This window comes from Cryobacterium sp. GrIS_2_6 (assembly GCF_035984545.1).
In the GTDB taxonomy this organism is placed as follows: domain Bacteria; phylum Actinomycetota; class Actinomycetes; order Actinomycetales; family Microbacteriaceae; genus Cryobacterium.
Genome location: NZ_JAXCHP010000001.1, coordinates 1 through 224,138, shown reverse-complemented (window position 1 = coordinate 224,138; position 224,138 = coordinate 1). Strand labels below are relative to the sequence as shown.

General features: G+C 68.8%; 207 protein-coding genes, 1 tRNA gene, 7 pseudogenes and 1 riboswitch. Of the genes and pseudogenes, 91 read left to right on the top strand and 124 right to left on the bottom strand.

Annotated features, from left to right (window positions below; all coding sequences use genetic code 11):
- The first annotated feature begins 129 nt into the window (after positions 1 to 129).
- The 4 genes from RCH22_RS01075 to RCH22_RS01060 all read left to right on the top strand — a co-directional run bounded on the left by RCH22_RS01075 (position 130) and on the right by RCH22_RS01060 (position 6,189).
- Positions 130 to 2,397: an EAL domain-containing protein gene (locus RCH22_RS01075; RefSeq protein WP_327012482.1), complete on the top strand. Its 2,268-nt coding sequence runs from the start codon at positions 130 to 132 to the stop codon at positions 2,395 to 2,397.
- Positions 2,394 to 4,679: an EAL domain-containing protein gene (locus tag RCH22_RS01070; RefSeq protein ID WP_327012481.1), complete on the top strand. Its 2,286-nt coding sequence runs from the start codon at positions 2,394 to 2,396 to the stop codon at positions 4,677 to 4,679. Before RCH22_RS01075 ends, RCH22_RS01070 begins: the two co-directional genes overlap by 4 nt.
- Positions 4,680 to 5,207: 528 nt before the next feature.
- The gene (locus RCH22_RS01065) at positions 5,208 to 5,480 is read left to right on the top strand and encodes a hypothetical protein (RefSeq protein WP_327012480.1); all 273 of its coding nucleotides are present in this window, start codon (positions 5,208 to 5,210) and stop codon (positions 5,478 to 5,480) included.
- 154 nt (positions 5,481 to 5,634) lie between these two features.
- On the top strand, positions 5,635 to 6,189 hold the full coding sequence (locus RCH22_RS01060; RefSeq protein ID WP_327015424.1) for an MOSC domain-containing protein: 555 nt from the start codon (positions 5,635 to 5,637) through the stop codon (positions 6,187 to 6,189).
- Between the two features lie 25 nt (positions 6,190 to 6,214).
- Here RCH22_RS01060 and RCH22_RS01055 read toward each other — a convergent pair whose 3' ends face one another.
- Positions 6,215 to 7,150 carry a DarT ssDNA thymidine ADP-ribosyltransferase family protein gene (locus RCH22_RS01055; protein WP_327012479.1) on the bottom strand — a complete coding sequence of 312 codons (936 nt, stop codon included), beginning with the start codon at positions 7,148 to 7,150 and terminating at the stop codon, positions 6,215 to 6,217.
- Between the two features lie 233 nt (positions 7,151 to 7,383).
- Between RCH22_RS01055 and RCH22_RS01050 the strand changes: the two genes are divergently transcribed.
- A complete protein-coding gene (locus RCH22_RS01050) occupies positions 7,384 to 7,842 on the top strand; it encodes a GyrI-like domain-containing protein (protein ID WP_327012478.1) in 459 nt (152 codons plus the stop codon).
- Between the two features lie 550 nt (positions 7,843 to 8,392).
- Here RCH22_RS01050 and RCH22_RS01045 read toward each other — a convergent pair.
- The 5 genes from RCH22_RS01045 to RCH22_RS01025 all read right to left on the bottom strand — a co-directional run bounded on the left by RCH22_RS01045 (position 8,393) and on the right by RCH22_RS01025 (position 13,069).
- Complete coding sequence (locus RCH22_RS01045; RefSeq protein ID WP_327012477.1) at positions 8,393 to 9,202, bottom strand: endonuclease/exonuclease/phosphatase family protein; 810 nt, start codon at positions 9,200 to 9,202, stop codon at positions 8,393 to 8,395.
- A 137-nt stretch (positions 9,203 to 9,339) separates the two neighbouring features.
- Entirely contained in the window at positions 9,340 to 10,359 is a 1,020-nt protein-coding gene (locus RCH22_RS01040) for an LLM class flavin-dependent oxidoreductase (RefSeq protein WP_327012476.1), read from the bottom strand.
- A gap of 75 nt (positions 10,360 to 10,434) precedes the next feature.
- Positions 10,435 to 10,860: a hypothetical protein gene (locus RCH22_RS01035; RefSeq protein WP_327012475.1), complete on the bottom strand. Its 426-nt coding sequence runs from the start codon at positions 10,858 to 10,860 to the stop codon at positions 10,435 to 10,437.
- Positions 10,861 to 10,983: 123 nt separating this feature from the next.
- The gene (locus tag RCH22_RS01030) at positions 10,984 to 11,943 is read right to left on the bottom strand and encodes a phospholipase (RefSeq protein ID WP_327012474.1); all 960 of its coding nucleotides are present in this window, start codon (positions 11,941 to 11,943) and stop codon (positions 10,984 to 10,986) included.
- 313 nt (positions 11,944 to 12,256) lie between these two features.
- Positions 12,257 to 13,069, bottom strand: a complete 813-nt coding sequence (locus tag RCH22_RS01025) for a hypothetical protein (RefSeq protein ID WP_327012473.1) — start codon at positions 13,067 to 13,069, stop codon at positions 12,257 to 12,259.
- Positions 13,070 to 13,358: 289 nt separating this feature from the next.
- Here RCH22_RS01025 and RCH22_RS01020 point away from each other — a divergent pair, with 289 nt between their 5' ends.
- Positions 13,359 to 13,958, top strand: a complete 600-nt coding sequence (locus tag RCH22_RS01020; protein WP_327012472.1) for a histidine phosphatase family protein — start codon at positions 13,359 to 13,361, stop codon at positions 13,956 to 13,958.
- 101 nt (positions 13,959 to 14,059) lie between these two features.
- Here the strand turns inward: RCH22_RS01020 and RCH22_RS01015 are convergent, their stop codons facing one another.
- From RCH22_RS01015 to RCH22_RS00990, 6 genes are all read right to left on the bottom strand, one after another.
- The gene (locus RCH22_RS01015) at positions 14,060 to 14,719 is read right to left on the bottom strand and encodes a bifunctional 4-hydroxy-2-oxoglutarate aldolase/2-dehydro-3-deoxy-phosphogluconate aldolase (protein ID WP_327012471.1); all 660 of its coding nucleotides are present in this window, start codon (positions 14,717 to 14,719) and stop codon (positions 14,060 to 14,062) included.
- On the bottom strand, positions 14,716 to 15,825 hold the full coding sequence (locus RCH22_RS01010; protein WP_327012470.1) for a sugar kinase: 1,110 nt from the start codon (positions 15,823 to 15,825) through the stop codon (positions 14,716 to 14,718). The genes RCH22_RS01015 and RCH22_RS01010 overlap by 4 nt, the downstream gene beginning before the upstream one ends.
- The gene (locus RCH22_RS01005) at positions 15,825 to 17,372 is read right to left on the bottom strand and encodes an altronate dehydratase family protein (protein ID WP_327012469.1); all 1,548 of its coding nucleotides are present in this window, start codon (positions 17,370 to 17,372) and stop codon (positions 15,825 to 15,827) included. Before RCH22_RS01005 ends, RCH22_RS01010 begins: the two co-directional genes overlap by 1 nt.
- 51 nt (positions 17,373 to 17,423) lie before the next feature.
- Entirely contained in the window at positions 17,424 to 18,884 is a 1,461-nt protein-coding gene (locus RCH22_RS01000) for a glycoside-pentoside-hexuronide (GPH):cation symporter (RefSeq protein WP_327012468.1), read from the bottom strand.
- Positions 18,885 to 18,991: 107 nt separating this feature from the next.
- Positions 18,992 to 20,389, bottom strand: a complete 1,398-nt coding sequence (gene uxaC / locus RCH22_RS00995; protein WP_327012467.1) for a glucuronate isomerase — start codon at positions 20,387 to 20,389, stop codon at positions 18,992 to 18,994.
- A gap of 64 nt (positions 20,390 to 20,453) precedes the next feature.
- Entirely contained in the window at positions 20,454 to 22,823 is a 2,370-nt protein-coding gene (locus RCH22_RS00990; protein WP_327012466.1) for a tagaturonate reductase, read from the bottom strand.
- Positions 22,824 to 23,042: 219 nt separating this feature from the next.
- Between RCH22_RS00990 and RCH22_RS00985 the strand changes: the two genes are divergently transcribed.
- Positions 23,043 to 23,840, top strand: a complete 798-nt coding sequence (locus tag RCH22_RS00985; protein ID WP_327012465.1) for an IclR family transcriptional regulator — start codon at positions 23,043 to 23,045, stop codon at positions 23,838 to 23,840.
- 95 nt (positions 23,841 to 23,935) lie between these two features.
- Here RCH22_RS00985 and RCH22_RS00980 read toward each other — a convergent pair whose 3' ends face one another.
- The gene (locus RCH22_RS00980) at positions 23,936 to 28,807 is read right to left on the bottom strand and encodes an NAD-glutamate dehydrogenase (RefSeq protein WP_327012464.1); all 4,872 of its coding nucleotides are present in this window, start codon (positions 28,805 to 28,807) and stop codon (positions 23,936 to 23,938) included.
- A 262-nt stretch (positions 28,808 to 29,069) separates the two neighbouring features.
- On the opposite strand from RCH22_RS00980, the gene RCH22_RS00975 reads away from it, so the two are divergent.
- From RCH22_RS00975 to RCH22_RS00965, 3 genes are all read left to right on the top strand, one after another.
- A complete protein-coding gene (locus RCH22_RS00975; RefSeq protein ID WP_327012463.1) occupies positions 29,070 to 29,954 on the top strand; it encodes a neutral zinc metallopeptidase in 885 nt (294 codons plus the stop codon).
- Between the two features lie 279 nt (positions 29,955 to 30,233).
- On the top strand, positions 30,234 to 30,512 hold the full coding sequence (locus tag RCH22_RS00970) for a hypothetical protein (RefSeq protein WP_327012462.1): 279 nt from the start codon (positions 30,234 to 30,236) through the stop codon (positions 30,510 to 30,512).
- A gap of 49 nt (positions 30,513 to 30,561) precedes the next feature.
- Positions 30,562 to 31,539: an NAD(P)H-quinone oxidoreductase gene (locus RCH22_RS00965; protein ID WP_327012461.1), complete on the top strand. Its 978-nt coding sequence runs from the start codon at positions 30,562 to 30,564 to the stop codon at positions 31,537 to 31,539.
- Between the two features lies 1 nt (position 31,540).
- Here RCH22_RS00965 and RCH22_RS00960 read toward each other — a convergent pair whose 3' ends face one another.
- On the bottom strand, positions 31,541 to 31,903 hold the full coding sequence (locus RCH22_RS00960; protein WP_327012460.1) for a DoxX family protein: 363 nt from the start codon (positions 31,901 to 31,903) through the stop codon (positions 31,541 to 31,543).
- A gap of 170 nt (positions 31,904 to 32,073) precedes the next feature.
- Here RCH22_RS00960 and RCH22_RS00955 point away from each other — a divergent pair, with 170 nt between their 5' ends.
- From RCH22_RS00955 to RCH22_RS00945, 3 genes are all read left to right on the top strand, one after another.
- Positions 32,074 to 32,475 (top strand): helix-turn-helix domain-containing protein, encoded by a 402-nt coding sequence (locus RCH22_RS00955; RefSeq protein WP_327012459.1) that lies wholly within the window; start codon positions 32,074 to 32,076, stop codon positions 32,473 to 32,475.
- 17 nt (positions 32,476 to 32,492) lie between these two features.
- Positions 32,493 to 33,143: a nucleoside/nucleotide kinase family protein gene (locus tag RCH22_RS00950; protein ID WP_327012458.1), complete on the top strand. Its 651-nt coding sequence runs from the start codon at positions 32,493 to 32,495 to the stop codon at positions 33,141 to 33,143.
- A gap of 125 nt (positions 33,144 to 33,268) precedes the next feature.
- On the top strand, positions 33,269 to 34,423 hold the full coding sequence (locus RCH22_RS00945) for a DUF1524 domain-containing protein (protein ID WP_327012457.1): 1,155 nt from the start codon (positions 33,269 to 33,271) through the stop codon (positions 34,421 to 34,423).
- Positions 34,424 to 34,599: 176 nt separating this feature from the next.
- On the opposite strand, the gene RCH22_RS00940 is transcribed toward RCH22_RS00945, so the two are convergent.
- The 5 genes from RCH22_RS00940 to RCH22_RS00920 all read right to left on the bottom strand — a co-directional run bounded on the left by RCH22_RS00940 (position 34,600) and on the right by RCH22_RS00920 (position 42,322).
- On the bottom strand, positions 34,600 to 36,903 hold the full coding sequence (locus RCH22_RS00940) for an alpha-galactosidase (RefSeq protein ID WP_327012456.1): 2,304 nt from the start codon (positions 36,901 to 36,903) through the stop codon (positions 34,600 to 34,602).
- A gap of 75 nt (positions 36,904 to 36,978) precedes the next feature.
- The gene (locus tag RCH22_RS00935; protein ID WP_327012455.1) at positions 36,979 to 38,307 is read right to left on the bottom strand and encodes an extracellular solute-binding protein; all 1,329 of its coding nucleotides are present in this window, start codon (positions 38,305 to 38,307) and stop codon (positions 36,979 to 36,981) included.
- 87 nt (positions 38,308 to 38,394) lie between these two features.
- Positions 38,395 to 39,201, bottom strand: coding sequence for a carbohydrate ABC transporter permease (locus RCH22_RS00930; RefSeq protein ID WP_327015423.1), 807 nt, complete (start codon positions 39,199 to 39,201; stop codon positions 38,395 to 38,397).
- Between the two features lie 110 nt (positions 39,202 to 39,311).
- Positions 39,312 to 40,289, bottom strand: coding sequence for a sugar ABC transporter permease (locus tag RCH22_RS00925; protein ID WP_327012454.1), 978 nt, complete (start codon positions 40,287 to 40,289; stop codon positions 39,312 to 39,314).
- Positions 40,286 to 42,322, bottom strand: coding sequence for a beta-galactosidase (locus RCH22_RS00920; protein WP_327012453.1), 2,037 nt, complete (start codon positions 42,320 to 42,322; stop codon positions 40,286 to 40,288). The genes RCH22_RS00925 and RCH22_RS00920 overlap by 4 nt, the downstream gene beginning before the upstream one ends.
- 167 nt (positions 42,323 to 42,489) lie before the next feature.
- Between RCH22_RS00920 and RCH22_RS00915 the strand changes: the two genes are divergently transcribed.
- Positions 42,490 to 43,512 carry a LacI family DNA-binding transcriptional regulator gene (locus tag RCH22_RS00915; protein WP_327012452.1) on the top strand — a complete coding sequence of 341 codons (1,023 nt, stop codon included), beginning with the start codon at positions 42,490 to 42,492 and terminating at the stop codon, positions 43,510 to 43,512.
- Between the two features lie 154 nt (positions 43,513 to 43,666).
- Here the strand turns inward: RCH22_RS00915 and RCH22_RS00910 are convergent, their stop codons facing one another.
- The 4 genes from RCH22_RS00910 to RCH22_RS00895 form a co-directional block, all read right to left on the bottom strand.
- Entirely contained in the window at positions 43,667 to 44,434 is a 768-nt protein-coding gene (locus tag RCH22_RS00910) for an SDR family NAD(P)-dependent oxidoreductase (RefSeq protein WP_327012451.1), read from the bottom strand.
- A complete protein-coding gene (locus tag RCH22_RS00905; RefSeq protein ID WP_327012450.1) occupies positions 44,431 to 45,270 on the bottom strand; it encodes an IclR family transcriptional regulator in 840 nt (279 codons plus the stop codon). The genes RCH22_RS00910 and RCH22_RS00905 overlap by 4 nt, the downstream gene beginning before the upstream one ends.
- A complete protein-coding gene (kduI, locus tag RCH22_RS00900; protein WP_134445951.1) occupies positions 45,270 to 46,118 on the bottom strand; it encodes a 5-dehydro-4-deoxy-D-glucuronate isomerase in 849 nt (282 codons plus the stop codon). The genes RCH22_RS00905 and kduI overlap by 1 nt, the downstream gene beginning before the upstream one ends.
- Positions 46,119 to 46,193: 75 nt before the next feature.
- On the bottom strand, positions 46,194 to 47,663 hold the full coding sequence (locus RCH22_RS00895; RefSeq protein WP_327012449.1) for a wax ester/triacylglycerol synthase domain-containing protein: 1,470 nt from the start codon (positions 47,661 to 47,663) through the stop codon (positions 46,194 to 46,196).
- 176 nt (positions 47,664 to 47,839) lie between these two features.
- Here RCH22_RS00895 and RCH22_RS00890 point away from each other — a divergent pair, with 176 nt between their 5' ends.
- Both RCH22_RS00890 and RCH22_RS00885 read left to right on the top strand, forming a co-directional pair.
- Positions 47,840 to 48,859, top strand: a complete 1,020-nt coding sequence (locus RCH22_RS00890) for a diacylglycerol kinase family protein (protein ID WP_327012448.1) — start codon at positions 47,840 to 47,842, stop codon at positions 48,857 to 48,859.
- Between the two features lie 102 nt (positions 48,860 to 48,961).
- On the top strand, positions 48,962 to 49,300 hold the full coding sequence (locus RCH22_RS00885; RefSeq protein WP_327012447.1) for an SRPBCC domain-containing protein: 339 nt from the start codon (positions 48,962 to 48,964) through the stop codon (positions 49,298 to 49,300).
- A 67-nt stretch (positions 49,301 to 49,367) separates the two neighbouring features.
- Here the strand turns inward: RCH22_RS00885 and RCH22_RS00880 are convergent, their stop codons facing one another.
- The 5 genes from RCH22_RS00880 to RCH22_RS00860 all read right to left on the bottom strand — a co-directional run bounded on the left by RCH22_RS00880 (position 49,368) and on the right by RCH22_RS00860 (position 54,419).
- Positions 49,368 to 50,180 (bottom strand): amino acid ABC transporter ATP-binding protein, encoded by an 813-nt coding sequence (locus RCH22_RS00880; protein WP_327012446.1) that lies wholly within the window; start codon positions 50,178 to 50,180, stop codon positions 49,368 to 49,370.
- Positions 50,177 to 51,223, bottom strand: coding sequence for an amino acid ABC transporter permease (locus RCH22_RS00875; RefSeq protein ID WP_327012445.1), 1,047 nt, complete (start codon positions 51,221 to 51,223; stop codon positions 50,177 to 50,179). The genes RCH22_RS00880 and RCH22_RS00875 overlap by 4 nt, the downstream gene beginning before the upstream one ends.
- A gap of 4 nt (positions 51,224 to 51,227) precedes the next feature.
- Positions 51,228 to 52,160 carry an ABC transporter substrate-binding protein gene (locus RCH22_RS00870; RefSeq protein ID WP_327012444.1) on the bottom strand — a complete coding sequence of 311 codons (933 nt, stop codon included), beginning with the start codon at positions 52,158 to 52,160 and terminating at the stop codon, positions 51,228 to 51,230.
- A 67-nt stretch (positions 52,161 to 52,227) separates the two neighbouring features.
- Complete coding sequence (menC, locus tag RCH22_RS00865) at positions 52,228 to 53,337, bottom strand: o-succinylbenzoate synthase (protein ID WP_327012443.1); 1,110 nt, start codon at positions 53,335 to 53,337, stop codon at positions 52,228 to 52,230.
- Complete coding sequence (locus tag RCH22_RS00860) at positions 53,334 to 54,419, bottom strand: hypothetical protein (protein ID WP_327012442.1); 1,086 nt, start codon at positions 54,417 to 54,419, stop codon at positions 53,334 to 53,336. The genes menC and RCH22_RS00860 overlap by 4 nt, the downstream gene beginning before the upstream one ends.
- A gap of 40 nt (positions 54,420 to 54,459) precedes the next feature.
- Here RCH22_RS00860 and RCH22_RS00855 point away from each other — a divergent pair, with 40 nt between their 5' ends.
- Positions 54,460 to 56,058 carry a helix-turn-helix domain-containing protein gene (locus RCH22_RS00855; protein ID WP_327012441.1) on the top strand — a complete coding sequence of 533 codons (1,599 nt, stop codon included), beginning with the start codon at positions 54,460 to 54,462 and terminating at the stop codon, positions 56,056 to 56,058.
- 165 nt (positions 56,059 to 56,223) lie between these two features.
- Here the strand turns inward: RCH22_RS00855 and RCH22_RS00850 are convergent, their stop codons facing one another.
- Both RCH22_RS00850 and RCH22_RS00845 read right to left on the bottom strand, forming a co-directional pair.
- Positions 56,224 to 57,786, bottom strand: a complete 1,563-nt coding sequence (locus RCH22_RS00850) for an MDR family MFS transporter (RefSeq protein WP_327012440.1) — start codon at positions 57,784 to 57,786, stop codon at positions 56,224 to 56,226.
- A gap of 226 nt (positions 57,787 to 58,012) precedes the next feature.
- Positions 58,013 to 58,336: a hypothetical protein gene (locus tag RCH22_RS00845; RefSeq protein ID WP_327012439.1), complete on the bottom strand. Its 324-nt coding sequence runs from the start codon at positions 58,334 to 58,336 to the stop codon at positions 58,013 to 58,015.
- Positions 58,337 to 58,338: 2 nt separating this feature from the next.
- Between RCH22_RS00845 and RCH22_RS00840 the strand changes: the two genes are divergently transcribed.
- Positions 58,339 to 58,608, top strand: a complete 270-nt coding sequence (locus tag RCH22_RS00840) for a hypothetical protein (RefSeq protein WP_327012438.1) — start codon at positions 58,339 to 58,341, stop codon at positions 58,606 to 58,608.
- A 102-nt stretch (positions 58,609 to 58,710) separates the two neighbouring features.
- On the opposite strand, the gene RCH22_RS00835 is transcribed toward RCH22_RS00840, so the two are convergent.
- The 4 genes from RCH22_RS00835 to RCH22_RS00820 all read right to left on the bottom strand — a co-directional run bounded on the left by RCH22_RS00835 (position 58,711) and on the right by RCH22_RS00820 (position 61,453).
- Positions 58,711 to 59,055, bottom strand: coding sequence for a HepT-like ribonuclease domain-containing protein (locus tag RCH22_RS00835; protein WP_327012437.1), 345 nt, complete (start codon positions 59,053 to 59,055; stop codon positions 58,711 to 58,713).
- Positions 59,056 to 59,158: 103 nt separating this feature from the next.
- Positions 59,159 to 59,611 (bottom strand): nucleotidyltransferase domain-containing protein, encoded by a 453-nt coding sequence (locus RCH22_RS00830; RefSeq protein WP_327012436.1) that lies wholly within the window; start codon positions 59,609 to 59,611, stop codon positions 59,159 to 59,161.
- Positions 59,612 to 59,892: 281 nt separating this feature from the next.
- Positions 59,893 to 60,555, bottom strand: a complete 663-nt coding sequence (locus tag RCH22_RS00825; RefSeq protein WP_327012435.1) for an Ltp family lipoprotein — start codon at positions 60,553 to 60,555, stop codon at positions 59,893 to 59,895.
- 325 nt (positions 60,556 to 60,880) lie between these two features.
- Positions 60,881 to 61,453, bottom strand: a complete 573-nt coding sequence (locus RCH22_RS00820; protein ID WP_327012434.1) for a CGNR zinc finger domain-containing protein — start codon at positions 61,451 to 61,453, stop codon at positions 60,881 to 60,883.
- Positions 61,454 to 61,578: 125 nt separating this feature from the next.
- Between RCH22_RS00820 and RCH22_RS00815 the strand changes: the two genes are divergently transcribed.
- Positions 61,579 to 62,583, top strand: coding sequence for a DMT family transporter (locus RCH22_RS00815; RefSeq protein ID WP_327012433.1), 1,005 nt, complete (start codon positions 61,579 to 61,581; stop codon positions 62,581 to 62,583).
- A gap of 549 nt (positions 62,584 to 63,132) precedes the next feature.
- Here the strand turns inward: RCH22_RS00815 and RCH22_RS00810 are convergent.
- From RCH22_RS00810 to RCH22_RS00775, 8 genes are all read right to left on the bottom strand, one after another.
- Positions 63,133 to 63,894: an ABC transporter permease gene (locus RCH22_RS00810; protein ID WP_327012432.1), complete on the bottom strand. Its 762-nt coding sequence runs from the start codon at positions 63,892 to 63,894 to the stop codon at positions 63,133 to 63,135.
- Complete coding sequence (locus RCH22_RS00805; protein ID WP_327012431.1) at positions 63,891 to 64,820, bottom strand: ABC transporter ATP-binding protein; 930 nt, start codon at positions 64,818 to 64,820, stop codon at positions 63,891 to 63,893. Before RCH22_RS00805 ends, RCH22_RS00810 begins: the two co-directional genes overlap by 4 nt.
- A 34-nt stretch (positions 64,821 to 64,854) precedes the next feature.
- Entirely contained in the window at positions 64,855 to 65,241 is a 387-nt protein-coding gene (locus RCH22_RS00800; protein ID WP_327012430.1) for a PLD nuclease N-terminal domain-containing protein, read from the bottom strand.
- Positions 65,238 to 66,305: a DUF1648 domain-containing protein gene (locus RCH22_RS00795; RefSeq protein ID WP_327012429.1), complete on the bottom strand. Its 1,068-nt coding sequence runs from the start codon at positions 66,303 to 66,305 to the stop codon at positions 65,238 to 65,240. Before RCH22_RS00795 ends, RCH22_RS00800 begins: the two co-directional genes overlap by 4 nt.
- Positions 66,298 to 66,648 (bottom strand): PadR family transcriptional regulator, encoded by a 351-nt coding sequence (locus tag RCH22_RS00790; RefSeq protein WP_327012428.1) that lies wholly within the window; start codon positions 66,646 to 66,648, stop codon positions 66,298 to 66,300. The genes RCH22_RS00795 and RCH22_RS00790 overlap by 8 nt, the downstream gene beginning before the upstream one ends.
- A 314-nt stretch (positions 66,649 to 66,962) precedes the next feature.
- On the bottom strand, positions 66,963 to 67,301 hold the full coding sequence (locus tag RCH22_RS00785; protein ID WP_327012427.1) for a transcription initiation protein: 339 nt from the start codon (positions 67,299 to 67,301) through the stop codon (positions 66,963 to 66,965).
- On the bottom strand, positions 67,298 to 67,528 hold the full coding sequence (locus RCH22_RS00780) for a dodecin (RefSeq protein WP_134445971.1): 231 nt from the start codon (positions 67,526 to 67,528) through the stop codon (positions 67,298 to 67,300). Before RCH22_RS00780 ends, RCH22_RS00785 begins: the two co-directional genes overlap by 4 nt.
- Positions 67,529 to 67,812: 284 nt before the next feature.
- Entirely contained in the window at positions 67,813 to 68,646 is an 834-nt protein-coding gene (locus RCH22_RS00775) for an alpha/beta hydrolase (RefSeq protein ID WP_327012426.1), read from the bottom strand.
- 203 nt (positions 68,647 to 68,849) lie between these two features.
- Between RCH22_RS00775 and RCH22_RS00770 the strand changes: the two genes are divergently transcribed.
- Positions 68,850 to 69,440: a TetR-like C-terminal domain-containing protein gene (locus RCH22_RS00770; protein ID WP_327012425.1), complete on the top strand. Its 591-nt coding sequence runs from the start codon at positions 68,850 to 68,852 to the stop codon at positions 69,438 to 69,440.
- A gap of 40 nt (positions 69,441 to 69,480) precedes the next feature.
- Here RCH22_RS00770 and RCH22_RS00765 read toward each other — a convergent pair whose 3' ends face one another.
- Complete coding sequence (locus tag RCH22_RS00765) at positions 69,481 to 69,891, bottom strand: DUF2256 and DUF3253 domain-containing protein (RefSeq protein WP_327012424.1); 411 nt, start codon at positions 69,889 to 69,891, stop codon at positions 69,481 to 69,483.
- A 106-nt stretch (positions 69,892 to 69,997) separates the two neighbouring features.
- On the opposite strand from RCH22_RS00765, the gene RCH22_RS00760 reads away from it, so the two are divergent.
- Positions 69,998 to 70,843 (top strand): DUF429 domain-containing protein, encoded by an 846-nt coding sequence (locus RCH22_RS00760; RefSeq protein ID WP_327012423.1) that lies wholly within the window; start codon positions 69,998 to 70,000, stop codon positions 70,841 to 70,843.
- On the opposite strand, the gene RCH22_RS00755 is transcribed toward RCH22_RS00760, so the two are convergent.
- The 3 genes from RCH22_RS00755 to RCH22_RS00745 form a co-directional block, all read right to left on the bottom strand.
- Positions 70,840 to 71,106 carry a type II toxin-antitoxin system RelE/ParE family toxin gene (locus RCH22_RS00755; RefSeq protein WP_327012422.1) on the bottom strand — a complete coding sequence of 89 codons (267 nt, stop codon included), beginning with the start codon at positions 71,104 to 71,106 and terminating at the stop codon, positions 70,840 to 70,842. The two genes, RCH22_RS00760 and RCH22_RS00755, sit on opposite strands and share 4 nt — an antisense overlap.
- The gene (locus RCH22_RS00750; protein WP_327012421.1) at positions 71,103 to 71,378 is read right to left on the bottom strand and encodes a type II toxin-antitoxin system Phd/YefM family antitoxin; all 276 of its coding nucleotides are present in this window, start codon (positions 71,376 to 71,378) and stop codon (positions 71,103 to 71,105) included. The genes RCH22_RS00755 and RCH22_RS00750 overlap by 4 nt, the downstream gene beginning before the upstream one ends.
- Before the next feature lie 266 nt (positions 71,379 to 71,644).
- On the bottom strand, positions 71,645 to 72,262 hold the full coding sequence (locus tag RCH22_RS00745; RefSeq protein ID WP_327012420.1) for an NAD(P)-binding domain-containing protein: 618 nt from the start codon (positions 72,260 to 72,262) through the stop codon (positions 71,645 to 71,647).
- A gap of 124 nt (positions 72,263 to 72,386) precedes the next feature.
- On the opposite strand from RCH22_RS00745, the gene RCH22_RS00740 reads away from it, so the two are divergent.
- The 4 genes from RCH22_RS00740 to RCH22_RS00725 all read left to right on the top strand — a co-directional run bounded on the left by RCH22_RS00740 (position 72,387) and on the right by RCH22_RS00725 (position 74,738).
- Positions 72,387 to 72,962 carry a TetR/AcrR family transcriptional regulator gene (locus tag RCH22_RS00740; protein WP_327012419.1) on the top strand — a complete coding sequence of 192 codons (576 nt, stop codon included), beginning with the start codon at positions 72,387 to 72,389 and terminating at the stop codon, positions 72,960 to 72,962.
- 147 nt (positions 72,963 to 73,109) lie between these two features.
- Entirely contained in the window at positions 73,110 to 73,268 is a 159-nt protein-coding gene (locus RCH22_RS00735; protein ID WP_327012418.1) for a hypothetical protein, read from the top strand.
- Between the two features lie 249 nt (positions 73,269 to 73,517).
- Positions 73,518 to 73,634, top strand: a riboswitch (SAM riboswitch).
- A 25-nt stretch (positions 73,635 to 73,659) separates the two neighbouring features.
- Positions 73,660 to 74,307 carry a hypothetical protein gene (locus tag RCH22_RS00730; RefSeq protein ID WP_327012417.1) on the top strand — a complete coding sequence of 216 codons (648 nt, stop codon included), beginning with the start codon at positions 73,660 to 73,662 and terminating at the stop codon, positions 74,305 to 74,307.
- A gap of 56 nt (positions 74,308 to 74,363) precedes the next feature.
- Positions 74,364 to 74,738, top strand: a complete 375-nt coding sequence (locus RCH22_RS00725; RefSeq protein ID WP_327012416.1) for a YccF domain-containing protein — start codon at positions 74,364 to 74,366, stop codon at positions 74,736 to 74,738.
- 62 nt (positions 74,739 to 74,800) lie between these two features.
- Here the strand turns inward: RCH22_RS00725 and RCH22_RS00720 are convergent, their stop codons facing one another.
- On the bottom strand, positions 74,801 to 75,184 hold the full coding sequence (locus RCH22_RS00720; RefSeq protein WP_327012415.1) for a PH domain-containing protein: 384 nt from the start codon (positions 75,182 to 75,184) through the stop codon (positions 74,801 to 74,803).
- A 183-nt stretch (positions 75,185 to 75,367) separates the two neighbouring features.
- The gene (locus tag RCH22_RS00715) at positions 75,368 to 75,673 is read right to left on the bottom strand and encodes a hypothetical protein (protein ID WP_327012414.1); all 306 of its coding nucleotides are present in this window, start codon (positions 75,671 to 75,673) and stop codon (positions 75,368 to 75,370) included.
- Positions 75,674 to 75,868: 195 nt separating this feature from the next.
- Here RCH22_RS00715 and RCH22_RS00710 point away from each other — a divergent pair, with 195 nt between their 5' ends.
- A complete protein-coding gene (locus tag RCH22_RS00710) occupies positions 75,869 to 76,783 on the top strand; it encodes a YDG/SRA domain-containing protein (RefSeq protein ID WP_327012413.1) in 915 nt (304 codons plus the stop codon).
- A 36-nt stretch (positions 76,784 to 76,819) separates the two neighbouring features.
- Here the strand turns inward: RCH22_RS00710 and RCH22_RS00705 are convergent, their stop codons facing one another.
- From RCH22_RS00705 to RCH22_RS00690, 4 genes are read right to left on the bottom strand one after another with little or no spacing between them, the layout of a single operon-like run.
- Positions 76,820 to 78,010: a Wadjet anti-phage system protein JetD domain-containing protein gene (locus RCH22_RS00705; protein WP_327012412.1), complete on the bottom strand. Its 1,191-nt coding sequence runs from the start codon at positions 78,008 to 78,010 to the stop codon at positions 76,820 to 76,822.
- A complete protein-coding gene (locus tag RCH22_RS00700; RefSeq protein ID WP_327012411.1) occupies positions 78,010 to 81,366 on the bottom strand; it encodes an ATP-binding protein in 3,357 nt (1,118 codons plus the stop codon). The genes RCH22_RS00705 and RCH22_RS00700 overlap by 1 nt, the downstream gene beginning before the upstream one ends.
- On the bottom strand, positions 81,363 to 82,109 hold the full coding sequence (locus RCH22_RS00695; RefSeq protein WP_327012410.1) for a DUF4194 domain-containing protein: 747 nt from the start codon (positions 82,107 to 82,109) through the stop codon (positions 81,363 to 81,365). The genes RCH22_RS00700 and RCH22_RS00695 overlap by 4 nt, the downstream gene beginning before the upstream one ends.
- Complete coding sequence (locus RCH22_RS00690; protein ID WP_327012409.1) at positions 82,106 to 83,557, bottom strand: DUF3375 domain-containing protein; 1,452 nt, start codon at positions 83,555 to 83,557, stop codon at positions 82,106 to 82,108. Before RCH22_RS00690 ends, RCH22_RS00695 begins: the two co-directional genes overlap by 4 nt.
- Before the next feature lie 187 nt (positions 83,558 to 83,744).
- Here RCH22_RS00690 and RCH22_RS00685 point away from each other — a divergent pair, with 187 nt between their 5' ends.
- The 4 genes from RCH22_RS00685 (at position 83,745) to RCH22_RS00670 (ending at position 85,736) form a co-directional block, all read left to right on the top strand.
- The gene (locus RCH22_RS00685) at positions 83,745 to 83,903 is read left to right on the top strand and encodes a hypothetical protein (RefSeq protein ID WP_327012408.1); all 159 of its coding nucleotides are present in this window, start codon (positions 83,745 to 83,747) and stop codon (positions 83,901 to 83,903) included.
- A gap of 66 nt (positions 83,904 to 83,969) precedes the next feature.
- Positions 83,970 to 85,286: a hypothetical protein gene (locus RCH22_RS00680; RefSeq protein WP_327012407.1), complete on the top strand. Its 1,317-nt coding sequence runs from the start codon at positions 83,970 to 83,972 to the stop codon at positions 85,284 to 85,286.
- A gap of 97 nt (positions 85,287 to 85,383) precedes the next feature.
- A complete protein-coding gene (locus tag RCH22_RS00675) occupies positions 85,384 to 85,617 on the top strand; it encodes an antitoxin HicB (RefSeq protein ID WP_327012406.1) in 234 nt (77 codons plus the stop codon).
- Complete coding sequence (locus RCH22_RS00670; RefSeq protein WP_327012405.1) at positions 85,614 to 85,736, top strand: hypothetical protein; 123 nt, start codon at positions 85,614 to 85,616, stop codon at positions 85,734 to 85,736. Before RCH22_RS00675 ends, RCH22_RS00670 begins: the two co-directional genes overlap by 4 nt.
- Before the next feature lie 17 nt (positions 85,737 to 85,753).
- Here RCH22_RS00670 and RCH22_RS00665 read toward each other — a convergent pair whose 3' ends face one another.
- Complete coding sequence (locus tag RCH22_RS00665; protein ID WP_327012404.1) at positions 85,754 to 86,143, bottom strand: AbrB/MazE/SpoVT family DNA-binding domain-containing protein; 390 nt, start codon at positions 86,141 to 86,143, stop codon at positions 85,754 to 85,756.
- 167 nt (positions 86,144 to 86,310) lie between these two features.
- Between RCH22_RS00665 and RCH22_RS00660 the strand changes: the two genes are divergently transcribed.
- Positions 86,311 to 92,505: a DUF3320 domain-containing protein gene (locus RCH22_RS00660; protein ID WP_327012403.1), complete on the top strand. Its 6,195-nt coding sequence runs from the start codon at positions 86,311 to 86,313 to the stop codon at positions 92,503 to 92,505.
- A gap of 10 nt (positions 92,506 to 92,515) precedes the next feature.
- Here the strand turns inward: RCH22_RS00660 and RCH22_RS00655 are convergent, their stop codons facing one another.
- A complete protein-coding gene (locus RCH22_RS00655) occupies positions 92,516 to 94,174 on the bottom strand; it encodes a diguanylate cyclase (RefSeq protein WP_327012402.1) in 1,659 nt (552 codons plus the stop codon).
- Positions 94,175 to 94,353: 179 nt separating this feature from the next.
- On the opposite strand from RCH22_RS00655, the gene RCH22_RS00650 reads away from it, so the two are divergent.
- The 3 genes from RCH22_RS00650 (at position 94,354) to RCH22_RS00640 (ending at position 95,341) form a co-directional block, all read left to right on the top strand.
- Positions 94,354 to 94,635 (top strand): glutaredoxin domain-containing protein, encoded by a 282-nt coding sequence (locus RCH22_RS00650; RefSeq protein ID WP_327012401.1) that lies wholly within the window; start codon positions 94,354 to 94,356, stop codon positions 94,633 to 94,635.
- 3 nt (positions 94,636 to 94,638) lie between these two features.
- A complete protein-coding gene (locus RCH22_RS00645; protein ID WP_323505251.1) occupies positions 94,639 to 94,857 on the top strand; it encodes a hypothetical protein in 219 nt (72 codons plus the stop codon).
- 136 nt (positions 94,858 to 94,993) lie between these two features.
- Positions 94,994 to 95,341, top strand: a complete 348-nt coding sequence (locus RCH22_RS00640; protein ID WP_327012400.1) for a hypothetical protein — start codon at positions 94,994 to 94,996, stop codon at positions 95,339 to 95,341.
- Positions 95,342 to 95,364: 23 nt separating this feature from the next.
- Here the strand turns inward: RCH22_RS00640 and ppsA are convergent, their stop codons facing one another.
- Positions 95,365 to 97,755, bottom strand: coding sequence for a phosphoenolpyruvate synthase (gene ppsA, locus RCH22_RS00635; protein WP_327012399.1), 2,391 nt, complete (start codon positions 97,753 to 97,755; stop codon positions 95,365 to 95,367).
- Positions 97,756 to 98,009: 254 nt separating this feature from the next.
- The gene (locus tag RCH22_RS00630; protein WP_327012398.1) at positions 98,010 to 98,699 is read right to left on the bottom strand and encodes a hypothetical protein; all 690 of its coding nucleotides are present in this window, start codon (positions 98,697 to 98,699) and stop codon (positions 98,010 to 98,012) included.
- Positions 98,700 to 98,878: 179 nt separating this feature from the next.
- Between RCH22_RS00630 and RCH22_RS00625 the strand changes: the two genes are divergently transcribed.
- Positions 98,879 to 99,373, top strand: coding sequence for a hypothetical protein (locus RCH22_RS00625; RefSeq protein ID WP_327012397.1), 495 nt, complete (start codon positions 98,879 to 98,881; stop codon positions 99,371 to 99,373).
- A complete protein-coding gene (locus tag RCH22_RS00620) occupies positions 99,370 to 100,677 on the top strand; it encodes a J domain-containing protein (RefSeq protein WP_327012396.1) in 1,308 nt (435 codons plus the stop codon). The genes RCH22_RS00625 and RCH22_RS00620 overlap by 4 nt, the downstream gene beginning before the upstream one ends.
- Before the next feature lie 27 nt (positions 100,678 to 100,704).
- On the opposite strand, the gene RCH22_RS00615 is transcribed toward RCH22_RS00620, so the two are convergent.
- The 3 genes from RCH22_RS00615 to RCH22_RS00605 all read right to left on the bottom strand — a co-directional run bounded on the left by RCH22_RS00615 (position 100,705) and on the right by RCH22_RS00605 (position 104,689).
- Positions 100,705 to 102,684 carry a hypothetical protein gene (locus tag RCH22_RS00615; protein ID WP_327012395.1) on the bottom strand — a complete coding sequence of 660 codons (1,980 nt, stop codon included), beginning with the start codon at positions 102,682 to 102,684 and terminating at the stop codon, positions 100,705 to 100,707.
- Between the two features lie 205 nt (positions 102,685 to 102,889).
- Positions 102,890 to 103,753 (bottom strand): nuclease-related domain-containing protein, encoded by an 864-nt coding sequence (locus tag RCH22_RS00610; protein WP_327012394.1) that lies wholly within the window; start codon positions 103,751 to 103,753, stop codon positions 102,890 to 102,892.
- 93 nt (positions 103,754 to 103,846) lie between these two features.
- Positions 103,847 to 104,689 carry an alpha/beta hydrolase gene (locus RCH22_RS00605; protein ID WP_327012393.1) on the bottom strand — a complete coding sequence of 281 codons (843 nt, stop codon included), beginning with the start codon at positions 104,687 to 104,689 and terminating at the stop codon, positions 103,847 to 103,849.
- 192 nt (positions 104,690 to 104,881) lie between these two features.
- Here RCH22_RS00605 and RCH22_RS00600 point away from each other — a divergent pair, with 192 nt between their 5' ends.
- Genes RCH22_RS00600 through RCH22_RS00590 form a run of 3 tightly spaced genes read left to right on the top strand, consistent with a single transcriptional unit; the run spans position 104,882 to position 106,257 of the window.
- On the top strand, positions 104,882 to 105,148 hold the full coding sequence (locus RCH22_RS00600; protein ID WP_327012392.1) for an acylphosphatase: 267 nt from the start codon (positions 104,882 to 104,884) through the stop codon (positions 105,146 to 105,148).
- A 26-nt stretch (positions 105,149 to 105,174) separates the two neighbouring features.
- The gene (locus RCH22_RS00595; RefSeq protein ID WP_327012391.1) at positions 105,175 to 105,960 is read left to right on the top strand and encodes a Pr6Pr family membrane protein; all 786 of its coding nucleotides are present in this window, start codon (positions 105,175 to 105,177) and stop codon (positions 105,958 to 105,960) included.
- Between the two features lie 45 nt (positions 105,961 to 106,005).
- Positions 106,006 to 106,257 (top strand): hypothetical protein, encoded by a 252-nt coding sequence (locus tag RCH22_RS00590; protein ID WP_327012390.1) that lies wholly within the window; start codon positions 106,006 to 106,008, stop codon positions 106,255 to 106,257.
- Here the strand turns inward: RCH22_RS00590 and RCH22_RS00585 are convergent.
- From RCH22_RS00585 to RCH22_RS00565, 5 genes are all read right to left on the bottom strand, one after another.
- Positions 106,244 to 106,507: a hypothetical protein gene (locus RCH22_RS00585; RefSeq protein ID WP_134449380.1), complete on the bottom strand. Its 264-nt coding sequence runs from the start codon at positions 106,505 to 106,507 to the stop codon at positions 106,244 to 106,246. The genes RCH22_RS00590 and RCH22_RS00585 overlap by 14 nt on opposite strands.
- 458 nt (positions 106,508 to 106,965) lie before the next feature.
- Positions 106,966 to 108,426, bottom strand: a complete 1,461-nt coding sequence (locus RCH22_RS00580; protein WP_327012389.1) for an FAD-dependent oxidoreductase — start codon at positions 108,424 to 108,426, stop codon at positions 106,966 to 106,968.
- 342 nt (positions 108,427 to 108,768) lie between these two features.
- Positions 108,769 to 110,589 carry a methyltransferase gene (locus RCH22_RS00575; RefSeq protein ID WP_327012388.1) on the bottom strand — a complete coding sequence of 607 codons (1,821 nt, stop codon included), beginning with the start codon at positions 110,587 to 110,589 and terminating at the stop codon, positions 108,769 to 108,771.
- 79 nt (positions 110,590 to 110,668) lie between these two features.
- The gene (locus RCH22_RS00570; protein ID WP_327012387.1) at positions 110,669 to 111,502 is read right to left on the bottom strand and encodes an SDR family NAD(P)-dependent oxidoreductase; all 834 of its coding nucleotides are present in this window, start codon (positions 111,500 to 111,502) and stop codon (positions 110,669 to 110,671) included.
- A 112-nt stretch (positions 111,503 to 111,614) separates the two neighbouring features.
- Positions 111,615 to 111,968 (bottom strand): hypothetical protein, encoded by a 354-nt coding sequence (locus RCH22_RS00565; RefSeq protein ID WP_327012386.1) that lies wholly within the window; start codon positions 111,966 to 111,968, stop codon positions 111,615 to 111,617.
- 104 nt (positions 111,969 to 112,072) lie between these two features.
- Between RCH22_RS00565 and RCH22_RS00560 the strand changes: the two genes are divergently transcribed.
- On the top strand, positions 112,073 to 113,752 hold the full coding sequence (locus RCH22_RS00560; RefSeq protein ID WP_327012385.1) for an amylo-alpha-1,6-glucosidase: 1,680 nt from the start codon (positions 112,073 to 112,075) through the stop codon (positions 113,750 to 113,752).
- Between the two features lie 115 nt (positions 113,753 to 113,867).
- On the opposite strand, the gene RCH22_RS00555 is transcribed toward RCH22_RS00560, so the two are convergent.
- Both RCH22_RS00555 and RCH22_RS00550 read right to left on the bottom strand, forming a co-directional pair.
- Complete coding sequence (locus tag RCH22_RS00555) at positions 113,868 to 115,931, bottom strand: FAD-dependent monooxygenase (protein WP_327012384.1); 2,064 nt, start codon at positions 115,929 to 115,931, stop codon at positions 113,868 to 113,870.
- 29 nt (positions 115,932 to 115,960) lie between these two features.
- On the bottom strand, positions 115,961 to 117,451 hold the full coding sequence (locus RCH22_RS00550) for a type III polyketide synthase (RefSeq protein WP_327012383.1): 1,491 nt from the start codon (positions 117,449 to 117,451) through the stop codon (positions 115,961 to 115,963).
- 178 nt (positions 117,452 to 117,629) lie between these two features.
- Here RCH22_RS00550 and RCH22_RS00545 point away from each other — a divergent pair, with 178 nt between their 5' ends.
- Both RCH22_RS00545 and RCH22_RS00540 read left to right on the top strand, forming a co-directional pair.
- Positions 117,630 to 119,375: a pyruvate dehydrogenase gene (locus tag RCH22_RS00545; protein ID WP_327012382.1), complete on the top strand. Its 1,746-nt coding sequence runs from the start codon at positions 117,630 to 117,632 to the stop codon at positions 119,373 to 119,375.
- A gap of 230 nt (positions 119,376 to 119,605) precedes the next feature.
- On the top strand, positions 119,606 to 119,800 hold the full coding sequence (locus RCH22_RS00540) for a hypothetical protein (protein ID WP_327012381.1): 195 nt from the start codon (positions 119,606 to 119,608) through the stop codon (positions 119,798 to 119,800).
- A 246-nt stretch (positions 119,801 to 120,046) separates the two neighbouring features.
- On the opposite strand, the gene RCH22_RS00535 is transcribed toward RCH22_RS00540, so the two are convergent.
- Entirely contained in the window at positions 120,047 to 120,955 is a 909-nt protein-coding gene (locus tag RCH22_RS00535) for a phosphatase PAP2 family protein (RefSeq protein ID WP_327012380.1), read from the bottom strand.
- 283 nt (positions 120,956 to 121,238) lie between these two features.
- Here RCH22_RS00535 and RCH22_RS00530 point away from each other — a divergent pair, with 283 nt between their 5' ends.
- Positions 121,239 to 121,475: a hypothetical protein gene (locus RCH22_RS00530; protein WP_327012379.1), complete on the top strand. Its 237-nt coding sequence runs from the start codon at positions 121,239 to 121,241 to the stop codon at positions 121,473 to 121,475.
- 10 nt (positions 121,476 to 121,485) lie between these two features.
- On the opposite strand, the gene RCH22_RS00525 is transcribed toward RCH22_RS00530, so the two are convergent.
- Positions 121,486 to 122,403 carry an NADP-dependent oxidoreductase gene (locus RCH22_RS00525; protein WP_327012378.1) on the bottom strand — a complete coding sequence of 306 codons (918 nt, stop codon included), beginning with the start codon at positions 122,401 to 122,403 and terminating at the stop codon, positions 121,486 to 121,488.
- Positions 122,404 to 122,634: 231 nt separating this feature from the next.
- Between RCH22_RS00525 and RCH22_RS00520 the strand changes: the two genes are divergently transcribed.
- A complete protein-coding gene (locus RCH22_RS00520; protein ID WP_327012377.1) occupies positions 122,635 to 123,573 on the top strand; it encodes a phosphodiesterase in 939 nt (312 codons plus the stop codon).
- On the opposite strand, the gene RCH22_RS00515 is transcribed toward RCH22_RS00520, so the two are convergent.
- From RCH22_RS00515 to RCH22_RS00505, 3 genes are all read right to left on the bottom strand, one after another.
- Positions 123,570 to 125,414, bottom strand: coding sequence for a stealth family protein (locus RCH22_RS00515; RefSeq protein ID WP_327012376.1), 1,845 nt, complete (start codon positions 125,412 to 125,414; stop codon positions 123,570 to 123,572). The two genes, RCH22_RS00520 and RCH22_RS00515, sit on opposite strands and share 4 nt — an antisense overlap.
- A gap of 303 nt (positions 125,415 to 125,717) precedes the next feature.
- Positions 125,718 to 126,146, bottom strand: a complete 429-nt coding sequence (locus RCH22_RS00510) for a DUF1761 domain-containing protein (RefSeq protein WP_327012375.1) — start codon at positions 126,144 to 126,146, stop codon at positions 125,718 to 125,720.
- Positions 126,147 to 126,195: 49 nt separating this feature from the next.
- Positions 126,196 to 128,367: a DUF255 domain-containing protein gene (locus tag RCH22_RS00505; protein ID WP_327012374.1), complete on the bottom strand. Its 2,172-nt coding sequence runs from the start codon at positions 128,365 to 128,367 to the stop codon at positions 126,196 to 126,198.
- 98 nt (positions 128,368 to 128,465) lie between these two features.
- On the opposite strand from RCH22_RS00505, the gene RCH22_RS00500 reads away from it, so the two are divergent.
- Both RCH22_RS00500 and RCH22_RS00495 read left to right on the top strand, forming a co-directional pair.
- A complete protein-coding gene (locus RCH22_RS00500) occupies positions 128,466 to 129,407 on the top strand; it encodes a hypothetical protein (protein ID WP_327012373.1) in 942 nt (313 codons plus the stop codon).
- A 65-nt stretch (positions 129,408 to 129,472) separates the two neighbouring features.
- Positions 129,473 to 130,543, top strand: coding sequence for a hypothetical protein (locus RCH22_RS00495; RefSeq protein WP_327012372.1), 1,071 nt, complete (start codon positions 129,473 to 129,475; stop codon positions 130,541 to 130,543).
- 116 nt (positions 130,544 to 130,659) lie between these two features.
- On the opposite strand, the gene pnuC is transcribed toward RCH22_RS00495, so the two are convergent.
- Both pnuC and RCH22_RS00485 read right to left on the bottom strand, forming a co-directional pair.
- A complete protein-coding gene (gene pnuC / locus RCH22_RS00490; RefSeq protein ID WP_327012371.1) occupies positions 130,660 to 131,340 on the bottom strand; it encodes a nicotinamide riboside transporter PnuC in 681 nt (226 codons plus the stop codon).
- Positions 131,337 to 131,999, bottom strand: a complete 663-nt coding sequence (locus tag RCH22_RS00485; protein WP_327012370.1) for a PadR family transcriptional regulator — start codon at positions 131,997 to 131,999, stop codon at positions 131,337 to 131,339. Before RCH22_RS00485 ends, pnuC begins: the two co-directional genes overlap by 4 nt.
- A gap of 118 nt (positions 132,000 to 132,117) precedes the next feature.
- Between RCH22_RS00485 and RCH22_RS00480 the strand changes: the two genes are divergently transcribed.
- From RCH22_RS00480 to RCH22_RS00470, 3 genes are read left to right on the top strand one after another with little or no spacing between them, the layout of a single operon-like run.
- Entirely contained in the window at positions 132,118 to 133,206 is a 1,089-nt protein-coding gene (locus tag RCH22_RS00480; RefSeq protein WP_327012369.1) for an aromatic ring-hydroxylating dioxygenase subunit alpha, read from the top strand.
- Between the two features lie 15 nt (positions 133,207 to 133,221).
- The gene (locus RCH22_RS00475; protein WP_327012368.1) at positions 133,222 to 134,211 is read left to right on the top strand and encodes a PDR/VanB family oxidoreductase; all 990 of its coding nucleotides are present in this window, start codon (positions 133,222 to 133,224) and stop codon (positions 134,209 to 134,211) included.
- A 48-nt stretch (positions 134,212 to 134,259) separates the two neighbouring features.
- Complete coding sequence (locus tag RCH22_RS00470) at positions 134,260 to 135,753, top strand: aldehyde dehydrogenase family protein (RefSeq protein ID WP_327012367.1); 1,494 nt, start codon at positions 134,260 to 134,262, stop codon at positions 135,751 to 135,753.
- Positions 135,754 to 135,760: 7 nt separating this feature from the next.
- On the opposite strand, the gene RCH22_RS00465 is transcribed toward RCH22_RS00470, so the two are convergent.
- From RCH22_RS00465 to RCH22_RS00455, 3 genes are all read right to left on the bottom strand, one after another.
- Positions 135,761 to 136,594, bottom strand: coding sequence for an aldo/keto reductase (locus RCH22_RS00465; protein WP_327012366.1), 834 nt, complete (start codon positions 136,592 to 136,594; stop codon positions 135,761 to 135,763).
- Between the two features lie 48 nt (positions 136,595 to 136,642).
- Positions 136,643 to 136,966, bottom strand: a complete 324-nt coding sequence (locus tag RCH22_RS00460; protein ID WP_327012365.1) for a DUF2249 domain-containing protein — start codon at positions 136,964 to 136,966, stop codon at positions 136,643 to 136,645.
- Between the two features lie 70 nt (positions 136,967 to 137,036).
- On the bottom strand, positions 137,037 to 137,798 hold the full coding sequence (locus RCH22_RS00455; protein ID WP_327012364.1) for a helix-turn-helix domain-containing protein: 762 nt from the start codon (positions 137,796 to 137,798) through the stop codon (positions 137,037 to 137,039).
- Between the two features lie 92 nt (positions 137,799 to 137,890).
- Here RCH22_RS00455 and hrpA point away from each other — a divergent pair, with 92 nt between their 5' ends.
- Positions 137,891 to 141,832 (top strand): ATP-dependent RNA helicase HrpA, encoded by a 3,942-nt coding sequence (gene hrpA, locus RCH22_RS00450; RefSeq protein WP_327012363.1) that lies wholly within the window; start codon positions 137,891 to 137,893, stop codon positions 141,830 to 141,832.
- Positions 141,833 to 141,861: 29 nt separating this feature from the next.
- Here hrpA and RCH22_RS00445 read toward each other — a convergent pair whose 3' ends face one another.
- The 9 genes from RCH22_RS00445 to RCH22_RS00405 form a co-directional block, all read right to left on the bottom strand.
- Positions 141,862 to 142,614 (bottom strand): amino acid ABC transporter ATP-binding protein, encoded by a 753-nt coding sequence (locus RCH22_RS00445; protein WP_327015422.1) that lies wholly within the window; start codon positions 142,612 to 142,614, stop codon positions 141,862 to 141,864.
- A 50-nt stretch (positions 142,615 to 142,664) separates the two neighbouring features.
- A complete protein-coding gene (locus RCH22_RS00440; protein ID WP_327015421.1) occupies positions 142,665 to 143,585 on the bottom strand; it encodes an amino acid ABC transporter permease in 921 nt (306 codons plus the stop codon).
- A gap of 120 nt (positions 143,586 to 143,705) precedes the next feature.
- A complete protein-coding gene (locus tag RCH22_RS00435) occupies positions 143,706 to 144,602 on the bottom strand; it encodes an ABC transporter substrate-binding protein (protein ID WP_327012362.1) in 897 nt (298 codons plus the stop codon).
- Positions 144,603 to 144,906: 304 nt separating this feature from the next.
- Positions 144,907 to 145,929, bottom strand: a complete 1,023-nt coding sequence (locus RCH22_RS00430; protein WP_327012361.1) for an ABC transporter substrate-binding protein — start codon at positions 145,927 to 145,929, stop codon at positions 144,907 to 144,909.
- A 16-nt stretch (positions 145,930 to 145,945) separates the two neighbouring features.
- On the bottom strand, positions 145,946 to 146,899 hold the full coding sequence (locus RCH22_RS00425; protein WP_327012360.1) for an ABC transporter ATP-binding protein: 954 nt from the start codon (positions 146,897 to 146,899) through the stop codon (positions 145,946 to 145,948).
- On the bottom strand, positions 146,896 to 148,089 hold the full coding sequence (locus RCH22_RS00420; RefSeq protein WP_327012359.1) for an iron chelate uptake ABC transporter family permease subunit: 1,194 nt from the start codon (positions 148,087 to 148,089) through the stop codon (positions 146,896 to 146,898). Before RCH22_RS00420 ends, RCH22_RS00425 begins: the two co-directional genes overlap by 4 nt.
- Complete coding sequence (locus RCH22_RS00415; RefSeq protein WP_327012358.1) at positions 148,086 to 149,069, bottom strand: iron chelate uptake ABC transporter family permease subunit; 984 nt, start codon at positions 149,067 to 149,069, stop codon at positions 148,086 to 148,088. The genes RCH22_RS00420 and RCH22_RS00415 overlap by 4 nt, the downstream gene beginning before the upstream one ends.
- A 149-nt stretch (positions 149,070 to 149,218) precedes the next feature.
- Positions 149,219 to 150,259, bottom strand: a complete 1,041-nt coding sequence (locus RCH22_RS00410; RefSeq protein WP_327012357.1) for a siderophore-interacting protein — start codon at positions 150,257 to 150,259, stop codon at positions 149,219 to 149,221.
- Between the two features lie 138 nt (positions 150,260 to 150,397).
- A complete protein-coding gene (locus RCH22_RS00405; RefSeq protein WP_327015420.1) occupies positions 150,398 to 151,270 on the bottom strand; it encodes a sulfurtransferase in 873 nt (290 codons plus the stop codon).
- Between the two features lie 244 nt (positions 151,271 to 151,514).
- Between RCH22_RS00405 and RCH22_RS00400 the strand changes: the two genes are divergently transcribed.
- Entirely contained in the window at positions 151,515 to 152,723 is a 1,209-nt protein-coding gene (locus RCH22_RS00400) for an MFS transporter (RefSeq protein ID WP_327012356.1), read from the top strand.
- Between the two features lie 7 nt (positions 152,724 to 152,730).
- Here the strand turns inward: RCH22_RS00400 and RCH22_RS00395 are convergent.
- A pseudogene (locus RCH22_RS00395) lies at positions 152,731 to 152,934 on the bottom strand (glycerol dehydrogenase); the annotation flags it as partial.
- 88 nt (positions 152,935 to 153,022) lie between these two features.
- Between RCH22_RS00395 and RCH22_RS00390 the strand changes: the two are divergent.
- Together RCH22_RS00390 and RCH22_RS00385 are read left to right on the top strand one after the other, a co-directional pair.
- Positions 153,023 to 153,337: an IclR family transcriptional regulator C-terminal domain-containing protein gene (locus RCH22_RS00390; RefSeq protein WP_327012355.1), complete on the top strand. Its 315-nt coding sequence runs from the start codon at positions 153,023 to 153,025 to the stop codon at positions 153,335 to 153,337.
- Between the two features lie 7 nt (positions 153,338 to 153,344).
- Positions 153,345 to 154,169, top strand: a complete 825-nt coding sequence (locus RCH22_RS00385; RefSeq protein WP_327012354.1) for an aldo/keto reductase — start codon at positions 153,345 to 153,347, stop codon at positions 154,167 to 154,169.
- Between the two features lie 93 nt (positions 154,170 to 154,262).
- Here the strand turns inward: RCH22_RS00385 and RCH22_RS00380 are convergent, their stop codons facing one another.
- The 3 genes from RCH22_RS00380 to RCH22_RS00370 are packed head-to-tail and all read right to left on the bottom strand — an operon-like array spanning position 154,263 to position 156,393.
- Positions 154,263 to 155,249 carry an aldo/keto reductase gene (locus RCH22_RS00380; RefSeq protein ID WP_327012353.1) on the bottom strand — a complete coding sequence of 329 codons (987 nt, stop codon included), beginning with the start codon at positions 155,247 to 155,249 and terminating at the stop codon, positions 154,263 to 154,265.
- Between the two features lie 34 nt (positions 155,250 to 155,283).
- Complete coding sequence (locus RCH22_RS00375; protein WP_327012352.1) at positions 155,284 to 156,150, bottom strand: alpha/beta hydrolase family protein; 867 nt, start codon at positions 156,148 to 156,150, stop codon at positions 155,284 to 155,286.
- Positions 156,151 to 156,171: 21 nt separating this feature from the next.
- Positions 156,172 to 156,393, bottom strand: coding sequence for a hypothetical protein (locus RCH22_RS00370; RefSeq protein ID WP_134449340.1), 222 nt, complete (start codon positions 156,391 to 156,393; stop codon positions 156,172 to 156,174).
- Positions 156,394 to 156,602: 209 nt separating this feature from the next.
- Between RCH22_RS00370 and RCH22_RS00365 the strand changes: the two genes are divergently transcribed.
- Both RCH22_RS00365 and RCH22_RS00360 read left to right on the top strand, forming a co-directional pair.
- Entirely contained in the window at positions 156,603 to 157,511 is a 909-nt protein-coding gene (locus RCH22_RS00365) for a DUF4349 domain-containing protein (protein WP_327012351.1), read from the top strand.
- Between the two features lie 67 nt (positions 157,512 to 157,578).
- Positions 157,579 to 158,925 carry a threonine/serine exporter family protein gene (locus RCH22_RS00360; protein WP_327012350.1) on the top strand — a complete coding sequence of 449 codons (1,347 nt, stop codon included), beginning with the start codon at positions 157,579 to 157,581 and terminating at the stop codon, positions 158,923 to 158,925.
- A gap of 94 nt (positions 158,926 to 159,019) precedes the next feature.
- Here RCH22_RS00360 and RCH22_RS00355 read toward each other — a convergent pair whose 3' ends face one another.
- Positions 159,020 to 159,262, bottom strand: coding sequence for a hypothetical protein (locus RCH22_RS00355; RefSeq protein WP_327012349.1), 243 nt, complete (start codon positions 159,260 to 159,262; stop codon positions 159,020 to 159,022).
- Between the two features lie 150 nt (positions 159,263 to 159,412).
- Here RCH22_RS00355 and RCH22_RS00350 point away from each other — a divergent pair, with 150 nt between their 5' ends.
- Entirely contained in the window at positions 159,413 to 159,535 is a 123-nt protein-coding gene (locus RCH22_RS00350; protein WP_255453709.1) for a hypothetical protein, read from the top strand.
- 79 nt (positions 159,536 to 159,614) lie between these two features.
- On the opposite strand, the gene RCH22_RS00345 is transcribed toward RCH22_RS00350, so the two are convergent.
- From RCH22_RS00345 to RCH22_RS00330, 4 genes are all read right to left on the bottom strand, one after another.
- On the bottom strand, positions 159,615 to 160,487 hold the full coding sequence (locus RCH22_RS00345) for a hypothetical protein (RefSeq protein WP_327012348.1): 873 nt from the start codon (positions 160,485 to 160,487) through the stop codon (positions 159,615 to 159,617).
- 65 nt (positions 160,488 to 160,552) lie between these two features.
- Positions 160,553 to 161,746, bottom strand: coding sequence for an acetyl-CoA acetyltransferase (locus RCH22_RS00340; RefSeq protein ID WP_327012347.1), 1,194 nt, complete (start codon positions 161,744 to 161,746; stop codon positions 160,553 to 160,555).
- A complete protein-coding gene (locus RCH22_RS00335; RefSeq protein WP_327012346.1) occupies positions 161,743 to 162,450 on the bottom strand; it encodes a CoA transferase subunit B in 708 nt (235 codons plus the stop codon). The genes RCH22_RS00340 and RCH22_RS00335 overlap by 4 nt, the downstream gene beginning before the upstream one ends.
- A gap of 60 nt (positions 162,451 to 162,510) precedes the next feature.
- On the bottom strand, positions 162,511 to 163,227 hold the full coding sequence (locus tag RCH22_RS00330) for a CoA transferase subunit A (RefSeq protein ID WP_327012345.1): 717 nt from the start codon (positions 163,225 to 163,227) through the stop codon (positions 162,511 to 162,513).
- Positions 163,228 to 163,403: 176 nt separating this feature from the next.
- On the opposite strand from RCH22_RS00330, the gene RCH22_RS00325 reads away from it, so the two are divergent.
- A complete protein-coding gene (locus tag RCH22_RS00325; protein ID WP_327012344.1) occupies positions 163,404 to 164,222 on the top strand; it encodes an IclR family transcriptional regulator in 819 nt (272 codons plus the stop codon).
- Between the two features lie 105 nt (positions 164,223 to 164,327).
- Here the strand turns inward: RCH22_RS00325 and RCH22_RS00320 are convergent.
- The 4 genes from RCH22_RS00320 to galU form a co-directional block, all read right to left on the bottom strand.
- Positions 164,328 to 164,400 (bottom strand) — tRNA-Ala (locus RCH22_RS00320).
- Between the two features lie 107 nt (positions 164,401 to 164,507).
- Entirely contained in the window at positions 164,508 to 165,605 is a 1,098-nt protein-coding gene (locus RCH22_RS00315) for a hypothetical protein (RefSeq protein WP_327012343.1), read from the bottom strand.
- 127 nt (positions 165,606 to 165,732) lie between these two features.
- Positions 165,733 to 166,392 carry a GNAT family protein gene (locus RCH22_RS00310; protein WP_327012342.1) on the bottom strand — a complete coding sequence of 220 codons (660 nt, stop codon included), beginning with the start codon at positions 166,390 to 166,392 and terminating at the stop codon, positions 165,733 to 165,735.
- Between the two features lie 75 nt (positions 166,393 to 166,467).
- Positions 166,468 to 167,361 (bottom strand): UTP--glucose-1-phosphate uridylyltransferase GalU, encoded by an 894-nt coding sequence (gene galU / locus RCH22_RS00305; protein ID WP_327012341.1) that lies wholly within the window; start codon positions 167,359 to 167,361, stop codon positions 166,468 to 166,470.
- A gap of 34 nt (positions 167,362 to 167,395) precedes the next feature.
- On the opposite strand from galU, the gene RCH22_RS00300 reads away from it, so the two are divergent.
- The 3 genes from RCH22_RS00300 to mscL all read left to right on the top strand — a co-directional run bounded on the left by RCH22_RS00300 (position 167,396) and on the right by mscL (position 168,949).
- Positions 167,396 to 167,974, top strand: coding sequence for a 5-formyltetrahydrofolate cyclo-ligase (locus tag RCH22_RS00300; protein WP_327012340.1), 579 nt, complete (start codon positions 167,396 to 167,398; stop codon positions 167,972 to 167,974).
- Between the two features lie 74 nt (positions 167,975 to 168,048).
- Positions 168,049 to 168,504 carry an FmdB family zinc ribbon protein gene (locus RCH22_RS00295; RefSeq protein ID WP_327012339.1) on the top strand — a complete coding sequence of 152 codons (456 nt, stop codon included), beginning with the start codon at positions 168,049 to 168,051 and terminating at the stop codon, positions 168,502 to 168,504.
- 10 nt (positions 168,505 to 168,514) lie between these two features.
- Entirely contained in the window at positions 168,515 to 168,949 is a 435-nt protein-coding gene (gene mscL / locus RCH22_RS00290) for a large conductance mechanosensitive channel protein MscL (protein WP_327012338.1), read from the top strand.
- Between the two features lie 65 nt (positions 168,950 to 169,014).
- Here mscL and RCH22_RS00285 read toward each other — a convergent pair whose 3' ends face one another.
- Both RCH22_RS00285 and RCH22_RS00280 read right to left on the bottom strand, forming a co-directional pair.
- Complete coding sequence (locus RCH22_RS00285; protein ID WP_327012337.1) at positions 169,015 to 169,296, bottom strand: hypothetical protein; 282 nt, start codon at positions 169,294 to 169,296, stop codon at positions 169,015 to 169,017.
- 25 nt (positions 169,297 to 169,321) lie between these two features.
- Positions 169,322 to 173,110 (bottom strand): AAA family ATPase, encoded by a 3,789-nt coding sequence (locus tag RCH22_RS00280; protein ID WP_327012336.1) that lies wholly within the window; start codon positions 173,108 to 173,110, stop codon positions 169,322 to 169,324.
- A gap of 197 nt (positions 173,111 to 173,307) precedes the next feature.
- On the opposite strand from RCH22_RS00280, the gene RCH22_RS00275 reads away from it, so the two are divergent.
- Positions 173,308 to 174,300, top strand: a complete 993-nt coding sequence (locus RCH22_RS00275) for an adenosine deaminase (RefSeq protein WP_327012335.1) — start codon at positions 173,308 to 173,310, stop codon at positions 174,298 to 174,300.
- A gap of 6 nt (positions 174,301 to 174,306) precedes the next feature.
- Here RCH22_RS00275 and RCH22_RS00270 read toward each other — a convergent pair whose 3' ends face one another.
- Positions 174,307 to 175,323, bottom strand: a complete 1,017-nt coding sequence (locus RCH22_RS00270; protein WP_134558253.1) for a magnesium and cobalt transport protein CorA — start codon at positions 175,321 to 175,323, stop codon at positions 174,307 to 174,309.
- A gap of 140 nt (positions 175,324 to 175,463) precedes the next feature.
- On the opposite strand from RCH22_RS00270, the gene RCH22_RS00265 reads away from it, so the two are divergent.
- Positions 175,464 to 176,156, top strand: a complete 693-nt coding sequence (locus RCH22_RS00265) for a 4'-phosphopantetheinyl transferase superfamily protein (RefSeq protein WP_327012334.1) — start codon at positions 175,464 to 175,466, stop codon at positions 176,154 to 176,156.
- Here RCH22_RS00265 and RCH22_RS00260 read toward each other — a convergent pair.
- The 5 genes from RCH22_RS00260 to RCH22_RS00240 form a co-directional block, all read right to left on the bottom strand.
- Positions 176,113 to 177,546: a M1 family metallopeptidase gene (locus RCH22_RS00260; protein WP_327012333.1), complete on the bottom strand. Its 1,434-nt coding sequence runs from the start codon at positions 177,544 to 177,546 to the stop codon at positions 176,113 to 176,115. The genes RCH22_RS00265 and RCH22_RS00260 overlap by 44 nt on opposite strands.
- Entirely contained in the window at positions 177,519 to 181,421 is a 3,903-nt protein-coding gene (locus RCH22_RS00255) for a Pls/PosA family non-ribosomal peptide synthetase (protein ID WP_327015419.1), read from the bottom strand. The genes RCH22_RS00260 and RCH22_RS00255 overlap by 28 nt, the downstream gene beginning before the upstream one ends.
- A 172-nt stretch (positions 181,422 to 181,593) precedes the next feature.
- A complete protein-coding gene (locus RCH22_RS00250; RefSeq protein WP_327012332.1) occupies positions 181,594 to 182,427 on the bottom strand; it encodes an ATP-binding cassette domain-containing protein in 834 nt (277 codons plus the stop codon).
- Positions 182,424 to 183,410 carry an ABC transporter permease gene (locus tag RCH22_RS00245; RefSeq protein ID WP_327012331.1) on the bottom strand — a complete coding sequence of 329 codons (987 nt, stop codon included), beginning with the start codon at positions 183,408 to 183,410 and terminating at the stop codon, positions 182,424 to 182,426. Before RCH22_RS00245 ends, RCH22_RS00250 begins: the two co-directional genes overlap by 4 nt.
- Complete coding sequence (locus RCH22_RS00240) at positions 183,407 to 184,384, bottom strand: sugar ABC transporter substrate-binding protein (protein ID WP_327012330.1); 978 nt, start codon at positions 184,382 to 184,384, stop codon at positions 183,407 to 183,409. The genes RCH22_RS00245 and RCH22_RS00240 overlap by 4 nt, the downstream gene beginning before the upstream one ends.
- A 156-nt stretch (positions 184,385 to 184,540) precedes the next feature.
- Between RCH22_RS00240 and RCH22_RS00235 the strand changes: the two genes are divergently transcribed.
- The 4 genes and pseudogenes from RCH22_RS00235 to RCH22_RS00220 all read left to right on the top strand — a co-directional run bounded on the left by RCH22_RS00235 (position 184,541) and on the right by RCH22_RS00220 (position 186,756).
- Complete coding sequence (locus RCH22_RS00235; protein ID WP_327012329.1) at positions 184,541 to 185,209, top strand: SIS domain-containing protein; 669 nt, start codon at positions 184,541 to 184,543, stop codon at positions 185,207 to 185,209.
- A 145-nt stretch (positions 185,210 to 185,354) separates the two neighbouring features.
- Positions 185,355 to 185,480: pseudogene (locus RCH22_RS00230) on the top strand (o-succinylbenzoate synthase); the annotation flags it as partial.
- A gap of 89 nt (positions 185,481 to 185,569) precedes the next feature.
- The gene (locus tag RCH22_RS00225) at positions 185,570 to 185,812 is read left to right on the top strand and encodes an enolase C-terminal domain-like protein (protein WP_327012328.1); all 243 of its coding nucleotides are present in this window, start codon (positions 185,570 to 185,572) and stop codon (positions 185,810 to 185,812) included.
- On the top strand, positions 185,809 to 186,756 hold the full coding sequence (locus tag RCH22_RS00220) for an aminodeoxychorismate lyase (protein ID WP_327012327.1): 948 nt from the start codon (positions 185,809 to 185,811) through the stop codon (positions 186,754 to 186,756). Before RCH22_RS00225 ends, RCH22_RS00220 begins: the two co-directional genes overlap by 4 nt.
- Positions 186,757 to 186,790: 34 nt before the next feature.
- Here RCH22_RS00220 and RCH22_RS00215 read toward each other — a convergent pair whose 3' ends face one another.
- A complete protein-coding gene (locus RCH22_RS00215; RefSeq protein WP_327012326.1) occupies positions 186,791 to 187,426 on the bottom strand; it encodes a hypothetical protein in 636 nt (211 codons plus the stop codon).
- Positions 187,427 to 187,485: 59 nt separating this feature from the next.
- Complete coding sequence (locus tag RCH22_RS00210; RefSeq protein ID WP_327012325.1) at positions 187,486 to 189,486, bottom strand: EAL domain-containing protein; 2,001 nt, start codon at positions 189,484 to 189,486, stop codon at positions 187,486 to 187,488.
- A gap of 560 nt (positions 189,487 to 190,046) precedes the next feature.
- Here RCH22_RS00210 and RCH22_RS00205 point away from each other — a divergent pair.
- The 8 genes from RCH22_RS00205 to RCH22_RS00170 all read left to right on the top strand — a co-directional run bounded on the left by RCH22_RS00205 (position 190,047) and on the right by RCH22_RS00170 (position 198,732).
- Positions 190,047 to 190,553, top strand: a complete 507-nt coding sequence (locus RCH22_RS00205) for a hypothetical protein (RefSeq protein ID WP_327012324.1) — start codon at positions 190,047 to 190,049, stop codon at positions 190,551 to 190,553.
- Positions 190,544 to 191,734, top strand: coding sequence for an MFS transporter (locus RCH22_RS00200; RefSeq protein WP_327012323.1), 1,191 nt, complete (start codon positions 190,544 to 190,546; stop codon positions 191,732 to 191,734). Before RCH22_RS00205 ends, RCH22_RS00200 begins: the two co-directional genes overlap by 10 nt.
- A gap of 125 nt (positions 191,735 to 191,859) precedes the next feature.
- Positions 191,860 to 192,558 (top strand): helix-turn-helix domain-containing protein, encoded by a 699-nt coding sequence (locus RCH22_RS00195; RefSeq protein ID WP_327012322.1) that lies wholly within the window; start codon positions 191,860 to 191,862, stop codon positions 192,556 to 192,558.
- Between the two features lie 41 nt (positions 192,559 to 192,599).
- Positions 192,600 to 194,267 (top strand): urocanate hydratase, encoded by a 1,668-nt coding sequence (gene hutU, locus RCH22_RS00190; RefSeq protein WP_327012321.1) that lies wholly within the window; start codon positions 192,600 to 192,602, stop codon positions 194,265 to 194,267.
- A complete protein-coding gene (locus RCH22_RS00185) occupies positions 194,264 to 195,481 on the top strand; it encodes an allantoate amidohydrolase (protein WP_327012320.1) in 1,218 nt (405 codons plus the stop codon). The genes hutU and RCH22_RS00185 overlap by 4 nt, the downstream gene beginning before the upstream one ends.
- Positions 195,478 to 196,890, top strand: a complete 1,413-nt coding sequence (locus tag RCH22_RS00180; protein WP_327012319.1) for a formimidoylglutamate deiminase — start codon at positions 195,478 to 195,480, stop codon at positions 196,888 to 196,890. Before RCH22_RS00185 ends, RCH22_RS00180 begins: the two co-directional genes overlap by 4 nt.
- Positions 196,887 to 198,080, top strand: coding sequence for an imidazolonepropionase (hutI, locus tag RCH22_RS00175; RefSeq protein WP_327012318.1), 1,194 nt, complete (start codon positions 196,887 to 196,889; stop codon positions 198,078 to 198,080). Before RCH22_RS00180 ends, hutI begins: the two co-directional genes overlap by 4 nt.
- Positions 198,058 to 198,732, top strand: a complete 675-nt coding sequence (locus RCH22_RS00170; RefSeq protein ID WP_327012317.1) for a HutD family protein — start codon at positions 198,058 to 198,060, stop codon at positions 198,730 to 198,732. The genes hutI and RCH22_RS00170 overlap by 23 nt, the downstream gene beginning before the upstream one ends.
- A gap of 101 nt (positions 198,733 to 198,833) precedes the next feature.
- Here RCH22_RS00170 and RCH22_RS00165 read toward each other — a convergent pair whose 3' ends face one another.
- The 3 genes and pseudogenes from RCH22_RS00165 to RCH22_RS00155 form a co-directional block, all read right to left on the bottom strand.
- Complete coding sequence (locus RCH22_RS00165; protein ID WP_327012316.1) at positions 198,834 to 200,495, bottom strand: DUF222 domain-containing protein; 1,662 nt, start codon at positions 200,493 to 200,495, stop codon at positions 198,834 to 198,836.
- A 225-nt stretch (positions 200,496 to 200,720) separates the two neighbouring features.
- Positions 200,721 to 201,096 (bottom strand): annotated as a pseudogene (locus tag RCH22_RS00160) (hypothetical protein); the annotation flags it as partial.
- Between the two features lie 125 nt (positions 201,097 to 201,221).
- Positions 201,222 to 202,205: an alpha/beta hydrolase gene (locus RCH22_RS00155; RefSeq protein WP_327012315.1), complete on the bottom strand. Its 984-nt coding sequence runs from the start codon at positions 202,203 to 202,205 to the stop codon at positions 201,222 to 201,224.
- Positions 202,206 to 202,294: 89 nt separating this feature from the next.
- On the opposite strand from RCH22_RS00155, the gene RCH22_RS00150 reads away from it, so the two are divergent.
- On the top strand, positions 202,295 to 202,867 hold the full coding sequence (locus tag RCH22_RS00150) for a TetR/AcrR family transcriptional regulator (RefSeq protein WP_327012314.1): 573 nt from the start codon (positions 202,295 to 202,297) through the stop codon (positions 202,865 to 202,867).
- Positions 202,868 to 202,940: 73 nt separating this feature from the next.
- Positions 202,941 to 204,113 (top strand): SGNH/GDSL hydrolase family protein, encoded by a 1,173-nt coding sequence (locus RCH22_RS00145; RefSeq protein ID WP_327012313.1) that lies wholly within the window; start codon positions 202,941 to 202,943, stop codon positions 204,111 to 204,113.
- 67 nt (positions 204,114 to 204,180) lie between these two features.
- On the opposite strand, the gene RCH22_RS00140 is transcribed toward RCH22_RS00145, so the two are convergent.
- Complete coding sequence (locus tag RCH22_RS00140) at positions 204,181 to 204,552, bottom strand: VOC family protein (RefSeq protein WP_327012312.1); 372 nt, start codon at positions 204,550 to 204,552, stop codon at positions 204,181 to 204,183.
- A gap of 69 nt (positions 204,553 to 204,621) precedes the next feature.
- On the opposite strand from RCH22_RS00140, the gene RCH22_RS00135 reads away from it, so the two are divergent.
- Positions 204,622 to 205,098: a MarR family transcriptional regulator gene (locus RCH22_RS00135; RefSeq protein ID WP_327012311.1), complete on the top strand. Its 477-nt coding sequence runs from the start codon at positions 204,622 to 204,624 to the stop codon at positions 205,096 to 205,098.
- Between the two features lie 9 nt (positions 205,099 to 205,107).
- A complete protein-coding gene (locus RCH22_RS00130) occupies positions 205,108 to 205,977 on the top strand; it encodes an NYN domain-containing protein (RefSeq protein WP_327012310.1) in 870 nt (289 codons plus the stop codon).
- 63 nt (positions 205,978 to 206,040) lie between these two features.
- Here RCH22_RS00130 and RCH22_RS00125 read toward each other — a convergent pair whose 3' ends face one another.
- Complete coding sequence (locus tag RCH22_RS00125) at positions 206,041 to 207,249, bottom strand: aminotransferase class I/II-fold pyridoxal phosphate-dependent enzyme (protein WP_327012309.1); 1,209 nt, start codon at positions 207,247 to 207,249, stop codon at positions 206,041 to 206,043.
- A 203-nt stretch (positions 207,250 to 207,452) separates the two neighbouring features.
- Here RCH22_RS00125 and RCH22_RS00120 point away from each other — a divergent pair, with 203 nt between their 5' ends.
- The gene (locus RCH22_RS00120) at positions 207,453 to 208,163 is read left to right on the top strand and encodes a hypothetical protein (protein ID WP_327012308.1); all 711 of its coding nucleotides are present in this window, start codon (positions 207,453 to 207,455) and stop codon (positions 208,161 to 208,163) included.
- Positions 208,052 to 208,903 (top strand): DUF222 domain-containing protein, encoded by an 852-nt coding sequence (locus tag RCH22_RS00115; RefSeq protein WP_327012307.1) that lies wholly within the window; start codon positions 208,052 to 208,054, stop codon positions 208,901 to 208,903. The genes RCH22_RS00120 and RCH22_RS00115 overlap by 112 nt, the downstream gene beginning before the upstream one ends.
- A gap of 18 nt (positions 208,904 to 208,921) precedes the next feature.
- On the opposite strand, the gene RCH22_RS00110 is transcribed toward RCH22_RS00115, so the two are convergent.
- Complete coding sequence (locus tag RCH22_RS00110) at positions 208,922 to 209,242, bottom strand: nucleotide pyrophosphohydrolase (RefSeq protein ID WP_327012306.1); 321 nt, start codon at positions 209,240 to 209,242, stop codon at positions 208,922 to 208,924.
- A gap of 204 nt (positions 209,243 to 209,446) precedes the next feature.
- Positions 209,447 to 209,806 carry a VOC family protein gene (locus RCH22_RS00105; RefSeq protein WP_327012305.1) on the bottom strand — a complete coding sequence of 120 codons (360 nt, stop codon included), beginning with the start codon at positions 209,804 to 209,806 and terminating at the stop codon, positions 209,447 to 209,449.
- A 48-nt stretch (positions 209,807 to 209,854) separates the two neighbouring features.
- Between RCH22_RS00105 and RCH22_RS00100 the strand changes: the two genes are divergently transcribed.
- Complete coding sequence (locus RCH22_RS00100) at positions 209,855 to 210,439, top strand: YdeI/OmpD-associated family protein (RefSeq protein ID WP_327012304.1); 585 nt, start codon at positions 209,855 to 209,857, stop codon at positions 210,437 to 210,439.
- Between the two features lie 12 nt (positions 210,440 to 210,451).
- Here the strand turns inward: RCH22_RS00100 and RCH22_RS00095 are convergent, their stop codons facing one another.
- From RCH22_RS00095 to RCH22_RS00085, 3 genes are all read right to left on the bottom strand, one after another.
- Positions 210,452 to 211,045, bottom strand: coding sequence for a helix-turn-helix domain-containing protein (locus RCH22_RS00095; protein WP_327012303.1), 594 nt, complete (start codon positions 211,043 to 211,045; stop codon positions 210,452 to 210,454).
- Between the two features lie 151 nt (positions 211,046 to 211,196).
- Positions 211,197 to 211,328: a hypothetical protein gene (locus tag RCH22_RS00090; RefSeq protein ID WP_327012302.1), complete on the bottom strand. Its 132-nt coding sequence runs from the start codon at positions 211,326 to 211,328 to the stop codon at positions 211,197 to 211,199.
- Positions 211,312 to 211,455, bottom strand: a complete 144-nt coding sequence (locus tag RCH22_RS00085; protein WP_327012301.1) for a hypothetical protein — start codon at positions 211,453 to 211,455, stop codon at positions 211,312 to 211,314. Before RCH22_RS00085 ends, RCH22_RS00090 begins: the two co-directional genes overlap by 17 nt.
- 74 nt (positions 211,456 to 211,529) lie before the next feature.
- On the opposite strand from RCH22_RS00085, the gene RCH22_RS00080 reads away from it, so the two are divergent.
- The 5 genes and pseudogenes from RCH22_RS00080 (at position 211,530) to RCH22_RS00060 (ending at position 218,312) form a co-directional block, all read left to right on the top strand.
- Positions 211,530 to 212,240: a TetR/AcrR family transcriptional regulator gene (locus tag RCH22_RS00080; RefSeq protein WP_327012300.1), complete on the top strand. Its 711-nt coding sequence runs from the start codon at positions 211,530 to 211,532 to the stop codon at positions 212,238 to 212,240.
- Positions 212,129 to 213,922, top strand: a pseudogene (locus RCH22_RS00075) (MDR family MFS transporter). The gene RCH22_RS00080 and the pseudogene RCH22_RS00075 overlap by 112 nt, the downstream one beginning before the upstream one ends.
- Positions 213,923 to 214,015: 93 nt before the next feature.
- Positions 214,016 to 215,239, top strand: coding sequence for a histidine kinase (locus tag RCH22_RS00070; protein WP_327015418.1), 1,224 nt, complete (start codon positions 214,016 to 214,018; stop codon positions 215,237 to 215,239).
- Positions 215,240 to 215,247: 8 nt separating this feature from the next.
- Positions 215,248 to 215,895, top strand: coding sequence for a response regulator transcription factor (locus RCH22_RS00065; protein WP_327012299.1), 648 nt, complete (start codon positions 215,248 to 215,250; stop codon positions 215,893 to 215,895).
- 182 nt (positions 215,896 to 216,077) lie between these two features.
- Positions 216,078 to 218,312 carry an MMPL family transporter gene (locus RCH22_RS00060; protein WP_327012298.1) on the top strand — a complete coding sequence of 745 codons (2,235 nt, stop codon included), beginning with the start codon at positions 216,078 to 216,080 and terminating at the stop codon, positions 218,310 to 218,312.
- Between the two features lie 53 nt (positions 218,313 to 218,365).
- On the opposite strand, the gene RCH22_RS00055 is transcribed toward RCH22_RS00060, so the two are convergent.
- The 3 genes from RCH22_RS00055 to RCH22_RS00045 are packed head-to-tail and all read right to left on the bottom strand — an operon-like array spanning position 218,366 to position 219,892.
- Positions 218,366 to 218,680, bottom strand: a complete 315-nt coding sequence (locus RCH22_RS00055) for a hypothetical protein (protein WP_327012297.1) — start codon at positions 218,678 to 218,680, stop codon at positions 218,366 to 218,368.
- On the bottom strand, positions 218,646 to 219,248 hold the full coding sequence (locus RCH22_RS00050) for a heme-binding protein (RefSeq protein ID WP_327012296.1): 603 nt from the start codon (positions 219,246 to 219,248) through the stop codon (positions 218,646 to 218,648). The genes RCH22_RS00055 and RCH22_RS00050 overlap by 35 nt, the downstream gene beginning before the upstream one ends.
- Before the next feature lie 26 nt (positions 219,249 to 219,274).
- Positions 219,275 to 219,892, bottom strand: coding sequence for a TetR family transcriptional regulator (locus RCH22_RS00045; protein ID WP_327012295.1), 618 nt, complete (start codon positions 219,890 to 219,892; stop codon positions 219,275 to 219,277).
- An 86-nt stretch (positions 219,893 to 219,978) separates the two neighbouring features.
- On the opposite strand from RCH22_RS00045, the gene RCH22_RS00040 reads away from it, so the two are divergent.
- Both RCH22_RS00040 and RCH22_RS00035 read left to right on the top strand, forming a co-directional pair.
- The gene (locus RCH22_RS00040) at positions 219,979 to 220,074 is read left to right on the top strand and encodes an NAD-dependent epimerase/dehydratase family protein (RefSeq protein WP_327012294.1); all 96 of its coding nucleotides are present in this window, start codon (positions 219,979 to 219,981) and stop codon (positions 220,072 to 220,074) included.
- A 75-nt stretch (positions 220,075 to 220,149) separates the two neighbouring features.
- Positions 220,150 to 220,887 (top strand): 3-beta hydroxysteroid dehydrogenase, encoded by a 738-nt coding sequence (locus RCH22_RS00035; protein WP_327012293.1) that lies wholly within the window; start codon positions 220,150 to 220,152, stop codon positions 220,885 to 220,887.
- 68 nt (positions 220,888 to 220,955) lie between these two features.
- Here the strand turns inward: RCH22_RS00035 and RCH22_RS00030 are convergent.
- Positions 220,956 to 221,834, bottom strand: a pseudogene (locus RCH22_RS00030) (helix-turn-helix transcriptional regulator).
- A 162-nt stretch (positions 221,835 to 221,996) separates the two neighbouring features.
- Here RCH22_RS00030 and RCH22_RS00025 point away from each other — a divergent pair.
- A complete protein-coding gene (locus RCH22_RS00025; protein WP_327012292.1) occupies positions 221,997 to 222,293 on the top strand; it encodes a hypothetical protein in 297 nt (98 codons plus the stop codon).
- Positions 222,294 to 222,370: 77 nt separating this feature from the next.
- On the opposite strand, the gene RCH22_RS00020 is transcribed toward RCH22_RS00025, so the two are convergent.
- Positions 222,371 to 222,667, bottom strand: coding sequence for a hypothetical protein (locus RCH22_RS00020; RefSeq protein ID WP_327012291.1), 297 nt, complete (start codon positions 222,665 to 222,667; stop codon positions 222,371 to 222,373).
- Positions 222,668 to 222,702: 35 nt separating this feature from the next.
- On the opposite strand from RCH22_RS00020, the pseudogene RCH22_RS00015 reads away from it, so the two are divergent.
- A pseudogene (locus RCH22_RS00015) lies at positions 222,703 to 223,311 on the top strand (alcohol dehydrogenase catalytic domain-containing protein); the annotation flags it as partial.
- A 116-nt stretch (positions 223,312 to 223,427) separates the two neighbouring features.
- Positions 223,428 to 223,541 (top strand): annotated as a pseudogene (locus RCH22_RS00010) (cupin domain-containing protein); the annotation flags it as partial.
- 278 nt (positions 223,542 to 223,819) lie between these two features.
- On the opposite strand, the gene RCH22_RS00005 reads toward RCH22_RS00010, so the two are convergent.
- On the bottom strand, positions 223,820 to 224,138 hold a 319-nt coding region (locus RCH22_RS00005), incomplete at its 5' end, for a hypothetical protein (protein WP_327012290.1).

Below are 224,138 nucleotides of genomic sequence, written 5' to 3'. Positions count from 1 at the left end.
CTGCCATTCTGCTCCTCCCCGCGGCCCCGGCAGCCCGGGATGCCGTCCCTCCTTCGGGAGGTGGTCCCGATAATCCGGTCTCTCCCGCTGATATGCTGGGCACACGCAGGCGGAGGGGCACCGGTAACCATGACAATGCTGGCTCGCCGCCTCGGCACGTTCGCCCGTTATCTGGCCTCATCAGGCAATTGGCTCGTCTGGTTCATGTGTCTTCTGCTCTCCGTCTATACCGTCGCGCTTGTCGCGCAGGGCTCGGAGTTCAGCCCCTTCGTCGACGTGTGGCTCGCGATCATCACGAAGCTGAGTCTTGTCGCCGTTGCGTGGACCGCCGTCGTCCGCGCGGGCTTCGACCGCCGCGAGATCGTGTTCTCGGCGAGCGCCATCACCATCGTGGTGGCAGCGGACAGTTACGCCTACTTCCGCCCCGGTGACTCGGACCAGTCCCAGACCCTCCCCGACATCGGATACTTCCTCTTCTATCTCCTGATCGTCACGGCGATCGTGGCCCTCGCACGTCGGCAGCGCCGCCCGCCGGGCTGGCCGGTGCTCCTTGAGGGAGCGATCGGGATCCTCGGCGCCGGCTCCGTGCTCGCGGCGCTTCTCACCCCGATCCTCGATTCCGTGGGCACGACCATCGAGGCCGGCGCGACCGCCGTCGTCGTGACCTACCCGCTCTTCAACGCGATGCTCGTGCTCGTGATCGCCGGGACCGCCGCGACCCAGGGGCCGGATCCGCGTCGGCGCTGGATGCTGCTCGTTCTCGGGCTGATGATCTTCTCAGCGACCGAAATCGTCTACCTGCGCATCGGAGACGCCTACGTCACAGGTACCTCCCTTGACGCGGGCTGGGCGATCGGACTCGCCCTCGTCGCCGTCTGGATCGATGCCTCGTCGCGCCAGACCGAGACCCACAGCCACACCCAGGACAGTGTCGCGGCCGTCGCCGTCCCGATCGTCTCGACGGGCGCGGGCCTCGGGGTGCTGATCCTCGCGAGCCAGGTGCCGGTGACCGGCTTCGCCATCGCGCTAGCCGCGACCGCCCTCGCCCTCGCCTCGGTGCCGCTCGTGTCCCGGCAGATCGTGCTGCGGCGCCAGGCCAGGACCGACGACCTCACCGGGCTGCCCAACCGGCGTGCCCTGTACGGCGATGTCACCGCCCGCATCATCAGGGAGCCCCGCCGGCGCCGGGCCCTCCTTCTGCTGGACCTCGACCGGTTCAAGGAGGTCAACGACAGTCTCGGGCACAATGCGGGCGATCGCCTGCTCGTGCAGGCCAGCATCCGCCTGTCGAACCAGCTGCGCGAACAGGACCTGCTCGCCCGGCTCGGCGGCGACGAGTTCGCGATCCTGCTCGACGACGTCGGCCACGCCGAAGCCGTCGATTTCGCGATCCGGGTGCGCGCGGCACTCGCCGTGCCGTTCACCCTCGAGGGCATCGCCCTGCAGACCGGGGTGAGCGTCGGCATCGCCCTGTACCCGGAGCAGGGCAGCGACCTGACCGGGCTGATGCGCAAGGCAGACATGGCCATGTACAAGGCGAAATCGACCCGCAGCGGCCACCACGTGTACCGCAGCAACGACGACAGCCACGGCGACCTGCGCCTGCGCACCCTCTCCGAACTGCGGCTCGCCCTCGAGGACGACCAGCTCATCGTGCACTACCAGCCCAAGATCGACCTCGCATCGGGAAGCGTCGCCGGCGTCGAAGCCCTCGTGCGCTGGCAGCACCCCACCCGCGGGCTCCTCTTCCCCGCCCAGTTCCTCGTGCTCATCGAGGAGGCAGGGCTCATGCACGCCCTGACGCAGCGGGTACTCGCCGTCGCGCTCGACCAGGCGAAGGTCTGGTCCGCCGCCTGGACCGGGGACCTGCCCCTCTCGATCGCCGTGAACCTGTCGGCGAGTTCCCTCGTCGACGCCGGGCTTCCCGAACGGATCGAAAGCCTCCTCGCCGAGCGCGGCCTGCCTGGCTCGGTGCTCGAACTGGAGATCACCGAGGACTTCCTGATGAGCGACCGGGACCGGGCCAGGGACATTCTGGCCAGACTCCGCGCGAACGACATCCGCATTTCTCTCGACGACTTCGGCACCGGCTACAGCTCGCTCGCGTACCTCCGCGACCTGCCCATCGACGAACTGAAGCTCGACCAGTCCTTCGTCTTCCCGCTCAAGGACGACCAGCGCGCCGCGGCGCTCGTGAAGTCCTCGATCGAGCTCGCGCACGGCCTCGGGCTGCGCATGGTCGCGGAGGGCGTTGAGAACGCCGCCACCTACGACGCCCTCGCCGGCTTCGGCTGCGACCAGGCCCAGGGCTTCTTCATCTCCCGACCGATCCCAGCGGATGCCTTCGACCGGTGGCTCGCTGACCGGCGGCCGGTCGCGGAATCGGTCGAGACATGACGATCCTGCGCGGAGGGACGCGCACCCTGAAGTCGTCTCCGGAGCAGGCACCGGACGCATCCATCGGGCAGCCATCCAGCCGACCGCTGTGGATCATGGGCATCCCGCTCGCCCTCTACGTCGTGATGCTCGTCGGCAAGGGCGGCGACTACAGTGTCCTCGTCGACTTCGTCCTCGCGGAGCTCGCTGGCCTGGCGACCGTCGTGGTCTGCTGGATCGCCGTCCGCCGGGCCGGCTTCGTCCGGCGAGAAGTGACACTCGCCGCCACGGCCGTCACGTGCAATTTCCTCGGTGACGTCAGCTTCACGGTCTCCACCCGGTTCCTCGGGGAGCCAGGTTCCCCCTCGGTCGCTGACCTGTTCTACCTGGCCTTCTACGGCCTGATCCTTGCTTCCCTCTTCGTTACCGCGCGACGGCAGCTCCGCAGGGTGCCCTGGGCGGCCTTCCTGAACAGTGCCGTCGGCTCGGTCAGTGTCGCCGCGTTCATGGCCGTCCTCCTCAACCCGGTGCTCGTCTCTGCTTCCGCCGAACCGGTGTCGCTCGCGACGCTCGTGAATCTCGCATACCCAATGCTCGATCTGCTGTTGATCGCTGCTATCGCCGGCGTTGCCGCGCTCTACGGCCGACACGCCGGGCGCGCATGGGTCGCTCTCATCGGCGGCCTCGTCGTCTACGCCGGCGCCGACGTGGCCTACGCCCTCCTCGACGGCGGCTACTCCCTCGGAACCCTGCTCGATTCCAGTTGGGCGATCGGCCTGGTGCTCATCGCCGTCTGGGTCGACCGCGCGTCCTATCCCGTAGTCGCAGCGCCGCGGGAGCCGAACGGTGTGATGGCGTTCGTCGTGCCCGCGATCGCAACGGCCGCGGGACTCGGGATCCTGATCTATGCGACCCAGAATCACATTTCGGCTCTCGCGATCGGCCTCGCAAGCGTGACCCTGGCCCTCGCGGTCATCCCGATGATCTCGCGCGAGCGGGGACTCAACCACCTCTCACGCACCGACGACCTGACCGGCCTGCCGAATCGCCGGGCCATGTATTCCGACGTCGCGGCGCGGCTCGCGTCCGACCGGAAGCAGGGCAGCGCGCTCCTCCTCCTCGACCTGGACCGGTTCAAGGAGGTCAACGACAGCCTCGGTCACGAGGCCGGCGATCGACTCCTCGTGCAAGTCGGCGTGCGGCTGGCGCGCGAGCTCGGACCGCTCGACCTGCTGGCGCGGCTCGGCGGCGATGAGTTCGCGATCCTCGTCGCACGAAACAGGGATGGGGAGGCATCCGCTTTCGCCGATCGATTGCGGGCGGCGCTGGCCGTGCCGTTCACTCTCGAGGGCATCTCGCTCCAGACGAGCGTGAGCATCGGCATCGCCCTCTACCCGAGCCACGGCAGCGACCTGGGCGCCCTGATGCGCAAGGCCGACACCGCCATGTACGTGGCGAAGTCCTCCGGCAGCGGGCACCACGTCTACCAGTCCGACGATGACCGGCACAGCGAAGTGCGCCTGCGCACGATCCAGGAGTTGCGCGGGGCGCTCGACGCGAACCAGCTGATCCTGCACTTCCAGCCCCGCATCGACCTTGCCACGGCCGAGATCCACGCCGTCGAAGCCGTGATCCGCTGGAACCACCCGGTGCGCGGCCTGCTGCACGCCGCCGATTTCCTCGACCTCGTCGAAGACGCCGGGCTCGTCAGGGCGCTGTCGGAGGCCGTGCTCGTGCAGGCGCTCAACCAGGCCGTCGACTGGCAGGACCGGGGGCTGGCGCTCGGCGTCGCGATCCGGCTTCCTCCGGCCGTGCTGATCGACGCCGGCCTCCCCGAGCATCTCGGCGCCATGATCGCCAACCGGACCCTGCCCGCGTTTGTGCTGACCCTCGAGATCAGCGAGGAGTTCCTGCTCGCCGACCAGTCCAGGGCTCGCGCGGTGCTGAACCGGCTGCGCGCGCAGGGCGTGCGGATGTCTGTCGACGATTTCGGGACGGGCTACAGTTCCCTCGCCCTCCTGCGCGACCTCGCCATCGACGAACTGCGCCTGGACGAATCGTTCATCGTCGCGATGGGGCACGACGATCGCTCCTCGACCCTCGTCAATTCCGCGATCGCCCTCGCCCACAGTCTCGGGCTGCGGATGGTCGCGGAGGGCGTCGACAGCGAAGACGCCTACGACGCCCTCGTTCGTTTCGGCTGCGACTCTGCCCAGGGCAGCCAGCTGTGCGCGCCCTTGCCCGCCGCCGAGTTCGACGCCTGGTTGACCGCCCGCCGTGGTGCGGAGCAGACCCGGGAGTAGAACGAGGAGGGGAGAGGAGCCGTATGTTCTGCTCCCAACGAAAGATCGGACTGCCCGTCGTACTCGCTTTCGGCATGGTTTTGGCCGGCTGCGCGCCGTGGTTCCCCAGCCCGACGTCAGGCCCGACGCCGATGTCCGCTTCCACACCCACCACGTCCTCCACCGCCTCCACTCAGCACCCGGAACGGACATCGCCACGCCGCCTCCCGACGACGCGACGGCGGCTCCGCAGCCCGGTGACCAGGTCCTCTCCGCCCGCATCAGTTACGGCTGGGCCTGGCCGGGACCCGGGCAACCGGCAACGATCGGCCATGACACCGCGGGCCCGATCGCGGCGCCGCCGAGTCCGCCGCTGCCGTCACTGACCTCGATCGGTGCGGGGGCGCATCCGCTCGCCTCACCGCCATACGACCAGCTGAGCTTCCGGTTCGAGGGCGGCTTCCCCGGTTATGAACTCGAATACGTGCCGGTCCTGACCGGAGATGCGAGCGGCCTGGCGATTCCGATGGATGGAACGGACAGAGCATCATGCGGGTGGTGTTCCGCCTCGCGCAGGCCCACACCGAGGACGGTATCTCGAGTGTGTTCGAGGCTCCGCCCGAAGCGGTCGGCCTGGCCGCCATCACCCGGTACGCCTCGGCCGGGGACTTCGAGGGCACCGTGACCTACGGGATCGGGGTCCGGCATCCGGTGCCGAGCACCGTGAACACCGCCGTGCGGCTGTACGAGGTCGAGCGGATCGAGCAGGGCCGCCACCTCTACATCGAGGCCGTGCAGGTCGACGCAAGCCCCTGGCGCTGACCGATTCGACGGAGTTTTGGAGAAAGACATACCGGGGAGGCCGGTTTTTGGGATTTTTGGGCAAAAACTCCGTCGAATTCGTCCGGGGACGGCATGCCAGAATCGTCTCATGGTGACTTCCCTCCCCGAACAGCCCACGCAGCCCGACCGGCAGATGCGGCCCGAGCACACTGCGGCGGTCGTGTCGGTGAGCCTCGATGACGCGCACCGGTTCAGCAAGCCGGCCGCGCCGCGCATCCGCCTGCTGGAGGGCCTCGGCGTCGAGGGCGACGCGCACGCGGGCGCGACCGTGCAGCACCGCTACCACGTGAAGAAGGACCCGACGGCGCCGAACCTCACCCAGGTGCACCTGATTCCGTCCGAGCTCTTCGACGAGCTCGCCCACGACGGCTACACCGTGCGGCCCGGCGAACTCGGCGAGAACGTGACGACCAGGGGGATCGACCTCACCGGGCTCCCCCTCGGCACCCGGCTGCACCTCGGCGCCGACGCTGTCGTCGAGCTGACCGGCCTGCGCAACCCCTGTTCGCTGATCAACGGGTACCAGGGCGGGCTCATGAAGCGGCTCATCGACACGGATGCCGCCGGCCACATCTCCCGCAAGGCCGGTGTGATGAGCGTGGTCGCGTCCGGTGGCGCGGTCCAGCCGGGCGACACCATCCGGATCGAGCTGCCCGAGGGGGAACAGGTCCCCCTCGACGTCGTCTGAGACGACTGCTCGCGCGTCTGACGGCCTAAGCGGTGACCGGCTCCGAGGCGTGGAACCACGGCGGGTACACCGCGACCTTCGGGCGGTGACCGGACTCGGCGAGAATGCCACGCACAACGTCACGGACCTTGTCATTCGCGACGGCGACGATGGTGACGAGCTCGAACGGGAAGGTCTCCTCGACGAGGAGTTCGGCCTCGAGGAGCGCGGCGGCATCCTTCTCGGCACGCAGCCTGCGGAGCACCCGGTCACTGGTCTCCGGCGTCGCACCGACACGGGTCAGGGCGCCCGCTGCATCGCCGTCGGTCACGGCCATGACGCCGAGGGCGGGCTCACCGTGCCCGGACTGGGCCTCGACGACCTTCTTGACGGTGCTGACGAGGATCACGAAGTCGAAGTTCTCGGCATACGGGGCGTCCCTGGACAGGCGCGGGTCCCCGGTCTTCGTGAGGATGCTGTCCCAGATGGTCGCGTTCGGTGAGAGGAAGAACGGCACGAAGTGCGCGACGGTCGTGTTCTCGGTGCCGGCGATCAGCGTGCTGCGACGCTTCTCACGGTTGGGAACGGACGAGATGTCGACGGCGGGTCGCACGGCCCAGGCCTCGCTCGCGTCGGCGAGGAGGCCGCCGCTGGCGAGGATGCCGGCGAGGTTGCGGATGTGGGTCAGGTGGTAGATGCGCTGTTCGCCGACGTTGTCGGGGGCGGATTTCGGTCCGATCGACGACTTGGCCCTGGTCGAGGGGCGAGGGCGGGTCGCACTCGTCGCACCAGAGGCGCTGCTCTCCGGGGTGCTCCGCAGCGACGGCGGCTTCGAGGCCGTCTTCGAGCGCGCCGGCGACGGGGCGGACTTGGCCCGGCTCGCGCGAACCGCGGGTGTCGCGGGCACAGCCTCCGGAACCGGTTTCGGGAAACAGATGGCGCACAGGCCACCCTCGAGTCCGTGGATGCATTCGTTGCTCAAAGCCAGAAAACCTCTCGTGTTCGTGTCCCCCACATTCTTCGAATACCCGTGTTCGAAGACCACGACTCAACGCTACGGTGATTTTGCCCCGAGCGGTTACCGGGATCGGCCCTGATCCCGGTTATTGGATGCAGAACTCGCAACGACGGTGGAGCTTACGTCGCTTCGGGCCGCGGTCTACTCTGGGCCGCAGTGGGTCCCTCCGGGGCCCGGTAACCGACCAGGGAGACTCCATGAAGGCCGAACAGATCACCCTCGAACCCCGCACGTTCCTCGGAGTCCACGAGGTGATCCCGATGAGCAGGCTGACCGAATACTTCGATCGCGCTTTCCGCACCGCCGCCGCCGAACTCGGCAGGTTGGGCGCCCACCCGAGCGGACCGCCGATGGCGCTCTATCACGGCGCCCCCACGGATGCCGCGGTGGACGTGACCGCCGGATTCCCCGTCGTCGACGAGGTCAGTGCGACCCGGGCCGTCGAGGTCGTGCACCTTCCGTCCGGTCCGGCCGTCGAGACGTTCCACCTGGGCCCCTACGAGACGATGACCGAGACGTATGCGGCCGTGACGGACTGGATCACGGCGCAGAAGCTCACCGTCGCCGAGGACATGTGGGAGGAGTACCTTGTGGGTCCGGACGCCGAACCGGACCCCGCCAAGTGGCGCACCCGGATCGTGTTCCCACTCGCCTGACTCCGCCACACGTTTTTCGAAACGCCGGCGCAACAATCACCCTTTAACATGAGCACGCGACCTGCGACCATGACGGGCCAGGAGAAGGCGGTGTGAGAAGCTCCCGCTGGGAACGCGCGACCGACACCCCCCTGCTCGCCCTCGGAATCGCTTTCCTGATCGCATACGCGACTCCGATCATTGCGCCGGAGATCAGTCCCGGCTGGCACCTGTTCCTTGAGTGGATCGAGATCGGCAGCTGGGCGGCCTTCACCGTCGATTTCGTGGTGCGTGTGAGCCTCGCGGAGGATCAACGCGCGTTCATCCGCACCCATATCCTCGACCTCCTCCCGGTCGCCCTGGTTCGCCACCGCCAGCCGCGAGGCCGAGGAGGTCATCAGGGTCGAGCTCGGCGTCAACGAGGACAAACTCGAGACCCTCACCGTCGAGATCGGCGAGCTCAAGGCCCTCGTCGAGCGCCTGGTCGGCCGGCCACTCCCGGCTCCGCCGACCGCGGGCTGACCCGCAGACCCGCACCCGCAAGTCCAGACCGGGACTCAGGCCGGCCGTTTCAGATGTCGAAGTCCGTGCTCGGCGGTGCCGCTTCGGTCTCGGTTGCGGTCTTCGTGGCGGTCCTCGACACCGAGCGGGCGGCATCCGTCTCCCGGATGCTCTTCCGCGCGCTCTGCCGGAGGGTCTGGCTCACGGGCTCTGCGGTATAGGAGGAGGTCACCATGATCGGCATGTGGTCTGACGTGCCGCGCGGGAGGGTCTCGACATTCTCGATGGTCAGGCCGACCGAGGTGGCGAGGTCGAAGTGGCCCCTGAAGAACCTGTAACGCGTGTAGGTGCGGGTGTCGCTCAGGGTGAGATCGTAGCCGGACTCCGTGACCTTGTCGCCGAGATTGCCCTTGAAGATCGGGTAGTTGTAGTCGCCGACCATCAGCGTCGGCAGGCCGGGGCCGAGGCGGTTGAGTTCCTCGTGCGCCGAACGGATCTGGTTGCGGCGCAGCGAATTGCGCGCGGTCAGCGGCGCAGCATGGAAGGACGCGACCACGAGTTCGCGATCGGCGACCTTGTCCACGAGCCGGGTGCCGATCAGGCGCTCGTGCGCCGGGCGCAGCACCATGTCGTGCAGGGACTTCTTGAGCGCGAAGGCCTGCGAGGTGACGGCGTCGAAGCGGTCCTGGCGATAGTAGATCGCGAGGCCGAGCCGGTTGGTCAGGGTCGAGTCGGCGAGATGCAGCGTGCCGATGTCGTCGGGCAACTCAAGGGTGTCCGCCTCCTGGAGACAGAGCACGTCCGGCTCAAAGGTGACGGAGAGCGCGGCGAGTTCACCGATCGCTCGGTTCTTCCGGAGGTTGTAGCTGATGACCCGCACGTCTCTGACCTGGCTTCCGACTCGTGATGGTGATTCAAGCCTAATGCGCCCGGCTGAAAGGTTCACAAGGTTTCGGGACGCTTGAGTTGGCTACCGGTGAGTTGCTCAAGCGTTCTTGGCCGGGTCAGGCGGTGACCTCAGCGCCAGCCGAGACCCGGGGCGACGTGGGTGACGATGCTCTCCAGGAGGCGGGCGTTGTATACGACTCCGAGCTGGTTGGGGATCGTCACGAGCACGGTGTCCGCGGCCTGCACCGCGGCATCCGTCGCCAGCTGGGCGATGATCTGGTCGGGCTCGCCGACATAGCTCTTGCCGAAGCGGGCGAGGCCGCCGTCGAGGTAGCCGACCTGGTCCTCGGACTCCCGGCTACCCGGCCGGCCGAAGTAGGCCCGGTCCTCTTCGGTGACGAGCGGCAGGATGCTGCGGCTCACCGACACCCTCCGCGTGCCGGTGTGGCCCGCGGCGGCCCAGGCTTCACGGTAGATCGCGATCTGCTCCGCCTGCAGGTCGCCGAACGGGACACCGGTGTCTTCGGTCAGCAGCGTCGAGCTCATCAGGTTCATGCCCTGCTCGCCGACCCATTTCGCGGTCGCCCGGGTGCCTGAGCCCCACCAGATCCGCTCGCTCAGTCCCGGAGCCTGCGGCTGAATCGGCAACAGCGCCGTTCCAGCGGACATCTGCGGGTTCGGGGTCGCGACACCGGCCCCGATGATCGCCGCCCGGAAGACCGAGGTGTGCTCGCGGGCGATATCCGCGTCGGTCTGCCCGTCTGCTGGCGCATAGCCGAAGTTCTCGTAGCCGCGCTGCGCGGTTTCGGGTGACCCGCGGCTGATGCCGAGCTGGAGGCGCCCGTTGCTGATCAGGTCGGTGATCGCGGCCTCCTCAGCCATGTACAGCGGGTTTTCGTAGCGCATGTCGATGACGCCGGTGCCGAGCTCGAGCCGGCTCGTGCGCGCCGCCATCGCCGCGAGCAGCGGGAAGGGTGAGGCGAACTGCCGGGCGAAGTGGTGCACACGCACGTATGCCCCGTCCACGCCGAGTTCCTCGGCGGCGACCGCGAGTTCCACCGTCTGCAGGAGGGCGTCGCGTGCATTGCGGGCGAGGGAGCCCCGCACCGCCTGGTGGTGGCCGAAGGAGAGGAATCCGATGCGCTTCATGACCGGTGCAGCGCGGACGGCCCGCCGGGTATTCCCGTCGCCCGCGCCGCACCGCGGCTCCCCGGACTGGCCGCGCTACCCATGCTCCTTACCGCGCCGTTTCTTGGCCGCGGGCACCCGTCGCACGTTGAGCTGGTCGAGGCGGCGCTCCACAACGGCGCCCTCCTCGAGGATCGTCGCGAGAGTGATGAGCTCGTCGACGAGCTCAGGGACCGGGCGCGCCTGGCAGCAGACGCACCAGCCGCGCGCGTCGAAACACGCACGCAGGGCCTGCTCGTAGTAGTCCCTCGTGAGGCCGGGCACGTCGCATACCCGCGCCGTCGTCGTGGACTGGAGCGAGTTCATTCCGCTGAACGAGCGCCCGCAGCCGCAGTCCCCGTATGGCGCCCACCGGCTATACGGGCACGGCTCCAGCATCCACACGAGCTCACCCTCGATACAGCCGTTCGAGTCACTGCCGCGGGCGCCCTGCGTCGCCCCGGTGGCCACCAAAACCTTCATTTCCGTCCTCATCGGTCTCGGCACGAGCCTCAGGGAGTGGATGGAATGACGCTAACAGTGGCCACCGACAGTGGAACTGGTGGAGCGGTGCGGGCGGGCGGCGGCGGGTCAGCACCCGACCGATCAGTAGTAGCCGAAGGACTCGGAGTGCGCCCAGGCAGAGCAGGGAGTGCCGTAGGCCGACTTGATGTAGCCGAGGCCCCAGCTGATCTGCGTCGCCGCGTTCGAGGCCCAGTCCGAGCCCGCAGAGGCCATCTTGCTGCCGGGCAACGCCTGCGGGATGCCGGTTGCTCCGCTGGAGCTGTTGTACGCCTTGTAGTTCCAGCCGGATTCCCTCTCCCACAACTGGCTGAGGCAGCTGAATTCCCCGCTGCCCCATCCGTACTGGGAGGAGGCCATCGCACTCGCCGTCGCGCGCGCGCCGACCGGGCTGTTGTCTCCCGACGACGACGCGGACGCCGACGCTTGGGGCGCAGCGGCCGCCGCCGCCGCCTTCGCGGCTTTGGCCGCCTGGGCCGCCTGGGCTTCCGCGGCAGCCCGGGCCGCGGCAGCGGCTGCCGCCTCAGCGGCGGCCTTCTCGGCCGCAACGCGGTCGACTTCCGCGACGGCAGCCTGCACGGTGGTGGTCTCGGCCTTGGTCCGGGCGGTCAGCGACTCGACCTGGTCGATGGGCAGGACCTGGAAACTCGCCAGCGAACTCGCCGCGGCAGTCAGAGTGGAAGCATCCACTTTGTTCGCGGCTGCGGCGCGGACCTGGTTGGCGTCGGCCAACGCAGCGGATGCCGCATCCTCGGCGTGTACCTTCGCGATCGAGGTGTAGACGATGAGCTGGTCGTGCTGCCTGCCTGTCGCCGCTGCGACGTCGGCCGTTGCCGCGACCCGGCTCTGGGACTGGGTGGCCGCCGCGGCGGCCGCACTGACGGCGAAGCCGCTTCCGGCCACGATCGCGGCGATCGCGAGACCGGCCGTGACGAGGGAGAACCGGTTCGGGCGACGCCCCCTGGGTCCGTTCCTGCGGGAGGCCCGGGTATCGACCTGGGCCGAATCTGTTGGCGAATCTGGTGAGGATGGAGCTGAGTTCATGTTTCCTGCCATCGAGAACCGGCTCGAAAATCGCCCGGTTCGCTGAGTGTCAGACCCACGCTCTCGGTGACGGCGCAGGCGAATGGGCCATAGTGCAGAGGCTTTCTGGCAAAGTCCCGACCAAAACCTCCACAAGTCATCCACCGGGCAACCGGGCAACCGGGTCCAGCAGGGTGGCGGGCCGCAGTATGCCCGGCCCCCCACCCTTGTCGAGTACAATTCAACATTTCTGAGGTTTTCTCAGGAATGCAGCGGCCCATTTCCGGCCCCGGGCATTCGGATCGGCGGAACGCGGCTCCCGGTCAGCGTGCACTCAGTAATAGTTGTAGGCCTCAGAGTGCGCCCAGGCCGCGCACGGCGTCCCATAGGAGGCGGCGATATAGCTGAGGCCCCACGCGACCTGCGTTGCGGCGTTGGTGGCCCAGTCGGAACCGGCCGAGGCCATCTTGCTCCCGGGGAGTGCCTGCGGGATACCGGTGGCCCCACTCGAGTTGTGCGCCGTGTACGACCACCCGGACTCCCTCTGCCACAACTGCACGAGGCAGCTGAACTGGCCGTCGCCCCAGCCGTACTTCGAGACGGCCAGGCCCTGGGCCACGTTCTGCGCGCCCGCGGGCGTGTTTGCGGAGGCGAGGGCCTGCAGCCGCCGGGCCTCTGCCGCGGCGGCTGCGGCTGCGGCCTTCTCGGCGGCGACCCGGTCTGCTTCGGTCGCCGCTGCTTCGACGCTTGTCGAGATGGCGGCCGTGCGCTGGGTGAGCGACTCGACCTCGTCGATAGGCAGGACCTGGTAGCTCGCGAGCGAGCTCGCGACGTCGCTCAGGGTGCTCGCGTCGACCTTGTCCTTGGCGGCAGCGAGCACCGCATTGGCCCGGTCGAGCGCGGCGACGGCGGCGTCCTTCGCGTGCACGGTGGCGATCGAGTCGTACACGGCCAGTTGGTCGTGCTGGCGGCCGGTGCTCGCGGAGAGGGCTGCGGTGGCGGTCACGCGGTCCTGGGCGGCGTTCGCGGCCTGAAGGGCGTATGAACCCCCGGTGACGAGGGCTACGGCGACGGCGGAAGCCAGGGAGATGGCGATGATCCGGCGAGAATGCGGGGAGCGGCGGGGAGGTGCTGAATGCGATGTCATATAGTCCCGGTGTCGCAAGCGCGGGGGCACGAACAGGGCTCGTGGGCCAGCGCTCGCTGGTCTGAGGCCCACGCGCTCGGATGCTGCGCAGGCGAATCGGCAATACTGGCCGGGATTCCTGCACAAACCCTCACTTTTCCCTCCGAAAGTCATGGGTATCGGGGCGCGTTCCGTACGCGTGCCCCGTCAGGCTCCGCGACGAGCCTGTCTAAACTCGAAGAATCGACATGGTCATTCCTGTCGATATCTGCGGACGTTCCTACGAAGCTGAAGATCACGAGGTTTCATCATGACCGCGCACGACATCGTCCTGATCCGGCACGGACAGACCGAGTGGAGCATCTCCGGTCGACACACCGGCCGCACCGATATCCCCCTGACCGACCTGGGTCGGCAGCAGGCGGATGCGCTCGGCGAGATGCTTGACGGCGAGGCGTTCCCGACGGTCTTGTCCAGCCCGCTGCAGCGGGCCTGGGAAACCATGGAGCGCGCGGGATATGCCGCTCAAGGCATCGCTTCCCAGGACATTCTCGAATGGGATTATGGCGTGTTCGAGGGGCGCACGACCGAAGCCATCCGCCGGGAGATCCTGGATTGGTCCGTGTGGACGCACCCGATGACCGGCGGCGAGTCCGCCGACGAGGTCGGCGCGCGCGCCGACCTCGCGATCGAGCAGTGCCTCGGAGCTCCGGGTCCGGTCGCCGTATTCGCGCACGGGCATTTCCTGCGCATCATGACGGCGCGCTGGATGGGCCTGCCTGCCTCCGCGGGGAAGCACTTCAGCCTTGGGACCGCCACGGTGTCAACCCTCGGCTGGGAACGCGACAACCGTGTGCTGCAGATGTGGAACGACGCCTGCCACCTGAACTCGATGGACCCGGTTCTCTGACCGCGCGTTTCCAGCCGCGCGTTAAACCGCAAACGCGGCGTCCAGGGGCCGAAGCACGTCCTGAACGCCGCAGTCTTTGTGCGACTCGCTCTCGCTGAGTCTTACTTCCGGCCGGCACCCGTCAGAGCGGATGCTGCACTGGCGGCGATGAGGCCGCGCACGAGCCCGAGCTGGGCGTCGTCCGCGAAGGACGAGCTCAGGCCGACGACGCTGACTCCGGAGGAGAGGAAGTCGGGCGCGTTGAGCGCGGTGACCCCTCCGGTAGCGATGAAGTTCATGTCGGGGTACGGCCCCTTCATCGACTTCGCCCAGTTCGGGCCGAGGATCGAGGCCGGGAAGACCTTGACCCAGCGGAGGCCCAGCGCACGAGCCTGGAGGATCTCGGTCGCAGTAGCCACCCCCGGAAGATGCGGGATGCCGCGGCGAACGCTCTCCGCGACGATCTCCGGGCTGAAGCCCGGGGAAACGGTGAAGGCGACGCCGACCTTCTCGGCGGCGTCGAGCTGCTCGAGGGTGGTGACGGTGCCCGCGCCGACGACGAGGCCACGCTCGGCGGCCGCCTCGGCGACGGCCTTCAGGACGGGAACCGCGTCACTGGTCTGGATCGGGATCTCGACGTGCTGGACTCCGGCATCCCAGGCGCGCTCGGAGAGGCGCACGGATTCGGTCAGCGAGAGCCCACGCAGAACGGCGAGGACGGGGATCCGGAAGAAGTCTCCGGGGAACCACTCGGCGGTAGGAAGGGCGGTTGTGCTGGTCATACGGTCAGTCTCCTAAGATCGGTCAGATCGGAATGTGAGTCGGGGGTGTCGGGAGCGTTCCCGACTGCGGCCGGTGATCCGGCGCCGGACCCGGTGCCGGCTGCTGGCGTTGCTGAGAACAGCCCGTGGCCGGGCCGGAAGTCCTCACGGCTGCCCAGCGCCCAGGCGGCGAGAGAGTGTCCGTGGGTCAGCCGGACTTCGGAGGATTCCCCGTTCATGAGTGCGGACAGGTATCCGGCGGCGAACGCGTCCCCGGCTCCGACCGGCTCGACGACCTCGACCTTGTGAGCCGGGACGACCGTGGTGCGGCGGGTGCCGTCGGGAAGGAGCGCGTACTCCGTCGCGTCGACGGCTCCGTCCTTGACGACGAGGTAGGGCACGTCGGGCAGCAGGGCCCGTACGTCTCCGGAAGTGACGCAGCCCCAGATGGTGGCGGCTTCGTCGAGTCCGACGAGGACGACCGTCGCCTTGCCGGCGAGCTCCCGCAGCCGGGGTCCCGCCACGCTCACGGGCCAGAGCTTGGACCGGTAGTTGACATCGAAGGACACCGAGGTTCCCCACTCTGCCGCGTGGTCGAGCACGTGTTCCACCAGGGCGGAGCAGCTCGGCGACAGCGAGGGCGTGATGCCGCTCGTGTGGATCAGGTGGGCGGACTTGAGGGGCCAGCCTGCGGCATCCGCCACACCCAGCTCGGAGGCGGCGGAACCCGCACGATAGTAGAAGACGTGTGCGCCGGTGCCGGTGTCCGGCTCCTTGAGGTACAGGCCGGTCGGGCTGGCCTCGGTGCGGTTCACCCAGCGGGTGTCCACTCCCCCGCAGTCGAGCGTCGAAATGATCTTGGTGCCGATCGGGTCCTGGCCGACATTGCCGGCCCAGGCCACGTGGTGGCCGAGCTCGGCGAGATGCGCGGCGACGTTGGACTCCGCCCCGCCGACGCCGAGGTGGAAGCCCTCTGCGATGTCGAGGGACGTCGTCGAGGTGGGGGTGAACATTCCCATGGTCTCGCCGAAGCAGACCACCTGCGGTTCACCCTGCTCTGTGCCGGAGGCGACCGGGTTGCCCGGCTCCTCCTGCAGCGCCTGGGCGCCCGCTTGCTCGTCGGTCATCAGGTCACCGCTCCGATGTGCCACGGCACGAACTCTTCCTGGCCGACGTTGAACTCTTCGCTCGTGGTCTGCTTGCCGGAGGCCACGGCGATGATCATGTCGAGGATCTCAGCGCCGACCTCTTCGACGCGGGCGGTGCCGTCGGCGATCCGTCCGGCGTTGATGTCGACGTCGTCACCCTGGCGCACGAACAGCGCGGTGTTGGTGCCGACCTTGATGCTCGGGGTCGGCTTGCAGCCGAAGACCGAGCCGCGGCCGGTCGTGAAGACGACGACCGTCGCTCCGCCGGCGACGAGGCCGGTGACGGACACCGGGTCGTAGCCGGGGGTGTCCATGAAGCCGAGGCCGCGGGTGGTCATCGGTTCTGCGTATTCGTAGACCGCAGCAAGGTCGGCACGGCCGGCCTTCGCGACGGCGCCGAGCGACTTCTCGAGGATCGTCGTGATGCCGCCGGCCTTGTTGCCGGGAGATGGATTGTTGTCCATGGTGCCGCCACCGGTGACGATGTACTTCTCCCACCAGTTGATCCGGTCGATCAGCTTGAGGCCGACCTCGCGGGTCGTGGCGCGGGCGGTGAGCAGGTGCTCGGCGCCGTAGATCTCGGGCGTCTCGGCGAGAACGGATGTTGCGCCGTTGGCGACGAGGACGTCCGAGGCCCAGCCGAGGGCCGGGTTCGCGGTGATGCCGGAGTAGCCGTCGGAGCCGCCGCAGTTGAGACCGAGGACGAGTTCCGAGATGTCGATGGGTTCGCGGCGACGTCCGTCGAGCTTCTCCGCCATCTCGAGGATCGCCTCGACGCCGGCTGCGACGGTGGCGCGCATGCCGCCGGTCTCCTGGATGGAGAGGGTCGTGAGGAGGGTGTCTGCCGGAAGCTCGCCCTGGCCGAGGATGACGTCGGCCGGGGTCATTTCGCAGCCGAGGCTGAGCACCAGCACGCCGGCGATGTTCGGGTGGGCCGCGTAGCCGTTGAGGGTGCGGACGAGCATCTGCGCGCCCTCGCTCTCGAGGACGAGGCCGCAGCCACTCTGGTGCGTCAGGGCGATGACGCCGTCGACGTGTGGGAAGCGGTCGAGCAGGTCACCGCGGAACCGGTCCGCGATCAGCTTCGCGGTCGTGCCGGAGCAGTTGACCGTCGTGAGGATCGCGATGTAGTTGCGGGTGCCGGCGCGGCCGTCCGCCCGGCGGTAGCCGTCGAAGGTCCGGCGAGCTCCCGTCGGGGCGGGCAGCTCGGTGTGAACGGTACCGAACTCGTGCACGCGGGCACCGAGGTCCATACCGAGGTTCTGGCTGTGCACGTGTTCGCCGCGCACGATCGGCGCCGTTGCGGTGCCGATCGACTGGCCGTACTTGAGGACCTTCTCCCCGACCGCAACCGATCCGAGAGCGATCTTGTGGCCGCTCGGCACGGCCCCGACCACATTCAGAACGCTGTCCCCCAGGGTGATGGCTTCACCGGGAACGAGGTCCCGGAGGGCAACGGCGACATCGTCGCCTTCCGCCATGACGAGCGCGGATGTGCCGGTCGCAATGCTGTTGATGTGGCTCATGAGATCTTTTCTCTCGCTGGGAAGCGGTCGGGGAGGGTACTGCTGGCCGGATCAGGCCTTGGCGGCGATTTCTTCGCCGATGATGCCCTTTTCCCAACGACCCTCTTCGAGGTCGATGGCAATGGCGTGGTACTTGTCGTCGCTCAGGCTGTACAGGAAGTAGATGATCACGGCGGCGATGGTGAGCGCGATGGCCGGGTAGATCGTCATGACGGCCTTGATGCCGAAGAGCGTCTCCGGGGACTGCGAGGTGGCCTTGGCGACGTAGCCCGTGATGGCGAGCATGCCGGCGCCGACGAGGGCGGCGAGGGACTGGGCGACCTTGCGGGAGAAGTTGAATGCGGCGTAGGTCATGGTCTCCTTGCGGACACCGGTGTGCCATTCTCCATAGTCGATCGTGTCGGAGACGAAGGCCCAGGTGACGCCGTTCGGGATGGCGAGCGCTGCGTATCCGATGGTGACGAGGATCATGAACGTCCACAGGTTGGTCGGGATGATGAAGTTCAGTCCGTTGGCGACGATGGAGACGATGAATCCGGCCATGGCTGTCTTCTTCTTGCCCCACTTGGCGACCATCTTCGGGATGAACATGATGCCGACGATGGAGGCACCGATCATGACGAGGTTGAGGACGGCCTGGAGGGCGATATTGCCGAGGTTGTACTGGGCGAAGAAGATCATCATCATGTTGTTGACGTTCATCGAGGAGATGGTGAAGAGCGTCATGAGCACGAGGGCGAGGAGCGGCTTGTTGGTGAAGATCGCCTTGGCGTAGTCCTTCATGCCGTTCTTCTCGAAGCCGACTGCACGGTTGACGTACACCCGCTCCTTGGTGCCGCGGTAGCAGATGTAGAAGGACACGACGCCGACGATGGCCATGACCATCGAGGCGAACATGAAGTTCTGGGCGGTCATGCCACCGAAGATCATCATCATCGGGATGAACGCGAAGCCACAGATCCACTGGGCGCCGAGCGAACCGGCCTGGCGGCTGGTCGCAAGCTCCGCGCGGTCCTTGATGTCGCGAGTCATGACCGAGGCGAGGGAACCGTACGGGTCATTCGTGAAGGAGTAAATGATGCCCCAGACCGCGTACGTGCCGGCGGCGAAGGCGATCTTCCAGCCCATGTCCACGTCGGGCATCGTGAAGGTGACGACGGTCATAACCGCGAGCAGGATGGAGGAGACCATCATGACGGGGCGGAATTTTCCGCGCTTGCCGAAGCGACGGCTGTCGATGAATGCGGCCGCGAGCGGGTCCATGCAGGCATCGAACAGTTTGCTGAGCGTAAAGATAAGTGCGACGACGGCGGGCGCGATGCCAGCGGTGTCGATCCAGAACTTGGTCAGGTACGACTGTCCGAGGTCGAACATGAAGCCGTTACCGAAGTCGCCGAAGCCATAGGCGACCTTCTCCTTGCGGGAAATGCGATCAATGACGGTGACGCCGGCGGAGCCTTCGGGGCCGGTGGCTCCCATGGCGCCGGGCAGGCCCTTGGTGTTTGTACTCATAATGCGGATTCACTCCTATGTGCTGGATTTAATGGTTTCGTGCTGGTTCGTGCAGAGGTGCTGTGCGGGTGGATGCTTCGAGCGGGTAAGCGCCGGAGCCGAACGGGCTAGAACCCGAAGTAGGTGTTCGCGTTGTTGAACGAGATGTCTTCGACCATCTGGCCGAGGGTGGCCTCGTCATCGGGAACTTCGCCGAGCTCGACCCATTCGCCGATCAGTTCGCAGAGGATGCGGCGGAAGTACTCGTGGCGCGGGTAGGAGAGGAAGCTGCGGGAGTCCGTCAGCATGCCGACGAAGTTGGAGAGCAGGCTCTCCTCCGCGAAGGTCGACAGCTGCAGGCGCATGCCGTTGCGGGTGTCGTTGTGCCACCAGGCATTGCCGAGCTGGAGCTTCTGGACGACGTCCTTCTGGTAGCAGGCCATCAGGGTGATCAGCGGCAGGTAGTCGTTCGGGTTCAGCGAGAAGATGATCGTGCGGGGAACCGAATCCTCGGATTCCATCGCGTTGAAGAGTCTGGCAAGCGGCTCGGCGATGTTGCGGTCGTTGATCGCGTCGTAACCGGTGTCGGCGCCCATGCGAGCGAAGCCCGGGGCGTTGATGTTGCGCATCGCGTGGATGTGGTACTGCATCGTCCAGTCCTTGGCGCTGTAGATGCGCATCAGGGCCTTGAGCAGTGCCGTGCGGTACTGCGCGATCTCGGTCGCGGTGAGGGTGCCGCCGGAGAGGGCGGTCGTGACGATCGTGTCGAGTTCGGCCGGGGTGGCCTCTTCGTAGACGACGATGTCGAGGGCGTGGTCGGACAGGCGTCCACCCATGGCGTGGAAGAAGTCGACGCGCTTGGTGAGGGCCTCGACGATGTCCGCGAACGCGGTGATGCTGACGCCGGCCGCGGTGCCGAGGGTGGCGATGTACGCCGCGTACCCGGCCTGGTCGATGTTCAGGGTCTTGTCTGGGCGGAACGCCGGGAGCACCGTGAACGCGCTCTCAGTCTTGAGCAACTCGTGGACGTGCAGGTCGTCCGCGGGGTCGTCCGTCGTGACGACGACCTTCACGTTCATGCCCCTGATCAGGTTGCGGCGGGAGAACGCCTGCGTCGCGAGGAGCACGTTGGCCGCGTCGTAGATCTCGCGTGCCGTGGCGCGGCTGATCACGGTGTCGATGCCGAAGAAGCGTTTGAGTTCGAGGTGCGCCCAGACGTAGAGCGGGTTGCCGAGCGCCTTTTCGAGGGTGCCTGCCCAGGCGTAGAACTTGTCGAAGTCGGCGCCGTCTCCGGTGATGAGGCGCTCGGGGACCCCGTTTGTGCGCATCAGGCGCCACTTGTAGTGGTCGCCGTAGTTGTTGCCGCCGAGCCAGGCTTCGGTGATCGTCGCGAAGTTGCCGTCCTCGAGGATCTCCTGGGGACTCAGGTGGCAGTGGTAGTCGACAATCGGCATGTTCTTCGCGTGATTGTGGAAGAGCTTCTTCGCCATCGGCGTGGTCAGCAGGAAATCGTCATTCAAAAACATCAGAAACAGTCCTTTGTTCCGTACAGTCGTTGTGGTGAATCAGTCGGTGGGTTGATTCGGCCGATCAGGCCAGGAGCGCGATGGTCGCGCGGGCACCCAGAGTGCGCAGGTTGTCGAGGCCGGTGGTGACCTCGGCGACGAGGCCGGGGAGTTCGGTGAGATCGCGGCCCCAGAGCGAGTCATCGCTCAGGATCGCTGCGACGTAGTCGGCCGGCACGTTGCTGCCGGTCGCGGTGGCCGTCGCGTATGCGGCGTGGAAGGTGGCGAGCACCTCATCGCTGTCGACGGGGACGACGGTGACCGCAGCGTCGCCGCTGTAGGTGAGCAGCAGCGCCGAAAGGGCCAGGGTGACGCGGGGCGGGAAGGTTCCGACCTTCTCGTGGAAGTTCACCAGGATCGGCAGCAGGCGGGACTTGTACTTCGAGATGCTGTTGAGCGCGATCGAGGCGAGCTCGTGGTGCATGAAGCGGTTCTCGAAGCGCTCCTTGACGGACTCGGCGTATGCGGCGAGTTCGTCGTGCGGCAGGTCGATGACCGGCATGATCTCGTCGTACATTTCCGCGTTCACGAACTGGGAGAACTCGGGGTCGATCATCACGTCGCGCACGGTCTCGACGCCGGCGAGGCGGGCGATCGAGGCCATCGTGGTGTGCGGGGCGTTCAGCAGGAACACCTTGCGTTCGCGGTACGGCGTCATGTCGTCGGTGACGGTCACGTTGAGGCCGGCCTTCGCGAGCGGGAGGGACTCCGTCAGCGACTGCGGTCCTTCGATGACCCAGAGCAGGAACGGCTCGGCCTTGACGATCGACTGGTCGTCGTAGCCGAATTCCTCGGCGAGCTCGGCGGCGCGGTCGGCCGGGTAGCCGGGAACGATCCGGTCGACGAGGCTGGAGTAGAAGGTGTTGTCGGTGTCGACCCACTGGACGAACGCGGCGTCGAGCTCCCAGAGCGCGGCGGTCGCGAGGACGGATTCCTTGAGCTTGTCGCCGTTGTGCTCGATGAGCTCGCACGGGATGATCTGGAAGCCCTTCTTGCCGAGGGAGAAACGCTCGAAGAGGAGAGCGGTGAGCTTTCCGGGGAAGCTGTGCTGGGGCTTGTCGCCGAGACGGTCGCGGTCGTCGAAGGCGATGCCGGCCTCGGTCGTGTTGGAGAAGATGAACTCGATGTTGTCGTCGCCCGCCAGGTCGAGGTACTTCTGGTTGTCGACGTACGGGTTGACCGTTCCGGTGACCACGGTGATGACCTCGTGGCTCTGCACGTCCTTGCCATCCTGGAGGCCTTCGAGGAGGACCGTATACAGGTTGTCCTGCTCTTCGAGGGAGGCGACGCGGCCGCCTTCGATGGGCTGGACGATCTTCACGCCGCCCTGGAACAGTCCCTGGTTGTTCATCTGCTGCAGCTGCCAGTCGACGAACGCGCGGAGGAAGTTGCCCTCGCCGAACTGGATGGCCTTCGTGGGCAGTTCCGCGATCGCGGGAACAACGCTCTTAGACAGTCTCTGCATGGTCTTCGTGTTCCGTTCCGTAGTAGTGGACGTGACGGTGACCTGCATGGTCGACGTCGCTCCGGGGTCGAGGGTGATGAAGTGGGCGCCGACGTTGCACGTTTCTGCGCAGGCGGTTTCGGTCCACTCGTCGGTTCCGTAGTCTGCGATGGCGGCGGCCTTGATGCGGCCGGCGTTCCAGACGACCGTCTGCGCGGCGCCCTGCGCCACGGCGCGAATGATCCGGTCGTTCGCCGGGTCGCTGAGTTCGAGCGCCTCGGGCATCGGGTAGAGGCGATCGATCTCATCGCCGGTGAAGCCGAGCGGCAGGAGGGACGAGCCCTCGGTGGCCGGCTTGGTCGAGCGGTCCGTGTAGTCGAACGTCTCGAGGCCGGTGAGGGTGCTCGTTGTCACGTCGCCGACGGCGAAGTAGGTGTGGAAGGCTTCCTCGAACGCGAACGGGGTGGCACCGTCGTTGCGGATGGACAGCTCGAGGCCGAGTTCGGCGCCCACGGTCACCGTGTAGTGCGCGGTGAAGGGGTGGAATCCGGCGGGAACGCCGACGCTGTCCTGAGTCAGCTCGAAGACGAGCTCTGTGGCAACGGCGCCGGTCGCGGTGTCCAGGGTGCGGGAGTCGACGAGCGACCAGGTGGAGAGGCGAGCCCAGCCGTGGTTGGGAGCGGAGGCATCCGTGCCGTTCGGGCCGAACCAGGGGAAGCAGAGGGGAACGCCGCCGCGGAGCGGGTCGGTATCGGAGAAGACGCCGAACTTGCTCATCCAGAGGACCGGCTTGCCGCCTGCGGGAGTCCAGTCGGCGACGTGCGCGCCGTGCAGGTAGATGAGAGCAGTAGTTGAGGCGCCACTGCCCGAGGGCGTGGTGACTTCGACGGCGGCGAGGTCGCCGTGGCCGTCGACCAGACGGATGCCCTGTGCGAGCTGCTGGGTTGTCATGCGTACTCCTCTTTGAGGCGAGAAACGTGAGGCGAAAGTGTGGCGCAGCCTGATAATCGTTCCGCTCAGCAGAACGCGTGTCCGTCAGATGAAACACTAGCACCGGTTAACGGGTTAGTCACAACTGCTTTCACGGTAGAATTGCCGTATTGAGTTCCATCGGGCAGAACCGCCTTTTCATGGTGCACAATGCACAATCTTTGGCCGCAGGAGGACAAAATGTCAGCGACTTTGATCGACGGATCTCACACTTCGGGCGAGGCCGACGAGCCCGCGAAGGACAGCGCAGCCCGCAAACTGCTGCGCGTGCTCGAAGCCGTATCGAACCCGGGCGAAACGCACCGGCTGAGCGACCTGGTTAGGGAGACCGGCCTGTCGAAGACGAGCGTGTTCCGTCTGCTGTCCGAACTCGTCGACGACGGCTACGTCAGCCGCACGGCGGACGGCGCGTACACACCCGGACGCGCGCTTCGGCTGCTCGGCCTGCGCCTGACTGCCAGCACGGAGGATTCGGACCGAGTGCGCACCCGGTTGCAGCGCCTCCAGCAGGACGTGCACAGCACCATCCACTTCGCCCTCCGCACCGGCGACTGGGCCACCTACGTTGAGAAGATCGAGGACACCGCGCAGCCGATCCGGATGGCGTCCCGCGTCGGCGCCCAGATCCCGTTGCACTCGACCGCGATCGGCAAGTCTGTTCTGGCCTACCTGCCCGAGAGCGCGGTGCGGCGGTACGCCGCCAACACCGGGCTGCCGCGGCGCACCGACAACACCATCACGGACGTCAACCGTTTGCTCGCCGACGGTGAGCTTGTACGCAATCGCGGCTACTCGATCGACGACGAGGAGAACGAGGAGCACATCCGCTGCATGGCGACGCCCGTTTTCGACACCCGGCACAATCTGCTGGGCGGAATCGGCATCACCACAATCGCACCTTTGGTGACGCAGGAGAAACTCGAGTCATACGCCCCCCTGCTCCTCACCGCGGCGCGCGACATCATGTCCCTCGTCTAGCGTTCCCCGCGCAACTGTTACCGTTTCGGACACCTGTGGCCTCGGCACTGGCCTCAGTTGTCGGCAGCGGCAACAGTTGCGGGGGGCGCGGCAGTCTAGCGGCGCACGATGGAGCGCAGCAGCCGCATCGCCACCGAGAGCGAGGCCATGTCGTCCTGGCCGAGGGCGTTGACCTCGTCGAACACGCTGCGTGAGCGGGCGAGCTTTTCGGCGTTGAGTGCCTCCCAGGCGAGGAGACGGCGCTCCGCACTTCCCGCATCCGTCGCCTCGAGCACGGCCCTGGTGATGTCGGCGACCGTCGAGTACAGGTCGTCGCGCAGGGCCGCGCGGGCGAGGGCCTGCCAGCGGTCCGTGCGCGGCAGCGCGGTGATGCGCTCGAGCAGGTTGTCCACGCCGAACCGGTCGTAGACGGTGTAATAGACGGAGGCGACATCCCCGAGCTGTTCCCCGGACTGCGCCGCGATCTTCACGACGTCGAGCAGGGCGAAGGCCTCGAAGAGTTGGGTCCAGCGGTGGCCGAGGCCGGAGGGCAGGCCCCACTCCTCCGCCTTGACCAGCAGCGACCCGAGCCGGGCCTGGTCGGCGCCGCGCACGTAGTCGCCCAGGTGCGCGCGGACGAGCGCGATCTGCGGCTTGTGCTGCGCCACGACCTCGGCGACCGGTTGCGACCCGCCGTGGTTGACCTGCCAGCGCACGGCCCGGTCGAGCAGCCGGCGGATGTCGAGGTGGATCGCCGTCCAGTGCTCCGTCGGGAACGACTTCGGCAGGGCGCTCAGCTCGGCGACCATGGTCTCGAGCTCGAAGATCTCCCGGAGCGCGACGAACGCCCGGGCGATCGCGGCCGGAGTCGCGCTGGTCTCCTCCATGGCACGGAAGGCGAAGGTCACTCCCCCGAGGTTGATCATGTCGTTCGCGACGACGGTCGCGATGATCTCCCGGCGCAGCGGATGCGTGTCGAGCTCGGCGTCGAAGCGTTCGGCGAGCTGGCGCGGGAAGTACCGGCGCAGGGTGCCGCGGAACCAGGGGTCGTCCGCGAGGTCGCTGTCCCGGAGCGCGGTCGCGAGCTCGATCTTGGCGTAGGCGGCGAGCACCGAGAGCTCTGGCGAGGTGAGCCCCTGGCCGTGGTCGATCCGTTCGTGCAGCTCTGTGGTGGTCGGCAATGCCTCGAGCTCGCGCTTCAGGTCACCGGACGCCTCGAGCGCGTCCATCAGGCGTTCGTAACTCGGGCTCCAGCTCGCGACCTTGACCCGGTCGTTCAGCAGCAGGATGTTCTGGTCGACGTTGTCTTCCAGGACCAGCCGGCCGACCTCGTCCGTCATCGCGGCGAGGAACCCGGGGCGCTCTTGGGCGCTGAGCCGGCCGGCCGCGAGCATCCGGTCGACGAAGATCTTGATGTTGACCTCGTGGTCGGAGCAGTCCACGCCTGCGGAGTTGTCGATCGCGTCGGTGTTGAGCAGCACCCCGGCGAGGGCGGCCTCGATGCGACCGCGCTGGGTGAGGCCGAGGTTGCCGCCCTCGCCGACCACCTTGACGCGCAGGTCGCGGCCGTCGACACGGATGGCGTCGTTCGCCTTGTCGCCGACCTGCGCCGCGGTTTCGGTGCTCGCCTTGACGTAAGTGCCGATGCCGCCGTTGTAGAGCAGGTCGGCGGGTGCCGTGAGGATGGCGCGGAGCAGTTCCGGCGGGCTCAGGTGCGTGACGTTCTCTGGCAGTCCGAGGACGCCGCGCACCTCAGCCGAGATCGGGACCACCTTGGCCTGCCGCGGGAACACCCCGCCTCCTGCGCTGATCAGGCTCGTGTCGTAGTCCGCCCAGGAGGACCGGGGCAGTTCGAAGAGCCGGCGCCGCTCGGCGAAGGACACGGCCGGGTCGGGGTTCGGGTCGAGGAACACGTGCCGGTGGTCGAAGGCCGCGACGAGCTTGATGTGCTCGGAGAGCAGCATCCCGTTGCCGAAGACGTCGCCGGACATGTCGCCGATCCCGACGACGGTGAATTCCTCGGTCTGGGTGTCGAGGTCGAGCTCACCGAAGTGGCGCTTGACCGATTCCCAGGCGCCGCGGGCCGTGATGCCCATGGCCTTGTGGTCGTAGCCGATCGAGCCGCCGGAGGCGAAGGCGTCGCCGAGCCAGAAGCCGTATTCGGCGGAGAGGCCGTTGGCGATGTCGGAGAATGTGGCGGTGCCCTTGTCTGCGGCGACCACGAGGTAGGAGTCGTCGTCGTCGTGGCGCACGACGTTCGCCGGGGGTACGACCTGCTCACCGGCATCCGTCAGCACGAGGTTGTCGGTCAGGTCGAGCATGCCCCGGATGAAGGTCTTGTAGGCGTCGATGCCTTCGGCCAGCCAGGCGGCCCGGTTGACACCGGGATCCGGCAGCTTCTTCGCGAAGAACCCGCCCTTGGCGCCGGTCGGCACGATCACGGCGTTCTTGACCGTCTGCGCCTTGACGAGGCCGAGCACCTCGGTGCGGAAGTCTTCGCGCCGGTCCGACCAGCGCAGCCCGCCGCGGGCGACCATGCCGAAGCGCAGGTGCACGCCCTCGACACGCGGCGAGTACACCCAGATCTCGAACATCGGCTTCGGGAACGGCAGCGCCTCGATGCGGCTCGGGTCGAGCTTGATACTCAGGTAGGGCTTGTTCTGGAAGTAGTTCGTGCGCAGCGTCGCCTCGATGAGGTTCAGCAGCACACGCAGAACCCGGTCGGCGTCGAGGGTGGCGACCTGTTCGATGGCCGCGGCGAGCTGCGCGCGCACCTCCTCGGTGCGACGGATGCGTTCGGCCTCGTCCCGCGCGGGGTCTAACCGGGCCTCGAAGAGGTCCACGAGCCCGCCAGAGACCGCGGGGTTGGCGAGCAGGGTGTCGCCGACGAAGTCGTAGGAGTTGATGTTGCCCATCTGGCGCAGGTATTTGGCGTAGCTGCGGAGGATGACCACGCGGCGCCAGGGCATGCCTTCGCGGAGGACCAGGCGGTCGAGTCCGTCTGACTCGATGGCCCCGCTGACCGCCGCGCCGAAGGAGTCGGCGAGCAGGTCGCCGGTGCCGATCGGGTCGACGCCCGCCGGGTAGCGCAGGCCGAGGTCGTAGAGGAAGAACTCGCGCCCGTCGGAGGTCTCGATCTCGAAGGGCACCTCGTCGAGAACCTCGATGCCGAGGTTCTGGAAGTACGGCAGGATCTGGCTGAGGCTCTGCGCCTCCATCATGTAGAGCTTCACCCTGGCGTCTTCGGCGGGCCGGTCGGCGGCGTTCGGGGAGAGGTAGACGTGCACCCCCGGGCGGGGCGAACCCGTCGCGGATGCCGCGGCATCCCGCGCGGCCGCGCTCTTCAGGCCGGCGGCGTATTCCTCGAACCTGCTGATATCGACGAGGGCGTCCTCGACTTCATAGTCGACCTGGTAGCTCGGCGGGAAGGCCTCGGCCCAGAGGTGCGCGAGCCTGGTGTCGTGCAGCTGCTCGGTGATCCCCTCCGCCCAGGACCGCACGGCCATGGCCAGGCGGGGTTCGAGTGCCGCGGCGAGCGCAGCGACGTCGTCGGCCGTTCCGACCGCGGCCGTCTTCGGCAGGCGGATCCGGTAGAACAGGCGGGCGAGGGTGGACTCCGTCATGCGGGCCTCGAAGTCGAGGGATTCCGCGGTGAACGTCTCGGTCAGTTCCTTCTCGATCCGGAGGCGCACCGCCGTCGTGTACCGGTCGCGGGGGAAGTAGACGAGGGCGGACATGAAGCGGCCGAACAGGTCCGGGCGCAGGAAAAGCCGGGTCCGCCGGCGTTCCTGCAGTCGCTGGATGGCGACGGCCGTGGCGACAAGGGTGGGCACGTCGATCTGGAAGAGCTCGTCGCGCGGGTAGGTCTCGAGGATGCCGAGCAGGTCCTTGTCGCTGTGCGAGCCCGGAGGGAAACCGACCTCGTTCATGACGGCATCGATCTTCTCGCGCAGGATCGGTACGTCACGCACGGAGCTCGTGTACGCGCTCACGGCGAAGAGGCCGATGAAGCGCTGCTCCCCGTTGACATTGCCGTCCGCGTCGAAGCTCTTGATGCCGATGTAATCGAAGTAGGCGGGGCGGTGCACGCTCGAGCGGGAATTGGCCTTGGTGATCACGAGGGCGCGCCGTTCGCGGGCCATCGTGCGCCCGGCATCCGTGAGGTGCTGGATCTCGTGCCCGTCTTTGACTGCGCGCAACAGGCCGAGCCCACTGTCGTCGCGAATGGAGAGAACGTCCTCGCCGTCGACGGTCTCGAGGTCGTATTCCCGGTAGCCGAGGAAGGTGAAGTTGTCCTGGTCGAGCCAGTGCAGCAAGTCCCTGGCCTGCGCCAGGTCGGGGATGCCCTCTGCGTGCGCCAGCCTCCCGAGTGCGTCGGCGATCTGCACGGACTTCGAGCGCATCGCCGGCCAGTCGTCCACGGCGGCCCGCACGTCGTGGAGCACCCGCGCGATCCCCTCGGCCAGGCGCTCGCGGGCTTCGACGCTCGCGCGGTCGATCTCGATCGCGATCCATGACTCGAGATGCGGCGAGTCCTCCTCGTTGCCGAGCAGGTGGGAGATGTCGGGCATCGCGGAGGTGTCGCCGCTCGAGACGCCCACGTTGACGGGCATGCGGGTGACTCTGACGAGCTCGTGGGTCTCCCGGTTGCGGGTGACGACGAGCAGGGGGTGCACGACGAGGTGGATGGCCGCGTGCTGGCGGACCAGTTCGGCGTTGACCGAGTCGACGAGGAACGGCATGTCGTCGGTGACGATGTAGAGGATGCTGCGATCGGTTTCGGTGCGGATCTCGATGTTCGCGGTCTTCGGCGGCCGGGTGAGGGCGACCTGCCAGTGGCTCTCCGCCCGCGCGCGCAGCGTAGCCGGGTCGTACTCCCTGGCGTCGTCACCGAGGTGCTCGTAGTAGTCGGCGACGAAGACCTCGGTCGTCGACGGCTCGGTGTTCGACAACGCAGTGGACAGTTCGGACGACGATTTTGACGACATTGACAAAAGGCACCCATTCGCTTCTGATCCCGCTCGCTCTTGAACGAGGACCGCTTGGACCCCCATCGTAGTTTCGTTCGCCGAAGCTCGCACATCGCCCCCTGCCGGTGAGTCATGAACTGCGAGCCGACCTATCGGGCGGCTTTGAGTCTGCCTATACTCGCGAGAGTTGACACTCGGGCTCCACACCGCGAATCGGATGATGTCGCTCCGGTCGCTCCTGACAACTCCACACACGCACTCCACAAGGGAGTCCACCACCATGAAACTCACGTCTGCTCTGCGTGCCATCGCCCTGATGTCGGTCCTCGCCTTCGCGGGAGGTGGCGCGGTGACCGCAATCGCCGCGGATCCGGGCGGCGGGCCTGCCGCGGCATCCCTTGCCCAGGGCCCCACAGACGACGCGAGACCGGGCGGGGCCATGCAGGTCGCCGTCGGCCCGTCGCCCTCCGGCATCACGCCGGCGAGCACCTCCGGCACGCCGGGGATCGGGGGCGTGCCGACGGTCAATATCGTGGGGTCGAGCGGAACGATGAAGGACTTCCTCGTGTCGGTGCTCGGCGACGTGGATGCCTACTGGACCGGCGTGTGGAAGGACGACGGGCGCCCGGCACCCTTCGTGACCTATGCCTTCCCCGCGGCGGGCGAAGTCGTGCCGTCGATGTGCGCACCAGGCTTCTCCGATGACATGAGCGCGTACTACTGCCTGTACGACGACAAGATCACGGTGTCCCAGAGCCTCGCCCAGAAGATCTGGGACGGCACCCTCTACGCGAACACCGACGGCACCAGGACGCATGACACCGGCGATTTCTCGGTGGCCTACGTGGTCGCGCACGAGTACGCGCACGAGCTGCAGAACGAAATCGGTATCTTCAGCACCGCCGGCTCGATCTACCCCGTCTACAAGATCGAGCTGCACGCCGACTGCTGGGCCGGGGTCTGGGCGAAGGCGGCGGAGGACGAGGGGCTCCTCGACACGGGCGACATCAAGGAGGCCGGCCAGACGACGCTCGACCTCGGCGACTACGCCTTCGACAACCCCCAGCACCACGGCACCCCCGAGCAGCGCAACGAGGCCTTCCTGGCGGGGTACGACGGCGGCAGCGAAGGGTCCTGCGACGGCTGGCTCAACGACACGTACTGAGGACACTCCTTAATGGGGTAGACAGGAATCGTTGAAATTAGCGGGACGCTGCAACGCTGGACGTACGTCCGATTATCAGCAAACAGTGAGTTAACCCCCAGAATTCGACGGAAGCAACCTCCCGCCGGCACCAACCCGGACCCGATCGGCACGACGATCGCAACGACCGCGGACGGCGAGCCGGAGTATGAGATCACCCTCGGCGCCCCGACCCTCAACGCCGACGCGATCATCGCCGCTGAGAACCAGACCGAGGCCTGGCAGGCCTTCGCCGCGGAGATGGCCGCCGCGCGCCGCGAGGAGCACGAGCGGTCCCGGCGTCGGCTGGGCCTGCACCGCGACGTCGTCTCGCTCATGGCGACCCTGCGGGGCGATTTCGTCGCGCCCTATCACGAGGCCGACGACCTCGCCAGGATGTTCCGCGACTTCGCCACCTCCCAGGACCCCCACGACGTGTGGTTCCGGGACAAGATGATCGAGTTCCACGGCCTCACGCCCGAGATGCTGCAGGGTCGTGGCGAGAACCGCGGTGAGGCCCGCACCTCCGACACCGAGTAGGACTCCGGCGCCCCGGCGGCGTCCCAGCGGCCGCTCCTAGGATGAGGGCATGCGCGCAATTCTGGTACCCGTACCCGGAGGGCCCGACGCCCTCACCCTTTCGACCGTGGCCGACCTGGAGGTCGGGCCCAGGGACATCCGCATTCGGGTCGCCGCCGCCGGCGTCAACCGGGCGGATGTCTCCCAACGGCAGGGCTACTATCCCTCGCCCGCCGGGGCCCCGGCCTGGCCTGGCCTCGAGGTATCGGGGATCGTGACGGAGGTCGGCATCGCTACAACGCTCTTCGCCGTCGGTGACCGGGTCTGCGCACTGCTCGCGGGCGGCGGCTACGCGGCCGATGCCGTCGTGCACGAGGAACTCGCCCTGCCCGTGCCAGAAGCGATCGACCTCGTCGACGCGGCCGCGCTGCCCGAGGCGCTCGCGACGGTCTGGTCGAACGTGTTCCTCGCGGCCGGGCTGCAGAGCGGCGAGACCCTGCTCGTCCACGGCGGAGCGAGCGGAATCGGCACGACCGCGATCCAGCTGGCCCGGCTGGCCGGCGCGCGCGTCGCGGTCACGGCAGGCTCCCGCGAGAAGCTCGCGGTGTGCCGCGACCTCGGCGCAGACATCCTGATCGACTACCGCAGCCAGGACTTCCCGGCCGAGATCGACCGTGCCACAAAGGGGCACGGCGCCGACGTGATCCTCGACATCATGGGCGGCTCGTACGCGGCGCGCAATATCGCGGCGCTGGCGCTCGACGGGCGCATCATGGTGATCGGCAACCAGAGCGGCCAGGACGCCGTCTTCAACCCGATGTACCTCATGCAGAAGCGCGGCCGCTACTGGGGCACGACCCTGCGCGCCCGTCCGTTCGCCGAGAAGGCCGCGATCATCCGGGCCCTCCGCACGGATGCCTGGCCCTGGCTCGAATCCGGGGCCTTCAGTCCCGTGATCGACAGCCGGTACCCGTTCAGCGAGGCGGCGTCCGCGCACCGCCGGATGGAGGCATCCGCCCACGTGGGCAAGATCGTGCTCGTGCCCTGACTCAGGCGAGGAGACCCAGGATCGCGACGGCGGCGGCGAGCACGAGCAGGAAGACGTTGACGCCGAGCGAGGAGCGCTCGCCGCGACGCACGTGCACAGTGATGGCGCCGATCTGCAGCAGCACGAGTCCGATCGCGGCGATCGGAGTGAAGACGGGCACGATGCCGGTGGCGAGCGGCAGGATCACGCCGAGGGCGCCGAGCAGGCCCAGCGCGCCGATCACGGTGACCTGGGGCTCGGTGAAGTCCTCGACCCAGGGCATCATCGGCTGCAGTTGGGCCTTGCTGCGGACGACCTTGATACCCCCGGCCATGACGTAGACGACGGTGAGGAGGACCGCTGTGATCCAGAGGGCGAGAGTCATGGCATCCGTTTCGTTGAGTTTCCGGTGTTTGTCTGGGAGTCTGGCAGGTGTGACGCGCCCGTGATTGTTACGATTGGTGCCTAACATCACGAGTGGTTACTTTTATACCGCACGGGCCCCACGCACTGCTCTGTGCCTTGGGCACACGGAGGTAAGAAATGGAGTTCCGCATGACGACAACGGACGTACACGCCGCCCGGATGAACGACATCTGTTCGGGCGAGGGCGACGACGGACGGGTCGTGCGCGACCTGCTCGAGCACCTCGGCGACAAGTGGACCCTCCTCGTCGTGGGGATGCTGGAGAGCGGCCCGATCCGGTACTCCGAGCTCAAGAACCGGGTGCCCGGCATCTCCCAGCGAATGCTGACGCTCACCCTCAAAAAGCTCGAGCGCGACGGACTCGTGAGCCGGGAGAGCTTCCCGGAGATCCCGCCGCGGGTCGAATACGAACTCACGCCGCTCGGACACACGCTGCTCCCGCCTGCAATCGCGTTCGCGGCGTGGGCGCACGACAGTTCCGCCGAGATCCTCGCCCGGCGGGCCGAGTTCGACGCGCGGGTGACCCGGTGAGCGAACCGGGATCGGGCGTGCCGACGGTAATCGAGTCCACGGTCGATGAACTCGCGGCGCGCGTGCGCCGGGTGCTCGCCGGGTCGGCCGACGTTGCGCCGCGCTTCCTGCTGGGGCTCTGCGGCGCGCCGGGCTCGGGCAAGTCAACGCTCGCGGCGGCGCTCGTCGAGCGGCTCGGAGCCGGGACCGCCGTGATCGTGCCGATGGACGGCTTCCACCTCGCGACCGAACTGATTCGCGGCACGCCGCTCGCCGAGCGCCGCGGCGCGATCGACACCTTCGATCCCGGCTCGTACCTGGCGCTGCTCCGCCGGCTCCGCGCCCGCGACGAGGACGTCGTCTACGCCCCCTCGTTCCGCCGCGGCCTCGAGGAGCCGATCGCGGCATCCATCGCCGTACCCCGCGGTGTGCCGGTGGTCATCACCGAGGGCAACTACCTGCTCGCCGATGCCCCGGTCTGGCGTGAGCTGCGCGGCGAACTCGACGCGGTCTGGTTCGTCGACACGCCCGACGCCGTGCGGTTGCCGCGGCTGATCGGCCGGCACGTGCGTTTCGGGCGCGACGCAGCGGATGCCGCGGCGTTCGCCCGCGGGAGCGACCAGGCCAACGCAGACATCATTGACCGCACTCGCGAGCGGGCCGACCTGATCCTGCGCCTCGCCGACTGACCCGGCCCGCCCGGCGCATCTCCCTCCGGCGTTTCCGTCTCAACTCCTGAATTCGGAACGCCCCGGAGTGGGTGTGGGGGCGAGCCTCCGGTTACGCCTAGGCTCAGGTGACCCGGAAGGCCGCCATGACGCCCGCACCACAGAAGCCCGCCACCCTCGAAGCGAAGATCAGGCGGTTCGTGGGCTCGCTCAGCATCCGCTCCCGGGTGATCGGCGGCGTCGCCGGGGTGCTGCTGGTCACTCTCGTCGCCGGCGGGGTCGCGGCCGCCACGCGCCCGGACGGCGGCCGGCTCGCAGACACGTCGGCGACGAGTTCGAGCTCGACACTGACCAGCTCGAGTTCGATCGTGAAGGCCACGGCCACGGCCACGCCCGCTGCGGCGGTGTTCACCGACGAATCGCCCGCAGACCCCGCGAGCGTCACCGCGGCCTCCGATGCCGCAACGGTTGCGATCACCGACACCTCGGCGACCAACGCCATCGCCGTCACCCTGCTCGCGACGCTCGCGGTCAAGGGCAAGGCGCCCAAGACCGGGTACGACCGGGTCGGCGATTTCGGCACCGCCTGGCTCGACGTCGACCGCAACGGCTGCGACACCCGCAACGACGTTCTGAGCCGCGACCTCACGAGCGTCGCCAAATCGGGAACGTGCACGGTCATGACCGGCACCATCGTCTCCCCCTACACGAACGCGACGATCGCCTTCGTGCGGGGAGCGGCGACATCCGCCCTCGTGCAGATCGACCACGTCGTGCCGCTCGCGAACGCCTGGCAGACCGGCGCGCAGCAGCTCAGCCAGGCGCAGCGCGTTTCGCTCGCCAACGATCCGCTCAACCTGCTCGCGGTCGACGGACGCTCCAACGAGCAGAAGAGCGACGGCGACACCGCAACCTGGCTCCCCGCGAACAAGGCATACCGGTGCCACTACGTCGCCAGGCAGATCTCGGTCAAGGCGACCTACGGCCTCTGGGTGACGCAGGCCGAACGGGATGCGATGACGCGCGTCCTCGACACCTGCCCCAGCGAGCCCGCCCTCACGTCCGGATTCACGCCGGCACCGGCACCCGCGCCAGCACCCGTCGTTGTCGCCCCGGTGCCCGCGGCGCCCGCTCCCGCCCCGGCCCCCGCCGCCCCTGCCCCAGCCCCGGTCGCGCCGTCCGACGTCTACTACGAGAACTGCACGGCCGTCAAGGCCGCCGGTGCCGCGCCGATCCGCGCGGGCGACCCGGGCTGGCAGTCCAAGTTCGACCGCGACAAAGACGGGGTCGGCTGCGAGTAGCCCCGCCGGCTTCTCCCGTGTCCACTCGGCATAGCTCCTGCAAATTCCGGGCCCACCGGCGGAAGCTCCCGGAATTCCGGGCTACTTCTTCACCCCACCCGGAATTTGCAGGACTTATGCCTCCCCAGGCGCCGTGACCAGGACCTGACCTGACCTGAACGTCTCAGGTGGGCGGCTCAGAGGCGGGTGAGCTCGAAGAGGGCCGCCTGCTCGGGGGCGAGGAGCGGAGCGGGCAGGCCGACCTCGGCGAGCACGGTGCCGCTCAGGGTCACCGAGCCGTGCTGCAGCCAGGCCGGCGCGGCATCCTGGATCACTCGCGGCTCAACCGACGGAACGCCGGACTCCCCCGCACCGGAACGCTCAGCGCCCGGGTCGGCTGCCCCGCGGATCGTCAGCGGCCGCACCGTGTACCGCGCGTCCGGGTCGAGCCCGGGGAACCGCAGCGAAGCAGGCAGTGCGGTCCGCGGCGCGGCGAGCGCGACGTACGCGAAGACAGCGGATGCCCCGTCCCCGGCCACGACGCCGTGCAGCTCGAGCGCGGGGTCCGACGCATCCGCGTGAACAACGACACCCGAGTGCAGCAGCGGACGCAGCCTTTTGTATTCCGCAATCCACCCGGCGACGGCGTCGAGCTCGCCGGCCGAGGCGCGGGTGAGGTCCCACTCGATGCCGGCGCTGCCGAAGAGCGCCGTCGCCAGCCGGAAGCCGAGCGACGCGGTGCGGCCCGTGGTGTGCGCGGTCGCGGCACCGAGGTGCCCGCCGAGGAATTCCGGCGGCACGAGCACCCCGGTGTACCGCTGGATCTGCTGCCGTTCGAGCGGATCGTTGGTGTCGCTTGTCCAGACCCGGTCGACGAGAGGCAGGATGCCGAGGTCGATCCGGGCCCCGCCCGAGGCGCAGGACTCGATCTCGAGCCCCGGGTGCGCGGCGCGGAGCGTCCCGATCAGTCGGTAGACGGCCTCGGTCTGGCGATGCGCCGAGCCGCCGAGCAGGTCCCGGTTGTGGTCCCACTTCAGATAGGCGATCGGGTACTCGTCGAGCAGGGCCGTGAGCCGGGCGAGCACGTACGCGAACGCATCCGGATTGCCCAGGTCGAGCACCCGCTGGAAGCGCCATTCGAGCGAGCCGGCCGCACCCAGCACCCATTCCGGATGCGCCCGAGCGAGCTCGGAGTCGAGGCTCACCATTTCCGGTTCGACCCAGAGCCCGAAGGAGAGCCCTGCCGCGTGCACCCGTTCGACCAGCGGGTGCAGGCCGCCCGGCCAGGTCACGGGGTCGACGGACCAGTCGCCCAGGGCGCGTCTGTCGTCGGTGCGGCCGGTGAACCAGCCATCGTCGAGCACGAACCGCTCGACCCCGACCCGCGCGGCGGCCTCGACCAGCCGGGTGAGCGTCGGCAGGTCGTGGTCGAAGTACACGGCTTCCCAGGTGTTGAGCACGACCGGGCGCAGAGTTCGCGGTGCCGCGGCCGGACGGGTGGCCGCGCGCGACGCGGCCACGGTGTGGGCTGCGATCTCGGGCGCTGCCGAGACCGCAGCAGGCTGCGCCCGCGACCGAATCCACGGATGCAGCCGCGCCGACAGCCCGTCGAGCCCGGCCGCCGAGTACGCGGCCACGGTCCACGGCGAGGTGTAGCCGGCCCCGGCGGGCAGTCCCAGTTCCCCGGGGGCGAGCAGTTCGCCGCTGCCGAGGGTTGCGGTGCCGAGGGTCGAGCGCTCCGCCCAGACCCGCTTGTCGCCGCTCCAGGCGAGGTGCACCGCCCAGACCTCACCGCGGCGGAACCCGAATCCGGGCACCCCGGCGACCGAGAGGAACGGGTCGTCGTGGCCAGGCCGGCCGTGCCGGCTCTCGCGGCTCCAGACGCCGTGCGCGAGTCTCGTGCGCTGCGGGCGGCGTTCGTGGCTCCACAGCCCGGTGAAATCGAGGAGTTCGCCGGCCCGGTCGGGTACGGGCAGGGTCATGTCGAGCGAGCCGAGTTCGAAGTCGGTGTCACCCGTGTTGGTCAGGGTGTGCCGCACGCGCAGCACCCCCTCGACCGTGAGTTCAAGGTCGGTCGACACCGAGACGGATGCCGCGGCATCCGCCGTGTCGATTCGGAGCGACCGCGCACCCCGGCTCTGCACCGCCTCGAGCCGTAGCGCGAGATCAGCCGGCCGAACGGTACCGATCGAGCCGGCGGAACCGCCGGAACCGGCGGCGCCGCGCCGGAAGCCACTCAGTCCCGGCCGGCCGCTCCACCCTTCGGCGAGCGTCGGCAGCAGCGAGAGCCGCAGGGGCACGTCGATCGAGCTCGGCGGGACCGCGGGAATCGCGGCGTCGGCGAGCGCGGCCAGCTCGGGCACGGAGAGCGCACCGAGGTCGGCGCCCCAGTGCACGATCGCGGGAACGGCCGTGCCGCGGGCGTCCAGCACAAGGCTGGTGCCCGCGGCACGGAGGTAGTACAGACCCGCAGGGGAGTCCGTCGACGGAGTGTGAGTCACGTGGATCGCTGCTAACTGCTCACACTGCGTGAACGGGTCGGTACGGATCGCTCCCGGGGAGCTGCTGGGAGGGCCCTATTTGTTGACGGGAATCGACTGCGCCGTCATGGCCGCAATCGTAGCCGTCTGGCCGGTCTTGAGGGCGCCGATCAGGGTGCCCTTCTTGGTGACCGCGGCCTTGAACCCGTCGGAGACATCGTTGTACGTCTGCGTCATGGTCGGACCCCAGACGAAGTCGGGCGAGACCTGCGAGGATGCCTTCGAGAAGACGTCGTAGATGGCCTGGCCACCATAGAAGTCGACTCCGGCCTTGAGCGCGGGCAGTTCCAGACCGGACTTGGCCGCCGGGTACAGGTTGGCGGACTTGTTCAGCAGGGTGAGCGCCTCATCGGAGGTGTTCAGCCAGAGCGCGAACTTCGCGGCCTCATAGGGGTGCTTCGATCCCTTGAAGACGGCGGTCGAGGAACCGCCCCAGTTTCCGCTGGCCTTGTCGCCGGCGGCCCATTGCGGGGACTCGGCGACGGCCCACTTGCCGGCCGTGTCCGGCGCACCGCTCGCGATGGAGTTGGCACCCCAGGCGGCGGAGTTCCAGGTCCAGTCGCTGCCGGTGTTGTACGCGTTGTTCCACTCGTCGGTCCACGGCGGGTTGGTCGAAACTAGGTCGCGGTCGATCAGGTCCTGCCAGTACGCGGCGACCTTCGCCGTCGTCGGGTCGGTCAGGTTCACAGTCCAGTTGGTGCCGTCGTTCTTGAACCAGGTGCCACCGGCCTGCCAGACGAGTCCGGCGAACTGGTTGATGTCGCTCTGCGAGAAGTTGGTGATGTAGCCGCCGGTCGCGCGGATCTTCTCTGCGGCGGCGGTGTACTCGGCCCACGTGGTCGGGATGGCGATGTTGTTGGCCTTGAACAGGTCGGCGCGGTAGAACATGGCCATGGGCCCGGCGTCCTGCGGGATCGCGTACACGGCATTGTCCTCGCCGAAGTTGACCTGTCCCCAGGTCCAGTCGACGAAGTCCTTCTTCGCGTCGAGCACGCCGGCGCAGGCGGCGAGGTCGGTCAGGCCGTCCTGCACGCGGAAGTTCGGCAGCGCGTCATACTCGATCTGGCCGAGGTCGGGCGCGTTGCCGGCCTTGAGCTGGTTGAAGAAGTTCTGGTAGGTGCCGCCGTTGCCGTTGGGTCCGGTCTGCACCTTCACCTGGATGTCGGGGTTCGCCTTGTTCCAGACGGCGACGGCATCCTCCATGCCGGGGACCCAGGTGGTGAAGGTCAGGTCGACCTTGCCGGTGGACGGTGCGCAGGCTGCGGCTGCGGTGCCGGAGCTTGTCGTCGAGGCGGCACAGCCGGTCAGCGCAACCGAAGCTGCGGCGAGCAAGGCAACGGCGACCGCTCTTTTCTTCATTCGCATGTGTCTTCTTCTTTTCTCTTGGGAAAGGAACCGTCCGGCATTCCGGGCGGGTGGTGCTGTGGGTGAAGCGGAGGTGAGGTGAGGGGGCTACTTGACCGAGCCGGCGCTGAGGCCGTTCCGCCAGAAGCGTTGGAGGAGCAGGAAGATGATGATCAGCGGGATGATCGACAGCAGCGCGCCGATCAGCACGTAGTCGCGCAGCACGGGGATCTGGTTGACCTGCGAGTTCCAGCCGTAGAGCCCGAGCGTGACCGGGAACAAGGTCTCGTCGCGCAGCATGATCAACGGCAGGAAGAAGTTGTTCCAGATCGCGACGAACTGGAAGAGGAACACGGTGACCAGGGCGGGCACCATCATCCGCACCGAGACGGTGAAGAAGGTGCGCACCTCGCCCGCACCGTCGAGGCGGGCCGCCTCGATCAGTTCGTCCGGCACGCTCGCCGAGGCGTAGATGCGGGCGAGGTAGACCCCGAATGGGCTGACCAGGCTCGGCAGGAACACCGACCAGAACGTGTTGGTGAGGCTGATCTGGCTGAAGATCAGGAACAGCGGCAGCGCGAGGGCGGTTGCGGGCACGAGCACGCCGCCGAGCACGACGTTGAAGATCAATTCGCGCCCGGGGAACCGGTACTTGGCGAGGGCGTACCCGCACATGCCTGCGATGATCGTTCCGACCAGGGCGCCGAGCCCGGCGTACAGCGCGCTGTTGAGCATCCACTTGAGGTAGACGCCGTCGCGGTAGCTGACCAGGGCGCCGATGTTCTGGAACAGGGAGAAGTCCGCGAACCAGAGCGCGTTCGTGCCGGTGAACTGGGCGCGATCCTTCGTTGCGGCGACGAGCAGCCACCAGACCGGAACCAGGAAGTAGAGCGTGAAGACGCCCATCACGATCATGGCGCTGACCCGGGCGAACGGGTTCTCCCGCTGGGCACGTGGGGTCGAACCGGGGGTCGAGCGGATGCGACGGGCCGGCCGCACCGGGCCGGGGGTGGGGGTCAGGGTGCTCACTGGGCTTCCTTCCGCTGCGTGAACTTGAGGAATGTGAACGAGAGCACGAATGTGGCCAGGGCCAGCACCACCGAGAACGCGGCGGCGAGGTTGACGTTGGGGATCGACGACGTCGTGTACACGGTGAGGTTGGGCGTGAACGTGCTCGTCACGGCGGAGCTGAAGCTCCGGAACACCTGCGGCTCGGCGAGGAGTTGCAGGGTTCCGATGATGGAGAAGATCGCGGTGAGCACGATCGCGGGCATGATCAGCGGGATCTTGACCGACCAGGCGATCCGCAGCTGCCCGGCACCGTCGAGACGGGCGGCCTCGTAGAGCTCGGTCGGGATGGCCAGGAGCGCCGAGTAGATGATCAGCATGTTGTAGCCGACGTAGACCCAGGTGACGACGTTCGCGATGGCCCAGAGCACGAGGTCCGCGGAGAGGAAGTTGATGTTCTGGGTGACCGCGCTGAACGGCGACAGGTTCGGTGAATAGAGGTAGCCCCACATGATCGCGGCGATGACGCCCGGTACTGCGTATGGCACGAAGAAAGCGAGGCGGAAGAACTTTTTGCCGCGCACGAGCGGGGAGTCGAGCAGCAGCGCGAACAGCAGCGCGAGCCCGAGCATGATCGGCACCTGCACGGCGCCGAAGGCGAGCACCCGGCCGACGGACTGCCAGAACGGGCCGTTCTGGAAGACCAGGACGTACTGGCTGAGGCCGCCGAAGACCTCGGTCGCCGCGCCGAAGGTGCCCTCGCGCTTGATCACGAGCAAGGATTCGTAGATCGCGTAGCCGATCGGCACCAGGTAGAACAGGGAGAACAGGGCGCCGAAGGGGAGCACGAAGATCAGGATCGCGCGCTTGTGCTGCACCCGCGGCTTCGCCGGGCGAGGGCCGGTGCGGGTCCGGGGGCCGGGCCGACCGGCGAGCCGGCGGGCCGTGCGGGTGTCCCCCGGGGCATCCGTGAATCGGGCGGTGGAAGCACTCATGCTGCCGTGTCCTCTCTGATGACGCGCACGGCGCCGGCCGGTACGCGCACAATGCGGTCGACGGCGGCGTCGGTGACGAGTTCGTGCCCGCTGGCGGCGATCTCGATCTCGGCGTGGCCGTGGTTGATGACGAAGAGGTAGCTCTGCGTCGCATCGGCACGACGCAGGACCTCGATGGTGCCGTCCGATTCCGGGCCGAGGGCGGTGACCCGCGCGGCCTGGGCGACCGTGCGCATCACCTCGCGCAGGGCGTCGGGTTCGAGTGCGGTGGCGAGATACCAGGCGGCGCCCCGGCCGAAACCGTTGCGGGTGATCGCCGGGACGCCGGGCAGGGGGCCGTCGAGGTAGCTCGCAACGGCGGTCGCGCCGCCGAGGCGCAGCCGCTCGGTCCAGAGGCCGGCCGCCGCCCCGGAGTCCAGGCTCAGCCTCCGGCCGGGGAGCAGCGGGGAGAACTCCTCGACACGGATGCCGAGCAGCTCGCGGAACGCGCCGGGATAGCCGCCAGGGCGGACCCGGTCATCCTCGTCGACGATGCCGCTGAAGAAGGTGACGAGCGCGTGCCCGCCGTTCGCGACGTAGTCGGCGAGACCGGCGGCATCCGCGTCGGTGACGAGGTAGAGGGTGGGGACGACGACGAGGCGGTAGCCGCTCAGGTCGGCGTCCGGGGCGATCACGTCGACCGTGATGCCGAGCCGGTGCAGCGCGGTGTATGCGGCGTGCATCTGGCCGAGGTACTCGACCGACTGGGACGGCCGGGATTCGCCGTCCCCGGCCCACCAGGCCTCCCAGCTGAAGACGATCGCGGCATCGGCGATGACGCGGGTGCCTGCGATGTCGCCGAGCCGGTCCAGGACGGCGCCGAGGTCGACGACCTCGCGCCAGAGCTCGGTATCGGTGCCGGCGTGGGGAACCAGCGCGGAGTGGAACTTCTCCGAACCCTGCAGCGAGGCCCGCCACTGAAAGAAGCAGACCGCGTCCGCGCCGCGGGCGACGTGGGTGAGGGAGTTGCGGGTCAGTTCGCCCGGCGCCTTCGCGAGGTTGTGCGGCTGCCAGTTCACGGCACCGGTCGCCTGCTCCATCAGCAGCCACGGAGCCCCGCCGGCGAGCCCACGGGTGAGGTCCGCTGCGAAGGAGAGCTCGGTGACGGGGTCGCCGAGGCGGTGGTCGAGATAGTGGTCGTTGGCGACCACGTCGACCTCGGGCGCCCACTGCCAGTAGTCGAGGTTGCGGATGTGGGCGGTGACCATGAAGTTGGTGGTGACCGGCACCGCACTGTGCCGGCGGATGACGTCGCGTTCGCTGCGGTAGTAGTCGAGCAGCTCGTCGGAGCTGAACCGGTGGAAGTCGAGCACCTGGCCGGGGTTGCGGCTCGAGAGGGTGAGTCGGGGGGTGAGGATCTCGGACCATTCGCCGTAGTGCTGGCTCCAGAACGAGGTGCCCCAGGCGGCATTGAGAGCGGCGATGGTGCCGTAGCGCGCCTGGAGCCAGCGCCGGAAGGCCAGCGTGCTGTCTTCGTCGTAGCAGAGCGCGTTGTGGCAGCCGAGTTCGTTGGACACGTGCCAGAGCGCGATCGCGGGGTGCCTGCCGTAGCGTTCGGCGACCTTCTCGACGAGGGCGAGGGCGTGCTCGCGGAACACCGGCGAGCTCGGGCACCAGGCCTGGCGACCGCCGGGGTAGCGGATGCTGCCGTCCTCGGTCTCCGGGAGGATCTCCGGGTGCAGGGTGGTGAGCCACGGCGGCGGAGAGGATGTGCCGGTGCCGAGGTTGACCCGGATGCCGTTCGCGTGCAGGAGCTCGATGATCGTGTCGAGGTTGGCGAAGTCGTACTCCCCCGGCCTCGGTTCGATGTGGGACCAGCCGAAGATGTTGATCGCGACGAGGTCGACGCCGGCCGCGCGCATCAGCCGCATGTCCTCGGCCCAGGTCTCGGGGCCCCACTGCTCGGGGTTGTAGTCACATCCGTATGCGATGCCGTCGTGGGCGAACGGGACCGCGGGTGCCGCCTCGTTCTGGACTGCTGCTCGCGCGTTCATCGGCTCCCTGACGTCGTTGGCACCGGCATCCGCCGGATGATCTGTGAACGTGCACAGATTGGGTGGAAAAAAAGACCTTGCGGTCGATCTGTGAACGTACACAGAGTAAGTACGGATCGCGATCCGTGTCAAGGCCCATTTCGCGAAACGGGCGATACAGTTATCGAATGGTGACCAATCCGGGGCGGCGCAAACGTGCCACGATCCACGATGTCGCCCTCGAGGCCGGGGTCTCCCGCGGCACGGTGAGCCGGGTCGTGAACGACGAACCCTACGTGTCCGCCGAGGCGCGGATCGCGATCGAGGCCGCCATCGAGAAGGTCGGCTACGTGCCGAACACCGCAGCCCGCAACCTCGTCATGCAGCGCTCGCAGGCGATCGGTTTCATCGTGCACGAGCCGCACTCGCTCTTCCTGGAAGACCCCAACATCGGCGAGATCCTGCTCGGGGCCAACGCGGCGCTGTCCCTCGCCGACTTCCAGATGGTCTGCCTCATCATCGACTCCGAGCGGGACACCGACCGGGTCGCCCGGTACCTCAGCGGCGGCTTCGTCGACGGGGTCATCGTCGTGTCGGCACGACAGAATGACCCGATCACGCGCATTATCGAAAAGCTGGGACTGCCGTCGACGTTTGTCGGACATCCGCCGGACCTGAGGCGACTGCCGTTCGTCGGCATCGACAACCGCAGCTCAGCGCGCGCGATCACGGAGCGCCTGCTCGCCACCGGACGCACGCGCGTCGGCATGATCGCCTCCGCGCTCGACCGCGACTCGGGCGCCGACCGTCTCGCCGGGTTCACGGATGCCCTCGGTCCCCTCTTCGACCCGGCCCTCGTCGCCCGGGTGCCGTTCTATGCGTATGCCGATGGTGTCGAGGGGATGCGCGCGCTGCTCGCCGCCGAGCCCTGGCTCGATGGGGTGTTCGCGGCATCCGATGCCGTTGCTGCGGGCGCGCTCGAGGCGCTGCGCGAGGCCGGACGCAGCGTGCCGGGGGACGTCGGCGTCGTCGGCTTCGACGACAGCGCCTGGGCGCTCCGGTGCCAGCCGCTGCTCTCGACAGTGCACCAACCGGCCGCCGGCCTCGGCGAGCGGGCCGCCGAATCGGTGCTGGCCCAGCTGCGCGGCGAGGAGCCAGAGCTCGGCGGCATCCTGCTCACCACCCCGATCGTCTGGCGCGACTCCGCCTGACCCCTGTCCCCGCCCGCCCTTGCCCGCCCTCGTGAGAGTGCGTTTTTGGCCCCTGAACCCAAGCCGTTTTGAAGGGCCAAAAGTGTACTCTCGCGGAGGGTGGCGACCCGATTCGGGGAGCGGATGCGGGAGCGGATGCGGGAGCGGGAGCGGGTCAGCGGCCGAGCCAGCCGCCGTCGACCGGGAGGATGATGCCGTTCACGTAGTCCGAGGCGGCGGAGGCGAGGAAGACCGTCGCTCCGGTGAGGTCGGCGGGGGTGCCCCAGCGGGCGGCGGGGATCCGCTCGAGGATGGCCCCGGACCGGCCGGCGTCGTCCTGGAGGGCCTGGGTGTTGTCGGTCGCGAAGTACCCGGGGGCGATCGCGTTGACGTTGACGCCGAGCGGCGCCCACTCGTTCGAGAGTGCCTTGGTGAGTCCGGCGATCGCAGACTTCGAAGCCGTGTACGCGGGCACGTTGAGCCCGCCCTGGAAGCTCAGCAGCGAGGCGGTGAAGATGATCTTTCCGCGGCCCTGCGCGATCATGGTCCGGCCGATCTCCCGGCTGAGCACGAACTGGCTCGAGAGGTTGACGGCGATGACGCGGTCCCACATCTTGTCCGAATGCTCGGCTGCGGGGGCGCGCGCGATCGTGCCCGCGTTGTTGACGAGCACGTCGATCGGGCCCAGCGCGGTGATCTCGGCGGCGAGCGCGGCGACGGCGGCCCGGTCGGCGAAGTCGGCGTACAGTGCGGTGAACCGGCGCCCGAGTGCGGTGACCGCGGTCTCGATCGCGCTGCCGTGCTCGGGCATCCTCGACGATACGCCGACGACGTCCGCGCCGGCCTCGGCGAGGGCGACGGCCATGGCGAAGCCGATGCCGCGGCTCGCGCCGGTGACGACGGCGGTCTTGCCGCTGAGGTCGAAGAGGTTCAGAACACTCATGAGTGGTTTCCTAACGGTGTGGTCGCGAATGCGCTTCCCTGGTAGCCGAGGGCCTGGGAGATGGCTGCCGCGGCCTTCAGCAGGGGGCCCGACATCGCCTCGATCTGCTCGTCGCTGTGCTCGATCGACAGCGTGGACACGCTGAGCCCGTAGCGGACGGTTCCGGCGTGGTCGAAGAGCGGCGCCGCGATGCAGGCGATTCCGGGCACGTTCTCGCCGCGGTCGCGGGCAGTGCCGCGCGAACGCACTCCGGCGATCTCGCGGCGAAAGGCGTCCGGGTCGGTGATCGAGGCATCCGTGATACGGGCGAGCCCGGCGCTCGCGATGATGCGGTCGACGGTGTCGTCGGGGTAGCTCGCGAGAATGACCTTGCCGATGCCGGTGGTGTGCAGCGGGGCGGCACGGCCGACGCGGGACGGCATTGTGTACGGTTTGCGGGAGTCGCTGCGCATCACGTAGACGATCGAGTCGCCGGCGATGTAGCCGATGTGCACGGTGCAGTCCACCGTGGCGACGAGGGCGTCGACGAAGGGTTGGGCGATCGCGGAGATGTCGACGCCGGCGAGGGCGCGGCCGGCGATCGCCAGGATCGCCGGGCCCGGCAAATAGCTGCCGGCGGCGTCGGTCGCGAGGAACCGCTGCGTCACGAGGGTCGAGAGCAGGCGGTGCACGGTGGCCTTGGGCAGGCCTGTCGCGGCGACGACGTCCGAGAACCGCGGATGCTCGAGGGCCGCCTCGAGCACGATGAGGGTGCGCTCGGCTGCGCCGGCAGGGGTGGCGACCTGGACGGCGGCGGGGGCCGACGGCATCCGCTCGCCGGCAAGGTCAGCAGTCATCAGGAAACGGCGGTGATGTCCACGGCGTCCATGTCGTCGAAGGACTGGTTCTCGCCGGCCATGGCCCAGATGAAGGAGTAGTTCGAGGTGCCGACGCCGGAGTGGATCGACCAGCTCGGGGCGATGGTCGCCTGGCGGTTGGCGACGATCAGGTGGCGGGTTTCGGTCGGCTCGCCCATCAGGTGCACGACGCGGGCGGCCTCGGGGAGGTCGAAGTAGAGGTAGGCCTCCATGCGGCGGTCGTGGGTGTGCGCGGGCATGGTGTTCCACATGCTGCCCTCGTGCAGGCTCGTCACGCCCATCACGACCTGGCAGCTGCGCACGCCGTTCTCGTGGATGTACTGGTTGAGCGTGCGGCGGTTCGAGGTCGACTGGTCGCCGAGCTCGCGGACGATGCCGGTTCCCGCGGGCACGAGCGTGGTCGGGTATTCGGTGTGGGCCGGCGCCGAGAAGATGTAGAACCGGGCGGAGTCTTCGGTCTCGGGCGCGGCGCTCGCGCTGTCCGAGATGAATTCGACGACGGATGCCCCGCGGCCGATGTACAGGCACGATCCGTGCCCGAGGGCGAACGGCACGCCGTCGACGACAACGGTTCCGGATCCGCCGACGTTGACGATCCCGGCCTCGCGGCGCTCGAAGAAGTGGTCGGTCCGCAGTTCCGGGAAGCTCTCGAGGGTGAGCGGGGCCGTAACGGGGCTGACCCCGACGAGGATGACCCGGTCTTCGTGGGAGTAGACGGCGCGCAACTCGTCGTCGACGAAGAGGTCGGTGACGAGGAAGCGTTCGCGCAGCTCGGCGGTCGTCATTCCCCGGACTTCGGTCGGGCTGGTGGCATTGCGGATCTGCACGGAGACTCCTTGCGCTTCACGGCCCCAAAATGGAACTTAGTTCCATTCTGGGCGCCGACTAGCTTCCCGTCAAACTCAGGACAGCAGGGCGGCGAACTCGTGCTCGAGGAGCGCGCGGAGGGCGTCAAGGTCGGGGCAGGTGTCCGGGTCGGCGGCGAGGGTTACCTCGAGGCCGCCTGCGTAGGAGAGCACGGCGAACGACACCGTCACGTTTCCGGTGGGGCCGGTCAGGGGCACGAGGCCGGTGACCGGGCACCCGAATATCGCGAGCGGCTCCCCCGGCCCGCGCAGGTTGGTCACGAAGGTGTGGATCCTCCGCTGCCGGCTGATGAACCGCTGGAACAGGCCGAGCCGCGCGAGCAGCCGGAAGAACGGCCCGAGCAACGCCGTCGACGCACCCGCGGGGGCGAGTTTCGCCGTCTTCGTGGCGGTGGCGACAGCATCCAGCCGGGTGAACGGATGCCCGACACCGGGCACGAGGATCGGAATCACCCCGCTCTGGTTCCCCAGTTCGCCCGCGGCAGCCTGGCGCCGACCCGAGAACGGCACCGACAACACGAAGGTCTCCTGCCGCTCGCCGCGCTGATCGAGCAGTCGGTGCAGCGCGCCGCCGATCGCCGTAAGCACGACGTCGTTGACGGTGGCGTGGTGCGCGTGGCCGGCCGTGAGGACCTCCGCCAGGTCGAGCCGGATCGACACGAAGCGCCGCCGCGGCCCGGTCGGTACGTTGAGCGAGGTGCGGGCCAGGCGCGGGGCGCCGATCGATCCGCGCAACGCGAGGAGGCCGCCGACCGCGCGCGCCAGGGTCGCCGGGAGGTGCGGCACCGCGCGAACCCTGCCCGCCCACGCGTCGCGCGCGAGCGCCCCGACCGACGGCATCCCACCAGAACCCTTTCGCGAAAGCGGGTGAATCGTCGTTATGGGCACTCCAGACCGACGATTCACCCGCTTTCGCGGCAGGGATTCCGCGGGGCGGTCGACGAGGCTCGCCATCACGGCGAGGCCGCCCATCCCGTCTGCGAGCACGTGGTGGAACACGATGATGAGCGCGGCGCGGTCGTCCGGTGAGGCAACCGGGGCATCCCGCGCACCGAAAGTACCCAAGGAATCCGGCGAGCCAGCCGAACCGAGCGAACCCGGCGCGAGCTCCGCACCCGGCGCACCCCCACCGACGCCGGTCACGAGCACCGCGACCCAGAGCGGTCGGGAACGCGACAGCCGCGTGCCGAGCAGCCCCGCGGCGATGTCGAGGACCGCCGCCTCTCCCCCGGGCGCCGGGCACACTCGCGAGGACACGTCGAAGGCGGGGTCGTCGACCCAGGCCGGGCGGCCGCATCCCCTGGGCACGTCGACCAGTCGTTGCCGCAGCCGCGGCACCTGGCGGATGCGGTCGGCGAGCACGCGGAGGGCTGCCTCGGGGTCGAGGCCCGAACGACTGTCGAGGAAGAGCACCGCTCCGACCTGCATGGGCGAGGAGCCACGCTCGGTGGCGAGCGACATCAGGTCGTCCACGCTGACCCGATCGATGGGCGGCAGGGTGGGCATAGCGCCACGCTATACCCGCGGGGAACGGGTGTGCTGAACCAAGGTCGCGAACAATCTGGCCGATCGGCGTGACAATTCCGCCCCAGAACCGTCTTACCGGTGACGAATGTCGCACGACGGTGACTGCCGAGCCTGCGGGGCGCTAGGCTTCCCGCACAGAACCCGGAGGATGCCCCATGACCAACACAGAGCTAACGGATCCCGACGCGACCGGAAACGGAACCGCCCCGGAGGCCCGGACCCGCCTGGCCGCGGTCGTCTACAACCCGATCAAGGTCGACCTTCCCGCGCTCAAGGCCTCCGTCGCGACCGAAGAGTCCGCCGCGGGCTGGCCGGAAACACTCTGGTTCGAGACGTCGAAAGACGACCCGGGACAGGGTGCGGCCCGGCAGGCGATCGAGGCGGGGGCATCCGTCATCGTTGTGGCCGGCGGCGACGGCACTGTTCGCGCGGTCGCCGAGATCGTGCACGGCACTGTGTGCGCACTCGCGCTGCTTCCCTCTGGCACCGGGAACCTGCTCGCCCGCAACCTGAAGCTCGCCCTCGACGACCTCGACGGGTCGATCCGCTCCGCGTTCACCGGGACCGACCGCGTGATCGACATGGGCATGATCGACATCGAACGCGCCGACCGAAGGATCGACCGGCACGCCTACCTGGTGATGGCCGGACTCGGTCTGGACGCAAAGATGCTCGCCAACACCGACGACGATCTGAAGGCGAAGGTCGGTTGGCTCGCTTATGTGAAGGCCATGGTCGCCGTGGGGCAGGACCGGAACGACCTGCACTTCCGGTACAGCCTCGACAAACAGCCCGCGCAGTCCATGCGGGCCCACACGATCATGGTCGGCAATTGCGGCCTGCTTCCCGCCGAGATCGTGTTGCTGCCCGACGCGGTCGTCGACGACGGGCACTTCGACATCGTCGTGCTCAAGCCGAAGGGAGTGCTCGGCTGGGTGCAAATCGTCTCCAAGGTGATCTGGGAGAACGGGGTGCTCAGCCGCACCCCGCTCGGGCACCGGTTGAGGACGAAGGACGTCGACGCCCTCAACTACGCGACCGGAACCGAGCTCGTCCTGCGCCTGCACCGGCCGGAGGAGATCGAGCTCGACGGCGACGAATTCGGCAAGGCGGTCGCCCTGAAGACCTGGATCGACCCGGGCAGCCTCACCGTGCGAGTGCCTAGCGCAGCGTAGCACCGGCGGATACGCGTCGTGCGGTGGAAGGCGGCGTCATCAGCTGGGACGCAGCCTACCGAATGAGCCTGACCCCTGACCGGGTTCGGACTGTCCGCGATCGTGCGGGCGAGCCCCGAGCGGGTGTATGAGACCTGGCTCAGCAGCACCGGTGATACAGCGATGACCGGCACGGATGCGAGTATCGACGCCCGCGTCGGCGGCGACGACAAGGCCTGGGACGGGTACATCACCGGACAGACTCTCGTTCTCGACCCCGGTCACCGCATCATGCAGAGCTGGCGGTACCGCCCGACACACCGATCCCCTGGCCGCGGTGAGGATTCCGAGCACCGGCAGGCTCGGGTCGCCTTCGAGACCCCGTGGAGCCGCTGGAACCTCGCCCGCCTGGCCACCAGCACTGCGGCACTCGCCCTCCTTGCCCTGGCCGCCCTGACCTGAGCCCGAGCCCGGCTGCTACCGTCCGGACGGCGGACTTCGGTGGTCGGGGGCGGGATGGGGCGGCTGGCTACATCACGCTGTCGAGGAAGGCTTTCGTGCGCGGGCTCTGCGGGTTGTCGAGCACCTCGCCGGGAGGACCCGACTCCACGACCACGCCCCCGTCCATGAACACGACCACGTCGGCGGCGCCGCGGGCGAAGCCGATCTCGTGGGTGACGACGACCATGGTCATCCCGTCCGCGGCGAGGGTGCGCATCACATCGAGCACGTCGCCGACCAGTTCAGGGTCGAGGGCGCTCGTGGGCTCGTCGAAGAGGAGCAGCTTGGGGTCCATGGCGAGCGCCCGCGCGATCGCCACTCGCTGCTGCTGTCCGCCGGAGAGCTGTGCCGGATAGGACTGCGCGAGGTCGGCCAGGCCGACCCGGTCCAGCAGCTCGAGCCCACGGGTGAGCGCGGCCTGCCGGGGCAGTCTGCGCACACCGACCGGCGCAGCCGTGATGTTCTCGAGGGCGGTCATGTGCGGAAACAGGTTGAACCGTTGGAAGACCATGCCGATCCCCCGGCGCTGCCTCGCTACCTCGCGCGGGTTCATCTCAAAGATGCGGTCCCGGCGCTGGGCGTAGCCGACGAGTTCACCGTTGACGGAGATGCGGCCGCCGTCGATGCGTTCCAAGTGGTTGATGCAGCGCAGGAACGTGGATTTGCCCGAACCGGAGGGACCGAGAAGGCACATCACCTGGCCGGGATTGACGCTCAGCGAGATTCCCTTGAGCACTTCGACGCCGCCGTAACTCTTGCGCACCTTGAGGGCGCTGAGCAGCGGCTCGACGGGACTGTTAAGTGCACCGGGATCGACCTGAGCGTAGACGGTGTCGGTCATGAGGCATCCTGTCTGTGCGTCGCGCGGTCGATTGTCTGATTGCCGCGGCTGCTGCCGTGACTGCGATCAACGCCGAGGGCTCGTGCGCGACCGAACGCATGGTTGCTGCGGAGCAAGGCGCGCACCCGCTGGAACGGGGTCGGCGGCAGGCTTCTCGCAGTGCCGCGCCCGTAGTAGCGCTCGAGGTAGTACTGCGGGATGGAGAGCACCGAGGTGAGGAACAGGTACCAGCAGCTCACCACGACGAGCAGCTCCACCTGGCGGAGGTTCTGCGAGGAGATCTGCGTCGCGACCGTGTACAGCTCGAGAACCGCGATCACCGAGAGCAGCGAGGTGTTCTTGAGCATCGAGATCGTCTCGTTGCCCATCGGAGGGATGATGACCCGCATCGCCTGCGGCAACACCACCTTGAACAGAGTGAACACCGGGCTCATGCCCACGGAGTAGGCCGCCTCGTACTGGCCCTCGTCCACCGAGAGCATCCCCGAGCGCACGATCTCCGCCGAGTACGCGGCCTGGTTGAGGGTAAGGGCGAGCAGCCCGGCCGTGAGCGCGGGGATGAGAGTGTTGGTGTCCATGGCGAAGATCGTGAAGTCAGTGAACGGGATGCCCACCGAGATCTGCGCGTAGAGCAGGCCCAGGTAGCCCCAGAACACGATCTGGATCAGGAGCGGTGTGCCGCGGAACGCCCACACGTACAGCCAGGCCAGGATGTTCATCACCGGATTGCTGGAGAGCCGCATGATGGCCAGCAGCACCCCCAGCACTGTCGACACCAGCATCGCGACGACCGTGAGCATGATGGTCAGCACAACCCCGCTCAGGATGCGCGGGTTGAAGATGAACTCGGAGATGGTCGGGTGATCCACGTTCTGGTTCTGCCACAGCGAAATGCCGAGGCAGACGAACCCGATCAGCAGGAAGACGGCGATGATCCACCGCCACGGATGCCGCAACGGCACAGCGACGATGTCGTCCGGGTCGACAGCGAGGCTGTCGCTCCCGGCAACGGATTCCCGAGTGGTCAGCAGTGCGCGCGGCATCCGGTCACGACCCGAGGTTGATACCGGACGCGTCAACGCCGTAGTCGCTCATGCCGTACTTGGCGAGGATTTCGGCGTACGACCCGTCCTTGATGACTGCGGCCAGGGCGAGGTTGAGGGCCTTGCTCAAGTCGGCGTCCTTTTTCAACACGCCGATCCCGGTGTACACCGGGTTGTACCCGGCCGGGTTCTTGGCGTCCCGAACGACCTCGAACATGCTGCCGCCTCCAGCGGTCTGCGCGGCATACGCCGCGACAGCGGAGTCGACGACATCGGCAACGGCCTTGCCCGCTCGAACGGCGGTCTGCACATCCGTCTCGAGCGGCAGTTCGGAGAGCTTCATCGGGCCGGCGCCGGAGGCACTGCACTCCGCGTCGTACCCGTGGAGGATGTCGGCCTGCACGGTCGCCTTCTGCACGGCGACGTCCTTGCCGCACAGGTCGAGCACGGTCGTGATCGTGCCGGGGTTGCCCTTGGGCACCAGGATCGAGAACCCGGCGTGGAAGTAGTCTACGAAGTCAATCGTCTTCTGGCGCTCCACGGTGTCGTTCATCCCTGACATGATCACGTCGTGTTTGCCGGACTGCAGCGACGGGATGATGCTGTCGAAGGCCTGGGTCTGCAGGTCCATGGTGACGCCGAGCTTGGCACCGATGGCCTGGGCAAGGTCGTAGTCGAACCCGGTGAGCTTCTGGTTCGCGTCGAACATCTCCATCGGCGGGAACGGGATGTCCGAGGCCACCTTGATGGTGCCGGCTTCCTTGTATTTGGCCGGAAGGGCCGCGGCCGCCGCAGCGTCTACGTTGGCCGACGAGGCCGAGGGAGCCGATACCGGGGAGGTACCGGAGGCGGAACACGCGGAGAGAGCGAGCGTCGCGGCGACCCCGATCGCTGCTGTGAGGAACCAGGAGCTGCGGGTGCGTTTTTCGAAGGCCATTCGTGTTCTCCAGACGGGTGTGACGCGGGTGGGGTGACGCAGGTCGTGACGCGGTGTGGGGGTGAGGCTAGAAACGGATGTCGGCGGTGGCGGTCGTGACGTCGGCGAGCACGTCGGGCAGCACCTCGACGCCGATGCCGGGACCGGTCGGCACCCGCAGATGCCCGTCCTCGAGCACGAACGGGGCGGTCAGGTCCTGCTCGTAGTAGCGGTTGGACGCCGAGGTATCCCCCGGAAGCACGAAGTTCGGTAGCGCGGCCAGGGCCACATTCGCGGCCCGGCCGATGCCCGTTTCGAGCATCCCGCCGCACCAGACCGGCACCCCGTGGGCGGCTGCGACATCATGGATGCGCCGGGCCTCCAGGTAGCCGCCGACTCTGGCCGGTTTGACGTTGATGATGCTGCACGCGCCGAGCGTGATCGCCGCGGCGGCGTCACGCGCGGACTCGATTGACTCGTCGAGGCAGATGGGCGTCTTGATCAACTTCGCGAGCGCCGCGTGACCGAGGATGTCGTCTTCAGCCATCGGCTGCTCCATCAGGAGCAGGTCGAACGGGTCGAGGCGGGCGAGGTGGCGGGCATCCGCCAGCGTGTACGCGGTGTTGGCGTCGACCTGCAGCAGGATGTCGTCGCCGAAGCGCTCGCGCACGGCGCGCACGGGAACGAGGTCCCAACCGGGCTCGATCTTCAGCTTGATCCGCAGGTAGCCTTCGGCGAGGTAGCCGGCGACAGCGTCGAGGAGCTCGTCGAGCGAGTCCATGATCCCCACCGACACACCGGCCGGCACGGTCTCGCTCACCGCCCCGAGGTAGCCGCCGAAGGAGACGCCGACTTCCTTGAGCTGGGCGTCGAGAATGGCCGTTTCGAGCACGGCCTTGGACATCGGGTGTCCCTTGACCGGAGCGAGGGCCGTCGCCACCCGTTCGGCGGTGAGGCGGTCGCCGAGGGCCTGCAGCCGCGGCACGAGGTGGTCACGGATGACGAGGTCACAGCCGTCGAGGAACTCGGAACTGTACAACGGGTCGGGTTCGGCGGCGCACTCGGCCCAGCCCTCGGCATCCGCTGTGCTGACCCGTACGAGCGTCGTCTCGCGTTCGGTGGCAGTGCCGAAGGAGGTGCGGAACGGGCTGACCAGGGGCAGTGTGACCCGCCTCAGTTCGATGTTCTCGATTTTCATGACTGTCCCTCTGTCCTGGGTTCACCTGGGGCGGGTTCGCCTGTGGTGGGTTCGCCGGATGCTGCGAGCCGGTACCAGCCGGATCGGGTGACCCCGCGGGCGGTCCGCCCCTCGGCGAAGGCCGTGTTGAAAGTCTCGCGCACGATGACCCGCCAGGCTGCAGCCAGGGCCGGGTCCTGGCCGCGCAGGCCGACGATGTCGGTGGGTACCCGCAGCCACAGGGAACCGCCCGCGTCGATGAGGTGCGGCTGCCCGTCGGGGCCGAGACCACGAACATCCGACGGGGAATGCGCCGGCAGGTCGGTCACGGCCGGGAATCCGTTACTGCAGGAGCGGGATTCCTCGCTCGTCAGCGGCCAGACCGCGACGAGACGGTCGGATTCGTCGTTGGCGTTGATGCCGTCGTCCATCGGACCGTAGAAGTTCTCGAGGTATTCCTCGGCGTGGGCGCCGAGCTTGGTCAGATTGAACCGGGCGTTGCGGCTGACCAGCGGGTCGAAAGTCCAGGTCATCGCGTCGATTCCCCGCGCCAGCGCCCAGGCCCGCTGGTACTGCTTGAGGGCGAATCCGACGCCGGCGTCGGCGAGGCCGGGAAGCACACCGGCAATGAGGGAATACATCGAGGATGCCCCGGGCGAGACGATCGCCACGGCGGCCCCGCACAACACGCCGTCGAGCGTGTAGGCGGCGGTGACATTGCAGCCGGCATGGCTGATGCTGCGGAGGAGGTCGCTGGGGAGGGGAGGGGCGAGCGGCGAGGTACTCCAGACGGTGACGAGAAGGCCCTCCACCGCCCGTAGCTCGTCGAGCCCGGCTGCGTCAGTCACGGTGACCCCGGCGCGACGCGCAGCCCGGGCCGCGGCGCCGTGCGCCTGGCCGACGAGGTCGCTGTCGGGCGAGCCGGAGGGAGTACCGGCCCGGACCGCGATGCGGCCACCGTCAGACGTACCGGCGGGAGTGCCCGCAGGCGAGCTGGCAGACGAGCTGGCTGACGAGCTGAGTTCGAGGTTGACCGGCATGGCTCCAGTGTTGCGGCCAGAGCCGACCCCGTCCTCGGTCTGCGGCACGAAGAAAATGCTCATTCATTGTCGCGCAGCACAATGATCCGCTACGGTGGGCAGCATGAACGTCTCCCCCGCCGAACCGCGGGGCCTGGCCGTGACGGAGCTGCTGCAGATTCTGGATGGCGCGGGGCTCCGGCTCGCGTCCGGTCCACCGCAGCTGCGGCTGCCGCTGACGAGCCCGACTCTCTACGATCCCTGGCTTCCGCCGACCGGGCCGCGCAGCGGCATCCTGCTCGGAATCGGCCTGCACCCGGCGGCCCCCGAGTCGGCGGAGGTCATCCGTGATGCCGCACGCCGCGGGTTCGGGGCCGTGGTCGTGAAGTCGCTGTCGCTGAGCGTGGAGACCCTCGCCGCGGTGGCGGATGCCGCCGGCATCGCGCTGCTGGTCGTCGTCGACGAGATCGAGTGGCGGCAGCTGGACGCGCTGATCAACTCCGCCCTGACCACGGTCGCAGAGACCGATGGGTCCCTCTCCACCCAGCCGGTGGGCGACCTGTTCGCGCTGGCGAATGCGATCGCCGCCACGATCGGCGGCGCGACCGCCATCGAGGACCTGCAGGAGCGCATCCTGGCTTACTCGACCCTGCCGGGGCAGATGATCGACGACGACCGAAGGGAGGGCATCCTCGGCCGCCAGGTGCCGTTCCTCCCCGAGAACGCCGAGCAATATGCCTCGGTGTTCCGGGCGACGGGCGCGCTGCACCTTCCCGGCGTGCCGCCGGCGCTGGACCGGCTTGCGGTCGCCGTGCGGGCGGGCACGCAGGCGCTCGGTTCAATCTGGGTCGTGGATGCGACGGGGGAACTCGAACCGGATGCCGAACGAGCCCTGGAGCGCGCCGCGGACATCGCTTCCCTGCATCTGCTGCGGGCGCGCAGCGCCGCCGACCTCGCCCGGCAGCAGCGCGCTGAGCTGCTGCGTCGCCTGCTCGGTGGGGGTGACGACGCGACCCTCGTGGCCGGGCAACTGAGTCTGGACTCGACGGGCCCGTTTGTCGTGGTCGCCTTCCAGCCCGAGTTCACCCTGGCCGGAGACGCGGTGCGGCTGAACCGGCTGGTCGACCTGATCGCGATCCACTGCGAGGCCCACCAGCACGGCGCGGAATGCGTGGTCATCGGCACGACCGTCTATGCGCTCTTCACCGGGTCCGGGGGCGAGCCTCGTCGGGCCGAGGCCATGGCCCAGCGGCTGGTAGCCCGGGCCGCGACGGGCCTGCGGGTGTCGGTACGGGCATCCGTCGGACTGCCGGTGACGAGCATCGGGCAGGTCGGGCGCTCGCGGCATGAAGCCGATTTGGTGCTGCTGCTCCTGGCTAACCGGCCGACGGCCAGACCAGTGCTGAGCGCGCTCGACGCCCGCAGCAGCCTCGCCCTGCTCGAACTGGCCCAGGTGTTTCGGGACAGTCCGCGGCTCCAGTCGCAGCAGGCGCGTGATGTGCTGGAGTTCGATCAGCGCCGGGGCACGGACTACGCGAAGACGCTGCGCACCTACCTGGACTGCGCACGGGATTCGGCCACGACCGCCGCTCGCCTCTCGGTGCACCAGAACACGCTGCGCTACCGGCTGCGCCGGGCACATGAGCTGTTCGGAGTGGACCTCGCCAACCCGGAAGACACCCTCACCCTGTGGCTCGGCCTGCGGGTGGCCGAGTTCGATTGACGGCGCTCGTCTCCCGCGTCGTCCCGGTCATAACTCCTGCAAATTTTCGGTAGCACGGTCAGCACCCGCGTATTTCCGGGCCCGGGAACGGCAGGTCCGGAAATTTGCAGGAGTTATGCCCACCACCAGCGGGTTACCGCGGGCCGTGCGGGTGGGGCGGCCGAGTCAGTGCGCGGGGGCGCCGGCAGCCGCGTCGCCGGCATCCGCCGGTGCACGCCGGATGAAGAACGCGGCCGGGATTGCGAAGAGGGAGATCACGGCGCCACAGAGGAACGCAGCGTGGATGCCCGCACTCGTCGCAGAGACGGCCGTCGCCCCGGTCGTCAGCTGGGACGCCGCAACGGAGGCCATCACCGTCACGAACAGGGCGGTGCCGAACGCGCCAGCGAGTTGCTGAATTGTGCCGACCATGGCGCTGCCGTGCGAGTAGAGCTCGGGGCGCACAGCAGCCAGCCCCGCGGTGAACAGCGGAGTGAAGAGCAGGGCGAGGCCGAGGCTCAGGGTCACGTGCGCAGCGACGACCATCCACGGCGCGCTGTGCTCGTTCAGCAGGGTCATCCCCCAGAACACCGCGCTCACGATCACCGAGCCAGTAACGAGGAGCCGGGTGGGGCCCGACCGGTCGTAGAGCCGTCCCACGAGCGGCGCGAGCAGGCCCATCACGAGCCCCCCGGGCAGCAGCATCAGCCCGGTGGTGAGCGTGTCGAGGCCGAGCACGGTCTGAATGTAGATCGGCAGCAGGATGATGGTGCCGAATAGGGCCATCATGCTGATCGCCATCATCACGATCGCGAACGTGAAGGTGCGCGAGCGGAAGGTGCGCAGGTCGAGCAGGGCGCGGTTGCGCTTCTGCAGGGACAGCTGACGCAGGATGAACGCCGTGAGGCCGAGCGCGCCGACGGCGAGCGGCAGCCAGCCGGACACCGAGCCGATGCCGCCGCCCGCAGCGCCCAGGTTGCTCAGCCCGTAGACGAGCCCACCGAAGCCAAGCGCGGAGAGGATCACCGAAAGCACGTCGATCGGAGTCTTGGTCGGCGTCGTCACGTTCTTCATCAGGATGCCGCCGACGACGAGGGCGGTCAGCGCGATCGGGAGCACGAGGATGAACATCCAGCGCCAGTCGAGCACGCTCAGGATCGCGCCGGAAATCGTCGGGCCGATCGCCGGAGCGACCGAGATCACGATGGAGATGTTCCCCATCATGCGCCCGAGGTGCGCCGCCGGCACGAGCGTCATCACGGTCGTGAGCAGCAGCGGGAACATGATCGCCGTTCCGGTGGCCTGCACCACGCGGGCCACGAGCAGCACGGTGAATCCGGGTGCGAGTGCCGCGATCAGCGTTCCGGTGCTGAACAGGGTCATCGCGGCGATGAACACCGGACGGGTGTTGTAACGCTGCAACAGGAACCCGGTGATCGGAATGACAACGGCCATCGTGAGCATGAATGCGCTGGTCAGCCACTGGGCTGCGCTCGCAGAGATGCTGAGGTCTTCCATCAGCCGCGGCAGAGCCACGCCCATGATCGTCTCGTTCAGGATCACGACGAACGTGGAGATGAGGAGCAGGGTGATGACGAGGCGGTTGCGCACGCCGAGGGCAGCCTCGGCCGCTGAGACTGCGACGGCAGAGACCGCGGCAGCGTTCGCCGCGGTATCCGTGCCCGCGGTGCCCGCGGTCGTGCCTGTCGTGTTCTCGTGTGTGGTGGTGGCGATGGCGATTTCAGCCATGTGAAGGTCCCGTCGAGAAGTGCGGTCAAGATGTTGGGGCGGTGCAGCTATTGAAACTCAAAACACTGACACCGCCCGATTGTTCCGGTGAAGCGGAACTCCGTCAGACGCAAAGTCGGAGATTTTCGCGACACGCCGTGTTTCCCGGCAGCGGATGCCGCGAGTCGCGAAAATCTCCGACGTTGCGTCGAGAGGGCGCGAGGCCCGGTCGGCCTCGCACCCTCCCTCACCGATAGGGCGTGGTCATCCGGTAGCCGAGCAGGTCCGCGTGCTGACGCTCGAGAGCCCGCTCGCGTTCCTCCCGGACGAGGCGGACGGCCTCCCAGCCGACGGCGGCGACCGGGCGCTGCACGCGCGGCCGACGTCCCCACCGGATCAGGGCGACGCCGAGGTGCAGCGCCAGGCGATCGATGCGGCCGAGGGGACGCAGGTTGCGGTCAGCGGATGCGCGTTCGGACCCGGATCCGGATCCGGAGTGCGGATCTGGTTCGGCCTGCGGGGGCAGCGGGTGGTTGTGGCGACCGGCAGTGGTCGACAGCGTTTCGGTCACGAGTGAGCCTCACTGTGGCGGTGCCCAGAACGGATGCGGACGCATCCGTCTGCTGCACCGGCGGGGCCGCCGAGGCGGCGCAAAAAGGGACGTCGCCAGGAGTGCGACGTCAGGGAACGGGACTGATCCCGGAGCGCGGAACGCGCTGGCTGCGTGCGGACATCGAGGGCGTCACCACCGCAGAACCGGTGGCGGAAACTCGCGCCGGTCAGGCGGTGAAGACGCCGACGATGCCGGCGGCGAGGCAGTTCACTGCGGAAATCTTTGACTGAATCATGGGACGGCTCCTCTCGTCGTGTGGCGTAGCTGCCACGGTACCCGTGGCACGCACGATCGCGCAAGCGAATCGGGAAAGGTGCCCTAAACCCGCGGCCTCAGCCCTCGGCAAGGCCCAGCTGCCGCAGAAGCCGGGGAAAGTCCGTGACGAGCGCGTTCCAGACGATCTGATAGTCGGTGTTCGCGTAGTCATGGGCGAGATAGTTCCGCATGGCACGCAACTCTGCCCAGGCGACTTCCGGGTGTTTGTCCCGGTACGTGGCCGGGAGCCGCTCAACCGCGGTTTGCAGGTCGATCACGATGGCCTTGGCCGCGAGCTGCCGCGTGCGGTCCGCCCGGTCGAAGAAGACCTTCCGGCCGCGTGCGGTGATGAGGTTCGCGTGACGCACGAGGTCGCGGATGTCCGCGATCAGCGCATCCGTTCGGTCGAATTCGTGGGTCATCGCGTCGAGCCTTCGCCGGCACCGCGACACACCGGGATGCCCTTGGCAGCCGCTCCACCCTCATCAGCTCCGACCTCGGCGGATTCGACCGCTGGACCCTCCCTCACAGGGGCACCGCCTCGGCGACGGCACGATCGCGGATGCTGCCCTCGGCCCGGTCGCTCATCACGTCCACCCGAACGCCGAGAAGGAGTTCAAGGTCGAGGACCAGGCCCGCCGCATCGAGGATCGATGCCTCGGGCGAGAATGCGACGAGGAGGTCAATATCGCTGCCGACGGCATCCGTGCCCCGGGCGATGCTCCCGAAGACCCGCACATTGCCGGCGCGGCGGCGTGCGGCCAGCTCGAGCACGCGCTCGCGCCCCCGCTGCAGCACGACCGATGGTCGCTCGGCGGTCGCGGCCATGATGCGGGCGAGGGTTTCGGGGCGCGGCTGCACCCGACCGGACTCGTAAGCGGAGAGATTCGGCTGCGGCACGGCGGCGCGCACGGCGAGCTGGCTCTGCGAGAGCCCGGCGCGCGCGCGTGCCTCGAGAATGCTCTCCGCTGTGTTCATGCATGGATTATAGCTCGCAGCTATACGACCTCCGCGAGCCCGGTCCCGTCGCCTTCATTCGCGCCCGCGCCCGTTTCGGCAGCCCGCGCCCATGTGCGCTCGCCGCCGCGCCGGTTTCGGCAAACCGCGCCCGCCGTTTCGGGCGCGTCCTGCGCAAACCGGCGCGGCCGCTGACGGCACCTGGCCGGCGGCGCGGTCAACCAAAGAAGGCGCTTGGCGGCCACGACTGGTGAACGACGAGAACCCGCCCTCAGGCGGGATTGTAGCTATTGAAGGCTTGGTTAGTCGTTCAGATGCAGGATCGCGTAGTCAGCTTCCGCGCTAGTGAACTTTTCGCCGTATTCGCTGGTGAGTTGGTCGTGAATCGCCGCGGGGGACATCGACCTTTGCGTCTGGTACGACTTCGCTTTGGCCAAAGCATTCGCGTTCCAATCAGCCTGGACGTTGTCCACCGCGTACTGAGCAGCCTCCGGCGAGAATTGCTCGCCGTACTCTGATGTGAGTTGATCGTAGATTCCCGCCTTGCTCATCTGCATCGTCTTCGAGTAGCTCCCGGCCTTGGCCAGCGCGGACTTGTACTCGGCGGGTAAAGCAGGAGCGGCAGGGGCGACCGGGGCCGGGGCGGGAGCGGCTGGGGCCTTCGTCTCCTGGACCGGTGCCGTCGTCTTCACTGGTGTGGGCGCTACGGTCTCGATCGGCTTTTGTGTTGCCGTCTCGACTGGGGTTGGTGTTACGGTCATGGCTGGCTTCGGGCTGGCCGACTGCGTGATCACCACATTCGGCTTGAAAGCCGACGGGTTGCTCATCGCCACGGCGACGCTGATAGTCATGAGGATCGACGTCAGCGCCGCGATAGCCCCGAGCACAATGCCGGCGATCGCCATTCCTTTGGACTGGTGCTTGCGCAGTGTGAAGATGCCCAGCACGACGGCGGCGATTCCCATGAGCGCTCCGAACACGGGAACCCACCCAGCAAGGAACGCCACGATACCGACAATGAGCGCGGCAAGGGCAAGACCCGTCGGCTTCTTCGGTAAGGGCGGCTGCGGTGGGAGTGTCCCGGTTGCTCCGGGGTAAGTGGGCACGAATGGAGGCTGTGAGTAAGCAGGTCGGGGCTCCTGCGAGCCGTCCCCCAACGGTTCAGGTGTTGCCATAGGGCGAGTATGGCACCGTCGTGGCAGTCTCCCCTGTCCACGACGTTGGGCGCACGCGCCCCCTTTCGGGGCGCAAGTCCGCTTCGCGATCCCCGGCTGACACGGGCGACCCGCGTCAGCCCGCCGCGCCCGCGTCCGCGCCATTCCCCTTCCGCTTCCGGAACGCGATCATGTTCATCCGGCTGCCGCACCGCGCGCTGCAGAAGCGCTTGGACCCGTTGCGCGAGAGGTCGAGGATCAGGCCGGCGCAGTCATACGCTTCGCAGCTGCGCAGCCGCTGCATCTCGTCCATCCGGATCACGTCCATCAGGGCCAGCGAGGCTTCCACGCGCAGGCGTTCGCCAAGCGGGGCGTCGGGCGTGGTCGCGTGCAGGTGCCAGTCGGATGCGTCGTGCCGGGCGAGGTACGGCAGGGCCCTGGCCTCGGCGAGCATGGCGTTGACCTGGAGCGCTGCAGTGTCGCGGTCGCGGGTCCAGACGAGCCGCACCTCGTCGCGGGCGCGCAGCACGTCGAGCCGTTCGAGCTCGTCGCCGTCGATACGGCCGGAGAAGGGATAGTCGGCGAGGAAGTCCGCGAGCTGTTCAAGGGTCGCGAGCTCATCCGTGCCGCTGCGGGAGGCCGCGGGATCGGTGTTACCGAGGTCAACCGCGAACTCGAGCGACTCCACGGTGTCATGGGCAAACTGCATGTTGACTCCTAACCCGACCATCGCCTAACGTTATGGTCATACCCAATAGTAGACCGTAACGTTACGCACGGCAGTAGAGCGCGCGACGGAAGCCGGAAGCAGAGTCGGCAGCACAAGGAGCCCCCATGAAGATCTCGTCCCCCTCAGCGGGTCTCGCAGTGGCGGTCATCGGCTCGCTCTCCTTCGGCACCTCCGGTGCGTTCATCAAGCCCCTGCTCGAGGCCGGCTGGTCCCCGAGCGCCGCCGTCACCGCACGCGTGCTCCTCGGCGGGCTCGTGCTGCTGCCGCTCGCCCTGGTCTCGTTGCGCGGATCCTGGCCCGCCCTGTGGCGGGCACGGTGGCGCGTGCTCGCGATGGCCCTCGCCGGCGTCGCGGCCACCCAGTTCTTCTACTTCGCCGCGATCCAGACCATTCCCGTGGCGACGGCCGCGCTCATCGAACTTCTCGCGCCGCTGCTTCTGGTCGGCGTCGTGTGGGCGATGACCCGGCGCATCCCGCACGCCCTGGTCCTGGTCGGGTCGCTGTTCGCCGTCGGCGGGCTCGTGCTCGTGGTCGGCCCCGGCGCGATTCGGGCGGTCGACCCGCTCGGCCTCGCCTTCGCCGCCTGTGCCATGGTCGGCTGCGCGATCTACTTCGTCATGGCCGCCCGCCCGAGCGAGGGGCTGCCCCCGGTCGGGTTCGCGGCCGCGGGACTCGTGCTCGGCGGCCTCGTACTCGGCGGGCTGGGCGTCACCGGCGTTCTCCCCCTCTTCGCGACGTTCGGCCCGGTGCCTCTCGCGGGCACCGCCCTGCCCTGGTGGGTGCCGCTCGTCATCGTCGCGGTCGTCAGCACCGCACTCGCCTACGTCGCCGGAATCACCTCAGCCGAAGCCCTCGGGTCCCGGCTCGCCTCCTTCGTCTCACTGCTCGAGGTCGTCTTCGCGGCCCTGTTCGCCTGGCTGCTGCTCGGCGAGCAGCTCACACCCCTCCAACTCCTCGGCGGCGCGCTCATCCTCGGCGGCATCGCGGCCGTGCGTGCGGCCGGCTCCGAAACCGCCATTCCCGCCACGCTCGAACCGCTCATCCCGGTACCGGTCGTGGCCGACGCCGGGGTCGTCGAGCCTGTGACGGCCAACGAATACCGAGGCTGACGAGCACCTGCCAGCGGATGCCGCCCGTCGCCGCTGGCATCCGGCTCACCCGCTGCGCCGCATCGGTTCACCCCACGCCCGCGCCGGTTTCGGCAAACCGCGCCCCCGTCACCCCACGCCCGCGCCGGTTTCGGCAGCCCGCACCCACTTCACCCCACGCCCGCGCCCGTTTCGGCACACCGCACCCGCCGTTTCGGGCGCGCCATGCCGAAAGGGGCGCGGGCGTGATCGGACAACGCCGGCCGACAAGTCGATCGCCGCAGCACTGCCGGCTTCGGCGGCCCGCGCCGCGTTCCCCCCGCGCCCGTTTCGGCAGCCCGCGCCCTCTTCGCACCGCGCCCGCGCCGGTTTCGGCAACCCGCACCCGCCGTTTCGGGCGCGTCCTGCCGAAAGGGGCGCGGTCGTGAGCGGATGCCGCCCTTCGCCGCCAGCATCCAGCGCACGTACCGCGCCGCATCCGTTCACCCCGCGCCCGCGCCGGTTTCCGCAGCCCGCACCCGCCGTTTCGGGCGCGGGCTACCAAAAGGGGCGCGGCACCGTCCGGCAGGCCTAGAGTTCCTGCCGCCGGAAGGCCGCGACCGCAAGCGCGACCAGTGCCGCGGCCAGCAGCAGCGCCGTGCAGACCGGCCAGAACGTTTCCACCGATTTCCCGAGCGCGAGCGAAGTCGGCACGCCGGTCAGCGCCGCCGGTGAATAGGTGCCGAGCGGCGTCCACAGCGCGGCGATCGTCACGAGCGCATACGCGCCCAGCCCGGCACCGGCCGCTCCGGCCGTGGGACTGATCACCACGGAGAGCAGCGTCATCAGGGCGACGAACAGGATACCGAACACCAGCCAGGCGAGTGACGCCGACAAGAGCGCCCCGCCGGGCGCCTCCCCGAAGACGATCGCCGTCCCGCCCCAGGTCACCAGCGTGCCCGCGACCACAAGCACGGCGAGGAACGCCGAGTGCACGATCGCCTTGGCGAGGATGAACGCGCCGCGCGACACCGGCTTGGTGAGCACGAGCACCGCGGTGCCGCTCCGCCGCTCGGAGGACACGATGCCGCCGTAGACGATGATCAGCGCGAACAGCACGATCTGGGACAGGTTCTTGATCCACCCCGTGTAGGCGTCGGCATACGTCGGGTCCGGGAGCGTGAACTGCCCGAGCTGGTCGGACGCGACCGCCCGCAGGATCTCCGGCGTGAACCGGGCCATCACCGGCCCGGTCAGCGCGAAGAACAGCACGATGCCCGGGAGCACCCAGAGTCGCCAGGTCCGCACGATCTCGAGGATCTCCTTGCGCGCGAACGCCGCGAATCCCCTCATCCGGTCCCCCCTCCGACCAGACTGACGAAGACGTCTTCGAGGCCCAGCTCACCGGCATCCATGCGGCACAGACCGGTGTGCCGGGCGGCGACCAGCACGGGGATGGCCCGGCGGGCCGCGTCCATGTCGGTGACCGTGATTTCGAGGGCACCGGTCGGGCCCACGGCAACGGATGTCGCCCACGGCTCCCGGGAGATGTCCTGCGCGAGGTCGCCCGCGGCATCCGTGACCTCGAGGATCACCTTGCGTTCGGCGTAGCGGGACGTGAGTTCCTGAATCGGGCCGTGTGCGACCACGCGACCGTGGTCGAGAATGGCGACGGTGTCGCAGACCCGCTCGACGTCGGAGAGGATATGCGTCGAGAAGAATACGGTGGTGCGCCCGCGCAGCGAGCTGAGCATGTCGAGCACGTCGCGGCGTCCCATCGGGTCGAGGGCGCTCGTCGGCTCGTCGAGGAGGAGCAGCTGCGGCGCGTTGATGAGCGCCTGGGCGACCCCGAGCCGTTGCTTCATGCCGCGGGAGTACCCGTCGATCGCGGTGGTCACGTCGGTCAGGCCGGCGAGTCCGAGAAGCATGCCGACGCGGTCATCCAGAGTGCGCCGGTCGATCGCGAAGAGCCGACCGACGAACCGGAGGAATTCCTCGCCGGTCATCCAGTCGTAGAAGCCGGGCACATCGGGCAGGAAGCCGATCCGGGCGCGGATCGAGTCGTCCACGGCCGTGACGTCGCGGCCGAGAATCTGCACGCCGCCACTCGTCGGCCGGGCGAGCCCGGTCAGCATCCGGAGCAGCGTCGTCTTCCCGGCGCCGTTCGGGCCGAGGAAGCCGAAGATCGAGCCCTCCTCGACCTCGAGATCGACATTGTCGAGCGCGCGGTGCTCGCCATAGGACTTGGTCAGGCCACGGGTGCGGATCGCGAAACTCATCGGAGACCCGCTTCCCTGTGCGGCGCGGTGCGCGTCATAACTCCGGCAAATTCTGGGGAGTGGACGTCCCCGGCCCGGAATTGCGCGGCTGTTCGCCGGCTCCGGTGGGATTTGCAGAAATTATGACGGGGCCGTAGAGCGCGTCGGCGACCGCGTCGGGGCTGATCGAGGGCGGGCGGGGCGTCGCTACCGCGTCCAGCACGGCCGGCTTCCGGGCCACGACCAGGTAGAGGATGGCGCCGAGCAGGTTGGCGAGCAGGATCACGGCCACCCACACCCACTTGTTGCCGGTGAGAACCCGATCTGCGGGCCGCCGGTACAGGTCGACCAGGGCGATGACGTCGAGGGTGACTTGGAGGACCGCGATCGCCGCGATGACGATCCACGCCCACCCGGGGAGTGACGACAGAGGCATGTTCATGACACGGAACCCTTCTTCGAGGCCGAGGCGAAGTCGCGGCGTTGTTCGGCGGCGCGACCGGTCCGGGAAACACCGACGAGCAACCCCAACGGCAGCACGAGCACGAGGCACAGTCCGATCCAGGTCGGCCACATTCCGGCGCCGCCCTGCACCGCGAAGAGGGTCTGCACCAGGCAGACGAGCGCGACGAGCGCAAGCGCAAGACTCCCGGCGGATGCGGCGACCCGGCTCCACGCCGCCCGCCGGGCCAGGTGCACCCAGGCCGCGGCGAGCAGCGGCAGCAGCACGAACCCGCTCAGCAGCAGGAGGTTGGCGGTGCGGCTCGAGTAGCCGTCCGGCTCGCCGGTGACTCCCCAGTGCGAGGGGACGGTTTCGGGCAGACCGGCCCAGGTCACGGCCGCGAGGGTGGCGAACACGACCCCGGCGAGGATCGGTGCGGCGAGGGTCGCCGCGACCGCCCACGCGGGCGCCTCGGCGAACGGTTCGTCCTCGTCGTCCGGCCGGATCAGGTGAGCACGCACGGCGAGCGCGGCGAAGTTGACCGTCCAGCCGATGCCGAGCGCCTTCGGCACGAGGATGCTCGGGTCGCGCGGGTCCCAGGACCGGCTCGCGAAGCGCTCCGACGTGGGCTGCCGGGTGTCATACGGCACGCCGAGGAACCGGCCCGCCCGGTGGGTGCGCGGCACTCCCCCGGCGGCGATGTCCCGGGGGCCGCGAGCGGCGGCATCCGTGCCCCCGTCGTGGTCGACGCCGGAGTCAAAAACTCGGTCGGTGTCGAAGTCGCCGTCGACGTCAGAGTCGCGATCATCGACCGTATATGCGCGCGCGAGCGCTTCGGGCTCTCCGAGCTCGGCCAGCACCCGGAGCACCGTGTCGTCGCTGCGATCGGATCCGTCGAGGCGATGCTCGACGTGCGCCAGCAGGTCGGCGAGCGCGTCCGCGTCGATGTCGATGCGCAGCCGCGCCGCGGCGCCGCGCAGGCGGTCGAAGTAGTCGTGGAGCAGCGCATCCGCTCCGGCAGGCGGGACGGTGTCGCCGGGTAACGGTTCGGAGTGGTCACGCACGGGTCGCGTCCTTTCCCAGAAGGTCGGTCATGTCGGCGCTCATCGCGGTCCAGACCTTCGTCATCGCAACGAAGGCCCGCTCGCCGGCGGGCGACAGCCGGTAGTACTTGCGCGGCGGGCCGACGGGCGATTCCTGCCACTCGGAGGTGATCAGGCCGGTCTTCTTCAGCCGGTTCAGCAGCGGGTACGCGGTGCCGGCGCTGATGGCGAGGCCCGGGTATTGGACCAGCCGGTCGACGATCTCGGCGCCGTATGCCTCGCCCCGGTGCAGCAACGCGAGCACGGCCAGCTCGACCACGCCCTTGCGCAACTGAGACGGAATCGCCTCGCCCTCGATCGCCATCGTCCCGCCTCGCATCCTGTACCGTGTCACACCCGGTTGCTTGTTATGCCAACTACAAGGTAACACACGTTACCGGCGCACGGCAGGCGAGTTCCTGCGGCTCTTGCACGCACGACCACTCCCCCACGCCCGCGCCGGTTCCGGCAGACCGCGCCCCCTCTCCCCCACGCCCGCGCCGGTTTCGGCAGCCCGCGCCCCCCGTTTCGGGCGCGGCCTCCCGAAACAGGCGCGAGCGCAAGCGGATGCCCGCCGACGGCTGGGTCTCGACGCCTGGCGGACGCCGCCACTTGTGCCCGCCTCGCGCCCGGGTACCCCTAGCTCTCCGGGTCGTAACCGAACTCGCGGAGCTCCTGCGCGCACCGGCACGCCACCGCGATCTTCCGCGCCCACTCGAGCGCGTCCTCCCGGGTCGGCAGCTCCAGCACGGTGAACCCGCCCGTGAGCGCGGAGCCCGGATAGAGCCGAGCTCCCGCCGACCCGTCGGCGGCAACCAGCACCGGAGCGACGCCCTCGTCGATCCCCCCGCCGAACACCCAGACGCCGGCCGCCTTCGCCTCCGCGACCACGGCATGGGAGTCGGCGACAACGTCCGGGAACTCCTCGTCGGCGACCACCATCGCGCTGCTCGGGAACGAGATGAGGTACTTGGTCATGAATCGGCGACCTCATCGGCGTCGTCCAGCCGGAAGCCGACCTTCAGCGTCACCTGGAAGTGGTGGATCACGCCGTCCTCCACGTGCCCGCGGGTGCCCACCACCTCGAACCAGTCCACGTTGCGCAGCGTGCGGGTCGCGCGCTCGAGTCCGCTGCGGATGGCCGCATCCGTTCCGTCCGGCGACGTCCCGACAATCTCCGTGACGCGGTACGTGTGATTCGTCATCGCTTGTTCCCTCCACCTTCGTGCCGAACCCGCGGCGTCCTCGCCTCGAGTGCTCCGACCATAGCCCGCGAGCACCGAGCCTTCAACGGCCACAGTCCAGCGCCGACCCACGTGGCGGCCGCGCATCCGTTCTCCCCCACGGCCGCGCCGGTTCCGCAGCCCGCGCCCCTTCTCCCCCACGCCCGCGCCGGTTTCCGCAGCCCGCGCCCGCGGTTTCGGGTGCGGCTTGCCGAAACGGGCGCGGGCACGAGAGTCCGACCTAGGCGCGGGCACGAAAGACCGGCCTAGGCGCTGGGCAGGGACTTCAGGAACCCGAGAATGGCGGCCGCGGTGATGTCCGGCTGCTGGGCCTGGGGGTAGTGGCCGGCATCGGCGACCATCACGACCGAGCCGTGGAGGGCATCCGCTACGAAACGCGCTTCGGCGGCCGGGTCCTTGAAGTCGGGGTCTTTGTCGCCCATGATGACGAGGGTGGGGGCGGTGACCGCGCTGAGCTTCGCCTCGGCGGGGTCGTGGGTGGTCTGCTGGGTGGTGAGTGAGAAGGCCTGGCCGTACGGCTTGCGCTTCAGGCTGGCGATGACCGCCGTGCGGTACTCCTCGAAATCGTCGGGCTTGCGTCCGGCGTAGAGGGTGGGCATATAGCTCTTCCACATCGGCGCGACCCAGAGCGGGGCCATCATCACGCGGAACAGCCCGCGGGTGAACACGTTCGATGGCGGGTTCCGCACGAACGGGCCAACCAGAACCAGACCGTCGACCTGGGCGGGATGCTCCGCGGCGACGATGACGGCGGCTCCGGCGGCCAGGGAGTTGCCGACGATCACCGCCGGCCGGCCGATCCGCGCGATCAGGGCCTGAATGTCGGCTGCGGTCTCGATGTCGCCGTAGGAGGAGAACGAGGTGTCGCTGTCGCCGTGCCCGCGGAGGTCGGTGGTGACCACCGAGTATCCGGCAGAGACGAGCGCCGGGGCCAGGAAGCGATAGGAGGACCGCAACTCGCCCATGCCCGGCACGAGTACGAGAAGCGGTCCGGCGCCCTGGAGGTCATAGGCGATGCGCCCCTCGGGGCGGGCGAGGTACTGGGTTGATGCGGCCGAAGCGTCAGTGGAGGAGGTCATGCAGCTACTATGCATCCCCTTTTGGCTAGTGTCAATAGCCAAATTAGAAAAGCGGATGCTGCACGCAGGCCGGTCAGGCCAGCTCGCCTCCGCGCCGGTTTGGCTATTGACACTAGCCAATAGGCGGGTCATCCTTAGCCCTATGGAAACAGCATCCGCTTTCGTTCGACGACGTGTCAGCGCCAGGGCCGGAGCACCCACCCGTGCCTAGGGTCGGGCTCACCCGCGACCGCGTGGCGGAGGAAGCGGCCGTGATGGCCGATGAAGTCGGCCTCAACTCGCTCACCCTCGCCGCACTGGCCGCGCGCCTCGGCGTTCGGCAACCGTCCCTCTATAAGCACATCGACTCGATGGCCGGCCTCCACCGCGACATCGCCGTACACGCCAAACGCGACATGGGCGAGGTGCTCGCGCGGGCCTCCGTCGGGCGCTCCGGTGCGGATGCCATTTCGGCCATGTCGCACGCCTACCGCCAGTGGGCGCTGCAGCACCCCGCGCGGTATGAGGCCGCCAACCGGATGCCCGCACCGGGCGACCTCGAGGACGAAGCCGTGTCGCTCGCGATCATTCAGCTGATCAGCGACGTGCTCACCGCGTATCACCTCGAGGGCGACGACGCCATCGACGCCATCCGCGCCTTCCGCTCCACCCTGCACGGGTTCATCTCCTTCGAAACCGGCGGGTCCTTCGCGATGAGCGCAGACATCAACCGGAGCTTCGACCGCCTGATCCACGGATTCATCGTCGCCCTGACCCAGTGGACTGACACCAGCACCCCGCAGCCCAGCCGATGAACGGTCCCGTCGCCCGGGCCGGGCGACTGGCTCGATGCCGCTAATGCGGTCGCCGCAACAAAATCGGACCCTTCGCCGTCGACGGGTCTACCACGATCCCTCCCTGCGTGATCTCCAGTTCGCCCCGGGCGACCATGCGACGTGCGGCGCGTCGGGCCGGTTCCATGAGCCCGCGCCATTCCTCGGCACCGACCTCTTTCGCCGCCTCGGAGGGGCAGATCGTGGCATCCGTCGCCCGCGCACTGAGCAGTGTCGCGATGGTCTCTTCGAGCCAGAGGTCGGTCGCGGTGACACCGTGTCCTCGGCACGTGGCCGAGCAGTACTTCACCGAATCCCAGTTGTTCGCCCACTTCGCGCGCCACTGGATGCGCCGGCCGCACGACGCGCACGTCTTGTCCGCCCGGTCACCCGCGGCGTCGGGATCGGCCGGTTTTCGCTGTCGGTGAGCCATGCTTACCATCCTGCTGGACCGAGGGTCTGGTGCGAGTCGCACACGACCGAATGGGACGAGACAGAGACGAGAATGGGACCCTTATGAATATGGAACCTCCGCGAGCGTGAACTACATCGGCGTGGACCTCGCCTGGGGCGAAGGCACGACGACCAAAACCGCCAACGAAACCGGCCTGGCGCTGATCGACGCGTCCGGAACCGTGCTCGACGCCGGCTGGGCACGCGGCATCGATGCCGTCGCCGCCTGGGTCATCACGCGAGCGGCACCCGGCGACGTGATCGCGATCGACGCGCCCCTCGTCGTCGCGAACACGACCGGCATGCGCGCCTGCGAACGCGAAGTCGCCCAGCGCTACGGCCAGTGGCAGGTCTACGCCAACCCCTCCAACCTCGGCCTCCCCTGGCTCGGCGGTGTCACCCTCCGCACGCGCCTCGAGCAGGCCGGATTCGCCTACACCGACGGCAGCAGGCCACCCCTCCCCGAGGAGGTCCAGTTCTTCGAGTGCTACCCGTACACGACCCTGGTGGGCGCGCCCGAACTCGGGTACGACGTGGAGCGCCCGCGCTACAAACGCTTCAACCCGGCGCTGCCGTCCCCCGCGGCCCGGCGCGATTTCCGCGCCGCCGAATGCGACGACCTCCTGCAGCGGATGCTGCGCCTCACCGACATCCGCCCGGCTCTCGACCTCCGGTCCCACCCGACCACAGCGACCCTGCTCGAGGAAGCCTCTCCCCTGAACGACGCCGCATACAAGCACCGCGAGGACCTCCTCGACGCCACCCTCTGCGCGTGGACCGCCGCCCTCTGGGCCCAGTTCGGCACCGAACGATGCCAGGTTCTCGGGGCGACCGACGGCCCGGATGCCGAGGGGCGCGTGCCGGTCATTATCGCGCCCGCTCGGCCCGAGCAACGCCCCGGCGGGCGGGTGGCTCGGCCCAAGCACCACTAAAGCGCGCGGTAGACGTCCGCTCGGTGGTCCACCCTGAGGATGACGACCTTGCCCTCATCCTCGAGGATGTCGTACAGCACTCGGTACGGACCACGGCGGGCGCTGTAAGAACCGGAGAGCTCTCGCTCGAGCGGTCTTCCGACGCGGCGCGGGGATTCAGCGAGATCGCCGTAGACGAACTCGACGATCGCCGGCACGATTCGCGGCGGAATGCCCTGCATATCGCGCCTGGCTGTTGGGGAGAAGATCACCTCGAAGCTCACCGCTTCGGAACGCCGAACTCGGCACGAATCTGTTCCTCGGATAGACCTTCGCCAGCGGCAACCTCAGCGCGCGCCGTCTCAACCGACTCCTTGACGCCCGGCTGCGAAAGCCAGAACAGCGTCTCCTGCAACGACTCCCATTCGTCGGCTCCGATGAGCACGGCCGCAGGCGACCCGTTCTTCGTGATCGTGATCTGCTCACGGGTCACGTTGGCGGCGTCGACGAGCTCGTTGAGCCGATTCTTCACGGCGGAGATCGGAAGGATTTGCATGGGGCCATGGTACGCCCGGATTATGGCTGCCACAAGGCTGCAATTAGAGCGCAGTGTCTTCCTCCTGGAGGCGCACGTCGACTACCTCGACAAATCCGAGGTCGAGCCCGCTCGCGAGCCCACGCCCGCGCCGGTTTCCGCAGCCCGCGCCCCCTTGACGCCACGCCCGCGCCGGTTTCGGCAGCCCGCGCCCGCCGTTTCGGGCGCGGCTTGCCGAAACGGGCGCGGGCGCCAGCCGCGGCCCAGGCGACGGCTGGCGAGAACCGTCAGAGGGCCCGGGCGCCCAGTGCGATATTGAAGCCGGCGCCGTTGCGCGCCACGCCCACCAGGAGGATGCCCGCCCATTCCAGGGCGTGCGCCATTTCCAGCCCGCCCGCGTCGAGGGGCCGCATGCCCAGGCTCTCCAGGAACGCCGCGACCTTCGCCTTCGCCTCGGCGCTGTCGCCGGCGAACAACAGGTCCACGGGCTTGTCCTCGGCCATGACGCCGCCGAAGATCGTGTTGAAGGCCTTCACCACGTCAGCGCTCTCGGGCGCGGCAGCGGCGATCTGCTCGGACACCGAGTGGCCCGGGGTCGTCACGACTCCTGTTCCGTCCGCGTTGAACGGGTTCGTGATGTCGACGAGGATCTTGCCGGCCAGCGCCTCGCCGTAGTGCGTGACAACATCCACCGCGCCGGCGTAGAGCACGGCCAGGATGACGATGTCACCGGCCGGCCGCGCACCGAAGGTGCCGACAATCGCTCCGTTGCCGATCTGCTCCGCGAGCGCCTGCGCCTGGGCGGCGTTGCGGCTCATGAGCTCGACGGTGTGGCCGTGCCGGGCCGCTCGGGTGCCGATGGCGGTGGCCATGTTGCCCGAGCCGATGATGGTGATAGTGGTCATGGTGTCTCTTCCAATCGCCGCGCCGATGCTATGTACACCGATCTGCGTACCTAACCTAACGGGCGGATGCGCGGCGCGTCAACCTATGCACACCGATCGGTACCAGCTGGGCTACGCTGGGCGTATGACGGAATTGGAGAAGGGTCCCCGCGGCCTGCGCAGCGGCCGGGGCGCCCGAGAGCGCCTCCTCAGCGCGTCGCAGCAGTTGTTCCCCGATCAGGGCATCAACTGCACCGGCGTGGACCAGATCTGCGCGGTGGCCGGGGTGTCCAAGCGCACGCTGTACCAGCACTTCACCGGCAAGGACGAGCTGGTCGCCGAGTACCTGCGCCGCTTCGACCCCGACATCATGCCCGAGATCTTCGACAGCGCCGACCTCACCCCCCGCGAACGCCTCCTCGCCGTCTTCGACATCCACCCGCCCCTGTGTCCGTTCATCGGGGCGGCCGTCGAGATCCAGGACCCGGGCAATCCCGCCCGCGTCCTCGCCCGCGACCACAAGAAGGCATTTGCGGCGCGGCTCGCCGAAGCGGCCCGCGAGGCCGGCGCCCCCGACCCCGAAGGGCTCGGTGAGCAACTGGCACTACTCCTGGACGGCGCCTCGGCCCGCGGCCGAGTCCTCGACGCCGACGCCTTCGCCACCGCCGCGGCTATCGCCGTTGTCCTCATCGACAACGCCCTCCCCCTCGCCATACGATGAACCCCTGACTCGTCATTTCCCTGACCAGAGGCAAAATCACAAATGAATCGTCTGATGAAACGAGTCTCGATAGCCTTCACGGTTCCGGAAGTCGTCGGGCTTCTCGCCGCGATCGTGCTCACGGTGATCGAAGGCGTGAAGTAGCGCGTGCGCGAGGAACAGGGACTCGACCCGCTCTACGCACCCGACTGGGTCGCCGCGTCCACCTACGCGGGGCTGTGGATGTTCGTCCTGACCGTGATCGCCCTCGCGGTCACGGGCAGTGTCGCGTTGGTGCAGCGTCGACGCCGGCACCCCAAAGCTTGAACCTGCCAGGCGGTTCGTCGACGCACAGGACCGAAGGTTAAGACCGGGCTATTCGCCGCGGGACGTTGCCGCCCCGGATTCGGCATGCTCACCGACGCGTTCGGCGTGACCTGGATCTTCGACGTGGCCGCCGCGTACACCGCCTAACCGCCGGTAGAGCAGCTGCGGCGCGCTCAGGTCGGTGCCGCAGCGCGCGACCCGAGAATGCCCGCTCACGGATGTCGGCCGCAGCCGATACAGTCGGCTCAGGTTCACGAGCGACAACTTTCAGTACCTGGCTGGTTGTCCGGCAACCCCGTCCATCGACAGGGGTGCCCCAGGGGAAGAACCGGCCCACCGGCATCCGCTGGCGGGCAAGTCGATGGAGGCACGGCCTCCGGGAGGGGCAGCCATGCCTGAGCAGGACCACGGCACCAGCAACGTCATCGATTTCGCCGAGCGGCGCACCGCGCTCGATAGCAAACGCAATCGGGAGATGTACGCGGGATACGGCAGGTGGAAGGCGGAAATCCGGTGGGAGCGTGAGGCCGCGGTCGCCGAGGCCTACGTCCAGAGCCGTCAGGAGGATGGCGGCATCCGCTCGGTCGGTCGAGGCCGGCACACCTGGCATGAGATCCCGCAGGAGCGCCGCACCGACTGGCGGCGCGTGCAGTGCGGTATCGCGCCGAAGGCCCTCGGCGACCTGCGGGTCGAGCCGCGCTGGAGCGAAGACACGGACCTGGACTGGGTGCGTGTGGCACTGGGCTTCGAAGACAGCGGATTCACTCCCACCCAGTACTTCCGGTTGCGGCAGGCCCTGCACGCCGGACTCCTCGTTCCGGACGCCGCGCCGAAGCTCGGCACCGCACGGCGCCGGCGGCAGCTGAAAGCGACTCCCGTGTTGCGGCCGCATCCGCTCGTCACGATGGAGGCCACCCCGCGCAGCTCCGTTCGTGTGCTGATCGAGGCGAGCGACTGGGCGCCATGGCTTGGCCTGGTCCGCTCGGGCCTGACGCCGGTGGCCGCCGTCCGGCAGCTGCTCGGCCCGCCGCAGCCCTGACGTCGGAGGAGCTGTGTGGCGACCCTATTCAGCCGACCTGAGAGAATGGGACGATCATGAGGACTCTCCTGAACATCATCTGGTTCGTGCTCTCGGGCTTCTGGCTGTTCCTCGGCTACATGCTGGCCGCGCTCATCATGTTCGTGCTCATCATCACCATCCCCTGGGGAATCGCCGCCGCCCGCATCGGCGTCTACGCGCTCTGGCCGTTCGGCAAGACCGTCATCTCCACGCCGAACGCCGGTCTCGGGTCCTTCCTCGGCAACGTGCTCTGGGTGGTGCTGGTCGGCTGGTGGATCGCCCTGACCCACCTCACCACCGGCATCGCGCTCTGCATCACGATCATCGGCATCCCAATGGGAATCGCCAACTTCAAGCTGATCCCGGTCGCGCTCCTGCCGCTCGGCAAGGAGATCGTCGACCTGCCGTAGGTGCGTCATTGAGCCCGGGATACCCGGCTTCCACCGCAGGCGGATACTGCGGAGTCTTACGGTTAGACGATCACCAGCTCCGCTCCGAGCACGGCGTGGGTGATGAGGCGGTCAAGGGCTCGTACATCGACGGCTTTGCCGACCTTGATCTTGATGTGGCCGGCGCGCGTCCACAGCTCAATTTCCCCGTTGATGTCGAGCGAACCGGCGTTCTCCGACGACCACATGTTCACGCTGGAGTACGGAAGCGAGTACATCTCGACTTTCTTGCCTGTTATTCCCTGGGCATCCCGCACGATGAGCCGTTTCGTGGTGAAGATAGCGCTGTCGCGGAACGTCTTGTAGGCGGCGACCGCCTTCTCCCCTGGAACCAGCAGGGCTTCCACGTCGGCCGGAATGGGGACCTCGGAAACAAAGGTCCAGGTCGTGATTGCAGCGGCTTCCATGAGTATCCTTTGGGTCGAGTTTTACCTCATCGAAACGGATGTGGCATCGACACTCTATTGCGCCCTCACCGGGAGTTGCTCCTCACTAGCGACCTCCTGCGCCGTGTCGGGCAGGCCGGCAAGTGGGGCCCTACCTCACCCGCCACCGTCGCTAAGGTGCGGGTCAGGCTACCGACATGCCGATTAGTGCCGTCCCGACCGCTCCGTTCGAGACCAGGGCCTGGGCATCCATGGTGAGCGAGGTCGAAGCGGTTCAGGTGGCAGCTTGGCCTCCTCCCCCACAGCCAGGGCGTCGTCGGCGAGTGCGGTGTTGATGTCCTCGCCCGCAGCCCGGATCACGTCGGCGACCAGGGTGTAGAGCAGCACGAAGTGGTAACGCGCGTTGAGGCTAAAGTGGCGACGCGAGTCAAGGGTCATCTGGTCGCCACCGCTGTTGGCGTGGACGACGATCGATCCGCGGTTGGGGATGACGGCGAGGCCGAGCTGCACGTTCAGGGAGGGGCGACCTCGACGATTTTGTCGACGCCGTCCGGCGCGATCGCCCGAATCCGGCCGAGGATGTCCGGCCAGAACTAAATCAAGAAATCCGCAGGCCGTGGCCGGCACCTAGGGCCAAGAAAAGCGCCTCCGGCCTGCAGAATGTCTTCGCGCGGGTCGATATAGTGAGCGGTGGGGGGCTTCACCATGAATAGATTCTTTGGAACACCAGCGGGGGTACAAGTTGGCCAGTTCTTCATCGACCGCCGCGAACTGCACGAAGCATTCGTCCACCGCCCAACGCAAGCTGGCATCAGCGGAACGAAGTCGGAAGGTTCCGACTCGATCGTCATTTCTGGCGGTTACGTCGACGACGAAGACCACGGCGACTACATCATCTACTCCGGACACGGCGGCAAAGACCCCAACAGTCCGCGTCAAATCATGGATCAGTCGCAGGATGCTTCGGGCAATGCAGGTCTCATCACGAGCCACGCCGCGGCTCTGCCCGTTCGCGTCGTCCGAGGAAAACACAAGGGTTCTCCGTTTGCCCCACCCGCGGGCTACATCTACTCCGGGCTCTATTTGGTCACCCAGTGGTGGATGGAGCTCGGTCGGGATGGTTTTCAGATCATTCGCTTCCGACTCGAACGGATCGATGAACAAGTTCCGCTTGAACCGCAAGCTTTGAACGTGCCCGACCCAGAATTCGCCACGACAATCGTGTCCCGTCGGATTCGGGACTCACAGCTGGCACGTGAGGTGAAGAAGCTCTACGACTACGAGTGTCAGGTCTGCGAGCAGTCAATCCCCACGTCGGGCAATGCCTCCTACGCCGAAGGCGCTCACGTCAGGCCCTTGGGCCGACCTCACCTTGGTCATGATGTCCTGAGCAACATCCTGTGCCTCTGCCCGAATCACCACACTCAGTTTGATCTGGGTGGGTTAATTCTGACGGACGAGATGGAGGCCATTGAAACGCGCACAATGACTCCGATTGCCAACCTGGCCTTTCGTAAGCATCACGTCGTCGCACCCTCGAACGCCGGATACCATCGAGCCCTTTGGCTGGGAGCACGTGGCCTGGCGAGCGATATGCGTCTTCTGAAGCCGTCTGCCTAGGGCCAACAAAGATCGTGGCCACGCCCGGAGGCGTGCTTACGATGCTGCGTTTGTTAACCCTGCGGAAGCTGCCGTGAGCTGCGCGAGCGCGTACTTCCAGGCGACCCGCTCCTGCTCCAGGCGCACGTTCCCCTCGGAACGGATGCGCTCCAGTACTCGCCGCTCCCCCGCCGTCAGCGTCGCATAGGTACCAGCCGCCGGCTTGGGCTCGGGCACCCAGAGATCGCGATAGGCCTCCAGGGTCTCCTCGTCCATGAGCACGCTTGTGACATTGGTGCAGCCCGAGCGCAGCGCATGCAGGATGGCGAAACCGTCCGAGTCGAGGTCGCCCCAGTAGATGATGCGGCCCGCTTGGATCCAGGGGATGCCGCTGAGGCGCGGAGCCGCATAGCCGCCGCCGTGCACGACGACGGCTCTTGGCAGCTCAGGCATCGCGAACACAGTTTCCAAGTTCTCGAAGACGAACACAACGCTCGGCGCAATGTCGAGCGCGGCGAGCTCCTCCACCGGGGCAATCACGTCGCACAGTCCCCCGGGGCGCATCGCCGGGTCGAGGAACCGCACGCGAACCATGGTTGGCGCGTCGAGCAGCCCGAGGGACACGCGACCACTAACCGCGGCGTGCAGACTCTCGACGACCGCCCGGTGCCCCTCGAGCCATTTCGTGTCGATCCCGCGAATCGGCAGCTGCCGGATACGCCATCCCGATGCCGGATGTTCAGCCAGCCACGCCACGACCAGCAGCAGTGTGGCGAAGTCCGTCTCCGCCAGCTGCTGCAGCGTGCGAGCGTGCGTGCGAATCGCTGCGGCGAGGGCGCCAGTCGACGCCGCCCGATCGGCGAACGCAACGCGAATAAGTGCGGCGCGTTCGCGCAGCACCCGCCAGTCTCGGCTGGCGGCAGTGCCGGCGAACGCCGCGATCGCATCCGCGCCCCGGAGCACGCACCGCTCTGGCACGTTCTGTGCTCCGATTCGCGACCACTGGCGCACTCCCCAGGTGACCTTGACCGTGGCGCCAGTAGCGTCGGCGGCCTGCCACGCGCGGACCCAAGCGATGGCGGCCCCCTGGTCGTCAAGTGCTGCCCGCTCCGTGGGCGGGTGAAGCAAGATCTCTAGCCGGGCATCCTCCCCGCCGAAGGCTGCCCAGTCGCGCTGGTCGGACATAGCCTTCTTCAGCGCACGTGCCCGAGCGTCGTCGACGGTCACCATGCCGCGGGGAGCGGCCATCAGGCATCCTCGTCGTCGCGGTAGACCACAGCGGCCGTGCGCGAATCCCGGCGGGAGACGTTCGTGATCGACGTGATACCACCCACATACGGCTCGATCGTCTGCAGCAGTTTCTCCGGGGTCGCCAGGATCATGTGGAATCCGAACTCCACAAACACGTCCATCGCCATCCGCGTGTACCGACTATCGGCCTTATCAAAGGCCTCATCGAGAATGATCGTGGCGTACGACGGCAGTTCATCTTCATCGGCCGCGAGCTGGTAGCGAAGGGCGGCGGCCAGGCAGAAGATCACGAGTTTCTGGCGCTGCCCGCCCGAGAGCCCTGCGCTCGAATCGTGCACGTTCATGACCCGTCCAGCCAGGTCTATTTCGCTCGCCATGAACGTGACGTGTTGGCGCGTGTCGAGGCACCGGCGACTCCAGGCCACGTCGGCATTGTCGCTAGAGGCAAGGCGTTTCATGAGCCGGTTGAGCACGGCGAATCGCAGTTCGGCTGCGGCGAGGGTGTCATCGCCCCACGCTCCGTCGACGACGGTCTTGAGGTCGGCCATGAACTGCAGAACTTCGGGAGTTCGCCGGGTTTTGACGTCTATACGCAGGTGGCGCTCCACATCGAAGCGCGAGCGCCCGAGCGAGAAATTGACGGGTTCGATGCGATCAGCGACCAGTTTCGGGGCATCACGGATGTCCGAGGCCAGGAGACCGATCAGGTCGCGCGACTTGTCCCGCAGCAGTTTGAGGAAGTTGGCCTCATGCTCGGGCAGCCCGCGCTCGATGATGCCCGCGAGGAGCGCACGGTAGCCGGCGCGATCGTCGATGGAAATGGTCAGGTCCCCCGATGCCGCGGGCCACGTCGCCCTGAACACTATGGCGCCAGCGCCGAAGTCGGATTCCGCGCGCCGGAGCAGGCCCTGGGCGGTGCTCGACTCCTTGTGCAGCGCATCGCTAACCTTGCGGCCGATTTCGCCGATGTTGCCGCGGTCGATCTTGCGCTGCACTGTTCTGTAGCGCGTCTCGAGCGCAGCGATGTCGGCCTCGCTGAGCTGGGCATCCTGCGCCCGCCCTTCGAGCTCGTGGATGAGCTGGTTCACCTCATGCACGACCGCAGCGACCCGGCTGAGCTCAAGGGCCTTCGCCCGAGCCTCTTTCTCGGAGGCGTCAAAGCCTGCACGCGCCTGCGTCTCAGATTCGAGAGCGTCTTGCAGCTCCAGGTTGTCTGTCGTCAGGACCTCTAGCTGGCGGTGGCGCACCCGGACCAGCTCGTCGGCCGCGGACCGGTCGAACTCGGACCATTCCCGGTCCAGAACCTGCGCGAACACTATGCGCCGCTTGGTCGCGGCGTCGCGATCGGCCTGCGCCCTCGTAAGCCTGCCACCGAACTTTTGGTGACGCAGCTCGGCGTCTCGCCGATGCGCGAGCAGCAGCTCGATCTTGGCTTCGTTGTCCGCTCCGAGGATCCAGTGCGAGCGATCGTCAATGCGATGACGGTCATTCTTTTCATAGCGGCGGGCCGACTTCTTGATCTGCCCACCGATAGTCACCCCTCGATCGACCCGGTCAAGATCATCGGGGTGGTCGACGCAGGCAAAATCGAACTCAGCAGCCGTGCGCGAGAGCAGCCAATCGTGGAATTGCCCGTCACTGACGCGGATGCGGTGCAGCAGCGACGTGGCGGTGCGGGCGGCGCGAGGTGCATCGGCGATCGCTGGAACGGCCTCGAAAACAAGTCGGGCCTCAAGGTTGCGGGCCTCTACGCGTCGACGCACCTCGGGCAGGTAGTCGTCGCGCACCAGGAGCGCGCTGGCGAGCGGATATAGCACCCGTTCGATCGCGCCGCTCCACTCGCCGAATTGGGGCAGCACCTCGATCAGCTCACCGGCGAAGGGCAATGCCACCTCGGTCACTCCGAGCTCCATGGCCAGCATCCTGCGGGCACGCAGGAGCTCGGCCGGCAGGTTACTCTGGCGATTGCTCAGCTCTTTCAGCTCACCATCGATCGCCTTGAGGTCACGACCAGCCGCGGAATACTTCTCGTTGTCACTGTGCTCGTGGGCAGCCTCCGGAGGTGACGCCAGCAGCACACGCCGGGACGACTCCTGGAATTCAGCGAACTCCTCTCCGTTCTGCGGCACCGGGTCAACGCCCACGCCCTTCAAATCCCCCGCGAATCGGGCCCATTGCCGCGCCGTGTTACCGGCGGCCGCAGTGGCGGCGGTCACTCGATCTTGGGCCTGCGCTGCTTCATCACCGCCGAGCTGCAGGGACCGCCGCTCGGCGGCCCGCAGCATGTCCGCGACGGCGTCTCGCGCGGCATCCGCTCGCTGGGATTCCTCGGCGGCACGGGCCTGCTGCGCACGCAACAACCCGCGCTCATCCCCAGCCAATCGCAACGTCAGCTGGGCCTGGAACGGGTCGATCAGCGCGCTGAGTCGTTCGGCCTCTGCGGCCATCGCCGCCGCTGACTCGTAGTCGGCGATGGACTTCTCGAGACCGGTCAGGTGATCGGCTTGCTTGCGCAGTTCCACCACGTGCTTGTGAGCCTCGTTGAGCTCGCCGAACTGTTCCACGGCGTTCTTGGCCCGGGCGAAGGTGGCCGGTTCGTCGAGCATGAAGTCACGGAACAGCTGGTCGAGGCTGCCGAGGTTCTTCGCCGACTGGGTCTTGTGCAGCAGGTGCAGCGCGTTCAGGCTGTCGATACCGAGCAGGCGCCGCAGCTTAGCGTAGAACGGGGCGTGTGATCCGGTGGTCGTCACCACCGCGGCCGGCCAGGCGCTCTTGATGCGGCGGGCTTCGATTCCGGATGCGACATGCTCGCGGAAATCCAGCAGGCTCACGTCGACCCGGTCGATGAAACAGGCATCCTTCAGGTCGGCCTTATCGACGCTCGCCCCGCGCAGGTGGAACAGACGCGCCAGGGTGATCGGGGCATCCTTTTCGTTTTCGAAGCGCAGCAGGATGCCGCTCCAGGTCGCGGTCTTGCGCAGATAGGTGCTGACCGCGCGGTCGAGGGTCTCGTCGGCCTCTTTGCTCCAGGCCCCGCGCACGTAGCTGACCAGAGTACGGTCGTCGTTGCGGCTCGTGGAGTCCTGGGCGGCGGCGTTAAAGCGCAGCCACCTGTCGGGGGTGAGCACTGTGCCGATCGCGTCGAGCAGCGAGGACTTGCCCGAGCCGGATGCCCCGGTTAACAGATGCCCCTTGCGGGCCACATCGATGCGGTGGTGCCCGTCGAAGGTGCCCCAGTTGAGCAGTTCGACCCGGGCGAGGCGCCACTGGCCCACGTGGATCGGCCCGTTGGCGGCCGGCCGGCCGTCGGTGCCCTGCTCATCGTCGAGGCCCGTCATCTCGAGCATTGTCATGAAGTCCTCTCCTCGATCGAGTCATCCGTGGCGTCATCTGCGCCATCGACGTCAGCATCGCCGAACCCACCGACATGCGGGTTAGAAGCCGAATCAGCAAGAACGGCCCCGCCGCCCTCGGCGATCCGCCAGTACTCACCGCTGATCGCCGCGATCTGCTCGGCGTCCACGATCAGCCGCAGCACCGGCGAGATCTCGGCCCGATCCTCGGCGCCGGCTTGGTGAATCACCCGCAGCGTGTTCTTCATCTTGAGCCAGGTGGAATTCAGCCGCTTGTTGAAGTCACTCTCGTCGCGGTCTACGGTCCGGTACACGCGCAGCTGCTCGAAGACATCCTCTTGCCCCACGATCACCCGGCCGTCGCCCTCGCCGGCCAGCAGCATCTGCCGCAACACGAGCAGCATCGCCGTGTCGAGAAAAGTGAGTGCCGCGGTGCGCACGGTGATCGGCACCTTGAATTCGGTGGTGCTCACGTTGCGCACGAACGCGAACTCGCCGACCCGGTCGAGGACCAGCTCCAGGAATAGTTCGTGCAGGCGCGAACGGATGGCTACCTCGTCGGCCAGCAGCGCCGACCACAGCGCGGGGGCCTTCACGCCCGACAGATAGGGGCCCTTGATCAGCTCAAGCAACGCCCGCCGCGTCTGCTCGCCGATCACGCCGGTGTCTCCCGTCCAGAGTGCGGTGGCGGAGGCGGCATCCGTGTCGGTGCTGGTGCTGGTCTCGGTGCCGAACTCGGTCAAAGCAGTCTCCCTGTGAAGCGGTAGATCGGAATATCGGCAGCCCGTGCCGTCTCATCGGCGCCCTGCCAGCGCACGGTCTCGACGCCGTCGCCGGTGGCGCCCTGGGTGGCGGCGAGGGTAAGCAGTCCCACGACGCTTGCAACGCCCTGGCTGGCCGGGTGCCGCTCGAGTACCTCACGCACCGTGCACTGCGGCACCTCGGCGAGTACCGCGTTCACGTTGCCGATGAGCTCGCCGAAGTCGATCTCGGTGGCGCGGGCGAGGGCGCGCAGGGCCTCGAGGTCGGCGGTTCCGGCCACGTGCTCGACGATCGGTGCGCTGGCGTCGAGGTCGGCGGGGTCGTGCAGCCGGATGGCGCCCACGCTACCAAGGGCCACCGCGGAGAGCTCGAGGTGCAGGGTTGTCGGCTGGTAGGGCTTGGCGTGCGCAGATGCCTCGACGCCGGCGGCCAGCGCCGTACGCAATAGCCCGCGCAATACCCGGTCGCGCTGGTAGTCCTGGGACTGCACGTAGCGGCGCAGCCCGCGGGCGAACGCGGTGATGACCTCGTGGATCTCGCCGCTGTGGTCTTTGAGCGTGCCGATGAAAAGGCGAAGAAACCGACGCTGGGCGTTGGTGAGCTCACCAGCGAAATCGCGCGCCAACACGCGCTCGATGTCGTCGTCAAACGCGGCGCCCACGGCGGGGTCGAGCACGAGCGCGGAGAAGCCGGCGAAGCTGCGACCCTCGTCGGAGTCGCCGATCAGGTCGACGCCGCGGAATACTTCGTCGAGCACGGTGCGCTGGGTGTCGTCGGACTCGACGATGCGGGCGCGCAGGTCGCGGTTGAGGGACTCGAACTCGGCGCGCACCCGGGCGAAGTCGGACGGTATTTCTTCGGCCTGGGCGAGGATGTCCCGCACTCGCTCGAGCGCTCGGGTTTGGTCGAGGGTGTCGAGGTCGCCGGCGTGGATGCGCTCGATCTGCGCGTCGAGGCGGTCGCGTTGCGCGTGCAGCTGTTCAAGCCGGCGGGTGGCGTCAGGGTCCGTCTCGACAGCCAGCTGGCCCAACTGGGCGCCGATGCTGGCCAGGCGGGACTCGGTGACCGTCTGCCGGGGAGCGTTGAGTTGCTCTAGAAAACGGATAGCGCCCAGCGCGCCCAAGGCCAGCTCAAACGTCTCGCGGCGCGCTTCCTCGGCCGGGCGGCGGGTGAGGAAACCCGCCTTGCGCCACTCGGCGCAGTACCCCTGAGCGCTCTGCGGTAGCTCCATCCCGTGCGCGCGCAGCGCCTCGAGGTCGTGGTCAAGGCGCTCGTAGAGCTCATCGGTACCAAGCCGCCGGCTCTCACCGCCGAGATGCTCGCTGAGTAGAGCCGCGATCACGGGGGCGTTGTCGGCTCGGAGGAGCCGCCAGGTAGCATCCGTCTCGACAAGGTGTTTTAGCGCGTGGGTCTGACTCAGAGCGGACACGCGTCAAGCTCCTTCGGCTCGGGCAATTGGGCGCAGGCAACGAAGCCCCCCGAAATCATCATGCAGCATTCGGGCGATACACCGGCCGCATCGCGGCCGCGAGACTCGCTTTGGGGGTCGATCGCCCCTTGCGCTGCGGGTAACGGTCTCGCCTACATCTGCCACATGTATCCCACTAAAGCCCCTCATGCACTTCCCCGGCCTCGAGGCGCGGTCGAACACGCCATTCGGCGGCGCCTACGTGCCGCTCAAGCACTACCAAACGGATGCGCGGGTCCGCTCCGCCCGAATCCGGATGCTGCCGGATTCTCGGCGCGCTCAGGACGCCCTCACTCAAAAGTCCTGACCAGGCTGGCCGTATTGGTGAGGCGAGAACCCCCACGGTAGCGGTTACCGCACCTAGGATGCGCACATGACCCGATGGACGTATCGACGAGTGGCAGCATCCGTCGCCCTCTGCCTTCTCGGGAGCCTGGCCCTCGCCGGCTGCTCCTTCGTGTGGAACGCCACGAAGTTCTGGCTGGACCGCAGTCAGATCATTACCTCGAGCACGGTGACCGTGGACGGGTGCCCCGAGACGTTCGAGACGCGGGTGACCGGTGTGATCTCGCCCTCCGCCACCGAAGCGCAGGTGCGCCGACTGGCCGCGGCGGCCACCGCGCACCGCGGAGAGGCAAGCGCAGGTACCGCCGAGATCACGCTGCTCTACGGCAAGACCTACCTCGACGTGGAAAGGAGCCAGCAGGCATCGAGGGCGGCCGTGGACATGGCCGTGCGCACGAACGCCGACGATCGCCTCGTGAGCGCGTCGGTTACACGAGGGACCTGGATACTCCGCACGTCAAGCTCGATGGTTCTTGCCGTCTACGCCGGCTACCGGGGTGCCGGGCAGGTGGACGTCTACTCTGCGGGCGACGATACCGGCCGCGACAAGTTCATGATCCGTGACGACCCGGAGAACTGCACGCCCGCGCCCGCCCTGATCGCGGAATTCGCCGCGCTCGTGGCCAATCCGAACGTGGGCGAGGCCTTCCTGTATCTGTGCAGCTCCCTGACCGTGGGGATCACGGACCCGGCAGCTCAGGATGCGCTCGTGGCGGAGCTCCAGCCCCTCGCCTCCGACCCGCCGCTCGCTCACTTCGATTTCAGGATCACGCAAAATGGCGGCGACTACTTCCAGGTCACCGCCCGGACGCCCGCACTCGCGCCTTTCTTCGACCTCCTCAAGCGGATGCCGGAGGTCAGGAACTACCAGAACAACGAGGAGAGCATCGGCGTGCTGGCGATGGACGAAAAGACGGTGCGATCGGTGACCCTGGCCGTGGACGCGGCGGACAAGCCGGCCGCGGTCGGCATCGTCCGGATCTACGCGGGACACGTCTCCGTGTACGCCAACGGCGACGGCACGACCGCGGCCCAGGTCGCCCTCTGGGACAAGCTGCTCGCGCTCGACTCCGGGCTCGGCCTGGAGATCTACCCGCGAACGCCGGTGACGCTGTCGGTGCCGCGGTACGACTCGGCGATCGCCCGCCAACTGGTGGATGCCGTGCGGGCCAGCGGGCTCTGGCGCAGCCACGACATCGAGTTCGCGGTGCTCTCTGGGTCCATGAGGTTCACGGCCGTGTGGAGTGAGGGAGGGACCGGCTTCGCCCCGACCGAGGCGAGCAACAATGCGGAGACCCGGGCGGCCGTCGAGGAGCTCCGGGCGCTGTGGAGTGCCGGGCAATAGGCAAGCGTCGAACGCACAAGTCTTGCCCGAGGGTGTCATTGGTGAAAACATGTTGGACGGCATCAGCGGCGAGACTGCTTGCGAAAGGAGATTCAGGATGACGGACGTCATCAACTACACCTACCGGGCGACCTGGTGCTGTGACGCCAATGAATACGACGGCCTGGTCGCCGAATACCCGTCGCTGTCCTGGCTGGCCGCCGACCGAGTGGATGCTCTCGCGGGCATCCGGAAACTTGTGGCGAATGTCGTCGCGGACCTGAAAGTGACCGGTGAGCACGTGCCGGGGCTGGCCGCACACTCCGATCGAGCCCAATCTGGAGAGCAGTGAACGCAGCAGTGAGCGCCGACGCCCTCGCTGCTGCCAGGATCGACGCCACGGTCGAGTTCCGTGGGACCGAGCTTCCCGTCCCTGAACGATCACCCGCGCGCGAACTAGATCTCGCCTGACCATCGAGAAACGACGTTTACGCGCTGCCCCACTGGTTGAGTTCGTCGTCCGGGAGGGGCTCGGAGAACGAATCCGGGACTGGGCCGCCGGGCACGAATCCGAGTTCTCGAGTGGGGGCCATCTGGTCCGGCGTCAGGAGCCGGGCATCCGATCCCGATCCGGGACTTTGCCGGCGGTTCTCCTGGTAGAAGGCATCGACATCCGTCACCGGAATTCGCCGTTTCGCAGAGCTGGAAATGCGGGAACTGAGCTCCTCGAGATCGGGCACCGGGGAGACAGTCAGCAACCGGCCCGATTCATCCACGGTCACCTCCAGCTGATCGCCCTGCTTCAGCCCGAGTGTCGCACGGATAGCGGCAGGCAGCGTGAAACGGCCATTACTGCCGAGCGTCACAATCGCCTTCATGGCTTACATCTCATCCGTGATCATGCGCTCGTGCAAGAGGAAGTCGAGAACCGCTGCGAGGACATCAAGCGGTGTCAGACCCACCCCCTACAATCGGGGGCAGCGCTTCGACGTGATCCGGCGGCTGTCGAGGTCGCCGTGATGCTTCGCTGCACGAAGGGGAATCCGTGGACCAGCTCGACTCTGACACCGAAGCCGCTACCGCCTCCGTAGCGGCAGGTGCCCCGACTGTCGCAGCCGCGGCGTCCGCTCGCATCGGCATCAGCTCGGTGCCGTTCCTCTCCTATGCGATGGCGCATTGCCGGGTACCTGTGGTCGACGAGATCGCGATCGAGAACCTCGGCGGTGAGCAGCGCGCCGCGACCCTCGAGGTCGAGGTCACAAGCGCCGCCGGGTCGCTCGGCGCCCCGCGTGTCGTCATCGTCGACCTCGGCTCGGGGCAGAGCACTACCCTCCGCACAGTGGAGCTCGTGCTCGACCCGGCGCTCATGCTCGCCGTCGAGGAGCAGCGGCCGGGCTCGATCCGCGCCACCCTGCGTGACGCCGCCGGCATCCTGCTCGCCGAGACGAGCGCGGCGGTGCAGATTCTCGCGTCGAGCCAGTGGATCGCCACTCCCCTGCACCTCGGCCTGGAACTCCTGGCCGCACACGTGCAGCCCAACGCCGCTGCCATCGCCCCGCTGCTCGTCGAGGCGAGCGACCTGCTGCAGCAGCGCACCGGCGACTCCGCGCTCAGCGGGTACCAGTCCGAGAGCTCCGAGCGGGTCGATGCCGTGGTCGAGGCGATCTACGACGCGATGGCCGCCCGGGACATCCGTTACGCGATGCCGCCGGCGAGCTGGGGCACGACCGGGCAGAAGGTGCGCACGCCCGCCGAGGTGCTCGAGGGCCGGCTCGGCACCTGCCTCGACACGACCATCACCCTCGCCGCCGCGCTCGAACAGGCCGGCCTCAACTCCACGCTCTGGCTGCTCGAGGGGCACATCTTCCTCGGCTACTGGCGGGTCGACTCGACGCTCGGCGCGGTCGCCCACACGGATGTCGCCGACATCGTCAACCTTGTCGACCTCGGTTCGATCGGACTGGTCGAAACCACGGGTGTCACGGGCGGGTCGTCGTCGATGCCGTTCGCCGAGGCGCGGCGGAGCCCGCACACGCAATACCTCGCCGCGGGACTGGAGAAGTTCCAGGGCGAGACCGACGTGCGCACCGCTCGCCAGTCGCGGATCTGGCCGCTGCCGAGCCGCTCGGTAGGGCCGGACGGCGCGGTCACCGTGACGGTGTACCAGGCGGGGGCCGGGCCGGTCATCGCGCCCTACTATGCGCGGGACGGGTCGGCTGTGTCTTCGGCCGCTCCCGAGGCGACGCCGGTGCCACCGCGGGTCACCCAGTGGAAGAACGCGCTGCTCGACCTGAGCCTGCGCAACAAGCTGATCAACTACACCGACCGGTCCGGCTACCCGCTCTTCGTACCCGGGCCGGCCGTCGCCCGCCTCGAAGACGCCATCAACGCCGGCACCCCGATCACCCTCGTGCCCAGCGACGCGGTGCCGAACGTGGACCGAGCCAGGGGCATCCGCTTCGGGAAGGACCTGCCCGAGCAGACCCGCGAGCTGATGCTCGCCGACAAGAAGGGCGCGTTCGTGGACATCACGGAGGCGTCGTACACGAGCAAGCTGCGCTACCTCGCCAACAAGGCCCGCACGATCGTGGAGGAGACCGGCGCCAACAACCTCTACCTGACGTTCGGGATGCTGCACTGGCGGTTCAACGACCGGGAGTTGCGGTCGCCGCTCGTGCTGATCCCGGTGAACATGACGAGCGCGAGCCGCGGCTCCTCGTACCGGCTGACGATCGATGAGGCCGGGGCGTCCACGCCGAACTACTGCCTGCTCGAAAAGCTGCGGGCGAGCTTCGGGCTCGAGATCGCCGGGCTCGCGACGCCCGGGGAGGACGCCTCGGGCATCGACCTCGCCGCCGCGTTCACCGCGGTGCGCGAGGCGATCGCGGAGGCCGGGCTGCCGTTCCGGGTCGAGGAGACCGTGGAGCTGTCCATCCTGCAGTTCGCGAAGTTCCGACTCTGGAAGGACCTCGACGAGAACTGGGAGGCGCTGTCGCAGAACAGTCTCGTCGCGCACCTGATCAACACACCGCTGGATGCCTATGCCGACCCGATCGCCGCGGCCGGCGCCGTCGTCTCGCCCGGCTCTCCCGTCGACCTCGACGCGCTCGGCGGTTCCGTGCCGGTCCCGGCGGACTCCTCCCAGCTCGAGGCGGTCGCCGAGGCCACGGCCGGCCGCACCTTCGTGCTCGAAGGCCCGCCCGGAACCGGCAAGTCGCAGACCATCACCAACCTGCTCGCCCGCGCCCTCGCCGACGGCAAGCGCGTGCTCTTCGTCGCCGAGAAACGCGCAGCCCTCGACGTCGTGAAGAAACGCCTCGAAAGCGTGGGACTCGGCGACTTCTCCCTCGACCTCCACGACAAGGGCGCCCGCCCCGCCGCCGTGCGCGCCCAGATCAAGGCGGCCCTCGAGCTGCGCATCGACCCCGACCTCCCCGCCCTCGCCGCGAATCGCGAGGCCGCCGCCGCCAGCCGCGGCACCCTCGCCCGCTACGCCGACCGGCTGCACGAGGCCAACGCGGCCGGCCTCTCCCTCTACTCCGCCCGCACCCACGCCCTCGCAGCGGATGCCTCGGTCGAGCCGCTCGCCATCCCCGGCCCGCTCGTGGGCGGCTCCCCCGCGCCCGTGTTCGACGAGCTGCGGCACGTGCTGCGGCAGCTGCCCGAGGTGTCCGACCTGGCCCGGCCGAGCGCCGCGCACCCCTGGGGCTTCGTCGACGAGCGCCTCGGGCGCGGCGCCGGCGCGGGGTCGGCGTCGGCCGAGTCCGCCGCCGAGGCGGTGCGGGCGGCCCGCGCCGTCGGCATGGTCTCCACCGGTACGTCATCCGGCGGCGTTTCGACCGCTGGTGCCGCCGGTGCCGAGTCTCTGGCCGCCGGCTCGTCGCCGTCGACCGGCATCGCCATCGCGCTGCGCACCGCCGCGATCCACGCGGCCGGGCGCGCCTTCGACGATTCCCTCCTTGCGGCGCAGGCCACCGGGTTCGACCTCGACACCCTGAACCGGATGCCCTCGGCCGCCCTCGCCGGGGAATGGCGCGACCTCGCCGCCGCGCCCCGGCACCCCGTCAGCGCGGTCGACACCCTGCACACCCCCGAGTGGCGGGCCTTCATCGCCGGCCTCGAGAAGCACCTCACGGCGTTGCGGGCGTCGCGTCCGGACTGGCTGACCCGGGTGGCGCCGACCGTGCTCGGGCGGGACGTGCCCGGAATCCACGCGGCGGCCCTCGCCGCGGATGCCGCCGGGTTCTTCGGCCGCAAGGCCAAGCGCCGCGCGGTGCTCGCGCAGATCGCCGACCTGCTCACCGGCGACGCGGCATCCGCCCCGGAGAAGGCCGTGCCGCTCAAGACGCTCTCGACGCTCACCGCGGCCCTCGCCGCCGCGCACGCCGAGGCGCAGGGCCTTCGCGACGCCGCGCTCACCCTGCCGGTGCCGCTCGTGGACGCGCGGTGGAACCCGTTTGTGCCAGCCGACGCCGAGGACCTCGCGACCGGCCTGGCCTGGCTCGGCTGGCTCGGCGACGCGCTCAACCGGCCCGCGGTGCCCGCTGTCGAAGCCGGCTCCCGCACCCACACCGCCGACCTGCGCGCCTACTATTCCTCGACCCCGCTCGGCACAGGACAGGAGCCGCTCACCGCCCTCGCCGCGGCCTGGCAGACCCTCGACACCGCCGCCGACGTGCAGCCCGCCGACCGCGCCCGCTGGGCCGGCGACCTCGGCTTTGTGTCCCGCTGGTGGGCGACCCGGGCCGCGCGCACGGTCGAGTCCGCCCAGCCGGTCGTGCTCGAACGCTGGCTCGCCCTCGTGCGTCACCTCGAGCCGCTGCGCCGCCACGGGCTCACCGACGCCCGCGCGGCGCTGCTGGCCGGCAGCATCCCGGCCGAGGATGCCGCGCTCGCGTTCGACAAGGGCCTCGCGATCGCCTCGCTCACCGAACGCGAGGACGCGACCGCCCTCGGCGACTTCAACCTCGTGGCGCACAGCAAGACGATCACCCGGTTCACCGCTAGCACGCACGCGGTGCGCGGCGAACTCCCCCGGGCCATCCCGGCCGAGGTGCTCGGCCTCCGCCGCTTCGACACGAACCTGGCCTCGGGGCAGGTCGGTGGGCTGCGCCGCCAGCTCGACCGGCAGCGCGGCGGCATGAGCGTGCGCGCACTGCTCGAGAACTACGGCGACCTGATCACCCAGGTGATGCCGTGCACCCTGATGAGCCCGGAATCCGTGGCCCGGTTCTTCCCCGCGCACGCTGCCCTGTTCGACATGGTCGTGTTCGACGAGGCCTCGCAGATCCGGGTGGCGGATGCGATCGGGGCGATGGGCAGGGCGACGTCCGTGGTCGTCGTGGGCGACAGCAAGCAGATGCCGCCGACGAGTTTCGCCGAGACGAGCGCGAACATCGACGACGAGGGTGACGCCGGTTTCGACGGCGACGACGGGATACTCGGTGCGGTCGCGGACGAGGAGTCCATCCTCACCGAATGCGTGCAGGCGCGGGTGCCGAGCAAATGGTTGTCGTGGCACTACCGCAGCCAGGACGAGTCACTCATCGCGTTCAGCAACCACTACTACTACGAGAGCCGGCTGTCGTCGTTCCCGGCGCCCGCGTCCAGCGCCGTCGCCGACCACGGCGTCTCCCTCGTGCGCGTCGACGGCCAGTTCGAGCGGTCGGGGCGGGGCACTGCCCTCCGCACCAACCCCGTCGAGGCCCGGGCGATCGTCGACGACATCGAGCGCCGCTTCCAGGCCTCGCCCGAGGTCTCCCCCTCGGTCGGCGTGATCACCTTCAACGCCCAGCAGCGCAACCTCATCGAGAACCTGCTCCGCGACAGCGACGACGAGCGCATCGCCCTCGCCCTCGACGAGATCGATGGCCTCTTCGTCAAGAACCTCGAGAATGTGCAGGGCGACGAGCGCGACAGCATCCTCTTCTCGATCGCGTTCAGCGCCAACGAGAAAGGCGTGGTGCCGCTCAACTTCGGGCCGCTCTCGCGGGCGGGCGGCGAGCGCCGCCTCAACGTGGCGATCACCCGTGCGCGGCGGCAGGTGGTGCTCTATGCGAGCTTCGACCCGGCGGTGCTGCGCGCGCAGGACACCAGCTCGGTCGGCATCAAACATCTCAAGGCCTACCTCGAGATGGCGGGCGCGGGCGCCGAGGCGCTGAGCACGGATGTCCGCCGCCCGTCCACCGTGGACCGGCACCGCGACGACATCGCGGCCGCGCTCCGCGCCGCGGGGCACGTCGTGCAGACCGACGTCGGGCTCTCCGACTTCCGGGTCGATCTCAGCCTCGCCTCGGCGACGGACCCGAGTCGGCCGCTCGTCGCAGTGCTGCTCGACGGGCCGAACTGGCGTGCCCGGCGCACGGTCTCCGACCGCGACGGCCTGCCCGTGGACGTGCTGCAGGGCATCATGCGCTGGCCGGGCGTCGAGCGGGTCTGGCTACCCGAGTGGCTGCACCACCGCGACGAGACGGTCGCCCGGCTCGGGGCGGCGGTCGAGGCCGCGGCTTCAGCTGCAGCCGCGGCCGAAGTGGCCAGGGAGCTGGTCATCCCCGCGGACGTCGAGCCCGCAGCAACCATCACCGAAACGCGACGGGATGCACCCGAGGTACTCGTCGCATCCCGCACGGTGTCCGCCCCGACTGTGGCGTTCGCCAACACGAGTGCGACCACGAGTTCCCTCGTGTTCGACTACGCCGAGTGGTCACCCGGGCGTCTCGGCACGGTCGACGTGCTCGACGCCTTGCCGCGGGCGGCGGCTGCGGCGAAGGTGCAGTCCGCGATCCGTGCGGCGGTCACGGCCGAGGGTCCGATCCACAGTGCGCGGCTGATCAAGCTCGTGGCGGGGGCGTTCGGGCTCGACCGGGTGAACCAGGCGCGGGCGGCCTCCATCGTGCGCTGTGTGCCGGCGGACCTGCCGCTCGGCGCCGACGAGCCGTTCTACTGGTCCGAGTCGATCGACCCGACCGGCTGGCAGGGCGCCCGGCGCACCCCGCCCGGCGTCACCCGATCCCTCGAGCATGTGCCGCTCGTGGAGATCGCGAACGCGATGCGCCTTGCGGCCGAGGCCGCCGCCGGCATCGACGACACTGAGCTCAAGCGGGAGGCCCTCGCCTTCTTCGGCGGGCGGAGCACGCGCGGAACCGTCGGCATCCGTCTCGACGCGGCCCTGGCTCTCGCCCTGGATTCCGGTCGCCTCACCCGCACCCCCGCCGGCCTCCTCCGCCCCGGCTCCCGGTAGCCGCACACCGCTACTGCGGGGCGGACTCGACGCGGTCGCGGCCGGCGCGCTTGGCCTCGTAGAGGGCCTTGTCGGCGCGGGCGAGCCAGTGTGCCGTGCGTTCGCCGGTATTCCGAACGGCCAGGCCGATGCTCACGGTGCAGCGCAGGCCCGGGGCGACGTCGTCCCAGCGGAAGCTGCTCACCGCGACGAGCAGGCGTTCGCAGGCCTTCTCCGCATCGGCCGGCGTCGCGTCGGCGAAGACCAACAGGAATTCCTCACCGCCGAGCCGCACCGCGAGGTCGCTGTCACGGATGGCAGCCGTCAGGATCGTGCCCATCGCGGCCAGCACCCGGTCGCCTGTTGCGTGACCGTGGGCGTCGTTCACCCGTTTGAAGTGGTCGAGGTCGACCATCGCCGCGCAAAGCGGCTGCGCGCGGTCGTGCGCCCGGCGCATCAGCGCGGGCAGCTGCCGGTCCAGCGCTCGCCGGTTCGGCAACAGGGTGAGCGGGTCGGTGTGGGCCTGCTGGTCGAGTTTTTCCGCACGGATGCGCAGCACCTGCGCCTCGAGCTGCGACCGTTCGGTCTCGTGGCGGGCATGTTCGATCTCGAGAGTGTTGATCAGCATCCGGGACTGCAGCCCGGCCGTCTGCCGCGTCAGGCGCAGGGTCAGCTCGTGCAACTGTTCGGAATGGCTGAGCGCGAGCTCGAACCGGCCGCTCTCCTTGTACATGGCGACGAGTGCACGGTGCAGCCGCGCCAGCAGCGCCGGATCTTCCTCGATCAGGGGGTCGGAGAGCTGGGCCGCCATCATCTCGGTCGCCTCGTCGATTCGGCCCTCCGACCGCACCACCTCGGCGAGCTGGGCGTCATTGTTGACCTCGAGGTTACGGTAGCCGTTGGCCGAGGCGAGCAGCTTGGCCAGCCCGGCCTGCTCACGCGCCTCGCGGTACCGGCCGAGCTCGATCAGGATGTGCACGAGGTTCGTGCGCGCGATCGTCTCGAAAAAAGCGTGCCCCTGGCCGTGGGCGAGCGCCGCGGCCTGCAACACGTTGTCGAGGGCCTCGGCGAGGGCATCCGCCGGGTCGAGCCCCTGCGTCTTCTGCGTGCGGGCGAACTCGAGGCAGGTGTCGCCGAGGTTGTTGAGTCCGGCGAATCTGGCCTCGGCGTCCTCGAGCAGCCGCGACAGGTCGAGCGCCTGGCGGCCCAGTTCGAGGGCGCGCTGCGAGTCGGCCATACCCACGTGCACCATCGAGGAGCGGCTGAGCGCCCAGAATTCGGCGAGCTTGCTGCCACTCGCCCGCGCCGCGGACAGCGCGCCGAGCACATGGCGCAGCGCGGGCTCGTGCAGGCCGGACTCATGGAACGCGAGCGCCAGGGTGCAATGCGCCTGCGACTGCCGCAGCAGTTCGCCCGTGTCGACCAGGTATTTGAGGGCGAGCAACCCGTGACGAACGGATGCCTCGACCTCGCCCAACCGCAACCGGTGCAGTGCGAGCAGCTCGCGGGCCTGAGCGCGTTCGGCGGGGGTGATCCCGAAGGTCGCGAGCACCTGTTCGGCCTGCGCCGCGCCCTCCAGGTGCCGGCCGTCGGCGCGCGAGATCTCGCAGCCGGCGAGGAGTGCCGCGGTCGAATACGGTGCGGGCGCCGGTGAAGTGCTGCGAACGGGCGCTGCCGAAGATGCACGCACCTCTGGTGCTGCCGCCTTCGAGTCCACCTTCAGCCCCCCGACTGTCTGTCGCTCTTTCGAACCTAACACCGTACCCGGCCGGATTCGGCCGGAAAAAAGCCCCCGAAAGGGCGAAACTATGACCCGCCCCTGACCGCCCCCGCACACGGATGCCCAGCGCGGGCACGTAAGATCGGCGGATGACCGCAGCGACAGCATCAGTGCCCCTCGACCCCCGCATCACCCTGTTCGGCGCGGAGTGGTGCAGCGACTGCCGCCGCTCGAAGAAGGTGCTCGACGGACTGAACGTCGACTACGACTACGTCGACCTCGAGGCCGTCGTGGACGGAGCCGACCGTGCCCACGCGATCAGTGGACGCACCCGGATCCCCGTGATCGTGTTCCCCGACGCGAGCCACCTCGTCGAGCCGAGCGACGCCGACCTGCGCGCGAAACTCGCGCAGTTCTCCGTGGAGGCCTGAGCCATGCGCAGCCTCAAGGACTGGACATTTTCGATGTGCGGGATCGCCGGTTTCGTCTGCTGTGCGATCGCGCTCGGGGTTCTCTACTTCAACGCGGTGAACCACAACGCCTTCGTGGGCGTGGCGGTTCCGGTGGCGATCGTTGCCCTCGCCGCCGGCGGCATCGCCACCGCCAGGGCACGCTGGCTCTGGACCAGCGGCCGCGGCAACCAGCGCCGCTGACGCCCGCCAGACCGGCGACAGCCACACCACCCGCTCCACGCTGACGCCCGGCGCCCCCCGACCCGGCGTCACCCGCTCGGGGCCGTTTCCCCATCGGCGCTGCCGCGCTACGATGCCACGGAGACGGGGAGGCATCATGAGCGACACAGGCCAGGACAAGCGCATCGAACGCTTCGGGAGTGACGAAGACATTGCGAACGCCGAGGCCGCGAAGCGGCAGGACGCGAAGGATGCGCGGGTGCGACTGCTGCGCAGCAAGGCGGCCGTCGCCCGGTCGGAGGCCGATGCGATCGACGCCATGCACCTCGACCCGGACACGCTCGAGGACCTCCTCGAGAACGGCAGCCCGCTCGAGGCGCGTCGGTTGGAAAAATCGGAGCACGCGATCAGCCAGCGGGTGACTAAGGCGAAGGCCGCGGCCGAGGCGGCCGAGTACGAATACGAGCAGGCCGTGCTCGAGCAGTACGACGACAGCAAAGGCTGACGGCGTACCGCCGGAGCCAGCCGTCATACGGTGTCGAGCAGCCCTTCCGCCTCGGCGACAATGCCCGCCGTCTTCAGGAAGCTGTCCGGATTGAGCGAGATCGAATCGATGCCCTCGCGCACCAGGAAGGCCGCGAAGTCCGGGTAGTTGCTCGGCGCCTGCCCGCAGATGCCGATCTTGATTCCGGCGGCGTGAGCCTTGCGAATGGCCTCGCTGATCATCCGCTTGACCGCTTCGTCGCGTTCGTCGAAGAGCCCGGCGAGTTCGCCGGCGTCCCTGTCGACGCCGAGCACGAGCTGGGTGAGGTCGTTCGACCCGATCGAGAAGCCGTCGAACCGGGTCGCGAACTCCTCGGCGAGGATCACGTTCGCGGGGATCTCGCACATCATGTACACCTGCAGGCCGTTCTCGCCGCGGGTCAGCCCGTTCGCGGCCATCACCGCGAGCACCTTGTCGGCCTCGGCCACGGTACGGCAGAACGGAACCATCACTATCACGTCGGTGAAGCCGATCTCCTCGCGCACCCGCTTGATCGCCCGGCATTCGAGCGCGAACCCCTCACGGTAGCGGTCATCGTAGTAGCGGGAGGCACCGCGGAAGCCGATCATCGGGTTCTCCTCGGTGTGCTCGAACGCACCGCCACCGAGCAGGTGCGCGTACTCATTGGTCTTGAAGTCGCTCATCCGCACGATCACCGGGTCGGGGTAGTACGGCGCGGTGAGCTTCGCGATGCCGAGCGCGAGGGTCTGCACGAAGTACTCCTGCGGGTCGGCGAAGCCTCGGGTACGTTCGTGGATGCGCCGGAGCGCGGCCCGGTCGGTGACCCGCTCCGGGTGAACGAGCGCCATCGGGTGGATGGTGATCAGGTTGTTGATGATGAACTCCATCCGGGCCAGGCCGACGCCCCCGGCCGGCAACCGCCACCACTCGAACGCGGCGGCAGGGCTCGCGATGTTCACCATCAGCTTCGTGCGGGTCATCGGCACCGTGCCGAGGTCCACCTCCTCGGTCTCGAAGGCGAGGGTTCCTGCGTAGACGAAGCCCTCGTCGCCCTCTGCACAGGAGAGCGTGATCTCGGCGCCACTGTGGATCAGGTCGGTTCCGGTGCCGGTTCCGACGACCGCTGGCACGCCCAGCTCCCGGCTGACGATCGCGGCGTGACTGGTCGGCCCGCCGTGGTCGGTCACGATGCCAGAGGCCCGGGTCATGATCGGCACCCAGTCGGGGTCGGTCATCTCGGTGACGAGGATCGCGCCGTCGATGAAGTGGTCGATGTCGGCCGGGTCGCGGATCACGCACGCGGTTCCGGTTGCGATGCTGTCACCGATCGCGACGCCGGAGACGATGAGGGGCCCGCTCTCGAGCAGCCTGCTCACGGTGAAGACGTTGCCGCTCGCCTGCGATTGCACCGTCTCCGGCCGCGCCTGCACCATGTACAGCTCCTGGGTGACGCCGTCCCTGGCCCACTCCATGTCCATCGGCCGGCCATAGTGGTCTTCGACGATCACGGCCCAGCGGGCGAGCTGCACGATCTCAGTGTCGCTCAGCACGAACGCGTTCCGCTCCCGCAGCGGAGTGTCGATCACCCGGGTACGGGCGCTGCCGCCGGCGGCGTAGACCATCTTGGTCGCCTTGGCGCCGAGGGTCTTCTCGATGATCGGGGTCAGCCCGGGGTCGGCGAGCAGCGCCTTGAACACGAGGTACTTGTCGGGGTCGACGGCGCCCTGCACCACGGTCTCGCCGAGTCCCCAGGCCGCGCTGATCACGGCGGCACCCGGGAACCCGGTGTCGGTGTCGATCGAGAACATCACCCCGGACCCGCCCAGGTCGGAGCGGATCATCCGCTGCACCCCGATCGAGAGCGCCACGTCGAGGTGGTCGAAGCCCTTGACCTCGCGGTAGCTGATCGCCCGGTCGGTGAACAGGCTCGCATAACAGCGGCGGCAGGCGGCGAGCAGGTCCCGCTCCCCCGTCACGTTCAGGAAGGTCTCCTGCTGCCCGGCGAAGCTCGCATCCGGCAGGTCTTCCGCGGTCGCGCTGCTTCGCACCGCCACGGCGAGGTTCTGCTGCCCGGAGCGGGCAGACAGTTCCCGGTAGGCCGAGCGGATGCCCGCGGCCGTGTCCTCGGGGAATTCCCCGTTCAGGAACAACTCGCGCAGGCTCTCGCCTGTGACCCGCAGAGTCGCCTCGCCGGAGTGGTAGCTGTCGAGGGCCTGGCGCAGGGCCGACTCGATCCCGTTCTCCGTGATGAACGCGCGGTAGGCATCCGCCGTCGTCGCGAAACCGTCGGGCACCCGCACCCCCTGGCCGGCGAGCGAGCCGACCATTTCGCCGAGGGACGCGTTCTTCCCGCCGACCTGGGGGATGTCGGCGAGGCCGATCTCTTCGAACCAGACCACATGACGCTCTGACATGACGACTCCTGACACGACCTCGAAAGCCGCGACCCGGCGTCTCGTGGCGCCGACGGCATCCGCTCTCGGCAACCTACTGCTAGGCCCGGGCAGCGGCTAGTGCCCGGACCAGGGCAGGCACCCGGCGCAGTCGCGGACCTCCGCCGCGGTGCGCTGCGGGTCTGCACAACAGGAAAGGCCCGGAGCAGCGATTTCGCCGTTCCGGGCCTTTCTGGTGTGCCGGCGTGCGGTGCCGGCGCTTGTTGATGCAGTTGTTACATGCGCTTGAAGATCGCGACCGGGATCGACTGGTGCACGATCTGGGTGACGGTCGCGCCGCCGCCGGCCGTGGCCTCACCGGCGATCGTCATCGCGAAGTCGAGGGTCAGGCCGTAGGTGTCCGGCGTCAGCACGCCGATCGAGTTGGACTCGAGCTGGAAGCCGCCCTTCGGCGAGGTGACGAGCAGCCCGCCAGGGCCCGTGAGCGCCTCGGGGTCGAGCGTTGCGGCGATCGGGTTCACGTTGAGCACGAACGGCGTCGTGCTCGCGCCGCTCGCCGTGGTCGTCGTTGCGGTGACCGTGACGTTGGACATGTAGACGTGGCGCTTGGTGCCGAAGGCGGCCTCAGGCGCCTGCGAGCGATCGAAGACGCTGATCACGAACGAGAAACGCTTGTCGCTGTCCGTGTACCACTCATGGGTCTTCTGCTCAGTCCACATGTCGAGCTGGAGCTCGAGCTGGGGCGCGAGCTGGATCGCCGGGTGGATGGAGCCCATGTCGGTGAAGACCGAGTCGAAGACGAGCGGAGCAGCGGTGGCCGTCGGCGCGGCGGAGGCCGAGACCTGGCTGGCCTGGTCGATCGGCGCGAACCCGACGAGGGCGGCGACGCTTGTGCACGAGGTGAGGGTAAGGGACAGAACGGCGACACCGGTGACGGCAGCAATTCGGGTAAACCAGTGGGACATGGTGGAACTTTCGGGTCGGGTAGCCGTCTGCATTAATATGCTGAACACATAGTGGCATACGCGGGGGGCCCGCGTCCCCTTTTTAGGGGACTCATTCTCGGCGGGTATCGGGTTATGTCCCCCGGGATGCCACCCATTCGGGGGACCGAATCCGGCTTCGATGCCACTAATCTGGGTCTATGGCCGACGCCCCCACGCTTCCCGACCCGTTGCCGCTGGAGTTCCAGCGCCCGCCGCGGTGGCCGACGCCCACCCTCGACTGGGTTGCGGGCAACCAGGGCTGGGAGCCCCCTGCCGGATGGACGCCGGTTCCGGAGTGCGCCCCCGCGCCTCCCGGCTGGGTGTTCTGGACCCGCTCGGAGGAAGGCTGGCCGCGCTTCGCTGAGGAAAACCTCGCCCCGGCGAAACGATCCCTCTGGATCGGCGTCGGAGTCTTCGTGGCCGGCCTGCTCCTGACCGTGCTCGGTCTAGCGGTCACCCACAACGCCCTCTTCCTCGTGTTCGTCGCGGCAATCGTCGCCGGCCCGATCCTGACGATCCGCGCGGGCTCCAGGCTGAAGGAGATCGACGACGGCCTGCTGGACCGGGTTCGCGCCCTCGCTCCGCAGTACAAGCACACCCTGCAACGCCTGGCCTACAACAAGTACCTCCGCTCGTTCGGCCCGCTGTCATGACCCCTGAGATCGCCGCCGAGATCCTCAACGTGCCGGCGGGCGCGAGCCGCGCCGAAATCGACAAGCAGTTCCGCAAGCAGGCGCGGACGCACCACCCCGACCTCCTCGCCGGTGCCTCCGCGGAGACTATCGCAGCCGCGACCACCGAATTCGTGCGGATGTCCGCCGCACGCGACGTGCTCCACGGCGAGCTCGACCGGGTGGCGAGCAAGCGCACGGATGCCGCCACGCCGACGCGCGCACCCGCTGCGGCCCGGCGGGCCGCAGCACCGGATCCCGCGAGCACCGCGGCCCCGTCCGGCCCGACCACCGCGTCCGCCGGCCCGGCCGCAGCCGGAACTCCGGCAGCTGGCCCGTCGGCCGCAGACCCGCGCGGCGCCGAAGCACGCGAGGCGCAGCAGCAGTACCCCCAGCAGCGACCGGCGGAGAACCCGCAGGCCCAGTTCGGTCCGCGTGCCGGCTGGACCACCCGCGGACCCGACGACCCGTACATCCGCCGCGGACCCGTTCCCCCGCCGCCCTCGCCGGTCCGGCGGACGCCGATGGATCCTCGCGACAGCAGGCTCCCGCGCCAGGCCCCGGGGACACCGTCGAACCCGCTCGATCCGGAGAGCTTCCAGTACCCGCCGGTGCGGCAGCATCCGCCGGCCCAGGAGCCGCAGAACCCGGCGACCCGCCCGAACCCGCAGTACGGCGCACCGCTGCCGCTGCCGATCGAGCGGCGCCGGGCATTCGTCGATCGCCGCGACCCGGGCAAGGCCGGCTTGCCGTACCCGAACGACCGCCGTCGTGCACCGGCGGACCGGCGGGACCCCCGGAATGCCGATACCTTCCCGGACGATCGTTACAGCCAGCACCCCGACACGTTCTACCGCGCCAGCCCTCAGCAGGAACCCGCGGGCCAGGACACGGGTCTGCCGTCTGCCCGGGCGCGGCACAGCACCGGCCCCGCACCGGACGGCGACGCTCGGGCAGCGGACCGGCGGGCACAGCAGCAGGGTGCGCCTCAGCCGCCTCAGCAGCGACCTCCGGCCCAGCAATACCAACAGCATCGGCCTCCGGCGCACGAGGAGCGCCGCGGGCGACCGGCATCCTTCGTTCCGCCGGGCTTCGTGCCAGTGGGCGGCACTCCGACGGGGTCGATGCCCGCTGCACCTGCGGCCGGCGCCACGGGACTCCCGGGCGTCGACCCCCAGGCCAGTCCGATGTCGTTCGCCGATTTCGTGCTCGCCCGCGACGCGCAGTCCTGGATCCCCTACGTGGAGAAGACGCTCCCGCCGACTCCCCCGCGCCGCGCCGGCTGACCCGGCCTGGCGGTCAGGGGTGACTGCCTAGGCTTCCATGTCGTCGTGGGTGACGATGCGGATCAGCTCGACGCTGCCGTCCGGCTTCTGCCAGAAGTGCATCCGGCGCGCGGCCGGGGTGTTCTGCTCGATCGACACCCGCATGCAGCGGGCGCCATCCCAGCGCAGCAGGTGCGGGTCTGCGGGACCTGCGCCCTGGCGCAGCGCGTGCAGGTGGCGGCCCTGCAGGGTCTTGACCCGTCCGGTCAGTACATCGACGGATGCCTTGAACGCTTTCGCGAGCTGGCCGTCGTCCAGCCCGCTCAGGGAATCCGCGAACCGGTCTGACAAGCCGTAGCTGTGCGGCAGCGGCCATTCCTCGCGGTCGGATTCCGGGACCCGGTCGACCCAGGCAAGGGCGATCTCGTGGCGGACCCAGCTGGTGGCGTCCTCCCAGAGGGCGCGGCGCGACTCGTATTCGCTGCTGGGGGCTGGGGCGACGACGGTCCGACGGGACTCGCGCAGCATCCGCTTCTGGGTGCGCTGCTCGTCGCGGAGTTCGGCGACGGTGTGGCGCAGGGTGCCGAGTTCGACAAGCGCGTCGCGGAGCTGCAGCTGCGCGGAGCGGGCCTGCTCGCGCAGGCGGGCGAGGTCGGACTCCGTGCTTCCCGCCTCGACGAGCTGCGCCTCGAGCCGGGTGATCTTCGCCTTCGCCTCGGCCAGGGAGAGCTGGGTGGACTGCAGGGCAGACACCGACGTCGGGGCGCACGGCGCCGGAGTCGGGCCGACGCGGAACGGGATCGCGCCGGGCGACCCCGCGGTCGCGGGTGTCGGCCGGCGCACGGCGTGCACGCGGCCGGGCCCGGGGAACGGGCGGGGCACGATCGGCCGGGGAGCGGCGAGGTCGGCGGGCGAGGGCCGCGCGGCGCCCGCACCGGCGAGCGCGTCGGGGGAACCGGCCTCGCCGTGCAGGTCGTCCTGGGCGAGAGCGGCGCCGGCCGCGCGAACGAACCCGGCAACCCCCTTCGCGGACATGGCCGGGTCGAAGACGAGGTCGTCGCCGCTTCCGGTGTCGTCGTCCTCGACGAGCGGGAGCAGCGGGCGGTTCTCGCGCAGCCAGGGTGGCCCGTTCAGCACGGCGGCGAGCGGCGGCAACACTGGCTCGTCGTCGTCGACGTCGCTGAGCACCAGGTGCAGGGCGCCACTCGGCAGGTGCATGACCCGCGCGGCCACGACGTCGCCCTCGGAGAGCAGGGTGTCGACGAGGTCGCGCGGGTTGGCCGAGATGTCGGCGCGGGTGATCGTGAACGTGAGGTGCGGGTGCAGGGCGAGCACGGCCTTCTGCGCGCTGACCTTCTGCACCAGGGCGAGGGTGACACTGCCGTGCGGGTAGCGCTCGGCGATCACCTCCGTGGTCGGCGGTTTGAGCTCGACATTGAGCCGGTGGGTCGGGGCATCGAGGGCGCCCTGGATGCGCTGGCCGGGCGAGAGAGTCCAGTCCAGCGGCACGGGCGGGTAGGTGAGTTCCTGCCAGATGGTCGCCATGCCGCCGCCGTCGAGCTCCACGAGGGCGCGGGAACCGTGCAGCATGAAGCCCTTGACGGTTCCGGTGACGGTGATGACGGATGCCGGGGCGAGCGCGAAGAGACCGGCGTGGTGGGCGTGAGCGAGGGCATCCGTGACGAGTTGGTCGGTCGCGTGCTGGGGGTCGCCGTGCGTGAAGCGCAGGCGGGACCTGGCCAGGTCGGCGAAGGGGTTCGGCCCGGTGGGGTATGACCGGCCGGCGCTGCCGTAGACCTGGAATTGGGCGGGGAGCAGGTCGCCGAGCTGCCGGGTGAGTTCTCCGGTCTGCACGAGAAAGACGCGCGCGACGTCGCCGATCTGGGTGGCGAGCTGATCGATGCCGATCTCGGGGATGGCGGTTCCGAACGGTGAGGAGACGACGACCCAGGGTCGATCACGGGCGGGGTCGTGAAGGCCGATCGCAAGCTGCTGCACCGCGGAGCTGGTCTCAACGCGGGTGTACACGGCTTACTCCTCCCCGGGCCCGTGGATAGGCCGTGGGAACAAGGCTACGCCAGTATTCTAGACGGATTGCTCCATTCGTTAAGTTACGGGGTGCATATGAAGCATTGTGTGCGGGTTGCCCACCCGGGACACGCTGTGTGACGCAGGATGCACCTCCAACGGGGGCGGCGCCGAGCCGATCTCCGGTGAGTGCGAAGCCGCGGAGTCAGCGACCCGAGCTGGAGATAGCGCCGACCAGGACGACACCGAGGTTCACGGCCAGATAGGCGGAGACGCCGAGCCCGATGACGACTTCGAGGGGGGCGAGCACGAGGCGCTGCAGCCTCGCCGACCGCATCTGGTTGTCGAGCACGGTGAAGCGCTCCATCAGGCCGTCGCCGGTGCCGACCGGCACGGTTTCGGCCCAGCTCGCGGGATCGTCGAGCAGCGCGATCACCTGGAATCGTTCGAGCGGAGCGAGCACGCGCGGCAGGTCGGTGAGCCACGACACGAGGTCTGCGGCGTCGAGCACGGTGACCGCATTCTTCGGGCCGGCACAGACGAAGCCCTTAGGCCCGACGAATGCGAGCGCCGGGTGGATCGGGACGGCGAAGTCGAGATAGGCACGCAGGAGCGTGTCGATGCGTTCGCCCTCGAAGGCCGCGTGTTCGAGGTAGGGTACCGCTCGGTCCCCGACGGTGACATCCTCGCCGATGACCCGCACCGCAGCACCGCGGTGCTGCTTGGTGTTGATGGTAACGACGCCGCAGGGGCCGACGACGACGTGGTCGATGTCCCAGCCGTTCACCCCGACGGGGAGCCCGTGGAAGACAGCCCACTCCGGAGGCAGCTGGGCCAGGAGTGCGCCGACGGCTAGTTCTCCCTGCGCGCCGCGGTACCAGCCCAGGGCATTGCCGCCGAGCGGGGAGCGACCGAGGAAGCGGGCGAGACGGGTGCGACGCGGGTGGACACCCTGCTGGCGGAGCAATTTGTCGATGATGGCCTGTGCGGCGAACCGGCGCCGCATGCCCTCGTTTTCGACGCGGCCGTCGTCGATACTGCCCGGATCGATTGTGCTTTTGTCGACCATGTTGATTGCTCCCCCGGATTGATACTAGCGAGCCGCGGCATCTGCTGCCCCACCCCGTTTTAGCCCCTGCCCCCGCTCGCGCGGCCGCCTGCTCTAGTCGTGCTTCTGGACGAAGTCGATGGCGAGGTCGGCGACCTCGTCCCAACCGTGGTCGATCGTGAGCGAGTGGCCGCGGTTCGGCACCTCGACGATTTCGGTCACACCGTGGTTCTTCTTCTGCTGCTTGTAGATCGCGTTCGAGATCGCGAGCGGCACGGTGTTGTCGTTGTCCCCCGCGATGATGAGCAGCGGCCCGCGCTCGGAGTTCTTCGTGTCGACCCTCGCCTCAGTGAACGGGTTCAGGTTCGCCGTCGCGGCCTGGAACAGCGGCACGCCCGATGCGGCCACGTGATAGGTGTCGTACAGGGCGCGCGCCTCATCGGTGTCGAGGGCGTTGGCCCAGCCGAAACTGAACTGCTCGAAGGTGAGCGAGACGGCCCGCCCGACATTCGCCGGGTTCAGCAGCACCGGTGACGCCGATTTCAGAGCGGATGCCGGCAGCGGCAACACGCCACGGAACGGTGCGGAGTCGATCGCGACAGTTGCAGCGGAGACTCCCTCACCGGCCAGGTGCTGGGCGATCAGCCCGCCGAAGGAGTGCCCGACGATCGCGGGTTTGATCTTGAGGTCGTTGATGGCGTCGAGGTAGTGGTCGGTGACCTGGGCGATCATCTTATGGGCGAAGACCTCGGGGTCGCGCTTGGCTTCCTCGATACTCTCGGGGTCGTCGGGCCAGCCGGGGGCGATGCTTGTGTATCCGGCGGACTCGAAGCGGCCGCGCCAGCGGTCCCAGCTGCTCGAGAGCAGCCAGAGCCCGTGCACGAACACGACCGGACGCAAGCCCGACTCGTTCGCTCGCTCGACCTCGGCTCGTTCCGGTGCGGTCAATGCGTCCATCTCAGCTCCGTTTCGGTTTCTGGCGAGTTCACGCGGCGGGTGCCGGGTGATCTGGGCACGATAACCGCACCGGTCCCCGTCGTCTAGGCCGCAGGCATCCTCGGGCGCGCCGCGGCGGTGGTCAGCAAGAGCGCCGCATTTCGGCGTCCCCCGATCGCGACAGGGAACGGAGATCGGGGGCACACTGGGGGGATGGTTCGCAAACAGGCGGTGGTGCGCGGGATCGTCCAGGCCGTGGGGTTCCGGTACTATGCGCAGGCCGAGGCCCGGCGACTCGGGCTCGCGGGATTCGTGCGCAACCACAGGGATGGCTCGGTCGAGGTCCAGGTGGAGGGGCCGGCAGCATCCGTCGACCGGATGCTCGACTGGCTGCGGCGCGGGCCGCCGTCTGCCCAGGTCGACACTGTGCACGTCGAGGACATGCCGGACCGCGGGGACGACGGCTTTCGGATCGAGTGACCTGCCCGCTGGCGTAGCGTTGAAGCATGTGCGCGCGTGCAAATCGTCCCGCCCGCACCGACGACCCAGCCGGGTCGCTCGCCGCGGTTCTCGTGGCGCGCCCGGGCTCAGCGAGGCGTTCCCTCAGGCGCACCGGGCGGCTCTCCCCGGATCTCTCCCCGCTTCACTCCCCGCGACGGCGGGTCATAGGGATCGTCCGGCTCGTGCTGGCCGGCACCGAGGTGCTTGCACTGCTCGGGTATTTCGGTTACATCCTCGGTTTCAAGAGCTTCATTGTGTACAACTACTTCAGTTATTTCACCGTGCAGAGCGCCATCGCCGCGGTCGGTGTCTTCATCGCCGCGGGGATCGTCGCCCTGCGCCGGGAGGTCGACCCGCCTTGGCTCGACTGGATCCGGCTGCTCGTCACGACCTACATGATCGTCTCGGGCATCGTGTTCCTCGCGATCGTGATCCAGTCGTCGTCGCGGGCGTACACGATGGAGGTACCGTGGTCGACGCAGCTCCTGCACTTCTGGATCCCCGGGATCGCGCTCGTCGACTGGCTCACCGACACCGGCAAGGCCCGGCTGCCGTGGACGATGCTCGCCTGGGTCATGGTCGTCCCGAGCATCTGGGGCGCGTTCACCCTGATCCGGGGCGCCCTGGTGCGCTGGTACCCCTACTTCTTCCTCGACCCGAAGCAGGTCAGCGGCCCGCTCGAGACGGTGCTGTACTGCGTGGTCGCCGTCGCGCTCTTTACCGGGATCGCGGCCCTGCTGACCTGGTCGTCCCGCGGCTGGCGGGGCCTCAAGCCGGGGGCCGGGGGTTAGGGGCGCAGGTGGGCGCAGGCGTCGGGGGTGGCGCGCCCCGTCGGTATGCGCGACCGAGCCGATGCGGCCCTCGCCGCCGGGCCCGCGGATGAGGCCGTCAGCGCCGCACATCTGCGCGATCGGCCGGTGGTAGAAGTTGTCGCCCAGGAAGGTGAAGGCGAGGCCGCTCGCCCGCAGGTGCGTCTCGGTCGCGGCGTGGTCGCGGGCGAGGGTGAATTCGGCGTGCGGATCGGCGCCGAGGAACGAGAGATAGACGATCCTGGAAGGGAGCGGGCGGAACGATTTACAACGGGATGAAGGTGTATTCCACGGTGAGGTGTTCACTGCGGCAGGCGCCGCAGTAGAGCACGCCGGAGTGCTGCATGGCGATCACCCGCGGGGAGCACTGCACGACCTTCGGGCCGCAGCACGGCGAGATGACCATGTAGGCGCCGGGCGCGGTCGGATGGTGGCCGCTCAGGCCGCGGCCATGGTGGGAACCCTCGCAGGCGAGGTCGGAATCGAAGTCGAGCAGGCTGTCCAGCTCTTGGTCCAGCAGGGTTTCCATGGGGCACGATCAATCACGCGGTCTAACAGGGGAACTGCAGTCGCGACGGTGGCGGGGCACCGAAGCCGCGACCGCGCTCGGGTGGCCGACGGCACGACATGTGTACATTGCTGGGTCTTACGACCGTTGCACGCAACCCACCCGATTGGCAGCCATCGGCAACACCAACCCGGGAACGACTAAACCTTGGGGAGCTGCACATCGGCGGACCGCACCTGCATGAAGTCCCGGCTCGCCCCGGGAATCTTCAGCGACTAGACATTATGCATAGCTTACACCGCTTGGTGAGAAATGCTCGGGATTGATCTCACAGGTGCGGTGTGCCGGCGCACGGTCGGCGCACGGTCGGCGCAGGCGGCACAGTAACCACGGTCCCTGCCTCACCGCCCAGAGTCGCCGTTCCTGCCGATACCGCCCGCTGCACCGGCGATTCCGGGCGGGAACGGCGACTCTCGGCGTCAGGCCGCGGGCGTCGGCGTCGGGGGCACGTAGAACGGGGTCAGCCCGCGCAGCGCGGCGGCGAGCACCGTGGCGTCGTCGGCCCCGACGAGCCGGAGCGCCGCGTCCCCGGCGACGAGTCCGACCAGGACGGGCTCCCCGGTGAGCGGCATCATGTTGATCCAGACCCGGAAGTCCACGTCCCCGCCGACCGTGGTCCACAGCGGGGCGGTCGTGCTCCAGAACGGCTCGTCGAACTGCAGCCACACCTTGTCGAGCGTGCCCATGCCGAGGTCGGCGATCGCGCCGCGGTGCGCGAACGGCAGCGCGGGGTCGAATTCGAGCACCCCGGACTTCAGCACCCCGAGCGGAACGGTGACGAGCACCCGGTCGGCGGAGAGCGACTCCCCCGTGCCCAGACGCAGGCTCACACCGGTGTCGGTGTATGCAAGTTTGGTGACGACGCTCGAGTCGAGCAGGTCGATGCCCTCGGCCGCCTTGGTGAGCAGGCGGGCATATCCGCCGAGCACGATCCGGTCCTCGTTCGCGCCGGCGTCCGCGCTCGTGTACCAGCCCGACTGCTGGTCGATGGATGCGCCCGCGTCGATATCGAGAACGGTCGCGACCCGGAACGCGAGCCAGTCGGCCGCGGAAACACCGTCACCGGCATCCGCTGTGGACAGCGTGCTCGCGCCAGAGCCGTCGAGGGCCCCGTGCACGGACATGTCACTCGCCTGCTTCGTGGCCCAGGCGAGCGAGGTTGCAACGGCCTTCTCGCCGGTGTCTGGCACCGCGACGACGATTCCAGCGTCGGTGCGGGTCTCGCTCGCGCTCGGGAAGGGGGTGGTCGCGATGCCGAGGCGGGTGAATTCCTCGTCGAGGGACGTGGTGTCGCTGTGGCTCACGAAGGACGGGCCGAGTTCGACGGGGAAGGGCCAGTTCTTGTCGCTGACGGTGTCGATGCGGCCGCCGATGCGGTCGCGAGCCTCAACGAGGACGACGTCGAAACCGGCGTCCTTGACGATGCGCGCGGCACTGAGCCCGGCGATGCCCGCGCCGATTACGGCGATGCGTTCGCCGGGCGCTGCGGCGGCGATGATCTCGCGGGCCGCGCGAAGGCCGGTGTCGCGGCCTCCCTGCACCGTTCCCGGAGCATCGGTCGAGGTGGCCTCCCCGGCGAAGAAGACCCGGTCGAGCACGGGTTGGGCGAGCGCGGTGCGCTGCTCGGGCGTGGAGTCGACGGCGGCGAAGCTGTACGAACCGCGGGCGAACGGGTCGGCAGACCACGAGGTGCGGCGCATCTGCGCGGGTTTCGGCACGGGCGAGACGGTGGGCGTCGGTGCGGGGGTCGGCGTGGCGGTGGCGGATGCGCTCGGCCGCGGGGCCGGGGACACGCACGCGGTGAGAACCAGAGCCGAGAGACCGGTGACTCCGATGAGGAAGGTGCGACGCTTCATGGCGTTCCGCGCTTCGGGTGTCACTCACGTCCTCCTCTCCGAACGAATCCGGTTGGTTCCAAACTACCGCAGGGGTCGGTTCGGGCGTCATATGCCGCCGCCGCGCCGGTTTCGGCAGCCCGCTACCGCCGTTTCGGGCGCGGCCCGCGGAAACCGGCGCGGGCGCGAGCACGACGCGGCGGCATCCGCTCGAGTGAAGCAGCGCCCGCAGCAAGCGGATGCGGTGGGTAACGATGGCCGCGCCGGTTTCGGCAGCCCGCTACCGCCGTTTCGGGCGCGGCCCGCAGAAACCGGCGCGGGCGCGAGGCCGACCCGCGGAAACCGGCGCGGGCGCGGAGCGGGCCGGCGCGTACGTCGGGATTGCGGTCAGGCGAGCAGTTCGGGCGGGAGGAGGAAGCCGTCGTCGACGAGTTCGCGCACGCGCGGGAGCAGTTCGGCGGTGAGGTCGCGTTCAGAGACTTCGAGCAGCTCGGCGAGCGCGCCGGCGATCGCGCCGACCGCGAGTTCGCCGTCGCAGGCCCCGACGAGCGCGGCGAGCGCGGTGTCGAGCGACACCGACCGGCCGAATCCACTGCCCTGGTGCAGGGTGAGCAGGGTCGGGTCCTCCTGACCGGGCCAGAAGTGGCGTTCCTCGGTGACGTCGGAGGCAACGGTCAGGGTCGCGTAGACCAGGTCGTCATCCGTGAGCGCAGCGTGCCAGTCGTGGGCAGCAAGGCAGGCCGCGAGGTGGCTTCCGATGCCGTCCGGGTTGTGGCCGAGGCCGCCGTGCAGGCGTTCGAGGCGCCGCAACCGCGGAACAGCCGCGGGCCGGGCGGTGTCCGGGCGGCGGAGCAGCAGGTAGCCGAAGCCGACCTGCGTCACGCCGCGCGCCGCGAAGTCGTCGAGCCAGGCATCGTAGAGGCGGTCGAAGTCGGCAGTGCCCGGCCGGGTGCCGCCGTCGCGGATCCAGGTCTCGGCGTAGAACTCGGGTGACTGCACCTCGCGCTCGATGATCCAGGCGTCGAGCGCAGGCGCGGACCCTGACGAATTCGACGGAGATTCGCCCTCCGCAGGGGCCGAAGACGGCTTTCCCGGTGTCTTTTCGGCAAAATCTCCGTCGAATTGGTTCGGGTCGACGGAGGCAGCGGCTGGCGTGAGCCAGTCGGCGAGGCGGTCGAACGCGTCCTGGCCTGCGCGATACTCCCAGTTGCCGAGGAGCTGGGCGACGCCGGTCGGGGTGAGGTGCGCGGCGGCTCCGCGCACGACGGACTCGACGAGGGCGTCGCCGACGAGGCCGCCGTCGCGATACTCGTAGCTCGGCACGCCCTCTGCCCGCGGCGTGATCACGAACGGCGGGTTGGAGATGATGTGGTCGAAGCGCTCGCCCGCGACCGGCTCGAACAGGCTGCCGAGCCGGAATTCGATGGTGGTCACGCCGTTGAGCGCGGCGTTGAGGGCGGCGAGCTCGAGCGCACGCTCGGAGATGTCGGTCGCGACGACGCGTCTGGCGTGGCGGGAGGCGTGCAGGGCCTGGATCCCGCAGCCGGTGCCGAGATCGAGGGCGGTGTCGACCGGGTTCGGCAACAGCAGGCCGCTCAGGGTGAGGGATGCCCCGCCGACGCCGAGCACATGGCTCTCGCCGAGCGCGTGCCCGAGTACGAGCTCGCCGAGGTCGGAGGCGATCCACCAGCTGCCGGCCCCATGGGCGTCCACGAAGCTGTACGGGCGGAGTTCGACGAGCGGGCGGAGAAGGGCGTTCTCGTCTGCGCTTCCGTTGTCGAGCAAGTCTGCGGCGTTATCGTCGTCCCTGTGCTCGTCCCTGTGCTCGTCCCCGTGCTCGCCCCTGTGCTCGTCCCTGTGCTCGTCGTGATCACCGACGAGGGCGACGAGTCCGAGCGCGACGGCACCGGCCGCCCCGAGGCTCGGGAGCGCCATCGAAAGCGCGCCGTACGTCACCGGGAGTCCGAGCACGAAGAGCTGCGCGAGGGTCGCCGAGGGTTCGTCGCGACCGAGCCTGCCGCGGAGGGTCGCGAGTGCCCGCAGGGCGGGGACCCGCTGGTTGCGGCGGAGCGCGGCATCCGCTTCGGGGCCCCAGAGTCCGCTCAGGGTCGCGACGGAATAGTGCGCCGCCTCGAGGTCTGCCCGGAGGAGGGGAATGAGGACGAGGCTCTGTGCGGGGAGGGCGGCGGGATTCGGTGCAGGGATCACTCCCCCATTCAACTGCACTGCGCGGTTCGTCTGGGCTCCGTGGCCGACCGGCGCCGCACGGTCATCGGCACTGTACCCGTCAGCGCCGCTCCTCCGCCACGCTGTTGCCCCCGTCGACGACGATCGTCTGGCCGGTGACGTACGACGCGCCGGGTGACGCCAGCCACGCAATGGCGGATGCGACCTCAGCGGCCGTTCCACTGCGTCCGGCCGGGACGAGCGCGCCTTCGGTGGCCTCGCTCGGCAGCTGGGAACCGGTCTCGATCCAGCCGGGAGCAACCGCGTTCGCGGTGATGCCGAGCCAGGCCTCGTCCACGGCGAGCGCGCGCGTCAGGCCGGCGAGGCCCGCCTTGGCCGTTGCGTATGCGAGGTCGCCGCGGGCCGCCATCACCGGGCCGGTCACGCTCGAGACGGTGACGATGCGCCCCCATCGTGCCTCCCGCATGAACTCGATCACGGTGCGGGTGGCATGGAAGGCGGTCGAGAGGTTGATCGCGAGGCTCCGCTCCCACTCGTCGGCCGGGGTGCTGGTGATATCGCCCTGCAGCATCTCGGCGTCCCCGACGGCGATCATGCCGGCGTTGTTCACCAGGATCGTGGGGCTCAGCCGGGACGCGGCAAGCCCGGCGGCGAGCACGGCGGCACCGGCCTCCGTGTCGAGGGTGCACACGATACCCGTCGCTGGGATGCCGAGACGGACGAGTTCGCGGGCGCGGTCGTGGGCGCGCTCCGTCGTGGCGGTGACCACGACCCGGGCGCCGAGCTCGCCAAGCATCCGTGCGGCGGCGAAGCCGATACCGCTCGGACTGCCCGCCCCGGTGATGAGGGCGGTGCGGCCGCTGAGGTTCCAGGCAGCGGGGATGCCGGTCGGCACGAGCGTGGGGAGGGGCGGGTCGGCGATCGGCAGGGTCATGGCGTCATGCTAGCGCCGCCGCGGGGAATTCCCGGCGGTGTGTGCGGCCGGATCCGGTTGAGTTGCGGACAAAACACGGTCCCCAGCTCAACGAGGGTGTTTAGTCCGCAACTCAGCGCGAGGCCTCGTCGACGAGGGCGTTCACGGGCACGGAATCCCGCGGAATGGCCTCGAACTGCCGGGTGACAAGCCGCGGGGTGACCATCCGGTAGCGCGGCGAGGCGGAATCGGGCGCGTGGGACACCCGCCCCTCGAATTCGCCGGTGAGCAACTCGAGCACGCCCGCCGCGACCTCGTCGACGGGCTGGTCCACGCTCGAGAGCCCGATGGCCGCCGCGATGGGCGTGTTGTCATACCCCGTGACCGGCACCCGGGTCGGGTTGGCGATCATCGCCCCGAGTGCAAGTGCGTCGCTCGCGCACAGCACCGCGTCGATGCCGCCGGCCGTGCGAGCGAGCTGCTGCATGGCCGCCGCGCCCTGGTCGACCCCGTCGGTCGACGATCCGCTCGGGCCTGGGCCACACGGTCTCGACCACGATCGCCCTGCGGGTCCACCTCGACTTTTCGGACATGCAGACCGTCAAGGCGGGGCTCGCCGACCCCGAGAGCAGGCGTGCGTTCCCGTCGGTTGACCTTTCGGAGACGCCCGTCGTCGACTTCGAGACCCTGGCCGACGGCATCCGCCTGTCGACCCCGAGCGTGACGGCACTGCTGCGGTTCGGCAGCGACGCGGCGCTGGCCCAGACGCCCTGGTCGGCCGCCGGCGGGGCGCACCGAGCCGACGCGGATGCCGCCGCACCGATCGTCGCGGCGAGCTGGGCGGTCGAGGTGCCCGCGCACGGCACCGCGACCGTGGAATGGACCGTCGATGTCGAGCACTCGGCAACCGTGGTCCAGGCGGCCGGTGGCCTGCCCGAATGGGACGGCGTGACCGTGCACTCGGGCGACGCGCGGCTCGGCCGCTGGGTGCAGCGCGCTCTCGACGACCTCAGCGGGCTGCGGATGGCGACGACGGCTCGGCCCGATGAGCCGTTCCTCGCCGCAGGGGCACCGTGGTTCTTCACCCCGTTCGGGCGCGACTCGCTGTGGGCGGCGCGGTTCCTGCTGCCGCTCGGCACCGACATGGCCGGCTCGACACTCCGCTTGCTCGCAAGCCTGCAGGGCACCGTCTCCGACCCCGAAACGGCCGAGCAGCCGGGCAAGATCATGCACGAGCTGAGGCCGGGCGCGTTCTCGATGCCCGGCGAGAGCCTGAACCTGCCGCCGCTCTACTACGGGACGGTCGACGCCACGCCGCTGTGGATCTGCCTGCTGAACGACGCCTGGCACTGGGGCCTCCCCGACGCCGAGGTCGAGCCCCTGCTCTCCCACCTCGAGGCGGCACTCGGCTGGATGCGCGACTCCGGCGACAGCCACGGGGACGGGTTCCTCTCCTACGTGGACGAGACCGGGCACGGCCTGGCCAACCAGGGCTGGAAGGACTCCGGCGACTCAATCCAGTGGCGGGACGGCTCCCTCGCCGAGGGGCCGATCGCGCTCTGCGAGGTGCAGGCGTACGCGTACCAGGCGGCGATCGGCGGCGCCGAGCTGCTCGAGGCCTACGGTCGCCCCGGCGCGGCCGAGTGGCGCACCTGGGCCGCGAACCTGCAGGCCCGGTTCCGGGCATCCTTCTGGATCGACTCTCCCGAGGGACGCTACCCGACGGTCGCGCTCGACGCACACAAGCGCCCGGTCGACACGGTCACGAGCAACATCGGCCACCTGCTGGGCAGCGGCCTGCTCAACGACGAGGAATCGGCACTCGTCGCCGCCCGGCTCGTCTCCCCCGAGCTCAACTCCGGTTTCGGGCTGCGCACGATGTCGACCGACTCGACCGGATACTGGCCGCTGAGCTATCACGGCGGCTCGGTCTGGACCCACGACACCGCGATCGCGATCAACGGGCTGGGCCGCGCCGGGTTCGGCGCCGAGGCCGGCATCCTGATCGACGGGTTGCTCGCGGCCGCCGAATCCTTCGGCTACCGGATGCCGGAGCTCCACTCCGGGGACTCCTCGGCAGAATTCCCGGTCGCGGTTCCCTACCCCGCGGCCTGCCGTCCGCAGGCCTGGTCTGCGGCCGCGGCGATCTCCGTGCTCGGGACCGTTCTCGGCCTCACCCCCGACCGAGAGACCGGAACGGTCGCCTCAACCCCGATCACCCCGGCCCTCCTGGGCTCGGTCACGATCCTCCCCCGCCAGCCCCGGGCATAACTCCTGCACATTCCGGCCGGCTCCGGCGGTTGCCGCGGAATTCCGGGGCAGCCGCCGGCCGGCCGCAGAATGTGCAGGAGTTATGCCTCGTCAGCAGCGCGGTAGGTGGCGCGGGCTATAGCCAGCGCATCGTGAAGGCGCTCGCGAGCACGGCGCTCGCCGGCGGAACGGCGAGGGTGCGCACGAGTCCGTTGCGGAGACGCAGCCGCAGGCCCGTGGCCGGCCGGCCCATCATCATGTTGAAGCCGGCCTGCCGGGCAGCCATCCGAGCGCTCCGGCGGCGGCGACGGTCATAGTCCGCGAGCACGGATGCCGCTGAGCCCGGTTCCCTGATGGCGCGCTCGAGCGCCGGGGCGAGCAGGAGCCCGTCGAGCCAGCCGAGGTTCATACCCTGGCCGCCGATCGGGCTGATCTGGTGCGCTGCATCGCCGACGAGCACGATGCGTCCGCTGACGAGACGTTCGGCCAGCCGCTGCTGCACCGAGAACGCGCTCACCGACGCCTCGGACGAGGGCAGAACCACGCCCGTGCGGGACTGGACGATCGCGGCGAGGTCGTGGCTCGAGGCATCCGGTTGCAGGGACGGCGTCATCGCGACCCAGCGTCGCCGCCCGCCGGGGAGCGGGAATGACTCGACGACGCCGCCGCGCTCGAAGTACAGCATCGCCTGCTCGGCGGCCTGCTCGCCCACGGGGTAGTCGCTCATCAGGTAGGTGTCGCCGCCGCCGAGCTCGATGCCGCGGATGCCGGCGAGTGCGCGGATCACGCTGCGGGCGCCATCCGCGGCGACGACATAGCGGGCCTCGAAGACGGTCCCCGCACCGACGCCGGCGACCTCCGCCTCGACCTCGACACGGTCGCCGCGGTCGCGCACGTCCGTGACGGTGACGCCCGACCGATACCGGCCGGGGCTGAGCTCGTCGAAGCGGGCGCGCAACAGTGCCTCGGTCTCGTACTGCGGCAGCGAGACCACGAACGGATGCCGCCCGGCCGCTTCGCGGAACGTCAGGCGTCCGAGGGCGCGCCCGTCGCACCGCACCTCACCGCCGCGGATCCGCACCGCGCGTTCGACGACGGCATCGGCGAGGCCGAGTTCGTCGAGGGCGCGCATCGACGGCGGGTGGATGCCGATGGCTCGCGACCGCCGCGACGGTTCCGCGCGCCGCTCGAGCACCTCGACGTCGAGGCCGCGCACCGCGAGCAGCCCCGCGAGCAGTATCCCGACCGGACCGCCGCCGACCACGATCACGTCGCGCATCCGCTGCCCCGCCGCGCCCGCCGCGCCGCCGGCCTGCGAGAGTTCCCGTTCCGGTCGAGAGCGCCCGCCAGAGGGGTCACTCTCGACCGGAGCGGCCGGGCTCGGGTTGCGCGCCAGTTGCGCCCTTTCGCGCCAGGCATGCCCGGCGCGTACCGGCGGAAGTGGCGCGGCACCCGTCACGGAGCCGGCGCGTTTGGCGCGCAGCGGCGCACCTGCCGCGCTCGGGCCGTCCCAGCGCAGCAGCAGGCGAGACGGATGCTCCCGCACCACGCTCCAGCCCGGCGGCACGACCGCGCGCAGTTCCGGTGCGGTGAAGCTGCGGCGGATCGAGATGAGGCCGTCCGCGCGGATGTACGAGTCGCGGAAGAGGGGCCAGGTTCCGAGGCCGAAGCCGAGATAGGCGAAGGTGCTGCGTTCGATGTCGCCGAGCAGCACCCGGCCGCCGGGCGCCGCGAGCCGTTCGCAGTCGGCGAGCAGGCCGCCGAGCTGCGCGCCGGTGAGGTGATGCAGCACGTGGTTGGACACCACGACGTCGAAGCGGGCTCCCTCGTCGGCGAGGTCCGAGCTGAGCGCCTGCCGAAAGGTCAGCCGGGGCAGCGGCGGCCGGGCGGTCGCGAAGCGATGCGCGCGGGCATCCGGGTCGATCGCGGTCACCGCGAGGAGCAAACCGTCCTGGGCCGCCCAGCGGGCGAGTGCCCTGGCGACGTCGCCGCCGCCCGAGCCGATATCGAGCAGCGTTCTCTCCCGGGTCGTCGAGAGGAGCGGCTGGATCTCGCGCCGGTACACCCCGCGCCAGCCGGAGACGGCGGCGTTCACGTATCGGAAATAGTCGTACGTGCGGCTCAGGACCTCGGGGTCGCAGCCCGGATCGTCCATGAGCTCTACCGCGTCACTCGCCCGCCGGCGGAGGAACGGCAACATCGGGACCAACGGCGATCGCGCCAACCGCGTCAGCCGCGCACCACAGTCATCAGGCCGGACTCGACCGTGAGCCCCGGTCCGAACGCCATGGCGCAGAGCCGCTCACCGTCCGCGGTGTCCGGGGCGTCCAGGATCGCCTTCAGCACGAAGAGGATCGTCGCGCTGCTCATGTTGCCATAGGAGCGCAGGGTCTCCCGCGACGGCACGAGCTGCGCCTCGCTCAGCCCGAGCTTGGCCTCGGTCTTGTCGAGGATGCTGCGCCCGCCCGGGTGGATCGCCCAGTGCGCGATCGCCGTGCTGAGGTTCAGGGCCGGCACGATCGCGGGCTCCGTCGTGGTTTCCGTCGTGAGCTTGGGGCCAGCGGATGCCTCCGGCGCGTCCACCGGGACCGCGAGCGTGGCAACCGACCCGGCCGCAGAACCTGCCTCGCCGAGCACACCCGGCTCCCCGGGCGAACCCTGCACCGCGAGCAGGCCCGCGAGCTCCGCCAACTCGGTCGCTTCGGTCAGTTCCGTTGAGGTGGCGAGTTCCGCGAGCTCCGTCGCAGCGGCCACCTCGGCCAGGACTTCGACCTCGTCGGCGAATTCCTCGATCGGCATGGTCTCGCCGAGCGCCGCGACGGCGGCAGCGAGCCCGGGGTCCTTCGCGAAGAGCGGAGCGAGAGCGCCCTCGATGTGCTGGTCGATGATGTGCGGAACGTAGCTGCTGAGCACCATCTCGAAACCCTCGTCGCCGATCTTCCAGGCCATGTCGCCCTCGCCGACGGGGGTGATCACCGTCTCGAAGAGGTCGAGGCTGAGGGCGTTCTCGCCCGGCGCCGGGGCGCGCGAACTCACGATTCCCGCGGCCGCACCATCCGAGAACAGCGACGAGGCGACGATCGTGTCGGGGTCGTCCGACGTACGCAGGTGGAGCGAACACAGTTCGGCACTGACGACGAGCACCACAGCGTTCGGGTCGGCCTCGACGAACTGCTTTGCGGTCCGCAGCGCGGGCATCGAGGCATAGCAGCCCATGAAGCCGAGGTGATATCTCTGGGTCGTGGGCTTGAGTCCCAATTCCCGCACGAGCATATAGTCGGGGCCGGGCGCATAGAAGCCGGTGCAGGAGACGGTCACGACGTGGGTCACGTCTGCGGCCTCGATGCCGGGGCACGCAGCAAGCGCACGCCGACCCGCCTCGACGAAGAGCTTGGTCGCCTCGGTGATGTAGAGCTCGTTGCGCACTCGTGTGCTCGGGACCAGGAGGGTCTGGGTTGCCGCGTCGAAGAATTGGGGATCGGCGACGTCCGAGTCCAGGGTCAGCTCGTCGATCACGGTGTGGCGGCGCTCGATTCCCGAGAGATTGAACGATGCCGTCACGAGCCTCTTCCCCAGCCTGCTCAGTCCCGGCTGGGACGCGAACACGTCCCGCACCTCGTCCTGGATCAGCACGGTGGACGGGACGACGGTCTGCAACGCTCTCAGAGTGACGGACATAGCCCCAGTGTTACACGCGGCCCTGCGAGGCACACCCCCCATTTTCGCGGGCGGCGGCAACCGCCGACGGATGCCCGCCTCCCGAAACTGGGTGCCGGCAGTGAATCCGCTGGGCGCCGTTCCCTGGCGCGGAGTGATGCCTAGGCTGGAATGTGGCGTGAGGCAACGGGGACGCGCGTCGCCAACCGCGGGCCGGTGTCCGCCTATCCGAGGGAGTCCCGTGGCCACGACCGTCGCCGACCAGATCATCGCCCAGCTCATCGAAGCCGGGGTGCGCCGCATCTACGGCATCGTCGGCGACAGCCTCAACCCGATCGTCGACGCCGTACGGCGCAGCGGCGGCTCCGCGAACGGCGGCATCGACTGGGTGCACGTGCGCAATGAGGAGGCCGCGGCCTTCGCGGCCGGCGCCGAGGCGCAACTCACCGGTGAACTCGCGGTCTGTGCCGGCAGCTGTGGACCGGGCAACCTGCATCTCATCAACGGCCTCTACGACGCCCACCGCTCTGGGGCACCCGTGCTCGCGATCGCGAGCCACATCCCGAGCGCCCAGATCGGCAGCTCCTTCTTCCAGGAGACCCACCCCGACCGTCTCTTCGTCGAGTGCTCCAACTACTGCGAACTCATCAGCTCCGCCGGACAGGCCCCACGCGTCGTGAGCATAGCCATGCGCCACGCCATCGGCCTCGGCGGCGTCGCCGTCATCACCCTCCCCGGTGACATCGCCGAGCTGCCCTCCCTCGGCACCGCGCCGACCATCACCCTGACCAAGCGCGGCACGCTCGTGCCGTCTCCCGCCGATGTGCAGCGCCTCGCCGACGCCATCAACAACGCCCGCCAGATCGCGATCTTCGCCGGGATCGGCGTCGCCGGTGCCCACGACGACGTCGTCGCCTTCGCCGACCTGCTCGCCGCCCCGATGGGACACTCCCTGCGAGGCAAGGAGTGGATCCAGTACGACAACCCCTTCGACGTCGGCATGACCGGCCTGATCGGCTACGGCGCCGCCCACGACGGCATGCACGACGCCGACCTGCTCATCCTGCTCGGCACCGACTTCCCGTATTCGCAATTCCTGCCCGACGGCACGGATGTCGTCATCGCGCAGGTGGACATCCGTGCGGAACACATCGGTCGGCGCACGAACGTCACCGTGCCTGTGCACGGGGACGTCGCGGCGACACTCGCCGCGGTCACCCCGCTGATCACCCGCACCGCCGACCGGCGCTTCCTCGAGAAGACCCTCAAGCACCACGAACAGCTCATGCACAAGGTCGACGGCAACCCGCGCAACGTCGAGAAGCGCACGCCTATCCACCCCGAGTACGCGGCCTCGATCCTCGACGAGGTCGCCGCAGACGACGCCGTCTTCATCGCAGACACCGGCATGTGCAACGTCTGGGCAGCCCGGTACATCAACCCGAACGGGCGCAGGCGGATGCTCGCCTCACTCCTGCACGGATCGATGGCCAACGCGCTCCCCCAGGCGATCGGCGCCCAGGCGAGCAACCCGGGGCGCCAGGTCGTCACTCTGTCCGGCGACGGTGGGCTCTCGATGCTTCTCGGCGAGCTCGTCACCGTCGCCGCGCAGAACCTGCCGGTGAAGATCGTCGTGTTCAACAACTCGACCCTCGGCATGGTCAAGCTCGAGATGCTCGTCGACGGCTACCCCGACTTCGGCGTCGACGTTCCAGCCGTCGACTACGCCGCCGTCGCCAACGCCCTCGGCATCTACGGCCAGCGGGTCGAGGTTCCCGCCGACATCCGTGGTGCGCTGGAGCGCGCCTTCGAGCACAACGGGCCCGCGCTCGTCGACCTCGTCACCGACCCCCTCGCCCTGAGCATGCCGCCGACGATCACCGGGGCACAGGTGCGCGGTTTCGCGCTCGCCCTGTCCCGCGTCGTGCTGAACGGCGGCGTCGGCGAGGCCGTGCAGCTGGCCCGCACGAACATCCACAAGCTCTAGTCGCGCGCGGGACGCGCGCCCGCGCCCAGATCCGCAGGCCGCACCCGCAACGGCGGATGCCGCCGCCCGCCACGCGCGCCCGCACCCACTTTCGCAGGCCGCACCCGCAACGGCGGGCGCGGCCTGCCGAAACCGGCGCGGCCGCCCCGTGTCGCGCTGACGGCACTCGGGCTAGCCTGATGCCCAAAGGACAGTCGCCGGGGCGTGCGGGATCAGAGGAGCTGATGGCCATGAACGGACGTGGACGGGTGATCGTGCGGGACGGGCCGTGGGGCTTCGTACTCTTCCTGGCCTACATCGGAGCGGCGATCTACTTCGTCTCGGTCTCGAGCGGCACCTTCTGGGGCGTGATCCTCGGGCTGCTCCAGGCGATCGTTTGGCCGGCCTACGTCGTGTATCACGTGCTCGTCCTGATCGGCGCCTGAGCGCCGGACGATTCGCGCCGGACCGCATGACCGGTCGGGTGCCCCGCAGCCGACGGATACCCGCGCCGGTTTCCGCACGGCGCGCCCGAAACGGCAGGCGCGGGCTGCCGAAACCGGCGCGGGCGCGAGGACAAGGCGGCGCGGGCTGCCGAAACGGGCGCGGGCGCGGTCGCGAGACGAGGGGACGACGGGAGGACGGCATCCGCTCGGTGGAGGTGCCCGGCGACGGATGCCGACGGCCGACGGTCAGGGCAGGCGGTCGAAGAGGTGGGTTGCGACTAACGCGACGAGGGATCCGGCGGCGCAGATCGCCGCGACCCCGCCGACGTAGGCGATGACAGCCTCGCTGTTCGGGCCCGACGCGCCGAAGAACGTCACGAGGAACGCCGCGGACGCGACCAGGCAGAACGGCACGACGAACCAGAGCTGGGTGCGGTACCCGATCGCGGGCGTCCCGCGGGTCGGGGCCATCGGACCGGTCTCCGCGTCCGGGTCGGCGTTCCCCGCCGCGAACCGGCGTGCCGGCCTGCGCGGTCGCGGGCGGCGGGGCGATGCGCCCCACACCCGGAGCGCGATGCCGCCCGCGCAGCCCCAGACCGCGACGACCAGGAACCCGGCGATGACGTCGCTCGGGCGGTGCCAGCCATTCGCGAGCGTCGAGACTCCCGCGACGGCCGCGAACGCCGAGCCGAGCAGTGCGGCGAGCCAGCGGGTCCGCGGGCTCGAGACGAGGAACACGGCAAGAGCGGATGCCGCGGCGACCGTCGTATGCCCGGACGGGAACGAGTTACCGGCGTAACCGTCGACCCCGAGATCGGGACGGGTGAGCAGGATGTCCTTGAGGACCTGGGTCGTGACGACGGCCCCCAGGGCGACGACGACGGCGACGACGAGCGTGCGGAGATCGCGGCGCACGGCCGTGATGATCCCGGTGATGACGGCGCCGGCCACGACCGAGACGGTCGGAACCTGGTCGAGCACCTGCTGGGTGACGACCGTGACACTGCGACGGCCGAAGATCGAGCCGTCGTAGGCGAGCTGGTCCATCGTCTGGCCGTGCAGGGTCCGCACAAAAAAGAGGTACAGCGCAACGAAGACGGCCGACGCGACAATCGCGCCGCCGAGATATCGCAGGAATCCTGTTGTCGAGAGCAAGCGCACAGTCCAGCTTCGCACGACTGGCTGGACAGACCGTGGGTGAGGCCGGAGAAACGCCGGATCGGACGGCGAACAGGACGTCGCATGCAACGAAACAGGGCGACACCGGGACAAAGCAAAGGACCCCGGGGCCGAACGCCGCCGAGGTCCTTCTCAGCAGAATTCAACTGCTGTGATGTTGAAGGTACACCGTGCGGTGCCGCCCGCGAACCACCGCTGCACAGGGGCCCGCCGCACGCTAGCCCTTGACTCGGCGGGGACGCGGCGTACCGTGACTGGCATGTTTGCTGCACACCACGGTCGGCACGTCGCCGACAAAGACCATCCCGCATGCGGGACCACGTCGCGGGGCACCCAGCCGGCCGGTGCCGAGGGCTTCAGCGGACTCGAGGGCGACTTTGAAGAGGAGCGCCGCCGGGACGCGAGCGCCCAGGCGGAACCCAGCGAACCCTACGAGCAGGACACCGTGACCCGACCCACCCTCCCGGGCACCGCCGAGGGGCTGACCCACCCCTGATCCGCCGGGCTCAGACCAGGGCGAGCACGACCTTGCCGCGCACGTGCCCTCCCATCAGGTAGCGGTAGGCGTCCGCGACCTCCTCGAGCGGAAATGCCCGGTCGATCGGCAGCACCACGTCTCCGCTCGCGACCCGGTTGGCGAGGGCGGCCAGGTCGCCAGGGCGGGCCGCCTGCCCTCCGACGCCGGTGATGCCGGCATCCGCCCGGTGGCCGCGCGCCGCGATCGTATTGATGCGGCCGCCTGGGACACCGAGTTCGAGGGCGGCGTCGATCGTGGCGGGACCGCTGTTGTCGAGCGCAGCCGTCACCCGGGGCACGAGCGCGCGCACCCGGTCGGCGAGGCCGGGGCCGTATGCCACGGGGATGACGCCGAGACTGCGGAGAAAGTCGTGGTTCGCCGGGCTCGCGGTTCCGACGACGGTCGCGCCGGTGCGCACGGCGAGCTGCACAGCGAGGACGCCGACTCCCCCGGCGGCTGCGCTCACGAGCACAGTGTCGTCTCGGGTCAGCGCCAGCGAGCGCACCGAAGCCGTCGCGGTGCGGCCCGCGATATCGAGGGCCCCGGCAGGGACGAAACCGAGCGCATCCGGTTTGCGGATGACCGCGGATGCCTCGACGACGAGCCAGTCGGCCTGGGCGAACATGCGCGAGCCGCCGAGCACGGCGTCACCGACGGCCCAGCTGGTCACGCCGGCACCGAGTTCGTCGATGACGCCGGAGAAATCATTCCCGTTGCCGCTCGGCAGGACGACACTGTACGCGCCGGCGGCCGGACCGCCGCGGAGGATCTTCCAGTCCACGGGATTGAGCCCCGCGGCATGCACCCGCACCCGCACCTGGCCGCGGCCGGAGGCAGGCGGATCGCCGGTGATCACCCGCAGGACTTCCGGGCCGCCGAATTCGGAGAAGCGCACGAAACGAGCCATGCGCCCAGCCTATTCAGGGCGCGCAAGCCGCGGCACCCCTCGGATGCGGCGGCGCTCGCCGACGGGCTTTCGCTGCCCGCGAACGGCCGGGCCCCGCCGGCTCTTCTCCTGGTCCGCAGGCATGTTCGTCTGGAATACACCGGCCGTTCAAGGTCGGCTGGTCGAATATTCGGAGTAGAGTCAGTCGACTCAACGATGAGTGCACACAGTCCCGACGAATGGAAAGTTCATTTGAACCTGCGAACGGCCGAATACCCCAGGCCGGACTATTTCCTGCTCCACCTCAGCGACACCCATGTTTTGGCCGATGGCGGCAGGCTCTACGACCAGGTGGACAGCGCCCGGCACCTCGTCGAACTCTTCGCCGAGGTCGAGGCATCCTCTGGTCGTCCCGACGCCGTCATCATCACCGGCGACCTGGCCGACAAGGGTGAACCGGATGCCTATGCCCTCGTCCGCAGCATCGTCGAGCCGGCCGCCGCCCGCCTCGGCGCCCGCGTGATCTGGGTGATGGGCAACCACGACGACCGCTCGGCCTTCCGCGCGGAACTCCTCGGCCAGCCCTCGTCGACAGCACCGATCGACCGCGTCGACTACATCGGCGGCCTCCGCATCATCACGCTCGACACCTCGGTGCCCCACGAGCACTTCGGCACGGTCACCGACGCCCAGCTCGCCTGGCTCACCGAGGAGCTCGACGTTCCCGCTCCCGACGGCACCATTCTCGCGATGCACCACCCGCCCGTTCCGAGCGTGCTCGACCTCGCCGTCTCCGTCGAGCTCCGCGGGCAGGCCCGCCTGGCCAAGGTGCTCCGCGGCACGGATGTCCGCAGCATCATCGCCGGTCACCTGCACTATTCCTCGACCGCGATGTTCGCCGGCATCCCGGTGTCGGTGGCCTCGGCCACCTGCTACACGCAGGACCTCAATGTTCCCGCCGGCGGCACCCGCGGTCGCGACGGCGCCCGCGCGTTCAACCTCGTGCACATCTACCCCGACACCGTGCTGCACTCGGTCGTGCCGCTCGGCAGCTACGCCCCCCTCGACTACATCGACCCGGAGGAGAGCGCCCGCCGCCTCGCCGCGTCGGGCATCACGATCATGGACGCGGGCACCCTTCCGGCGCTCCGCGAGCCGCCGATGACCACGCCGATCCCGGTTCTGCGCTAAGCGGGCCGCGGCGCCTGGCCGAGCGCGATCGCGACCGCCGCGCCGGCGAGCTCGCCCGATTCCGCCGAGATGCGCCGGTGCGCCTGCCCCTCTCGGCCGAACCGGGCGAACTCAGCACCCGGGGAGACGCTGTCCGAAGCGGCAGCCGTGCCGCTCCCGGCGGCCTGCGCCTCGCGCTCCCACGGCGCGACGATCGGGAAGTACTGTTCGAGGAAGTCGGTCACGGCCGCGCGGCGCACCTCGTCCGAGATCTCGGGGAAGCTGCCGTCGTTGAGGCAGAACATGTCCTGGTCGCGGCGCTTGCGGAGCTTGTTCATCTGGCGCAGCGCGAGCTTGAGCGTCGTCTCGATATACAGCGACCTGGCCTGGGTCTGCTCGACCGCGCGCCCGGTCGTCAGAGCGTAGTAGTGGTAGAGCGAGTTCGTCACGGAGATGTCGGTCGCCGAGCGGAACTGGCTCGCCGCGGTGCGTGCGAAGTCCTCGGGGAACTCCGCCTCGAGCTCGAACAGGACGCTCTTCCGCATCGGCACCGCCGTGTGCTCGAGGTGCCGAGTCGTGACCTTGCCGAAGCGCTCGCGGAGCAGCGCCCGGTTGACCCGGGCGGCGTTCTCGAACCCGCTGCGGCTCGGGTCGTTCTCGCCGAGGCCGATCCGGGTGGATGCCTCGATGAACTTCGTGACGCCGCCCGGCGAGAAGAACAACTCCGGGCCGACCGGGCGGCCGAAGAACATGTCGTCGTTGGAATACAGGAAGTGTTCGGCGAGCCCGGGGATGTGGTGCAGCTGGCTCTCCACGGCGTGCGAGTTGTGGGTCGGCAGCACGCTCGGATCGGGGAAGAAGTCCTCGCTGTTCATGATCGTGACGCGCGGGTGCTCGGCGAGCCACTCGGGCGCCGGCGAGTCCGTCGCGATGAAGATGCGACGCACCCAGGGTGCGAACATGTAGACGCTGCGGAGGGCGTACTTGAGCTCGTCGATCTGCCGGAACCGGGCGTCGGACTCGTCGCCGCTGCCGACGACGTATGCCTTCATCCGCTTGGCGCGTTCGCGCTGGAAGTCGCTCGAGGAGCCGTCGACCCAGGAGAAGACCATGTCGATGTCGAAGCTCACGTCGCTCGCGAGATCGTCGAACATGTGCTGCAGGGTGCGCCAGGTGCGCCCGTACAGGGTGATGGTGGTCTCGCGTGCCTCGCCACGCGGCATCCGCTTGCGCATCAGGGAGTTCTCGACCGGGGCGACGATTTCGTCTTCGCCGAAGAACCAGAGTTCGAACTGGAACGCGGTCTCGGCGCCGTACCGGAGGCGGCCGATCGGTTCGATGCGCGGGCGGTAGACCCGGAAGACGGATGACTTGCGCAGGGTGGTGAGGGCGCCGTCGGCGAGCAGGAGGGGCTGGGTGAGGTGCCCGTCGAGGGGCTTGGCGTAAAAGGGGTCGTTGGAGAACGCCTCGGCGAGCGCGCGGGTGATGTGCTTGCGGCGCTTGCGGTCGACGGCGAGGACCGGGCGGTCGTGGTCGCCGCGGACGAGCAGGAAGTCGATGCCGGCGGCGTCGAGGGCGTGCGCGACGGCGAGGAGGTCCCTGACCATGGACTCGTGCGGGGTGAAGTGGCCGTTGATGAGGGCGATTTCGCCCTTGCGCACGACGACGTCGTCGCGGTCGAAGCGGCGGGTGCGGGCGTCAGGGGACAGCAGCACAAGTTCGGGTTCCGTGCTCAGCAAGAGCACGGGGACGACGGGGTTGGCCGGGTTGGCGGTGCCGGCGGAGCTGGTGGTGCTGGCCGGGCCGGCCGGGCTCACCGGGACGACCGACGGCTCTGCGGCTGAACGATCGACGGTAACCATGGTCCTCCTCGGGAAATGGGAACACTCATCAACGGAGCAACCGCTTGTTGCCGGAGAGAGTGCATCCGGTACGTGCCGGCGGCCGCGACCCGGTCTGAGCCGGGAGCCGGCAGCCGACAGCAAGCGGTAGCGTTCCTCCCAGTCTACGTTGCCCGGCGACGTGCCCGGATGACACCGTCGGGTACCGCCGCACGACCCTGCGCGCCCGGTGCGCCGCTTCGCGCCCGGCATGCCTGACGCGAAGCGGCGCAGGTGGCGCGCGAGCACGTCCGGCGCACGTCCGGCACGAGTCCCGGCGCGGGTTCAGAGGGCGTTGATGCCGATCAGGCCGATGATGAGGGCCATCACCTCGAGGGTGACGAGCTCGTGGGCGAGGTTGAGCACGGTGAGTCCGGCGGGGCGCCGGTCGAAGACGTCGTGGGTGACCATCCGGGCGGCGGTGAAGCCGGCCCAGAGGATCAGTGCGGTCAGCAGCGCGTTGGCGAGGAAGCTGCCGCCGTAGAAGTTCTGCGTGATGGCGATGGCACCCGCGAGCACCCAGGCGGTCACGAAGCTGACAAGGGCGGTGATCACGATGGGAGCGACCGCGTTGCCGCGCATGCTCTCCTCGTCATGGCCGACCGTGCGCATCCAGTACCCGCCGAAGACCCGGCGCGAATACCAGACCGACCCGACTGCCATGCTCGACGCTGTGGCGAGCAGTACCGCCCAGATGTTGATTTCGGGAACCATGAGGGATCCTCTCGCTGATTCCGCCGGTGGCGGAGGGAATGCCTCGATGTTAGGGCGACGCGGGCCCGTCGGGAGAGATATCCCCGGATGTCTCCCGGATCGTTAGCTCCGCAGCGTGGGTCACCGGCACCCGGCAGACGAAGTCGCGGCAGAGGTACGCCGTCGGCCGGTCGCGGAGCGGCACCCGGCCGGCGAAGAGGTCGAACCCGGCGGAGGCGAGTGTCCGTGACTGGGCCGCCGTGACGGATGCGATGACTCCGGTCGCCCGTTGCCTGGCGCTGTCGACGAGTGCCGTCACGCTCACGGCAGCGGGCACGTCGAAGAAGGTGGGCGCGGCCGAGAAGTCGGGTTCCCCCGGCTCGTCGACGTCGTGGTCGAGGTCGAGGTCGACGTCGAGGTCGGCGTCGACGTCGGCGTGACCTTCGGGTTCCGCCGAAGCGCGCCGGGCGTCTGGCGCGACGAGCACGAGCTGTTCCACGGGCGCGATCAGTGCGGAGCAGAGCTGCAGGACGGCACCGAAGGCGAGCGGGCGTTCCGCGGCACGGGCGAGGAACGGGACGACCGCCGTGACGGCCGCGTCCCGGTACTTCTCCGACCCGGTCATCAGGTACAGCAGCTGAGCGGCACCCGCGGCGGCCGAGCGCCCGGACGGGTATGCGCCCTCGGAGGGGTCGACCTCGAGGGCAAGTCCCTGGCCGACCAGCACGGGATCGGAGCCGCCCGGGACCCGGAACCGTGCGGCGGCCGTGTCGGTCATCGCCGCGTCGGTCGCAGTCGCAGTGTCGGTGGTCGCCGCTAGCGTGCTGTCCACCAGGAGGCGCGCCGCGGACGCGTAGCGTTCCTCACCCGTCACGAGTGCCAGTTCGAGGAGTCCCCGTGCGAACATCCCGAAATCCTCCAGGGTAGCCCGCGCCGTCGAGGTGCGGCCGGCGATGGAGGCGCGTACGAGCACCGGCGTGTCACCGGCGGGTGGCACGGTGAGATGCCGGGACAGCAGGTAGTCGGCGGCGCGAGCCGCGGCATCGGTGTAGCGCGAATCACCGAACGCGAAACCGGCGCGGGCGAGCGCGGCGATCGCGAGACCGTTCCAGCCGGTGAGCACCTTCTCGTCGAGGGCGGGGCGGGGCTGGGTGCGCCGGGCGTCGATGTCGAGGGCGTAGTAGCCACCCTCGACGCGGCGTCCGGCGACGGTGCTCTCGGAATCCTGGGCACTCGCGAAACCGCCGTCTGGCAGCTGCATCACGGAGAGGAGGAACCCGCCGACGCCCTCGGCGACCGTACGCGCCCACTGTTCCCCGGTCAGTTTCCAGGCCTGGGTGTAGAGGTCCAGGAGCTGGGCGTTGTCGTAGAGCATCCGCTCGAAGTGGGGCTCACTCCAGTCCCGGTTGACGGCGTAGCGGAAGAATCCGCTCTCCACGGGGTCCCGCAGCGGGGAGGCGCCCATCCGTTTGAGGGTGCGGAGGGCGAGGCTGCGGCCCGACGGGCGGTCGAGCAGGAACCCGAGGGCGGGGGCGACGGGGAATTTCGGCGCACCGCCGAAACCGCCGTACCGGGTGTCCTCTGTCACGGCGAGGCCCTCGACGATGCCGTCAAGCACGCTGCCCTGCGGCAGCAGGGTCCGCGGGCCGGCTCCCTCGACACCGCTGCCGTCGACACCATCATCGTTGACACCATCGAAAGCTGCATCGGCGACGGCGGCATCGGCGAGCTCCTGCTGCCTGGCGGCAGCGGCGAGCGCGTCGGCGACGAGAGCGCCGGTCTCGGTGACCTCGGTGCGGCGGTCGGTCCAGGCATCCGTGACGGCTTCGAGCACCTGCCGGAACGCCGGTCGGCCGGGAACGGCGACCGGCGGGAAGTACGTGCCCGCGTAGAAGGCACGTCCCTCAGGGGTCACGAAGACGTTGAGCGGCCAACCGAGGCCGTCGACGAACGCGCTTGCTGCGGCGAGATAGGCCGCGTCGACCTCGGGATGCTCCTCCCGGTCGACCTTGATGCTCACAAAGTGCGCGTTGAGGTAGGCGGCGAGGTCGGGGTCGCTGAAACTCTCGCGCGCCATCACGTGGCACCAGTGGCACGTCGAGTATCCGATCGACACGAGCAGCGGCAGGTCGCGCGCCCGGGCCTCGGCGAAGGCCTCGCTGCCCCAGCCGTGCCAGTCGACCGGGTTGTCGGCGTGGGAGCGCAAGTACGGGCTGATCGCATCGGCAAGACGATTCGGCATGGTCCCATTGTGCCCCGACACCGCAACGGTGAATCGAACCAGTGACGCCGCGCCCGACTGGTTACAGTGGACACACCTCGACCGATGGGAGCCGCGGGATGACAACGGAGTCTGTCACGCTGCGGCTGCACGCCGCGGCCTCAGCGGATGCTGCCCTCGCCTCCGACCTCCGCGCCGCCTACCGGGGCCGGCACGACGTGCTCGACGCACTCTGGTGGCGGGCGCACCCACTCACCGGCACCCCGGGTGGGCGACCGGATCCCGCCCGCGAACTGCCCCGGTTGCAGGCCGCGGTGTACGCGCGCCCGGGCCCGGACGGCTCCCTCGCCGAGAGCGAGCGGCGGCTCCACGACCTCACCGCCCAGCTGCGTCAGGACGCGACCGACCTCGACGCGGTGCTGGCGCTGTTCCCCGACGGCGCGGACTCCCCCGATACCGTCCACTCCCGTGGCACTCGCCCCCTCGGAGCTGCGGGCACATCCGACGCCGACGCGACCGCACCACCCGCCCGCGCATTCCGAAACCCGACCCGGCGGCGCAGCGTGCTCCTCGTCGCGGCCGGGTTCCTCGTCGGCGGGATCGCCGTCGCCACGGCCTCGGCCATGCTGCCCCACGGTGGCCCGGCGAGCGGCCTGGCCGCCGAGCAGGCGGCATCCGCTTCGCCAGGGCTGCTGGCGCTCTTTGACCAGCCCCCGATCCCCGACCAGACCACGATCGACCTCGGTCCCGAGTTCCGGCGGGATTCGATCCACGCGATGTTCGTCGAACGCGAGACCAGCTCCTTCGTGTACGTCGCGCGCCGGGGCGACGATCTCTATTGCGTCATCCTGCGCAGCCAGGGCCAGCAGGGCGCGAGCGCGTGCGTCGGCCTCGCCGAACTCGCCCGCCGCGGCCTGACACTCACGGCAACGGTGCCGGTCAATCCCTTCACCCTCGGCAAGGACTCTCTCGAACCGGCGGGCGCCCTCGCGGACGTCACGATCAGGGTCAGTACCGACGGCGTCGTGTCGAGCGAGACCGCCCCGCACCCCACTTCCTGACCGGCAGCACCTGTTCCCGGCGGCGCACTCGCTAGGGTGAGTGTCACAACCGTCGGGGGGCCGGAATGGTATTCGAGATCAGCGCAGAGTCCGAGCAGCACCGGCGGGCCGGGCGGCTGCGCGAGGCTGCCCAGGCGGATGCCGCACTCCAGGAAGTCCTGCGGGGCGCCTACGCGGGTCGCCACGACGTGCTCGATGCCCTCTGGTGGCGGGCGCATCCGCTCACGGATACGCCGGCCGGCCGGCCGGACCCCGCTGCCGAACTCCCGGAGTTGCAGGCGGCGGTGTACTCCCGTGCCCGCTCGCCCGAGTCGGCTTCCGAGGACGAGCAGCGTCTCGCGGCCCTGCAGCTGGCGCTCGGCCGCGACACCGCCGACCTCGACGCACTCCTCGGCCAGTACCCCGCCCTCGAGGCCGGCGCGCTCGCCAAAACCGGACCGTTCCTTCCCGCGAGAGTACGAAAAGTGCCCTTATCTGACCCCGATACGGGCACTTTTCGTACTCTCGCGGCGGGAGGAGCGGATGCAGCCGTGGGAACCGCGGCGGGCCATGGGCCAGAGGCCTCGGCAGCGCCGCGGCGCCTGCGCGGACTGCGGGCAGGCGCGCTGGTGCTGGCCGGCGCCGCGGTCGGGGTGCTCGCCCTGCTCGTTCTGCAGGCGAGCGGTCTGGCCGGCGCAACGGATGCCTCTGGCGGCGCTACCCCGACGGCCGGAGCCTCCGAGACGGCCGGGCCCGCCGCATCCGCCGGAAACCTGCTCGGGGTCTTCGACCAGCCCGAATTCGTGCCCGACGACACCACGCCCGCCCTTGGCGGCGAGTACACCTCGGTGCACAGCCTTTTCGGACCGGTCCTCGAAACGGGACTGCCGTACAGCGTCTTCGCGGCACGGCTCCGTGACGACCAATACTGCCTGATCCTCCGCAACGCCGACCTCACCGGCACGAGCGCGTGCACCACGCTCGACGAACTCGCCGGGAGCGGGCTACACCTCAACGCCACGGTCATGGGCTCGCTCGGGACGGCAGGCCCCCTCACCGTTTCGGACACCTACGACCAGCTGATCGACGTCAGCGTCGATTGGACCGCAGACGGAATGAGCTCATCGAGCGGCCCGCACCCTAGCGCTGACGGGTAGCCCGGGCGCCGAGTGTCGCCACACCCGCCGAGGATCGCCCGTACACCGGGTCGTCTGGGCGGAACCGGCGACACTCGACCGTGGTCGGCCGCGGCGAGGCTCGTCAAGCGGGCGGGTCACACCGTGCCCGTGAGTTCCTTCTCGACGAAGTCCCTGCGGCGGCGTTGCACCCGCATCCAGATGAAGAAGCCCGTGATCGTGAACGCCCCGTAGAACACGTACAGGATCGCCGAGGCGTAGTACCCGGCGCTGACCAGGAGCGGCACGCCGACGATGTCGACCGCGACCCAGATCAGCCAGAACTCCGTCCAGCCCTTGGCCATGCCGTAGGTCGCGAGCAGGGAGCCGGTGAAGATCCAGGCATCCGCCCAGACCGGCTCGAAGGAGCCGAGGGCACGGAAGATCGGGGTGAGCACGAGGGTCCCGGCGACCATGCCGAGGCCGAGCAGGATGCGGGTGCGGTTGCCCGCCCAGTGCGGCACGACCGCGGCGCGAACGGTGGAGTTGCGGCTCCGCGACCACTGGATCCACCCGTAGATCGACACGATGATGAACATCACCTGTCGGCCGGCCTGGCCGAGCAGGTTCACCGGGTTGGGGGTGCCGAAGACGGCGCCGAGGAACACCGTGAACAACAGCGCATTGCCCGCCATGCCGACCGGCCACGCCCAGACCTTGCGGCGCATTCCACCGACTGCGCTCAGTATCCCGAACGCGTTGCCAATCACCTCGCGCCAGAGGATGGTCTGAGTGCCGATCTGAAGTTGCGCGTCGAACAGCCACTCAATCGGATTCACAGGTCAACTTCCTCGCCGGGGCTGGTCCCTCCGCCGTCTCCCAACTTACCGCGAACGCCTTCGGGCGGCTTCGGCTCAAGCTCGTCGGCCAGGCGCAGCCCACGCTCGGCCCACCCGATTTCCTGCTCGGCCCTGGCGATGAGCCCCTCGTAGGCGAAGAGCTTGTACGCCGCGATGCGCGGCTGCTCGGACTCCGGGCTGATCAACAGTCTCTGGACGAAGATCGGATGCGTACGGTCCCGGATCGCGGCGAACTGGCCCTGCCACTGCTCGCGCAACCCGGCCCAGTGCCGCACATGCGCCCGGAGCTGCTCCCGGACCGAGTCCGGGTCGGCCCACTCGAAGTACGCCGCACGCAGGTGCGCCGGGTCTCGCTCCCGCGAGTACTCGACCGGTTCGGCCATCCACGCACGGAACGCCTGCTCACCTAGCGAGGTGATGTGGTAGACCCGCTTCGTCGCCTGGGTCGCCTGGGTACTCCGGGCAACTGCCGTCGCCTCGATCAGTCCCCCGGTTTCCATCCGGCGCAGTTCCGGGTAGATCTGCGAGTCCGGGGCGCTCCAGACGTGCCCGACCGAGCTGTGGAGGGACTTGGCGAGGTCGTAGCCCGTCATGGGCTGCGCCGTCAGGAGCGCGAGGAGGGCGTAGCGCAGGCTCATGGTTTGATTCTGGTCCCTGAAAGGGTCTTGTGGTTTCACTATCGACATAGGTATTGTTGCCCTCCATTGACATATCGATGTGATGCCAGGTGCATGATGTCCGGACGAAGGAGTCCCGATGAAGGAAACGACCGTCGACAAGATCCTCGGCCACCCACTCAACGCCTGGTACGTCGCGGCCTGGGACCACGAGGTCAATCGCAAGCCGCTCGCGCGAACCGTCGCGAACCGTCCGCTCGCGCTGTACCGCACCGAGGACGGTGACGCCGTCGCCCTCGCCGACGCGTGCTGGCACCGGCTGGCGCCGCTCTCGATGGGCAAGCTGGAGGGCAGGGACGCCATCCGCTGCCCGTACCACGGCATCCTCTACAATTCGGCGGGCCGCTGCGTCTCGATGCCGGCACAGGAGACCATCAACCCGAGCGCAACGGTCGCGTCCTTCCCCGTCGTGGAACGGTACCGCTACGTCTGGGTGTGGCTCGGCGACGCAGCCCTGGCCGACCCGGAGCTCGTGCCCGACATGCACCAGATGGATGACCCGGAGTGGGCAGGAGACGGCCTGACGATCTCGGTGGACTGCAACTACCAGCTGGTGCTCGACAACCTGATGGACCTGACCCACGAGGAATTCGTGCACAGTTCCTCGATCGGCCAGGAGGCGCTGAGCGAATCCGAGTTCACGGTGCACCATGACGAACGGACCGTCACCGTGGAACGCTGGATGCTCGGCATCGACGCTCCCCCGTTCTGGCTGAAGAACATGCGCGACAAGTTTCCCGGCTTCGAGGGGAAGGTCGACCGCTGGCAGATCATCCACTTCGAATCGCCGACCACGATCAACATCGACGTCGGAGTCGCGCGGGCCGGCACCGGGGCGCCGCAGGGCGATCGAAGCCAGGGCGTCAACGGCTATGTGATGAACACGATCTCGCCCGTCACCGACCGTTCTTCCCGCTACTTCTGGGCGTTCATGCGCAACTACCGGCTCGAAAGCCAGGTGATCACCACCCAGCTGCGCGATGGGGTCTCTGGCGTCTTCCGGGAGGATGAGGACATGCTCGTCGCCCAGCAGGCCGCGATCGACGCCAACCCCGACTACGAGTTCTACAGCCTGAACATCGACGCGGGCGGGATGTGGGTGCGGCGGCTGATCGAACGTCAGCTCGCGGCGGAGGGACGCCTACCCGCGCCCATCGTTGCCGGCTGAGCGGCGACGACGACGATGGCAACGTCCCACGCGGCGGTCTGGCAGCGCGCCACGGTCGTCGACTCGACCGCCCTCACCGACGACATACGCCGGATCGTGCTCGCCCCCGACCGCCCGGCCAAGGTCGACGCAGGCGCGCACATCGACGTGCGCGTGCCGATCGGCGGGGTTCTGGACCGCCGGTCGTACTCCGTCGTCGACGCCGGCCCCGACGGCCGGACCCTGGCGATCAGCGTGCTCGACTCGCCGCGGTCCCGCGGCGGCGCGCGGGCGATGCACGCCCTCCGGCCCGGCGACACCGTCGAGATCACCCAGCCGATCGTCGACTTCCCCCTCCGCGTCGGAGCCGCGCACTACGTGGTGCTGGCCGGCGGCATCGGCATCACGGCGGTCATGGGCATGGCGAGCGTGCTCCGGTCGGTCGGCGCCGACTACACGCTCGTCTACGCCGGGCGCAGCCGGCCGGCGCTGGCCTACGTCGAACAGGTGCAGAACGCGCACGGCGACCGGCTGAGACTCCACATCACCGACGAAGGCAACCCGCTCGACGTCACCGAGCTCGTCGGCGGGGTCGAACCGGGCACCGAACTCTACCTGTGCGGTCCGATCAGGCTGATGGACGCCGTTCGCCGGGCCTGGATCGAACGCGAGCTCCCCTACCCCGACCTCCGGTTCGAGACCTTCGGCAACAGCGGCTGGTTCGCCCCCGAGGACTTCGTCGTGCGCATCCCGCGCCTCGGCGCCGAGGTCACCGTCCGGGCGACCGAGACCATGCTCGAGGCGCTCGAGGCCGCTGAGGTCGACCTGATGTTCGACTGCCGCAAGGGTGAGTGCGGACTCTGCGAGGTGCGCGTGCTCGACCTCGACCTCGACGGAGACATCGACCACCGCGACGTCTTCTACAGCGAGCGCCAGAAGGACTCCCGCGGCACGATGTGCTGCTGCGTGTCCCGAGCCGTCGCCCCGCCCGGCGGCACCGCCGTCGTGACAATCGACATTTCCTGATCCTCCGCACCCGTACCCAACCGCAATCACCATGAAGGAGAACCGCCCATGACACTCACCGTGAACGAGACCGCGACGACCCCGTTCCTCGACCCCGCGGCGTGGTCGGGGAAGATCTATATCAACGGGGAGTGGGTCGCCGGGTCAGGCGGCGATCTCCCGGTCATCGAGCCGGCGACCGGCGACGAGATCGGCCGGATCGGAATCGCCACCCCCGTCGACGTGGCCAGGGCCGCCGCGGGCGCGGCCGCGGCCCAGAAGGCCTGGGCCGCGACCGCGCACCCGGTGCGCGCCGCCGTGCTGCGCCGGGCCGCCGCGCTCCTGGAGGAACACGCCGGCGAGATCATGGACTGGAACGTGCGGGAGGTCGGCGCGGTTCCCGGGCTTGCCGGCTTCGCCCTCCACGTCGGCGCTCAGGAATGCTACGAGGCGGCGGCGTTGCCGTCGCATCCGCTCGGCCAGGTACTCTCGAGCGAGGAGCCGAGGATCTCCATCGCCCAGCGGGTGCCCGTCGGCGTCGTCGGAGTCGTATCGCCGTTCAACGTGCCGATCATCCTCGGCATCCGCGCGGTGGCGCCGGCGCTCGCGCTGGGCAATGCGGTCGTGCTCAAGCCGGACCCGCGCACCGCTGTGACCGGCGGCGTGATGATGGTGCGCATCTTCGAGGAGGCCGGCCTACCCGCCGGGCTCCTGCAGCTGGTGACCGGCGGCGGCGATGTCGGCGAGGCCATCGTCACCGACCCGAACGTGCGGGTGATCGCGTTCACCGGCTCGACCAGGGCCGGTCGCGCCGTCGGCGAGCTCGCGGGAAAGCATCTCAAGCGTGCCCACCTCGAGCTGGGAGGTAATTCCGCCTTCGTCGTACTCGCCGACGCAGACGTCGACAAGGCCGTCAACCTCGCGGCCTGGGGATCGTTCCTGCACCAGGGCCAGATCTGCATGACGGTCGGGCGGCACATCGTGCACGAGAGCATCTTCGACGAGTACGTCGAGAAGCTCGCCGCAAAGGCGGACTCCCTTGCCGTGGGCAACCCCGCCACCGAGCACGTGCACCTCGGCCCGATCATCGACGAGAACCAGCGCGACCGCATCCACCGCCTGGTCACGGGCTCGATCGATTCCGGCGCGAAGCTGAGGGCCGGCGGCAGCTACGACGGGCTGTTCTACCGGCCCACCGTGCTCTCGGACTCGCCGCTGGATGCCCCCGCCTTCTGCGAGGAGGTGTTCGGCCCTGTCGCATCCGTGGTGCGGTTCAGCACAGAGGACGAGGCCGTGGGCATCGCTTCGGCGACCGAATACGGGCTCTCGCTCGGCATCGTGACCGCCGACGCCATGCGCGGCCTCGAACTGGCCCAGCGGATCCCGTCCGGCATCGTGCACATCAACGACCAGACGGTCAATGACGAGGCGAACACACCGTTCGGCGGCGTCGGCTCGTCCGGCACGGGTTCGCGGCAGGGCGGTGCGGAGGCCAACATCGACGCCTTCACGGAGACGCGCTGGATCACCCTGCGCCGCACGCCGGGCAGCTACCCGTTCTGAGCGGAGCCTAGTTCACATCGTTGGGGTGAGAGCCCACGCGGCCCGAGCGCTCGAGCGCGGAAATCGTGGCGAGTTCGGTGTGGCTGAGCTCGAAGTCGAAGACGTCGAGGTTCTCGATCATCCGCTCGCGCCGGTTCGACTTCGGGAAGAGGATGTTGCCGGTCTGCAGGTGCCAGCGGATGACGACCTGAGCGGGGCTCTTGCCGTGCGCCTCGGCCGCGACGACGACGACAGGTTCCTCGAGGAGCGGGTACTTCCCCTGGCCGAGGGGTCCCCACGCCTCGATCTGAATCCCGTGGGCGCGCGTGAACGCGGTGACCTCAGGCTGCTGATGCGCGGGGTGCAGCTCGATCTGGTTGACCGCCGGGACGACATCCGTCTCAGTGAGAAGGCGTTCGAGGTGCGGCACGAGGAAGTTCGAGACGCCGATCGAGCGTGCCCGCCCGGATGCGCGGATCTGTTCGAGCGCCTTCCAGCTCTCGACATAGCGGTCCTTCGCCGGCGTCGGCCAGTGGATGAGGTACAGGTCGACGTAGTCGAGCCCGAGCTTCTCGAGGCTCAGGTCGAAAGCGTCGAATGCGGTCTGGGTGCCCTGTTCGCTGTTCCACAGCTTCGTCGTGACGAAGAGCTCGGAGCGAGGCACGGCGGATGCCGCGATCGCGGCCCCGACTCCGGCTTCGTTCCCGTAGATCGCGGCCGTGTCGAGGTGGCGGTAGCCGACGTCGAGGGCGTCGGAGACGATGCGGGTCGTTTCGTCCGGATCGACCTTGAATACGCCGAAGCCGAGCTGAGGAATGGTGTGGCCGTCGTTGAGGGTCAGGGTGGGCACAGAAGTCGTCATGGGCCCACCCTAAACGCCGGAACCGGACGGAACCTGACCTGCGGTGCTTCAGCGGGTGAGCTGGAGCTTCCACGCCTCGGGCTCGCGGGAGAGATAGCTCACCGTGAACCGGCCCGGGTGACGCTGTTCGAGCTGGGCGAGGAGGGGCAACGGGTCGTGGGGAGCAACGAGGACCAGGCCGCCGCCGGGGAGGACAGCGTCCAGCGCGCCGAAGATCGCGGCGTGCCGGATCGCGTGCGGCAACTGCCGGGCGTCCAGTTCGGGGTACCCCGCGGCCTCGGCCTCCCCGCAGGTGCAGGTGTGGCCGGCGGGCTCGTCGTGGGCCGCGGCCCGGGGTGCGGATGCGGGAAGAAGGGGGATCATGTCAACCATGATTTAAACCTAATATATTCCGCTTTAATTTGCGAACGGGGCGACGACCTTCACAGCCTCGCTGCGACCGTCATTCCTGCGAGGGAGACCTGTCGACAGGCACCCAGTCACCGCGGAGGCGCACCTCGCACAGCTCGGGGAGGACGAAGGGGCGCAGCTCCACGTCGTCCGGGTCGTGCCCGCCGGAGCGGGCGATGCCCCGGATCAGGCCGAGGTGCAGCGAGCACACCACCGCAGGCGTGTGCCTGGCTTCGTCGCGGAAGGGGCAGGCCCGGAGCTCGACGACCATTCCGTCGCGGGCATCCGTCTCGCTCGGCGACGCCGGCTGGCCGGGTGACGCCTCAGGCGATTGCGCGATCGGGTCGAAGCCGAGGCCGTCGAGGATGTGCACGAGCGGCCCGACGTCGCTCGCTCCCCCGGCCGCCCCGGTGCCCGGTTCGCTCTCGCGCGCCTCGGCGTCGAAGGCGGCCGACCAACGCTCGCCGGCGCGGATCGCACGGGCCCGGCCGCCGTCGTCGTCCTCGGCGAGGGCGCCGACGAGGGCATGGCCGAGCAGCCGCTGCACACCGTCCTCGCGCACGGCGGGATTCACGGTGAAAAGGATGCGCGGACGCCCGCGGATCCCGGTCCGGTCGACGGCGCGGCGGATCAGCCCGGCGCCCTCGAGCTGGTCGAGATGGAAGCGCGCGGTCGTCACGTGCAGGCCGATGCTCGCGGCGACGGCGGCGGCGTCGACGGGCTCGCGGGCTCCCGCGATCAACTCGAGCACACGGCGGCGCGCATCCGAGGCGAGGGCCGCGTGCCGGTCGCCGATTCCCTGTCCGTTTACCATAGTTTGAGCGTAACAGTCTCCGGTTAAAGCGCCAGGCCGGGAGGACTCGCCCGCGCGCACGGGGTACCCGGAAGTCTTACGATGGAATGCTCATGATTCCCCTTGTTATCACCTTCCCGCCCGAACTCCCCGTCAGCCAACGCCGCGAGGATATCGCGCGCGCCATCCGCGACAACCAGGTCGTCATCATCGCGGGCGCGACCGGCTCGGGCAAGACCACCCAGATCCCGAAGATCTGCCTCGAACTCGGGCGCACGAGCATCGGCCACACCCAGCCGCGGCGGCTCGCCGCCCGCACGATCGCCGAGCGCATCGCCGAGGAACTCGGCCAGGAGGTCGGCCAGGTCGTCGGTTACCAGGTGCGGTTCACCGACCAGGTCGGTCCGGACACCAGGATCAAGCTCATGACCGACGGCATCCTGCTGAATGAGATGCACCGCGACCGGATGCTGCGCAAATACGACACAATCATCATCGACGAGGCCCACGAGCGCAGCCTCAACATCGACTTCCTGCTCGGCTACCTGAGGCAGCTGCTGCCGCAGCGCCCCGACCTCAAGGTCATCATCACGTCGGCGACGATCGACCCGCAGAGTTTCGCCGAGCACTTCGCGGCCGCCGACGGCACCCCGGCCCCGATCATCGAGGTCTCGGGCCGCACCTACCCGGTCGAGATCCGCTACCGCCCGCTCGTCGCCGAGGCGATGGCCGATGACGACGACGAGGATCAGGCCTCGGCGACGCCGCCGGTGGACCGCGACTACATCGAGGGCATCTCGGCGGCGCTCGACGAACTCGAGCGCGAGTCGAACGGTGACGTGCTCGTCTTCCTGAGCGGAGAGACCGAGATCCGCGATGCAGCGGATGCCCTGCAGGGCAAGTTCGCGAGTGGCGACCGCACGAGCCCGACCGAGGTGCTGCCGCTCTACGGCCGCCTCTCCTCCGCCGACCAGCACAAGGTCTTCCAGCCCTCGACCGTCGCCGGGGTTCGGCGCCGAATCGTGCTCGCGACGAACGTCGCCGAGACCAGCCTGACCGTCCCGGGCATCCGTTACGTCATCGACGCCGGAACCGCCAGGATCAGCCGGTACAGCGTGCGCTCGAAGGTGCAGCGGCTGCCGATCGAGGCGATCAGCCAGGCCTCCGCGAACCAGCGCTCCGGGCGCAGCGGGCGCACGAGCGACGGCATCGCGATCCGGCTGTATTCAGAGGAGGACTTCGGTCGCCGCCCGGAATTCACCGAGCCCGAGGTGCTGCGCACCAACCTCGCCGCCGTGATCCTGCAGATGATCTCGCTCGGCCTCGGCGACATCGCCGCCTTCCCGTTCCTCACCCCGCCGGATTCCCGCGGGATCAAGGACGGCCTCGACCTGCTGGCCGAGCTCGGCGCCGTCGCGCCGGGAAGTGGTGTGAGCAACGCGAGCGGCGGGGTCTCCAAGCTCACCCGGATCGGGCAACAGCTCGCGAAACTCCCGATCGACCCCCGCTTCGGCCGGATGGTCATCGAGTCCAAGACCCAGGGCACCAGCCGTGAGGTGATGGCGATCGTCGCCGGCCTCACCATCCAGGACCCGCGGGAACGACCGCTCGAGCGCCGCGCGCAGGCCGACCAGCAGCACGCGCGGTTCGCGGACCCGACGAGCGACTTCCTCGGCCTGCTGAACCTCTGGAACTACCTCGAGCTCAAGCAGAAGGAGCTCGGCTCGAGCGCCTTCCGCAGGCTCTGCAAGAACGAGTTCCTGAACTACCTGCGGGTGCGCGAGTGGCAGGACGTCTACAAGCAGCTTCGCCAGCTCGCCAAGCCGCTCGGCCTGGCTGTGTTTGATTCCAAAGCCGGCGGCGACGCGGCCGTGAACCCCGACGGCATCCACCGGTCCCTGCTCGCCGGGCTGCTCTCGCACATCGGTCTCAAGGACGTCGCGAAGAAGGACTACATCGGCGCCCGCCAGCAGCGCTTCGTGATCTTCCCCGGCTCTGCGCTCGCGAAGAAGCAGCCGACCGCCGTGATGAGCGCGGAACTCGTGGAGACCAGCCGGCTCTTCGCCCGGATGAACGCCGTCGTCGACCCGGCCTGGGCCGAACCGCTCGCCGGGGACCTCTGCAAGCGCAGCTTCTCCGAACCGCACTGGGAGAAGAAGCAGGGCTCCGTCGTCGCCTACGAGCGGGTCACCCTCTACGGGGTGCCGATCGTGCCGCGCCGCCGCATCCAGTTCTCCCGGGTCGACCCGGCCTACGCCCGCGAGCTCTTCATCCGGCACGCCCTCGTCGACGGTGAGTGGGACCTCGACCGGGTCGACCAGCGCGTCACCGCCTTCGACAGGGCCAACACGAAGCTGCGGAAGGAACTCGCCGAGCTCGAGGAGCGCACCCGGCGCCGCGACATCCTCTTCGACGACGAAGCCGTCTTCGAGTTCTACCAGCGCCGCATCCCGGCGGAGGTCTGCTCGACGCGCACCTTCGAGACCTGGTGGCGCAAGGCGCGCGCCGAGACCCCCGAACTGCTCACGATGACCGCTGAGGCGCTCGTTCCCGACGAGGCGACCCCGGAGATCGACGAGGCCGTCTTCCCGCCCACCTGGCACCAGGGCGACCAGCGTTTCCACCTGAGCTACCGGTTCGAGCCGGGGGCGGATGACGATGGTGTCGCCGCCCTGATCCCGCTCGCCCTCCTGGCCCGGCTCTCCCCCGCCGGCTTCGACTGGCAGGTGCCGGGCCTCCGCGCCGACCTCGTGACCGCGCTGATCAAGTCACTGCCGAAGAGCATCCGTCGCAACGTCGTGCCCGCCGCCGACTGGGCGGCGCGCCTGCTCACCGAGCTGCCGCCTGCGCCCGGCGAGGCCCGCACGGCGAAGGGCACGAGCGGCATGGGCGGCACGAGCATCGGCGCCCGGCTCGGCGCGGGCACCGGGGCGGGTTTCGAGCCCGAAGCCGCCCCGTTCACCGAGATCCTCGCGGGCCTGATCCAGCGGCTCACCTACGTGCCGGTGAACGCGAACGACTTCGAGCTCGGGCGCATACCCGCTCACCTCCGGATGACGTTCCGCGTCGTCGACGACCGCGGGCAGGCGATGGCCTCCGGAAAGGACCTCGGCGAGCTGCAGCGCAGGCTCGGTTCCCGGGCGCGCGAAAGCGTCGCGGCGGCATCCGCTGCAACGCCCGTGAACGCGATCGAGCGCGGCGGCCTCACGACCTGGGATTTCGCGGAACTCCCCCGGTTCATCGACACCAAGCAGGGCGACAACACCATTCGCGGCTACCCGACTCTCGTCGACGAGGGCACGAGCGTCGCGATCCGGATGATGAGCACCGCCGCCGAGCAGGCGAGCACGCTGCCGGGCGGGGTGCGCCGGCTGCTGCTGCTCGCGACGCCGTCTCCGGTCGCCTACGTGCAGCAGCACCTGACCGGGGCGGAGAAGCTCAGCCTCGCCACGAGCCCGTACCGCACCACGCAGGCCCTCTTCGACGACTGCCTCGCGGCCTGCGTCGATGAGGTGCTGTTCCGGGTGAACCCGAGCGGCCAGGTTTTCATGAAGGCCGAGTTCGACTCGATCCGGGACCGCGTGTCCGGGGTGCTGATGGACTCGATGTTCGAGACCGTGGGACTCGTTGCGCGCATCCTCACCGCCTCCCGGGCCGCCGACAAGGCGCTCAAGGCGTCGACGAGCATGGCGCTGCTGCCCGCGCTGACGGATGCCCGTGCCCAGCTGGCCGGACTGATCTACCCCGGCTTCGTGAGCGCGACGGGTCTCGCCCAGCTGCGCCACCTGCCGCGCTACCTCGGCGGCATCAGTTCACGGATCGTGAAACTCGGCGACAACCCCAGCCGCGACCGGGTCTGGATGAACGAAAGCCAGTCAGCCACGGCCCGCTACGAAGCTGCCGGCGGCCGGATTCCGCTGGCCCCCGGCATGGCGGCGAACCTCGTGCGTGCACGCTGGATGATCGAGGAGCTGCGGATCAGCCTGTTCGCCCAGGAGCTCAAGGCCGCGGAGTCGGTGTCGCTGCAGCGGATCCACAAGGTCCTGACCAGCTGACCCCGACATCCGCCGGGGTCAGCTGGCGGCTAGAGCACCTTCGAGAGGAACGCCTGGGTGCGGCGGTGCTGCGGGTTGCTCAGCACGAGCTCGGGGTCTCCGGACTCGACGACGACCCCACCGTCCATGAACACGAGCGAGTCACCGACCTCGCGGGCGAAGCCCATCTCGTGGGTGACCACGATCATCGTCATGCCCTCCTTGGCGAGGCCCTTCATCACGTCGAGCACCTCGCCGACGAGTTCGGGGTCCAGCGCGCTCGTCGGCTCGTCGAAGAGCATCAGCTTGGGCTCCATCGCGAGCGCACGGGCGATCGCGACCCGCTGCTGCTGGCCGCCGGAGAGGTGCGCGGGGTAATAGTCCGCGCGTTCCGCCAGGCCGACCCGCGCGAGCAGGTCGCGCGCGGTGCGCTCGGCCTGCGCCTTGGGCAGCCCCTTCACCCGCAGCGGCGCCTCCATCACGTTCTGAAGTGCGGTCATGTGCGGGAACAGGTTGAAGCGCTGGAACACCATGCCGATATCCCTGCGCTGCTTCGCCGCTTCCTTGGGCGCCATCTCGTAGAGCTTGCCACCGGTCTCGCGGTAGCCGATCAGCTCGCCGTCGACACTCAGCCGCCCGGCGGAGAGCACCTCGAGGTGGTTGATGCAGCGCAGGAACGTGGACTTGCCCGACCCGCTCGGCCCGACGAGGCACATCACCTCGCCGCGTTTGACCTCGAGGGAGATGCTCTTGAGCACCTCGTGCGAGCCGAAGCTCTTCGAGACCTGCTCTGCGAGCACCATCGGCACGTAACCACGGGCAACGGATGCCGCGTTCGGCGTGGTCAGGTCGCTCATGACGGGCCTCCCCGGCCGGTTTCGGGTTCTCGTCCGATGCGGGTCGCCGGCGCCTGCTCGGAGCCGGGCACGATCGTGACGCCCGTGATCGGGTCGGGGTTCTGGCCGCCGCCCTTCTTGTCCGGCTGACGGTCGCCGATGCCGCGCGCGAAACGCTTCTCGAGGAAGTACTGGCCCACCATCAGGATCGAGGTGAAGAACAGGTACCAGATCGACGCGACGATGAGCAGCGGGATCGGGTTGAACGTCTCGGCGGAGATATCACGGGAGCGGGCGAACAGGTCGAAGCTGAACGGCACCGCCGTGACGAGCGAAGTCGTTTTGAGCATCGAGATGACCTCGTTGCCGGTCGGCGGGATGATCACCCGCATCGACTGCGGCAGGATGACCCGGGTCATTGTCTGCGACCAACTCATCCCGAGCGCGGTCGCGGCCTCTTCCTGGCCACGATCAACGGCGAGGAGCCCGGCACGGACGATCTCGGCCATGTACGCGGCCTCGTTGAGCGAGAGGCCGATCACCGCGAGGGCGAACGTGCTGAGCGCGGCGTTCGTCTCGAACGACACCCACGGGTGCATGAACGGGATGCCGATGTCGATGCTCGAATAGATCAGCGAGATCAGGCCCCAGATGGTCAGCTGGACGTAGACCGGTGTGCCGCGGAAGACCCAGAGATAGAACCACGCGAGGCTCTTCACGACCGGGTTGGGCGACAGCCGCATCACCGCGAGGATCACGCCGAGGACGATCGCGATCACCATCGAGTAGACGGTGAGTTCGAGGGTCACGAGCGCGGCCTGGGAAATGCGCCGGTCGAACAGGTACTTCGCGACCGTCGGCCAGTCGTACGCGGGGCGGAAGGCCGCGTCGACGATGGCCAGGGCGAACACCACGATCAGGATGATCGCGAAGACCATCCGCCAGGGGTGACGCAGCCGGATGGCTTTGATGGGAACCGACGCGGCCGGGGTGGCCGGATCGGCCGGGGACGAGGCGGGCCCCGCCCCCCGGCCGTTCAGATTCGGCGTGCTCATCGGTTAGCCGTTCGCGGCTGCGTTGATCGTGATCTTGTCGATGCCGCCGTCGGCGACACCCCACGTGTCGAGGATGGCCTTGTAGCTGCCGTCGTCGACCATGGACTGCAGTGCGGCCTGGACGGCCTTGGCCAGGTCAGAGCCCTTGGCGACGACCAATCCGTACGGTGCGACGTCGAAGGTCTTGCCCGCGAGCTGCAGCTTGCCCTTGGTCTGGGCGATGGCGTAGAGGGTGACGGGAGAGTCGGCGCTGAGCGCGTCGGCCTGGCCCAGTACGACCGAGTTCGTCGCGGCATCCTGGGTGTCGAACTTGAGCTTGTCGATCGCCGGTTTGCCCGCCGCGACGCAGGCGTCGCTCTTGGCGGGAACCTCGTCGGTGTCCTCATAAGTGGTCGCCTGCACGGCGACCTTCAAGCCGCAGGCGTTGTCCGGGTCGACGGTCTTGTCCTTGGCCGATGCCCACTGGATGCCCGCGGTGTAGTAGTTGACGAAGTCGACCTGCTGCTCGCGCTCGGCGGTGTCCGTGAACGAGGACTCGCCCATGTCGGCCTTGCCACCCGCGACGGAGGGGATGATGTTGTCGAACTTGGCGACCTGGAATTCGGCCGTGAGCCCGAGCTTGGTCGCGACCGCGCTCGCGATCTCGATGCCCCAGCCGATGGGCTTGCCTGCTTCATCCTTGAACTCGTTCGGCGCGTAGGTCGGGTCGCTGCCGACGATGAGCTTGCCGGAGGACGCGATCTTGGCGGGAACGAGTGCGGCGGCCGCGTCGTCCTTGGTGATCGTTGCGGCCGAGGCACTGCTGGTCGAGCCGGTCGTAGGCGTCGAGTTGTCGACGCAGCCGGTGAGCATCAGGGCGGCCGCGGCGGCGACCGCGGGGATTAGGTATCGAGCGCGCATATGCGGAACCTTCTTTGTTTGTCGGTGTCAGGGGTTCGTCATTGAGTCCGTAAACGGTAAGCGACAGACGTGAGCATATAACAGGATGCTCACGCGGATTCTGTGCGCAGGTCACGTTTTGGACTAGCTAAAGCGAGCGTGAGGGGGACGTGTCTCGATCAAGTATGGCCGTTGGCGTGTTTCGGGCAGATTTCGCCGGGTGCGACGACAGTGCCCGCACCACCGCCCCACTGAGTTGCGGACAAGGCACCCTCATCGCGACGACGAAGGTGCTTTGTCCGCAACTCAACCCCGGCGAAGGGCGTTATTCGGCGGCCTTGGCCGCGGTCGAGAGCATCGTCACGTAGTCGTCGAGGCCCCAGGTCAGCGAGAGACCCGTCGGCGGTGAGACGGACGAGATGAATGCCGCGCCGACCGGGGAGGCGACGGAGCCACGCTGCACCTGCGGCATGGCCTGGGCGTACCCGGCGGAGAGGAACGCATCCGATTCCTCCTGCGTTGTCCCGAAGTTCACGAGCACGTCACTCGTCATCTTGTCCAGCTGTTCGTGGCTGAGTGTGTAGTAGAAGCTCGCTTCGTCGGTCGCGAGGGCGTCGACGGCGGGTGCGTTCACGAAGCCGAGGTCGAGGGTGAATGCGACGCGGGGGTCTTCCTTCTTGTAGACGTAGAACGTTCCGCCGCTGTCGCTCGTGAGGGCGATGGACTTGCCCGCGAACTCGGGGTGCGCAGCCGCGGCCGCGGCGATCTTCGCGTCGATGCCCGCGAGAAGCGTGGTCGCTTCGGCGGACTTGCCGAGAGCGGTTCCGGTGATCGTGATGAGGTCGCGCCAATCCGTCGCCCAGGGCTGGTCCGGGTAGCCGACCACGGGGGCGATCTTGCTGAGCAGCGCGTACTGCTCGGCGGTGATGCCCGAGTATGCGGCGAGGATGACGTCGGGTGCGGCCTTGGCGATGTCCTCGTACGGCGGCTCCGTGGAGTCGGGCAGCACGGTCGGCGTCGGCGTTCCGCTCGTCGCGAGCGCCTCGGAGATCCAGGGCAGCACGCCCGTGGCGTCACCGGCATATGCCTGGAACGGCATCGCGACGGGAATGACGCCGAGGGCTATCGCGTCGTCCGCGCTCCCCCAGCCCCAGGTCACGACCCGGGTCGGCTGCTTCGGGATCACGGTCGACCCGAAGGCGTTCTCGACGGTGACGGGGAACGACGCGGCCGCGGATTCGCCCGCCGCGGCATCCGTTGACTGGGGCGCGGGCGCGGAACAGCCGGTCAGCGTCAGGACGACGAGGGCGGAGACGGCGACAAGCGCGCGAATGGGGGGACGATGCACGGGAAACTCCGGTTTCTCAGTTGTCTCGGGGAGAAATGTGGTTCAACGAGCTTAGGTTAGCCTTACCTAATATAGCGGATGCCGGGGTCGGCGCGGGGTGGAACCTCCCGATCGGCACGACGAGCGGTGAACCGCAGACCGGGTCGGGGATGACGAGGGCGTCGAGCCCGAAGGCGGAGCGGACGACGTCGACGGTCAGGGTGTCCGCGGGCGGGCCGGCGGCGATGATCCCGCCTGAGCGCATCACGAGCATCTGGTCGGCGTACCGGGCCGCGAGGTTGAGGTCGTGCAGGACCATCACGATCGTGGTCCCCCGGGTGCGGTTGAGCTCGAGGAGGAGGTCGAGGACCTCGATCTGGTGGGCGACGTCGAGGAAACTCGTCGGCTCGTCAAGGAGCAGGATGTCGGTGTCCTGGGCGAGGGCCATCGCGATCCAGACCCGCTGGCGCTGCCCGCCGGAGAGCTCCTCGAGCCGACGCGCGGCGAGGTCGAGGGTTCCGGTGCGCACGAGGGCGTCGGCGACGATGGTGTCGTCGGCGGCCGTGGCGCCGCGGAACCAGCCCTGGTGCGGATGCCGGCCGCGACCGACGAGTTCGCCGACGGTGATGCCCTCCGGCGCGAGCGGCTGCTGCGGCAGGAGGCCGAGCACGATCGCAACCCGCTTGCCCGGAATGGTCGCGATGTCGGTGCCGTCGAGGAGGACCACGCCGGCCTGCGGGGTGAGCAGGCGGGCGAGTCCGCGGAGAAGGGTCGATTTGCCCGAGGCGTTCGCGCCGACGATGACCGTGATCCGGCCGACGGCGATCTCGAGGTCGAGGTCGGTGACGATCGGGACGCCGTCGTAGCCGAGGCCGAGGGCGACGGTACGCAGCTCGTGGTGCGTGCGGTCAGCCGGTTCGGACGCTGCTGGACCCGCGATGGCCGGGACCGCTGTCTGCGGGTCGGAAGCGTGCGGTTCGGGCTGGGTCATCGGGTTCCTTCTGTGCTGTCGCGCGGGATGCCGCGGGCACTTCCGCCTGTGCCGCCAGTGCTGCCGCCCGCGGCTCGGGTCGCGAGCAGCCAGAGCAGGTAGGGCGCGCCGATGGCGCCGGTGACGACCCCGGCCGGCAGTTGGAGTCCGCCAGGGAGCAGGTGCTGGGACGCGAAGTCGGCGGCGCTGACGATCAGGGCGCCGACGAGGGCCGAGGGCACGAGGCTGAGTCCGCCGGTGCCGACGAGGCGGCGGGCGATCGGCGCGGACACGAACGCGACGAACGCGAGCGGGCCGACCATGGCCGTCCCGAGCGCGGCGAGGGCGACGGCGACGATGAGGAGTCCGAGCCGGTTGCGCTCGGCACCGACCCCGAGGCTCGTGGCGAGGTCGTCGCCCAGTTGCAGCGCGCGGAGACGCGGAGCGAGCATCCACACGATCGGCAGGAGCACCGCGAGCCCGACAGCGACGACGGCGATCTCGGGCCAGGCGGCACCGCTCACGCTGCCGACGAGCCAGGTCAGGGCGTCCTGGGCATCGCGGAGCTCGGCGCGGCTGAGCAGGTAGCCGAGCAGGCCCTGAACCATGAACGCGACGCCGACGCCGATGAGCACGAATCGGTAGCCGGCGACGCCGCCGGTGCCTCCGCCGCGACCGCGCCAGGCCAGCAGGTAGATGACGGTCGCGACGAGGATCGCGCCGCCGAAGGCCGCGAAGGCGGTCGCGAGGCTGCCGAAGCCGAGCACGAGCATCCCGAGCACCGCGGCGGCGCTCGCCCCGCCGGTGACGCCGACGATGTCGGGGCTCGCGAGCGGATTGCGCAGCACGGTCTGGAAAAGGGCGCCCGAGAGCGCGAAGGCGAGGCCGGTCAGGAGCGCGAGCACGAGCCGGGGCAGGCGCAGGGTCAGCACGATGAAGTTCTCGGCTCCCGTGCCCTGGCCGGCGAGGGTGCGGAGGAGGTCGGGCACGGAAACGGAATAGGAGCCGGCAGAGAGGCTCAGCGCGGCGACGACGAGCAGCGCCGCTGCGAGGACGATCACGATCCGGCGCTCCCTGCGGCGCCGCGCACCCCGCGTGGCCGCGAGGGTCGCCGCTTCTGCCGAGACGACCCGCTGCACCGGCGATTCTGGGCGGGAACGGCGGCTCTCGGCGAGGTCGGCCGCTACGGCGTGCCGAGTGTGCAGGGTCACAGCCCGACCGCCTTGGTGCCGCGCACGAGAGCAATCAGCACGGGGGCGCCGAGGAACGCGACGACGAGGCCGGCCTCGATCTCGCCGGGGCGGGCGATCACGCGCCCGATCACGTCGGCGAGCAGGAGCAGGGCGGGGCCGAGCAGCGCCGAGAGGGCGAGGGTCCAGCGGTAGTCTGGGCCGGCGAACCAGCGGGCGAGGTGCGGCACCGCGAGGCCGACGAAGACGATCGGGCCGGCGAGGGCGGTCGCCGAGCCGCAGAGCAGCACGACGGCCACGAAGCAGATGATCCGAGCGGCCACGACGTTCTGGCCGAGGCCGCGGGCGAGGTCGTCTCCGAGGGCAAGCGCGTTGAGCATCCGCCCGGCCGTTGCCGCCAGAATCGCGCCGACGAGGATGAACGGCGCGAGTTGCAGGGCCGTGTCGAGGCCGCGGGCGGAGAGGGAGCCCGCCGACCAGAACCGGTAGCGGTCGAAGGTCGCAGGGTCGCTGAGCAGCACGATGGTTATCAGTGAGGTGAGCGCCGCGGTGAGCGCCGTGCCGGCGAGGGTGAGCTTGACGGGGGTCGCTCCCCCGCGTCCGAGCGACCCGATGACGTAGACGACGGATGCCGCGACCGCCGCCCCGACGAAGGCGAACCAGACGTAGCCCAGTGCACTCGTGACTCCGAACACGGCGATGCCGCCGACGACGAAGAGGGAGGCCCCCGCGTTGACGCCGAGCAGGCCGGGATCGGCGAGGGGGTTGCGGGTGACCCCCTGCATGAGCGCACCGGCGAGACCGAGGGCGAGGCCCGCGAGCAGGCCGACGACCGTGCGGGGGATGCGCAGGTCGAGCACGACCAGCTGGTCGGTCACGGCGGGGTCCGGCCGGAACAGGGCGTCGAGAACGGTGCCGAAGGGCACGTCCCGCGCGCCGACCACGAGGGAAGCGATGATCACGAGGACGAGGAGAACGGCCGCGCCGAGGAGCCCGGCCACCGGGCGTCGCCCCGAACCGGTTCGACGGAGTTTTTCGGTTTTTCGGCCCGAAACGGCCCTCTCAGGTGTTTTTTGGGCAGAAACTCCGTCGAATTCGTGCGGGGCGGGGCGGTTCGCGGCCGGATGCTCGGACGGGCGCGCCAGGCGGCTCACTGGGGCTCGGCCTTGCCGAGGCGCCAGTAGCCCATGAAGGAGACGCGCCGGCGGTCGACACCGGTCTCGCTCACGAGCAACCGGCGGAGGCGCTTGATCGCGCCGGCCTCGCCGGCGAGCCAAGCGTAGAAGCCTGCGCCCGGCGGTGTGTCCGGGGTGTCCCACAGGGTTTCGCGGTCGATGTCGATGTCGATGTCGATGTCGATGTCGATGTCGATGTTGGTCGCGTTCACGCCGACGCCGGTCGGGACCTCGGGTCCGCGGTGGCCGGCGACCCAGGTACGCACGGCGGCGACGAGGCGTTCGCCGTGCGGGGCGCCGCCGCGCGGAAGCCAGGTCACGGAGCAGCCGTCCGGGACCCGCACGTCGAGCTGGTCCGCGGCATCCGGCACCTCGAGGAAGGCGTGCGCCGTGCGCCCGGGCTGCAGGGTATCGAGGATGCCGCAGATCGCGGGGACCGCGGTCTCGTCGCCCGCGAGGAGCAGGTAGGTCGCGTCGCCGGGGCGCCAGTCGAGGCCGAGGCCGGCGTCGCGGCTGCGCGAGTCCGGCCCGACGATGACGACGTGCTCGCCGACCTGGGCCGCGGCGAGCCAGCGGGAGGCGGGGCCGGCGCCGGAACCGGCGGCATCCGCTGCGCCGTGGGAGACGAAGTCGACGTCGAGTTCGCGGAGGAGCGGGCGGACCATGCGGACGGTGTAACTGCGGAACGGGTTGCGCTCCGCGTCGGGCAGTGCCCGCCAGCGGTCGTACCAGCCCGTACCGGTGCCCGTGCCAGCGCCCGTCGAGTGCGATTCGTGCTGCTCGTCCACTCCGAAATCGGCGAGGCCGACGCCGGGGATCGGCAGGACGAGCTTGATCCGCTGGTCGAGTCCGGCCGTGCCGAAGTGCTCGAATTCCGGACCGGTGAAGGTCACCCGCACAAAATGCGGGCTCAGACGCCGGATGCCCGCGACCGTCGCCCGGTAGGGCCGGTAGCCGGGGCGTGCATCAGGGAGCAGGTCCTCGCCGGTCACCTCGGTGCTGGGTAAGGTAAGCATTACCTAAGTATGACATCCCGGGGCCGCGCGTGCCGTGTGAGTTCCGTGTGAGCGCACCGGCACGCCGGGCCGGTGCCGAAGGGCCCGTTCGGTGCCGGAGTGGCACCAAGCGGATGTCGGCGCGAGAAGCCGAGACGCCTACAGCCCGACGCTGGCCCCGGTGAAACCGCCGAAACCGCCGCGGACACCATCCCCGGTTTCCACGGGGCGGTCCGGGAGGTTGGACCACTGCGACCAGGATCCGGGGTAGAGGTAGGGGACGAACCCGGCGATCGTGAGCGCGGCGATCTCGTGGGCGGCGGTGACGCCTGATCCGCAGTAGACCCCGATCGGGCGCATCGCTCGCACGCCGAGGGACTCGAAGTGCGCACGCAGCTGGTCGGCGGGCAGGAATCGACCGTCGTCGGCAAGGGTGTCCGTCGTCGGGGCGCTCGCCGCGCCCGGGATGTGGCCGGCGCGCGGGTCGACCGGCTCTGTCTCGCCCCGGTACCGGGCGCCGGCACGCGCGTCGAGGAGGATGCCGGTGCGTGCGATGGCGGCGGCGGTGTCCGCGTCGATCGTAGCGAGCGAGCCGTAGCTGAGGTGTGCGGTGCCGATCGGCGGGTCCGGCTGCTCCCCGGTGACGAGCGGCAACCCCGCCCTCCGCCACGCGGCGAGCGCGCCGTCGAGCAGGAGCACGTTCCGGTGCCCGGCGTGCCGCAACAGCCACCACGCCCGTGCCGCCGACATCAGGCTCAGGTCGTCGTAGACCACGACGGTGTCGTCGTCGTGGATTCCCCAGCGGCGCACCGCCGCCTGCAGGTCGTCTATCGCAGGCAGCGGGTGCCGCCCGTCTTCAGGCGCCCCCGGCCGGGCGAGCTCGGTCTCGAGATCGACGTAGACCGCGCCCGGCAGGTGTCCGGCGGCGTATTCGTCGCGTCCGCTCGGCCCGAGGAGCGCCCACCGGACGTCGAGCACACGGATGTCGTCGCGCGTCTCGAGCAAGCGGGCCAGGTCCTCGGCGGAGATCAAAGTGTTCACGAAACCACGGTACCGGGTGTGCGCGGCGCGGGGACCCGCATCCGCCCACGCCCGGCCCCTTCGATACGGCCCTCGGCACGGCCCTCGGCACGGCCCTCGGCACGGAATTGCGTTCGGTACACGTTCGTTGCGAAAACGGCCGCGCGCGCGACGCAATTCGGCGCGGGGCGGCGACAGATTGCGTGCCGGGGGCCCGACTCGTCCCGCACCGGGCCTCGCCCGTAGACTCAAACGAGTGAGCAGCTACTGGACCCTACTGAAGACGCCCGGGGTTGCCCGTCTGATCGCCGCGCAGCTGACCGCCCGTTTCCCGTTCGGGATGCTCTCGCTCGCGTTCCTGATCCACATTGAGCGCGTCTACGACTCCTATGGGTCCGCCGGCCTCGTGCTCGGTGCAATGAGCATCGGCCAGGCCGTCGCCGGGCCGCTCACGAGCCGCCTGATGGGCCGCTGGGGCATGCGCCCGGTCATCATCGCCACGATCGCGATCTGCGCGAGCGCCATCGTCGTGATGGCGCTGTTGATCCTGCCGATCTGGGGACTGATGGTGATCGGCCTCGTCGCGGGGCTGACGACACCGCCGATCCAGCCGGCCGTGCGCACGATCTACCCGAAGATCGTCAACTCCCGCCAGCTCACCCCGCTGTTCTCGCTCGACGCTTCCGCCCAGGAGATCATCTGGGTGCTCGGACCGGTCATCGCCACATTCGTCGCGATCCAGATCAGCTCGGTCGCGGGCATCCTCCTCGCCGCGGCCTTCCTGGTCGGCGGCGGCATCTGGTTCGTCGTGCTGCCCGAGGTCGGCCGGGTACGGATCCCGCGCAGCCGCCGCAAGCTCGGCGCCGTGCTCAAGCGCCCGCCCGTACTCCTCAGCACCGTCGTCGGCTTCATGCTCGTCGCGGCCTGCTCGGCCGTCGAGGCCGGCGTCGTCGCGGCATTCGGTCACGGCAGCTCGGACTCCGGCTGGGTGCTCGGCATCTTCGCGATCGGCTCGCTCGTCGGCGGCCTCGCGCTCGGTCACGCGCCGATCGGCCCGTGGGCCCTCGCCGGGCGGATGCTGATCGTCACGATCGGCCTCTCCCTCGCGACTCTCGGCCTCAGCTTCTGGTGGCTCGCCGCAACCCTGCTCCTCGCGGGCATCGGCATCGCGCCGGCCTTCGCTGTGCTGTTCGGGATCGTCTCCGCGAGCGTCAAGTTCAGCGACACCGCCGAGGCATACGGTTGGGTCGGCACCGGCCAGCTGATGGGCGCGGCGCTCGGGTCCGCGACGGCCGGCTTCATGATCGACCACAACGGCGCCGGGTCCGCGATCCTCGTCGCCGCCGGTTTCGCCGCGCTCGGCACCCTGATCCCCGCTCTCGGTCGCCGCTGGCACCCGGACCTCCGCGGCCGCGACGCCGGCCCGATCCCGGACACCGCGCCGATCCAGATCCAGGTCTCCTAGCCGCTCCCTCCCCCTGCACTGTCGCCGCCTCGGCGACGCTGCGCAGGTCATCCGTGTCATCGACGCTGAGGCCGACCTCGGTCAGGGTGTTCGGCAGCCCGACCCGGGTCGTGAACTCGATGAAGTCACGGATCTCCTGGGTCGGGGCGTCCGCGAGCACGAGCTGGGTGACCGAGCCGATGTTGACCTTCTGCCCGTGCGCGAGCCCGTGACGATCTCCTTTTCGAGCGATACGGCACCGCTGCGGAACGCGGTATTCAGCGGATACCGCCAGCCTAAATTCGCAGGTCACCTACATCGTGGATTCCCCAGGCGCCCCGCGCCTCACCCCGTTGAGCTTCGGGTTCCACGAGGCCGCGCACGCCACCGCATTCGGCAAGATCATGTTGAGCGGCATGACCGGAGAAAAGCGGGACCAGTACCTCGACGCTCCTGGGTTGCCGCGGCTGACCCCGGCGACGATCACGGATCGCGGGGAACTCGAGCGTCAGCTCGAGACGAGAAGCGTGCACCCCGCCGAGCCGCCCCTTTCGCGAAAGCGGGTGACTCGTCGTTCAGACCGCGTCAAACCGACCATTCCCCCGCTTTCGTGGTCAGCAGCCGGGCGGGTTTAATGGACCCATGACCTTCTCGCCCGTGTTGCAGTTCCACGACGGCCACTCCATCCCGCAGCTGGGGCTCGGGGTGTACAAGATTCCGGATGCCGACGCGGCCGATGCGGTGCAGGTCGCGCTCGAGTCCGGGTACCGGCACGTCGACACCGCGGCGCTCTACGCCAATGAGGCCGGCGTCGGCGAGGGCATCGCCCGGGCCGCACTCCCCCGCGGCGACGTCTTCGTGACGACCAAGGTGTGGAACGCCGACCACGGCTACGACAGCACCCTGCGTGCCTTCGACGAGAGCCTCGGCAAGCTCGGGCTCGACTACGTCGACCTGTACCTGATCCACTGGCCGGCCCCACGCCAGGACAAGTACGTCGACACCTGGCGGGCCCTCGAGGCGATCCGCGCCGACGGGCGGGCCCGCTCGATCGGTGTCTCTAACTTCCACCCGCATCACCTCGACCGGCTTCTCGCCGAGACCGACGTGGTTCCCGTGGTCAACCAGATCGAGCTGCACCCCTGGCTGCCGCAAGCGGATGCCCGTGCCTACGACGCCGCCAACGGCATCCTCACCGAAGACTGGTCGCCCCTCGCCCGCGGCAGGGCGATCGGCAACCCGACACTCGACGCCATCGGCGCCCGCTACGGCAAGTCAGCAGCGCAGGTCGTGATCCGCTGGCACCTCGACCTCGGGAACATCGTGATCCCGAAGTCGGTGACACCGTCCCGCATCCGGGAAAATCTCGACGTCTTCGACTTCAGCCTGGACGCGGCCGACCTCGCCGCGATCGCGACCCTCGACTCCGGCGAGCGCACCGGCCGAGACCCCGACGACCTCGGCTGATCGCCCCCCGCACTCGCCCCGCACGCACCAGCACCCGCACGCACCAGCATCCGCACGCTCCAGCATCCGCGCGCACCAGCATCCGCGAGAGTGCTACCAGCGCGGGTGGATCTGGGCGCGGAGGAGGCGGTCGTAGATGTCGCGTACACCGGCGAGGAACTCGGCGCTGAGCGGAGGAACCGACCCGGCGGCCGCGTTGCCCTGCGCCTGCGCGATCGAGCGCGCGCCGGGGATGACGGCGCTCACGCCGTCCTGCTGGGCGACCCAGGCGAGCGCGGCCTGTGCGGGCGTGAGCCCGGCGGGAACGAGTGCGGCGAACTCCGCGGCCGCCGTGAGGCCGGTCTCGTAGTCGACGCCCGAGAAGGTCTCGCCGACGTCGAAGTGGCTGCCGTCGCGGTTGTAGTTGCGGTGGTCGTTCTCGGCGAAGGTCGTGGCACGGGTGTACTTGCCGGTGAGCAGACCACTCGCGAGCGGCACCCGGGCGATGATGCCGACCCCGGCGGCGCGGGCCGCGGGAAGCACGGCGTCGAGCGGCTTGAGCCGGAACGCGTTCAGGATGATCTGCACCGTCGCGGTGCCCGGGCGGGAGATCGCCGCGAGGGCCTGGTCGCAGGTCTCGACGCTGAAGCCGTACGCGGCGATGGCGCCGTCGGCGACGAGGGTGTCGAGCGCGTCGTAGACCTCGCCCGACTCGACGACCGCGCTCGGCGGGCAGTGCAACTGCACGAGGTCGAGGGTGTCGACGCCGAGGTTGCGGCGGGAGCGTTCGGTCCAGGCCCGGAAGTTGGCGAGCACATAGTTCTCGGCGAGCTGGTCGACGCGGCGGCCCATCTTGGTCGCGACCGTGATCCCGGCGTCCACGCCGGCAGAGGCGAGGTAGCGCCCGATGATCTGCTCGCTGCGTCCGTCGCCGTAGACGTCCGCGGTGTCGAAGAAGGTGACGCCGGCGTTCGCGGATGCCGCGAGAACGGCGGTCGCATCGGCCTCGCTGACGTCCCCCCAGTCCGCTCCCAGTTGCCAGGTTCCGAGCCCGATCACGGAGACGGTTCGGTCGGTTCTTCCCAGGGTGCGTGTGTCCATGTCCCCAGCATAATCATCCGCCCGGCCGCCCCGGTCAGCGTGCGGCAGCGGATGCCGGTGCGCGCGGCCCCTCCGGGTCCACCGGTCGGCCGTCGACCCCGGTCGCGGTCTCGATGACCGCGGCAAGTTCCCGGGCCAGGCGCGGCCGGATCAGGTGGTCATTCGCCTCCACGCGGTGCATCGTGACGTGGCGCATCCGCTCGATCACGGTCAGGCTGCCCGACTGGATGAACGCGTCGAGGCTGCCGTAGACGACGTCGACGGGCACGCGCAGGATCGCGATGTCGCTCACGAGAGTCTGCGATTCGATGCAGTGCTCGAGGGACTTCACGAAGGGGGTCCAGTTGCGTTCGGTGATCTCGAACACGCCCTTGGGCAGCAGCCGCGAGATGATCGCGGCGTTGCCGATGGTGAAGTCCTTGTTCTCCCTCAGGAAGGCGTATGCACGCAGGTAGACGCTGACCCTGGCGCGCACCCAGCGGTCGCCGATCTCCGTGGGTGAGAGGTACACGGGCGGCCCCACGAGCACGACCCGGGAGATCCGGATGCGACGGTCCCGCCGTGAGGCCTGGAGCGCCGCGAGCCGGGCGACGATGAGGCTGCCGAGGGAATGGCCGACGAGCACGAATGGCTCGCGCAGCCGGAGCGAGCGGATCGTCGCGGCGAGCGCCTCGACGTGGTCCTCAAGCAGGTACTCGCAGCCCTCGGGCGCCGGCGATTCGCCGAAGCCGAGGATGTCGACGGCGATGACCCGGTGCCGCGGGGTGAGCAGCGGCACCAGTTCCCGGAACGTCACGGACGAACTGGCAATGCCGTGCACGAGGATGACGACCGGCCCCGTGCCTTCATCGGTCGCGATGTGCAGGAGGGGCGGGCGGCGTCGACGGAACCGATCCCTCATCGCCCCCCACCATCCCATGACTCAAGTATCGTCGCGCAGGCCTTCCTTGAACTCCTTGGTGGCCTTCGTCGCGTCGCGCTCGGCCTCGGCGTGCTTGACGCCGGCCTCCGCGCGCTTGACCTCGGCATCCGCCTTGATCTCGTCGACCTTGTCTTCGATCCGGTCTTTGGTGTCCTCGAACGTCCGGCTGATCTTCTGTCCGGTCGCGTCGAGGGCGTCCTTGGCGTTCTCTGCGAATCCCATGTTTCCTCCGTTGTGTGTCGAATGTGTCTCATGGAGCGTGCCTGTCCGGGAGAGCGTGTCCCGTGGATCGTGTGTCCCGTGGCACTCGGCCGGCGTTGCCTTGCCGATGAATCGACACTAACAACTGCCCCTGCACCGAGACGGGATTGTGATTCGACTCCCAGACCGCATCCAGACAGTGGTCTCCGGGTGCGCCATAAAGTTGCCCCATGAAAAGTTTTCCCGCCGCCGCAGCGCTCCTCGCCGCCGTGCTCCTGCTGGCCGGATGCTCCGCCTCCGGTTCGTCGAACGATGCCGGCTCGTCCGTGACGAACCCCGGAACCGGCGCCGCGACGGGCGAGGGAACGACCAAGGATTCCGGGATCGTCGGGGCCCCGCAAGCCGGAGACGCCGCCGGGAGCGCCACCTCGGGCACCGTCGCCGGCAGCACGAGCGAAGTCGCCTCGGGCCAACGGGACGTGATTATGACGGGATCGATGTCGGTCACGGCAAAAGACCCGATCAAAGCGACGCAGGACGCCGTGACGATCACCGAGCAGGCCGGCGGCCGCATCGACAGCCGCACCGAGAACCCCGCGACCGACAACCAGCCGGCCAGCGCAACCCTCACCCTGCGCATCCCGGCCGCCGCCCTCGACCGCACGGTGACCGACCTGAAGAAGCTCGGCACCCTCAACTCCGTGTCGCTCAACGCCTCGGACATCACCCAGCAGACCCAGGACCTCGATGCCCGCATCACCGCCCTGAAGACCTCCGTCGACCGGCTGCTCGCACTGATGCAGCAGGCGACGACGACAGACCTGATCGCGATCGAGGGCACGCTCTCCCAGCGGCAGGCGGACCTCGAAAGCCTGCAGTCGCAGCGCAATTTCCTGTCAGATCAGGTCGACTTCTCGTCGATCACGCTCTCCCTCTACTCAACGGGCGCCGTCGCGCCCGGCGCCCCCGGCGACTTCTGGACCGCGATCGGGGCCGGCTGGGCGGCGCTGGTCGGCGCGCTCGGCGCCGCGCTCGTCGGCATCGGCTACGCGCTGCCGTGGATCGCACTCCTCGGCGTGACCGCGCTCATCGTGATCCTCATCGTGCGGATGTCCCGGCGCAAGGGAAAGGCTGCTTAGGCTTGGGGGGTGACCCACTCCACCCCCCACCGCTCCCCGCCGGGCCCCACAAAGGTACGTCGAACGGATGTCTGACGCCACCGTCAGCATCGGGGTCTTCGACAACGCGGGCTACACCCGCGCGGTCCTCGACCTGACCATGCGCCTCGCCGAGGTCATCTTCGCCGCCGGTGCCGGCGCCGAGGACGCCACCGCCGCGATGGAAGCGATCACCCGCGCGTACGGGCTCAAGGGCACCGAGGCGAACGTGACGCACACGATCATCGCCCTCACCCACGAGGATCCGGGCACGCACGAGTCGATCACGCGCAGCCGCAACGTCAAGTACCGCTCGCTCAACTACGGGAAGCTGACCGCCACGAGTGAGCTGATCGCCGAACTCATCGAGAATCCCATCGATGTCGCCGACGCGCGCAAGGCCCTCGCGACCATCGTGAGCGCCCGGCCCCAGGTCACCGCACTCTGGCGTCGGCTCGGCTGGAGCCTCGTCGGCGCCGGCGCTGCCGTACTGATCGGGGGCGGCCTCACCGTGCTCGTCGCCGCGTTCATCGCGACCTTCTTCATCGACCTGATCACGACGGCGCTCGACCGGCGACAGGTGCCGGTCTTCTACCAGAACGTCGTCGGCGGGGCCATCGGCCCGATGACGGCCGCCGTCGTCGCGCTCGTCGACCCGTCCGCGAATCCCTCCCTCGTCGTGATCGCGACGATCATCATGCTGCTCGCCGGGGTCACGACCTTCGGCGCGGTCCACGACACCCTGTCCGGCTTCTACCTCACCGGAACCGCCCGCATGATGGAGGCACTCCTCATCACCGGCGGCCTCGTGACCGGCGTCGCGGGGGCATCGCTCCTCCTCGCCCGCTTCGGCCTGGTGCTGAGGGTGAATGGCAACGTCGCGTTGACGTTCGCCGACGTGGCCGCGCTGCTCGCGGCATCCGTCGTCATCGTCGTGGGCTTCGCGCTCGCGGTGCAGGTGCCGTGGCGCGCCTACTGGGTCGTCTGCCTCCTCGGGGCGCTCGCCGAACTCCTGTACCTGGCTGGCACGAGCGCGGGCTTCGGGCTGGTCTGGTCGTCGGCGGCTGCGGCCGTCGGAGTGGGGCTCGCCGCTGCGCTCACCTCGCGGGTCGTGCGCACGCCCCCGCTCGTGATCGTCGTGACGGCACTCGTGCCGCTCGTGCCGGGGCTGACCCTGTTCAGCGGCCTGCTGCAGCTCTCGGACGGCAACATCGACGGCGTGCTCAGCATGCTGACCGCCGGTGCGGTCGCCGTGGCGCTGGCAGCAGGGGCGATCCTCGCCCAGTACCTCGTGCAGTTCGTCTGGGGTCCGGCACGCAGGCTACAGCGCCGCTTCGTGGGTCCGCTGATGGCGCTCCCCGTGCGGCTCAGCCGCAGCCCGGGCAAGCGCATCTAGCGACGCAACGTGCACCGTTCCGGTCGAGAGTGCCCGTTCCGCGCGTTTCTCTCGACCGGAACGGAACACCTCCTGTCCGTTCGGCAGCCCGGGGTCAGTTCGGGACGTCGGCCTCTCCGGTTTCGTCGTGGAGGTCCTCGACGTAGCGGTACGAGATCGGTTCCTCGGTGACGTGCCCGAGCGTGAAGACGCGCCGCACGATCTGCCCGTCCTCCTCGACTTCGAGGGTGACCTCCTGGGCATATTCGCCGTTGACGTATTTCAGTTCGTGTTCGGTTCCCGCGGCGATCGGGTTGGCGCCGTAGAAGATCGCCCGGTACGTGTCGTTCTCGCTCATATTCCCTCAATCCCTCAGGTGGCTGGTCGCACACAGCCTACGACCGGCGCGCCCGGGCACAAGGGCCGGGCCGAGCGGATGCCGTTCCCAGCGATTCCGCGTAGGGTCAAGGAAGACGATGCCGCTGGGGCTCGGGTCGAAGGAGTGCACATGGCTGACAAATCACCCAAGAAGGACGCGACCAAGAAGGTCGCCGGAAAATCTCTCAAGGAGAAGCGTGCCGACAAGCACGCCAAGTCCAACGAGACGGCCGAGAAGGCACGGAAGGCCTAGCCTCCGCCCGATTAGTTTCACGCAGTTTCACTGCAGACAGGGTGCTGTCCCGCTTCGGCAGGGCGGCACCCTTCTTCCGTTAAGCCCAGTCGCGCAGAATGCGGGAGACGGCCTCGGAACCCCGGATCTCGACGAGGAGTTCCAGGATCCGGTCGACGACCGCCATCGTCACCGTCCGGCAGACGATGCTGTGGCGGCCCAACTCCGTGAGCCCACCGGCCCGCACCCGGATCACCTCCCAGCCGACCTCGTTCAGGGCCGCATCCTTCTCCCGGTCTGAGGCCTCCTTGAGGCCGCGATGCGCCAGGCCGTCGCGCCCAGGGTCGTCGTATTCGATCGCGATCCGCAGCGCCGGAATGATGATGTCCGGCCAGACCTCGGGCTTTCCGTAGAAGGTGCCGCTGATGCGCACGGCATTGACCCGGTGCGGCAGGCGGATGCGCTCCGCGAGCGCCACCCGCAGCCGTTGCTCGGTCGCGGAGGTGCCGAGCCGCAGCCCGGGCTTCATGAAGGGCACTCCTCCTTCGAAGGCGGCCGCAGGCGCTGCGGCGTTGACGAGGCACTTGGGGCACCCCGAACCGGTCAGGGCCTCACGCACCGTTGCGGTGTACCGGGAGTGTCCCCGCTCGCAGAGCCACTCGTAGACCGCACCGATGCGGGTCTCCCCCGCAATGTCGACGCGGGCACCCGCCGCCGCCCGGCGCACCAACTGGGCCCGGGTGCGCCGGGTCTCGCGCAGCAGGACGCAGAGCGGGCAGTCCCGGTGCAGAGTGATGCGGGCATCCGCTGCCGGGGCACCGTGGCCGCACCGGAACCGCACCGCCGTGCCGCCGCCCGCAGTGCCCGCATCCGGAGTGCCCGCATCCGGAGTGCCCGCATCCGCAGTGCCCGCATCCGCAGTGCCCGCGTCAGCAGCGCCGCCGCCTCCTGCCGGGATGCCTGTGCCGCTCATGCCCCGCTCCCTCGTTCATGGCCGAGGCTACCCGCCACCCCCGACACCGGTCTGCGGATGCCGCGTCAGACCGCCTCGAGCACGCTCACGTAGTTCGCGACGCCGACTCCGCCCATGTTCTGCACGAGCGCACGACGCGGGGCATCGAGCTGCATGGCGCCGGCGGTGCCGGTGAGCTGCATCGCGGACACGACGTGCTGCGACACCCCCGTCGCCCCGACCGGGTGGCCCTTCGCCTTGAGGCCGCCGGAGATGTTGACCGGGAGCCTGCCGCTGCGGTACACCCAGCCCTCCTCGACGGCCCGACGGCCCTCGCCGGGCGGGGTGAGCCCCATCGCCTCGTACATGATCAGCTCGGCGATCGTGAAGCAGTCGTGCACCTCGGCGAAGTCGAGCTCGTCAAGGCCCACCCCCGCCATCCGCAGGGCGCGTTCGAACGAGATCCGGGTCGCCGCGAAGGCGGTGGGGTCGCGGCGGGCGGCGGGCAGGAAGTCGTTGGCCTGGCCGAAGCCGGTGAGCCGCACGGGATCGGTCGCGGCTCCGGAGCGGCGGGGCGCCCCGGTCGTGAGTACGATCGCGGCGGCCCCGTCGGAGACCGGGGAGCAGTCGGTGCGCCGGAGCGGCCCGGCCACGATCGGGTTCTTCTCCGAGACGGTGCGGCAGAAGTCCTCGCCGAGGTCCTTGCGCAGCTGGGCGAAGGGGTTGTCGACGCCGTTGCGGTGGTTCTTGGCTGCGATGGAGCCGAGCACGTCGCCGACGTCTCCGTAGCGCTCGGCGTATGCCTCGGCGACGACCGCGAAGAGACCGGCGAAACCGGATGTCGACGGCTGGCCCGCGAGGTCGTAGTCGGCGCCGAGCAGCGCAGATCCCACCCGCTCGGACGAGGCATCCGTCATCTTCTCCGCCCCGATCACGAGGACGGTCCTGGCCGTGCCGGCGAGCAGGGACTTGACGCCCTGCTGGAACGCGGCCGAGCCGGAGGCGCAGGCGTTCTCGACCCGGGTGGCCGGAACGTACGCGAGCGCCGGGTCTGTCTGCAACGCGAGCGAAGACGCGAAGGCAAGCGGAACGAGCCCGGAGTTGAACTGGCCGAGGTAGATCTCGTCGATCTCGCCGGCGTCGACACCGGAGTTCGCGATCGCCTCGGCGGCGACCTGCACGATCAGGGTCTCGAGGGTGTCGTCGCTGAGTTTGCCGAAACGGCTGTGCCCCCAGCCGGCGAGGAGGACGTCGGTGCCGAATTGTTCCTGGAGGCTCACAGTCGCACTGCTTTCTGGTCGGTTGCGGTGTCGGTTGCGGTGTCGGTTGCGGTGTCGGTTTCCGTCTCCGTCTCCGAAACGGTGAAGTCCGGTTCGGTGCAGGCGCGGAGCTCCTCGAGGGTGACCCCGGGGGCGCGGCGACGCAGCACGAGCCCGGTCTCTGTCACGTCGAAGACAGCGAGGTCGGAGATGATCCGGTTCACGACCCCGACGCCGGTCAGCGGCAGGCTGCACTCGGTCACGATCTTGGAGGCGCCGTCCCGGGCCACGTGTTCGGTCAGCACGACCACCCGCGGGGTTCCCGCGACGAGGTCCATCGCGCCGCCCATTCCCTTGATCATCTTGCCGGGGATCGTCCAGTTGGCGAGGTCCCCGCTGCCGGACACCTGAATCGCCCCGAGGATCGCGACCTTGACGTGGCCGCCGCGGATCATGCCGAACGAGGTCGCCGAGTCGAAGACCGATCCGCCCGGCAGTATCGTCACGGTCTGCTTGCCCGCGTTGATCAGGTCGGCGTCCTCCTCGCCCGCCCAGGGGAACTGCCCCATGCCGAGCAGCCCGTTCTCGCTCTGCAGCGTGACCGAAACCCCCTCAGGCAGGTTGTTGGCGACGAGCGTCGGAATGCCGATGCCGAGGTTCACGTAATCGCCGTCGTGCAGCTCGCCGGCCGCGATCGCGGCCATCTCGTCTCTGGTCCACGTCATGGGGTACTCCCTGGGTGTCGATCGGATGGGGGTGCTTCTGGTGGGTGGGTCGCGGGCTGCTCAGGCCGGCACCGCGACCGCGCGCTCGCGCACGGTGCGCTGCTCGATCGGCTTGGCCCGGGCATCCGCCTGCACGAGGCGTTGCACGTAGACGCCGGGCGTCACGACGTCGTGCGGGTCGATCGCGCCTCGGGGCACGATCTCCTCGGCCTCTGCGATCGTGACGATGCCGGCGGTCGCGACGAGCGGGTTGAAGTTGCGGGCGGTGTACCGGTAGACGAGGTTGCCCTCTGTGTCGGCGCGCCAGGCGTGCACGAGGGCGACGTCGGCGACGATGCCGCGTTCCTGCACGTAGCGGATGCCGTCGAACTCCGCGTGGGGCTTGCCCTCTGCCACGAGGGTGCCGACCCCGGTCTTCGTGTAGAACGCGGGGATTCCCGCTCCCCCGGCCCTGAGGCGCTCGGCGAGGGTGCCCTGGGGGCTGAACTCGACCTCGAGCTCGCCCGCGAGAAGCTGCTCGGCGAAGAGTCGGTTCTCGCCGACGTACGACGCGATCACCTTCCGCACCTGCCCGGTCTCGAGCAGCCGGCCGAGCCCGATCCCGTCGACGCCCATGTTGTTCGAGACGACCGTGAGTTCACGAACACCGGATGCCCGCACCGCGTCGATCAGGTCGGCGGGAATCCCGCAGAGGCCGAAGCCGCCCACCGCGAGCACGATCCCGTCGTGGAGGACGTCCCCGAGTGCGTCGGCCGCGCTGGTCAATACCGTGGACATGGTCGTCTCCTCATTGAGCATTCACTGTGTCCACTCTGTGGACACGCTGTCTGACGCCCATGCTAACTGGGCGGCGAAGACCCTGTCAATCGCGGAAGACCGTGCGTTTCATTGCGCATCCACCCCGTGAACACTAGGCTCACCATCATCCACATTATAGACGCTCAGGAGTCAAGATGACCACGGTTGACGTAAAAGGACCGGGCGGCACCGTGCAGGGCGGCACCGTGCAGGGCGCCCAGGTGACGGCCCGGATCGCCCTGCTGCTCCGGCTCGTGGGCCGCGCGCCGGGCGGGGCGGCGCTCTCCGACATCGTGCGGGACTCCGGCCTGACCCGGCCGACCGTGCACCGCCTGCTCAGCTCGCTCGCCGCGGAGGGGCTGCTCGACCACGATCCCGTGCGACACACCTGGCACTACGGGCCCGAGATCTTCGTGATGGGGGTCGTCGCCGCCGACCGATACCCGATCGAGGAGCTGGCCCGGCCGAGCCTGCGCAGGCTCGCCGAGGAGACCGGCGAGAGCGCCTTCCTCTCCATCCGCCGCGGCGCGGAAACGGTGTGCCTGCTGCGGGAAGAGGGCAGCTTCCCGATCCGGTCGTTCGTGCTGCACGAGGGCGTGCGTTTCCCGCTCGGCGTGGCCTCCGCCGGGCTCGCGATCCTCGCGTACCTGCCGGAGGACGAGGTGACGGCGTTGCTGGGCGGCGGGCTCGCGGAGGCCTGGGGTCCGGCGCACACGGTGGCGGGCATCCGCTCGAACCTCGAGCTCACCCGCACCACGGGGTATGCGGTCAACCCCGGGCTGATTCTGGAGGGCAGCTGGGGTATGGGAGCGGCGATCTTCGACCGGTCCGGCCGGCCGGCGTGGGCGCTGTCCGTGACCGGGATCGAGCCCCGGTTCCGGCCGGAGCGGCAGGATTTCCTCGGCCGCCTGCTCCTCGAAGAGGCGAACCGGATCACCCAGGCGTTGCAGAAGCCCGGCCCACTCGCGCACTGACCCGCGCATCCACCACGTGTCGCCGAGTATCCCCGTGGGTTGAATTCACCCCGGAAACGGCAAAAGGACCGGGGCCGATGGGCCACGATCCTTCTGTCTTGCCGGTGGAGCTAAGGAGATTCGAACTCCTGACCTTCTCATTGCGAACGAGACGCGCTACCAACTGCGCCATAGCCCCCAACCGCTTATGAAGAATATCACGCGTTGGGCCTCGTTCTGAGCACACCCCGTGCGCGGCGACCTCCGGGCGGAATCCCGGCGGAACCGGGCGCCTCGTCCGAGTGCCTACCCGGCGGCGCGGCGGCGGCGCAGAACGGCGTCGAGGTCGGTCATTCCCGGCTCCGTCTCGCCGACGATGCCCATCGACGCGAAGCGGCTGACCGGTGCGGTGGCCGTTGCCTTGCCCGCGACTGCGACCGGCCCGGTCTTCGTGACCGGCCTTGTGCCCGCGTTCGTGCCCACGTTGCTGCCCAGGCTGCTGCCCTGGGCGAAGATCGTCCCGGTGTGCCGGAGCGGCGTGACGGCGACCTGGAGCTGCTCGGCGCGGCGGGCCACCTCGGCTTCCGCTGCTGCCCGGCGGAGCTGCGCGGCAGCATCCGCTGACGCCATGGCGACCTGGGCGACCGTGCCGGGGGCGAGGTGCAGCGGGCGGGGCAGCGGGTGCGGCGTCCAGGTCTGCACGGGAACGGGGGTCTCCTCGAACTGCACGGGTTCGAAGTCCTGCCCGACGAGCGGCCGGGAGCGGGCTTCGGCGACGGCGGGGCCCGCGGCGACGGACCGGGCCCTGGCCTGCGCACTGGTGCGGGCGAGCCGGTTGAGGGTGCCGAACGCGAGGAGGCCGGAGGGGGCACCGACGGCGAGGAGGACGACCGATCCGCCGGAGACCAGGGCGACGAGACCGAGCGTGACGGCCAGGAGGCCGCCGAGGAGCACGAGGGTCGCGACGGCACGCAAGCGGCGCACGCGCCGGCTCCTGGCCGCTGCGTGCCCGATGACGGTGGACTGGGCGGCGCGTTGGGCAGCGGCCTGCACCGCGGCGACCTGCGCGGCTGCCGCGCGTTCTGCTGCGGCCTGGGCGGCGACCGCGCGCCGGGCGGAACTCGCGGCGGCCATCACGGCCTTTGCCTCGACGCGAGCGTCCTCCTCGGCCTGCGCGAGCAGCTTCTGCTGGGTCACGACCGTGCGGGCGTTCGCCTCGAGTCGGACCTCCTGCGGAATCTCGGAAGTCTCCGCGAGGATACGCATGGTCTGCTGCAACCGAACCGCATTGCGTTCGATCGTGAGATATTGGCGTCGTCGGGTCCAGGTCGGCATCAAATAGGCCACCCAGAGCACGGCGGCGACCCCCACCATGACTCCGCCACCCAGGACCTCGCTACTCATGCTCCCTACGGTATGAGTCCGGGGCCGTTCCGGCGCTGATTAGACGGGGTGTGTCCGCCGACTCGCCGGTGAATCGACGATTCTTTTTGCGCGGCGTCTCTTTCTGCGCGGGGTTGTGGTTCGATGCTCAGTACTCGGTCACACCGAGCGGATGCGCCGCCGCGGCCCGGTCCGTCGGGGTCACCGCCGCAGCATCGGCAGGAGCCGCCCCGTCACGCCAGCGCCGCAGCACGCCCTGGCGCACTTCCTCGGCCACGAGGGCGAAGCAGAAGTGGTCGCGCCAATCGCCGTTGATGTGGATGTAGCGGCGGCGGAGGCCCTCGTAGCGGAAGCCGAGCTTCTCGACGACGCGGAGGGAGGGGCCGTTCTCCGGCCGGATGCAGATCTCCATCCGGTGCAGTCCGAGCTGCCCGAAGCAGTAATCGGTCGCGAGGGCCACGGCGATCGGGGTGATCGAACGACCGGCGAACTCCTCGGCGACCCAGTACCCGATCGTCGCGCTCGACAGCGAGCCCCAGCTGATCGAGGAGACGTTGAGCTGGCCGGCCAGCCGGCCCTGGAATTCGATCACGAACGGCAGGCCGTTGCCGGTGCGCGAGTGCGCGAGCAGGCTGCGGATGCTCGCGCGGGTGTCGAAGGACATCGGCGCGTACGGGCTGGTCGCCTCCCAGGCACGCAGCCAGCCTCTGTTCTCCATCAGGGAGCGTTCGAGGTTTTTGTCATCGCGCAGCCGGATGGGACGCAACGTCACATTACCGTCGAAGAGCGTCGGAATCGCGATCGCCACAACCTGCCTGTCTACTCGGATTCAACTGGTGTTCCCCCACTGTAGTCACCCGGATCAGTCCTCGAGTCACCCGGATCAGTCGAGGGTGGCGGCGAATCCCTTGAGCCATGGGCGCAGGTCGGGACCGAGGTCTTCGCGGTCGACGGCGAGCTGCACGATGGCCTTGATGTAGTCGAGCCGGTCGCCGGTGTCGTAGCGGCGGCCGCGGAAGATGACGCCGTAGACGCCGCCCGTGGTCTCGGGGTTCACCGCCATCTCCTGCAGGGCGTCGGTCAGCTGGATCTCGTTGCCCTTGCCCGGCTCGGTGTGCTCGAGCACACCGAAGACCGAGGGACGGAGCACGTACCGGCCGATGATGGCGAGGTTCGACGGGGCATCCGCTTCTGCGGGCTTCTCGACGAGGCCGGTGATGCGCACGACATCGGGGTCGTCTGTCGGTTCGATCGCGGCGCAGCCGTAGAGGTGGATCTGCGAGGGCTCGACCTCCATGAGCGCGATGACGCTCGTGTTGCGTTCGACCTGCTCGGTGAGCATCTTCTCGAGCAGCGGATCGCGGGCGTCGATGATGTCGTCGCCGAGGAGCACGGCGAAGGCCTCGTTTCCGACGTGCATCTTCGCGCGGAGCACCGCGTGGCCGAGGCCGAGCGGGTCGCCCTGGCGTACGTAGTGGATGTCGGCGAGGTCTGTCGCGTAGCGGACCTTGGCGAGCCGGTCCCTATCGCCCTTCTTGATGAGCACGTCCTCGAGCTCGGTCATCCGGTCGAAGTGGTTCTCCAGGGCGTTCTTGTTGCGCCCGGTGATCATCAGTACGTCGTTCAGGCCGGCAGCGACGGCCTCTTCGACGACGTACTGGATCGCCGGTTTGTCGACGACGGGGAGCATTTCCTTCGGCATGGCTTTCGTGGCCGGGAGGAAGCGAGTTCCCAGACCAGCGACGGGAATGACGGCTTTCGTGATGCGTGTACCCATGGGCCCTACGTTATCGGCATCTAGGATGACTTATATGGACTCCGAGACCGTTCACCGAAAGCGGGCGCTCCGCGCCGAACTGCGTGAGCGCCGGCAGAACATGACCTCGGTCGAGACGGATGCCGCGACGGCGGGCTTCACCGCGAACCTGCAGAGCATCGTCGTCGACCTCAGCGCCCGCTACATTTCCTGCTACCTGTCCGCCCGGAACGAACCCAATACCCGGCCGTTCGTGAACTGGGCTGAGGCCCAGGGCATCCGGGTGCTCTTCCCGGTCTCCCGGGACGACGGCCTGCTCGACTGGACCGTCGGCGAGGACCAGACCGAGTACCAGGGCATCGCCGGGACGCCGGAGGCCGCGGGCAGCCTGCTCGGGCCGATCGCGATCAACGACGTCGACCTGATCATCGTTCCCGCGGCCGCCGTCGACACGACCGGTTTGCGGATGGGCTGGGGCCGTGGCTACTACGACAAGACCCTCGGCTCGATGGAGAAATGTCCCCCGGTCTACGCCGTCGTCTTCGACAACGAATATGTCGACTCCGTGCCGCGCGAAGTGCACGACCAGCCCGTCGACGGCCTTGTCACGCCAACGCGCATCATCACCTTCTAACTCATCCACCCTCACGTTCATCTATTTCAATCAGGGATCCCGGCGCGCGCCGGGTTCCCACAGCCGGAGTTTCAGTGCCTACCTATTCCTACCGTTGCACCGAGTGCGACACCGCGTTCGACATCCAGCAAGCCTTCACCGACGACACGCTGACCGTCTGCCCGACCTGCGGCGGCAAGCTGCGCAAGGTGTTCTCCTCGATCGGCGTGAGCTTCACGGGTTCAGGCTTCTACCAGAACGACTCCCGCTCGGACGCGAAGGCGGCCCTGCAGGCGCACCCGAAGAAGCACGCCAAGTCGCACGCGGACACCGCGTCGCACGGCGAGAAGAGCTCGCACTCCGACAAGGGTTCCGACAAGGGTTCCGACAAGCCCAAGAAAGCCGAGAAGTCGGAGAAGAAGTCGGGCGGGTCTTCCGAGAAGTCGGGCGGGTCTTCCGAGAAGTCGGGAGGGGCTTCCGCCGGCTCGTCTTCGTCGTCGTCGTCCAGCTCCCCGTCAACCACGAGCGCGGCTCCGGCCGCAAAATCTTAGGAGTATCCCCATGATCCAGGGCTTCAAGGAATTCATCATGCGCGGCAACGTGATCGAACTCGCGGTCGCTGTCGTCATCGGCGCGGCGTTCACTTCGGTCGTCAACGCCATCGTCACGGGCATTTTCAACCCGCTGATCGCGGCGATCTTCACGTCGGACAGCCTCGCAAATTCCATGGTCGTCACCCTGCCGGGGGACGCGAAACTGTCCTTCGGGCTCGTGCTCGCGGCGATCATCAACTTTCTGCTCGTCGCGGCCGTCGTCTACTTCGTGTTCGTGATGCCGCTCAACAAGCTCAAGGAGGCGCAGGAACGCCGCCGCGCCGCCGGCCTGCCGCCGAGGGACGCGACCATTCCCGCGACCGAGCTCGACCTGCTGACCCAGATCCGCGACCTCCTCGCCGCGGACGCTGCGAAGCCCGTCACCGGCCAGTCCCCGAGGTAACTTCCCTCCGGCGCGCCTGCCGTACCGTCAGAAGCACGTAGGCGAAAGCGGATGCGCGGCGCGGGTCACCAGTGCGGCGGGCGGTCCCGACGCAACTGGGCCTCGTTCGCGCTCCGTGACGGCTCGGTTCCGGCGACGTGCGGTGCGACGCCGCCCTCTTCGCGCAGGACCGGCGGGTGCGGGTTCGGATCCGTATCGGGCGCAGGCGTCAGGCGCGCCCGGCGGGCTCCTCCGCGGGCTTTCACGACCGACTGGCGCGGCGCTGGCGCTGGGTTCGCCGGATCGAGTCCATGAGACCGGTCCGCGGCACTCTCCGAAGTCTCGACCCAGTCGTCGGTGTCCTTCACGAGACGCTCCTCACAGCCACGCAGCTCACGCGTGCGGATACTCCGCTGCCGGCGGCGTGGGGGGTTTGACGCCGACGAGGCCGGCGACGCGGGTGGCGACGGCGTCCGGGTTGCTGAAGAGTTCAAAGGAGTGCACCCGCAGGTAGTGCCAGCCGAGTCGCCGCAGCACCTCTGGCCGGAGCCTCAGCGACTCGCGCAGGCTCGCCCGGTCGACGACGGCATCCGTTTCGACGACGACGGCGCGGCCGGCGTGGGAGCCGGCGAGGGCGAGCTTGCCGCGGTGGCCGAGGGTCACGGTGACGCCGAGGCGTTCGAGGCGCTGGGCGAGGTCGACGAGCATCGGCTCGGTGGCATCGGGGACCTGCGCCTCGTTGTGCCGGGCCTCGGTCTCGCTGAGCACCTGGGCGAGGGCGAGGATGCCGTGGCGCTGGCGGTCCTCGTCGATGTCGGCGGGGCGGAAGCAGGAGACGATGTCCATGGCGCGGCGGGCGCGGGTCATGCCGATCGCGAGGAGGCGGTCGCCGCCGGGTTCACCGAGCGATCCGAAGTTGGTCAGCAAGCGGCCGTGCGGGGTGCGGCCATAGCCGATGGAGAAGATCACCCGGTCGCGACTCTGGGCGACGGCCTGTTCGAGGGTGAGCACGGTGAACGGCTCCGCCCGGTCCTTGAGGATGAAGTCGGCCAGGTCGGTGCGCTTGGAGAACGCGGAAAGCACCGCCTGGTGTACGCGCACGGCGTGGCGCGCGCTCGCGGTGATCACCATGAGCGATTCGCGCGGGCGCTTGACGGCGTGGTCCAGCACGAGGTCGACGACCTTGGTGACCTCGGCGTCGACGCTCTCGACGGCTCCGCTGTCGGCGTCGGGCATGCCGTGGCCGCCCGCGACGTAGTTCAGGGTGAGGCTGCCGTGACCGAGGTAGCTGCCTGCCCACGGGAGGGAGTCGATGCGGCCGCCGTAGAAGCGGTGGTTGACGAGTTCCGTGAGGTCTTCGCCGCCGGCCCGGTAGCTGCGGGTCAAGGTGAGGGTGGGCAGCAGTTCGCCAAGGCGGGCGAGGGCGGAGTCCGCGTGCAGGGCGTCGACGTTGGTTTCGCGCTCTGCGCGGTCTGCGAGGCTGACGCGGCTGACGCGCGCGTTGGCGTTCGTGCCGCCGCCGGCATCCGTGATACCGGTCTCGAACGGCGACGGCGTCTGGGTGACGGGGTCGCCGAAGGCCACGATCTGCTTGCCACGACGGATGGCGCCGACGTTCTCGGCGAGGGTCGTCGCGCCGGCGTCGACGAGGAGCACGGCGTCGAAGTGCTGGTCATCGAGCTTGGAGACCTCGTATGGCGAGGCGAGCCAGACCGGGGCGAGCACGCGGCCGAGGTGCGGGGCCGCCTTGTTCAGGCGGGACGGGGTCGCCCGGTCGGCGCGCAGCATCCGGCGAAGACGGTCGGCCTCCTCGGGCCAGTCGACGATGCCGATTTTCCAGGTTTCGGCGAGGAGCCAGCCGAGGCGCTGCCCGGTCGTGGACGCGTGCGCCTCGTCGACGAGGCGGAAGTCGGCCTCGAGCCGGTCGAGCACCTGGGTGTTGGCGTTCAGGAGCGCCTTGTCTGCCCCGAGCATGGTCTCGAGCACGGACTGCCACCAGGCGAGCTCGAGCTCGTTGGCGACGTTCTCCTCTGAGACGTGCCGCTTCGCGAGGTCGGTCATGAGCGGGTCGAGGTTGTGTTCGCGCAGCGTCGCGAGCAGCGCGGTGCGCTCGTGCAGGTTGGCGAGCACCTCGCTCTCGGCGGCGAGGCCGGAGATCGTGTAGATCAGCTCCTTCACCGGGCGCATCGCGAGCTGCCGGTTCGTGCCGGTGTTGCGCAGCGGGATGTCGAGGGCCGCGAGGTCCTCGGAGACGCGCTGGAAGGCGACGTGCACGTCGGAGATCCCGACGGGCACCTCGGGCATGACGCCGGCGACGACGTAGCGCTGCCAGAGGGTGCGCTGCTGCTGGATCCGGCGGAGGCTGTCGTTCAGGTCGGTGACGTGCACGCCCGGCCGCAGGTATTCTTCGGCGAGGCGGCGCAGGCGCCGTCGGCTCGTACCCGTCATGTCCGGAGAGTCGCGGCGGGCGGACGTCGCCGAGATGAGCTCGGTGAGCGAACGGTCGAACACGGCCGGCTGGAACTTGTCCAGCGTGTCGCGAATGTCGAGCAGCAGCCGCAGGTACACGCCGAGTTCTGCGATCGTCTCGAAGGGCCGCAGCCGGGTCTGCCCGACGAGGCCGGCGGCACGCTCGAGCAGGCGAGGCAGCTCGACCTGGTTGACCCGTTTGGCGAGCTGGTGGGCAGCGGATGCCTCGGCCGGCACCGCGAAGGACGCCCCGTACCAGGGCGAGTCGCCTGGCCCGTAACGGAACTGGCCGAGCGCGGCCGCCTTGATCAGCGTCTGCGCTGCGGTCGCCCGGTTCTGGGCGAGGCGCTCGAGCGCGTGCCGCTCGAGCCGGGCGGTCGTCGACGGCGGGGAGGACAGCTGTGCGAGCCTCGCGAGCTCGCCGAGGGCGTCGAGTAAGGAGACGCCGAGGGCAGGGTCGCGCCGGGTGAGGGCGCCGCGGTAGTCGAGCAGCACCTTGCGGAGCCGCACGAGGGCGTCGTCGACGTCGCCGACCATCGGCTGGACGGCCTTCTCGTTGCGGGTGATCGAGGCGATCAGGTCGCGGCGCAGCAGCCGTGGAGTGACGGCGACGCCGGGGAGGCCGACCTGGGTGAGGCGCTGGTTGATGCCGTCGAGGCTCGAGCGTCGGGCGCTCACGACGAGAACACGCTTGTGCTGGGAGATCAGGGAGCCGATCGCGTTGACGATCGTCTGGGTGCCCCCGGTGCCGGGCAGGGTCTTGACGACGAGCGAGTTCCCGGCCGCGATCTGCGCGACGACGTTCTCCTGTTCGGGGTCGGCGTCGAGCAGCAGCACGTCGGTCGCGGGCGGCCGGGAGTCCTGACCGATCGGCACGACGGGGTTGTATGCGCCCTCGATGGCCTGGCGGGCGCTCGGGTTCCCCGCGATCGCGTCGAGCAGCGGATGCTCGAGGTGCGCCGCATCCGCCTTCATGGCCCGGCCGACGTCTGCGAAGGACGAGGCGACGAGGCGTGGGGTGACGTTGAACCAGGGCAGGTGCGAGGTGAGGCCGCGGAGGCGGTCGATGACGGGCTGCGGTTTGAAGGCGCCGTTGGTCACGGCGAGCGCGACGAAGGCGTCGGCGTCGAGGGTGATCTGGAACTGCTCGTGCAGCGCGCGGCCGAGTTCGGGATTCAGGAACGGCTGGCCCTTGAGCTTGAGCTCGAAGTCGCGACCGTAGCGGCGGATCGCGAGCGGGCGGAGCAGCACCGGGCCGAGGAAGTCGACGTCGCCGAAGCGCCATTCGGCGAGGCCGATGCCCAGGTGCACCGATTCGATGCCGCGCATGGAGCGCAGTTCGATGCCCTTCTGGGTGATCTCACCGGCCGCGAGGCGGGCGTTGCGCAGCGCGAGTTCGTCGCGGATGAGGTTGGAGAGCAGGGTGGACTTGCCGGTGATGAACTGCGGGAGTCCGCCGGGGTGGGCCTGGCTCAGTTCGATGCGGGTGCGCGGCTCGTCGGCGAAGTGCAGCAGCGGTGAACGCCCGCCGATCTCGGCGAGTTCGGTGCGCCAGCGGTTCCAGACCGGCTCGGCGATGTTTCCCGCGACGACCGAGGGATCCCCGAGGCTCACGGTCTGCGGGGAGACCGCATTCCGCGGCTCACCCGACGGAGCATCCGGGTTGGTCGACAGGATGTCGTCGTCATCTTGTTTTCTATCGAGGCGCCACACACCGACACCCTAAGTCCGGAAAACACCGTTCGGCCGCAGGCTCCCCGGGTTTCGCGGGGATTCGCGGGAAAACCCGCGGATTTGTCGTGTTTACCAACCGGCGTGCTGGAGCGTGCGCTGGCGGGTGCTGCGGCCGGTGCGCTGAACGAGGACACCCCTGGTGATTCGAAGTCGACCGGGCTTGCGAGAATGGGGAAATGAAACTCCCCCTGGTCGAACTCCACCTGCACATCGAGGGCACTCTCGAACCGGAGCTCATCTTCGAGCTGGCCGAACGTAATGCCGTCGTCCTGCCTTGGGCGACCCTGGCGGAGTTGCGGGCGCAATACGAGTTCACCGATCTGCAATCCTTCCTCAATCTGTACTACCACAACCTCGACGTCCTGCGCCAAGCCGCCGATTTCACGGACCTGACCCGGGCCTACCTCACCAGGGCCGCTGACGCGGGGGTGCGGCACGCCGAGATCTTCTTCGACCCGCAGGCGCACACGAGCCGGGGCATCCCGTTGTTGACCGCGCTCGGCGGGGTGGCGGATGCCCTCGGCACCTCGGTCGCGTCCTGCGGCATCTCGACGAAACTGATCGTGACGTTCCTGCGCGACCGGCCCGCCGACGAGGCGCTGCAGATCCTCCGCGAGATTCTCGCGAGCGGGTACACGATCGACGGTGTCGGACTCGACTCCGCGGAGGTCGGCTACCCGCCGGAACTGTTCGAGGAGGTCTTCGCGCTCGCCGCGGCGAACGGGCTGCGCCGGGTCGCGCACGCCGGCGAGGAGGGCCCTCCCGAGTATGTCTGGAGCGCGCTCGACCGGCTCGGGGTGGAGCGGATCGACCACGGCATCCGCAGCCTCGAGGATCCCGCGCTCGTCGAACGGCTCGTGCGCGAGCGGGTGCCGCTCACGGTCTGCCCGTTCTCGAACGTGCGGCTGCGTGCGATCGACACGCTCGCGGACCACCCGATCGTGCGGATGCTCGACCTCGGCCTGCTCGCGACGGTCAACTCGGACGACCCCGCCTACTTCGGCGGGTACATCGACGACAACCTCGCGGCGCTCGATGCCGAGTTCGGACTCGGTCCTGACCGGCTCGCCCTCCTCGCCCGGAACGGGATCGAGGCCTCGTTCCTCGATCCGGCCGAGAAGGCCGCCCTTTACGCCGAGGTCGACGCCTGGCGCTCCGCCCAGTCGTAGCCCGGGCTACAGCCAGTTGTTCTTTTTGAAGACGCGCCAGAGGACGAAGCCGCCCGCGACCATCAGCCCGAGGGCATAGGGGTAGCCGTACTCCCAGTGCAGCTCCGGCATGTTCTCGAAGTTCATCCCGTACACGGTTCCGACGAGGGTCGGCGCGAACAGGATCGCCGCCCAGCTCGAGATCTTCTTGACCTCTTCACTCTGGGCCAGGCCCGTCTCCGAGAGGCGCCGGGTCTCGTCGTTCTGTCGCTGGGTGACGAGGGTCGAGTGCACGATCAGCGCGTTGTCGAGGATCTGCCGGAAGGCCGAGCCGCGCTCGTTGATCCGCAGCACGTGGTCGAGCACGTCATCGAGGTGGTGGTGCAGCTCGACCTCGACGTTGTACTTCGCGAAGCCGCGCTTGAGGGCCTCGAGCATGCCGATCAGCGGCTGGGTCGCCCGCTGGAACTCGATCACTTCGCGGGACAGGTCGTAGATGCGCCGCGCGACCTCGGGGTCGCCGTCGAAGATCTCGTCTTCGATCTCGTCGATGTCGTTCTCGAGGCCGGCGATCACGGGCGCGTACTCGTCGACGAGCTGGTCGAAGATCGCGTAGAGCACCGCCTCGGGGCCGAGGGCGAGGAGCCTCGGTGTCGACTCCATCCGTGCGCGCACCTTCGCGAGGTCCGGGGATTCGGCGTGGCGGATGGTCACGACGAAATCGGGCCCGACGAAGACGTGCAGTTCGCCGAATTCGACCCGCTCCTCGGCGTCGATGTACCGGGCCGGGCGGAGCACCACGAAGAGGATGTCGTCGAACCGTTCGAGCTTGGAACGCTGGTGGCCCTTGAGTGCGTCCTCGACCGACAGGTGGTGCAGGTTGAACTCCGCGGCGATGGAGCGCAGCTCGGCTTCTTCTGGCCGGTACATCCCGATCCAGGCGAAGCCGCCGCATTCGGTCAGAGTCGCATAGGTCTCGTCGAGGGAGGCAGGCGTCGCGAGTCGTCGCCCGTCCACGTAGACCGCGTTGTCAATCAGTGTCATGGTTCTCCTCGGGCCGGTAACCAGTGTGCCACCGGCCGTGTGTCGCAGTGCGCAGGGGCACGACGGACATCGGGTGCCGGGTACGGACATCCGCGGCCCCTGTGCGGGCCACGCTTGTCCGTTTCGGCCACACTTGATGCATGGAACCCATCGGCGAGGTGATCGTCATGGTCGCGCCGCGTTCACCAACGGATGCCGCCGACCGAGCCCTGCTGGCGGCGACCGCCGCCTGGGCGCTCGGTCTGAACCCCGCAAGCGTGCGGGTCGCGCGCCGCTGCCCCCGCTGCGGGAGCGCCGATCACGGGGTGCCATACCTAGCGGCCGTACCCGGGTCTGCGCCGCACCCGGCCGCACACCTGAGTCTCAGCCGGGCGGGCGGCCACGTCGGCGTCGCGGTGAGCTTCGCCGGGCCGGTCGGCGTCGACATCGAAAGCGTGGACGCCGTCGCCCGCTCCCCCCTCGCCGACGTCGCTCTGTCTCCTCGCGAGCGGGCGGCTGATGCCGCAGACCTCGCCGGAATCTGGTGCGCCAAGGAGGCGATTCTGAAGTCGACCGGCGACGGCCTCCGCGTCGATCCGCGCGACCTCACCCTCGCCCCAGCCACACCGGCCGGGTTCGGCCCGGCGCTCGCCTCCTGGCCCGGCGCCGGCGTCCCCCTCGCCGACATCCTCCTCGCACGCTTCGACCCCGGCGCCGGACTCAGGCTCCTCGGCCGCGTCGCCGTGCTCGCCCGTCCCGGAACCGGCGCCGCGTCTCAGCCGACCCTCCGTCTGCTCGCCGCCCCTGACCTCAGAGCTTGGGGAGGGCGGTCCGGTAGATCCAGCGGTCGATGATGCGGCGGATCTCTTCGCTTCCGGTGTGGATCGAGACGAACTCGACAAAGGCATCCGTCGAGACGAGGCCGTGCCGGTTCGCGCGGGTCCAGGCCCGCAGGGTGTCGAAGAAGACCTCGTCGCCGAGGTAGCGCCGCACGGCGTGCAGGGCGAGCGCACCGCGCTTGTAGACCCGGTCGTCGAACATGTCGTGCGGCCCGGGATCGCCGACGAGGAGGTCCTGCGGCTGCGCCTCGAGCCTGCCACGGTGGTACACCGCGTTCTGCTCCGCGGTGCGTCCGCCGGTGTGTTCGCCCCAGATCCATTCCGCGTAGCAGGCGAAGCCCTCCTGCAGCCAGATGTCGCGCCACGCGGCGGCGGTGAGGCTGTTGCCGAACCACTGGTGCGCGAGCTCGTGGGCGATCAGGCGGTCGCTGCCATGGTTGCCGTCGACGTGGTTACGACCGAACACGGCGAGGCCGTGCGCCTCGAGCGGGATCTCGAGCACGTCGTCCGTCACGACGACCGAGTACCCCGGGAACGGGTACGGGCCGAAGCTAGCGCTGAACACCGAGACCATCTCGCCGAGCCTGCCGAAGTCGACGCCGACGTTGTGCGCGAGGTTCGACGGGAAGTGCAGCGTGATCGGCACCGGGGCCGGGCCACCCGCCGCAACCGGCGGCAGCACGCTCGAACGGTACCGGCCGATCATCACGGAGGCGAGGTAGGTCGCCATCGGCTCGACGACCTCGAAGGTCCACCTGGTGTGGCCCGAGCGGGTCGACTTCCCGGTGAGCGTGCCGTTCGAGACCACGGTGTACGGCGTCTCGCAGCTCACCGCGATCCGATACGTTGCCTTGTTGCTCGGGTGGTCGTTGCAGGGGAACCACGACGCGGCCCCGCACGGCTGCCCCGCGACGAGCACGCCGTCGAGCAGTTCCTCCCAGCCGACCTCTCCCCAGATGCTGCGCAGCGGATGCGGCGCCCCGCGATACCGCACGGCGATCTCGAACCGTTCCCCGGCTTCCATCGTCGTCAGCGGGTTCACCACGAGCTTGCGGCCGGTGTGCACGAACTTGCGCGGCCGGGCGCCGTTTACCGTGACCCGGTCGACGCTCAGCCCGTCGAAGTCGAGGCTGAACCGGTCCAGGCGCGTCGTCGCCACGAGGGTGATCGTCGCGGTCGCGCGCAGCTGGTTGGTCGCGACCCGGTAGTCCAGGTCGAGGGCATAGTGCAGCGCCCGGTAGCCGCCGTTGCCCGCGCCGATCAGGTATGGATCGCCGGCCGAACCGGCGCCGATCGTCGTCGGGATGTTGAGGGCGACCTTGCCGGACGAACCGGCAGAGCCCTTGCCTGCGCTATTCTTCCCGCCGGTCTGCGGGCTCACGGTGTCCACGGCAGTCTGCGCCACGGCGAGATCGGGTTCCCAGACCAGACCGACCCGGCCGGTACCCGCTCGCCGCGCATCACGAGAGAGGCAGGTCCGACGGTCGCTCCGGCGTCCACCGATGCGGCGGGCAGGATCACGCTGTGCGGTCCGAGGGTGGCCCCCTCGGCGAGCGCGACCCGGTCGAGCTGCATGATCCGGTCGTGGAACAGGTGCGTCTGCACGACGCAGCCCCGGTTCACGGTGACCCCGTCGGCGAGGGCCACCAGGTCCGCTTCCGGCAGCCAGTAGGTCTCGCACCAGACGCCGCGGCCCACCCGGGCCCCGATCGTGCGCAGGAACATCGACAGGGCGGGGGTCCCGGCTGCCTTCGCCGCGAACCACGGCCGGGCGACCATCTCGACGAAGGTGTCCGAGACCTCGTTGCGCCAGATGAACGATGACCAGAGCGGATGCTCGCTCACGGAGATCCGCCCGACGAGCGCCCACTTGGCGAGGCTCGTCACGACCGCGGCGACGGCACCGGCCGCGAGGAGCACGATCCCGCCCAGAAGGATCGCCCAGCCGAGACCGAGCCCGATCCAGAGGGCGTCGAGCGCGGCGAGCACGCCGAGGGCGATCAGCCCGGTCACGATGACCGGCACGATCCGCAACACCTCCCAGAAGGCACGGGCCGTGCGGAGACGGGCGGACGGCCGGAAGGTGCGCGCCTCGTCGACATCCGTCACGAGCCGTCGGAGTCGCTCTGGCGGGTTGCCGAGCCACGACGACCCGCGCTTGGCCTTGCGCGGCGTGGAGGAGAGTACGGCGACGAGCCCGTTGCGCGGCACCGTGCGGCCGGCGCCGGCCATGCCGCTGTTGCCGAGGAAGGCGCGGCGGCCGACCTTCGCCGGCCCGATGTGCATCCAGCCGCCGCCGAGTTCGTAACACGCGACCATCGTGTCGTCGGCGAGGAACGCGGCGGGCGCGATCGTCGTGAGCGCGGGAATGAGCAGCACGGTCGACGCCTCGACGCCCGCGCCGACCTTCGCGCCGAGCAGGCGCAGCCAGACCGGTGTGAGCAGGCTCGCGTACACGGGGAAGAGCAGCGTGCGCGCGCCGTCGAGGATGCGCTCGGTCATCCAGACCTGCCAGCCGAACCGACTGCGCACCGGGTAGTAGCCCTCGCGGAGCCCGATGCCGAGGGCACGCACGGCGAGCACGACGAGCAGCGCGTACACGAGCCCGGCGACCACCACGGCGAGCGGCATCATCAGCGCGGCCCGGCCGAGCGCGAGGCCCAGGGTGCCGGCGTCGCCGATCGCGGCACCGACGAGGAGGGCGGCGAGAATCACCGCGACCGCGGGCATCGCGGTCATGCCAAGCGCGCCGAGGGCGTATCCGGCAAGCCAGCGCCGGCCGCGCGGCGGGTGTTCGGCCGGCCAGGCGCCGCGGGCGGCCCCGACCCGGGTGGCGGGCGAACCGGCCCAACGTTCGCCCTCCGGCACGTGGCCGGACACGGCGGCGCCGGGTTCGATCACCGCGCCCTCACCGATCACCGCTCCGCCGAGGAGGATGCTGCGCGCGCCGATCGTGGCGCCGGCGCCGATCTTCACCCGGCCGATGCGGAGCACGTCGCCGTCGATCCAGTAGCCGGACAGGTCGCTCTCGGGTTCGATCGCGGCGCGCTCGCCGATGGACAGCATCCCCGTCACGGGCGGGAGCGCGTGCAGGTCGACGCCCGGCTCGATGCGGGCGCCGAGGGCCCTCGCGTAGTAGCTGATCCAGGGCGCTCCGGCGAGGCTCACGGCGTCGACGAGCAGGGACACCTGCTCGGCCAGCCAGAGCCGCAAGTGCACGGATCCCGCCCGCGGGTAGGCACCCGGCTTCACCCCGCGAAGGAGGAGCCGGGACGCGAGCACCGAGAGCGCCATCTTGCCCGGCGGGGTGACGAAGACGAGGAAACCGGCGAGGATCCACCACCAGGACAGGGTCGGCGCGAACGTGGCGCCGCCCGCGGCGAGCAGGTTGTTCGCCGCCGCGAGGTAGACGAGCCAGCGGGCGCCGACGAGCGCGTGCAGCGGGATGCCGAGCAGGGTCTGCAGGAGCTGGCTGCGGAACGGGACCGGAAGCACGATGCGCGCCGCGGCCACCACCGCCGGGGTGCGGGAGTCGAGTTCGGCGGCGAGCGCGCCGATCCGGGGATGGTCGTAGATGTCGTTGACCCGGGTGTCCGGATAGCGCTCGCGGAGCGCGGAGACGAACTGGGCGGCCGTGAGCGAGCCACCGCCGTGGGCGAAGAAGTCGGCGTCCGGACCTTCGACGGTGGACCCGAGGATGGCAGCCCACTTCTCGGCGAGCCAGGCCGCCGTCGGAGACAGCAGGCCGGCATCCGTGTCGTCGCCCGTCGCCGGGAGCGGCCAGGGCAATGCTGCCTTGTCGACCTTGCCGGAGACCCGCGTCGGCAGCTCGTCGACGACGGCGAGCAACGGCACGAGGGCGGCGGGCAGTTCCTCCCGCAGGCGGACGGTCGCCTGGGCGCGGTCGAAGGCGGATGCCGCATCGACGAGTGCGAGGTAGCCCACGAGCACCTGGTTCCCGGCCGGGGTGCGCTGCACGACCGCGGCGGCCCCGGCGACGCCCGGCAGGGTGCGCAGGGCGGCCTCGATCTCGCCGAGCTCGATGCGACGGCCGCCGAGCTTGACCTGGTCGTCGGCGCGGCCGACGAAGACCAGGCCGGCCGCCTCGAAGCGCACGAGGTCGCCGCTCCGGTAGGCGCGCGGCCAGCCGAGGCCGGCGTGCGGCGCGTACTTCTCGGCGTCCTTGGCGGGGTCGAGGTAGCGGGCGAGACCCACTCCCCCGATGATGAGTTCCCCGGTCTGGCCCTCGGCGACGCGGGCACCCGCGGAATCGACGACGGCGAGGTCCCACCCGTCGAGGGGCAGGCCGATCCGGATCGGCGCGCTGCCGTCGAGCAGCGCGGCGCACGCGACGACGGTCGCCTCGGTCGGACCGTAGGTGTTCCAGACCTCGCGGCCCCTGGCCTGCAGCCGGTCGGCGAGTTCGGGCGGGCAGGCTTCGCCGCCGAAGATGAGCAGGCGCACCCGTTCGAGGGCTTCCTCTGGCCAGAGAGCGGCGAGGGTCGGCACCGTCGACACGATCGTGATCCCGTGGGCGATCAGCCACGGACCGAGGTCGACGCCGCTGCGCACCAGCGAACGGGGAGCGGAGACGAGGCAGGCGCCGCCCCGCCAGGCCAGCCACATCTCCTCACAGGAAGCGTCGAAGGCGACCGAAAGGCCCGCGAGCACCCGGTCGGCGGGGCCGATCGGGTCGGCCCGGAGGAACAGTCCGGCCTCGGCGTCGACGAACGCCGCCGCAGAGCGGTGCGAGACGGCGACGCCCTTCGGCACCCCCGTCGAACCGGAGGTGAAGATGACCCAGGCGTCGTCGCTGCCGCGGGGCAGGGTGCGCTGGGTGTGCGCGAGGGTCAGGTCCTCCTCGGGCGGCAGCATCCGCTGCCTGAGCATGACGTCGTCCACCGCCGGCCGGAACTCGAAAACGCCGCCGCGGCCGATCACGCCGACGACACGGGCCTCGCTGAAGACCAGGTGAGCGCGTTCCTCAGGGTCGTCGGCGTCGACGGGGACATAGGCGGCGCCGACCCGCAAGGTCGCGAGGATGGACACGTAGAGTTCGCGGGTTCCGGAGGGGATGCGGATGCCGACGGTATCCCCGCGGCGCACGCCGGCCTGGCTGAGGGCGAGGGCCTGCTCGTTGACGAGGTGCCGGAGCTGCCGGTAGCTGACGGTGCCGACCTGGTCCTCGAGGGCGAGGGCGCCCGGGTGCAGCGCAGCCGTCGCGAAGAGGATGTCGATGAGGGTGCGGGGCTCGGCGGTGCGCGATCCGGCCTCGAGCACGGCCTGGGCGCCGGCCTGCGCGCCGGCCTGGGCTGCGGCCTGCGCGGCGCCCTGCGGGACGGGGGTCTCTGTCACGCTCGCTCCTCGGCTCGGGACGCGGTGCTCGGCACTGCACGACGATTCCCCAGTGTAGAACAGGCGTGTGACGCCGGGGTGTCGAGCAGCACCTCGGTCAGAGGGGGTCCCCAGCGGATGCCGCCCGGCCCAGCTCGGGGCCGAGCGCGTCGAGCTCCTCGCCGCCGGCCATCAACCCCGTCAGCGCTTCGAGCGTGATCGCGTCGCGCGGGAACTCGCCGAGGCTCGTGCCGTGACGGAGCACGAGGAACCGGTCCCCGACGGCCCAGGCGTGATTCGGGTTGTGCGTGATGAACACGATGCCGATGCCGCGGTCGCGGGCCCGCGCGATGTACCGCAGCACGAGGCCGGCCTGGGTGACGCCGAGCGCGGACGTCGGTTCGTCGAGGATGACGAGTTTCGCGCCGAAGTGCACGGCGCGGGCGATCGCGACGGCCTGGCGTTCCCCGCCAGAGAGAGTGCCGATCGGCTGGTCGACGTCGCGGAGGGTGATGCCCAGGGTCGCGAGGCTGTCCCGGGTGGTCGCCCGCATCGCGGCGACGGCGAGGCGGCGGAATGGACCGCGACCGACCGTCTCCTCGGCTCCGAGGAAGAAGTTGCGCCAGACCGGGAGCAGCGGCACGAGGGCCAGGTCCTGGTAGACCGTCGCGATGCCGAGGGAGAGCGCGTCACGAGGGCTCCCGAAGTGTTGTTCGACGCCGTGAGCGAGGAGGGTGCCTTCGGTGTGCCCGTGCGCCCCGGCGAGAACCTTGATGAGTGTGGACTTGCCCGCGCCGTTGTCGCCGAGCACGCAGAGCACCTCGCCGGCTCCGATCGAGGCCGTCACCCCACTCAGTGCGCGCACCGAACCGTAGCTCTTGCCGAGACCGCGGACCTCGAGAAGGGGCGTCCGGGCATCCGCCGCCGTGCCCAGGGGCCCCGCCGCGGTCATGAGCGCTCACCGGCCTGGCGGCGCACCCAGAGGTTGACGAGTACCGCGAGCAGCAGCATGCCGCCGAGGAAGGCCTTGAGCCAGTTGCTGTCCCACTGGGCGAAGACGATGCCCTGGAGCGCCATGCCGTAGATGAGGGCGCCGAGGGCCGCGCCGATCGCGGAGCCGAACCCGCCGGTGAGCAGGCAGCCGCCGACGACGGCGCAGATGATGTAGACGAATTCCTGGCCGATGCCCGTCGTTGCCTGCACGGTCGACACGTCGAAGAGCTGGAGCATGCCGACGAGCCAGGCGGCGCCTGCGGTCGTGAGGAAGAGCCCGAACTTCACCCGGCGCATGGGCACGCCGACCTGGCGTGCGCTTGCGGCCTGGCCGCCGACCGCGAAGACCCAGTTGCCGAAGCGGGTGCGCAGCAGCACCCAGGTCGCGAGCGCGGTCAGCAGGATCCACCAGACGATCGAGATCTTGACGTCCATGCCGAACAGCGGGAACGAGGAGCCGAAGAGCACCCGGGCCTGGTCGAAGCAGGTGACGGCTCCAAGGCCCTGGATCGCGACGGTTCCGGTGAGCAGTTTGGTGACGGCGAGGTTCAGGCCCTGCAGGATGAAGAAGGTTGCGAGGGTCACGATGAAACTCGGCAGGCCGGTCGAGGTGACGAGCCATGCGTTGAATGCCCCGACGAGGAGGGCGGCGGCCAGCGCGAGCACGAGGGCGAGCCACACGTTCATGCCCCACTGCGTCGTCGCGATGCCGACGATCAGGCCGGTGGTTCCCGTCATCGCGCCCGCGGAGAGGTCGAACTCTCCGCCGATCATCAGGAGCGCCACGGCGACGGCCATGATCCCGAACAGCGACGACGAATACAGCCAGGTTGCGACGCCGGCCGGTGTCAGAAAGGCGGATGTCGAGATCGAGAAATACAGGAAGATCCCGAACGCGGCGACGAACGCCCCAACCTCGGGGCGGCGCAGCAGCCCGGTCATCGGGTTCCGTGTGCCGCGTAGGTAGCGACCTGCGCCGCGTTCTCCTTCGTCACGAACCCGGGGCCGGAGAACACCGGCTGGCCGCCGCCGACGACGTCGCCGTTGCGCTTCTGCAGGGTGAGGAACACCACCGGAAGGTAGCCCTGGGAGTAGGGCTGCTGGTCGACCGCGAACAGGATCGAGCCGGCTTCGATGAGCTTCGTCACATCTTTGGACACGTCGAAGGTCGCGAGCTGCGCGTGGCTGCCCGCGTCGGTGATGGCCTGGCTCGCGGCGACGGCGATGCCCGGGTTCAGGCTGAGCACACCGTCGATCGTCGGGTCGGCCAGGAGCGTGCTCTTGATCGTGTTCTGGGCGTCCGCGAGGTTGGCGATGTCGACCTGCACGTTGGTGACCGGGCTGCCGAGTCCGGCGGCGGCTCCCCGGCAGCGGTCCTCGAGGCCCGTGTTGCCTGCCTCATGGATCACGCAGATCACCTTCGTGGCTCCCGCCTTGGCGAGGCGCTCCCCCGCGGCTTGTCCTGCGGCGTACTCGCTCTGGCCGACGTGGGTCTGGGCACCGAAGGCGAGGGACTCCTCGAGTCCCGAGTTGATCGTGATCACCGGGATGCCGGCCGCCACGGCCTTCTCGACGGAGGCCTTGACCCCTTCGGGGTTCGCCATCGAGACGATCAGGCCGTCCGGATGCGTCGCGACGGCAGAATCGATCAGCTGGCTCTGACGCACGGGGTCGCCGTCGCCCTGGTACGTCACGGTCGCGCCGAGGTCGGTGCCAGCCTGCTCTGCGCCGCTCTTGACCACGTCCCAGAACGCGTCTCCCGGGTTTCCGTGGGTGACCACCGCAATGGTCGTCTTCCCGGCGGATGCCGCATCCGATCCGGTCACGGTGCTCCCGTTCGTCGAGCATCCGGTGAGGGCGAGCGGAAGCAGGACCAGGGCCGTGAGCCCGGCGAGCAGGCTGGTTTTGTGCAACATCGGTGGGTCGTCCTTCGGGGCCAGTCATCAGCCAGCTGCCGGAGCTCGGCAGACGGGCGGGACGCCGCTGAGGATGACCCTCCTGAATCTTAGGCTGCAGTGCTGCGCTGCTCGTCCGGAGGGGACGTCCCTACAGGCCCCCCGAGCTTCCCCGTCGTGGATCCCACAGCACTGGGAACGACGCTGCCCCGGCACTGGGGTCGGCCGGTGCGCGACGGCGACGTCATCCACGTGCCGATCCCGTCCGACAATCCCGCGAAGACGCTCGCCCCCGTCATCGTCCAGGCACTGAGAGCCGCCGTGGCCGAGACCTTCGCACACCTCGGGGAAGACGATGCCCTCGTGCGCGCGCCGGCCCGGATCGTGGCCGCCCGCAGGCGGTACGTGCTCGGCGCGAGCAAGTCATTCGCCGACGCGACCCTCTTCGCCTGGGACCTCTCGGCCGGACTCTCTCAGGTGCTCCTCATCGACGAAGCCGCCGTCCGCTCGATCGACGTCCTCAGCCACGTCCGCCCGACCGATGTGCTCGTGGTGTTCTCGTTCCGCCGGTACCAGCGGCAGAGCGTGCTCGTCGCCGAACGGTTCGCCGCGGCCGGCGGAACCGTTATCGCCGTCACGGACTCCCCCGATGCTCCGGTGGCAGCCTTCGCCACCGAAACCGTGACCGTGCCGACCAGCAGCGCCTCGTACGCCGACTCCCCCACGGCGGTCGCCGTCGTCATCCACCTGGCGAGTACCGTGAGTATTGCCAGTGCCAAAGGAGCCCGGCGCAGCTTCGCCGAGCGGGAGCAGCTGAACCAGATCCTGAACAGTTACGTGGAGTGAACAATGGACGAACGCAGCACTGAACGCAGCATCGAAGGAGCACGATGAAGGTAGTGGGCGTTTCCCTGTCTCCCTCGGCATCGAATCCTCCATCGACGGCCTGTTCGCCGAGGTCAGCCGCCATGTCGACGCCGGAAACCGCCGCGTGAAACTCACGATCAAGCCGGGCTGGGACATCGGTCCCGTTCGGGCGGTACGCGCTGCCTTCCCGAAGCAGGACGTCCATGTCGACGCGAACGGGATCTACGCGGATACCGACGAGACCACCGCCCTGATGCGCGGCCTCGACGAATTCGGCCTCAGCATGATCGAACAGCCGTACGCACCCCGGATGCGGGCATCCCGGTGTGGTGCGGTGGGATGCACGAGTTCGGCATCGGCCGCGCGGCCAACGTCGCCCTGTCGTCGCTGCCCGACTTCAGCTACCAGTCCGATGTGTCGGCGTCGGCGAAGTATTACGCGAAGGACATCATCGAGCCCCCGGTCACCGCGCTCGACGGCATGGTGACCGTTCCCACCGGGCCGGGTCTCGGCTACGCGGTGCTGCCCGACTGGATTTCCGAGAACACGATCAGCCACGAGCACTATGGAGTAGAACGATGAGCACAGCAGACACGAATCCCGTTTCGACGAACACGGACGCATCGCCCACAGACGGGGTGGACCCCCGCGTGCTGTTCATGCTGGACGACCCGACCCAGACCGGAACGGATGCCTCCGCGCTCGCGGCCTCGGTCCGCCGGGCCGACCCGGCAGACCCGCAGATCTCGGTGCTCGACCTCGCAGTGACCCGCGGCGACGGCATCTTCGAAACGCTTGACGCCATCGACGGTTTCGGCCAGGCCCTCGAGCCGCATCTGGCCCGTCTGGCCAATTCGGCCAGGTTGCTCGACCTGCCGGCCCCGTGCCTCGACCTCTACCGCGAGGGCATCCGCCAGGGAATCGCAGCGTCGACCGACCCGCGCCTGTCAGTGAAGCTCGTGCTCACCCGCGGCATCGAGGGCGCCGGTCGGTGCACGGGCTGGGTCTTCGTCGACCCGGAGCCCGACTTCACCGAAGCGCGCACCCACGGCCTGAAGGTGGTCACCCTCGACCGTGGCTACCGCCACGATGTCGCCCAGACCTCCCCCTGGCTCCTGCAGGGCGCGAAGACCCTCTCCTATGCCGTGAACAAGTCGGTCTACCGCGAAGCCGAGCGCCGCGGAGCCGACGACGTGATCTTCATCAGCAGCGACGGGTTCGTCCTGGAAGGGCCGACGTCGACAGTCGTGCTGCAGTTCGGCAGGCACCTCGTCACGCCGTCGACCGACCAGGGCATTCTGGCCGGTACCGCGCAGGCCGCCTTCTTCGAGTACGCGGAGGCGAACGGGCTGAAAACCGCCTACCGCACCGTCACTCCCGACGAGCTGCATGCTGCAGACTCGGTCTGGCTCGCCTCGAGCGTGCGGCAGATCGTGCCGATCGTCGAGATCGACGGGGTCGCCCGCGGCTTCGACGCCGAGCTCCACACCGCGGCGCTCGACTACCTGGTCAGTCGCCGCAGCTGAGTCCCGGACCTCACTGCCGCCACGGCCCCGGACGTCACGGGGCCGTGGGGGCCGTGAGGGCCGCGACGATGTCCTCCGCCCGCGCCCAGTAGGCCGCGTAGTGTTCGGGGTCGGCGTTGACCTGGACCGCGTGGGCAAGCAGTGTCGGCTCCATCTCCTTCCAGCCGGCGACCTTCGTCAGCTTGATGAAGAAATTTTGCGCAGAGACGTAGGGATCCATTCGGTCGGCCAGTGTTCCCCAGGCGCCGTTGTCACGCTGCTGGAACAGCCCGCGGCTGTCCGCGCCTGCCGCGTCGCCGTGGTCGAGGACCCGCAGGCCCGACTCGCCCAGTGCGGTCATCACCCCGACGGTCTGGGTGTGGGTCCCGATCCCGAGGTCCATCCCTGCGTTTATGATGTGGGCCGCGTTGACCAGTCGGTCCTGGCAATAGCCGGCAACGGGCCCGGCGGGCACGGTGATCGCACCGACGACGACGGGGTCGGCCGTCGGGCACGTGACCGCGGTTCCGGGGAGGGCGCCGACCCCCAGGCCCACGAGGTTCCAGCCGGCGAAGCCGAGTCCGACACAGACTGCGACTGCGACGCCGGCGATGATGATCCCGCGCGTTCGGCTGCCTTCCTGCCGGGATCGGGGCTGGGGCTGGGGCACGACGGCTACCTTCGCGAGCATGATTCGGTGGTCCGTCCGTGAGCTTTCCAGTGGGTGCCTGACGACGTTACCGAGTGAATCTATGCGCGAGCCCTGAGCCCGCCCGTCTGGCCCGTGCTGGCGTCGACCAGCCAGTCGAGCAGAAGGCCGCTGGCTCGATCGTCGCCGCCGAGTCCGTGTTGGACGTCATGCCACAGGCTCGGCGCGCTTCCGGCCATGACGCGGTCGGCAATGAACTCTGTCAGGGGGCAGTCGTCGATGCTGAAGGGGTGAGGGGATCCCCAGCGGGTGTACTGCCAGTGATACGCGAGCGCGCCGAGCTCGGTGTGCAGTTGACCGGATTGATCCGGGAGATGGAACCCCTCGGGCAGCCCGAAACCTGCCGCCCACGAAGGCACGTCCGCGGCTGGCATCGGGCGCGCGAAGTAGTAACCCTGGCCGAGTGAGGCTCCGAGCACGGATGCCGCCTCCGCGAGGCCGGCGTTCTCGATTCCCTCCAGAACGACGGCCGCGCCCATGTCCCGACCCATCTGGGACAGGGTCGCGATGAGGCTGAGCGTCTCGACCGGTTTCGTGGCGACGCCGGCGAGCAGCCCGCGGTCGATCTTGATCGAGTCGAACGGCAGCTGGGCGAGCCGTTTCAGGCTGCTGTGGCCGGAGCCTAGGTCGTCGAGGGCGAGCCCGACGCCGAGGCCCGTGAGCTCCTCGAGCACGGAGCGCGAGGCAGCCGCATCCAGCTCCTGCGTCTCCAGCAGTTCGAGGCTGAGCCGGTTCGGGGCCAGCCCGTGCCGACGCAGTGCATTCGCGACCCATCGGGTGCACCGGGGGTGCCGCAGGGTCGACGGGGCCAGGTTCACCGAGACATCGAGGGCCAGTCCGTCCTGCTCCCACCGGGCGACCCAGCCGAGGGCGTCGTTCAGTCCGATCCGGAAGAGCTCGTCGAGGTCGTTGCTGCTGAGCTGCTGCACGAAGCTGTCCGGCGGGACGACGGTGCCGTCGGCGAGGGTCAGCCGGGCGAGGGCCTCGACGCGACGGAGGGTCCCGTCGAACAGCCTGATGATCGGTTGCATGTACATCGACAGTCCCCCGGCGAACAGGCGTTCCCGATGGACGCGGGATCGCTCCCCGCGGCGGAAATCGCTCGCGGCCATCGTCGTGTCCCACTCGACAATCGGTCCCGTGGGAGCGAGTCGCCACCACGAGTCCGGACGTGAAAGGTCCGACCCCGGCCCGGGGAGCGCCTGGCTCGCCAGCCGAAGAACGTGAGGCCCGGAACTCCGCGCGGGAAACGGCGTGATCCCCATGGTCATCCCGAGCATCACGGACTCGTCATCGACCGGGAACGGGGTCTCGACGACTTCGTGAAGGCGCTGGAGCCGGGCGGCCAGCTCAGGCGATGCGTCGTCACAGAGGCCCTCGAGGACGACGACGAATTGGTCGCCGCTGAAGCTCGCGAGGTAATCGCCACCGCGGAGCCGGCTCTTCAGGCGGCAGGCGAATTCCGCGAGCACGTCATCGGCTCCGGAGAATCCGAACGAATGCCGGACCTGTCCGACATGCTCGAGGGCGATCAGCCCGAACCCGGCACGATCGGGGCGGCCTGTGGGTGCGGCATCTGTTGATCGTCCTTGCAGGTACGACTCGAAGCCGAACCGGTTCGGCAGTCCGGTCACGGCGTCGTGGCCGGCCTGGAAGTCCAGCTGCTCCTGCAGGGCGATCCTCGTGTTGATATCGCGCTGCACGCTGACGAAGTGCGTGATCACGCCGGCGGGGTCCCGGAGCGGCACGATGCTCAGTCCGTTCCAGAACGGCGAGCCGTCCTTGCGATAGTTGAGAATGTCGCCCTCGAAGCCGTCCCCGGCCTCGAGTGCGTGCCGGATCGACCCCCGGACGGCGTCACTGGACCCGGATCCCTGCAGAAGCCGACAGTTGGTCCCGACGATCTCATCCTCGCTGTACCCGGTGATCGCCGTGAACGCGGCGCTGACGTGCAGGATATTCTGCGCCGCGTCGGTGATCAGGGAGACAGTGGACGTCGCGGCGAACGCCCGGGCGAGCAGCTCAGCGCCGACGCCGGGCACCCCGTGACTCCCGACCGGTTCGCTTCGGTTCGGAAAGGTCGGACTGACCATGCGATTCATACATCCCCCGAGCGCAAGCGCCGCCAGACCCCAGAACGGACGGACGCGATCTCACTCTAGACCGGGAGGGGTCCTGCGGCGCGGAAACGACCTGGGGCGTTGCGTGGCGTGCATGTTTCATCAGATTACCGGAGTGTAATACGTCCTGTCCCGGCATTGTGCCTGTCCCGGCATTGTGCCTGTCCCGGCCGGCGTGCAAATCCTGTCGATCTCGATCTCGATCTCGACTGTGACGACAACAACTCCCGCAACAACACCGGCAACAACACCGGCAACAACACCGAACAGGAACCCCGTGCTCACAGACACCGACCCCCACGTGCGCGCCCAGGTCACCCTGCACGCGGTACTCGGCGCGCGGCCGCGGCTCGCCGAACTCGCCCCCGACGCCCAGGCCCTCCTCGCAGGCTGAAGCGCCCGGTCGCGGTGAGGTTCCGGGACGTCGACGGCAACGAGTACTGACGGCACGCGCCGCGACCCGCCCCAAGAAGATCACCTTCGTGAAGGGCTACTACCACGGGGTTGCACCCTGGTCGCAGAAGCTCGACCTGACCATTCCGTTCAACGACCTCGAGGCCTTACGCCACACCCTCGAACAGCATGCCGGCCAGCTCGCCGGGCTGATCGCCCAGGCGGACATGCACGGGAACCTCGTGGACAACGCGCTCCTGGCCTGCTCCGACCATTACTACGGTTTCAGTGCCGACCAGTTCGCCCGGCTCGGCACCCGGTTGACCACGGGTCTCGTCGCGGCGGCACACGACGAGGACTTCACACTTGTATCCTCGGGGGAACCAGCCCTGTTCTACCTACGTCTCGCCGACGACCACTCACTGATGCTCCATCAGGAATGGGTCGCCGAATGCGTGCAGCGCGGGGTATTCATCACCTCGCACCATAACCACTTCATCAACGCCGCCCTCACCGAAACGGACGTGGACATGACGATCGACATTGCCAGGCATGCCTCCTTCATCGTCCGGAAGCGGCATCCACTGTGGAGCTGAGCCCGCACCTCCCCGCCCCACGGGCGGAGCTGGCCTCGGTCGGGTCGACCTATGCCGTGCAGGGACTCGGGTACGCAGTCATCGCGACCTCCCTGCCCACCATCCAGGCGCGCCAGTCCCTCGACGCGACGATGGTGGCCCTCCTTCTCCTCGGGGTCTCGCTCGCCGCGGCGGGCGGATCGGTCCTCGCCGACGCGATCGCCATCCGCCGCAACAGCAAGGCCGCGCTGCTCAGCGGGCTCGCCGCCCAGGCCGTCGGGTTCTTCATGATGGCGACCGCACAGCCGGCCCCGATCTACATCGGCGCCGTACTGCTCTACGGCGTCGGGCTGGGCGCGGTGGATGCATCGAGCGCGATGCAGGGCGTCCTCGTGCAGAGGGGCAGGCCCCGACCCCTCCTCGGGCGGTTCTTCGCCGCCTACACGCTCGCGGCGATCGTGGGGGCATTCCTGATGGTCGCGCTCGTGGAGACCCCGGCCGGCGCGGGGGCGGTCCTCGCGATCGTCGGCGTTGTCGACGTGCTCGTCATCGTCGCCGGCTGGCGGCTCCTCGACACCGGTCACGCAGCCCGCAACCCCGGCCACGCCCGCGACGCCACCCGCATTCCGCGCTGGCCCGTCTTCGTTATCGGGACGCTCATCCTCGCCGCGTTCGTCGCCGATTCCGCCGTGAGCACCTGGAGCAGCGTCTACCTCAGCGGCACGCTCCACACGGCGGCATGGGCTGCGCCGCTCGGTTACGCCGCGTACCAGATCGTCGTACTCATCTCACGACTCGGCGTGGACTACCTCGTCCGCCGTACCGCCCGCACGGTGATCGCAACGTCGGCCATCGTCTTCGGCGGAATCGGATTCGTGGTGATCGCCCTCGTTCCGAGCGAAGCAGGCGCGATCATCGGCTTCGCCCTCACCGGGGTGATCGCGGGGGCGCTCGTCCCGCTCTCCTTCGGGGCCGCCGGCGACGTCCTCCCGTCCCGCAGCGACGAGATCATCGCGAGGGTGAACCTCTTCAATTACGCCGGCGCCATCCTCGGCACCGTCATCGTCGGGGTGGTCGCCGACCAGACCGGTTTCGGCTTCGCCTTCTTGATCCCCCTCGTGATCCTGGTCCTGGTCCTGCCCGCAACCCGGGCCCTGCGCAAGCCGAAAGTCATCCCCCTCGAGGCACCCCAGCCCGGCTGAGCACGGCACCTGTTCCGCGTGCGGACCCGCCAGGGCTTGCCCGGAACCTCAAAAAATGAAATCATGTTGTCACTAGATGGAATTCTCCGGTCGCGGTTGATCGGACTCTCTCGAAAGGCGGCGGAATGAGCCTGGACGCTCCGGAATCCACGGGTACCCGGACCGTTGAACGCGCACTCGGCCTCCTCGCCTACGTGTGCGAACACGGCGCCGTGTCCCTGACCGAAGCCGCGCGCGGCAGCGACCTGTCGATCTCAACCGCCCTCCGGCTCCTGCGGACCCTCGAAACCACGGGGTTCGTCTCGCGGGATGACAGCGGCGACTACCGGCCAGGGAGCATCACCATACGGCTCGGCGCCCAGGCGCTCTCCCAGGAGACCGTAGTCTCCGTCGCGGAGCCGAAGCTGCACGAGATCGTCGAGCTCACGAGCGAGAACGCCTACCTCGGACTGCCGTCGACCTCGGACACCATGCTGTACGCGGCCGGCGTGCACGGGACACATCCGGTCCAGCTCGCCAACTGGGTCGGCCGGGTCATTCCCCGCTCGACGACGGCGGCCGGAAGGGCATTCGCCGGCGCTGTCGGTCCCCGGGGTTTCGCAGTCGTCCGAAGCGGAGCAGACCATGACTCGACCGCGATCGCCGTTCCCGTTCACTCGGTCGGCAAGATCGTCGCAACCGTGTCGGTCGTCATCCCGAACTACCGCGTCACCGATCCCGGACTGGATCGCATCGGCGCCCTCCTCATCCGGGTCGCCGGCGAGATTTCCGAACGGCTGGGTTCCGACCCGCTGCCGCAGAACCAGACAAAACCAACCGACTAACCGACCCGCACCAACCGGCATCAACCAGAAGGAAGAACATCGTGGCCCAGAAGCATCTCCCCCGTCCGGTTCGCGCAGCCAGGGGCACCACCTTGACCGCGAAGAGCTGGCAGACCGAGGCGCCGTTGCGCATGCTGATGAACAACCTCGACCCCGAAGTCGCCGAGCGCCCCGACGATCTCGTCGTCTACGGCGGCACCGGGAAGGCCGTCCGCAGCTGGGAGGCGTTCGACGCGATCGTCCGCACCCTGCGCGAGCTCGAGGACGACGAGACCCTGCTCGTGCAGTCCGGTAAACCGGTCGGGGTATTCCGCACCCACACCTGGGCTCCGCGGGTACTGATCGCCAACTCGAACCTCGTCGGAGACTGGGCGACGTGGCCCGAATTCCGCAAACTCGAGCAAGCCGGCCTGACCATGTACGGCCAGATGACCGCCGGTTCGTGGATCTACATCGGCACCCAGGGCATCCTGCAGGGCACATTCGAGACCTTCGCCGCCATTGCCGACAAACGATTCGACGGCACTCTCGCCGGAACCCTCACCCTCACCGGCGGGGCAGGCGGCATGGGCGGAGCCCAGCCCCTCGCCGTGACGATGAACGGCGGCGCGGTGCTCATCGTCGACGTCGACCCCGCCCGCCTGCAGCGCCGCGTCGAACACGGCTACCTCGACGAGATGACGGACGACCTCGACGACGCCGTCACCCGGGTCCTCGCCGCGAAGGCGGAGCGCCGGGCGCTCTCCGTCGGACTCGTCGGCAACGCGGCATCCGTTTTCACCGAACTGCTCGAACGCGGAGTCGCGATCGACATCGTCACCGACCAGACCAGTGCGCACGACCCGCTCAGCTACCTGCCGGAGGGCATCAGCGTCGCCGACTGGCACACCCGCGCCGCCGCGGACCCCGAGGACTTCACGATCAGGGCGCGGGCATCGATGGCCAGGCACGTCACCGCCATGGTCGGGTTTCGCGACGCCGGAGCGGAAGTGTTCGACTACGGCAACTCGATCCGCGCGGAGGCCGTGCTCGGCGGCTGCGAACGGGCGTTCGAGATTCCCGGTTTTGTTCCCGCCTATATCCGGCCGCTGTTCGCCGAGGGCAAGGGGCCGTTCCGCTGGGCCGCCCTCTCCGGGGATCCGGCCGACATCGCCGCGACCGACCGGGCGATCCTCGAGCTGTTCCCGAACGATGCGAAACTCGCGCGCTGGATCCACGGCGCCCAGGAGAAGGTGCAGTTCGAAGGCCTCCCCGCCCGGATCTGCTGGCTCGGCTACAAGGAACGGCACCTCGCCGGGCTGCGGTTCAACGAGATGGTCGCCTCCGGCGAGATCAGTGCCCCGATCGTGATCGGACGCGACCACCTCGACGCCGGCTCCGTCGCCTCCCCCTACCGCGAGACCGAGGCGATGAAGGACGGCTCGGACGCGATCGCCGACTGGCCGCTGCTCAACGCCCTGCTCAACACGGCATCCGGCGCGACGTGGGTGTCGATCCACCAGGGCGGCGGCGTCGGCATGGGCCGGTCGATCCACGCCGGCCAGGTCACCGTTGCCGACGGAACGGATCTCGCCGCTCAGAAGATCGAACGGGTGCTGATCAACGACCCCGGCACCGGTGTGATGCGTCACGTCGACGCCGGTTACGAACGGGCGGCCGCCGTTGCCCGTGAGCGCGGGCTGCGTGTGCCGATGTGGGAGGCCGAATGACGGCGCCGGCAACGGCGCACAGCCTGCTTTCCGGCCTCGACGAGATCGCGGACATCGGTAGGGATGCCCGGCGCGGCGGTTACTCCCGGCACCTGTGGCAGCCGGCCGACCTGGAGCTGCGCGACTGGTTCACCGGACGCGCCGTCCGGCTCGGGCTCGACGTGGAGATCGACCGGAACGGAAACACCTGGGCGTGGTGGGGGCCGCGCGACTACGACGCGATCGTCGTGGGCAGCCACCTCGACTCCGTTCCCGGCGGTGGCGCATACGACGGCCCCCTCGGCGTGGTCAGTGCCCTCGACGCGATCGCACGACTGCAGGCGAGCGGGTTCCAGCCCGCACGGCCCTGCGCCGTGCTGGTCTTCGCAGAGGAGGAGGGCTCCCGGTTCGGTATCGCCTGCCTCGGCTCCCGGCTGATGACCGGCGCACTCGACGCCGATCGGGCCCGCGCTCTCGTCGACGCGGACGGAATCTCGCTCGAAGCAGCGGCATCCGCTGCCGGCATCGACCCGGCCGGCCTCGGTGAAGACCCCGCGTCGCTCGCACGCATCGGCCTGTTCCTCGAGCTGCACGTGGAGCAGGGCCGCGGGTTGATCGACCTGGGCAGCCCGGTCGCGGTCGCCTCCTCGATCCTCGCCCACGGGCGCTGGCGCGTCACCTTCACCGGAGAGGGCAACCACGCCGGTGCCACGCGCATGACCGACCGTCGGGACCCGATGCTCGCAGCCGCCCGCTCGATGCTCGCGGTTCGGGATGCCGCCGTCGCGAGCACCGGCTCCCGGGCCACGATCGGCCGGATCGAGGCCGTGCCCGGTGGCACCAACGTGATCTCCTCGCAGGTCACTGTCTGGCTCGACGCCCGTGCCGCCGAGGATGCCGCAGCACAGGACCTCGTCACGGAGATCACCGCGCGGGTCTCCGAGGCCGCCGCAGCAGAGGGATGCACCGCGGTCGTCGCCGAGGAGTCCTGGAGCGGCGCCGTCGCCTTCGATCCGGCGCTGCGCGACCGGCTCGTGCGATCGCTCAGCGGAGCCCCGACCCTCCCGACGGGCGCCGGCCACGATGCCGGCGTGCTGTCGAGTCGCCTGCCCAGCGCGATGATCTTCGTGCGGAACCCGACCGGTGTCTCCCATTCGCCGGAGGAGTTCGCCACGCTCGACGACTGCCTCGCCGGCGTCGCGGCGCTCGAGCAGGTTCTCCGGGAACTGCTGTGACACCGGGAATCACCGTGGCGTTCTGGTGCGCACGCGCCCTGATCGACGGCACGCCCGTTGACGCGGTCCGGCTGCACGCGGCGCCGGACGGGACGATCGCCCGGCTGGAGCTGGGCGTTCCGGCGCGCGAAGGCGACACGGTCCTCGGCACCGTGATCCCCGGGATGGGCGACGCGCATTCACACGCCTTCCACCGCGCCCTGCGCGGACGCACGCAGGCGGACGGCGGCGATTTCTGGCGTTGGCGGGAGAGCATGTACGCCGCGGCATCCGCTCTGGACCCCGACCTGTACTACGAACTCGCCTCGGCAGTGTTCGCCGAGATGCTCGCCAGCGGCTGGACAGCCGTCGGCGAATTCCACTACGTGCACCACCGGCAGGACGGCCGGCCGTACCCCGATGCCCACGCCATGGAGCTCGCGGTCGCGGCCGCCGCACGAGACACCGGGATCCGCCTGACCCTGCTCGACACCTGCTACCTGCGCGGAGGCGCGGATCGTCCGCTCTCCGACCTGCAGCGGCGGTTCGGCGACGGCTCGCCGGAGGCCTGGCTACAACGCTGGTCGAGCCTGCGGGACACCCTCGATACCGGCGCTCCCACTCTGGCCGGTCCGGGCCCCGCCGTCACGCTCGGTGCCGCACTGCACTCGGTGCGGGCTGTGCCCCGGTCGGCGATGGCAACGATCCTCGCGGGGTTGCCGGCAACGGTTCCGCTGCACATCCATCTCTCCGAACAGCCCCAGGAGAACGCGGAGTGCCTCGCCGAATACGGCCTCACCCCCACGGGCCTGCTGCACGAACTCGGCGCGCTCACTCCTCGGCTGAGCGTCGTCCACGCGACCCACCTGACCGACACGGACGTGGAACTCCTCGGCACCGCCGGCGTGACGGCCGTGTTCTGCCCGACCACAGAGGCCGACCTGGGCGACGGGATCGGGCCCGCTCGACGCCTGGCGGATGCCGGTGCGCGGCTCGCCCTCGGATCCGACCAGAATGCGGTCGTCGACCCCTTCCTCGAGGCCCGCGGCCTCGAGGCCGGCGAGCGGCTCGCCTCCGGTCGGCGCGGCCGATTCTCGCCACCGGAACTGACCGAGACCCTCACCCGCGGCGGCTACGCGTCGCTCGGGCTCGGGACCGGCGGGCTACAGGTCGGTGCGTGGCTGGACCTCGTCGAACTCGACACGGCGTCGGTCCGCACCGTCGGCGCGGGTCCCGACCAGCTCCCGCTTGTCGCCACCGCGAGCGATGTGCGCCGCGTCATCGTCGGCGGACGTATTGTCGCGAACGATGGGCTTCTCGTGTCGCCCCCTGCCGCCCCCCCAGTCCTGCTCGGTGCGGCGCTGCACCGGCTCGACGACACCATCGCCCGCCTGAACCCGACCCGCCTGACCCCGAAGGAACGCGCATGACCTCCGAACTGATCACCGACATCGGCGAACTGAGCACCTTTGCCGACCACGAGGACCGTCGCACGAACGTCGCGCTCGTGATCGACAACGGCAGGATCGCCTGGATCGGCGACGCCGAGCATCCGCCCGTCGCCGACGTGCGCACGAGTGTCGGCGGGCGGGCCGTGCTGCCCGGGTGGGTCGACTCGCATTCCCACCTCGTCTTCGCCGGCGATCGCTCTGCCGAATTCGAGGCGCGCATGGCCGGGACTAAATATGCCGCCGGCGGCATCAGCACCACCGTGAATGCGACGAGGGCCGCAACGGATGCCCAACTCGAGTCCAATCTCCGAGCCTTGCGCGACGAGGCGCGGGCGCAGGGCACCACCTTCCTCGAGACCAAGACCGGCTACGGCCTCGACGTCGAAACTGAGCGCCGCTCCGCGGAGATCGCCTCTCGTGGGGCGGACGTGGTGACCTTCCTGGGCGCGCATCTGGTTCCGGATGGCATCAGCGCTCGCGACTACCTCGACCTCGTGACCGGCCCGATGTTGGCCGCCGTGACGCCGTGGGTCAGTTTCATCGACGTGTTCTGCGAGCGTGGGGCCTTCAACGTCGAACAATCCCGCGAGGTCCTGCTCGCCGGCCGGGCGGCGGGGCTCGGCCTGCGTGTGCACGGCAACCAGCTCGGGCACGGCGGGGGTGTCGCCCTGGCCGTCGAGCTCGGTGCGGCGAGCGTCGACCACTGCAACTACCTGACTCCCGCCGACTTCGACGCCCTGGCGGCTTCGGACACTGTGGCGACCGTACTGCCGGCCTGTGACCTGTCCACCCGGGAACCGCTCGCGCCGGCCCGCGCGCTCCTCGACGCGGGCATCACCGTCGCGATCGCGACCAACTGCAACCCCGGCACCTCGTACACGACCTCGATGCAGTTCTGCATCGCAACGGCCGTGCTGCAGATGCACCTGACCGTTGAGGAAGCCGTTCGAGCGGCCACTCGCGGCGGCGCCCGCGCCCTCGGGCGTGACTCGGGGGCGGATGCCGTCGGCTCGCTCCGGGTCGGCGGTCGCGCCGATCTGCAGGTGCTTGACGCGCCCTCGATCTCGCACATCGCCTATCGTCCAGGGGTGCCGCTCACCGCCGCCACCTGGCTGCTCGGACAGCGCGTGCTCCCGGCGGTGACCCGTGCCGCCCGAGCCGCCTTCTGAGCCGGACTGGCTCACCCCAGACCAAGCTGATCCGGTCTCCCGCGCGAGCGCCCGGGTTCCCGTCGCCTGGCGAAACAACGGAGGCTGGACCAGCACGGTGGCAGTAGCGCCCCCTGCGGCGACAATGGACGATTTCGAGTGGCGGGTCAGCATCGCGACGATCGCCGGTGACTCGGCATTCTCCGAGTTCGCCGGCATCGACCGATATCTCGTCCCGCTGTCCGAGGCCGGCCTCGACCTGACCATCGACGGCACAGCGCAGCACGTCGGCCAGTACCAGGTTTGCGCCTTCTCCGGGGAAAGCGTGGTCTCGTCGACCGGGTCGGCGGAGAACTCTGAAGACCTGAACCTGATGCTGCGCCGCACCGCCGCGACGGGTTCTCTCCGGGTCGAGCGGCTCACCGGCCCGTTCTCGGTGGCACCGAGTCCCGACGAGAGCGTCCTTGTCGTCGTCCTCGAGGGCGAGGTCGAGATCGACGGCCCGCCAGGGACCGGTACTTCCAGAAGCGCCCAGGGGTCGAACGTCGACACCCTCGGCATCCGCGACGCCGTGCTTGCCAGGTCGGGGCGAGCCTTGACGCTCCGCGGCGGGGCCACAGTGGCTCTTGCGACCATAGTCCTCACGAGCAGTCGCCTAGCCCGAATACCGTGAGACGCCCAGAGCGTGCCTCTGCACGACCGGCAGGGCGGCCGGACCGATAGCAGGTGATCGACGAGAACCGAGCCTCGCTGCTCCAGGTTCATTCGGGCCGGTCAGTCGCGGTTGGGTGGTCCGGTGAGGTCTTGGTGGGCGCGGTGTCGGTTTGGTGGCCGCCAGAGTCGTTGCGGGTCGATGAGTCCGGGGGCCCGCACTTGCGGTGATCCTTTCACCATGCGGATCTCCCACCCGGAGGTGTCGATGGTGTGGTGGTGGAACCAGCACAGGAGCACCCCGTTGTCCACGTTCGTTGGGCCGCCGGTGGCCCACGGCTTCACATGGTGCACCTCGGCCCAGTGCGCCGGGGCCTTGCAGCCGGGGATGATGCAGCCGCCGTCCCGGGCGCTGATGGCCCGGCGCTGCGCCCGGTTGAAGTAGCGCCGTTCCGGACCCAGCTTCAGCACTTGGTTGTTCGCCCCGAACAACACCCCTTGGAAGCCGCCGTCACAGATGCGCTGGTGCACGGTCTTGAGCGACACGGGGGCCTCAACGCCGTCGATCCACCCGACCCCGATCCCGGAGGCGAGGTCGGCCGCGTTCACGTGCACCATCACCGTCGGCGCCGACCCGCCCATGCTGGGCGTGTCCGTGTCCCGGGCTGCGTGTTCGAACAACGCCTGCAGGATGTCGGCGCGTTTCTCCCCGCCCGTGCGGGTGTCCGCGCGCCGCTCCCGCAGCTCCGCCTCGATCACGTCAAGATCCGGGCCCGTGCCGGTCTCGCCGTCCGCAGTCTCGGCGCCGGGGACCAACTGCCCCGAATCCATCAGCGCCTGTTCCTCGGCGGTGGGGAACGCCGGGCGGGCGTGGAAACTCAGGAAAGCGTCGAAGAGGGTGTTCATCACCCCGAACAGTTCCGGTGTCACCCCACCCTTCACCGGATACAACCCGTTCTTGAGTTGTCCGAAGCCGATGTTCGACTTCGCCTCGAACACGTCCTCCTGCGGGAGCACCCCGTCGGGGTCGAGGATGGCCTGCCACTGCGCGACCATGCCCCGCATCAGGTCCGTGGTCACCGGCACTCCTGCCCCGGCCAAATCCTCGGTCTCCGGGGTGATCAGCCCGGCCGCCGAGGCGACCAGGGCACGCTCGGCCGTCAACAAGTCATCCGGCGCCACCCGGTGACTGATCACCTGCAACCCCTCCACGATCAACTCCGCCGTCTCCACACCGATCTCCCCAGCGGTCAGCGCTGCCCCGACCGTCGGGAACAACGGCGGCAACCAGCTGCTCCCGCCGCACGGCCGCGGCAACACCGCGTCGCCGAGCTTCGTGCGCCGCTTCACCTCCCGGGCCGAGACCCGCGTCACCCGGGTGAGCACATCCCACGGACCCTTGCAGCCCATCCGCCAGGCCAGACCCTCGCGGCCGAGCACCCGGGCCCGCCGGTCCACTTCCGTGGCGGTGTTCACCCGGGCCGCATCCACGGTCCGCCCGATGGCCTCCACCGTGCTGAGCGCCTTCACCGCTTCTGTGTCGCTGAGCAACCCGACCGGGATCGCAGCCAGGGCCTCTGCGAGAGCCGCCTGCGCCTCGGCGAGCCGGGCGACAGCATCCGCATGAACCGATGGCACCGACCTGGCCAGCCCCTCCGCGCCCTCGAATCCCACGGCAACCGCCACGGGATGGGCCGACTCGACACCCACGATGGGCTGATCACCCGCGGCCCCGGAACCGGGTGTCTGCGGGGTGTGTGACTGGGGATCTGAAGCTCCTGCCATACCCCGATTCTACCGCAAATCGAACAGGAATGCGAGCCATACTCACCTAATTTCAGGTCAAGCATCCCGAGTTTCGCACCTGAAACGCCCTTACGATTCCAGTGAGATAAAAATCGTTCGATCATGGCCGAACGGCTTGGGTTCAGGGGCAATTCAGATTTGGTCATCTCACCGAAATCGTAAGGCCGACCTGAAATTGAACACGCCGAGCCCGTGGTGGCTCACTCAGGAGATCCGCCCGGGCGACCGTTGCCGGCCCAGGGACCAGTGCGGTTGATCCCGCTCGCGCACAAGAATCTCCTGAGTTAGGCACGCTCGCGCGGGCTTAGTGTCTGCGCGTTCCGGAGCACCAGCGAACTCGCGCAGGTCCCCGCCGCGCTGGGCGGCTTCGAGGACTTCCGCTTCGTCCCCGCCGATGGCCTCTCCGCGGGCGATCAGTCCGGACGCCCGAGAGCGGAATCTGCTTGAGGAAGAGCGAGAGGATGAAGGCGAGCGCGATGAACGGCAGCAGGTACCAGCACACCGGTGCGAGGGCATCCGCGTACGCTGCGACGATTCCGTCCCGCCGTGCTGCCCGCAGCTGGTTGAGCGCCTGCGGGTCCCGGTGAACCAGGCGATCACGAAGGCGATAACGCCGACGGAGATGTTGATGCAGAACGCCCACTGCCAGGTCAGGTGGTCGACGAACAGGTCGCCGAGCAGCGGGCGACTGACCGCGCGCTCGTCCTACTTATCGAAGGCGTTCACGAACCTGACGCTCGCCGCCGAGATTTCGGCGCGCGCGGCATCCTGGGAGATGGACGACTCTCCATCCCCGGACTGCGGGCCGTAGTCGCCGAAGAACGCGTGCACGCCGCCCTCGATCACGAGGTATCGCGCATCCGCCGGCAGCGACGCTTTCGACGTGCTGATCTTGTCCGGAGTCGCCAGACCGTCGTTCGTACCGGAGATCGACAGCACGCTGGCGCCCAGCCCGCTCAGGTCGTTCGCGGGGTATGAGGCGAAAAACAACAATCCGACAACCGGGTCTGTCGACGCACCGGCGAAAGACTGGGCATCCATCGCCGCGACAGTCCCGCCGAGAGAGTGGCCGCCGACCACCCAACGCGCAACCGGCGGATGCGCGGCGCGCGCCGACCCGAATGCTCCCGTCGAGAGGAACGCAATCCCGAACGGCTGCTTGGGGATAACGACCACGTGCCCGGCCTCGGCGAGAGGGCGCAGCATGGCCGCGTATGCGCGAGCGTCAACGCGCGCTCCGGGCTGGAAGAACACCCCGACGTTGCTCGCGGTTCCCGTGGGCTGAAGGACGATCTGGTCGGCCGTCTCGGTCACGGTCACGCTCGTGTCGGAGTCCATCGCGGACAGGGCCGGCTCAACGGCCGACAACGGCACGAGCCACCAGGCCAGCACGATCACTCCGAGCGACAGCCCAACAATCACACCCCGGAAACCCTTGCGCCCGCGATGCCGCACCGCACGCGTGAGCCAGGAGCGCAGCGCAACCGCAAGACTGACGGCACAGGTGAGGACGAGGAAGACCAGGTACGCCGGATGCCCGTGCACAAGCATCGACCCGGTCGACAGTGCCGCCCCGGCAGTGACGATCACGCCGAGCGTCGCCACGACGCGGGCGGCCCAGAAGAAGGCCATGTCGACTCGGCCGGCTGTCGCCCCGGCCGCCGACCGGATTCTGCGCGTGTCGGTCATGGGGAAATTATCCCAACGGCGCCCGTCGCGAATCTACCTAAATGTATTAGGCAAAATTAATGTAGCATTAGCAAAATGGAAAGGTTCTCATGGCACGCGCAGGACTGACCGCGGAGCGCCTGACCCGGGCGGGCGCTGAACTCGCCGACGAGGTCGGATTCGACCGGGTCACGCTCTCGGCACTGGCCAGGCTTTTCGAGGTCAAGGTCGCGAGCCTGTACTCCCACGTCACCAACTCGCACGATCTCAAGACCAGGATCGCTCTGCTCGCCCTCCAGGAACTCGCCGACCGGGCAGCGGATGCCGTGGCGGGCCGGGCAGGCAAGGATGCCCTGGTCGCGCTCGGCAACGTCTACCGCGACTATGCCCGCGAACATCCCGGGCGTTACGCCGCCATGCACTTCCGGCTCGACCGGGAGACCGCGATCGCGAGCGCCGGCGTCCGCCACTCCGCGATGACCCGCGCAATCCTGCGCGGCTACGACCTGATGGAACCGGACCAGACACATGCCGTCCGGCTGCTCGGCAGTGTCTTCCATGGCTTTGCGACCTTGGAGCTGGAAGGCGGCTTCAGCAACAGTTCCCCCGACTCCCAGGAGTCCTGGACTCGTTCTCTGGATGCCCTCGACGCCCTGTTGCGCACCTGGCCGGCGCCCGAATAACGCCAGAACGCCACGCGTCCGGCACCCGCACCACCTCCCCCACCTCGGAATTCCCCGATCAGAAGGTTCACAGATGTCCTCCCAGCACGACTGGATAACCACGCCCATCACCCCCGACCTCCTCCGCGGCGCGCTCGATCTGGAACAGACCGCCCACGGAATACTCCCGCACCGCCTGCCCGCGTGGGCTCGCGTCTACGCCGACCCACAGCTGGCCACCATGGAAGCCCAGCCCTCCGCGGTCCGCCTGGCCTTCAGCACCCGAGCGACCGACTTCGAACTCGACGTATTGCCCACCAAGCTGGTCTATCTGGGCGCCCCGCCGCGCCCGGTCGGCGTGTACGAACTCCTCGTGGACAAGAAGCTCGCCGGTCAGGCCATCGCGACGACCGGCATCACCGTCACCGTCGACATGGCCACCGGCGCCACCACGAACCAGCTCGGCCCCATCAGCACCCTCCGCTTCACCGGCCTGCCGGATCACCTCAAGAACATCGAGATCTGGCTCCCGCACAACGAACGAACCGAGCTCGTCGCCCTCCGCTCCAACGGGACCATCGAACCCGCGCCTGCGACAGGCAACCGGGTCTGGCTGCACCACGGCAGCTCGATCAGCCACGGCTCCAACGCCGCGAATCCCACGGAGACCTGGCCGGCGCTTGCCGCTTCGAGTGTCCATGTCGATCTGGTGAACCTCGGCTTCGGCGGCAGCGCGCTGCTCGACCCCTTCATCGCCCGCACCATGCGCGACACCCCCGCCGACCTGATCAGCGTCAAGATCGGCATCAATCTAGTCAATCTTGACCTGATGCGCCTGCGCGCCTTCGCCCCGGCCGTGAACGGCTTCCTCGACACCATCCGCGACGGTCACCCCACAACACCGCTGCTGCTGGTCTCGCCCCTCCTCTGCCCCATCCACGAGGACACACCCGGGCCCGGCGCCTTCGACCTCGCCGCCCTCGCGTCCGGTCGTCTGCAATTCGTGGCCACCGGGGACCCGGCCGAAGCGTCCGCCGGAAAGCTGACGCTCACCGTGATCCGGGCGGAGCTCGCGCGTATCGCGCAGCAGCGGACGGCCACAGATCCGAACCTGCACTACCTCGACGGCCTCGACCTCTTCGGCGCCGCGGACTTCGCCGAGCATCCGTTGCCCGACCACCTCCACCCGGATGCCGCAACGCACCACCGCATCGGCGAGCGCTTCGCCCGGCTCGCCTTCGGGCCCGGAGGTCCCTTCGCCGCCTGATGACTCCTGGTGGGTACTGATCAATACAGCCGCACCGGGCTGCCGAGCCCGGCCCGCGTCTTCCTCATCAGACCTGGTCGTGAATGGTGACGACGTAGCCATCCGGGTCGCTGAATGAAAAGGTGAGACCGAACGGGCCGGGGGCAGGGGCGCTGACAATCCGGACTCCCGCCTCGACCAGGACGTCGTGCACGGCCCGGGAGTCATCGGCGTGCAACCAGAGCGCAACCCCCGCACCAGCCCACGGGCGCACCGCATCGAGATTGAACCCCGGCATCGGTTCCCGCACGGCGAAGGCGATCGGCTCGGTGGCAAAGACGACGGCATGGGGCGGGCTCACGGGCGCGCGCCGCAGCCCGAGCAGCGTCTCATAGAAGTTCGCCGACCGCTCGAGGTCGCTCACCTGCAGGGCTAGAAAATCGGGTCCAGTGACAGTCATGGTTTCTTCTCCTCGTCGAATCCCGCGTGTCAGGATCCTTACATCTCCATTGTGTGTCAGGATGCTGACATGAGTCAAGAGGAGAAGGTCGGCGATCTGGCTGAGTCGGTGGGTTATCTGCTCAAGCAGGCAGCGACGGCCCTGCACGCCTCGATGGACGCGGTTCTGCGCCCGCAGGGCCTCACCGTGTCGCAGTATTCGGTGCTCGAGCTACTCGGTCACGAGCCGGAGCAATCGAACGCCGATCTCGCCCGCGGGGCGTTCGTCACGCGCCAATCGATGAACGAGGTACTGCGCGGTCTTCAGGAGCGCGGTCTGGTCGCGCGCGCCGACGTCGCCGAACACGGCCGGGCGCGGCCGACGCGCCTCACCCCGGCAGGCCACGCGGCGCTGGCGGTCGCGAGTTCGGCGGTCGCCCGGGTCGAGAAACGGATGCTGTCTCCCCTGTCCCCCGCGGAACATGCCGGACTCCTCGCTCAGCTCGTCGCCTGCCGGGATGCCCTCACCGGTGAAGACGCTCCCACCGGTGAAGACGCCGCGCGGTAGCGTTGAAGCATGGCTGAACTGTCCGAGACACGTGTCGCCGTCTACATCGATTTCGACAACATCATCATTTCCCAATACGACAATGTGCATGGTCGTGGAGCCTTCATCAAAGAGAAGGCCCGCACCGCCACCGGCAAGACCGCGGATCGGCTTCAGGAAGCCACGGTCAACATCGGCGCAGTCCTCGACTTCGCTTCGTCCTTCGGAGCCGTCGCAATCAGCCGCGCCTATGCGGACTGGGCAGCACCCGCGAACACCCGGTACCAGAAGCAGCTCGTCGACCGCGCGGTCGACCTCGTGCAGCTTTTCAACACCTCCGGAACCAAGAACGGCGCGGATATCCGCCTCGCCATCGACGTTGTTGAAGACCTCTTCCGGCTGCAGGACATCTCGCACGTTGTGATCGTCGCCGGTGACTCCGACTACATCCCGCTCGCCCAGAGCGCACGGCGCCTGGGCCGCACGGTCATCGGGATCGGTGTGCAGGGTTCGACAAGTGCGGCGTTCAAGAACGCCTGCGACGAGTTCTCGTATTACCACGACCTCGTTGAAGACCTCGGGGAGGACCTCGGGGAGGACCTCGTCGAGGACGTCCCGCACTCCACTCCGACAGTGGCCGCCGAGCCGCCGGCGCCGGACCTTGCGAAGGAGGCCCGCAAACTCCTCATGCGCGCCCTTCGAGGGCGGGCGAATGATGACGTCGACGGCTGGATGGCAGCATCCGCTCTCAAACAGCAGATGAAGCGCCTCGACCCCGGGTTCGATGAGAAGAAGATCGGCTTCAAGTCGTTCACGGACTTCCTGAAGGCCCAGCGTTCCATTGCGGAGTTGCAGGAGGACGGTCAGGGCCGCCGCGCGCGGTTGCGCAACCGGGCCTGACGTTCGCTGCGGCTGCGACCGCGGCTACGGCTACGGCTGTGGCTGTGGCTGTGGCTGCGACGCCTACGCGAACGTGGCGTCGAGAGCCGCGCGCAGGTCGGCGATCAGGTCGAGAGGATCCTCGAGCCCGACCGAGAATCGAAGATGCCCGAACTCGCGGAACGGCGCCGGGTACGCAGCGACCCGGGGTCCGCTCGTGCCGACATGAACGATCAGGGACTCGTCATGGCCGAGCGAGACGGCGGAGGTGATGACCCGGAGCTGGGAGACGAATCGGTTCTGGGTTTCCGGATCGCCCGCGACGGCGAACGCCAGCATCGCGCCATAGCCCCGACCAGCGAACTGTCGCGCGGCGAGCTCATGCTGCGGGTGGCTCGCGAGCCCGGGGAAAGCGACGAACGCGATCCGCGGGTCGGAGTCGAGGAACTCGGCGACCGACTGGGCCGAATCGAAATGCTGCCGGAGACGAAGCGGCAGCGTCACCGACCCGCGAGTGATCAGCCACGCGTTGAACGGCGAGATCACTCCGCCCACGTCGACCATCGCATCCGCTTTGATGCGCTGGATCAGCTCGCGGGAGCCGATCACCGCGCCCCCCATCGCGTCGCCGTGCCCATTGATGTACTTCGTCAGGGAATGGACGACCAGGTCGGCGCCGTCCGCGAGAGGTCGATAGAACGGCGGCGGAGTGAAGGTGGAGTCCACAACGAGCAGCGCGCCCGCCGGATGGGCGATTGCCGCCACGGCCTCGATGTCAGCAACCCGGGTCGTCGGATTGGCGATCGCCTCCGTGTGCACGAGTCGCGTATTCGGTCGAATCGCCGCAGCGACCGCGGCCAGATCACTGACATCGACGAACGTGGCCTCGATTCCGTACTTGTCGGGAAGGAGCTCCGTGAACAACCGCCACGTAGCCTCGTAGCCGACATCGGCGACCACCACGTGATCCCCTGAGCGCAGATACGTGAAGAACACCGCGTGAAGCGCCGCAACACCCGACGCCAGCACGACGGCGTCCTCGCCACCGTCCAGGGCAGCGAGCTTGGCCTGCAGTCCCAGTTGGTTGACTCCCGAATTCCGGGTGTAGAGCGGTACGTCCGTGCCCGACCAGCTCACCGACGACGGGTCCTCCGGCAATGCATAGGAGTTCGCCATCACGATCGGGGTGCGGATCGCACCCGACCCCGCATCGATCGTATTGCCCGCATGCACGGCCAGTGTCGAGTCTTTCAAGGACATCGGATTGTGCTTGTCGGGCCGAGTGTTCACCATGGCCCCACGCTACGGGAACAGCGCGGACTCCCGTGTCTCATGTCGTAGGAATCTGCTGAACTCGCCACGGACCAGGTCGACCAGTAGCGGCGGACAGTGCTGTCCACTCCTCAACAAATGCTTTCTGACCGGGTTATCCACAGGTGATTTGCGGGCGTGCGGATGCCGGTGGAATGTCGGTGGTCCTCCGTAGAGTGACCGGCATGACAGCTGAAAAGACCTCAGAACCTGACCTGGAAAGCGCGGTAGACAGCACGGCGGAGCCCCCGCCCGGGACCCCTCCCGACTCGTATTTGAATCCCCGGCACCTGAGCCTGGTGGAGCCGTCCCTGCCCGAGGTGTATGACGCGATCCGGGAGGCGGACCGGGAGATGAACCGGGCCGCCGCGAAGCGGGCGGCGGCGATCTATGCCGGGCAGCGGGTGCTGGCCGATGTCGGCCGGGCCCGGGCGGAAGCCGCGGTTCGCGCCGGGGGCCCGCGCCCGCCGTGGTCGCCGGAAGAAGCCACGAAGGAGGAGTTCACCTGCGAGGTCGGCGCCCTGCTCCGGCTCCCGCGGCGCACGGCGGAGACCCTGATCGAAGCCAGCCGCACCCTCGCCGAGGACCTCCCCGCAACACGGGACGCCTTGACCCGCGGGGCGATCAGTTACCGGCACGCGCAGGTGATCATGGAACAGGCCTGGGGCATCCGAATGGATGATGACCCGGTGGCGGCCGCGCGGGCCCGCGCCGTGTTCGAGGACGTCCTCGTGCCCGACGCGGAAGTGCTCACCGTCGCGAAGCTCGCCGACCGGCCCGGCGGGTGCGGGAACGCACCCACCCGGAAACCATCACCGCGAGGCACCAGAAGAGTGTCGAAGACCGGCACGTCGTGTTCCAGGCCCTCAACGACGGGATGGCGTCGTTGTCTGTGACCGGGGACGCGGAGAAGGTGCAGGCCGCCTACCACCGCACCCTCGACACGGCGCTCTCCCTGCAGGGCCCGGAGGAAACCCGCACGCTGACCCAGCTGGCGGCAGACGTCCTCACCGACGTCCTGATCGGCGGGGTCACCCCGGACGGTCTCGGTGCCGGGGTGGCCGCGCAGGTCAACGTCACCGTTCCGGTGCTGACCTTGCTGGGGAAGAGCGAGGAACCCGGGTACCTGGCCGGGTACGGACCCATCGACCCCGACACCGCGAGGCGTCTCGCCGCCGGGGCGCCGAGCTTCACCCGGCTACTCACCCACCCGGAAACCGGCGTCGTGCTCTCGATGGGACGCGACACCTACAAACCGCCAGCAGCGCTCAAGAAATGGCTCGAGGTGCGGGATGAAACCTGCATCTTCCCGGGCTGCCGCCGCTCCGCCAAACGGTCCGACCTCGACCACAGCATCGAGTGGCAGCACGGCGGGGAGACCGACGCGATGAACCTCGCCCATCTCTGCCCGTATCACCACGCCGTGAAGAGCTACACGAGGTGGTCGCCGAGACACCTCGGCGACGGCCGCATCGAGTGGACGTCCCCGGCCGGGTACAGCTACATCGTGGAACCCTCAGCGGACATGAGACCACCCCGGAAACCCACGCCCGTACCCAAACCGCCGGCCCCGTTCGTCGATGTCTGGAACCTGGACCCCACACCCGACGACCCCGACGACCCGACGCCCTTCTAGATCTCTAGGCGTCCAATTTCACAGGGCGTCATACTTCGTGCTTCGCCCCCGCGCCTTGTCCACCGGATACTTCTCTCGCGTCAGCGCGAGTTTGTCAAGGATGATCTGGTTCGGATCAGCGCCGATCCGATCGGCTAGGAGGAGACAGTAGGTCAGCACATCGGCCAATTCCTCCCGTACGCGCTCGGGGCTCGCCTCGGCATCCCACTGGAAGCACTCCAGCAACTCGGCGGCCTCGATGGAGATGCTCTTCGCGAGGTTCTCCGGAGTGTGGAACTGTGCCCAATCGCGCTCCGCGACGAAGGCCGTAATCTGGTCGCCGACGGAAAATTCATTCATGTCGTCAACGTACCAGCCCCCCGCGAACCGATTTCGTTCTCGCCCCCGACTGCACTGGCCCGTCGTTCCGGCTAAATGACAACGACGAGCTTGCACCGCGGGCACCGATGGCAGAACTCGAGACCCTCAGCCGTGTCCACGCCGTCGGCGAGCATCTCGATGCCACACACGGGACACAGTGGGCCGTCCACGTCGAGCTCCCACTCAGTCATGCGCGGCGGCCGGGCTGACCACGCACCACTCGTTGCCCTCGGGGTCCTGCAACACCTGGAACGATCCGGCGGTATCGTGATGCGCCTCACCGATCCGGCGCGCTCCGAGCCTTTCGGCCTGGTCCGTCGCCGCCGCAATATCGTCGACACGCACGTCGAGGTGGAGCCGGTTCTTCACGGTCTTCGCCTCAGGCACCTTCTGGAACGACAGTTGTGTCCACCCCGGGGGCAGGATGTACCACCAGGCCGCGTCCCGACCGCGCGGTTCGCCGCCGAGCACGCTCGCCCAGAACGTCGCGAGCGCCTTGGGGTCACTGCAGTCGATGACCACCTCATCAATATGTCCGATCACCCCTCGATCCTATTCAGCGAGATCCGGGTGATCTCTACGATGGGAGCCATGGCGGAAAACTCGGGCAAGCCCATCCTCTTGTTCGCCACCGTGCAGGACTGGGAAGCCTGGCTCGAGGAGAACGTCGACCACGACGGTATCCGCTTGCAGCTCGTGAAGAAGAACTCCTCCGCACCGGGCATCAACTACGACGAGGCACTCACGGTGGCGCTGTGCTTCGGCTGGATCGATGGGCAGGCCGGCACCCACGACGATGACTATTTTCTTCGCGCCTTCACCCCGCGCAGACCCCGGAGCATGTGGTCCCAGCGCAACCGGGACCTCGTCGCACAACTGATCGAAGCCGGGCGAATGCGACCGGCCGGGTTCGCCGAGATCGAGCGCGCCCAGGCCGACGGACGATGGGAAGCCGCCTACCGCCACAAGGACAGTCCGGTCCCCGATGACCTCAAGTCCGCCCTCGACGCCAGCCCGTCGGCCGCGGACCTGTTCTCGAGGCTCTCATCGCAGAACCGCTTTGCCATTCTCTTCCGCATCAGCGGTGTGAAGCGACCCGCGACCCGTGCAGCGAACATCGCCAAGTTCGTCGCCATGCTCGAACGCGGGGAGACGATCTACCCCCAGAAACCCTGATTCAGCGGCAACCTACTGCGGGGGCTCGAGAGCTGGCGCCACCGCGGACCGGACGAACACCAGGGTTCGCTCAGTGACCACGGGCAACGACGCGCCCGATTCGATCGCTGCCATAGCGGCCTGGAGCACGCCCCCGAGCAGACGGGCCGTGATGTTGAGCTCGGGAACCTCGAGCTCGCGCAGTGCCTCGATGAAGGGTGCCGCCTGTTCGCGATGCAACTCCGATAGGCGCGCCAGGCATTCTGCAGGCAGCTGGGCTGCGGCGAGCGCCGCCACCGGCCGGTGCACGCCCTCCGCCGCCAACCGCAACGTCACCCGGACGTAGACGTCGAGCCGTTCCGACGCAGACGTGACCGAGTCCAAAGCCGACTGGAGTTCCGCATTGGCCCGCGGGAAGGCATCCTCGATCACGGCGACCAGGACGTCCGCACCGGAGGAGAAGTACTCGTAGACGCTGGGACGAGACAATCCGGCCGCAGCACCGACGGCTGCAGGAGTGACGGCGCTGACTCCCCCCGCGATCAGGAGCTCCCTCGCCGCGTGGAGGAGGGCTGCACGCTGGCGAACGCGATGCTCGGCAACAGTCGGGGCAGTGATCCTGGGCATACCCGTCCTCTCGCTTGGCACCTTGTCACTCTCCAGACTACGGGTCTGCGTCGGGGGCGGCCCGAGCATGAGTCCCACCTTCAGGGCCTGGGCACCTGCCGCCTGGCTCTTCGCTGCGGACCGGGCGCTGGTTCGCTGGCGTGTCAGCAGGTCAGTGATCGTCCGGCGCCGGGATGGGCACCGGACGGTCCACCTGCACCTGCACCTGCACCTGCACCTGCACCTGCACCTCGACGTAAGAGTCGTGCGCGGTGCCGTAGAACGCCTCATCGTAGGCGGCCATCGCTCCCGCAATACTCGCACCCGCACACCACACCGCGTCGCCGCGCACGGGCGGCGAGCGCGATCAGGCCCGCGAGTACGGCCGCGATCCCGCCGAACACGGCGACGATCGAGAGCAGTTCAGGCATGCCCCGAGCCTAGAACCAACACTTCCTGACGCACCGGACGGTCTCCGCCCAGTGCGACACCCTGTGAAAATCCTGTGACTTATTGCGCGGTATGCAATAATGCAACCGCGCAGTGTTGCGCATCATGCAATAATGCATTCATAAACAATTCTTCCGGCCTCGGGCTCCGCGAGCGCAAGCGTGCGCGGACTTCCGAGGTCATCCACGTCGCGGCAGCGGAACTCGCACTCGAACGCGGGCTGGACGCCGCGACCATAGAGGCAATCAGCGACCGGGCCGGCGTGTCCACCCGCACGTTCTTCAACTACTTCCCGACCAAGGAAGATGCCGTCCTGGGCATTGACGAGGTCGCCGTGTCGGCCGAGCTCGACAGAGTGCGCGGATGCGACGGGGATATCTTCCTCGCCCTGTTCGACCTGATCACCGCGCTGTTCGAAGCCACAGGCGGCGGGATCAAGTCCGACCTCAAGCGCGACGTCATCCGGAAATACCCGCACCTGATGACCCGCCAGATGGTGCGCGTCGCCGAGCTCGAAGACCGCCTCTGTGCGATCATCGTCGGCTGGCTGGTCACGGACGCACGTTTCGCAGAACAGAGCGAGGCCGAGCTCCTCGACGAGGCTCGCATCATCCTCGGCGTCTCCCTCGCCACCGTGCGAATCACCATGAAGAAATGGGCGGGCGATCCGGATCCTGCTACCGGGCCACCGGCATCCGCTGCCCCCCGAGAAACGTACGAGCGCGCCATCGCGACGCTCAGAACTGTAATGGAGAAACTCACATGACGACCGTCCTCACCCGTCCCAGGCAAGCAGAAGAAGCAGGTGTTCCGTCGACCCGCAGCGTGCTGCTCGTCTTCGCCGGCCTCATGGTGGCGATGCTCCTGTCGTCGCTCGACCAGACCATTTTCAGCACCGCGCTGCCGACCATCGTCGGCGAGCTCAACGGCGTCGAACACATGCTCTGGGTCACCACCGCATACATCCTGGCCTCGACCATCGTGATGCCCGTCTACGGCAAGCTTGGTGATCTCGTCGGACGAAAGTGGCTGTTCGTCGGGGCGATCTCGATCTTCCTGGTGGGCAGCGTCATAGGCGGCCTCGCCGATTCCATGGGCACCCTCATCGCCGGCCGCGCCGTTCAGGGCCTCGGTGGCGGCGGGCTGATGATCCTCGCGCTGGCCATCATCGCCGACGTCGTTCCCGCCCGCCAGCGTGGCAAGTACTCCGGCATCATGGGCGCCGTCTTCGCCGTCTCAAGCGTCGCGGGCCCGTTGCTCGGCGGCTAGTTCACCGATGGTCCCGGCTGGCGCTGGGCATTCTGGATGAACCTGCCCCTCGGACTCATCGCGATCGCCTCCGCCGTCTTCTTCCTGAAGCTGCCCCAGCGCGAGTACGCGAAGCCCCGCATCGACTACCCGGGCATGATCGTCCTCGCCCTCGCCGCGACCAGCCTGGTGCTGTTCACAACCTGGGGTGGCAATACCTATGACTGGGATTCGCCCGTCATCATCGGCCTGATCGTGGCGACGGTTGCGCTCGCCGGTCTCTTCGTGTTCATCGAGAACCGGGCAGCAGAACCCGTCATCCCGCTGAAGCTGTTCGAGAACCGCAACTTCAACCTCACCACCGCGGCCGGCCTCATCACCGGTGTCGCCATGTTCGGGGCGCTGGCCTACATGCCGACCTACCTGCAGATGGTCACCGGGGTCGGTGCCACGGATGCCGGCCTGCTCATGATCCCGATGATGGGTGCCCTGCTCATCTCGTCGATCGGTTCCGGCCAGATCGTGTCCCGTACCGGCAAGTACAAGGTCATCCCGATCATCGGCATGTTCGTCACCGCCCTGGGCCTGTTCCTGCTCTCCACCCTCACGGCGACCACCGCGATCTGGATCATGTGCGCCTTCCTCGCCGTGATGGGCTTCGGACTCGGCCTCTCGATGCAGATCTTGACCCTGGTCGTGCAGAACTCATTCCCGCGGGCCATCGTCGGAACCGCGACGAGCTCGAACAACTTCTTCCGCCAGATCGGCTCGTCCCTGGGCGCGGCGATCGTCGGCAGCCTGTTCGTCTCCCGGCTGACCGACATCCTCTCGGCGAACCTGCCGGCCGGCGGCACGGGCAGCACCGGAACCAACTCACTCACCCCGGCGCTCGTCGCTGCCCTGCCCGAAGCCGCCCGCACGGTGATCGTCAACGCCTACAACGACGCGCTCGCCCCGATCTTCCTGTTCATGGTGCCGCTCGTTCTGGTCGCCGCGGTGCTGCTGATGTTCGTGGTCGAGAAGCCGCTCGCCACCCACATCGACGAGGCCGAAGGCGAACAGTCGCTCAACAAGGAGATGCTCGACGAGTCGCTCTCCGTGGGTGCCAACCCGACAGCGGAGCCGGTCCTCTCGGTACGCACCGGGTTGATCCGCGTCGTCGACACGAATGAGGGTTCCGGCAAGCGGACACTCTCGTAGCGCAACTCACGCCATTCAGCGCATCTACTGCGAATGCAGTAGATGCGCTGCTGCCGTGAGGCCGGCGTCGGGTGGGAGGATCAAGGGGTGACGATGTCGGCCTCCCCCAGAGAACTCGCCGCCTATCGACCCCGCTGGTACCGCAATCCGCGAACGCTCGACCTAGCCGCGGTCGCGGTCACGCTCGTCGCTGCGGCGACCGAATTCAGTGTTCCCCTGGCCAACGGCACGAGCCTCTTCGGCTACGTGCCCCTGACCCTCTCTCTCCTCGGTGTCCTCGTCTCCCGACGGTACCCCTGGACCGGCATCGTGATCGTCACCCTGACTCCGTTGCTCGCGGCCGCGGTCGGCTGGGATCCGCTGATCACCTGGACCATGGCGGTGTTCACCGCCTTCTCCGTGACCTTGCGCGCACTTCCGGGCGTGTGGGTCGGTCTGCTCGTGGGACCGACCCTGTATTTCGCCGCAGTGATGTACAACGGAATCGGTTTCGGTAGCCCAACCGCGTTCACCGCGTTCGCCTTCGGCTTCATGGCCGCAGCCGCGGGGAGCGCGGTGCGCAGCCACGACCGCTATCGCAACGAGCTGGAACTGCGCACCTTCGACGCCCTCGCCGCGCGGGACACCGAGGCGAACGGCCGCGTCACCGAGGAACGCCTCCGGATCGCACGCGACCTGCACGACGTGATCGGGCACGAGGTGGCCGTCCTCGGAATTCACCTGGGCGTCGCCGAAGTGAACCTGCCGAGCGACGCCGCCGCCGCCCGCGAATCCCTGCACTCGGCGCGCACGAGTGTCCAATCCGTCCTGCTCGAGACCCAGCGTATTCTGCACGTGCTGCGCTCCGACAGCACAGAGGGCCGCGACTCGGGCGTCGGCTTGCGGCCGGCGCCGGACTTCTCCGGGATACCCGATCTCATCGAGTCCTGCCGGAACGCCGGGGTCGATGTCCGGGCCGACCTCACCCAGGCACCCGCCGCGCTCGACCCCGAAGTGAGCACCGCCGCATTCCGGATCGTGCAGGAGGCCTTGACGAATTCCCAGCGCCACGGTTCGGGACCGGTCACGCTGAGAACGACTCTGGCCGGCGCCGTCCTCACGATCACGGTCTCCAATCCGAAGACCCTGCGCACCGCGAAGATCGCCTCCTCGGCGCGGGCGCGGACGGGGGCAGACCTGGCCCCACACCGCGGTTACGGTCTCGTCGGAATGCGGGAACGCGCCGCGTCGGCCGGCGGCAAACTCGTGGTCGAGGATCGTGATGACCTCTTCCAGATCACCGCGACCCTCCGGGTCGACGGAGGCAGGGTCCAATGATCCGGGTCATGATCGTGGACGACCAGGAGATGATCCGGGTAGGGCTGCGCGCCATCCTCGCCCCGGAGCCGGACATCGACGTTGTGGCGGATGCCGCCGACGGTTTCGAAGCGCTCCAGCAGATCGTCGGGCTGTCCGTCGACGTGGTCCTGATGGACATCCGCATGCCCGGAATCGACGGCGTCGAAGCCACCCGGCGCCTGCGCCTCGACTTTCCGGCCGAAAAACTGCGCATCATCATCCTGACCACGTTCGAAAACGACGAGAACGTCTTCGCAGCACTCCGGGCCGGCGCGAACGGTTTCCTGAGCAAGGGCATCGGACCGACCGAACTTGTGGCCGGGATCCTCGACGTCGCCTCCGGTGGCGGCGCGTTATCCGCCGCCGCAACCGCGGCGCTCATCCACCATGTCGCCGAGGAACACCGCCCGGCTGTCGACGCGGCCATGGTCGATCGCTTCTCCGTGCTCACGCCCCGCGAACGAGACGTCGTCATCGCCATCGCGACGGGGCGCGACAACGCCCAGATCGCATCCGATATGTTCGTCTCGCCATACACGGTCAAGACACACGTCAACCGGGCGATGATGAAACTCGGCGCCCGTGACCGCGCCCAGCTCGTGACCTTCGCCTACCGCGCCGGGCTCTCCGCGTAGCCGGCTCACTCCCGCACCCGTCTACTGCGCATGCAGTAGACCGGCCGATGCGCCTGGACGAGGTGGCCGAGCCGCCCCTCGGGAACGATAGGAACTGTCCCTGCCGCACGGCAGCATCCGCCTGGCCCAACCGGCCGATCGCGAATGCCCGGACGCCTCTCTTCGCTAGTCCTAGGAGCATCATGGCCACGTTTCTTTCCTTCATCGGGCGCTTCAGCGCCCGGCATCGACTGGTGGTGGTCGGCGCCTGGCTGCTGATCTTCGCCGGCCTCATCGGCACCCTGGTCGTTGCGAGTGGCCAGGGCGCCCCCGGAACGGCCTCCACGTCGATTCCGAGCACGCAGTCCTCCCAGGCACTGGAGCGGATGAGCCGGGAATTCCCCGACCTGAGCACCAGCACGCCCGCCTCATTGCAGCTCGTCTTCCAGTCCGACACGGGGGCCGCCGTCACGGATGCCGCCGTCACCGCTCAGATCGCCGGCGTACTGGCCGACGCCGCGACCATCCCGGACATCGCGTCCGTCAGCGACCCGTTCGACACGCAGAAGCCGTACATCTCCCAGGACGGGAGCACCGCCGTTGCGACGCTCAGCTTCGGCGACCTCTCCGCCGACCAGCAGAAAGCCTCCTACCAGGCCGCCCTTACCGTGCAAGCGGATGCCCCTGACGGCCTCCGGGTCGAGGTCGGCGGAAACCTGGTCCCGCTCGGCGCCCCGCCCGCGGGCATCGGTGAGGGCGTCGGAGTGATCGTCGCCTTCCTCGTCCTGATCCTCACATTCGGGTCGCTCCTCGCGGCCGGGGTGAACCTCCTGATAGCCGTCTTCGGCGTCGGCGTCGGCCTCGTGGGCGTTCTCGCCTATGGGGCGCTGACCCCGATCGGCGACACGACCATCATCCTCGCGCCCATGCTCGGCCTCGCCGTCGGGATCGACTACAGCCTGTTCATCCTGACCCGGTTCCGCGCCGAGCTCCGGAGCGGCAGGAACGTCGAAGACTCCGTCGCCCGGGCAACGGGAACCGCCGGAAGCTCCGTCGTGTTCGCCGGCCTCACCGTCATCATCGCCCTGGTCGGCCTCCTCGTCGCGAACATCAGCTTCATCTCGGAAATGGGAATCGCCGCCGCCTTCGCCATCCTCGTCTCGGTGCTGATGGCCCTGACTCTCCTCCCGGTCCTGATGCGCACCCTCGGACGCCGGGTGTTGCCAAAGAAGGAACGCACCCGCCGCTCGAACGCTTTCGAGACGCCATCCGATGGTTCGACGGACGCGCAGCCCCCCACTCGGAAAGGGTTCCTCCGGCGCTGGGGGACGTTCGTCGTCGCCCATCCGGTCAGGTCGCTGCTCGCCGGCGTTGTCGTGCTCGGCATTGTCGCCGCCCCCATCCTCAGCATGAAGACCGCATTCAGCATCCCAGGCGGCGCCGACCCGACCTCGACGCAGCGGACCGCGTACAACCTCATCATCGAGGAATTCGGCGGGGTGCAAAGCCCGCTCGTCGTGCTCGCGGAAGCCGACGGCGATATCACCGCGCAGACCGCATCCGTCCAGGACGCAGTCGCCGGCCTTCCCGGGGTCCACATGGTCGTTCCCGGCCCGATCAGCGCCGACGGAAACGTCGCACTTCTGACCGTGGTCCCCGAGGGCGGCCCCATCGATCAGCAGACGAAGGACCTCGTCCAGCAGATCCGCACCGACGCCGACTCGGTGCCCGGAGTCCACCTCGAGGTCACCGGAGAGACCGCGATCGGCATCGACCAGGACCAGGCCCTCCAGGACGCCCTGATCCGGTATCTCATTGTCATCGTCGTCATTTCCCTGGTGCTCTTGATCGTCATGTTCCGGTCGCTGCTCATCCCGCTCATCGCCACTCTCGGCTACCTGCTCTCGGTCGGCGCATCCTTCGGCGCGAGCGTCGCCGTCTTCCAGTGGGGCTGGCTCGATCCACTCATCCCGGCGCCCCAGGGCGACCCGATGATGAGCATCCTGCCGATCCTGCTCGTCGGCGTGCTCTTCGGGCTCGCCATGGATTACCAGGTCTTTTTGGTGTCCCGGATCCAGGAGATGCACAACACGGGCATGTCGCCGAAGCAGGCGATCATCGAAGGCTTCTCCCGCTCGGGCCCCGTCCTGGTGGCTGCGGCAACGATCATGACCGTCGTCTTCGCAGGCTTTGCAACGAGCACCTTCCCGATCGCCGCATCCATCGCCTTCGGACTCGTGGTCGGGGTGATGGCTGACGCCTTCATCGTGCGCCTCATCCTGATGCCCGCACTGATGTCCCTGCTCGGTAAGGCCGCGTGGTGGCTGCCGAAGTGGCTCGATCACCTTCTCCCGAATCTCGACATGGAAGGCCATGCACTCGACGAGCGCCCCGATTCCCAGCCCGACAAGCGGGAAGCCATTCTCGTGACCGACTAACCATTGGTTGGGCCGGTGCATGCATCATGCAGTGGCCCGCCCTGAGGCACGGACTATTTCTTGCCCTTCTTGTCGTCCACTATTCCTCCCAGCAGGCCGCCGATCGCGCCACCGAGGACCCCTCCGGCAGGGCGGCCGAGGAGTGATCCGATGCCGGCTCCAATCCCCGCGAGGCTGGAGCCGTAGCTCACCCGGGCGATCGAGACCGTCGTCGATCCTTCGGGACTCACTGAGATCTCGAACGACCAGACGGCGGCCGACGCAACGACCAGCGCGACGGGGCTGGCCTTGCCGCCTGCGGCCAGCCGGCCGCCCTCGGCCTGGCTTACGGGGTCACGGTCGAGTCTCTCCTTTGGCGGGCACGACATCAAACAGGACCTCGTTACGACGCAGGAACGAGGGCATGAACGGTGGATCGAAGCGAGCGAAACGGGGCTCTCCCCGCGCCGTGAATCCTGAGGCGACGATCGCGCCCCGGAGCATCTCGAGGTGGCGTGCGTAGCCGACCTCGTCCCATCGTCCGCGGTACCTCACCGCTGCGGTGACGCTCCCCGGAACCCTCCTCAGCCGCACCTGCGGGCTGGTTGGTTGCGGAGCCGTCTCGATCGTGAGACCCGTGGGGAGCACGAAGGCAACGCGGAACGCCCCCTTCTCGTCAGGATCACCTGGCTTTCCGCCGACGGCCTCCTGAACGACAGGAGCGGTCATCACGATCTTCGTCGACGCCTCGGCCTGCACAACAGGCGCAGTCATCGCGACTTTCTGACGAACGGAATTCTCTCCACTGATATAGGCGAACAGGTATCGGAATGCACGATTGCCGGCATCTTCGAATGGCCCTGTCGTGACGACCTCCGCAACGAGGTGCTCTGGATAGCTGCGCAACTCGAAACCGTCGTAATCGCCCACGACCGCATAGGGCTGTTGTTCGGTCATGCTCTCAAGTTACTCCGCGTTCACGTCTACCCAACGATGACGCTGGGTGTGACGTCCCGAAGCTGGCGGACGGTGTCACGAATACACTCGGCCCAGTCCTCCGAAGGCGTACCCGCGATCCATCTCTCGAAGCCGATCTTGAAGACCGTCACGCCCGTCTCGGCAGCAAGAGTCGCCGAGGGCTCCGTAACACCGCGCTCGCGCAGGGCCCCAGCGACGGCTGCGCTCAGGGTAGAGAATTTCAGCAGTTCACGCTCCAGCAGTGCCGGATTGGCCGCGATGATCGCGGCCCGTCGAATGGAGTGTGCGCGGTCGAAGACCAATCCGCCGACCTTGTTCATGGCCGAAATGACCACGTCGACAGGTCGCACATCTTCCGGCGTCTCAGCAATGGTCTCGAGGATGATGCGCTGGAGCTCCTGGGATCCCTGGAAGAGCACCTCCCGTTTGTCGGCGAAGTAACGGAAGAACGTGCGCTCGGTCACACCCGCCCGTTCGGCGATCTCAAGGGCCGTCGTCTGCTCGAAGCCACGCTCCGAGTAGAGCTCTAGTGCCGCGCGCGCGAGCCGACCGTGCGCATCCGGTAGCCAGCGTCCCATGAGAAGCAGTCTACGATCTTCCGAGCTGATGTCGGTCGCTGACATTAGATGCTACTCTGACGTCAGCAACTGACATCAATAGCCGATGCCTGGCAACCGACCGGGCGCGCGTCTCGAAGGAGAAAGCACTCATGCGTATTTTCATCACCGGCGCTTCCGGCTGGATCGGATCTGCCGTATCCCAGGAAATCATCGCTGCCGGACACGAGGTTGTCGGTCTGGCGTGAAACGACGCGTCGTTCGCGAAACTCCAGGCCGCCGGCATCACCCCCCATCGTGGGAGCCTCGACGATCTCGGCAGCATGCGCGAGGCGGCGTCGGCGTCGGACGGCGTCATTCATCTGGCATACAAGCACGATTTCTCCGATATGGCTGGTGCCGGTGCGACCGAGCGAGCCACCATCGAGATGTTCGGGGACACCCTCGGCGGCTCGGATCGCCCGCTTCTGTTCGCGTCGGGTGTTGCAGGGCTCGCGCCAGACAAGCTCGCAACCGAGGACGACGCGGTTCCGTTCAGCGGCCCCGAGGCACCGCGTGGGGGCGCCGAGGCGCTCGCGCTTTCCTACGCCGACCGCGGAATCCGCTCCGTCGCCCTACGTTTCTCCCCGACAGTCCACGGTGAAGGCGACCACGGTTTCATGCAGGTCATCTCAGGAATCGCCGGCGAAAAGGGTATCTCCGGCTATGTCGGTGACGGTTCCAGCCGCTGGCCCGCCGTGAATCGTCTTGACGCAGCGAGGATGGTCGCACTCGCACTCGCGAAGGCACCTGCCGGATCCCGAATGCACGGCGTCAGCGAAGAGGGCATCTCGGCGCTCGAGATTGCGACCGCAATCGGCGAGTCTCGAGGCATCCCAACGGTCTCGATTTCACCGGAAGACGCCGCCGCGCACTTCGGCTGGATCGGCATGTTCTTTGGCCTCGACGTCCCCACCTCGAGCGCCAGGACGCAGGACCTGCTCGGCTGGACACCGACGCACCCCGGTCTTGTTGCCGATATCAAGTCCGGCTTCTACGGTTCGGGTCGGCCCGGCCAGTAGCCCCTTCGTTCGTCGGCGCCTGATCGATGAATGGACAGCAGGCAACACCGCCTCACCGAAGTGGGCCCCTACCGGGGTTCGGCCGCTTCGATTCGCGGGGCTGCCCAGCTGGCCAGGAGTCGCAGACGCTCTGCGCTGGGTGAGCCGGGTTCCGCGGCGTAGATCATGAGGACGAATCCTGGGTCGGCGGTGATGATGAGCTCTTAATAGGCAAGAGTGAGCTCGCCGACGACGGGGTGATTGAGGCGTTTTGTGCCGGAGCCGTGGGTGTGAATGTCGTGTGCCCCCCAGAACTGGCGGAATGTGTCACTGCGGGTGGATAGCTCGCCGACGAGGTCCTGGAGGCCTTTGTCGTTCGGGTCGCGCCCGGCTTCGGCACGCATTATTGCGACGCGCATTCCGGCGCAGAGATCCCAGTCGGGATAGAAGTCGCGTGATGCGGGGTCGAGGAATTGGAACCGGGCCAGGTTCGGTGTGCGCCCACCGTCGCCGATCAGTGGCGAGTAGAAGGCACGTCCGAGTTCGTTTGTAGCGAGAATATCCTGGTGCTGGTCGCGCACGAATGCGACGCCGTCGGTGATCGTGCTGAGTACTCAGTGAAAACTGGGCCTGCTCACGGCGTTCTTTGTGGCGCGCCTGCGCGGACGTCCGGACAATGGGACTCCGTCTGCTGCTGCGCGGGCGAGGTCGAAGAGGTGGGTCCGTTCCGTGTCGTCGAGGTTGAATGCGCGGGCAAGGGCGTCGAGAACGGAGGAGGACGCCCCTCCGATCGCGCCACGTTCGAGCTTGGCGTAGTACTCGACATTGACGCCGGCGAGCGTTGCCACCTCGGTGCGACGGAGCCCCGCCACCCGCCGGTTTGCTCCGGCGGGAAGGCCCACCTGTTCCGGAGCAATTTTCGCGCGGCGGGACATGAGGAATTCGCGTACCTCGGAGTGATTGTCCATGTCGACGAGACTACGTCCCCGGCGCGGGGCGCGGGGTGCCCTGCTGGTATACCCCTACGCGTTGACTGAGGCATATGCAACCAGCTGTTCACGGCGGGCACGGTGTGGGCCGTTGCACACCGTGGGCAGTAACGCACGCGACAGTCGACGGTGAGGAGAATCTTGAATACGACCATCACGGTGCCACCACCGGCCGCTGTCGAGACGATGAAGCGTTTGCCCCTGGCGACCCTGGTTGCCTTGGCGGTCATCGGCTTCGTTCTCGTGGCGATGGAGACCATGTCGGCCGGCCTGCGTCCGGTCATTGCGGGCCTCACCGCAGTGGCCATCATCGCCGGTGCACTCATCGCCGCGATCGCCCCCGCCGCCCACGGACAGCCGGGAAGCTCACGACTGCCCTTGGTCCGGGTGTTCCGGATCCCCGGCATCGCCATCATTCTGGCCGTCATCTTCACCTGAATGCTGGCGCACAACACGATCTACACCTATATCTCCCCGCACCTGAGGGCGACCAGCAGCAGCCTCACCGTCGACGTTCAGCTTTTCATCTTCGGAGTCGCCTCAATCGGCGGCATCGTCATCACCGGGGCGCTACTGGACCGCCATCCGAGACCACTGCTGCACGGCAACGCGGCGTTGTTCATCATGGCCGGTGTTGTCCTCCTCATCGGGCACACCTCGACCGCGGCGATCATCGTCGCCACCGTTCTGTGGGGAATCGCGTTCGGCGGGGAATCCGCCCAGGTCCAAGCCGCTCTCACCACAACAGGAGGCGACGACTCGGATATCGCCAACTCGTTCCTGCCAACCGTTTCCCACAATGTCTCAACCATTCGACCAATCGACAGCAACACATCTGGAGATAACAATGAAAGCGACATACATGTTCGGTGCCGGCGACGTTCGTCTCGTCGACGCCCCCGACCCCGTCCTGCACGACACCACCGACGCCGTAGTCCGAAAGGAATCGGATCCGACGTCCGCACCCTCGCGCCCGGCGACCTCGTCATCTCTCCGTTCGCCTTCTCCGGTGGAACGTGCGAATTCTGCCGCGAAGGCCTCTGCACCTCCTGCATCCACGGCGGATTCTGGGACATACCCGGCATGGGCGGCGCCCAGGCCGAAGGCATCCGGGTCCCCTTCGCCGATGGGACCCTGGTGAAAGTCCCCGGCATCGACGAGAAGACCCCGCTGCTCACACACCGGAGGTCACGGCGTCCGGAAGGTGCTCGAAGAGGTCGGGCATCTGCCCGCCTACGAACAGGCCTACCGCATCGTCCGGCCCGGCGGAGTCATCAGCCGCGTCGGCGTCCCCCAGCATGAGGCCGCACCGATCGGGTTCGGCAACCTCTTCGGCGGCAACATCACCCTGACCGGCGGCCCGGCTCCTGTGCGGGCCTACATCGAACAGCTGATGCCGGCGATCCTCGATGGCACCGTCAATCCCGGAAAGGTCTTCGACCGTGTCGTCACGCTCTACGCCGGCTGGCCCCAGGGCATGGCCGCCATGGGCGTTGCCAAGCAGTATTTCTCCAGAAACGAGTAAGGAACATCATGATCATCGAACCTGCAGTACCGACCACGCTCAACCCGGCCGCCCCCGGCGTCTTCATGGAGCACATCGCCATGGTTCAGTCGGGCGACGACCCGGCCAAAACCACCACCTGGCTTGAGCACATCACCGATGACGAGTACAGCGGCAATTAGAGTTCGTCAGCGTCCGGACTCGTGCGGAGTCCTGATCCAGCGAGCACCACACCTATGCGGCGGAGCCACGGGATCGAGGCAAGATCCACGGGTAGTCCCCTTCGCATTCATGAAAGCGGGTTTATCTCGTGCGCCCGCGGCGCCGCTGGGATCGCCATCCGACAGGCCGTAGACGCACTCGCGGTCACGTCCTAGGCAAGCGATCGAGGGGTCGAGGTGGTGTCGGATGAGCCCGCTCCCCCGAGGGCGAATCGCGTATCGACGGGAGGTGTGCTGGCTCAGCTTGGAGAATCACCCGGTGCCGGCAAGAAGCCCGGCTCGTCAGCCGGTGAAATCGGCGCCGTGAACCGCTCGAGCGTTTCGTGGCGAAGGTTGTAATCGTGACGAGAGGCGCGGCCGCGCAGGAGGAGAGCGGGCTCATGAGCGCAATCGAGGATTCCAAACTGGCCGTCCTCTGCGCCAATGCTCGGGCGACGATCACTGCTCGCTAAACTTGAGTCGAGTCCACGACCTTGGGAGGGACTTTGAATTCCGAACAAGCAGCAAGAATGAACACCGGAGTCGGCTTCGTCGCAGCACTCGACCAAAGCGGCGGCA

Excerpts from the sequence above, each read along its gene's own strand:
- RCH22_RS01075 (WP_327012482.1), top strand. The coding sequence starts at position 130 with ATGACAATGCTGGCTCGCCGCCTCGGCACGTTCGCCCGTTATCTGGCC.
- RCH22_RS01070 (WP_327012481.1), top strand. The coding sequence starts at position 2,394 with ATGACGATCCTGCGCGGAGGGACGCGCACCCTGAAGTCGTCTCCGGAG.
- RCH22_RS01065 (WP_327012480.1), top strand. The coding sequence starts at position 5,208 with ATGCGGGTGGTGTTCCGCCTCGCGCAGGCCCACACCGAGGACGGTATC.
- RCH22_RS01060 (WP_327015424.1), top strand. The coding sequence starts at position 5,635 with ATGCGGCCCGAGCACACTGCGGCGGTCGTGTCGGTGAGCCTCGATGAC.
- RCH22_RS01050 (WP_327012478.1), top strand. The coding sequence starts at position 7,384 with ATGAAGGCCGAACAGATCACCCTCGAACCCCGCACGTTCCTCGGAGTC.
- RCH22_RS01040 (WP_327012476.1), bottom strand. The coding sequence starts at position 10,359 with ATGAAGCGCATCGGATTCCTCTCCTTCGGCCACCACCAGGCGGTGCGG.
- RCH22_RS01035 (WP_327012475.1), bottom strand. The coding sequence starts at position 10,860 with ATGAAGGTTTTGGTGGCCACCGGGGCGACGCAGGGCGCCCGCGGCAGT.
- RCH22_RS01030 (WP_327012474.1), bottom strand. The coding sequence starts at position 11,943 with ATGAACTCAGCTCCATCCTCACCAGATTCGCCAACAGATTCGGCCCAG.
- RCH22_RS01025 (WP_327012473.1), bottom strand. The coding sequence starts at position 13,069 with ATGACATCGCATTCAGCACCTCCCCGCCGCTCCCCGCATTCTCGCCGG.
- RCH22_RS01020 (WP_327012472.1), top strand. The coding sequence starts at position 13,359 with ATGACCGCGCACGACATCGTCCTGATCCGGCACGGACAGACCGAGTGG.
- RCH22_RS01015 (WP_327012471.1), bottom strand. The coding sequence starts at position 14,719 with ATGACCAGCACAACCGCCCTTCCTACCGCCGAGTGGTTCCCCGGAGAC.
- RCH22_RS01010 (WP_327012470.1), bottom strand. The coding sequence starts at position 15,825 with ATGACCGACGAGCAAGCGGGCGCCCAGGCGCTGCAGGAGGAGCCGGGC.
- RCH22_RS01005 (WP_327012469.1), bottom strand. The coding sequence starts at position 17,372 with ATGAGCCACATCAACAGCATTGCGACCGGCACATCCGCGCTCGTCATG.
- RCH22_RS01000 (WP_327012468.1), bottom strand. The coding sequence starts at position 18,884 with ATGAGTACAAACACCAAGGGCCTGCCCGGCGCCATGGGAGCCACCGGC.
- uxaC (WP_327012467.1), bottom strand. The coding sequence starts at position 20,389 with ATGTTTTTGAATGACGATTTCCTGCTGACCACGCCGATGGCGAAGAAG.
- RCH22_RS00990 (WP_327012466.1), bottom strand. The coding sequence starts at position 22,823 with ATGACAACCCAGCAGCTCGCACAGGGCATCCGTCTGGTCGACGGCCAC.
- RCH22_RS00985 (WP_327012465.1), top strand. The coding sequence starts at position 23,043 with ATGTCAGCGACTTTGATCGACGGATCTCACACTTCGGGCGAGGCCGAC.
- RCH22_RS00980 (WP_327012464.1), bottom strand. The coding sequence starts at position 28,807 with ATGTCGTCAAAATCGTCGTCCGAACTGTCCACTGCGTTGTCGAACACC.
- RCH22_RS00975 (WP_327012463.1), top strand. The coding sequence starts at position 29,070 with ATGAAACTCACGTCTGCTCTGCGTGCCATCGCCCTGATGTCGGTCCTC.
- RCH22_RS00970 (WP_327012462.1), top strand. The coding sequence starts at position 30,234 with ATGGCCGCCGCGCGCCGCGAGGAGCACGAGCGGTCCCGGCGTCGGCTG.
- RCH22_RS00965 (WP_327012461.1), top strand. The coding sequence starts at position 30,562 with ATGCGCGCAATTCTGGTACCCGTACCCGGAGGGCCCGACGCCCTCACC.
- RCH22_RS00960 (WP_327012460.1), bottom strand. The coding sequence starts at position 31,903 with ATGACTCTCGCCCTCTGGATCACAGCGGTCCTCCTCACCGTCGTCTAC.
- RCH22_RS00955 (WP_327012459.1), top strand. The coding sequence starts at position 32,074 with ATGACGACAACGGACGTACACGCCGCCCGGATGAACGACATCTGTTCG.
- RCH22_RS00945 (WP_327012457.1), top strand. The coding sequence starts at position 33,269 with ATGACGCCCGCACCACAGAAGCCCGCCACCCTCGAAGCGAAGATCAGG.
- RCH22_RS00935 (WP_327012455.1), bottom strand. The coding sequence starts at position 38,307 with ATGCGAATGAAGAAAAGAGCGGTCGCCGTTGCCTTGCTCGCCGCAGCT.
- RCH22_RS00930 (WP_327015423.1), bottom strand. The coding sequence starts at position 39,201 with ATGATCGTGATGGGCGTCTTCACGCTCTACTTCCTGGTTCCGGTCTGG.
- RCH22_RS00925 (WP_327012454.1), bottom strand. The coding sequence starts at position 40,289 with ATGAGTGCTTCCACCGCCCGATTCACGGATGCCCCGGGGGACACCCGC.
- RCH22_RS00920 (WP_327012453.1), bottom strand. The coding sequence starts at position 42,322 with ATGAACGCGCGAGCAGCAGTCCAGAACGAGGCGGCACCCGCGGTCCCG.
- RCH22_RS00915 (WP_327012452.1), top strand. The coding sequence starts at position 42,490 with ATGGTGACCAATCCGGGGCGGCGCAAACGTGCCACGATCCACGATGTC.
- RCH22_RS00910 (WP_327012451.1), bottom strand. The coding sequence starts at position 44,434 with ATGAGTGTTCTGAACCTCTTCGACCTCAGCGGCAAGACCGCCGTCGTC.
- RCH22_RS00905 (WP_327012450.1), bottom strand. The coding sequence starts at position 45,270 with ATGACTGCTGACCTTGCCGGCGAGCGGATGCCGTCGGCCCCCGCCGCC.
- RCH22_RS00895 (WP_327012449.1), bottom strand. The coding sequence starts at position 47,663 with ATGCCCACCCTGCCGCCCATCGATCGGGTCAGCGTGGACGACCTGATG.
- RCH22_RS00890 (WP_327012448.1), top strand. The coding sequence starts at position 47,840 with ATGACCAACACAGAGCTAACGGATCCCGACGCGACCGGAAACGGAACC.
- RCH22_RS00880 (WP_327012446.1), bottom strand. The coding sequence starts at position 50,180 with ATGACCGACACCGTCTACGCTCAGGTCGATCCCGGTGCACTTAACAGT.
- RCH22_RS00875 (WP_327012445.1), bottom strand. The coding sequence starts at position 51,223 with ATGCCGCGCGCACTGCTGACCACTCGGGAATCCGTTGCCGGGAGCGAC.
- RCH22_RS00870 (WP_327012444.1), bottom strand. The coding sequence starts at position 52,160 with ATGGCCTTCGAAAAACGCACCCGCAGCTCCTGGTTCCTCACAGCAGCG.
- menC (WP_327012443.1), bottom strand. The coding sequence starts at position 53,337 with ATGAAAATCGAGAACATCGAACTGAGGCGGGTCACACTGCCCCTGGTC.
- RCH22_RS00860 (WP_327012442.1), bottom strand. The coding sequence starts at position 54,419 with ATGAGCATTTTCTTCGTGCCGCAGACCGAGGACGGGGTCGGCTCTGGC.
- RCH22_RS00855 (WP_327012441.1), top strand. The coding sequence starts at position 54,460 with ATGAACGTCTCCCCCGCCGAACCGCGGGGCCTGGCCGTGACGGAGCTG.
- RCH22_RS00850 (WP_327012440.1), bottom strand. The coding sequence starts at position 57,786 with ATGGCTGAAATCGCCATCGCCACCACCACACACGAGAACACGACAGGC.
- RCH22_RS00835 (WP_327012437.1), bottom strand. The coding sequence starts at position 59,055 with ATGACCCACGAATTCGACCGAACGGATGCGCTGATCGCGGACATCCGC.
- RCH22_RS00830 (WP_327012436.1), bottom strand. The coding sequence starts at position 59,611 with ATGAACACAGCGGAGAGCATTCTCGAGGCACGCGCGCGCGCCGGGCTC.
- RCH22_RS00825 (WP_327012435.1), bottom strand. The coding sequence starts at position 60,555 with ATGGGAATCGCCGCCGTCGTGCTGGGCATCTTCACACTGCGCAAGCAC.
- RCH22_RS00820 (WP_327012434.1), bottom strand. The coding sequence starts at position 61,453 with ATGCAGTTTGCCCATGACACCGTGGAGTCGCTCGAGTTCGCGGTTGAC.
- RCH22_RS00815 (WP_327012433.1), top strand. The coding sequence starts at position 61,579 with ATGAAGATCTCGTCCCCCTCAGCGGGTCTCGCAGTGGCGGTCATCGGC.
- RCH22_RS00810 (WP_327012432.1), bottom strand. The coding sequence starts at position 63,894 with ATGAGGGGATTCGCGGCGTTCGCGCGCAAGGAGATCCTCGAGATCGTG.
- RCH22_RS00805 (WP_327012431.1), bottom strand. The coding sequence starts at position 64,820 with ATGAGTTTCGCGATCCGCACCCGTGGCCTGACCAAGTCCTATGGCGAG.
- RCH22_RS00800 (WP_327012430.1), bottom strand. The coding sequence starts at position 65,241 with ATGAACATGCCTCTGTCGTCACTCCCCGGGTGGGCGTGGATCGTCATC.
- RCH22_RS00790 (WP_327012428.1), bottom strand. The coding sequence starts at position 66,648 with ATGGCGATCGAGGGCGAGGCGATTCCGTCTCAGTTGCGCAAGGGCGTG.
- RCH22_RS00785 (WP_327012427.1), bottom strand. The coding sequence starts at position 67,301 with ATGACCAAGTACCTCATCTCGTTCCCGAGCAGCGCGATGGTGGTCGCC.
- RCH22_RS00780 (WP_134445971.1), bottom strand. The coding sequence starts at position 67,528 with ATGACGAATCACACGTACCGCGTCACGGAGATTGTCGGGACGTCGCCG.
- RCH22_RS00775 (WP_327012426.1), bottom strand. The coding sequence starts at position 68,646 with ATGACCTCCTCCACTGACGCTTCGGCCGCATCAACCCAGTACCTCGCC.
- RCH22_RS00765 (WP_327012424.1), bottom strand. The coding sequence starts at position 69,891 with ATGGCTCACCGACAGCGAAAACCGGCCGATCCCGACGCCGCGGGTGAC.
- RCH22_RS00750 (WP_327012421.1), bottom strand. The coding sequence starts at position 71,378 with ATGCAAATCCTTCCGATCTCCGCCGTGAAGAATCGGCTCAACGAGCTC.
- RCH22_RS00745 (WP_327012420.1), bottom strand. The coding sequence starts at position 72,262 with ATGACCACTATCACCATCATCGGCTCGGGCAACATGGCCACCGCCATC.
- RCH22_RS00740 (WP_327012419.1), top strand. The coding sequence starts at position 72,387 with ATGACGGAATTGGAGAAGGGTCCCCGCGGCCTGCGCAGCGGCCGGGGC.
- RCH22_RS00730 (WP_327012417.1), top strand. The coding sequence starts at position 73,660 with ATGCCTGAGCAGGACCACGGCACCAGCAACGTCATCGATTTCGCCGAG.
- RCH22_RS00725 (WP_327012416.1), top strand. The coding sequence starts at position 74,364 with ATGAGGACTCTCCTGAACATCATCTGGTTCGTGCTCTCGGGCTTCTGG.
- RCH22_RS00720 (WP_327012415.1), bottom strand. The coding sequence starts at position 75,184 with ATGGAAGCCGCTGCAATCACGACCTGGACCTTTGTTTCCGAGGTCCCC.
- RCH22_RS00710 (WP_327012413.1), top strand. The coding sequence starts at position 75,869 with ATGAATAGATTCTTTGGAACACCAGCGGGGGTACAAGTTGGCCAGTTC.
- RCH22_RS00705 (WP_327012412.1), bottom strand. The coding sequence starts at position 78,010 with ATGGCCGCTCCCCGCGGCATGGTGACCGTCGACGACGCTCGGGCACGT.
- RCH22_RS00700 (WP_327012411.1), bottom strand. The coding sequence starts at position 81,366 with ATGACAATGCTCGAGATGACGGGCCTCGACGATGAGCAGGGCACCGAC.
- RCH22_RS00685 (WP_327012408.1), top strand. The coding sequence starts at position 83,745 with ATGCACTTCCCCGGCCTCGAGGCGCGGTCGAACACGCCATTCGGCGGC.
- RCH22_RS00680 (WP_327012407.1), top strand. The coding sequence starts at position 83,970 with ATGACCCGATGGACGTATCGACGAGTGGCAGCATCCGTCGCCCTCTGC.
- RCH22_RS00675 (WP_327012406.1), top strand. The coding sequence starts at position 85,384 with ATGACGGACGTCATCAACTACACCTACCGGGCGACCTGGTGCTGTGAC.
- RCH22_RS00665 (WP_327012404.1), bottom strand. The coding sequence starts at position 86,143 with ATGAAGGCGATTGTGACGCTCGGCAGTAATGGCCGTTTCACGCTGCCT.
- RCH22_RS00650 (WP_327012401.1), top strand. The coding sequence starts at position 94,354 with ATGACCGCAGCGACAGCATCAGTGCCCCTCGACCCCCGCATCACCCTG.
- RCH22_RS00645 (WP_323505251.1), top strand. The coding sequence starts at position 94,639 with ATGCGCAGCCTCAAGGACTGGACATTTTCGATGTGCGGGATCGCCGGT.
- RCH22_RS00640 (WP_327012400.1), top strand. The coding sequence starts at position 94,994 with ATGAGCGACACAGGCCAGGACAAGCGCATCGAACGCTTCGGGAGTGAC.
- ppsA (WP_327012399.1), bottom strand. The coding sequence starts at position 97,755 with ATGTCAGAGCGTCATGTGGTCTGGTTCGAAGAGATCGGCCTCGCCGAC.
- RCH22_RS00630 (WP_327012398.1), bottom strand. The coding sequence starts at position 98,699 with ATGTCCCACTGGTTTACCCGAATTGCTGCCGTCACCGGTGTCGCCGTT.
- RCH22_RS00625 (WP_327012397.1), top strand. The coding sequence starts at position 98,879 with ATGGCCGACGCCCCCACGCTTCCCGACCCGTTGCCGCTGGAGTTCCAG.
- RCH22_RS00620 (WP_327012396.1), top strand. The coding sequence starts at position 99,370 with ATGACCCCTGAGATCGCCGCCGAGATCCTCAACGTGCCGGCGGGCGCG.
- RCH22_RS00610 (WP_327012394.1), bottom strand. The coding sequence starts at position 103,753 with ATGGTCGACAAAAGCACAATCGATCCGGGCAGTATCGACGACGGCCGC.
- RCH22_RS00605 (WP_327012393.1), bottom strand. The coding sequence starts at position 104,689 with ATGGACGCATTGACCGCACCGGAACGAGCCGAGGTCGAGCGAGCGAAC.
- RCH22_RS00600 (WP_327012392.1), top strand. The coding sequence starts at position 104,882 with ATGGTTCGCAAACAGGCGGTGGTGCGCGGGATCGTCCAGGCCGTGGGG.
- RCH22_RS00595 (WP_327012391.1), top strand. The coding sequence starts at position 105,175 with ATGTGCGCGCGTGCAAATCGTCCCGCCCGCACCGACGACCCAGCCGGG.
- RCH22_RS00590 (WP_327012390.1), top strand. The coding sequence starts at position 106,006 with ATGCGCGACCGAGCCGATGCGGCCCTCGCCGCCGGGCCCGCGGATGAG.
- RCH22_RS00585 (WP_134449380.1), bottom strand. The coding sequence starts at position 106,507 with ATGGAAACCCTGCTGGACCAAGAGCTGGACAGCCTGCTCGACTTCGAT.
- RCH22_RS00570 (WP_327012387.1), bottom strand. The coding sequence starts at position 111,502 with ATGACCCTGCCGATCGCCGACCCGCCCCTCCCCACGCTCGTGCCGACC.
- RCH22_RS00565 (WP_327012386.1), bottom strand. The coding sequence starts at position 111,968 with ATGCAGCAGCTCGCTCGCACGGCCGGCGGCATCGACGCGGTGCTGTGC.
- RCH22_RS00560 (WP_327012385.1), top strand. The coding sequence starts at position 112,073 with ATGCAGACCGTCAAGGCGGGGCTCGCCGACCCCGAGAGCAGGCGTGCG.
- RCH22_RS00555 (WP_327012384.1), bottom strand. The coding sequence starts at position 115,931 with ATGTTGCCGTTCCTCCGCCGGCGGGCGAGTGACGCGGTAGAGCTCATG.
- RCH22_RS00550 (WP_327012383.1), bottom strand. The coding sequence starts at position 117,451 with ATGGGGGGTGTGCCTCGCAGGGCCGCGTGTAACACTGGGGCTATGTCC.
- RCH22_RS00540 (WP_327012381.1), top strand. The coding sequence starts at position 119,606 with ATGAACGGACGTGGACGGGTGATCGTGCGGGACGGGCCGTGGGGCTTC.
- RCH22_RS00530 (WP_327012379.1), top strand. The coding sequence starts at position 121,239 with ATGTTTGCTGCACACCACGGTCGGCACGTCGCCGACAAAGACCATCCC.
- RCH22_RS00525 (WP_327012378.1), bottom strand. The coding sequence starts at position 122,403 with ATGGCTCGTTTCGTGCGCTTCTCCGAATTCGGCGGCCCGGAAGTCCTG.
- RCH22_RS00515 (WP_327012376.1), bottom strand. The coding sequence starts at position 125,414 with ATGGTTACCGTCGATCGTTCAGCCGCAGAGCCGTCGGTCGTCCCGGTG.
- RCH22_RS00510 (WP_327012375.1), bottom strand. The coding sequence starts at position 126,146 with ATGGTTCCCGAAATCAACATCTGGGCGGTACTGCTCGCCACAGCGTCG.
- RCH22_RS00505 (WP_327012374.1), bottom strand. The coding sequence starts at position 128,367 with ATGCCGAATCGTCTTGCCGATGCGATCAGCCCGTACTTGCGCTCCCAC.
- RCH22_RS00500 (WP_327012373.1), top strand. The coding sequence starts at position 128,466 with ATGACAACGGAGTCTGTCACGCTGCGGCTGCACGCCGCGGCCTCAGCG.
- RCH22_RS00495 (WP_327012372.1), top strand. The coding sequence starts at position 129,473 with ATGGTATTCGAGATCAGCGCAGAGTCCGAGCAGCACCGGCGGGCCGGG.
- RCH22_RS00485 (WP_327012370.1), bottom strand. The coding sequence starts at position 131,999 with ATGAGCCTGCGCTACGCCCTCCTCGCGCTCCTGACGGCGCAGCCCATG.
- RCH22_RS00480 (WP_327012369.1), top strand. The coding sequence starts at position 132,118 with ATGAAGGAAACGACCGTCGACAAGATCCTCGGCCACCCACTCAACGCC.
- RCH22_RS00475 (WP_327012368.1), top strand. The coding sequence starts at position 133,222 with ATGGCAACGTCCCACGCGGCGGTCTGGCAGCGCGCCACGGTCGTCGAC.
- RCH22_RS00470 (WP_327012367.1), top strand. The coding sequence starts at position 134,260 with ATGACACTCACCGTGAACGAGACCGCGACGACCCCGTTCCTCGACCCC.
- RCH22_RS00465 (WP_327012366.1), bottom strand. The coding sequence starts at position 136,594 with ATGACGACTTCTGTGCCCACCCTGACCCTCAACGACGGCCACACCATT.
- RCH22_RS00460 (WP_327012365.1), bottom strand. The coding sequence starts at position 136,966 with ATGGTTGACATGATCCCCCTTCTTCCCGCATCCGCACCCCGGGCCGCG.
- RCH22_RS00455 (WP_327012364.1), bottom strand. The coding sequence starts at position 137,798 with ATGGTAAACGGACAGGGAATCGGCGACCGGCACGCGGCCCTCGCCTCG.
- hrpA (WP_327012363.1), top strand. The coding sequence starts at position 137,891 with ATGATTCCCCTTGTTATCACCTTCCCGCCCGAACTCCCCGTCAGCCAA.
- RCH22_RS00445 (WP_327015422.1), bottom strand. The coding sequence starts at position 142,614 with ATGGTGCTCGCAGAGCAGGTCTCGAAGAGCTTCGGCTCGCACGAGGTG.
- RCH22_RS00440 (WP_327015421.1), bottom strand. The coding sequence starts at position 143,585 with ATGGTCTTCGCGATCATCCTGATCGTGGTGTTCGCCCTGGCCATCGTC.
- RCH22_RS00435 (WP_327012362.1), bottom strand. The coding sequence starts at position 144,602 with ATGCGCGCTCGATACCTAATCCCCGCGGTCGCCGCCGCGGCCGCCCTG.
- RCH22_RS00425 (WP_327012360.1), bottom strand. The coding sequence starts at position 146,899 with ATGACCCAGCCCGAACCGCACGCTTCCGACCCGCAGACAGCGGTCCCG.
- RCH22_RS00410 (WP_327012357.1), bottom strand. The coding sequence starts at position 150,259 with ATGCTTACCTTACCCAGCACCGAGGTGACCGGCGAGGACCTGCTCCCT.
- RCH22_RS00385 (WP_327012354.1), top strand. The coding sequence starts at position 153,345 with ATGACCTTCTCGCCCGTGTTGCAGTTCCACGACGGCCACTCCATCCCG.
- RCH22_RS00380 (WP_327012353.1), bottom strand. The coding sequence starts at position 155,249 with ATGGACACACGCACCCTGGGAAGAACCGACCGAACCGTCTCCGTGATC.
- RCH22_RS00375 (WP_327012352.1), bottom strand. The coding sequence starts at position 156,150 with ATGAGGGATCGGTTCCGTCGACGCCGCCCGCCCCTCCTGCACATCGCG.
- RCH22_RS00370 (WP_134449340.1), bottom strand. The coding sequence starts at position 156,393 with ATGGGATTCGCAGAGAACGCCAAGGACGCCCTCGACGCGACCGGACAG.
- RCH22_RS00365 (WP_327012351.1), top strand. The coding sequence starts at position 156,603 with ATGAAAAGTTTTCCCGCCGCCGCAGCGCTCCTCGCCGCCGTGCTCCTG.
- RCH22_RS00360 (WP_327012350.1), top strand. The coding sequence starts at position 157,579 with ATGTCTGACGCCACCGTCAGCATCGGGGTCTTCGACAACGCGGGCTAC.
- RCH22_RS00355 (WP_327012349.1), bottom strand. The coding sequence starts at position 159,262 with ATGAGCGAGAACGACACGTACCGGGCGATCTTCTACGGCGCCAACCCG.
- RCH22_RS00350 (WP_255453709.1), top strand. The coding sequence starts at position 159,413 with ATGGCTGACAAATCACCCAAGAAGGACGCGACCAAGAAGGTCGCCGGA.
- RCH22_RS00345 (WP_327012348.1), bottom strand. The coding sequence starts at position 160,487 with ATGAGCGGCACAGGCATCCCGGCAGGAGGCGGCGGCGCTGCTGACGCG.
- RCH22_RS00335 (WP_327012346.1), bottom strand. The coding sequence starts at position 162,450 with ATGACGTGGACCAGAGACGAGATGGCCGCGATCGCGGCCGGCGAGCTG.
- RCH22_RS00330 (WP_327012345.1), bottom strand. The coding sequence starts at position 163,227 with ATGTCCACGGTATTGACCAGCGCGGCCGACGCACTCGGGGACGTCCTC.
- RCH22_RS00325 (WP_327012344.1), top strand. The coding sequence starts at position 163,404 with ATGACCACGGTTGACGTAAAAGGACCGGGCGGCACCGTGCAGGGCGGC.
- RCH22_RS00315 (WP_327012343.1), bottom strand. The coding sequence starts at position 165,605 with ATGAGTAGCGAGGTCCTGGGTGGCGGAGTCATGGTGGGGGTCGCCGCC.
- galU (WP_327012341.1), bottom strand. The coding sequence starts at position 167,361 with ATGGGTACACGCATCACGAAAGCCGTCATTCCCGTCGCTGGTCTGGGA.
- RCH22_RS00300 (WP_327012340.1), top strand. The coding sequence starts at position 167,396 with ATGGACTCCGAGACCGTTCACCGAAAGCGGGCGCTCCGCGCCGAACTG.
- mscL (WP_327012338.1), top strand. The coding sequence starts at position 168,515 with ATGATCCAGGGCTTCAAGGAATTCATCATGCGCGGCAACGTGATCGAA.
- RCH22_RS00275 (WP_327012335.1), top strand. The coding sequence starts at position 173,308 with ATGAAACTCCCCCTGGTCGAACTCCACCTGCACATCGAGGGCACTCTC.
- RCH22_RS00270 (WP_134558253.1), bottom strand. The coding sequence starts at position 175,323 with ATGACACTGATTGACAACGCGGTCTACGTGGACGGGCGACGACTCGCG.
- RCH22_RS00265 (WP_327012334.1), top strand. The coding sequence starts at position 175,464 with ATGGAACCCATCGGCGAGGTGATCGTCATGGTCGCGCCGCGTTCACCA.
- RCH22_RS00250 (WP_327012332.1), bottom strand. The coding sequence starts at position 182,427 with ATGACCGCGGCGGGGCCCCTGGGCACGGCGGCGGATGCCCGGACGCCC.
- RCH22_RS00245 (WP_327012331.1), bottom strand. The coding sequence starts at position 183,410 with ATGACCGGGCTGCTGCGCCGCCCCGAGGTTGGGGCGTTCGTCGCCGCG.
- RCH22_RS00240 (WP_327012330.1), bottom strand. The coding sequence starts at position 184,384 with ATGTTGCACAAAACCAGCCTGCTCGCCGGGCTCACGGCCCTGGTCCTG.
- RCH22_RS00225 (WP_327012328.1), top strand. The coding sequence starts at position 185,570 with ATGCACGAGTTCGGCATCGGCCGCGCGGCCAACGTCGCCCTGTCGTCG.
- RCH22_RS00220 (WP_327012327.1), top strand. The coding sequence starts at position 185,809 with ATGAGCACAGCAGACACGAATCCCGTTTCGACGAACACGGACGCATCG.
- RCH22_RS00215 (WP_327012326.1), bottom strand. The coding sequence starts at position 187,426 with ATGCTCGCGAAGGTAGCCGTCGTGCCCCAGCCCCAGCCCCGATCCCGG.
- RCH22_RS00195 (WP_327012322.1), top strand. The coding sequence starts at position 191,860 with ATGAGCCTGGACGCTCCGGAATCCACGGGTACCCGGACCGTTGAACGC.
- RCH22_RS00185 (WP_327012320.1), top strand. The coding sequence starts at position 194,264 with ATGACGGCGCCGGCAACGGCGCACAGCCTGCTTTCCGGCCTCGACGAG.
- hutI (WP_327012318.1), top strand. The coding sequence starts at position 196,887 with ATGACCTCCGAACTGATCACCGACATCGGCGAACTGAGCACCTTTGCC.
- RCH22_RS00165 (WP_327012316.1), bottom strand. The coding sequence starts at position 200,495 with ATGGCAGGAGCTTCAGATCCCCAGTCACACACCCCGCAGACACCCGGT.
- RCH22_RS00155 (WP_327012315.1), bottom strand. The coding sequence starts at position 202,205 with ATGACCGACACGCGCAGAATCCGGTCGGCGGCCGGGGCGACAGCCGGC.
- RCH22_RS00150 (WP_327012314.1), top strand. The coding sequence starts at position 202,295 with ATGGCACGCGCAGGACTGACCGCGGAGCGCCTGACCCGGGCGGGCGCT.
- RCH22_RS00145 (WP_327012313.1), top strand. The coding sequence starts at position 202,941 with ATGTCCTCCCAGCACGACTGGATAACCACGCCCATCACCCCCGACCTC.
- RCH22_RS00140 (WP_327012312.1), bottom strand. The coding sequence starts at position 204,552 with ATGACTGTCACTGGACCCGATTTTCTAGCCCTGCAGGTGAGCGACCTC.
- RCH22_RS00135 (WP_327012311.1), top strand. The coding sequence starts at position 204,622 with ATGAGTCAAGAGGAGAAGGTCGGCGATCTGGCTGAGTCGGTGGGTTAT.
- RCH22_RS00130 (WP_327012310.1), top strand. The coding sequence starts at position 205,108 with ATGGCTGAACTGTCCGAGACACGTGTCGCCGTCTACATCGATTTCGAC.
- RCH22_RS00125 (WP_327012309.1), bottom strand. The coding sequence starts at position 207,249 with ATGGTGAACACTCGGCCCGACAAGCACAATCCGATGTCCTTGAAAGAC.
- RCH22_RS00120 (WP_327012308.1), top strand. The coding sequence starts at position 207,453 with ATGACAGCTGAAAAGACCTCAGAACCTGACCTGGAAAGCGCGGTAGAC.
- RCH22_RS00110 (WP_327012306.1), bottom strand. The coding sequence starts at position 209,242 with ATGAATGAATTTTCCGTCGGCGACCAGATTACGGCCTTCGTCGCGGAG.
- RCH22_RS00100 (WP_327012304.1), top strand. The coding sequence starts at position 209,855 with ATGGCGGAAAACTCGGGCAAGCCCATCCTCTTGTTCGCCACCGTGCAG.
- RCH22_RS00095 (WP_327012303.1), bottom strand. The coding sequence starts at position 211,045 with ATGCCCAGGATCACTGCCCCGACTGTTGCCGAGCATCGCGTTCGCCAG.
- RCH22_RS00090 (WP_327012302.1), bottom strand. The coding sequence starts at position 211,328 with ATGGCCGCCTACGATGAGGCGTTCTACGGCACCGCGCACGACTCTTAC.
- RCH22_RS00085 (WP_327012301.1), bottom strand. The coding sequence starts at position 211,455 with ATGCCTGAACTGCTCTCGATCGTCGCCGTGTTCGGCGGGATCGCGGCC.
- RCH22_RS00070 (WP_327015418.1), top strand. The coding sequence starts at position 214,016 with ATGTCGGCCTCCCCCAGAGAACTCGCCGCCTATCGACCCCGCTGGTAC.
- RCH22_RS00065 (WP_327012299.1), top strand. The coding sequence starts at position 215,248 with ATGATCGTGGACGACCAGGAGATGATCCGGGTAGGGCTGCGCGCCATC.
- RCH22_RS00060 (WP_327012298.1), top strand. The coding sequence starts at position 216,078 with ATGGCCACGTTTCTTTCCTTCATCGGGCGCTTCAGCGCCCGGCATCGA.
- RCH22_RS00055 (WP_327012297.1), bottom strand. The coding sequence starts at position 218,680 with ATGTCGTGCCCGCCAAAGGAGAGACTCGACCGTGACCCCGTAAGCCAG.
- RCH22_RS00050 (WP_327012296.1), bottom strand. The coding sequence starts at position 219,248 with ATGACCGAACAACAGCCCTATGCGGTCGTGGGCGATTACGACGGTTTC.
- RCH22_RS00045 (WP_327012295.1), bottom strand. The coding sequence starts at position 219,892 with ATGTCAGCGACCGACATCAGCTCGGAAGATCGTAGACTGCTTCTCATG.
- RCH22_RS00040 (WP_327012294.1), top strand. The coding sequence starts at position 219,979 with ATGCGTATTTTCATCACCGGCGCTTCCGGCTGGATCGGATCTGCCGTA.
- RCH22_RS00035 (WP_327012293.1), top strand. The coding sequence starts at position 220,150 with ATGCGCGAGGCGGCGTCGGCGTCGGACGGCGTCATTCATCTGGCATAC.
- RCH22_RS00020 (WP_327012291.1), bottom strand. The coding sequence starts at position 222,667 with ATGGTTGAGACATTGTGGGAAACGGTTGGCAGGAACGAGTTGGCGATA.